The organism is Myxococcus sp. NMCA1 (genome assembly GCF_026810205.1).
Taxonomy (GTDB): Bacteria; Myxococcota; Myxococcia; order Myxococcales; family Myxococcaceae; genus Myxococcus; species Myxococcus xanthus_A.
Genome location: NZ_CP113950.1, coordinates 6,661,754 through 6,891,915 on the forward strand (window position 1 = coordinate 6,661,754; position 230,162 = coordinate 6,891,915).

General features: G+C 68.4%; 195 protein-coding genes, 2 tRNA genes and 4 pseudogenes (2 of these 201 running past the window's edge). 104 read left to right on the forward strand and 97 right to left on the reverse strand.

What is annotated here, in order from left to right; translation table 11 throughout:
• The 3 genes from OZ403_RS27330 to OZ403_RS27340 form a co-directional block, all read right to left on the reverse strand.
• Positions 1–343: the beginning of an aKG-HExxH-type peptide beta-hydroxylase gene (locus OZ403_RS27330; protein ID WP_140794298.1), read on the reverse strand. It extends 1,079 nt beyond the left edge of the window; only the first 343 of its 1,422 coding nucleotides appear in the window; it begins with the start codon at positions 341–343; its stop codon lies off the left edge, out of view.
• Positions 343–2,040: an MBL fold metallo-hydrolase gene (locus OZ403_RS27335; protein WP_268782152.1), complete on the reverse strand. Its 1,698-nt coding sequence runs from the start codon at positions 2,038–2,040 to the stop codon at positions 343–345. Before OZ403_RS27335 ends, OZ403_RS27330 begins: the two co-directional genes overlap by 1 nt.
• An 81-nt stretch (positions 2,041–2,121) precedes the next feature.
• Complete coding sequence (locus OZ403_RS27340; RefSeq protein ID WP_268782153.1) at positions 2,122–4,209, reverse strand: hypothetical protein; 2,088 nt, start codon at positions 4,207–4,209, stop codon at positions 2,122–2,124.
• 218 nt (positions 4,210–4,427) lie between these two features.
• On the opposite strand from OZ403_RS27340, the gene OZ403_RS27345 reads away from it, so the two are divergent.
• Entirely contained in the window at positions 4,428–4,613 is a 186-nt protein-coding gene (locus OZ403_RS27345; protein WP_140794301.1) for a hypothetical protein, read from the forward strand.
• Between the two features lie 18 nt (positions 4,614–4,631).
• Here the strand turns inward: OZ403_RS27345 and OZ403_RS27350 are convergent, their stop codons facing one another.
• The 3 genes from OZ403_RS27350 to OZ403_RS27360 all read right to left on the reverse strand — a co-directional run bounded on the left by OZ403_RS27350 (position 4,632) and on the right by OZ403_RS27360 (position 8,369).
• Positions 4,632–7,181 carry a serine/threonine-protein kinase gene (locus OZ403_RS27350; RefSeq protein WP_268782154.1) on the reverse strand — a complete coding sequence of 850 codons (2,550 nt, stop codon included), beginning with the start codon at positions 7,179–7,181 and terminating at the stop codon, positions 4,632–4,634.
• A gap of 81 nt (positions 7,182–7,262) precedes the next feature.
• Positions 7,263–7,463 carry a hypothetical protein gene (locus OZ403_RS27355; RefSeq protein ID WP_140794303.1) on the reverse strand — a complete coding sequence of 67 codons (201 nt, stop codon included), beginning with the start codon at positions 7,461–7,463 and terminating at the stop codon, positions 7,263–7,265.
• A 135-nt stretch (positions 7,464–7,598) separates the two neighbouring features.
• Complete coding sequence (locus OZ403_RS27360) at positions 7,599–8,369, reverse strand: exodeoxyribonuclease III (protein WP_140794304.1); 771 nt, start codon at positions 8,367–8,369, stop codon at positions 7,599–7,601.
• Positions 8,370–8,566: 197 nt separating this feature from the next.
• On the opposite strand from OZ403_RS27360, the gene OZ403_RS27365 reads away from it, so the two are divergent.
• From OZ403_RS27365 to OZ403_RS27385, 5 genes are all read left to right on the forward strand, one after another.
• Positions 8,567–9,667, forward strand: coding sequence for a tetratricopeptide repeat protein (locus OZ403_RS27365; RefSeq protein ID WP_268782156.1), 1,101 nt, complete (start codon positions 8,567–8,569; stop codon positions 9,665–9,667).
• Between the two features lie 95 nt (positions 9,668–9,762).
• Positions 9,763–12,390 (forward strand): penicillin-binding protein 1A, encoded by a 2,628-nt coding sequence (locus OZ403_RS27370; RefSeq protein WP_268782157.1) that lies wholly within the window; start codon positions 9,763–9,765, stop codon positions 12,388–12,390.
• A complete protein-coding gene (locus tag OZ403_RS27375; protein WP_140856225.1) occupies positions 12,387–13,745 on the forward strand; it encodes an FG-GAP repeat domain-containing protein in 1,359 nt (452 codons plus the stop codon). The genes OZ403_RS27370 and OZ403_RS27375 overlap by 4 nt, the downstream gene beginning before the upstream one ends.
• Entirely contained in the window at positions 13,742–15,112 is a 1,371-nt protein-coding gene (locus OZ403_RS27380) for a peptide ABC transporter substrate-binding protein (RefSeq protein WP_140876556.1), read from the forward strand. Before OZ403_RS27375 ends, OZ403_RS27380 begins: the two co-directional genes overlap by 4 nt.
• 10 nt (positions 15,113–15,122) lie before the next feature.
• Positions 15,123–16,772 carry an ATP-binding protein gene (locus tag OZ403_RS27385; RefSeq protein ID WP_140794310.1) on the forward strand — a complete coding sequence of 550 codons (1,650 nt, stop codon included), beginning with the start codon at positions 15,123–15,125 and terminating at the stop codon, positions 16,770–16,772.
• A 1-nt stretch (position 16,773) separates the two neighbouring features.
• Here the strand turns inward: OZ403_RS27385 and OZ403_RS27390 are convergent, their stop codons facing one another.
• The 4 genes from OZ403_RS27390 to hpf all read right to left on the reverse strand — a co-directional run bounded on the left by OZ403_RS27390 (position 16,774) and on the right by hpf (position 20,735).
• Entirely contained in the window at positions 16,774–17,598 is an 825-nt protein-coding gene (locus OZ403_RS27390) for a class I SAM-dependent methyltransferase (protein WP_140876558.1), read from the reverse strand.
• A gap of 66 nt (positions 17,599–17,664) precedes the next feature.
• Positions 17,665–17,997: an SMR family transporter gene (locus OZ403_RS27395; RefSeq protein WP_140794312.1), complete on the reverse strand. Its 333-nt coding sequence runs from the start codon at positions 17,995–17,997 to the stop codon at positions 17,665–17,667.
• A gap of 137 nt (positions 17,998–18,134) precedes the next feature.
• The gene (locus OZ403_RS27400; protein WP_268782158.1) at positions 18,135–20,231 is read right to left on the reverse strand and encodes an MXAN_5187 family protein; all 2,097 of its coding nucleotides are present in this window, start codon (positions 20,229–20,231) and stop codon (positions 18,135–18,137) included.
• A gap of 144 nt (positions 20,232–20,375) precedes the next feature.
• Positions 20,376–20,735, reverse strand: a complete 360-nt coding sequence (hpf, locus tag OZ403_RS27405; RefSeq protein ID WP_090491726.1) for a ribosome hibernation-promoting factor, HPF/YfiA family — start codon at positions 20,733–20,735, stop codon at positions 20,376–20,378.
• Between the two features lie 169 nt (positions 20,736–20,904).
• Here hpf and OZ403_RS27410 point away from each other — a divergent pair, with 169 nt between their 5' ends.
• A complete protein-coding gene (locus tag OZ403_RS27410) occupies positions 20,905–21,267 on the forward strand; it encodes a response regulator (protein WP_163884322.1) in 363 nt (120 codons plus the stop codon).
• Positions 21,268–21,350: 83 nt separating this feature from the next.
• On the forward strand, positions 21,351–21,833 hold the full coding sequence (locus OZ403_RS27415) for a hypothetical protein (protein WP_268782159.1): 483 nt from the start codon (positions 21,351–21,353) through the stop codon (positions 21,831–21,833).
• 6 nt (positions 21,834–21,839) lie between these two features.
• Here the strand turns inward: OZ403_RS27415 and OZ403_RS27420 are convergent, their stop codons facing one another.
• Together OZ403_RS27420 and OZ403_RS27425 are read right to left on the reverse strand one after the other, a co-directional pair.
• Complete coding sequence (locus OZ403_RS27420; RefSeq protein ID WP_140876562.1) at positions 21,840–22,805, reverse strand: N-acetylmuramoyl-L-alanine amidase-like domain-containing protein; 966 nt, start codon at positions 22,803–22,805, stop codon at positions 21,840–21,842.
• On the reverse strand, positions 22,802–23,857 hold the full coding sequence (locus tag OZ403_RS27425; RefSeq protein ID WP_140794316.1) for a HEAT repeat domain-containing protein: 1,056 nt from the start codon (positions 23,855–23,857) through the stop codon (positions 22,802–22,804). The genes OZ403_RS27420 and OZ403_RS27425 overlap by 4 nt, the downstream gene beginning before the upstream one ends.
• A gap of 77 nt (positions 23,858–23,934) precedes the next feature.
• Here OZ403_RS27425 and OZ403_RS27430 point away from each other — a divergent pair, with 77 nt between their 5' ends.
• Both OZ403_RS27430 and OZ403_RS27435 read left to right on the forward strand, forming a co-directional pair.
• Complete coding sequence (locus OZ403_RS27430) at positions 23,935–24,252, forward strand: DUF4398 domain-containing protein (protein ID WP_268782160.1); 318 nt, start codon at positions 23,935–23,937, stop codon at positions 24,250–24,252.
• Positions 24,253–24,269: 17 nt separating this feature from the next.
• Entirely contained in the window at positions 24,270–25,679 is a 1,410-nt protein-coding gene (locus tag OZ403_RS27435; RefSeq protein WP_174258902.1) for an OmpA family protein, read from the forward strand.
• A 92-nt stretch (positions 25,680–25,771) separates the two neighbouring features.
• Here OZ403_RS27435 and truD read toward each other — a convergent pair whose 3' ends face one another.
• From truD to OZ403_RS27450, 3 genes are read right to left on the reverse strand one after another with little or no spacing between them, the layout of a single operon-like run.
• On the reverse strand, positions 25,772–26,806 hold the full coding sequence (gene truD / locus OZ403_RS27440) for a tRNA pseudouridine(13) synthase TruD (protein ID WP_268782161.1): 1,035 nt from the start codon (positions 26,804–26,806) through the stop codon (positions 25,772–25,774).
• Positions 26,803–28,140: a DUF4388 domain-containing protein gene (locus OZ403_RS27445; RefSeq protein ID WP_140799469.1), complete on the reverse strand. Its 1,338-nt coding sequence runs from the start codon at positions 28,138–28,140 to the stop codon at positions 26,803–26,805. Before OZ403_RS27445 ends, truD begins: the two co-directional genes overlap by 4 nt.
• Positions 28,141–28,147: 7 nt before the next feature.
• On the reverse strand, positions 28,148–29,140 hold the full coding sequence (locus OZ403_RS27450) for a DsbA family protein (protein WP_268782162.1): 993 nt from the start codon (positions 29,138–29,140) through the stop codon (positions 28,148–28,150).
• Positions 29,141–29,212: 72 nt separating this feature from the next.
• Between OZ403_RS27450 and OZ403_RS27455 the strand changes: the two genes are divergently transcribed.
• Positions 29,213–30,274 carry an asparaginase gene (locus OZ403_RS27455; protein ID WP_140856236.1) on the forward strand — a complete coding sequence of 354 codons (1,062 nt, stop codon included), beginning with the start codon at positions 29,213–29,215 and terminating at the stop codon, positions 30,272–30,274.
• Between the two features lie 60 nt (positions 30,275–30,334).
• The gene (locus OZ403_RS27460) at positions 30,335–31,246 is read left to right on the forward strand and encodes a GGDEF domain-containing protein (RefSeq protein WP_026114337.1); all 912 of its coding nucleotides are present in this window, start codon (positions 30,335–30,337) and stop codon (positions 31,244–31,246) included.
• A 27-nt stretch (positions 31,247–31,273) separates the two neighbouring features.
• Here OZ403_RS27460 and OZ403_RS27465 read toward each other — a convergent pair whose 3' ends face one another.
• Positions 31,274–32,887 carry a HEAT repeat domain-containing protein gene (locus OZ403_RS27465; protein WP_140794322.1) on the reverse strand — a complete coding sequence of 538 codons (1,614 nt, stop codon included), beginning with the start codon at positions 32,885–32,887 and terminating at the stop codon, positions 31,274–31,276.
• Positions 32,888–32,998: 111 nt separating this feature from the next.
• Between OZ403_RS27465 and rpsU the strand changes: the two genes are divergently transcribed.
• From rpsU to OZ403_RS27495, 6 genes are all read left to right on the forward strand, one after another.
• Positions 32,999–33,193 (forward strand): 30S ribosomal protein S21, encoded by a 195-nt coding sequence (gene rpsU, locus OZ403_RS27470; protein ID WP_002614080.1) that lies wholly within the window; start codon positions 32,999–33,001, stop codon positions 33,191–33,193.
• A gap of 104 nt (positions 33,194–33,297) precedes the next feature.
• Positions 33,298–33,756: a GatB/YqeY domain-containing protein gene (locus OZ403_RS27475; RefSeq protein WP_140856240.1), complete on the forward strand. Its 459-nt coding sequence runs from the start codon at positions 33,298–33,300 to the stop codon at positions 33,754–33,756.
• 332 nt (positions 33,757–34,088) lie between these two features.
• Entirely contained in the window at positions 34,089–35,909 is a 1,821-nt protein-coding gene (gene dnaG, locus OZ403_RS27480; protein ID WP_268782163.1) for a DNA primase, read from the forward strand.
• Between the two features lie 92 nt (positions 35,910–36,001).
• Positions 36,002–38,128, forward strand: a complete 2,127-nt coding sequence (gene rpoD / locus OZ403_RS27485) for an RNA polymerase sigma factor RpoD (protein ID WP_140794325.1) — start codon at positions 36,002–36,004, stop codon at positions 38,126–38,128.
• A gap of 81 nt (positions 38,129–38,209) precedes the next feature.
• A complete protein-coding gene (locus OZ403_RS27490) occupies positions 38,210–38,596 on the forward strand; it encodes an MGMT family protein (protein WP_237080624.1) in 387 nt (128 codons plus the stop codon).
• A gap of 79 nt (positions 38,597–38,675) precedes the next feature.
• Positions 38,676–38,748, forward strand: a tRNA-Ile gene (locus OZ403_RS27495).
• A 1,305-nt stretch (positions 38,749–40,053) separates the two neighbouring features.
• Here the strand turns inward: OZ403_RS27495 and OZ403_RS27500 are convergent.
• Complete coding sequence (locus OZ403_RS27500; protein ID WP_268782164.1) at positions 40,054–40,179, reverse strand: hypothetical protein; 126 nt, start codon at positions 40,177–40,179, stop codon at positions 40,054–40,056.
• A 142-nt stretch (positions 40,180–40,321) separates the two neighbouring features.
• Positions 40,322–41,113 (reverse strand): hypothetical protein, encoded by a 792-nt coding sequence (locus tag OZ403_RS27505; protein WP_237077448.1) that lies wholly within the window; start codon positions 41,111–41,113, stop codon positions 40,322–40,324.
• 740 nt (positions 41,114–41,853) lie between these two features.
• Between OZ403_RS27505 and OZ403_RS27510 the strand changes: the two genes are divergently transcribed.
• From OZ403_RS27510 to OZ403_RS27520, 3 genes are read left to right on the forward strand one after another with little or no spacing between them, the layout of a single operon-like run.
• Positions 41,854–42,045 carry a hypothetical protein gene (locus OZ403_RS27510; RefSeq protein ID WP_268782165.1) on the forward strand — a complete coding sequence of 64 codons (192 nt, stop codon included), beginning with the start codon at positions 41,854–41,856 and terminating at the stop codon, positions 42,043–42,045.
• A gap of 9 nt (positions 42,046–42,054) precedes the next feature.
• Positions 42,055–42,624: an RNA polymerase sigma factor gene (locus tag OZ403_RS27515; RefSeq protein WP_140794333.1), complete on the forward strand. Its 570-nt coding sequence runs from the start codon at positions 42,055–42,057 to the stop codon at positions 42,622–42,624.
• 55 nt (positions 42,625–42,679) lie between these two features.
• Positions 42,680–43,609 carry a cation diffusion facilitator family transporter gene (locus tag OZ403_RS27520; RefSeq protein WP_268782166.1) on the forward strand — a complete coding sequence of 310 codons (930 nt, stop codon included), beginning with the start codon at positions 42,680–42,682 and terminating at the stop codon, positions 43,607–43,609.
• Between the two features lie 218 nt (positions 43,610–43,827).
• Here OZ403_RS27520 and OZ403_RS27525 read toward each other — a convergent pair whose 3' ends face one another.
• Positions 43,828–44,247, reverse strand: a complete 420-nt coding sequence (locus OZ403_RS27525) for an MAPEG family protein (protein ID WP_140794335.1) — start codon at positions 44,245–44,247, stop codon at positions 43,828–43,830.
• A 1,041-nt stretch (positions 44,248–45,288) separates the two neighbouring features.
• Positions 45,289–46,752, reverse strand: a complete 1,464-nt coding sequence (gene pdxR, locus OZ403_RS27530) for a MocR-like pyridoxine biosynthesis transcription factor PdxR (protein ID WP_140794337.1) — start codon at positions 46,750–46,752, stop codon at positions 45,289–45,291.
• A gap of 136 nt (positions 46,753–46,888) precedes the next feature.
• Here pdxR and OZ403_RS27535 point away from each other — a divergent pair, with 136 nt between their 5' ends.
• Positions 46,889–47,596 (forward strand): YggS family pyridoxal phosphate-dependent enzyme, encoded by a 708-nt coding sequence (locus OZ403_RS27535; RefSeq protein WP_328285553.1) that lies wholly within the window; start codon positions 46,889–46,891, stop codon positions 47,594–47,596.
• Between the two features lie 78 nt (positions 47,597–47,674).
• Here the strand turns inward: OZ403_RS27535 and OZ403_RS27540 are convergent, their stop codons facing one another.
• The gene (locus tag OZ403_RS27540; RefSeq protein ID WP_140794339.1) at positions 47,675–48,133 is read right to left on the reverse strand and encodes a GNAT family N-acetyltransferase; all 459 of its coding nucleotides are present in this window, start codon (positions 48,131–48,133) and stop codon (positions 47,675–47,677) included.
• A gap of 263 nt (positions 48,134–48,396) precedes the next feature.
• Between OZ403_RS27540 and OZ403_RS27545 the strand changes: the two genes are divergently transcribed.
• The gene (locus OZ403_RS27545) at positions 48,397–48,768 is read left to right on the forward strand and encodes an IS66 family transposase (protein ID WP_268782168.1); all 372 of its coding nucleotides are present in this window, start codon (positions 48,397–48,399) and stop codon (positions 48,766–48,768) included.
• Between the two features lie 402 nt (positions 48,769–49,170).
• Positions 49,171–51,798 (forward strand): galactose oxidase-like domain-containing protein, encoded by a 2,628-nt coding sequence (locus OZ403_RS27550; RefSeq protein ID WP_237081456.1) that lies wholly within the window; start codon positions 49,171–49,173, stop codon positions 51,796–51,798.
• Positions 51,799–51,833: 35 nt separating this feature from the next.
• Here OZ403_RS27550 and OZ403_RS27555 read toward each other — a convergent pair whose 3' ends face one another.
• A complete protein-coding gene (locus tag OZ403_RS27555; protein WP_140799477.1) occupies positions 51,834–52,106 on the reverse strand; it encodes a hypothetical protein in 273 nt (90 codons plus the stop codon).
• A gap of 174 nt (positions 52,107–52,280) precedes the next feature.
• On the opposite strand from OZ403_RS27555, the gene OZ403_RS27560 reads away from it, so the two are divergent.
• Positions 52,281–52,454 (forward strand): hypothetical protein, encoded by a 174-nt coding sequence (locus OZ403_RS27560; RefSeq protein ID WP_161605173.1) that lies wholly within the window; start codon positions 52,281–52,283, stop codon positions 52,452–52,454.
• A 30-nt stretch (positions 52,455–52,484) separates the two neighbouring features.
• Here the strand turns inward: OZ403_RS27560 and OZ403_RS27565 are convergent, their stop codons facing one another.
• The 4 genes from OZ403_RS27565 to OZ403_RS27580 form a co-directional block, all read right to left on the reverse strand.
• The gene (locus OZ403_RS27565) at positions 52,485–53,429 is read right to left on the reverse strand and encodes a class I SAM-dependent methyltransferase (RefSeq protein WP_268782169.1); all 945 of its coding nucleotides are present in this window, start codon (positions 53,427–53,429) and stop codon (positions 52,485–52,487) included.
• Between the two features lie 42 nt (positions 53,430–53,471).
• On the reverse strand, positions 53,472–55,355 hold the full coding sequence (locus OZ403_RS27570; RefSeq protein ID WP_268782170.1) for a WD40 repeat domain-containing protein: 1,884 nt from the start codon (positions 55,353–55,355) through the stop codon (positions 53,472–53,474).
• A gap of 103 nt (positions 55,356–55,458) precedes the next feature.
• Entirely contained in the window at positions 55,459–55,893 is a 435-nt protein-coding gene (locus OZ403_RS27575; RefSeq protein ID WP_268782171.1) for a RidA family protein, read from the reverse strand.
• On the reverse strand, positions 55,877–56,257 hold the full coding sequence (locus OZ403_RS27580; protein WP_140799481.1) for a winged helix-turn-helix transcriptional regulator: 381 nt from the start codon (positions 56,255–56,257) through the stop codon (positions 55,877–55,879). The genes OZ403_RS27575 and OZ403_RS27580 overlap by 17 nt, the downstream gene beginning before the upstream one ends.
• 160 nt (positions 56,258–56,417) lie before the next feature.
• Here OZ403_RS27580 and OZ403_RS27585 point away from each other — a divergent pair, with 160 nt between their 5' ends.
• The gene (locus tag OZ403_RS27585; protein WP_237080467.1) at positions 56,418–56,984 is read left to right on the forward strand and encodes an NAD(P)-binding domain-containing protein; all 567 of its coding nucleotides are present in this window, start codon (positions 56,418–56,420) and stop codon (positions 56,982–56,984) included.
• On the opposite strand, the gene OZ403_RS39505 is transcribed toward OZ403_RS27585, so the two are convergent.
• Positions 56,985–58,373 (reverse strand): M57 family metalloprotease, encoded by a 1,389-nt coding sequence (locus tag OZ403_RS39505; protein ID WP_328285468.1) that lies wholly within the window; start codon positions 58,371–58,373, stop codon positions 56,985–56,987.
• A gap of 632 nt (positions 58,374–59,005) precedes the next feature.
• On the opposite strand from OZ403_RS39505, the gene OZ403_RS27600 reads away from it, so the two are divergent.
• The gene (locus OZ403_RS27600; protein ID WP_268782172.1) at positions 59,006–59,986 is read left to right on the forward strand and encodes a hypothetical protein; all 981 of its coding nucleotides are present in this window, start codon (positions 59,006–59,008) and stop codon (positions 59,984–59,986) included.
• 903 nt (positions 59,987–60,889) lie between these two features.
• Here the strand turns inward: OZ403_RS27600 and OZ403_RS27605 are convergent.
• The 5 genes and pseudogenes from OZ403_RS27605 to OZ403_RS27620 form a co-directional block, all read right to left on the reverse strand.
• Entirely contained in the window at positions 60,890–61,630 is a 741-nt protein-coding gene (locus OZ403_RS27605) for a hypothetical protein (RefSeq protein ID WP_268782173.1), read from the reverse strand.
• A 1,109-nt stretch (positions 61,631–62,739) separates the two neighbouring features.
• Positions 62,740–63,225: pseudogene (locus OZ403_RS27610) on the reverse strand (IS3 family transposase); the annotation flags it as partial.
• Between the two features lie 85 nt (positions 63,226–63,310).
• A complete protein-coding gene (locus OZ403_RS27615; RefSeq protein ID WP_268782174.1) occupies positions 63,311–64,684 on the reverse strand; it encodes a glycosyltransferase family 39 protein in 1,374 nt (457 codons plus the stop codon).
• A 472-nt stretch (positions 64,685–65,156) separates the two neighbouring features.
• Entirely contained in the window at positions 65,157–65,642 is a 486-nt protein-coding gene (locus OZ403_RS39820; RefSeq protein ID WP_442929628.1) for a transposase, read from the reverse strand.
• A 234-nt stretch (positions 65,643–65,876) separates the two neighbouring features.
• Positions 65,877–67,298, reverse strand: a complete 1,422-nt coding sequence (locus tag OZ403_RS27620) for a hypothetical protein (protein WP_140856276.1) — start codon at positions 67,296–67,298, stop codon at positions 65,877–65,879.
• Positions 67,299–67,886: 588 nt separating this feature from the next.
• On the opposite strand from OZ403_RS27620, the gene OZ403_RS27625 reads away from it, so the two are divergent.
• From OZ403_RS27625 to OZ403_RS27635, 3 genes are all read left to right on the forward strand, one after another.
• The gene (locus tag OZ403_RS27625) at positions 67,887–68,630 is read left to right on the forward strand and encodes a hypothetical protein (protein ID WP_237077452.1); all 744 of its coding nucleotides are present in this window, start codon (positions 67,887–67,889) and stop codon (positions 68,628–68,630) included.
• Between the two features lie 132 nt (positions 68,631–68,762).
• Positions 68,763–68,897, forward strand: a complete 135-nt coding sequence (locus OZ403_RS27630) for a hypothetical protein (RefSeq protein WP_268782175.1) — start codon at positions 68,763–68,765, stop codon at positions 68,895–68,897.
• Positions 68,898–68,931: 34 nt separating this feature from the next.
• Complete coding sequence (locus tag OZ403_RS27635; RefSeq protein ID WP_268782176.1) at positions 68,932–69,207, forward strand: hypothetical protein; 276 nt, start codon at positions 68,932–68,934, stop codon at positions 69,205–69,207.
• A 50-nt stretch (positions 69,208–69,257) separates the two neighbouring features.
• Here OZ403_RS27635 and OZ403_RS27640 read toward each other — a convergent pair whose 3' ends face one another.
• On the reverse strand, positions 69,258–70,580 hold the full coding sequence (locus tag OZ403_RS27640) for a leucine-rich repeat domain-containing protein (RefSeq protein WP_268782177.1): 1,323 nt from the start codon (positions 70,578–70,580) through the stop codon (positions 69,258–69,260).
• 90 nt (positions 70,581–70,670) lie between these two features.
• Positions 70,671–72,101, reverse strand: a complete 1,431-nt coding sequence (hflX, locus tag OZ403_RS27645) for a GTPase HflX (protein WP_140794350.1) — start codon at positions 72,099–72,101, stop codon at positions 70,671–70,673.
• A gap of 170 nt (positions 72,102–72,271) precedes the next feature.
• On the opposite strand from hflX, the gene OZ403_RS27650 reads away from it, so the two are divergent.
• The 5 genes from OZ403_RS27650 to OZ403_RS27670 all read left to right on the forward strand — a co-directional run bounded on the left by OZ403_RS27650 (position 72,272) and on the right by OZ403_RS27670 (position 80,276).
• The gene (locus OZ403_RS27650) at positions 72,272–73,552 is read left to right on the forward strand and encodes a DEAD/DEAH box helicase (protein ID WP_268782178.1); all 1,281 of its coding nucleotides are present in this window, start codon (positions 72,272–72,274) and stop codon (positions 73,550–73,552) included.
• Positions 73,553–73,702: 150 nt separating this feature from the next.
• Entirely contained in the window at positions 73,703–74,608 is a 906-nt protein-coding gene (locus OZ403_RS27655; protein ID WP_268782179.1) for an RluA family pseudouridine synthase, read from the forward strand.
• A gap of 976 nt (positions 74,609–75,584) precedes the next feature.
• Positions 75,585–77,450 carry a hypothetical protein gene (locus OZ403_RS27660; RefSeq protein WP_268784907.1) on the forward strand — a complete coding sequence of 622 codons (1,866 nt, stop codon included), beginning with the start codon at positions 75,585–75,587 and terminating at the stop codon, positions 77,448–77,450.
• A 925-nt stretch (positions 77,451–78,375) separates the two neighbouring features.
• The gene (locus OZ403_RS27665) at positions 78,376–79,488 is read left to right on the forward strand and encodes an endonuclease NucS domain-containing protein (RefSeq protein ID WP_268782180.1); all 1,113 of its coding nucleotides are present in this window, start codon (positions 78,376–78,378) and stop codon (positions 79,486–79,488) included.
• A 197-nt stretch (positions 79,489–79,685) separates the two neighbouring features.
• Positions 79,686–80,276, forward strand: coding sequence for a GrpB family protein (locus tag OZ403_RS27670; RefSeq protein WP_268782181.1), 591 nt, complete (start codon positions 79,686–79,688; stop codon positions 80,274–80,276).
• A gap of 219 nt (positions 80,277–80,495) precedes the next feature.
• On the opposite strand, the gene OZ403_RS27675 is transcribed toward OZ403_RS27670, so the two are convergent.
• Positions 80,496–80,834 carry a hypothetical protein gene (locus OZ403_RS27675; RefSeq protein ID WP_237080629.1) on the reverse strand — a complete coding sequence of 113 codons (339 nt, stop codon included), beginning with the start codon at positions 80,832–80,834 and terminating at the stop codon, positions 80,496–80,498.
• Between the two features lie 144 nt (positions 80,835–80,978).
• On the opposite strand from OZ403_RS27675, the gene OZ403_RS27680 reads away from it, so the two are divergent.
• From OZ403_RS27680 to glsA, 6 genes are all read left to right on the forward strand, one after another.
• Positions 80,979–81,629, forward strand: a complete 651-nt coding sequence (locus OZ403_RS27680) for a LysM peptidoglycan-binding domain-containing protein (RefSeq protein ID WP_268782182.1) — start codon at positions 80,979–80,981, stop codon at positions 81,627–81,629.
• A 692-nt stretch (positions 81,630–82,321) separates the two neighbouring features.
• Positions 82,322–83,782 carry a glutamate decarboxylase gene (locus OZ403_RS27685; protein WP_268782183.1) on the forward strand — a complete coding sequence of 487 codons (1,461 nt, stop codon included), beginning with the start codon at positions 82,322–82,324 and terminating at the stop codon, positions 83,780–83,782.
• Positions 83,783–83,833: 51 nt separating this feature from the next.
• Positions 83,834–85,162, forward strand: a complete 1,329-nt coding sequence (locus OZ403_RS27690; RefSeq protein WP_268782184.1) for an APC family permease — start codon at positions 83,834–83,836, stop codon at positions 85,160–85,162.
• Positions 85,163–85,252: 90 nt separating this feature from the next.
• Complete coding sequence (locus tag OZ403_RS27695) at positions 85,253–86,689, forward strand: DcaP family trimeric outer membrane transporter (protein ID WP_268782185.1); 1,437 nt, start codon at positions 85,253–85,255, stop codon at positions 86,687–86,689.
• Positions 86,690–86,723: 34 nt separating this feature from the next.
• Positions 86,724–88,337 (forward strand): putative glutamine/gamma-aminobutyrate antiporter GadC, encoded by a 1,614-nt coding sequence (gadC, locus tag OZ403_RS27700; protein ID WP_140794360.1) that lies wholly within the window; start codon positions 86,724–86,726, stop codon positions 88,335–88,337.
• Positions 88,291–89,259 carry a glutaminase A gene (glsA, locus tag OZ403_RS27705; protein WP_268782187.1) on the forward strand — a complete coding sequence of 323 codons (969 nt, stop codon included), beginning with the start codon at positions 88,291–88,293 and terminating at the stop codon, positions 89,257–89,259. The genes gadC and glsA overlap by 47 nt, the downstream gene beginning before the upstream one ends.
• A 20-nt stretch (positions 89,260–89,279) precedes the next feature.
• On the opposite strand, the gene OZ403_RS27710 is transcribed toward glsA, so the two are convergent.
• Positions 89,280–89,462, reverse strand: a complete 183-nt coding sequence (locus tag OZ403_RS27710; RefSeq protein ID WP_140794362.1) for a hypothetical protein — start codon at positions 89,460–89,462, stop codon at positions 89,280–89,282.
• 105 nt (positions 89,463–89,567) lie between these two features.
• On the opposite strand from OZ403_RS27710, the gene OZ403_RS27715 reads away from it, so the two are divergent.
• The gene (locus OZ403_RS27715) at positions 89,568–90,290 is read left to right on the forward strand and encodes a trimeric intracellular cation channel family protein (RefSeq protein ID WP_268782188.1); all 723 of its coding nucleotides are present in this window, start codon (positions 89,568–89,570) and stop codon (positions 90,288–90,290) included.
• A 288-nt stretch (positions 90,291–90,578) separates the two neighbouring features.
• Here the strand turns inward: OZ403_RS27715 and OZ403_RS27720 are convergent, their stop codons facing one another.
• Positions 90,579–91,712 carry a ferritin-like domain-containing protein gene (locus tag OZ403_RS27720; protein WP_268782189.1) on the reverse strand — a complete coding sequence of 378 codons (1,134 nt, stop codon included), beginning with the start codon at positions 91,710–91,712 and terminating at the stop codon, positions 90,579–90,581.
• Positions 91,713–92,153: 441 nt separating this feature from the next.
• Here OZ403_RS27720 and OZ403_RS27725 point away from each other — a divergent pair, with 441 nt between their 5' ends.
• Both OZ403_RS27725 and OZ403_RS27730 read left to right on the forward strand, forming a co-directional pair.
• Complete coding sequence (locus OZ403_RS27725) at positions 92,154–92,333, forward strand: hypothetical protein (RefSeq protein WP_201799737.1); 180 nt, start codon at positions 92,154–92,156, stop codon at positions 92,331–92,333.
• 94 nt (positions 92,334–92,427) lie between these two features.
• The gene (locus OZ403_RS27730) at positions 92,428–93,036 is read left to right on the forward strand and encodes a DUF417 family protein (protein ID WP_140794365.1); all 609 of its coding nucleotides are present in this window, start codon (positions 92,428–92,430) and stop codon (positions 93,034–93,036) included.
• Between the two features lie 5 nt (positions 93,037–93,041).
• Here the strand turns inward: OZ403_RS27730 and OZ403_RS27735 are convergent, their stop codons facing one another.
• Positions 93,042–93,572 carry an RNA polymerase sigma factor gene (locus OZ403_RS27735; RefSeq protein WP_237077457.1) on the reverse strand — a complete coding sequence of 177 codons (531 nt, stop codon included), beginning with the start codon at positions 93,570–93,572 and terminating at the stop codon, positions 93,042–93,044.
• A 595-nt stretch (positions 93,573–94,167) separates the two neighbouring features.
• The gene (locus OZ403_RS27740) at positions 94,168–94,548 is read right to left on the reverse strand and encodes a RidA family protein (RefSeq protein WP_237077458.1); all 381 of its coding nucleotides are present in this window, start codon (positions 94,546–94,548) and stop codon (positions 94,168–94,170) included.
• A 325-nt stretch (positions 94,549–94,873) separates the two neighbouring features.
• On the opposite strand from OZ403_RS27740, the gene OZ403_RS27745 reads away from it, so the two are divergent.
• The gene (locus OZ403_RS27745) at positions 94,874–95,578 is read left to right on the forward strand and encodes a hypothetical protein (RefSeq protein ID WP_237077459.1); all 705 of its coding nucleotides are present in this window, start codon (positions 94,874–94,876) and stop codon (positions 95,576–95,578) included.
• 263 nt (positions 95,579–95,841) lie between these two features.
• Here OZ403_RS27745 and OZ403_RS27750 read toward each other — a convergent pair whose 3' ends face one another.
• The 3 genes from OZ403_RS27750 to OZ403_RS27755 are packed head-to-tail and all read right to left on the reverse strand — an operon-like array spanning position 95,842 to position 96,924.
• A complete protein-coding gene (locus tag OZ403_RS27750; RefSeq protein ID WP_268782191.1) occupies positions 95,842–96,417 on the reverse strand; it encodes a hypothetical protein in 576 nt (191 codons plus the stop codon).
• Positions 96,395–96,538 carry a DUF4215 domain-containing protein gene (locus OZ403_RS39510; protein WP_328285469.1) on the reverse strand — a complete coding sequence of 48 codons (144 nt, stop codon included), beginning with the start codon at positions 96,536–96,538 and terminating at the stop codon, positions 96,395–96,397. Before OZ403_RS39510 ends, OZ403_RS27750 begins: the two co-directional genes overlap by 23 nt.
• Before the next feature lie 14 nt (positions 96,539–96,552).
• Positions 96,553–96,924 (reverse strand): hypothetical protein, encoded by a 372-nt coding sequence (locus OZ403_RS27755; RefSeq protein WP_268782192.1) that lies wholly within the window; start codon positions 96,922–96,924, stop codon positions 96,553–96,555.
• A gap of 955 nt (positions 96,925–97,879) precedes the next feature.
• Between OZ403_RS27755 and OZ403_RS27760 the strand changes: the two genes are divergently transcribed.
• Positions 97,880–98,875 (forward strand): MYXO-CTERM-anchored inactivated metalloprotease, encoded by a 996-nt coding sequence (locus tag OZ403_RS27760; RefSeq protein ID WP_328285470.1) that lies wholly within the window; start codon positions 97,880–97,882, stop codon positions 98,873–98,875.
• 517 nt (positions 98,876–99,392) lie between these two features.
• Positions 99,393–99,968 carry a putative immunity protein gene (locus tag OZ403_RS27765; RefSeq protein WP_268782194.1) on the forward strand — a complete coding sequence of 192 codons (576 nt, stop codon included), beginning with the start codon at positions 99,393–99,395 and terminating at the stop codon, positions 99,966–99,968.
• Positions 99,969–100,172: 204 nt separating this feature from the next.
• Here the strand turns inward: OZ403_RS27765 and OZ403_RS27770 are convergent, their stop codons facing one another.
• Positions 100,173–100,400, reverse strand: coding sequence for a hypothetical protein (locus OZ403_RS27770; RefSeq protein ID WP_140856298.1), 228 nt, complete (start codon positions 100,398–100,400; stop codon positions 100,173–100,175).
• Positions 100,401–100,634: 234 nt separating this feature from the next.
• Here OZ403_RS27770 and OZ403_RS27775 point away from each other — a divergent pair, with 234 nt between their 5' ends.
• The 3 genes from OZ403_RS27775 (at position 100,635) to OZ403_RS27785 (ending at position 102,491) form a co-directional block, all read left to right on the forward strand.
• Positions 100,635–100,916, forward strand: a complete 282-nt coding sequence (locus OZ403_RS27775; RefSeq protein WP_268782195.1) for a DUF1684 domain-containing protein — start codon at positions 100,635–100,637, stop codon at positions 100,914–100,916.
• 70 nt (positions 100,917–100,986) lie between these two features.
• Positions 100,987–101,727: an alpha/beta hydrolase gene (locus tag OZ403_RS27780; protein ID WP_268782196.1), complete on the forward strand. Its 741-nt coding sequence runs from the start codon at positions 100,987–100,989 to the stop codon at positions 101,725–101,727.
• Positions 101,724–102,491 (forward strand): glutathione S-transferase N-terminal domain-containing protein, encoded by a 768-nt coding sequence (locus OZ403_RS27785; RefSeq protein WP_140794372.1) that lies wholly within the window; start codon positions 101,724–101,726, stop codon positions 102,489–102,491. The genes OZ403_RS27780 and OZ403_RS27785 overlap by 4 nt, the downstream gene beginning before the upstream one ends.
• Positions 102,492–102,508: 17 nt before the next feature.
• Here the strand turns inward: OZ403_RS27785 and OZ403_RS27790 are convergent, their stop codons facing one another.
• Entirely contained in the window at positions 102,509–103,540 is a 1,032-nt protein-coding gene (locus tag OZ403_RS27790) for a histone deacetylase family protein (protein ID WP_140876618.1), read from the reverse strand.
• A gap of 336 nt (positions 103,541–103,876) precedes the next feature.
• On the opposite strand from OZ403_RS27790, the gene OZ403_RS27795 reads away from it, so the two are divergent.
• On the forward strand, positions 103,877–104,314 hold the full coding sequence (locus tag OZ403_RS27795) for a YciI family protein (RefSeq protein WP_140856303.1): 438 nt from the start codon (positions 103,877–103,879) through the stop codon (positions 104,312–104,314).
• On the opposite strand, the gene OZ403_RS27800 is transcribed toward OZ403_RS27795, so the two are convergent.
• A complete protein-coding gene (locus OZ403_RS27800; RefSeq protein ID WP_268782197.1) occupies positions 104,245–105,177 on the reverse strand; it encodes a helix-turn-helix domain-containing protein in 933 nt (310 codons plus the stop codon). The genes OZ403_RS27795 and OZ403_RS27800 overlap by 70 nt on opposite strands.
• A 374-nt stretch (positions 105,178–105,551) precedes the next feature.
• On the opposite strand from OZ403_RS27800, the pseudogene OZ403_RS27805 reads away from it, so the two are divergent.
• The 3 genes and pseudogenes from OZ403_RS27805 to OZ403_RS27815 all read left to right on the forward strand — a co-directional run.
• Positions 105,552–105,821, forward strand: a pseudogene (locus OZ403_RS27805) (AMP-binding protein); the annotation flags it as partial.
• Positions 105,822–105,847: 26 nt separating this feature from the next.
• Positions 105,848–107,122, forward strand: a complete 1,275-nt coding sequence (locus tag OZ403_RS27810) for an AMP-binding protein (protein ID WP_268782198.1) — start codon at positions 105,848–105,850, stop codon at positions 107,120–107,122.
• A 29-nt stretch (positions 107,123–107,151) separates the two neighbouring features.
• Positions 107,152–107,931, forward strand: coding sequence for an enoyl-CoA hydratase/isomerase family protein (locus OZ403_RS27815; RefSeq protein WP_268782199.1), 780 nt, complete (start codon positions 107,152–107,154; stop codon positions 107,929–107,931).
• A gap of 166 nt (positions 107,932–108,097) precedes the next feature.
• Here the strand turns inward: OZ403_RS27815 and OZ403_RS27820 are convergent, their stop codons facing one another.
• On the reverse strand, positions 108,098–109,546 hold the full coding sequence (locus OZ403_RS27820; protein WP_140856307.1) for a glycoside hydrolase family 43 protein: 1,449 nt from the start codon (positions 109,544–109,546) through the stop codon (positions 108,098–108,100).
• Between the two features lie 127 nt (positions 109,547–109,673).
• Between OZ403_RS27820 and OZ403_RS27825 the strand changes: the two genes are divergently transcribed.
• A complete protein-coding gene (locus OZ403_RS27825; RefSeq protein ID WP_268782200.1) occupies positions 109,674–110,171 on the forward strand; it encodes a MarR family winged helix-turn-helix transcriptional regulator in 498 nt (165 codons plus the stop codon).
• A 32-nt stretch (positions 110,172–110,203) separates the two neighbouring features.
• Here OZ403_RS27825 and OZ403_RS39515 read toward each other — a convergent pair whose 3' ends face one another.
• A complete protein-coding gene (locus tag OZ403_RS39515) occupies positions 110,204–110,659 on the reverse strand; it encodes a helix-turn-helix domain-containing protein (protein ID WP_328285471.1) in 456 nt (151 codons plus the stop codon).
• Positions 110,660–110,814: 155 nt separating this feature from the next.
• Here OZ403_RS39515 and OZ403_RS27835 point away from each other — a divergent pair, with 155 nt between their 5' ends.
• Positions 110,815–112,059, forward strand: coding sequence for an MFS transporter (locus OZ403_RS27835; protein WP_140794383.1), 1,245 nt, complete (start codon positions 110,815–110,817; stop codon positions 112,057–112,059).
• Positions 112,060–112,528: 469 nt separating this feature from the next.
• Here the strand turns inward: OZ403_RS27835 and OZ403_RS27840 are convergent, their stop codons facing one another.
• Complete coding sequence (locus OZ403_RS27840) at positions 112,529–113,593, reverse strand: ferritin-like domain-containing protein (RefSeq protein ID WP_268782201.1); 1,065 nt, start codon at positions 113,591–113,593, stop codon at positions 112,529–112,531.
• Positions 113,594–113,880: 287 nt separating this feature from the next.
• Entirely contained in the window at positions 113,881–114,186 is a 306-nt protein-coding gene (locus tag OZ403_RS27845; protein WP_140876630.1) for a hypothetical protein, read from the reverse strand.
• Positions 114,187–114,582: 396 nt separating this feature from the next.
• Between OZ403_RS27845 and OZ403_RS27850 the strand changes: the two genes are divergently transcribed.
• The gene (locus tag OZ403_RS27850; protein WP_174258907.1) at positions 114,583–116,184 is read left to right on the forward strand and encodes a PKD domain-containing protein; all 1,602 of its coding nucleotides are present in this window, start codon (positions 114,583–114,585) and stop codon (positions 116,182–116,184) included.
• 128 nt (positions 116,185–116,312) lie between these two features.
• Here OZ403_RS27850 and OZ403_RS27855 read toward each other — a convergent pair whose 3' ends face one another.
• Positions 116,313–117,281 (reverse strand): hypothetical protein, encoded by a 969-nt coding sequence (locus OZ403_RS27855; RefSeq protein WP_140794385.1) that lies wholly within the window; start codon positions 117,279–117,281, stop codon positions 116,313–116,315.
• A 298-nt stretch (positions 117,282–117,579) separates the two neighbouring features.
• Between OZ403_RS27855 and OZ403_RS27860 the strand changes: the two genes are divergently transcribed.
• Entirely contained in the window at positions 117,580–118,287 is a 708-nt protein-coding gene (locus OZ403_RS27860; RefSeq protein WP_268782202.1) for a response regulator transcription factor, read from the forward strand.
• A gap of 198 nt (positions 118,288–118,485) precedes the next feature.
• Positions 118,486–121,806, forward strand: a complete 3,321-nt coding sequence (locus OZ403_RS27865) for a serine/threonine-protein kinase (protein ID WP_268782203.1) — start codon at positions 118,486–118,488, stop codon at positions 121,804–121,806.
• Here OZ403_RS27865 and OZ403_RS27870 read toward each other — a convergent pair.
• From OZ403_RS27870 to OZ403_RS27880, 3 genes are all read right to left on the reverse strand, one after another.
• Entirely contained in the window at positions 121,800–122,228 is a 429-nt protein-coding gene (locus tag OZ403_RS27870; RefSeq protein WP_140799493.1) for a hypothetical protein, read from the reverse strand. The two genes, OZ403_RS27865 and OZ403_RS27870, sit on opposite strands and share 7 nt — an antisense overlap.
• A gap of 126 nt (positions 122,229–122,354) precedes the next feature.
• Positions 122,355–123,956, reverse strand: a complete 1,602-nt coding sequence (locus OZ403_RS27875; protein ID WP_268782204.1) for a sigma 54-interacting transcriptional regulator — start codon at positions 123,954–123,956, stop codon at positions 122,355–122,357.
• Positions 123,957–124,050: 94 nt separating this feature from the next.
• The gene (locus OZ403_RS27880) at positions 124,051–125,286 is read right to left on the reverse strand and encodes a hypothetical protein (protein WP_268782205.1); all 1,236 of its coding nucleotides are present in this window, start codon (positions 125,284–125,286) and stop codon (positions 124,051–124,053) included.
• A 131-nt stretch (positions 125,287–125,417) separates the two neighbouring features.
• Here OZ403_RS27880 and OZ403_RS27885 point away from each other — a divergent pair, with 131 nt between their 5' ends.
• Positions 125,418–125,705 (forward strand): hypothetical protein, encoded by a 288-nt coding sequence (locus tag OZ403_RS27885; RefSeq protein WP_140794389.1) that lies wholly within the window; start codon positions 125,418–125,420, stop codon positions 125,703–125,705.
• Between the two features lie 350 nt (positions 125,706–126,055).
• Here OZ403_RS27885 and OZ403_RS27890 read toward each other — a convergent pair whose 3' ends face one another.
• Positions 126,056–126,196 (reverse strand): hypothetical protein, encoded by a 141-nt coding sequence (locus OZ403_RS27890; RefSeq protein ID WP_268782206.1) that lies wholly within the window; start codon positions 126,194–126,196, stop codon positions 126,056–126,058.
• A gap of 81 nt (positions 126,197–126,277) precedes the next feature.
• Here OZ403_RS27890 and OZ403_RS27895 point away from each other — a divergent pair, with 81 nt between their 5' ends.
• The 3 genes from OZ403_RS27895 (at position 126,278) to OZ403_RS27905 (ending at position 130,774) form a co-directional block, all read left to right on the forward strand.
• Positions 126,278–127,045: a helix-turn-helix domain-containing protein gene (locus tag OZ403_RS27895; RefSeq protein ID WP_268782207.1), complete on the forward strand. Its 768-nt coding sequence runs from the start codon at positions 126,278–126,280 to the stop codon at positions 127,043–127,045.
• Between the two features lie 145 nt (positions 127,046–127,190).
• Positions 127,191–128,996: an ABC transporter ATP-binding protein gene (locus OZ403_RS27900; protein ID WP_268782208.1), complete on the forward strand. Its 1,806-nt coding sequence runs from the start codon at positions 127,191–127,193 to the stop codon at positions 128,994–128,996.
• On the forward strand, positions 128,996–130,774 hold the full coding sequence (locus OZ403_RS27905; protein ID WP_268782209.1) for an ABC transporter ATP-binding protein: 1,779 nt from the start codon (positions 128,996–128,998) through the stop codon (positions 130,772–130,774). The genes OZ403_RS27900 and OZ403_RS27905 overlap by 1 nt, the downstream gene beginning before the upstream one ends.
• 98 nt (positions 130,775–130,872) lie before the next feature.
• On the opposite strand, the gene OZ403_RS27910 is transcribed toward OZ403_RS27905, so the two are convergent.
• Positions 130,873–132,354: a DUF3943 domain-containing protein gene (locus tag OZ403_RS27910; RefSeq protein WP_268782210.1), complete on the reverse strand. Its 1,482-nt coding sequence runs from the start codon at positions 132,352–132,354 to the stop codon at positions 130,873–130,875.
• A 1,112-nt stretch (positions 132,355–133,466) separates the two neighbouring features.
• On the opposite strand from OZ403_RS27910, the gene OZ403_RS27915 reads away from it, so the two are divergent.
• Positions 133,467–134,531 carry a hypothetical protein gene (locus OZ403_RS27915; RefSeq protein ID WP_268782211.1) on the forward strand — a complete coding sequence of 355 codons (1,065 nt, stop codon included), beginning with the start codon at positions 133,467–133,469 and terminating at the stop codon, positions 134,529–134,531.
• Positions 134,532–135,233: 702 nt separating this feature from the next.
• Here the strand turns inward: OZ403_RS27915 and OZ403_RS27920 are convergent.
• Positions 135,234–135,482: a hypothetical protein gene (locus tag OZ403_RS27920; protein ID WP_140876643.1), complete on the reverse strand. Its 249-nt coding sequence runs from the start codon at positions 135,480–135,482 to the stop codon at positions 135,234–135,236.
• On the opposite strand from OZ403_RS27920, the gene OZ403_RS27925 reads away from it, so the two are divergent.
• Both OZ403_RS27925 and OZ403_RS27930 read left to right on the forward strand, forming a co-directional pair.
• On the forward strand, positions 135,481–135,609 hold the full coding sequence (locus OZ403_RS27925) for a hypothetical protein (RefSeq protein ID WP_257792120.1): 129 nt from the start codon (positions 135,481–135,483) through the stop codon (positions 135,607–135,609). The two genes, OZ403_RS27920 and OZ403_RS27925, sit on opposite strands and share 2 nt — an antisense overlap.
• 517 nt (positions 135,610–136,126) lie before the next feature.
• Positions 136,127–136,810, forward strand: a complete 684-nt coding sequence (locus tag OZ403_RS27930; RefSeq protein ID WP_140799500.1) for a hypothetical protein — start codon at positions 136,127–136,129, stop codon at positions 136,808–136,810.
• A gap of 75 nt (positions 136,811–136,885) precedes the next feature.
• Here OZ403_RS27930 and OZ403_RS27935 read toward each other — a convergent pair whose 3' ends face one another.
• From OZ403_RS27935 to OZ403_RS27950, 4 genes are all read right to left on the reverse strand, one after another.
• Complete coding sequence (locus OZ403_RS27935) at positions 136,886–139,204, reverse strand: hypothetical protein (protein WP_268782212.1); 2,319 nt, start codon at positions 139,202–139,204, stop codon at positions 136,886–136,888.
• Positions 139,205–139,493: 289 nt separating this feature from the next.
• Positions 139,494–140,648: a hypothetical protein gene (locus tag OZ403_RS27940; protein ID WP_268782213.1), complete on the reverse strand. Its 1,155-nt coding sequence runs from the start codon at positions 140,646–140,648 to the stop codon at positions 139,494–139,496.
• A gap of 185 nt (positions 140,649–140,833) precedes the next feature.
• Positions 140,834–141,154: a hypothetical protein gene (locus tag OZ403_RS27945; protein WP_140794400.1), complete on the reverse strand. Its 321-nt coding sequence runs from the start codon at positions 141,152–141,154 to the stop codon at positions 140,834–140,836.
• Between the two features lie 179 nt (positions 141,155–141,333).
• Positions 141,334–142,005: a pentapeptide repeat-containing protein gene (locus OZ403_RS27950; protein ID WP_140794401.1), complete on the reverse strand. Its 672-nt coding sequence runs from the start codon at positions 142,003–142,005 to the stop codon at positions 141,334–141,336.
• 1,020 nt (positions 142,006–143,025) lie between these two features.
• Here OZ403_RS27950 and OZ403_RS27955 point away from each other — a divergent pair.
• Positions 143,026–143,226: pseudogene (locus tag OZ403_RS27955) on the forward strand (tyrosine-type recombinase/integrase); the annotation flags it as partial.
• A 57-nt stretch (positions 143,227–143,283) separates the two neighbouring features.
• On the opposite strand, the gene OZ403_RS27960 reads toward OZ403_RS27955, so the two are convergent.
• The 3 genes from OZ403_RS27960 to OZ403_RS27970 all read right to left on the reverse strand — a co-directional run bounded on the left by OZ403_RS27960 (position 143,284) and on the right by OZ403_RS27970 (position 146,161).
• A complete protein-coding gene (locus OZ403_RS27960; RefSeq protein ID WP_268782214.1) occupies positions 143,284–144,447 on the reverse strand; it encodes a hypothetical protein in 1,164 nt (387 codons plus the stop codon).
• A gap of 234 nt (positions 144,448–144,681) precedes the next feature.
• Positions 144,682–145,116 (reverse strand): hypothetical protein, encoded by a 435-nt coding sequence (locus OZ403_RS27965; protein ID WP_237079850.1) that lies wholly within the window; start codon positions 145,114–145,116, stop codon positions 144,682–144,684.
• A gap of 139 nt (positions 145,117–145,255) precedes the next feature.
• Positions 145,256–146,161: a WG repeat-containing protein gene (locus OZ403_RS27970; protein WP_268782215.1), complete on the reverse strand. Its 906-nt coding sequence runs from the start codon at positions 146,159–146,161 to the stop codon at positions 145,256–145,258.
• A gap of 127 nt (positions 146,162–146,288) precedes the next feature.
• Between OZ403_RS27970 and OZ403_RS27975 the strand changes: the two genes are divergently transcribed.
• Both OZ403_RS27975 and OZ403_RS27980 read left to right on the forward strand, forming a co-directional pair.
• A complete protein-coding gene (locus OZ403_RS27975) occupies positions 146,289–147,107 on the forward strand; it encodes a hypothetical protein (protein ID WP_140794404.1) in 819 nt (272 codons plus the stop codon).
• A gap of 301 nt (positions 147,108–147,408) precedes the next feature.
• Positions 147,409–148,491: a hypothetical protein gene (locus OZ403_RS27980; protein ID WP_268782216.1), complete on the forward strand. Its 1,083-nt coding sequence runs from the start codon at positions 147,409–147,411 to the stop codon at positions 148,489–148,491.
• Between the two features lie 59 nt (positions 148,492–148,550).
• On the opposite strand, the gene mtgA is transcribed toward OZ403_RS27980, so the two are convergent.
• Positions 148,551–149,450 carry a monofunctional biosynthetic peptidoglycan transglycosylase gene (gene mtgA, locus OZ403_RS27985; protein ID WP_140794406.1) on the reverse strand — a complete coding sequence of 300 codons (900 nt, stop codon included), beginning with the start codon at positions 149,448–149,450 and terminating at the stop codon, positions 148,551–148,553.
• Positions 149,451–149,544: 94 nt separating this feature from the next.
• On the opposite strand from mtgA, the gene OZ403_RS27990 reads away from it, so the two are divergent.
• A complete protein-coding gene (locus tag OZ403_RS27990; protein WP_268782217.1) occupies positions 149,545–151,140 on the forward strand; it encodes a DUF4034 domain-containing protein in 1,596 nt (531 codons plus the stop codon).
• Positions 151,141–151,184: 44 nt separating this feature from the next.
• Positions 151,185–151,604 (forward strand): hypothetical protein, encoded by a 420-nt coding sequence (locus tag OZ403_RS27995; protein ID WP_268782218.1) that lies wholly within the window; start codon positions 151,185–151,187, stop codon positions 151,602–151,604.
• 50 nt (positions 151,605–151,654) lie between these two features.
• On the opposite strand, the gene OZ403_RS28000 is transcribed toward OZ403_RS27995, so the two are convergent.
• The 4 genes from OZ403_RS28000 to OZ403_RS28015 form a co-directional block, all read right to left on the reverse strand.
• Positions 151,655–153,343: an LVIVD repeat-containing protein gene (locus OZ403_RS28000; RefSeq protein WP_140799508.1), complete on the reverse strand. Its 1,689-nt coding sequence runs from the start codon at positions 153,341–153,343 to the stop codon at positions 151,655–151,657.
• Between the two features lie 249 nt (positions 153,344–153,592).
• A complete protein-coding gene (locus tag OZ403_RS28005; protein ID WP_268782219.1) occupies positions 153,593–154,369 on the reverse strand; it encodes a collagen-like protein in 777 nt (258 codons plus the stop codon).
• A gap of 281 nt (positions 154,370–154,650) precedes the next feature.
• Positions 154,651–155,721, reverse strand: a complete 1,071-nt coding sequence (locus tag OZ403_RS28010; RefSeq protein ID WP_268782220.1) for a hypothetical protein — start codon at positions 155,719–155,721, stop codon at positions 154,651–154,653.
• Between the two features lie 109 nt (positions 155,722–155,830).
• Positions 155,831–156,901 (reverse strand): hypothetical protein, encoded by a 1,071-nt coding sequence (locus tag OZ403_RS28015; RefSeq protein WP_237077475.1) that lies wholly within the window; start codon positions 156,899–156,901, stop codon positions 155,831–155,833.
• A 127-nt stretch (positions 156,902–157,028) separates the two neighbouring features.
• Between OZ403_RS28015 and OZ403_RS28020 the strand changes: the two genes are divergently transcribed.
• The 5 genes from OZ403_RS28020 to OZ403_RS28040 all read left to right on the forward strand — a co-directional run bounded on the left by OZ403_RS28020 (position 157,029) and on the right by OZ403_RS28040 (position 161,044).
• Positions 157,029–159,170 (forward strand): S9 family peptidase, encoded by a 2,142-nt coding sequence (locus tag OZ403_RS28020; protein WP_268782221.1) that lies wholly within the window; start codon positions 157,029–157,031, stop codon positions 159,168–159,170.
• Positions 159,171–159,412: 242 nt separating this feature from the next.
• Complete coding sequence (locus OZ403_RS28025; RefSeq protein WP_268782222.1) at positions 159,413–159,910, forward strand: hypothetical protein; 498 nt, start codon at positions 159,413–159,415, stop codon at positions 159,908–159,910.
• Between the two features lie 24 nt (positions 159,911–159,934).
• Positions 159,935–160,345 carry an alpha/beta fold hydrolase gene (locus tag OZ403_RS28030; RefSeq protein ID WP_237077477.1) on the forward strand — a complete coding sequence of 137 codons (411 nt, stop codon included), beginning with the start codon at positions 159,935–159,937 and terminating at the stop codon, positions 160,343–160,345.
• Between the two features lie 104 nt (positions 160,346–160,449).
• Positions 160,450–160,593 (forward strand): hypothetical protein, encoded by a 144-nt coding sequence (locus OZ403_RS28035; RefSeq protein ID WP_237077478.1) that lies wholly within the window; start codon positions 160,450–160,452, stop codon positions 160,591–160,593.
• Between the two features lie 232 nt (positions 160,594–160,825).
• A complete protein-coding gene (locus OZ403_RS28040; RefSeq protein ID WP_268782223.1) occupies positions 160,826–161,044 on the forward strand; it encodes a hypothetical protein in 219 nt (72 codons plus the stop codon).
• A gap of 188 nt (positions 161,045–161,232) precedes the next feature.
• Here OZ403_RS28040 and OZ403_RS28045 read toward each other — a convergent pair whose 3' ends face one another.
• Complete coding sequence (locus OZ403_RS28045; protein WP_237079856.1) at positions 161,233–161,682, reverse strand: hypothetical protein; 450 nt, start codon at positions 161,680–161,682, stop codon at positions 161,233–161,235.
• A 339-nt stretch (positions 161,683–162,021) separates the two neighbouring features.
• Positions 162,022–164,906, reverse strand: a pseudogene (locus OZ403_RS28050) (YncE family protein).
• A gap of 304 nt (positions 164,907–165,210) precedes the next feature.
• On the opposite strand from OZ403_RS28050, the gene OZ403_RS28055 reads away from it, so the two are divergent.
• The 3 genes from OZ403_RS28055 to OZ403_RS28065 all read left to right on the forward strand — a co-directional run bounded on the left by OZ403_RS28055 (position 165,211) and on the right by OZ403_RS28065 (position 168,901).
• Positions 165,211–167,913, forward strand: a complete 2,703-nt coding sequence (locus OZ403_RS28055; protein WP_268782224.1) for a LuxR C-terminal-related transcriptional regulator — start codon at positions 165,211–165,213, stop codon at positions 167,911–167,913.
• 162 nt (positions 167,914–168,075) lie between these two features.
• Entirely contained in the window at positions 168,076–168,627 is a 552-nt protein-coding gene (locus OZ403_RS28060; protein ID WP_140794417.1) for a GNAT family N-acetyltransferase, read from the forward strand.
• 19 nt (positions 168,628–168,646) lie between these two features.
• Positions 168,647–168,901: a YdeI/OmpD-associated family protein gene (locus tag OZ403_RS28065; RefSeq protein ID WP_237077481.1), complete on the forward strand. Its 255-nt coding sequence runs from the start codon at positions 168,647–168,649 to the stop codon at positions 168,899–168,901.
• Between the two features lie 1,280 nt (positions 168,902–170,181).
• Here the strand turns inward: OZ403_RS28065 and OZ403_RS28070 are convergent.
• Both OZ403_RS28070 and OZ403_RS28075 read right to left on the reverse strand, forming a co-directional pair.
• Positions 170,182–170,556: a cupin domain-containing protein gene (locus tag OZ403_RS28070; protein ID WP_011555275.1), complete on the reverse strand. Its 375-nt coding sequence runs from the start codon at positions 170,554–170,556 to the stop codon at positions 170,182–170,184.
• 191 nt (positions 170,557–170,747) lie between these two features.
• The gene (locus tag OZ403_RS28075; RefSeq protein ID WP_011555276.1) at positions 170,748–170,948 is read right to left on the reverse strand and encodes a cold-shock protein; all 201 of its coding nucleotides are present in this window, start codon (positions 170,946–170,948) and stop codon (positions 170,748–170,750) included.
• Positions 170,949–171,297: 349 nt separating this feature from the next.
• Here OZ403_RS28075 and OZ403_RS28080 point away from each other — a divergent pair, with 349 nt between their 5' ends.
• The 3 genes from OZ403_RS28080 (at position 171,298) to OZ403_RS28090 (ending at position 174,225) form a co-directional block, all read left to right on the forward strand.
• Positions 171,298–171,864 (forward strand): periplasmic heavy metal sensor, encoded by a 567-nt coding sequence (locus OZ403_RS28080; RefSeq protein ID WP_140799518.1) that lies wholly within the window; start codon positions 171,298–171,300, stop codon positions 171,862–171,864.
• A gap of 283 nt (positions 171,865–172,147) precedes the next feature.
• Positions 172,148–172,828, forward strand: coding sequence for a response regulator transcription factor (locus OZ403_RS28085; protein ID WP_140794423.1), 681 nt, complete (start codon positions 172,148–172,150; stop codon positions 172,826–172,828).
• Positions 172,825–174,225 carry a HAMP domain-containing sensor histidine kinase gene (locus OZ403_RS28090; RefSeq protein WP_268782225.1) on the forward strand — a complete coding sequence of 467 codons (1,401 nt, stop codon included), beginning with the start codon at positions 172,825–172,827 and terminating at the stop codon, positions 174,223–174,225. Before OZ403_RS28085 ends, OZ403_RS28090 begins: the two co-directional genes overlap by 4 nt.
• Before the next feature lie 8 nt (positions 174,226–174,233).
• Here OZ403_RS28090 and OZ403_RS28095 read toward each other — a convergent pair whose 3' ends face one another.
• From OZ403_RS28095 to OZ403_RS28115, 5 genes are all read right to left on the reverse strand, one after another.
• Positions 174,234–175,061: a carboxypeptidase regulatory-like domain-containing protein gene (locus tag OZ403_RS28095; protein ID WP_268782226.1), complete on the reverse strand. Its 828-nt coding sequence runs from the start codon at positions 175,059–175,061 to the stop codon at positions 174,234–174,236.
• A gap of 100 nt (positions 175,062–175,161) precedes the next feature.
• Entirely contained in the window at positions 175,162–176,019 is an 858-nt protein-coding gene (locus tag OZ403_RS28100; protein ID WP_140794426.1) for an ABC transporter permease, read from the reverse strand.
• Positions 176,016–177,008, reverse strand: a complete 993-nt coding sequence (locus tag OZ403_RS28105) for an ABC transporter ATP-binding protein (protein WP_140856372.1) — start codon at positions 177,006–177,008, stop codon at positions 176,016–176,018. Before OZ403_RS28105 ends, OZ403_RS28100 begins: the two co-directional genes overlap by 4 nt.
• A gap of 29 nt (positions 177,009–177,037) precedes the next feature.
• Positions 177,038–177,922, reverse strand: a complete 885-nt coding sequence (gene cyoE, locus OZ403_RS28110; protein WP_140794428.1) for a heme o synthase — start codon at positions 177,920–177,922, stop codon at positions 177,038–177,040.
• Positions 177,923–178,238: 316 nt separating this feature from the next.
• Complete coding sequence (locus OZ403_RS28115; protein ID WP_174258909.1) at positions 178,239–180,602, reverse strand: tetratricopeptide repeat protein; 2,364 nt, start codon at positions 180,600–180,602, stop codon at positions 178,239–178,241.
• 193 nt (positions 180,603–180,795) lie between these two features.
• Here OZ403_RS28115 and OZ403_RS28120 point away from each other — a divergent pair.
• The 4 genes from OZ403_RS28120 to OZ403_RS28135 all read left to right on the forward strand — a co-directional run bounded on the left by OZ403_RS28120 (position 180,796) and on the right by OZ403_RS28135 (position 186,331).
• Positions 180,796–180,871: transfer RNA gene (locus OZ403_RS28120), tRNA-Ala, on the forward strand.
• Between the two features lie 106 nt (positions 180,872–180,977).
• Positions 180,978–181,604 (forward strand): DUF2760 domain-containing protein, encoded by a 627-nt coding sequence (locus OZ403_RS28125; protein ID WP_140799523.1) that lies wholly within the window; start codon positions 180,978–180,980, stop codon positions 181,602–181,604.
• A 61-nt stretch (positions 181,605–181,665) separates the two neighbouring features.
• Positions 181,666–183,528: an Hsp70 family protein gene (locus OZ403_RS28130; RefSeq protein ID WP_268782227.1), complete on the forward strand. Its 1,863-nt coding sequence runs from the start codon at positions 181,666–181,668 to the stop codon at positions 183,526–183,528.
• Between the two features lie 25 nt (positions 183,529–183,553).
• Positions 183,554–186,331, forward strand: coding sequence for an Hsp70 family protein (locus OZ403_RS28135; protein WP_268782228.1), 2,778 nt, complete (start codon positions 183,554–183,556; stop codon positions 186,329–186,331).
• Positions 186,332–186,405: 74 nt separating this feature from the next.
• Here OZ403_RS28135 and OZ403_RS28140 read toward each other — a convergent pair whose 3' ends face one another.
• The 3 genes from OZ403_RS28140 to OZ403_RS28150 form a co-directional block, all read right to left on the reverse strand.
• Entirely contained in the window at positions 186,406–186,801 is a 396-nt protein-coding gene (locus OZ403_RS28140) for a hypothetical protein (protein WP_140794432.1), read from the reverse strand.
• 221 nt (positions 186,802–187,022) lie between these two features.
• The gene (locus OZ403_RS28145; RefSeq protein WP_268782229.1) at positions 187,023–188,810 is read right to left on the reverse strand and encodes a bifunctional metallophosphatase/5'-nucleotidase; all 1,788 of its coding nucleotides are present in this window, start codon (positions 188,808–188,810) and stop codon (positions 187,023–187,025) included.
• 45 nt (positions 188,811–188,855) lie between these two features.
• Positions 188,856–190,103: a myxosortase-dependent phytase-like phosphatase gene (locus OZ403_RS28150; RefSeq protein WP_268782230.1), complete on the reverse strand. Its 1,248-nt coding sequence runs from the start codon at positions 190,101–190,103 to the stop codon at positions 188,856–188,858.
• A gap of 142 nt (positions 190,104–190,245) precedes the next feature.
• Here OZ403_RS28150 and gmd point away from each other — a divergent pair, with 142 nt between their 5' ends.
• Together gmd and OZ403_RS28160 are read left to right on the forward strand one after the other, a co-directional pair.
• Complete coding sequence (gmd, locus tag OZ403_RS28155; RefSeq protein WP_011555292.1) at positions 190,246–191,220, forward strand: GDP-mannose 4,6-dehydratase; 975 nt, start codon at positions 190,246–190,248, stop codon at positions 191,218–191,220.
• The gene (locus tag OZ403_RS28160) at positions 191,221–192,147 is read left to right on the forward strand and encodes a GDP-mannose 4,6-dehydratase (RefSeq protein WP_140794435.1); all 927 of its coding nucleotides are present in this window, start codon (positions 191,221–191,223) and stop codon (positions 192,145–192,147) included.
• Between the two features lie 158 nt (positions 192,148–192,305).
• Here the strand turns inward: OZ403_RS28160 and OZ403_RS28165 are convergent, their stop codons facing one another.
• Positions 192,306–193,031: a hypothetical protein gene (locus tag OZ403_RS28165; RefSeq protein WP_268782231.1), complete on the reverse strand. Its 726-nt coding sequence runs from the start codon at positions 193,029–193,031 to the stop codon at positions 192,306–192,308.
• 84 nt (positions 193,032–193,115) lie between these two features.
• Between OZ403_RS28165 and OZ403_RS28170 the strand changes: the two genes are divergently transcribed.
• The gene (locus tag OZ403_RS28170) at positions 193,116–193,637 is read left to right on the forward strand and encodes an NADAR family protein (RefSeq protein WP_140794437.1); all 522 of its coding nucleotides are present in this window, start codon (positions 193,116–193,118) and stop codon (positions 193,635–193,637) included.
• Positions 193,638–193,640: 3 nt separating this feature from the next.
• Here the strand turns inward: OZ403_RS28170 and OZ403_RS28175 are convergent, their stop codons facing one another.
• Both OZ403_RS28175 and OZ403_RS28180 read right to left on the reverse strand, forming a co-directional pair.
• Positions 193,641–194,195 carry a hypothetical protein gene (locus tag OZ403_RS28175; RefSeq protein WP_140794438.1) on the reverse strand — a complete coding sequence of 185 codons (555 nt, stop codon included), beginning with the start codon at positions 194,193–194,195 and terminating at the stop codon, positions 193,641–193,643.
• A gap of 8 nt (positions 194,196–194,203) precedes the next feature.
• Positions 194,204–195,289: a glycosyltransferase family 4 protein gene (locus OZ403_RS28180; protein ID WP_140858502.1), complete on the reverse strand. Its 1,086-nt coding sequence runs from the start codon at positions 195,287–195,289 to the stop codon at positions 194,204–194,206.
• Positions 195,290–195,336: 47 nt separating this feature from the next.
• Here OZ403_RS28180 and OZ403_RS28185 point away from each other — a divergent pair, with 47 nt between their 5' ends.
• The 4 genes from OZ403_RS28185 to OZ403_RS28200 all read left to right on the forward strand — a co-directional run bounded on the left by OZ403_RS28185 (position 195,337) and on the right by OZ403_RS28200 (position 203,209).
• On the forward strand, positions 195,337–197,577 hold the full coding sequence (locus OZ403_RS28185) for a glycosyltransferase family 4 protein (protein WP_140876681.1): 2,241 nt from the start codon (positions 195,337–195,339) through the stop codon (positions 197,575–197,577).
• Positions 197,574–198,296 (forward strand): hypothetical protein, encoded by a 723-nt coding sequence (locus OZ403_RS28190; protein ID WP_140856382.1) that lies wholly within the window; start codon positions 197,574–197,576, stop codon positions 198,294–198,296. The genes OZ403_RS28185 and OZ403_RS28190 overlap by 4 nt, the downstream gene beginning before the upstream one ends.
• Positions 198,297–198,448: 152 nt before the next feature.
• Positions 198,449–199,270 carry a dolichyl-phosphate beta-glucosyltransferase gene (locus OZ403_RS28195; RefSeq protein WP_140796619.1) on the forward strand — a complete coding sequence of 274 codons (822 nt, stop codon included), beginning with the start codon at positions 198,449–198,451 and terminating at the stop codon, positions 199,268–199,270.
• 159 nt (positions 199,271–199,429) lie between these two features.
• The gene (locus OZ403_RS28200) at positions 199,430–203,209 is read left to right on the forward strand and encodes an FAD-dependent oxidoreductase (protein WP_268782232.1); all 3,780 of its coding nucleotides are present in this window, start codon (positions 199,430–199,432) and stop codon (positions 203,207–203,209) included.
• A 22-nt stretch (positions 203,210–203,231) separates the two neighbouring features.
• Here the strand turns inward: OZ403_RS28200 and OZ403_RS28205 are convergent, their stop codons facing one another.
• Positions 203,232–203,897, reverse strand: a complete 666-nt coding sequence (locus OZ403_RS28205) for a hypothetical protein (protein ID WP_268782233.1) — start codon at positions 203,895–203,897, stop codon at positions 203,232–203,234.
• A gap of 189 nt (positions 203,898–204,086) precedes the next feature.
• Between OZ403_RS28205 and OZ403_RS28210 the strand changes: the two genes are divergently transcribed.
• Together OZ403_RS28210 and cyaY are read left to right on the forward strand one after the other, a co-directional pair.
• Complete coding sequence (locus tag OZ403_RS28210; RefSeq protein ID WP_140794443.1) at positions 204,087–204,584, forward strand: SixA phosphatase family protein; 498 nt, start codon at positions 204,087–204,089, stop codon at positions 204,582–204,584.
• Between the two features lie 13 nt (positions 204,585–204,597).
• Positions 204,598–204,930 (forward strand): iron donor protein CyaY, encoded by a 333-nt coding sequence (gene cyaY / locus OZ403_RS28215; protein ID WP_140794444.1) that lies wholly within the window; start codon positions 204,598–204,600, stop codon positions 204,928–204,930.
• On the opposite strand, the gene OZ403_RS28220 is transcribed toward cyaY, so the two are convergent.
• The 6 genes from OZ403_RS28220 to secA form a co-directional block, all read right to left on the reverse strand.
• A complete protein-coding gene (locus tag OZ403_RS28220) occupies positions 204,918–206,597 on the reverse strand; it encodes a diguanylate cyclase (RefSeq protein ID WP_268782234.1) in 1,680 nt (559 codons plus the stop codon). The two genes, cyaY and OZ403_RS28220, sit on opposite strands and share 13 nt — an antisense overlap.
• Positions 206,597–207,154 (reverse strand): ribosome recycling factor, encoded by a 558-nt coding sequence (gene frr, locus OZ403_RS28225; protein ID WP_140794446.1) that lies wholly within the window; start codon positions 207,152–207,154, stop codon positions 206,597–206,599. The genes OZ403_RS28220 and frr overlap by 1 nt, the downstream gene beginning before the upstream one ends.
• A 38-nt stretch (positions 207,155–207,192) precedes the next feature.
• Complete coding sequence (gene pyrH / locus OZ403_RS28230; RefSeq protein WP_140794447.1) at positions 207,193–207,945, reverse strand: UMP kinase; 753 nt, start codon at positions 207,943–207,945, stop codon at positions 207,193–207,195.
• Positions 207,946–208,161: 216 nt separating this feature from the next.
• The gene (gene tsf, locus OZ403_RS28235; RefSeq protein ID WP_140794448.1) at positions 208,162–208,815 is read right to left on the reverse strand and encodes a translation elongation factor Ts; all 654 of its coding nucleotides are present in this window, start codon (positions 208,813–208,815) and stop codon (positions 208,162–208,164) included.
• Between the two features lie 158 nt (positions 208,816–208,973).
• Positions 208,974–209,951: a 30S ribosomal protein S2 gene (rpsB, locus tag OZ403_RS28240; protein ID WP_140794449.1), complete on the reverse strand. Its 978-nt coding sequence runs from the start codon at positions 209,949–209,951 to the stop codon at positions 208,974–208,976.
• A 379-nt stretch (positions 209,952–210,330) separates the two neighbouring features.
• Positions 210,331–213,153, reverse strand: a complete 2,823-nt coding sequence (gene secA / locus OZ403_RS28245) for a preprotein translocase subunit SecA (protein WP_140794450.1) — start codon at positions 213,151–213,153, stop codon at positions 210,331–210,333.
• A gap of 350 nt (positions 213,154–213,503) precedes the next feature.
• On the opposite strand from secA, the gene rlmM reads away from it, so the two are divergent.
• Together rlmM and OZ403_RS28255 are read left to right on the forward strand one after the other, a co-directional pair.
• A complete protein-coding gene (gene rlmM / locus OZ403_RS28250) occupies positions 213,504–214,526 on the forward strand; it encodes a 23S rRNA (cytidine(2498)-2'-O)-methyltransferase RlmM (RefSeq protein WP_268782236.1) in 1,023 nt (340 codons plus the stop codon).
• A 42-nt stretch (positions 214,527–214,568) separates the two neighbouring features.
• Positions 214,569–215,273: a diguanylate cyclase gene (locus OZ403_RS28255; RefSeq protein ID WP_140856391.1), complete on the forward strand. Its 705-nt coding sequence runs from the start codon at positions 214,569–214,571 to the stop codon at positions 215,271–215,273.
• Between the two features lie 162 nt (positions 215,274–215,435).
• On the opposite strand, the gene OZ403_RS39520 is transcribed toward OZ403_RS28255, so the two are convergent.
• From OZ403_RS39520 to OZ403_RS28275, 4 genes are all read right to left on the reverse strand, one after another.
• Positions 215,436–216,353, reverse strand: a complete 918-nt coding sequence (locus tag OZ403_RS39520; protein ID WP_140794453.1) for a M23 family metallopeptidase — start codon at positions 216,351–216,353, stop codon at positions 215,436–215,438.
• A gap of 219 nt (positions 216,354–216,572) precedes the next feature.
• The gene (locus OZ403_RS28265) at positions 216,573–217,370 is read right to left on the reverse strand and encodes a Stp1/IreP family PP2C-type Ser/Thr phosphatase (protein WP_011555314.1); all 798 of its coding nucleotides are present in this window, start codon (positions 217,368–217,370) and stop codon (positions 216,573–216,575) included.
• Between the two features lie 60 nt (positions 217,371–217,430).
• Positions 217,431–219,167: a DNA repair protein RecN gene (recN, locus tag OZ403_RS28270; protein WP_140794454.1), complete on the reverse strand. Its 1,737-nt coding sequence runs from the start codon at positions 219,165–219,167 to the stop codon at positions 217,431–217,433.
• 145 nt (positions 219,168–219,312) lie between these two features.
• On the reverse strand, positions 219,313–222,573 hold the full coding sequence (locus OZ403_RS28275; RefSeq protein WP_418763967.1) for a DEAD/DEAH box helicase: 3,261 nt from the start codon (positions 222,571–222,573) through the stop codon (positions 219,313–219,315).
• A 392-nt stretch (positions 222,574–222,965) separates the two neighbouring features.
• Between OZ403_RS28275 and OZ403_RS28280 the strand changes: the two genes are divergently transcribed.
• The 3 genes from OZ403_RS28280 (at position 222,966) to OZ403_RS28290 (ending at position 224,756) form a co-directional block, all read left to right on the forward strand.
• Positions 222,966–223,520, forward strand: coding sequence for an adenine phosphoribosyltransferase (locus OZ403_RS28280; protein ID WP_140799532.1), 555 nt, complete (start codon positions 222,966–222,968; stop codon positions 223,518–223,520).
• A gap of 7 nt (positions 223,521–223,527) precedes the next feature.
• The gene (locus tag OZ403_RS28285) at positions 223,528–223,743 is read left to right on the forward strand and encodes a hypothetical protein (protein WP_268782237.1); all 216 of its coding nucleotides are present in this window, start codon (positions 223,528–223,530) and stop codon (positions 223,741–223,743) included.
• A 182-nt stretch (positions 223,744–223,925) separates the two neighbouring features.
• A complete protein-coding gene (locus OZ403_RS28290) occupies positions 223,926–224,756 on the forward strand; it encodes an alpha/beta fold hydrolase (protein WP_140799534.1) in 831 nt (276 codons plus the stop codon).
• 13 nt (positions 224,757–224,769) lie between these two features.
• Here OZ403_RS28290 and OZ403_RS28295 read toward each other — a convergent pair whose 3' ends face one another.
• A complete protein-coding gene (locus OZ403_RS28295) occupies positions 224,770–225,456 on the reverse strand; it encodes a hypothetical protein (protein WP_268782238.1) in 687 nt (228 codons plus the stop codon).
• Between the two features lie 9 nt (positions 225,457–225,465).
• On the reverse strand, positions 225,466–225,900 hold the full coding sequence (locus OZ403_RS28300) for a hypothetical protein (RefSeq protein WP_140856399.1): 435 nt from the start codon (positions 225,898–225,900) through the stop codon (positions 225,466–225,468).
• A 126-nt stretch (positions 225,901–226,026) separates the two neighbouring features.
• Here OZ403_RS28300 and OZ403_RS28305 point away from each other — a divergent pair, with 126 nt between their 5' ends.
• From OZ403_RS28305 to OZ403_RS28320, 4 genes are read left to right on the forward strand one after another with little or no spacing between them, the layout of a single operon-like run.
• Positions 226,027–226,635, forward strand: coding sequence for a TetR family transcriptional regulator (locus OZ403_RS28305; protein WP_140799536.1), 609 nt, complete (start codon positions 226,027–226,029; stop codon positions 226,633–226,635).
• Complete coding sequence (locus tag OZ403_RS28310; RefSeq protein ID WP_140794460.1) at positions 226,632–227,843, forward strand: MFS transporter; 1,212 nt, start codon at positions 226,632–226,634, stop codon at positions 227,841–227,843. The genes OZ403_RS28305 and OZ403_RS28310 overlap by 4 nt, the downstream gene beginning before the upstream one ends.
• Positions 227,843–228,340: a pantetheine-phosphate adenylyltransferase gene (gene coaD / locus OZ403_RS28315; protein ID WP_140794461.1), complete on the forward strand. Its 498-nt coding sequence runs from the start codon at positions 227,843–227,845 to the stop codon at positions 228,338–228,340. Before OZ403_RS28310 ends, coaD begins: the two co-directional genes overlap by 1 nt.
• Positions 228,337–229,083 carry an MBL fold metallo-hydrolase gene (locus OZ403_RS28320; RefSeq protein ID WP_140794462.1) on the forward strand — a complete coding sequence of 249 codons (747 nt, stop codon included), beginning with the start codon at positions 228,337–228,339 and terminating at the stop codon, positions 229,081–229,083. The genes coaD and OZ403_RS28320 overlap by 4 nt, the downstream gene beginning before the upstream one ends.
• Before the next feature lie 54 nt (positions 229,084–229,137).
• Here the strand turns inward: OZ403_RS28320 and OZ403_RS28325 are convergent, their stop codons facing one another.
• On the reverse strand, positions 229,138–230,162 hold the 3' portion of the coding sequence (locus OZ403_RS28325; RefSeq protein WP_140794463.1) for an alpha-amylase family glycosyl hydrolase. The gene runs 886 nt beyond the window's last position; the window shows 1,025 of its 1,911 coding nt (coding positions 887–1,911); its start codon lies off the right edge, out of view; its stop codon occupies positions 229,138–229,140.

Consider the following 230,162-nt stretch of genomic DNA (forward strand, 5'->3'; position numbering starts at 1 on the left):
GGACGATGAGCAGGGACGCGAGGTTGCCCATCAGGCACTGAATCAAGCCAGGCCCGACGACGGCGGGCCCCAGCAAGCGGCCGAGCAGCACCGTCGTGCTCCAGTGCTCCAGGAACTCGCGCGCCAGCGCCGGCGCGCGCTCGACGAGTTCGAACGCCTCGGAGAGGAGGGACTGGAGCTCCGTGGCACATCCCCCCAACTTCCCGAGCCGCTCTGGCTGCTGGACCCAGCCCATGAGCAAATCGAGCTGCCCCATCTGCTGCGCACGCAACAGCTCCCGCGCCGAGGCTTCCGTCTCGGGGGACAACGGCGTCGGGAACGTGAATGCATCTTGGAATTGCATCAGTGACTCCAGTCGAGCACCAACGGCGACTCGTGCGTCAGATGGGACAGGAACGTGAAGATGGCTGACCGGACGTCGTCGTGAGGCAGGGAGAGGGCCGCGCTCACGTCGCCGACCATCTCGGCGACCGTGCGTCCGTCACATTGGTCCAGCAGGAGCGCCTCGAGCGTCGACAGCGGCTGATAGCGGATGCCCGCCGGGCTCGCGTAACAGAGGACCTCGGACGTCTCCGGCGACAGCGGGCGCGCGTCCAGCAGCCGCGCCAGGTCTCGCGTGACTCGCAGGTGGTAGGGCCCCAACACCGGGCGGCGCTGATGGAGGCTGTCACGCAGGACCGACAGGTGGCTCGCGCGAAGCGCCTCGGTGCGCTCGTCACGGCGGGCCAGTTCCTTCATCCGGCGTGACATGCACTGAATGTGGAACAGGCCCCGGTCCATCCACAGGCAGGCCGCCAGGTCCTCCCGCAGCGGCTCCTCGAGCGCCGGCTCGCACTGGAGCGCGGCTTCGACAGCGGCGAAGTAGCCAGCATCCATGTCCGTGGGCTCCGAGACCTTCGACGGGAGGAGCGAGACCAGCCTCGCCGCGAGCTCGAAGGCCTTGCCCTCCACGAGGCAGCGGAGCGTCCGGGGCACCAGGACCGCCGCGGGGGTCTTGTTGACGGACACCTGGCACCGCTCCAGCAAGTAGCGCAGGTCGCGGGTGGATGCGCGAAGCACTTCCCGGATGGCCTCGAACGGCTCCAGCCAACGCACGAGGTCGTTGCTGTCTCCCCATCCCCAACGCTGAATGGGTTTGCCCGGGTGATATCCCGTGAAGAAGGTCGTCAACAGGGCCTGAGGGCGCCGCTGCCCCCGCGCCGGTTCGAAACGACGGCCGGGCTGCAGCAGCGCGCAGCGCTCCAGGACGTGCTCGCCATAGACGAGCCGATAAGGGGGCTTCCAGGGCAGGAGCGCCGAGTCATGAGCGCGAGTGACCGCGGCGGCCATCCAATGCGCCCGGTCGACCGGGTAGCGCTCCAGGCGGTCTTCCCGCGGCCGCCCCGCCATGGACAGCGTGCCCCCACAGGTCGCGATACGCGCTGGCTTCAACCAGTCGCAGAACGCGAGCGCTCCCACGGAGTCCATCTGATTCCAGAAGCCCTGCCACTGGACCGAGGCCCCCGTGGGAACGAAGGCGACATCAACCCGGCCCCGGAAGGCCTCCAGCGCTTCGCGCGTCCGGGGCGAATCCGTCACGTCCACCGCGTCCAGCGCCAGCACATCCGGCGTCTCCACCAGCAGGGCACATTGCTCCTCGCCCTCCCCGGAGCACTGCGCGGGAAGGATGTGGATGCGCAGGTCCTGGGCCAGTTCGACGACATCCCCCTCCAGGAAGGGATGGAGATTGCGAAAGCCCAGCGCCGTGAGAATCGCGCGAGCGCTCGACTCGGGTGCCGCGCCCGGCTTCGGCCTGTCGAGGAAGTAGAGGGCGACGTCTTCGCGCAGCCCCAACAGGCTGGGTGGATGGAGATGGTCGTCGTGCGCGTGGGAGAAGAAAACCGCGTCCACCGACGACAGGTCATCGAAGAACCACGCGGGACACGCAGGCTGCCGAAACTCCAGCTCCCGCAGCACCAGCACCGGGTCGATGAGAACCCTCAGAGGACCGCGCTGAATGACAAAAGAGGTGTGGCCCAGGTGCTCGATGAAAGTCTGCACAGCCTGCCCATTATGAATATTCAGAATTCAACGTATCAATTCGTATCCCCGAGCGTCAATCCAGGCCACGGGGATGGCGACTCAGCGCGGCCGGAGCAGCTCGGACGTGCGGTGTGTGGCCAGATAGGCCTTGGCCTCAATCACCGGGGCCCCCGTCAAGCCCAGCTTGACGTGCGCGAGCCGCTTATCGAAGACACTCTCTCGCGTGGCCGAGCCAGCGGGCAGGTTGACCTGCGTGCGCCCCGGCCACGCCAGCAGCGCGTCACGCCGTGAGGGTGCGCAGAGCCCCCGCGTCACCAGTTCGTCGAGCAGGCGTTGCCACCGGGGCTCCTCGGCGGGCTGCGCACGTCCCTGGAATGAGCATTCAAGCCCCAGCGTCGGCAACAGCTGCGGCGCCAGGTCCAGGTTGAGCATGAAGCGATTGACGCCGAGCGGGAGGACCCACGCGAGGGTGTCCCGCAGCTGCTGGAAATCTCCTGGCCACGCCACGGCTTCCAGGTACGCCACCACGCGCTCGGGAGGCACGTTCTTGAGCGTGAAGCGCAGGTTCTTGCTGCGCCGCGACATCATCACGCAGGCCGCATAGAGGTGTGCACCAGGAGGCAGCGCCTCGATGCAGACATCCATTCCCCGCTGAAGCTCTGGCGTGAGCGGCGCCTCATCCCCACGCAAGAGTGGAAGCCCCGCGTGGAGCGTCGCGCGGTAGGTATCCGACTTCTGCCGGTGGAGTTCTTCGTTGACGGCGACAGGCTGGTCCCGTGTGCAGAGGAACACGATGGGCAGCGGAGGCGAGGCGACTGGCGCATCCAGGTCGAACTCCAGCCAGAACGCGTCGACTTCCCGGTCGAGCAGCCCGCCCGGCTCAGCCCACGCTCGTGCGAAGTCGCGAATGCGCCGCCACTCGGGAGCGGCGAACAAGGGCGCTGGGAGTTCTGAGTGAGGATGCCTGCCAGCAAGCAGCGCCTGGCCGTCGTGTTTGATCCCCAGGATGAAGTCCACCCGAGGCGTCCCCTCCAGCAGCCGGACCTCGAAGCCCCCATCGCCCTCCAGCGCCGCGGGCAGCCATTCACCCAGCGCGAGCAGGCGGGCTCGCGACTCGGGAGAAAACAGCGCGGGCGGATAATCATTGTCGAAGGCCGCCAACGTCTCCTTCCAGGTGCCCGACCGAGGCGGGAGCGCCCCCGGGAGGAAGTTGTCGGTCCGGTCCGCCGCGATGCGCGCGATTCGGACGTACCGGACGAGCGCTTCGACACACAGCGCCGCCGATGCCTCGAGCGAGCCGTAGACGACGTCCCCGGCCTCGTACAGCGGCGCCACGGGCCAGAGCCCCTCCTCGCTCTGCTCGCTCAGCAGCAGGGACGCCATGGAATCCAACGTCCGCTCGAAGAGGTTGACGTCCGTGGGGCGCCCCAGGTTCATCAGGGCGCTCATCGCGAGGGCGACATTCACCGCGCCGCGAACCTCCCCCTTCTCCCAGAGCGAAATGAGTTCTGCCCGAAGGGGCACCGCGAGCTGCCAGTGGTCACCCACGTTTCGAACCCAGCGCGTCAGCAGGTAGCCCAGCAGGAAAGGCGAAACCGCGGGCTCTCCGCGTGCGCAGCCCAGAAGCCCCTGGGTTCGAACCTTCTCGGAAACAAGCGCGGCGCGGCCCGGTAGCGACCGCCCTTCGTGCGCCGACAGGAGCAGGAGGTCCGCGGTCGTGGCGACGTCCGCTTCAGGAGGAACGCCCTCGATGGCCGCCGCCCCTGACTCGGACGATGTCTGGCCAGGCTCCCGCGCTGCGTCGCGCGACAGGAGTTCAGCGAGCGCCGGGGGTGGGTCCAGCGGGATGTTCCATTGCCTCAACGCCACCAGCGCGCGAGCCGACTCCCCCGCTGCCGACCGTTCCGAATCAGGAGAGAAACGCCAGAAGCCTGTCGACGCGCGACTGGAGAGCAGCCGCCGCACGCAGGACGCCCCATGCGAATGCCCAGCCCCCTCGCTCTCGGCCAGCGCGAGGAGGACCAGCGTTGCCGCCGCCGGGGAGTCCACCTGATGAACGCCCGCTCCCGTGGAGGCCAGCATCTCCGCGACGGGAAGCTGCTCCAGTGCGGCAACCGCCGCGCCAATCGCGCCATCCAGCATCTCTGCCGTGGGCCGGATCGGCTCTCCTGGAATCTGAACAGACACGGCTTCCTCCGAGCGACGCTGGCGAATGGACGCAAAGCGTGCCCGAGCGCGAAGCCCAGGGTCAATCATCTCTCCATGTAAATTGATGAAATCACTTTAGACCCCCACTCCGTGTAAAATCGGCGAACTGATACTCTCGCGGCGCCACATCCTCCACCCGGCAGCGAAGGCCCGAAGCCCCGGCGCGAGACACGCACCGGTGCCCCCGGCGGGACTACGTGTCCGCCAGCGTGAAGCCGATGCGGGTGTTGCGCGCGGGCTTCCGACTGCTGCTGCACGGACTGTCCGCGGAGTCGCTCCACGGGTTCCTGGTGGAGTGCAAGCACGGCCGCATGCCGCGGCTGGCGAAGCGGGTGCCCCCCGCGCTCAACGTCCAGCGCCCCGCCATCACGGGGACGAACTGAGCGGCACCGTGTATTGCCTCACGCGGACCAGATGGCTTCCACGCGGGAGCGCACCCTGCGCCGCGCCTCCGCGAACCCGGGCTGCGCGCGCAGGGGCGTCAGCGCCGGGCAGCGGTCCATCCACTCCAGGTCGATGAGCGCCAGGTCCGCCGCCTGCTGGAGATAACGCAGCGCCTCGGCGGGCGCGCCCCGGATGCACATCAGCTCCGCAGCGAGCTGACACACCATCGACGCGAAGCGCGAGTTCACCTGCTGCCGGGTGAGCATTCCGTCCAGGGTGGCCATCGCGGCCTCCACCGACACCTCGCCCAGCGCCGCCGAGCAGTAGGTGGCCACGTAGGAGGCCATGTGACTCGGGTCTTCGTTCAACGCGTCCCTGCACTGGCGGACGTCGTCCATGTCGCCCTTCCAAGCCGCGACCCGCATGCGGAGGATGAGGACCGCCATGCCCAGCAGGGGCTGACTGTTCAGACGCCCCATGCACCACTGGTAGGTCGCATCGTCGCCACGCAGAGCACTGCAACGCGCCACCTCGACCAGGCAGATGGCCATGCCCGGCTCCAGTGCATAGGCCAGCTTCAAGCGCGGCAGGCCTTCGTCCGCGCGCCCCGCCTCACATTGGAGGTTGCCGAGGAGTTGGAGCGCGGGCGCGAACGTGGGGGCCGTGTCGAGCGCCATGCGCAAGGCCACCACCGCGTCCCGCCACCGGCCTTCGCGGGTGGCCAGGATGGCCTGGGCCAGCTTCGTCTCCACGAGCTCCGGCGCCACCTGCCGGGCCCGTTCCAGGCTCGTCCGCGCCAGGGCATCCCAGTCGACCTCGTCCGCCAGGGTGCGGATGAAGCCCGCCCGAAGCGTCGCCACCGCATGCTGCGCCGCCGCATGCGGGAAGCCAGGCGCCGAGTCGCGAAGTTGTTCGAGCGGCGTGATGACCTCGTCCTTCAACTCCCGCGTCATCGAGTGCGCGAGCATCCGGGAGAGCACCTGCCGGTAGAGGGCCAGCGCCTCCGCTGGCACCGTGGTGCGGTAGGCCAGGATGGTCAGCTCGCCGCGCAGGGCTTCCGCCAGCCGCTGTCCCAGCCGGTCCTGGAGCTGGAATGGGTCGTCATCCGCATCGTCGAAACGGCCGCTCCACAGCTGCGTGCCCGACGCGCCCTCCACCACCCGGAGCGTCACGCGCACCGTCTTGCCCGCGGCCTGGAGCGTCCCATCCACCAGCAACTCCACGCCCAACTCGCGCGCCGCGACGCGAGGGTCCCGCTCCTGCCGGAAACGCTCCGTGGCCCCGCTGCTCTGAACCCGGAGGCCCCGCGTCCTCGACAGCACGTCGATGAGCGCCTCCGTCACGCCGTCGCCCAGGAACGCCTGGTCCGAAGCACCCAGGAAGCGCAGCGGCAACACCGCCAGCGATTGCTCATCCGGACGCAACGGCGTCCGAGAGACCAGCGCGCCCGAGGACATCGAGTCATGGCCGAAGCCGCTGGGCTGCGGCGTGGACGCGCCATGGGTAGCAGCCGAGCGCACCGAAACCTGGGAAGCGCCGCTGGACCTCGGCGTGGACGTGCCGTGAGTTCCCACCACGGAGGCCACGCTGTCGCCGCCCGCTGCGTGCCCACTCTTTCCGAGGTGCACGCCATGCGCATGCTCGGGCTCGATGGACTCACCGACAGAACCAAGCCACTGACTCAGTGCATCCGCCACACAGGCCGCGTCCTGCGGCCGGCCGGAGGGCTCACGTGACAAGCACGCGAGCACCAACTCCGCCAGCGCATCCGGCACCGCCGCCAGCAGGCGCGGATCGGGCGGCGACTGCCTCAGACGGGCCACGGCCACGGCCATGGGCGAATCACCGGCGAACGGAGGCGCTCCGGTGAGCAACTGGTAGAGCACCAGGCCCGTGGCGTAGAGGTCGGCGCGGGCATCGACCTCGCCACTCTCCAGTTGCTCGGGCGCCATGTACATGGGCGTGCCCACCAGTCCCTGCGTGCGCGAAGCCCCCTCGCCCGCCAATGCCCGGGCAATGCCGAAGTCGGTGAGCACCACGCGGCCACGGGCCTCCACCAGCACGTTGGCCGGCTTCAAGTCCCGGTGCACGACGCCCGCGGCATGCGCCGCCGCCAGGCCTTCACAGAGCGCCAGGACCAGCCGCGCCGCCCGCGCGGGAGGCACCGTGTGCTCGCGCTCCATCAACATTTGAAGGCTCTCTCCCTCCACGTACTCCATGGTCAGGTAGAGGCGGCCCGAGTGCTCGCCCAGGTCGAAGGTCCGCGCCACGTGCCGGTGGGTGATGCGCCGGGCCAGACGGACCTCGCGGCGGAAGCGCTCCAGCCACTCCGGCGCGGGCGAAGCGCCCAACTCCAGCAACTTCAACGCCACCACGTCGCCCACCAGCGTGTCCCACGCCCGGTACACCGCGCCCATTCCACCGCGCCCGGCCAACTCCTCGAGGACATAGCGCCCGGCGAACAGCGCGCCCTCCGTCACGTCGGTGATGGCGGGACGCGGGTGGGGCGATAGCAACGTCGCATCGGTCCCCTCGGGTGGCGCACTCCGGTTTTTCTCCTCGGACACAGCGCGGAATCTACCTTGCCGGGAGTCGGAGCGCCCGGCATTCAGGCTCGGCCCAGGATTCCTGGAATATCGAGACCGACCTCAACGGGACACCGGGGGCGTCTCCGGCGGCTTCGGCTTGAAGAGCGCGCACGCACGGACCGGCTGCGGCGGGTACTTCTGCGGCAGCAGCGGGCAGAGGATGAAGGTCGTGGTCCTCGACTGGACGTAGCGAGGTGGCGCGGCGCAGCGGTGGCAAAGGCTGTCGGGAAACGGCGGCGATTCGGGCGGGGGCGTCGTCATGGCCTTCGACCCTGGAGCATCGCACGAATCCCAAGAGCCATGTCCGCCCGGCTGCGAGAAGGTGATGGTGTCTCCCTCCCGCGTCATCGGAGAGCGGCCATCCAAGCGATGACATGGCCGCTCGCGAATACCGCTTCAGTCGCGCAGCTCGAGCCACACGGGAGCGTGGTCCGAGGGCTGCTTGCCCTTGCGCTCCTCGCGGTCCACGTCCACGACTGTCAGCCGCTCGGCCACGGGCGCTGTCACGTAGAGGTGGTCGATGCGCAGGCCCAGGTTCTTCGGGAAGCCGAGCATGCGGTAGTCCCACCAGGTGAACTTCTGCACGCCGGGGTGCAGCCTGCGGAAGGCATCCGAGAGCCCGAAGGCGCCCAGGTGCTGCAGGGCGTCCCGCTCCTTCAGCGTGAAGAGCGTCTGGCCCTCCCACAGCTTCGGGTCGTAGGTGTCGATGTCCTCGGGCGCCACGTTCCAGTCCCCGCCCAGCACCAGGGGCTCGTCGGGCTTGTGCCGTGTGTCCAGGTAGCGCCGCAGCCGGCCGTACCACTCCAGCTTGTACTGGTACTGCGGCGAGTCCACCGACTGGCCATTGGGCGCGTACGCGCTCACCACGCGGATGCCGCCCACGGTCGCCGCGATGAGGCGCGCATGCGAGTCATCCACGCCGTCGGACAGACCCTTCACGACGTCCTTCGGCTCCTCCTTCGCGAGGATGGCGACGCCGTTGTACGTCTTCTGCCCGTGGACGGCGGCGTGGTAGCCCAACTCGCGCACGGCCTCCATGGGGAAGTCGTCGTCCACGCACTTGAGTTCCTGCAGGCAGAGGACATCCGGCTGGGCCTTCTTCAACCAGGCGAGCAGCCGTTCCTGACGGGCCCGCACCGAGTTCACGTTCCAGGTGGCGATCTTCATCGCGCGGACCGTCGCATGCCGCCCGCGCCCCCCGCCATGCTTTTCCCCGGCCCTGTGGCCACAGGGCCACACAGCCCCCTCCGTCCCTCTGGGAGCATGCGTGGCACGCCAGTCGCAATGACGCCGGGTGGGAGGCCGGCACACGGCGCCCCGGAGTCCCCGTCCCGGGAGCTCCGCCAGCAGTCGAGGTCGCCGCCATGCGCCGCAACCACACGAAGCCCACGTCCCACACCCGATTCCGCCTGCCGACCTCCGTGCGGCGCGCGCTGGTGCTGGCAAGCCTCGTGGTGCTCGGACTGACCCTGGCGTGGGCGGATGCGCCACTGCCCCGGGCGCTGCGCGCGTGGCTGGCCACGGAGAAGCAGTCCACGTCCAACGCGGACGCCGCGGCACCGGATGCAGCCAGCCCTCGGGGTGACGCCGCCGCGTTCCCGCCGCCTTTCGAGCAGCGCGCGACGCGTGGAGACATCGGCATCGCGCACGTCGGCGCCGCGTCCGGGGCCGCGTCGGAAGGTTCGAACATCGCTCCGGACGCCGAGCTCGCGTTGCCACACAGGCATGGTCGGCGCGTGGACCACCTGAGCCGAGCCCACCTGTTGCGCGACTGGGACGACCTCGCTGGCGCGCTCACCGAGTGCCGCCGTGCGATTCATGACGCCCCCGACGACGTGGCCGCCTTGGCGCTGGCGGCGGAGCTCGCCGGGCTCACGGGCCGGACGGACCTGGCCGTGCGTGCCCATGGCCAGCTCGGCCGCCTGCTTCCCCTGGATGCCCGCCCCTTGGTGCGTCAGGCGCGGCTGCTGGTGTCCCTGGGCCGCCACGCTGAAGCGGTGTCCGTGGGCGAAGAGGCCGTGCTGCGCAATCCCGAGTACGTGGAGGCCTATCAGGTGCTCGGGCGCGCGCACCTGGCGCAGGGTGAGCTGGCGAAAGCGATGCTGCGCTTCGAGCAGGCCGTCCACCTCCACCCCGAGCACGGCTACGCCCTCAACAACCTGGGCCTCACCTACCTGCGTGCCGGAGAGGCCCAGAAGGCCGCGGACGTGCTCGTCCGGGCGGCGGAGCTGCTCCCGCACGTGGCTTATGTGCACAACAACCTGGGCGTGGCCCACGAGCGGCTCGGACAGGTGGAGGAGGCCCGGGCGGCCTATGCCGCCGCCATGCACCTGTCACCGCGCTACGTCCAGGCCCGCGTCAACGCGGACCGGATGCGCCGCACGGCCCACGCCGAAATGGCCGGCGCCCGGACGGAGCGTGGGCAGCTGCGACCCACCCAGGGTGAGGCGCCTGCTTCCCGGTAGCGCCTTCCTGCCTGGAGGCCCTGCGCCGGGAGGGCCTCCAGAGCGGTTCCCGTTCGGTGTCCCCCGGTCTAACCTGCGGACTTTCTTCCAGCGCAATGACCACGGCTCCCCAGATGCCCTCTTCGCCCGATTCCTCCACACCCACTCCCCCCGCGCCGCCTTCGCGACCGGGGTTCGGTGCCCGGCTGTGGCGCTGGACGAAGCGGCTGCTCATCACCGGCCTCGTGTGCCTGGTGCTCGTCGCCATCACCGTGGCGGGCGGCTACGCGTACTACAGCCAGGACCTGCCCTCCGTGGACGCGCTGCGCAACTACCAGCCGCCGCAGGTGACGAAGGTGACGTGCGGTGACGGCACGCTCTGCGCCGAGTTCGCGCACGAGCGGCGCACATTGATTCGCGTGGAGGACCTGCCGCCCCACGTCCGCAACGCCTTCCTGGCCGCCGAGGACGCGGACTTCTACAAGCACGAGGGCCTGGACTTCTTCGGCATCACCCGCGCGGCCATCAAGAACCTCATCCCCAACAGCCGCAAGTCCGGCGCGTCCACCATCACCCAACAGGTGGTGAAGAACCTGCTGCTGTCCCCTGAGCGCAGCTTCTCCCGCAAGGCGCGCGAGTGGATTCTCACGCCACGCGTGGAGGAAGCGCTCACCAAGGACCAGATTCTCTCGCTCTACATCAACCAGTCCTATTACGGGCAGCGCCGCTACGGCATGGAGGAGGCGGCGCTCTTCTACTTCGGCAAGCACGCCAAGGACTTGAACGTGGGCGAGGCCGCCGTGCTCGCGGGCACGGTGCAGCTCCCGCACCGCATCAACCCGGTGACGAACATCACGCGGGCGAAGTCGCGTCAGCGCTACGTGCTGGGCCAGATGGCGCGCAACGGCTTCGTGTCCGCGGACGTGGCGGAGGCGGAGAAGGAGAAGCCCATCGTCCTGGCTCCCCGGCGGGGCAAGGTGGTGGGGCCGTATTACACGGAGGAGATTCGCCGCACGCTCATCGCGCGCTACGGCGAGCAGGCGGTGATGGAGGGCGGGCTGCGCGTGGACATCGCCATGGTGCCCAAGCTCCAGCTCGCGGCGGAGCAGTCGGTGCGCGACGGTCTGGAGGCGGTGGACCGGCGCCAGGGCTACCGCGGCCCCCGTGGCTCGCTGGAGAAGGGCCAGTGGGAGCGCTACCGGGCCCTCATCGTCACGCGCATCGAGGAGGCGGGCCGCCGGCAGAAGGACCAGGGCTACGTCGCGGACCTGTCCTCGCTGGCGAAGGTGGAGAAGGAAGAGCCGAAGACGCCCGAGACCGCGGGAGCGCCCCTGGACCCGCTGGAAGAGGAAGGCACCGAGGAGCAGCGGCCGGACCTGTCGCCCGAAGACGAGGCGCCCCTCTCCGCGGACCAACTCCTGGCGCAGTCGGTGCGCCTCAAGCCCATGGAGGAAGGCCTGCGCCTTACGGGCTACGTCATGCAGGTGGACGACAAGCGCAATGTGGCGCGCGTGGACCTGGTGGGCCGCACGGCCGAGGTGGCCTTCGCGGCCGTCTCCTGGGCCCGGCAGAAGGGCAAGAGCGCGCCGAAGAAGATTTCCGACGTCTTCACGGAGGGACAGCTCGTCTTCGTGCGCGTGCTCAAGGCACCACCCGCGCCAGCCTTCGTGGAAGCGACGCTGGACCAGGTTCCCGAGGTGCAGGGCGGGCTGGTGGTCATCCGTCCGGAGAACCGGCACGTGGTGGCCCTGGTGGGCGGCTACGACGCGGAGCGCTCGTCCTTCAACCGCGCCACGCAGGCGAAGCGGCAGCCTGGCTCGTCCTTCAAGCCGTTCCTCTACGCCGCCGCCATGGGCAGTGGCCGCTACACGCCGCTGTCCAAGGTCAATGACGCGCCCGAAGCCGTCCGCGACCCGTACACGGGCAAGACGTGGAAGCCGCAGAACTACGACCGCCAGTTCCATGGGCCGATGACGCTGCGCGAGGCGCTCACCAAGTCGAAGAACACGGTGTCCGTGCGCCTCATCGAGGCGCTCACCCCGGCCACCACCATCGACTTCGCGCGCCGGGCTGGCATCCACTCCCCGCTGCCGGAGAACCTCACGCTGGCGCTGGGCACCGGTGAAGTGACGATGCTGGAGGCCGCCAACGCCTACGCCACGCTCCAGGCCAGTGGCCGCTATGCGGAGCCCTTGATGCTGCTGCGCGTGCGCGACGCGCGCGGCAAGGTGCTGGAGGAGCATCAGCCGGCCTTCGAGGAGACGCTGCCGCCCGCGGTGGCCTACCTCACCACGTCGCTGATGCGCAGCGTGGTGGAGGACGGCTCGGGCCGGGCCGTGCTCGCGCTGGAGCGCCCCGCCGCTGGCAAGACGGGCACCACGCAGCAGTCCCGCGACACGTGGTTCTCCGGCTACACGGCGGACTGGGTGGCCAGCGCATGGGTGGGCTTCGACAACAACGCGCCGCTGGGCGGCAGTGAGACGGGTGGCCGCGCCGCGCTGCCCATCTGGCTCCAGTTCATGCGCGTGGCCCACGAAGGGCTGCCCACGCGGGAGTTCGAGGTGCCCCCCGGTGTCGTGCAAGTGCGCATCGACCCCATCAGCGGACTGCTGGCGGGCAACTCCGTCCCGGGCCGGCTGGAGCCCTTTCTCGAAGGCACGCAGCCCACCGCGGAGGCGCCGCCGCCGGGGCAGGTGACCACCGACCAGTTCTTCCTCGACGAAGGCAACAGGCGGGGATTGTGAGCCCTGCCCGAGCCCTGCTGCTCGCCCCCGTGCTGGCCACACTCGCGGCGCGGGCGGCGCCTGCGTCCGACACCACCGCCGCCATTCCCCGGCTCGCCCGGCAGGTGACGGGGGCCGTGCGCGCGCAGCGCGGTGTGGAGTCGCCGGTGGCGGTGAATGTCACGGGCGGCTCGGCCGAGCTCCGCCGCGCGGTGAGCACGATGCTCGCCTCGCAGCTCTCCTCCGCGGACCTGTCGCCCGTGGTGCTGGATGCTCCCACGGCCGATGCCGCCGAGACGCTGGCGCGCGCGCAAGGTGCACGGACGCTGGTGCGACTCTCGCTGAACGTCGAAGGCGGCGAACTGCGCGCCCGAGGTGATGTGATTGGCACCTGGGTGAACTTCTGGTCCGGCCGCACGCCCACGCGGCCGCCCAAGCCCGCCGCCACGCTGGTGGAGACGGTGCCCGCGGACCCGACCGTACTGGCGCTCGCGCTGGAGGGCGGAGGCACTTCGCCCACGTCGCCCCCGGAAACGGGCCCTCAAGGCATCCGGCTGCTGGGCGCGGCGCTGGCGCGACTGGAGCATCCCCTGGCGGCGCTCGCCGCCGGGGACCTGGACGGAGATGGCCGCGATGAAGTGGTGGCCCTGACGGAGCATGACGTCTCCGTCTTCGACGCGGAGGGGCGGCTCGTCGCGCGCAAGGAGCTGGACTCCCTGCCCGCAGGAAGCGCCACCACCCGGGAGCCCTTTGGCGCGTTGGCGTTCCTGCCAGGGCCACCCCGGCTGGCAGCGTGGAGCACCCGCCATGCGCACGGCGAGCTGCTGGCGCTGGACAAGGCCCGCGCCACCCTGCGCGCCGTGGGGACGCTGGACACGGCGCCGCTGGGTGCCACCGAGCGAGGCACTTTCGTTCCGGGACAGACAGCCTTCGCGCCCACCCTGAAGCTGGCGGAGGGCCGCGCGCTGACGGTCCCCGCGCCCTTCACCACCGCGAGCATGGATGCCCAGCGGATGCTGTTCGTCCACCCGGATGGCACCGCGGCCTTCTACGCGCACGCGGGCGCGGCACCGGCGCGCTGGACGAACCTGGGCGTCGGCAGCGCGCTGGGAGACCTGGATGGGGACGGCGTGCCGGAGCTCATTACCACCTCGACTCAGCTCACCCCCACCCCCGATGTGCTGCGCGTGCACGGCACCTCCGGGGACGACCCCGGCACGCACGAACCGCTGTGGCAGGGCGCCCTGCCCACGGGCCGCGCGCTGTACGTGGTGACGGCCCGCCTGGACGGCGACAAGCGCCGCGAGGTCATCGTGGGCCTCTGGAAGCCGGACGGCACCAGCGAGCTGTTCCTCCTGCGCCAGGGGGCGCCATGAGACTCCGCTCCACCCTTGCCTGCCTCGCGTTGCTCGCGTCCGCGTCCGCGCACGCGGCCGGCCGTCCTCGTTACGGGGGTGAGCTGCGCGTCGCCCATGGCGGCCCGCCGGAAGTGGCCGAGCCCGCGCTGGCCGACACGCCCCTGGAAGCCACGCTGCTGGGGCTGCTCTCCCCACCGGTGTGCCGTGCCACACGGGACGGCGGCTTCGAGCCCGCGCTCGCGCGGGAGCTGTCACGCCCCACGCCCCAGTCCCTGCGCATCACCCTGCCCGGCCCCGCGTCCGCCACCGCGCTCGCGCGTGCATGGATGCGGCTGGCGAGCAACGACGGCGCATCACCGTACCGGGCCCTCTTCCATCCGCTGCGCGGAGAGGCGCGGCAGGTGACGCCCCAGGGCGCTTCGCTGGAGCTGACGCTGGCCTACCCCTGGCCGGACCTCGAGCGCGCGTTGTGCCACCCGGCGCTGGCGCCGCCCGCCTCCGCCAACGCGCTTGGCCCCTTCACCGCAGCGGGACGCGGGGCCCTGGAAGCGCAGACGGCGTGGCCGCAGGGGCGCCCGTACCTGGACCGGCTGCTGCTCACCGCCACGGACCAGCGCGGCCTCTCTCGGCTGTGGTCGTCCCGGCAGGTCCAGGTGGAGCTGGGCGTCGCGTCGGAGACGGACACCACGGCCGGCGCGCCGCTCTACGCCACCTTCCTGGCGTTCTCCCCACGGCGGCTGCCCCCGGACTTCCGGCAGGCTGTGGAGAGCGCCATCGACCGCGAGGACCTGACCCGCCTCTTCGTCCAGGCGCCCGCGCAGCCCATGCCGCACCTGCTCCCGCCGGTGATGCTGGACGCGCCCGCGCGCCCCCGGCCGTCCGCGCCGTCGGCGAGCCCCGCGCGGACGGTGACGCTGCGCTACGACGCATCGGTGGAGGACCAGCGCGCGGTGGCGGAGCGCATCCAGGTGAAGCTGCATGAGCGCGGCTACACCGTGGCGTTGGAGGCGCTCCCACGCGCGGCCCTGCGCGCCCGCTGGGCCCAGGGTGACTTCGAGCTGATGCTGCACGCGCTGCTGCTGCCCCCCATCCCCGGTCCCGCGCTGGCGGTGGTGCTGGACGCGGGTGGGCGCAAGGACTTGCTGGGCGTGGAGTTGCCCGCCATCGGCGCGCTCCCGTCCTCCGCGGCGCGTGACGCGCGGGCGCGCGAGCGGGCCCTGGCCCTGGCCGCGTCCGTGCCCCTGGTGCCCCTGTACGCGCAGGGGCTGGGAATGCGCTTCGCTCCGGACGTGGGCGGGGTGATGATGGACGCACAAGGCCTGCCCTCGCTGGACGGACTGCACGTGCTTCCAGCGGAGGGGACGGCGATGGGAGGACGTCCTTGAGGAGAACGGCATGCGCTTGAGGACGCGGCTGGCGCTCGCCTTCGCCCTGCTGGCCCTGGTTCCGCTCGCGGTCGTCGTGCCCCCCACCCTCACCCGCTTGCGCGACACGTTGTCGCGCGAGTTGGACGCGCGCATGGAGGCCGCCACCGCCTCCGCGCAGGAGTCACTGGAACGCTCCGGCGCCACGGCCCGCCGCGCGGTGGAGGAGCTGGTGGACAGCACCAGCATGGAGGACCTGGCCCGCGAGGCCCGCGACCGCCCCACCCGCGCCATCCAGGCCGGCACCGCCGAGGCCCTGATGAAGAGCCGCGGACTGAGCGTGCTGGCCCTCTTCGACCGCGAAGGAAGAGTGCTCTCCTCCGGCCACCTGCCCGCGCGCCGGGGAGACCCGGACCCGGCCCTCTTCGCCGTCACCCGGCTGAAGTCACCCCGGCCCGTGCCAGTGCGCGTGGAGGTGCGCACGGCCTCCGGACTCCGTCAGCTTCCGGCGCTCGTCACCGCGCGCCCGGTGGACTTCGGGGACTTTCGGATGTGGGCCGTGGGCGGCGTGCTGCTCGATGAGAGCCTGGCGCAGCACCTGGCCCGCCTCACCCAGACGCAGGTGACACTGCTTGCGGGTGACACGCCCCTGGCCAGCGCGGGCACCGCCGAACCGCCGACGGTGACGAAGGCGCTGCCGCTGGGAGAAGCGGCCACGGTGCAGCTCGTCTTCAGCCGCGCGGCCGCGCGTGAAGCGGAACAGGGCGTCATGCGCGCCTTCCTCCTGCTGGCGGCGCTGGGCGGCACTTTCGCGGTGCTGCTGGGCCTGCTGGTGTCCCGGTGGATGACGCGGCCAGTGGAGGCCCTCACCGAGGGCGCCCGGCGCGTGGCCGAAGGCGCGCTGGAGTCCCAGGTGACGGTGGAGGCCAGCGGCGAGGTGGGCGAGCTCGTGCGGACGTTCAACCGCATGACATCCGAGCTGAAGGCCACCACCGAGCGGCTGATGGCCAGCGAGCGCATCGCCGCGTGGCAGGAAGTGGCGCGGCGACTGGCCCACGAAATCAAGAACCCGCTGACGCCCATCCGCATGTCGCTGGAGACGCTCCAGGCCGCGCAAGAAGCGAAGCACCCACGCTTCCCAGACATGTTCAAGGAGAGCGCGGGCGTGGTGCTGGAGGAAGTGGACCGGCTGCGCCGCATCGTCGACGAGTTCAGCCACTTCGCGCGGATGCCCAAGCCGCAGCTGGCGCCCGTGGACCTGGGCGAGCTGGCGCAGAGCGTGCTGGCGCTGTACGCCACGCCTCCGGCCGGCATCCAGATTCTGCCCACGCTCCAGACGGGTGTGGTGGCGCGGGCGGACCGCGACCAGCTCACCCAGGTGCTGGTGAACCTGGTGAAGAACGCCGAGGAGGCCATGGCGTCCACGGGCGGCACCCTGCGCGTGCGCGTACGCTCCACCGAAGCCGACGCCATCGTCGAGGTGGAGGACAGCGGCCCCGGCATTCCCCTGGAGCACCGCGCCCGGATCTTCGAGCCCTACTTCACCACCAAGGACGGCGGCACCGGCCTGGGGCTGGCCATCGCCTCGCGCATCCTCCAGGAGCACGGCGGCAAGCTGGAGCTTGGCGGAGAGCCCGGCCACGGCGCGCGCTTCAGCCTCGTGCTGCCGCGCGCGGCCTGACTCAGACGCCGCGCTCCGCGAAGCGGACGTGGACCAGCGCGGGCAACCGCTCCTTCACCCAGGGCAGCACGTTGAGACCGTTGTAACCGTACCGGAAGAAGCCCCGCGGGAAGGTGTAGGGCTTCAATTCCACCTGGCGGATTCGCGGCTCCCACCGCCGCAGCGTCGCCTCCAGCGCGTCGCGGTTGATGCCCCAGGGCATGGGTGGCACCTGGTACGCGCGGGTGCGGCGCAGCCCCTTGAGCGTGCGCCGCGAGAACCAGCGGGGAATCGAGTCGAAGAGGAGCTCGGCGCCCGGGAAGCGCTCGGCGATGTCCACGATGAGCCGACGGACATCGTCTTCCTCGAAGTACATGAAGAGGCCCTGGGCGACGATGAACACGCCCTTGCTGGCGTCCACGCGGTCCATCCATGCGCGGTCCAGGGCGCTCACCGGGAAGTGCATCAGCCGCTCGTTCGGCGTGAGGAAGCGCTCCCGGATGGCCACGGCTTCCGGAAGGTCCACGCTCAGCCAGCGCAGCTGCCCGTTGTCCAGCCGCTGCGCCTGCGTCTCCAGCCCTTCTCCCAGCGACACCACGAAGCCGTCAGGGTGCGTGGCCAGCCACGCGCGAATGCCCCGGTCCATCGCCACCGCGCGAATCGCGAGGGACGGCTCCGCGCGGCCAAACGACTTCTCGAAGTCGTAGTCGATGGCGCCATAGATGCGCAGCGCCTCCGAGTCCTTCAGGACGCCGTCCGGCCGCTTCGCCTCCCCTGCCCGGCAGTGCAGCGTCCAGAGCATCGTCTCCGGAATCCCCGTGAGGTTCGGCACGTACCGCGTCTGCATCGTCGTCCTCCTGGCAGGTTGCCCCGGATCAATAACGCCTCCCCAGAAGGAAACCCGCCAGGCGCCTCAGTGCGCCGCCGACTTGGAGAAGGTGTTGATGACGATGACGCCCGCCAGGATGAGCCCGATGCCTACGAGCGCGGGGACGTCCAACCGCTGGCCATGAAGGAGCCACGCCACGCCGGAGACGAGGACGATGCCCGCCCCGGACCAGATGGCGTAGGCGATGCCCGTGGGAATGGTCCGCAGCGCGAAGGACAGACAGAAGAAGGCCACGCCGTAGCCCAGCACCACGAGGATGGACGGCCCCAGCCGCGTGAAGCCGTTGGAGCTCTTGAGCGCCGAAGTCGCCACTACCTCGGCCACGATGGCAATCCCCAGATAGACCGCGTTGTGCATGAGCCGCCTCCGCGGGCCTCTATAACCACCGGCTCCGAAGGCGGCCCGCGCGAACGTCCGAAACGAGAAGGCCCGCGGCCTCTCGAGGAGACCACGGGCCTTCGGAACTTCAGCAGCGGCCATGGCCGCGCTCGGGCTCAGTCCTTGACGGGCGTGGCCTTGAGGGCCGCCTTGCCTTCCTTCACGTAGACCTGGAAGCGCACCGTCTTGCACGCGTACTTCTGGACGAGCTGCTCCTTGTTCTTGCGGAGCTTCTGCACGAACTTGTCGTACGTCAGGCCGTCCGCCGCCTCGCCACACCGTTCACGGGTGGTGAGGAACTCACGGAAGACCTCCTGGAAGTGCTGCTCGTCGGTGAGCGCCACCGCGGAGTTGCCCAGGCCCGGCAGCGGAATCGCGGCGGGCTGAGGGGCGGAGCGCGGCGGCGGCATGGGAATGGCGTCCGACGTCGGAGGACGCGCGCTGGCCTGGAGCAGTTCGCGCGGAATCGCCGCCACGCGCGTCGTCTCCGGGCTGTCCGGTGCGGCCTGGGAGGCCGCCAGGGCGAAGGGGTCCGCCGCCTGCTGCAGCGAGTACGCCGCCGTGGGCTGGTCCTCGAAGGCGAACGCACCCCGGCGAGGGGACGCGGGCGACAGCGGCTCGGGCCCACCGAAGGCCTCGGGCGAGGACTCGAACGGCATCGCCCCCGCGTGCGCGGGCGGATGCTGCGGCGGCGCGGGGAACGGGAACGCCTCGGCCGAGCCGAAGGGGTCCGCCGCGGGCGCGGGCGCCGGAGGGGCAAAGGCGAACGGGGCCGCCGCGGGGGCAGGAGGCGGCGGGGCGAACGCGAACGGATCGCCCAGGGGCGCCTGCGCCGGGGGCGACATCGCGAACGGGTCTCCCGACGGCGGCGGCGCCTGCAGCGCGAACGGGTCGGCGGCGGGCGCGGGGGCCGGAGCGGCCGGCGGCGGCGCGAAAGCGAACGGGTCGGCGGCGGGCGCGGGGGCCGGGGGGGCAAAGGCGAACGGGTCCGCGGCGGGCGCCGGAGCGGCCGGCGGCGGCGCGAAAGCGAACGGGTCCGCGGCAGGCGCCGGAGCCGCGGGCGGCGGGGCGAAGGCGAACGGGTCCGCGGCAGGCGCCGGAGCGGCCGGCGGCTGCGTGACAGCGGCCGGAGCAGGCACCGCGGCCATGGCGGCCGACAGGCTCAGCGTGTCCGAGCTGCCACTGGACGCCTCCGCGTCAGCCGCCTTGCGGCCGGAGCCCATCATCAGCGTCCAGAGGAGGCTCAGGCCCAGCAGGCCCGCCAGGGCGAACAGCGCGTTCTGCTGATACGCGGCCAGCGTGCCCAGCACCGGCTGCGTGCTGGCGATGGCGAGCACCTCCAGCGGCGTGCTGGCCAGCGCGCGGCGCGAGCCCACCATCAACGGCGCGTTCCCGCCCAGGGGATCATCCTGGGTGAAGACGGGCAGCGCCACTGGGCCCAGCTCCAGGAACTTGCCGGTGCTCAGCACCACACCCGATGCATCCGCGGCGACCTTCGTCAGCGAGCCTTCCGCCAGCAGCTTCTGCGGACCGGCGACGCCCGCCAGCGCGTCGCCCTTCACCAGCGCCAGCGCGGCCACGCCCGACGCCTGGACGGCGGCCTCCAGCCCGCCCTCGTCCAGCAGCGGCGCACCCAGCACCAGCGTCACCGCCGGCGACCCGGCGGTCCACGCCAGCGGCACCGCGGCGAACGCATGCGGCGCACCGAAGGCATCCACCACTCTGGCCCCGGACTTGACGAGGCTCACCACGTCCAGCTTCGCCGCGTCCGAGGACGGCTCGGCCCCGGCCACCGCGTGGAACTGCGTGTCCTGGGCGACCACGGCCACCACCGCGCCCTTGAGTTCCTGGGGAATCAAGGCTTCGACGGCGCTGCGCACCGCGGCGAAGCGCTCGGCGGTGAAGGCGCGGGCGGCGGCGGCATCCACCTCGACGCGCTCACGCTCGCGCTGGTTGCGCGGCGCGGGCTGCTCCGGAAGCGGCGGCGCGGCGGCGGACACCACTTCCGGCATGGCCGCGAGCTTCAGCGCCAGCGACTGCACTTCGGCACGACGAGAATCCACACGGCGCGCCACCTCGGCGGCGCCCGCGGAAGCCTGGGCCGATGCTCCGGCGACGGCGCGCTCGCGCAGCGGTCCCGACAGCATCGGCAGATGAGCAACGCCCAGTCCGATGACCAGGAATGCGAAGACGAGGAACTTGAGGCGGACCATCGCCGTCCTTTTAGCCCGAGGTTGAAGGGTTCCGCTTATAGCGTTCACCGTTCGGCCCCAGCAAGATTCGGGCACTGGACAAGACAAGCCCGGCCGCCAGGTGTACGACCTGGAAGGCCGGGCTCTTGCCGCCGCCAACCGCGATTAATAGGTGGGAACGTCGGCCGCCACGTCCTCGGGCAGGCCGTTGGTGTGGACATCGCGCCGCTTCCCCAGCATGCGCTTGAGGCTCGTCTCCAACCGGTCACGCGATGCGTCGATGGCGGGGAACAACGAGTCCGCCGTCTCCGTCACATGCACCGAGGAGAGCCCGGGCAGTCGCACCGTGACCCGGCATTCCTTGTCCATGCCGCCCTTGGGCCCGTTGGTGTCCACCAGCGAGATGTCGATTTCCGCTGCCTCGTCATCCGCGAACCGCTCGATATGGCGCACCAGGTGTTCGTCGACATACGACTTGAGAGCATCCGACAGGTTCAGGTGCACTCCACGCAGCAACACCTTCATGGCATTTCCTCCGAGCCCAAAGATGGGCAGCCTGACGCCCGGTGGTGAGCCACCCCCTCCCTATTCATGGAGCCCCCATGGCGCTCCCCTGCTCTCCGGCCGGCTGGGCAGCGAAGCGCTCGCATCCGGGAAGGACGAATCCCCACCGCCGCGCGGGTTTCTCAAGGGCATGGGCGCCGAACGAATCAAGGTCTTGCTGGTCGAGGACGACGGGGACAGCCGGGAGCTGCTGGCGGAGCTGCTGGAGTCGGAGTTCGACGTGAAGACGGCCACGGATGGCCTGGCCGGCCTCAAGATGTTCGAGGCCGAGCACCCGGACGTGGTGGTGACGGACGAATCCCTCCCAGGCATGTGCGGCACCGAGCTCGCGCAGAAGGTCAAGGAGCGCGAACCCCGGGCCCGCGTCATCCTCGTGTCCGGTTACACACAGGTGCAGGGCTCCGAACACTGTGACGTGGTGCTGCGCAAGCCCATCGACGTAGAGCGCCTCAGCGCCGCGGTGTGCAGGCTGGGCGACGAAGCGCGACACTGAACAAAGTGACGGGCCCTGGGTGCCGTCCACGGAACCCAGACCTACTATTTCCCTCCAGACACCCACGGGCAGGAGGGACGGCGATGAAATACTGTGCGAGGTGCGGCTCCGAGTATCAGGACGGCGTCAACGCGTGCGCTGACTGTCCAGGCAACCCGCTCCTCGTGAGCGCGGAGGAGATGCGCAGCAGGGGGCTGCCGCTCCCGCATGAGCTGGATACCCGCGTCTTCGTCCGGGCCGGCTCCGCGGAGGACCCCTTCACCGCCGAGGTCTACGCGCAGCTCCTCCAGGACGCGCACATCCCCGTCCTGGTGCGCGCTGGCCGCTCGGGCGTCGTGGACAAGCTGACCACCGGCAACGTGCTGCCCTGGTGGGAAATCCACGTCCCCGCCGACCAGCAGGTCCGGGCCACGACGCTGATTGAGCAGGAGCGCCTGCGGGAGCTGGCCACCAACGACGAGGCCGCGGCCGCCGCCGAGGCCGAGGAGCGGGAGACCGAATCCCCCGCCGCCGAGGCCGAGGAGCGGGAGACCGAATCCCCCGCCGCGCCGCCACCGGCCTACTGAACGCGCTCAGGGCACCGGGCGCGCCACCGAGCCGCCGCTCGCCATATCGGGGCGGCGCGGCTCGAAGAGGCTGACGCCCGTCACCTTCCACTTCGAGTAGCGGCCGTTGCGGGCCAGGAACGTCTCCAGGTCCTCGTCCACCACGCGGTTGTAGCCGCCGCGTGAGGCGTGGCGCAGGTACGTGCGCTTCTTGCGCTGCACCACGAAGCCCAGGTGGGTGATGCGGGTGGCCTTCAGCGGCAGGTCCTCGCGCATCACCACCAGGATGGTGCCCGAGGGGATGTCGCGCGCGTGCGCCATCACCCGCTCCAGGGGCAGCATGTTCAGCGGGTACGTGCCCACCACCTGCTGCGCCTTGGGCAGGCCCAGCGCCTGCGACGAGCGCGACTGCCAGGTGACCTTCGTCAGTGACTTCGTCACCGTGACGGCGTCATCCCCCGCGTAGCGCCGCGTCACGTCCGACAGGAAGCCCTTGCGGATGTTGTTGGGCAGCCACTGCGCCTCCATGAGGTGGTTGCGGTCTTCATAGGTGGGCGCGCTCGCGTAGCGGATGCGCTCGAGCAGCGGCGCCACCTCGTCCTCGCTGCCCGCGAGGCTCAGCGCCATCGACTGCTCCACGAAGGTGAGACAGTCCACCGCGTCCAGCCGGAAGGTGGGGTCGGGGTCCACGCCCTGGCCCTCGCCCAGCGGCGACAGGACATAGGGAGTGTTGATGAAGCGCTCGCTCATCCGCAGCAGCCGCCCCGCCAGCGGCGCGTCCGCGTCCTCCGACACGAGCGCGGCGCGCGCCTCCGCGCTGAGCCCCACCCAGCCATTGGGCTTCACCGGCCGGGCCGTGGCGAGCTGCTTGGACGCCGAGGGCGATTCCAGAAGCGCCTCGGCACCGGGCCGGGCGTCCACGTCCTCCGAGGGCGTGGGGGCCGCGGGCGCCTGCGACAGCAGGGCCGCGGCCAGGACCGCGACGACGTTCATTGCGCGACACCCGCCTTGCGGAGGATGGCCTTGCGCCGGTCGTCACGCAGTTGGAGCGTCTCCAGCTCCCGCTCGTACGCGAGCTTCTCGTCGGACTTCGCGTTCCACGACGCCAGCACCAGCCACTCCAGCATCGACGCGTCCCCGCCCTCGTGGAGGATGCGGGCGGCGCTGGCGGCCAGCGCGCGGTCCTTGTCCTCCAGCAGCGGCTTGAGCGCGGGCGAAGCCTTCTTCGCGCTGACGCCTTCGTAGAGCTCCAGGCCCTGCCGGCGCACGAAGCGGTCGTCCGAGCCGAGCAGCTTGCCCGCGAAGGCGAAGCCCTCCGGCGAGCCCAGCCGGCACAGGCCGCGCGCCGCCGCGAAGCGGGTGCTCTCCGAATCGCTGGCGAGGAACTCCTTGAGGGCCGGCGCCTGCTTGGCGTCCCCGGCCTCCCCCGCGGCGGCGAGCAGGGCCGCTCGCACCTCCAGCTCCGGCTCCTTCCGGGCGGTCTTCACCAGCAGGACGCCCATCTTCGGATTTCGCGAGGCGCCCAGGGCCCGCGCCGCCTCGCGGCGGACCCCGCTGCTCTTGTCCTCCAGCAGCGGCACCAGCACCTGGGTGAGCCGGCTGTTGAGCTTCGCCAGGCCCTGCGCGGCGTACATCCGCACCGCGCTGTCCTCGTCCGACGCCAGACCCGCGAGGGTGGGCTCGGCGGCGCGCGTTCCCAGCCCCGCCAGCACCGCGGTGAGGTTGCGGCGCAGCCGCTCCTCGTGGACGGTGCGCAGCGTGGTGGCGATTTCCCGGGCCGCGTAGGCCTCCTCGCGCAGGAAACGCAAGCGGGAGACGGCCGCGGGGACGGCGCCCCCCTGCACCACGGTCTGGATGACCGCGTCCGTGTCCGCGCGCCGGGAGTTCCGCTTGGCGGCGGACGCCGGTCCGGACAGGGCGGTCCAGGGGAGGAGCAGCGAGAGCAGGAGGACGAGGCGGACGGACGGAGGCACGGGCCCCCGACGATGGCAAGGGCGGCGCCGGCCGTCAAAGTCCCGCCACATGCCCGGTCCCCCGGCCGGCACGTCTGCCCGATTCTTGACCCTCCAGGGGGCGATTGATACGACCGCGAGGTTTCACCTCTCTCTCAAGGCGCCACCCTATGAAGAAGATGATGGCGTTGGTGGCGGTGTCGGGGACGCTCACCGCGTGCGGCCCCGTGAAGTCCACCGCGAATATCCTGGACGCTGAAGTGCAGATTCAGGCCGCGCGCACCGCCGGGGCGGAGAAGCTCGCGCCCTACGAGTGGACCGCCGCCAACCTGTACATCGGCAAGGCCCGCGAGGAGGTGGGGTACTCCGACTATCAAGCCGGCGTTGACTTCGCCGTGAAGGCCTCCCGCTACGCCAACGAGGCCCGCGAGAAGGCCATGGCTGTGGCCGGAAGCACCGAGCCCGGCGGCCGTACTCCGAACCCGTGATGACCGAGCGCTTCCCGATGACGCGTCCTTCCCTGGTCACGCTGCTTCCCCTCCTCTTCTCCCTCTCCTGTGTCAGCGGCAGCAAGATTCGCGCGGACACGGAGGTGCTCTCGGCCAACGTGGAGCGCGCCCGCCGTAGCGGCGCCCTGCGCTGCGCGCCCGTGGAGTTGGCCACCGCCGAGGCCCACCTCGACTTCGCCCGTGGCGAGCTGAGCCAGGGCAACAGCGGCCGCGCCGACACCCACGCGCGCACCGCCGACGCCGCGGTGAACCGCGCGCTGGAGCTCTCCAAGAACTGTGGCCCGCGCCAGGTGCTGGTCCGCGACCGGCCGGAGGCCTCGCAGCCGCAACAGCCCCAGCAGCCGCAACAGCCGCAGGTGGTGGTCCGTATCGAGGAGACGGACAGCGACGGCGACGGCATCCTGGACAAGGACGACCCCTGCCCCGACCAGGCCGAGGACATGGACGGGTTCCAGGACGAGGACGGCTGCCCCGACCCGGACAACGACAACGACGGCGTGCTGGACGGCAACGACAAGTGCCCGCTCACCCCTGGCGTGCCGGAGAATCAGGGCTGCCCGGCCGAGGCGCCCAAGGACCGCGACGGCGACGGCATCCCCGATAACGAGGACAAGTGCCCCGACCAGGCCGAGGACAAGGACGGCTTCCAGGACGAGGACGGCTGCCCCGACCTGGACAATGACGGCGACGGCATCGTCGACACGGCCGACAAGTGCCCCAACGAGGCCGGCCCCATGCAGAACCTGGGCTGCCCCATCGTCGACAAGGACGGTGACGGCATCCTCGACGTGGACGACAAGTGCCCGGACGAGCCCGAGGACAAGGACGGCTTCCAGGACGAGGACGGCTGCCCCGACCTGGACAATGACGGCGACGGTACGCCGGACGTCCAGGACAAGTGCCCGAACGACGCCGGCCCGGCGGAGAATGGCGGCTGCCCGGACAAGGACACCGACGGTGACGGCATCGTGGACCGGCTGGATGCGTGCCCCGAGGAGCCGGGCGTCCAGGAGGAGCGCGGCTGCGCCAAGCAGTACAAGATGGTCGTCATCAAGCGCGACCGGATTGAAATCAAGAAGCAGATCCTCTTCAGCTCCGGCTCGCACAAGATCTACGGCAAGCAGAGCACCGCGGTGCTCGACGACGTGGCGCAGGCCCTGCGCGACGCGCCGTGGATCAAGCGCATCCGCATCGAGGGCCACACCGACTCGATGGGCAATGACGCCTCCAACCTGCGGCTGTCCCAGCGCCGTGCGGACGCGGTCATGGCGCAGCTCATCCGCCGCGGCATCGACCCGGGCCGCGTCCAGGCCGTGGGCTTTGGCGAGACGCAGCCCATTGCCCCCAACAGCACCAAGACGGGCCGCGCGATGAACCGCCGGACCGAGTTCAAGGTGGCGGAGTAGCAGCCGCCCTGCCCCGGCCGCACCTGGCCGGGGCACGACGCACCAGACGCCTCCGGGGCCTCGCGCCCGCGGAGGCGTCGTCGTTTCGGGGCTCAGCCGTCCTTGAGCAGCTCGTGGAGGACCTCGGTGGCATACGCGCCCCGAGGCAGCTCGAAGGTGAGCCAGAGGTCCTCGCCGTCCGCCGTCTTCTCCACGGTCAGCTCGGGCGAGCCCAGGCGGACGCGGTAGGGGCGGCGGCTGCCTTCCGTCTCACCACCGCCGCGCTTGAAGTCCTCCGGCGTGACGCCCGCTTCCGTCAGCAGCCGCGCCTCGAGCTCGGCCACGGCTCCGGCGGAGGCCGTCATCTTCGGCCCGAAGAGCGGGCCTGCCGGGCTCACCTCGAAGGCGGCCACGCGGGGGCCGTCCACCTCGGGTGACTCGCACACGAAGAGGCCGCCCGTCTCCTCCTTGCGCAGCACGTCGCCGGCGAGCGCGGTGGCCAGCGTCCCCGCGTGCAGCCGCGCCGCCAGCGCCTGGTTGAAGAGGCGCGACTGGAAGGCGGACAGGTACAGCTTGCGCTGGAAACGGTCCGGCCGCTTCGGCAGCCGCTGGCCCAGCACCAGCAACCGGCCCAGGTCGGCGTTATCCCCTGCCCGGCCGAAGCGCTGCTCGCCGAAGTAGTTGGGCACGCCCTGCGCCACCAGCCGGGAGAACGTCTCCCGCGCCGCGCCGGAATCCTTCACGTCGCGCAGGCGCAGGCGGAAGCGGTTGCCCCGCAGGTGCCCGGTGCGGAGCTTGTTGCCGTGGCGCTTCGTCCACAGCACCTGGACGCCGTCCAGGGCGAACTCCGGCACCTTCGGCTCGGCGCGCGCGGGCACGGACACCAGCTGCCGGGTGATGGCGTGCCGGTCCTTCATCCCCGCCACGCCGATGTCGTCCTCGGACACGCCCAGCGACGCGGCCAGCGCGCGCACCAGCTCGCGCGTGTCACGGCCCCGCTTCTCCACCCAGAGGTAGAGGTGCTCGCCCTCGCCGGAAGGCAGGTAGGCGGGAACCTCCTCGACCTCGAAGTCCTCGGGAACCAGCTTGAAGGCGCCCCCACAGCCGGGCACCTCCGCCGTCAGGCGCGGCCAACCAGAATCCGTCACGATGCCTCGAGCGTGGACAACAGTTCCTTCACGCGGCGGGCCAGGTCCTCGTCCGCGCGAGACTCCAGCAACTCACCGGCCTGGAAGAGCAGGAAGAACATCATGTCGCTGAGCGCCTGCCTGAAGGTCGCCAGGGGCTCACTGCCCAGCTGCGCGCGGTGGCGCTCGAAGCTCTCGATGAGCTTGTTTTCCGGGAGGCTGCCGTCCGGAGCGAAGGCCAGCCCCTCCAGCACCGGCGACGACGACAGGCCCTGACCGGAGAGGGCCGCGTTGGCCGCGGCGATGAACTCGCGATCCATGCCCTGCTTGGCCACCTCGTCGCGAATCTCCCGGAAGATGAAGTTGAAGACGCGGGCCACCGGGCGCGGATCCACCGTCACCACCGGACGCGCGGGCGAGCGGGCCGGAGCCTGCGCCGTGCGCTCGGCCGGCTGGGGAATCGGCGTCGGGACGCCCGGGCCAGGAACCATCAGCGGCTTGTCCGTCACCGAGGCGAAGCCGCCCTCCAGCAGGCGGAAGACCACCTTGGTGATGTCGAACTCCGACAGGCGCGCTGCGTGCCCCAGCTCCAGAATCGTGCGCCGGCCGTCGAGCAGGCCCAGCACCCGGTCCTCGTCCTCCTCCAGCTTGCCGTCCGAGGCGCGCTTGCGCGTCACGTACAGCCGGCCGTGGGGGATGCGCTTCCGGAAGTGCGCCATCTCGTCAATCTTCCGGATGCTGTCCATCAGCAGGCTCTGCGTGGACAGCTGGATGATGTGACCGGACTTGTCCTCCACCGGCTGGTCGATGAGGAAGAAGTTCCCCTCCCGGCACAGGACGATGGCATGGAAGATTTCGCTCACCTGGTGGGTGACGCACTTGAAGAGGTCGTGCGACTTGAGCAGCCCCTTCTCCACCAGCGAGCGCCCCACCTTGGAGGGCGGTTGCTCGCGCAGCGCCGCCTCCACCTGGGCGCGCTCCACATAGCCCATCCGCACCAGCACCTCGCCCAGCCGGTCGGCCGGGTCGTCGGAGGAGGCGCCGCGCACCTCACCCTCGCGCAGGGTGACGGAGCGCTCTCCGCCCGGCGAGTGGACGCGCACCACGCCGCTCCAGCGCGACTGGCTGAGGAAGGCGATGAGGTCCGACAGCGGGAAGCCGCCCGCGTCCCCCGCCAGCACCACGCGCGGCGCCGGGATGGAGCCGCCCTCCGCGGGCGTGCGGGAGAACACCAGCAGGTCGGGCGCCGTCGCCATCAGCGCGTACGTCCCCGAGCGTCCCGCCAGCGGTGAGGGCACATGCCGGTCCTCGGGGACGAGCTGCGCCGACGCGTCGATGCGGAAGCGGGGTGTCATGGCGGCGTCAGTCAGCCGCCCAGGCGTTCTTGTTGGCGGACCACTCCAGCTCGTCTTCCAGGCTGTGCGACAGCATCTCCGCCTCCACGAAGGACAGGTCCAGCGCGCGTCCGTTGAAGTACACGGAGGGCGTGCCGCCGATGCCCGCCGCGCGGCCCTGGCCGCGGTAGCCGTCCAGCTCTTCCTTATACGCGTCCGTCTTCAGCAGCGCCGCCAGCTTCGCGCCATCCAGGCCCAGCGACGTCGCCAGGGCGGCAATCGCATCTGGCTTGAGGTTGGACTGGTGCTCGAAGAGCGCGTCGTGCATCTGCCAGAACTTGCCCTGGTCCCGCGCCCACAGCGCCGCCTGGGCGGCCGCCTTCGCGTTGGGGTGCATGGACAGGGGGAACGGCAGGTAGCAGAAGCGCACCTGCTGCGCGTGCTTCTTGGCGAAGGCCTCCAGCACCGGGCGGGCCTTGGCGCAATACGGGCACTCGAAGTCGGAGAACTCCACCACCGTCACCGGCGCGCCGGCCGGGCCCATGCACATCCGGTCATCCACCTTGAACTGCGCCCGCGGGTCGCGGAAGGCGGAGTAGTACGTCGACAGGGAGAGGATGACCTCGGTGGCCGGGCTTCCCTCCGACACCCTGCGCGCGGCCAGCTGCGCCATGCGCCGGGCGTGCTTGCAGGGAGTGTGCGACTTCAGACAGGCGCCCAGCGTGTGGGGGCAGCCGCAGTAGCAGAACTCGTCATTGAAGACCGTGCCCAACTCCCGCTTCGCCGTGGGCGACAGCGAGGAGAAGTCCATGCCCGGGATGCCCGACACGGCTGCGGCCGGGTCCATGGGCGCGGCGGCCGGCTCGGCCGGGGCCGGAGCGGCGGGAGCCTGCGGGGCCGGGGCGGGCGACGCCGACTGCCCCCCCGTCGGGGCCGCGCTCTCGGGATTCTTGCACCCCGAGGCCGTCAGGACCGCGGCGGCCAGCAGGGGAACGACACGCTTCCAGCAGGAAAGGAGCACGCGGCGGGTCTTAGCGATGCGCGCGGGGCTTGTAAAGCAACGCCAGCCTTGGCAGGGAAGCGCCTGTTCATCATGCCCAGAGTCCTGCTGTTGCATACCGGGGGTACGCTCGGAATGGCCGGGGGGCGCCCGTCCGCCCTGAAGCCCGCGGCCTTCTTCAAGACACTCAAGGCCCGCGTGCCGGAGCTGTTCGAGCTGGCTGACATCGAGCTGGAGCTGTTCAGCAACCTGGACAGCTCGGAGATGCAGCCGGAGCTCTGGAGCCGGATGGCCGCGCACCTCCATGCGCGCCTGCCCCACTTCGACGGGGCCGTGGTGACCCATGGCACGGACACGCTCGCATACACCGCGAGCGCCCTCTCCTTCATGTTGCGCAACCCGCCCTGCCCCGTGGTGTTGACGGGGTCGCAGCGGCCGCTGGGCAAGATTCGCTCGGACGCGCGGCTCAACCTCATCGACGCGGTGCTGTCGGCGCTGCAGGGCCCCCGCGAGGTCACCATCTGCTTCGACTCGCGCCTGTACCGGGGCAACCGGGCCCGCAAGGTGAAGGTGTCCGAGTACGACGCCTTCGACAGCCCCAACTTCCCCGTGCTGGGCACCCTGGGCGTGGACACCACCTTCGAGCCGGGCCTCAAGCCCCGCGGGGCCTTCCGCCTCTATGAGCGGTTGGACCCCAAGGTCTTCCTCCTCAAGGTATACCCGGGGCTGGACCCGGCGCTGCCTCTCCAGTTGCTACCGCACGTCCGGGGACTGGTGCTGGAGGCCTACGGGGCGGGCAACTTCCCAATCGCCCCGGAGCTGGGGCGCTCGCTGAAGCCCCTCTTCCTCCAGGCGCGCGAGCGGGGCGTCCCGGTAGTGGTGGTGAGCCAGGCGCACCGGAATGGCGTGGACCTCTCCCTGTATGAGTCCGGGGCGGCGGCATTGGAGGCCGGGGCGATGGGCGGCGCGGACATGACGCCGTCGGCGGCCCTGGTGAAGCTGATGCAGGGGCTGGCCTACCACTCCGGCGCGTCCGGGGCCCTGGCACGCTACATCCAGGGCCCGGTGGCCGGAGAATTGACCGTCGGAAGGCCGACAGTCGCCCCGGAGGCCCCCGCCAGCCCCCCCGCCACCCGGCGGTCCCGAGGAGAGTAGTGGAGAGTCGGGCAGTATGCTTGCCGCCGCGAAAAGGCGGCCCGTAAGATGGGTGCCGCGATGTCCGAGGAGAAAACTTCCGTCCATTCGATTTCGGACCTGCTGGGCAGTGCCCAGCAGCAGAGTGCCTATCTGATCGTCATCAGCGCCAAGTCCGCGGCGGGCATCGGGCGCATGTTCAAGCTGGACCGCTCCGAGGTCGTCCTGGGGCGCAGCTCCGAGGCGCAATTCCAGGTCGAGGATGACGGCATCTCCCGCAAGCACGCCAAGGTGGTGGCGCTGGGAGACGGCCGGTTCCAGCTGGTGGACCTGGCCAGCACCAACGGGACGTACCTCAACGGCCTGAAGGTCAACGCCGCCCCGCTCTACGACGGCGACAAGATCCAGATCGGCTCCAACACCGTCCTCAAGTTCTCCATCCAGGACGCGCTGGAGGAGCAGTACCAGCGCAGCATCTATGAGTCCGCCACGCGTGACGGCCTCACCCGCGTCTACAACAAGAAGTACTTCCTGGAGACGGTGCGCAAGGAGTTCAGCTACTGCCTGCGCCACCGGGTGCCGCTGTCGCTGGTCCTCTTCGACGTGGACCACTTCAAGAAGATCAACGACGCGTATGGCCACCCGGCCGGTGACTACGTGCTGACGCGCATCGCCCAGCGGGTGAGCGACACGGTGCGCACCGAGGACTTGCTCGCGCGCTACGGCGGCGAGGAGTTCGCGCTGATGCTGCGCGAGTCCGCCGAGGACCAGGCCCTGGCGTGCGCGGAGCGCTGCCGGTACGCCGTGGACAAGGCCGACTTCGTCTTCAGTGGCACGCCCATCAAGGTGACCATCAGCCTGGGCGTGGCCACGCTGCTGGACTCGGACTTCTCCCAGCCCGAGGACCTCATCGCCGCGGCGGACAAGTACCTGTACCGGGCCAAGCGCGCGGGCCGGAACCGCGTGGACGCGAAGGCCATCAGCGGGCTCTGAGTTTCGGGCGCGGGCCCTCCCCGCCCCCTACTGACCGAAGCCCAGCCTCCGCAGCGCCTCGCGCGACACGTGCTTCACATGGGAGTCCGGATCGCGCGCCGCTGCGTCCGACAGCGCGGCCGCGGCCTGCGCTCCACCAATCCGGCCCAGGGCCGTTGCCGCGGCCACCCGCACAGCGGCCTCCGCATCCGCCCGCAGGCACCCCGCCAGCGCCTTCACGTGCGAAGCGCGCCCAATCTGCTCCAGCGCCTCGGCGGCAGCGGCGCGCACCACCGCATGGTCCGACTCCAGCAGCATCGCGGCATCATCGCCCCGGGACGTCTGCCGCTGAAGCGTCAGCAACTCCAGTGCAGCGCTCACCACCTCGGGAGCCCCATCCCCCAGCGCACGCGAGGTGGCCTCTGACACGCCTGGGTGCCGCGTCGTCAAACCGCTCAAGGCCCGCACGGCCCCCGCGCGAAGCAGCGGCTGCTCATCTGCAAGGAACGGCTCCACCGAGGACACCCTATCCCGAGCCCCCTCGCTACAGTCCGCCAGCTGTGCCAACGCAGCGCCTCGGACGGACGCGGCCAGCGCCTGGTCCCGAGCCATCCCCAGGAAGAAGGCCGCACACCCCTTCTCCCTCGCCATGGCCTCCAGCCACGGCCGCGCCTGCATCGCGTCACTCGACTCGATGCGCCGCTCCGCCGCCGTGCGCAGCGGGACGCCTTCCGCATCGGCCAGCGCCCGCGCCGCATCCCGGCGCACCCACCGGTCGGAATCGCCGAGCGCCCGCTCCAGCTCCCGCATCGCCAGCGGCCCATACACCCGCAACGACTCCACCGCGCGTCGGCGCTGGAGTGGATCCGCCACGGTCAGCTCCGGCTGCATCCCCTCCAGCTCCTTCGAATACACAGCGAAGAGCCGGTTGATGCGCGCCTCCTCCGCGGGCTTCGCCTCGTCCAGCAGCATCCGCCCCACCGACGACCGGCTGCGCCCCGCCACCACCTTGAGCGCGCTGGCGCTGACCGCATCCACGCTCTCCGGCCGCGTGGCCATGGCGTCCAGCAGGACGCGTGCGGGCTTGCGGCCCAGGAACCCGGCCAGGTGGGCCAGCGCCGAGCTCCGAACCGCCAGGTCCTCCGCGTACAGCTCCAGCTCCAGCGCTTCGCGAATGGCCTCCCGCCGCCCCCACACGCGGGCCGCGGCATTGGCGCCGCGAGGTCCGGCATCTCGCAGGAACTTCGCGGAGGAAGCCCCGGCCTCCGCCGCGGCGCGAGCCGCCGTCAGACACGCAGTCAGGTTGGACGACACCGGCTCCGCCATGACCCAATCCGCCAGGGCCCGGCGATCCGTGACGCCCTGACGCCTGGCATCCGCGCGCACCGCCGCCCACCTCACCCGCCAGTCCGGATCCTTCATGGCGGAGACGAGCGGCGCACGAGGAATGGGCCGCTGCCCCGCCAGGCCCTGCACCCAGGAATCCACGCGGCCTCCCGGCAGGCAGCTGCCGCAGGTCCGAGCGCGCAAGGCCGCGTCCGTCACGTGCCGCTGGCAGGACATCCAGCATTCTCGGGTCGGGGTCCCACCTTGCTGCTGGCCGGTCGTCAGGAGTACCACCAGGAGGAGGGCTGGGCTCACGAGGCGGACAGTGTAGTTCATCCGACTTAGCGTTTTCGTCCAGCGTCCTTGCGTTTTCCCTCCCAGTGGGTCATACCCGCTGCCCCTTTTGATCTACACCCACATCTACGTACGGCGGAAGGAGGTGACTGCATGCCCGGTATCCGAGTGAAGGAAGGAGAGTCCATCGAGAGCGCCCTCAAGCGTTTCAAGAAGGCCACCGAGAAGGCTGGAATCCTTTCCGAGATCCGTAAGCGCGAGCACTACGAGAAGCCTTCCGTGAAGCGGAAGAAGAAGGCCCTCGCCGCCAAGAAGCGCGCTGTGAAGAAGGCCCGCAAGTCGTTCTAGGCGCGTGCCTCGCGCGTGGAGCCGGGGCGCCACCGATGTCAGGTGCCCTGGCTCCCGCCGTCGAAGTCCCCCTGAACAACGTCTTACCCTCCGGAGCTGCGACCATGGCCACCCTGAAGGAGCGGATCGACGCGGACCTGAAGGACGCGATGCGGTCCAAGAGCGAGCTGACGCTGAGCGTGCTGCGGATGCTCAAGAGCGCGGTGAAGTACAAGGAAGTGGAGCCCGGCGCCTCCGCCCTGGATGACGCGGGAGTCCTCACTGTCATCGCCGGCCTCATCAAGCAGCGCCGTGATTCCGTGGAGCAGTTCAAGACGGGTGGCCGCCCGGAGCTGGCGGAGAAGGAAGAGGCTGAAATCAGCATCCTCCAGAACTACCTGCCCAAGCAGCTGACCGCCGACGAGCTGGCCGCCGAGGTCCGCGCCGCCATCGCCGAGACTGGCGCCAAGGGTCCCAAGGACATGGGCGCGGTGATGAAGAACCTCAACGCCAAGATTCACGGCAAGGCGGAAGGCCGAGCCATCTCCGAGGCCGTGAAGTCGGAGCTCGCGAAGCTCTCCTGAGCCCTCCACCATTCTGAGGTCAGCGCTGGCGCTGTCGGGAAACCGGCGGCGCCTTTGCATTGAAGGGCTGGACAGGGATGCGGAAACTTGCTCCCTCGGCCCCCCGTCATTAAGTGCCTGGGTCAGTCCCGCCGCGCCACCCGCTCACCCCAGCGGAAGTCGCGTGCAGGGGCCTCAGGAGTCCACCCCATGCCGCAAACACCCCCTGCCTTCGCGAGCGCTCCGGCTTCCGCCCCCATGGGGATGATCCGCCAGGTCGGCGGGTGGGCAGGCGACGTCAGCCCTGTCAGACAGGATGCAGGCGCTGGGCCCGCCCAGGGGTGGGCCAGGGGGTGGGAGTCGTGATTCCTGAGCACAAGATCCAGGAGGTCCTCGAACGGGTGGACCTCGTCGGGCTCATCTCCCGGCATGTCGACCTGAAGAAGGCCGGGCGCGAATGGAAGGCCTGCTGTCCCTTCCATCAGGAGAAGACGCCCTCTTTCTACGTGGTGCCGGAGAAGCGCTTCTATTTCTGCCATGGCTGCCGCGCGAGCGGCGACGCGGTGTCATTCGTCCAGCGCTACCTGGGCAAGACGTTCCTGGACGCGGTGCGGGACCTGGCGCGCGACCTCGGCGTGGACCTGGAGGCCGAGCAGGACCCCAGCATGCGGGAGCGGCAGCAAATCAAGGAGGCCACGGACCAGGCCGCCGAGCACTTCCGCGCCATGCTGTGGCAGCATGACGAAGGCCGCTCCGCCCGCGCCTACATCGCCAGCCGCGGCGTCTCCGAAGAGACGGCCATGGCGTTCGGCCTGGGCTGGGCGCCCCTCGAATGGGCCTCACTGACGGAGCGCTTCCAGAAGCTGGGCATGCTGGAGTGGGCGGCGAAGGCCGGCCTGGTCCTCAAGCGCAACAGCGGCGACGGCTACTACGACTTCTTCCGCAGCCGAGTCATGGTGCCCATCCGCGCGCCGGAGGGCCGCCCCATCGCCTTCGGTGGCCGTCTGGTTGGCGCGGATGAAGGGCCCAAGTACCTCAACTCGCGCGAGTCCCGGCTCTACAACAAGAGCGAGACGCTCTTCGGCATGGACCAGTCCCGCGACGAGATTCGCAAGCGCAAGGCCGCCGTGCTGGTAGAGGGCTACTTCGACGCCATTGGCCTGCACCAGGTGGGCGTGCGGCACGCGGTGGCGCTGTGCTCCACCAACCTCACCGCCGGACACATGCAGGTGCTGAAGCGCGCCGAGGCCCGCGAGCTGATTCTGCTGTTGGACGGGGACTCGGCCGGCCTTGCCGCTGTCGAACGGCTTTCCGGTCCCCTGCTCGCCGCGGGGGCGACCGCGCGAGTTGCCCTGCTGCCGCAAGGGGATGATCCAGACACCTTCGCGCGTCGAGAGGGCCAGGAGGGCGTGGAACGGCTGCTGGAAGGCTCCCACCCGCTCACCGGCCACCTGTTCGCCTCGCTCCTCCCGGAGGGCAAGGCCGCGAGCTTCGAGGAGAAGATGGCAGCGCTCGAGCGGCTCAAGCCGGTGGTGGGACAGGTCCCCGTCGGCCTGGTGCGCGCCACCCTCTTCAGCGCGGTGGCCGAGCACTTCGGCTGGCGGCCTGCGGACGTGGAGGCGGCCCTGCGCAGCAAGGTGCCCCTGCCCAAGCCCGCCGGCGGGGACGCACCTCCTTCGAGCCCCAACCGTCCCGCCCCGCCCCTGGAGAAGCCTCCCCCCGCGCTGGAGTGCTTCTACGTGGGCGCGGTGTTGAAAGAGCCACGGTTGATGGCGCGGGACACCTTCCGCGTGTGTGACGAGCTGTCCCACATGGGCCTGCGCATGGCGCTGGCGCATGCGACGTCGGGGCACGGCGCAAACGATGCGCTCTTTGAATCCTCGGAAGCCGTGAAGCGCGGCATTGAAAGCGCGCTGCGGCAGCTCCCCTCGGAGCCTGTTCCCCTGGAGGCGGCGTTCCTCTCCATCTGCAGGGAAATCATGGTGCGGCGCATCGACGAGCGGCTCGTTTATATAAAGCGGGCGACAGAGCAGACCCCGGGGGCGTTCGACCTGACAGAGGAGACGCGCCAGCTCCTGGCGGAGCGCGTGGAACTGTTGGCGCTCAAGAAGCGTGTCCTGGAGGAGCTCAAGCCTGCCTCCTCGGGAACAAAGGCGCCCATGCAACCGGTTTGAGTTCGCGTTTGTAAGAAACCCTGACTTTGCGGTAGATCGGCCGGCTCGCCCAGGCCTCAAGCCCCTGAATTTGCTCAAGGAGAAGTACCCGAATGCCGACGCAGAAGCCCTCGAAGGCGTCCGTGAAGCCGACCAAGAAGAAGGTGGATCCGGTGATCCGCAAGAAGAAGGCTCCGGACGGTGCCGCGGCGAAGGGGGCCAAGACGGGCGCCGAGGAGAAGGAAGAACTCGTCGCGAGGGACGTCGTCGCCGAGGCGACGGAGAAGCTCAAGAAGAAGAAGAAGGGCGTGGCGCCGGCCATGGGCGATGACGTGGACCCGGAGGAGGCCGCGGAAGAGGCCGCCGCCGCCGTCCAGGTGGACCCCGACGCCGTCGAGGACGACATCGAGGAAGATCCGGTCGCCGAGCGCAAGGAGGTCAAGGACCTGCTCGCCGCTGGCCGTGAGAAGGGCTTCCTCACGTACGACGAGGTCAATGACGCGCTCCCCGCCGACATCGTGTCGTCCGATCAGATCGACGACGTGATGAGCATGTTCGGCGACAACGACATCGAGATTGTCGACGCGCAGAAGGCCGCTCAGAACAACGAAATCAAGCCCACCGTCACCGTCGAGGAAGAGAAGGAAGACGCCGACGAGGACGAGAAGGACGAGGACGACGAGCCGGGCGGCAAGTCGAACGACCCGGTGCGCCTGTACCTGCGCAAGATGGGCAGCGTCAGCCTGCTCACCCGCGAGGGCGAGGTCGAAATCGCCAAGCGCATCGAGGACGGCGAGAAGGAAGTCCTCCGCGCGCTGCTGGCGTGCAAGGTGGCCGTCGAGGAGATCCTCGACATCGGCAACAAGCTGAAGACGGCCAAGCTGCGCGTGCGCGACGTCATCAAGGACGCGCCGGAAGAGGCGCAGTCCGAAGGTGCCGAAGAGGCGCCCGAGGAAGTCGGCGAGGGCGACGCTCCGGCGCAACTGGCGCAGAGCGAGCTCAACAAGATCGAGCAGATCTGCAAGCAGATCGAGCGCTTCCGCAAGTTCGCCCAGGACTGCGACGTCCTGGAGGAGGAGCTGTCCTCCAAGAAGAAGCTGACCGAGGTCCGCAAGAAGGAAGTGAAGCAGGAGATCAAGGACCTCCGGACCAAGATGATGGAGGTCCTGGAGGAGATGCGGCTCAACAAGAAGCAGGTGGACCGCATCGTCATCAACCTCAAGGCCCTCATCGAGCGCGTCGACAAGGCCGAGGACGAGCTGCGGGATTTGGAGCGCCGCTACGACTGCTCCATGAAGGAGCTGCGCCCGCAGTTGAAGGAGTCGCGGGAGAACCCCAACATCGGCAAGAAGCTGCAGAAGCAGCTCAACCTCACGCCGGAGCAGTTGGAGGTCCTGGACCGCGACGTGCGCACGGCGGTGCGGAAGATCAAGAAGGTCGAGGAGGAGGCCAACCTCCCCGTCGAGTCGCTGCGCCGCAACTACGACGCCATCCGTCTGGGTGAGCGCCGCGCCGAGCGCGCCAAGAGCGAGCTGGTGGAGGCCAACCTGCGGCTCGTGGTGTCCATCGCGAAGAAGTACACGAACCGCGGCCTGCAGTTCCTGGACCTCATCCAGGAGGGCAACATCGGCCTGATGAAGGCCGTGGACAAGTTCGAGTACAAGCGCGGCTACAAGTTCTCGACCTACGCCACCTGGTGGATTCGTCAGGCCATCACCCGCGCCATCGCGGACCAGGCCCGCACCATCCGCATCCCGGTGCACATGATCGAGACCATCAACAAGCTCATCCGCACCAGCCGCTACCTGGTGCAGGAGATTGGCCGCGAGCCGACGCCGGAGGAGATCGCGGAGAAGATGGAGCTGCCGCTCGACAAGGTCCGCAAGGTCCTCAAGATTGCGAAGGAGCCCATCTCCCTCGAGACGCCGATTGGCGAGGAAGAGGACAGCCACCTGGGCGACTTCATCGAGGACAAGAGCCTCGTGTCGCCGGCCGACGCCGTCATCAACATGAACCTGGCGGAGCAGACCCGGAAGGTGCTCGCCACGCTGACGCCGCGCGAGGAGAAGGTGCTCCGCATGCGCTTCGGCATCGGCGAGAAGTCCGACCACACGCTGGAAGAGGTGGGCCAGGACTTCGAGGTGACGCGCGAGCGCATCCGTCAGATTGAGGCCAAGGCGCTGCGCAAGCTGCGCCACCCGAGCCGCTCCAAGCGCCTGCGATCCTTCGTGGAGAGCTGAGCCGCTTTTGAGCTGAGCTGAAACGTGGGCCCCCGCTCCATTCGTGGACCGGGGGCCTTCGTGTTTCTAGAGTCCGGGGCCGTGGCGCTCCGAGCGAAGACGAAGACAGCGAAGGCCGAAGCGAAGAAGGCTCCCCTCCCCTTCTCCAAGGCGGTGTGGCAGGCGGTCCGGGCCATTCCGCGCGGGCAGGTGCGCTCCTATGCCCAGGTGGCGCTCTACGCGGGCCGTCCTGGGGCGGCGAGGGGCGTGGGCCGGGAGATGGCCACCCTGCCCCAGAAGCCCGAGCTGCCGCTGCCCTGGTGGCGCGTCACGCGCTCGGACGGAACGCTGGCGCCCCAGGTGGCGCAGGAGCAGGCACGGCGCCTGAGGGCCGAGGGCATGGAAGTGGCACAGCGTGGGGACACCTTCCGCGTGAAGGTGCCCCGCGAGGCGCCGGCCCCTGGACTGGCAACGAAGCGGAAGCGCTGAGGGTGGGTGGAACGAGGCCCCTTGCCAGGACTGCGCGCCCGGCGATATGCAATCCGTCACGCGGTTGGTTGGCGCATGAGGGCCCTTAGCTCAGCGGTTAGAGCTGTCGGCTCATAACCGATTGGTCCCTGGTTCGAATCCAGGAGGGCCCACTCCCCTCAATGCCTCGCAATTTCTCGGGAATCTCTCTGGAGGTGTCTGTCCATTGCGCGGGACCCGCTGAGGTCCGCACCACCGGCGCACCATGCGAGACGCCCACGGCCAACGAGAGCATCGCTGCAAGGGGCTCCTCGGCGGGTCGAAAGCTGAGCTGCTCCAGGCCTGCGCGCATGTCCTCGACGTCAAGGTGGCCGTAGACGCCAGCCGCAACGGTGGGCGAGGCGTGCCCAAGGATGCGTCGCACCACTGCCAGCGGCACCTGCGCCTTGAGCAGCAGCGTTGCCGTGGCTCCCCCCTCGACAAGCTGGGCCCGGTTCATCGCGGACCGGAGCAGCGCGGCAAGGTCCACGTTCGGGGAGTGCATCGAGCCATCCGAGCGAGGGAATACCAATTCCGAGGGGCCCGCGCTGGATGGCCTTGGAGAAGAGGCCCTGTGCGAAGCCGCGCAGGTTGTTGACCGACTTGGGCGAGAGGTCGGCGGCTGCGGCGGAGAGCGCCTCATCAAGGCGGGATGCGGTCACCTCGGGGAGCGTCAACGCGCCCAGGCGGGGCCGAAGGTGCTTCTCTGCCGCGCGCCGGTCTCCCTGGGAGCGAAGCAGCCCGGCGAAGCTCTGCGCGTACCAGTCGAGCAACTCCCCGGCTGTCGGGCTCCACCTCCTGCAGACAGACGATGTCCGCGTCCAGCCCTGCGATCCGACGGGCCAGCGCATCCCGGCGCCACTGCAACCGCGCATAAGAGGAATAGGGACTCAGTTGAGGGTGGCGGGCAGGAGCAGAGCGGACGAGGACGGCAGCTGATGGGGGTCGACCGAGCTGTGTGCCAGGCCGGTGGAGCGGCCGCTTGAGCCCCCTTGGGGTACACGCCTCATCCCACGAGGGGCGCGGCTGGGGCCTGGGCCTGTTGGCGATGGATTGAGCCTCAACACCACGCGGCCTGGGGTGGCCCTCGCGCCGGGGCCAGCCTTGCACTCGCCGTGGGCAGTCCCAGGTGCTCCAGAATCGCTCGCCCCCCTCCCGCCTCCTCACGTACGCCAGCACCCGCCGCATGCCTCCCCACCTCACGCAGGCGCATACGTCGAAGTCCAAGGTCCTCCTCAGCAGTTCTGCCAATTCCATACGCGCCGTCCTCTCCCTCATCGGCTCCTTCCTGGCCGCTGCCTGAGGGGCCACCCTCCCCGCCTCCTCTCCTGCTTGGGGGACGCCGCCGCCCACGTAAGGCGAGGTGGAGCGACAAAACCCGGGGAGACTCAGGGGCACGTGTTCGTGTCGACCGACGTCCCGCGCTCCGCGCTGACGGTTCACTGCGCGGACAACGCGAGGTGGTTCCGGTCGTCGGAGAAGGCGCGGCGCGGCTTCTGCTCGACGTGCAGGGCCTCCCTCTTCTGGGACCCGCTCGACACGCGCATGCACGACTGGATCGGCATCGCGTTGGGCGCCTTCGAGGGCCCCACCTCTGCCGAGCACATATCGCGAATCGCTCGCTTCACCATCGGCCGGACGCGTCGCGCTCGCGATCGGCCGGGGCGAGCAGCCCCGCGACCGCGAGCGCGCGTAGCGCCAGGGCGCTTACGGGGTCGGCGGCACGATCTCGCGTGCCGAGGGGTAGGCGAAGTCGACCCGCCGCCAGCCGTCCACGCGGAACGTCGTCTCCCAGCCGGCCCACGTGGCCGCCCGATCGTAGTGACCGGTGCTCTCGCCGTCGCGGTCGTGCCATTCGGTGAAGAGGCGGAACTCGTTACGCGGCGTGCCGGAGGCATCGAAGGGATTGGTGTCGAGGAACAGCAGGTTCCGGGTGCCGCCCTCGACCAGATACGAGACCACCTTCACGCCGAGCCAGCGACCTTCCTGCAGCTGGTAGTCGAAGGAGGGCGTGAGCGAGAGGTGGTCGTAGGTCGGGTGGTCGAGCTCGCGGTAGGCCTGGGGCGAGGCGCCGCCGAACGGGACGTCCATGCCGACGCAGCTCGAGCGCGCCACCTCGGGCTTCGTGTGCTGGCCGCCGCGCATCTTCCAGGACATGGAGTGGTGCGTGCCGTTGTCCTCGTGGACGCGCACGTAGACGGTGGCCTCGAAGTTCAGGAGATCGTCGGGGCTGCCGATGAAGCCGTTCTCGAGGGCGCCGTCACGCCAGGTGAAGGACTGCTCGCCGCCGCCGGGACGGAGGTGGAGCCGCACTGTCTTTCCGGCGGGCTTGCCGCTCGCGTACGTGACGCGGTGGCCGGTGGTCGACCAGTAGGGGACGCCGGATTCGAGGCCGGGCGTGGCCTCGTCGCCTTCCATGTCGAAGAATGGCTCGGAGTCGGTGGGGTCGCCGTCGCCGAGGTGGAAGCTGCTGCCGGAGGGCTCGGAGGGGAACAGCATCCCCACTCCGTGCGGACCGACCTCCGCCACGGGAGCGGGAGGAGTGGCCGGGGCGGCGAGCGCAGGAGCGGCGGTGCCAATGACAAGCGCGGAGATGAACGAAGCTCTGAAGAAGTTTGGGATCGTCATGGACGGCGCGAACCGCGTGCGGTGACGAGATCATCCCGAACGGGGGGGCGGCGAAGCGTGCGGGTAGGCGAGCACGCGGCTCTATGCGCGGAGCCCGTTCGACTGCCTTCCCGGGTGCGTGCGTGCTCCGTACAGCCGACGAGCCGAGCTTCTCACTCGGGGAAGTCCTTCAGCCGCGGCGGCTCACCCAGAGGAACGCTGCTCCTGGACGAGAGGAGCACGGAGCTCTCGTGGTCGGCGCGCGCACCGCGCTCCGACCACGAAGGTAGCGGAAGCGCCGCCTGCGACGCTGCCGATGATGTCGATGGTGGGCACGAAGACGAGCGGACCGAGGGGAACGGGAACGAGGGAGATGGAGGCGACGTAGAAGTCCCGCTCGGAGTCGAGCGTGGCGGCGCCGCGGGCCTCGATGTCCGCCCAGAGCGATGGGCTGACAGCGAACTCCGCCCGCGCCTCGGGGAGCAGCGCCTGGATCGCGCAGTTGGGGGACTTCGCCGGAGCTCAGCCGGGGGCTCTCCACCGGCGACGAGAACGACTCGCCGCTCTTCGACACCGGCGTCGGGACGCTGCTCTTTAGCGCGGACGGCGGCGGGACGAGGTTGGAGCCCTGGGTGCCGGACGGCACGCCCGGACGGACGGGGCTGGTCGCGGACCTCTCTCCGTTGGGGGGCTCCAACCCACAGGCCTTCACCCGAGTGGGCAGCACCCTCTTCTTCCGGGCCCGCTCTGACACGCGAGGCGACGCGCTGTGGGCCATGCCCGTCACCGTGGCCTGCCCCACGCAGGAAGTCCACGCCCGCTGATGCACCGCGATGTGCGAGGCTGGGGCGATGTCCCCGGAGGTCCTCGCGCTCCTGCTCCAGAACCGCCAGCGCTTCCTCGCCTTCCTGACACCCCACGTCGGGAGCGTCGAGGCGGCGGAGGAGGTGCTCCAGGCCGCGCTGCTCAAGAGCGTGGAGCGCGGGAGCACCCTGCGTGAGGAGGAGCGGGCGGTGGCCTGGTTCTACCGCCTGCTTCGCAACGCGCTCATCGACCGCTACCGGCACGAGCAGCGCCAGGGGCGCGCCCTGCGGGCCTTCGCCGAGGAGAGCCCCCTGTCCACCGCAGACGCGGCGGAGCTGGAGCGGACCGTCTGCGCCTGTGTCTCCACGCTCACCACCACCCTGAAGCCGGAGTACTCCGACGCGCTCCAGCGGGTGGACCTGGACGGGCAGACCCTGGCGGAGTTCGCGGAGGCGGCCGGCATCACCCACACCAACGCGAAGGTGCGCCTCCACCGGGCCCGGCAGGCGCTGGGCCGGAGGCTGGAGCAGTCGTGCGGAACCACTTGCTGCCGCAAGGGCTGCGTGGACTGCCCCTGCGAGGAGGCGGGCGGACTGTAACCGGGGCCCAGGCGCGTCGTCAGGAGGGAGAACTGGAACGAAGGAGCCGTTCTCCATGGCGGGACACTCGCACTCCCACTCGCACTCTCACGGGCACGCGCACGCCGCGCCCGACTCGCACAGCCGTGCCTTCATGCTCGGCATCTGTCTCAACCTGGCCTTCGTCGGCGTCGAAGCCACGTATGGCATCCTGTCCGGCTCGCTCGCCCTGCTGGCGGATGCGGGGCACAACCTGAGTGACGTGCTGGGGCTCGTCCTCGCCTGGGGGGCGAGCGCCCTGGGCCGGCGCAAGGCGACGGAGCGCCATACCTACGGCTTCCGGAGCGCCACCATCCTGGCCGCGCTGCTCAACGCCTTGCTGCTGCTGGTCGCGGTGGGCGGCATGGGCTGGGAGGCGGTGCGGCGGCTGGGGCAGCCCGCCACCGTGTCCAGCTTCACCATCATGTCGGTGGCGGGCGTGGGCATCGTCGTCAACGCGGCCACGGCGCTGCTCTTCTGGAAGGGCCGCGAGCGCGACCTCAACATCCGAGGCGCCTTCCTCCACCTGGCAGCTGACGCGGCCGTGTCGCTGGGCGTCGTCCTGGCGGGTCTCCTCATCTACTACACGGGTTGGGCGTGGCTGGACCCGGTGGTGACACTGGTCATCGCGGGCCTCATCTTCGTGGGGACGTGGGGGCTGCTCAAGGACTCCGTCAACCTCGCGCTCCAGGCCGTGCCGGGACACATCGACGTGCGTCAGGTGCGCGAGCGGCTCATTCAGACTCCAGGGGTGTCCGAGGTCCATGACCTGCATGTCTGGGCCATGAGCACCACCGAGGCCGCGCTCACCGCGCACCTCGTCATGCGGGAGCCGCGGCTGGACGACGCCTTCCTCGACGACGTGAAGCGGCGGCTCCATGACGAGTTCGGCATCGAGCACATCACGCTCCAGGTGGAGGAGGGGGCGCTCACGGGTTGCTGCCAGCTCGCGTTCGAGCCTGCCTGACGCGGCGGCGCGGAGCCGGCCGTGGTGCGTGGCGAAGGCCTCGTAGGTCTCTGGGATGTCCCGGATGCACATGTGGCGGCCCATGGCTTGGAGATGTCGTAGGCGCATAGCGCATAAGACGAATAGGGACTCAGTTGAGGGTGGCGGGCAAGCTGACGGAGATCGCCACCGCGTATATACGCCTGCCCATGCCGCCTGCGCGGCGAGCCGTGACCTGGTCAGAGCACAGCCATGGCCGCCTTGAACGTCAGTCCGAACAGCACCAGTGACGACAGCACGAAGAGCGCGAAGCGCAGCTCGATCTTGTTGATGAGCGCCTGCACCAGGCTATGCACCACGCGCAGGCCCACATAGCTCCAGGCCAGTAGCAGGTTGAGGCCAGTTCCTTCGCCCAGCAGGGCCAGTGCCAGGGTGATGGCGTAGAAGATCGTCGGCTGCTCCATCAGGTGGTTGTAGTTGTCGGCCTTCCAGCGCACCTTGGCCGGCAGTTGGCTCATCTGCTCGCCGCGCGGTGCATACGGGTCGGGTTTCATGCTGACCTTGAACATGGCCGGCAAGCGAGTGGCATACATCCATGCCCACATGACCATGGACCAGGACACGAGCGCGACGATGGGAGCGAGAATGGGGCTGTGCATGGTTCCTTCCCTGCCCCATGCCGCGGCACGGCGCAACTCGTGGCTGGCCACCTGAATCCGGCACACTTGCCTCCGGGTACGCGGGGGGCCATTCGACAGAGGGTGGAACGCTGGCTGACGACCACGCTTCTCGCTCTCAGGGCTAGCTGACCCGCCTGCAGTGAGACACCTCGCCGAAGGTGCAGGTCGTCGAAGCAATCGAAGTGGCGAAGACATGGACCAGTCGACCCGTGGGCCATGTTCGAGGCTGAGCCTGGGCGCACCGGGAACGGAATAATCCCCGGAAATATCCGGCGCGGGCTCCGTTCCCATCGCTGACAGCCTTCACGACCCCGCCGAGGGCCCTCGCTCCTGCCAGAGCCTGGGCCCGCGCGGTGCACCTTCACGCTGACCCAGTGGCCCACGTACATCGCCAAGGCAGACGCGGCCTGTGGTGCGTCCACGGGCCCCCCGTGCCCCGACCCGTCCAAGCCCATCTCCACCACGAGCCGTCACAACAACTTCGGCAATGACGTGGCCACCGCCTGCAACGCGAACCCGCTGTTCCACCCCGCGGACACCTCACTGAACTCCGTGAAGCTGGCGGCAGCCGCGAAGTGGGCGACGATGACGCCGAAGAACTACGAGCCCTCGCCGCTCTATGTGCAGCAGCCGCTCTGCCGCGCGTGTGACGACCTGGCGCTCACTGCCGCATCTACCGCCGTGCAGGTCACCGCCAAGTACGACTGTCTGGTGAAGCAAGGGCTCGCCTCGGGTCTCCCTGCCGGAGCCGGTGGCGCGCAGCTTCGCACGGAGGTCGTCTCCCGGCTGAAGCTGCTCTTCGAGGCGCACGGGCACCAACTGACGCCCGCGCAGGTGCAGTTCATCCGTGGTCTGTACCTGTCCGACCCGTCCGCCAACACGAACTGCAGCGCGGGCTTCATCCCGCCGTCCACGCCCGGCTGCGGCACGAGCCTGACGGCGCTCACCGCCCCCCCCTTCACGTGCGCCAGCACCCGCCGCCAAAGCCGCCCGGGAGGCTGGAGGGGGACAGCGGGGCGGTCAGCTTGGAATGCAACGGGCGAGCGTGTCGCAGATTCGCGTAAGCTCGTCCGGCGTGTGCGCGGCGAACCCGAGCCGAACGGCGTCCAGGCGTCCCTTGGGAAGATAGGTGGAGCCTGGGGCCATCAGCAGGTGCTCCTCACGCGCCCTTGCCACCAACGAGTCGATGCTCCCCCTGCGCAGGGTCAGCCACAGCGCCAACCCACCCGCCGGCACGGAGTAGTCGAAGCACTCGTCGAGCGCAGGCGTCGCGCGGAGCCGCGAGAGGAGGTGATCTCGGCGTGCTTTGTATTCTCGACGGGCTCGCCTCGCGTGACGCTGGAGTGTCCCGTCTTCGAAGAGTTCCGCGATGGCGTGCTCGAGGACGACGTCACCTTGTCGTTCGAGCAGCTCACGCGTTTCCTTCAGCTTGCGAATGCACTCCTCCGACGCGACGAGGTAGCCGAGCCGCACGGTCGGCGCGAGCAGCTTGGACAGCGACGCGATGTAGACGACGCGCCGCGAGCCTCCGGTCGCGTGGAGCGGTAGCAGCGGCTCACCTTCGAAGTGGTACTCGTAGTCGTAGTCGTCCTCGACGATGGTGAAGTCGAAGTGCTCGGCAAGCTGCAGCAGCTTTATCCGTCGTTCCGGCGTCATGGAGACCGACGTCGGGTACTGATGATGCGGCGTCACGTAGACGGCCTTCAACTTGCCCGACAACCTCCGCGCCGTCTTCTCGAGGACGTCGGTCCTCAAGCCCTCGCCATCGATGGGGATGTACGAGACCTTAGCCCCCGCAAACTCGAACGCGCGCCACGCAGGTGCGTAACCTGGCACCTCCACAGCGACCACGTCGCCACGTTCGAGCATCGCCAGTGCGTAGAGACCGAGCGCGCCCTGCGCTCCACGAGCGAGGAAGATCTCATCGATGGTTGTGGAGAGCCCGCGAGCCTGATTGACGAAGCTCGAAATCACTTCGCGGAGGCTCGGATCTCCTGCTGCGTCGCCGTAGCCCGCCGCCGCTCGGCTGAGTGAGCGAAGCGCCCGCGCGTATGCGCGCGCCAACTCGGCCTGCGGCGCGAGCCGAGGGTCCGGCAACCCATCGGTTATCGACACGAGGGAGGTGTCCCGACGGGGCCAGGCCGTCTTGCGCTGCGTGGGCAACTCGACGTCAGCGATCGCCGAGCGCGGTAGGGAGGCCGCCACGCGCGTTCCAGAGGCGGGGCGCGTCTCGAGCCATCCCTGGGCGACGAGTTCGTCAACCGCCGCGACGACCACCTTCCGATTCACCCCGAGCTGGTCTGCGAGGGTTCGGCTTCCTGGTAGCATCGAGCCCGGAGGGAGCCTCCCGCGCTGGATCTCGTGGATGAGCGCTCGGGTGAGCTGCGTCTGCTGCGTTACGGACGTGTCCCGTTCGAGGGTGAAGTCGAAGCGCCACGGTCGCCTAACTGGACCCTCGTCATTATTGACTCTGGGGCTGTCCATGGGGCCAGTCTCCCGCTACTCACGAACTCGCGCAAGGACGTGCGCGCTCCAGGAGGTAGCCATCAGCACCCCGGCATATTCACCTGCGTACAGCGTCGAGGACTTTCGGCGCAACCTGGCGACTGTTCGCGGGAGCATCGCCGCTGCGTGCGCGCGCGTTGGTCGCGATCCGGTCGAGGTCCGTCTCCTGCCGGTCAGCAAGACCATGCCCAAGGCCCGCATCCGCATGGCCTACGCGGCTGGCTGCCGCGAATTCGGCGAGAACAAGGTCCAGGAGGCGTTGGGTAAGGCCGAGGCGATGGCAGATCTCACCGACCTGCGGTGGTCGGTGATCGGGCACCTCCAGACGAACAAAGCGAAGGTCGTCGCGCGCTTCGCCAGCGAGTTTCAGGCGCTGGACAGCCTTCGCGTCGCGGAGGCGCTCGATCGACGCTTGCAGGTGGAAGGGCGCGCGCTCGACGTGTTGGTGCAGGTCAACACGTCCGGTGAGGCCAGCAAGTTCGGCCTGCCGCCGGATGAGGTCGCCCGCTTCGTCCGCGAGTTGCCCGCCTTCTCCTCGCTGCGCGTCCGTGGGCTGATGACTCTCGCGCTGCTGTCGGCCGATCCGACGCGTGTGCGTCCGTGCTTCACGCTGCTTCGGGAGCTGCGCGCGCGGCTGCGTGAGGAGGCGCCGGCTGGCATCACGATGAACGAGCTCTCGATGGGGATGTCCGGCGACTTCGAGTTGGCTATCGAGGAGGGAGCTACCATCGTGCGCGTGGGGCAGGCGATCTTCGGCCCTCGCGAGCTGCCCGACAGCCACTATTGGCCTGAGCCGAACGCGACCTCAGACCACCCGTCGTAACGACCGCCGAAGCCCCCGCCTCATCCATGCCGAGAGCCTCAAGCACAGCCGAGACGCGCTTCGACGGTCATCTGTCGATCAAGCGAGCGACATCCGATATTCGATCACACCAGGCTTCTCTCCGATCCAATCGTAGAGTCGTTGCGCCGTGAGATTGGTTTCTTGAGTATGCCAGTAGAGACGCCCGCAGTCCTTTGCGCGGGCGCGCTGCTGTACGAACTCGATGAGCTTCTTGCCTACTTGGCGTCCCCGTGTCTCTGGAGCGACGAAGAGGTCTTCGAGGTAGCAGAAGTCATTCTGCGCCCACGTCGAACGGTGGAAGAGATAGTTGACAAACCCAACGATTCGTTCGCCGTCCACCGCGACGGCCGAGTGCATTGGCTCGCGGTCGTCGAAGAATCGCTCCCAGGTCGCCTGGGTCACTTCCTCCGGCAAAGTGATCTTGTAGAATTCCAGGTAGCTCTTCCAGTACGGCAGCCATTGTTCAAAGTCGCCCCTCTCAACGGGGCGAACGATCGTGTGATTCTTCTCGCTCATTCCAGCGCTCCTTGTCGTTGGTTCTTGTCAATTTCAAACGTGAAGGCGCGCGATGCTGGGCATTGCCCTCGTCGCTCGCCTGCGGGAATCGAACCTTCCACGGTCGGGGCTATTACCGTGTCGCAAGTCCCGTGACATGCTCCAGAATTGAGAACTGGACGGGTCCAGATGGACGGGCGCTCCAATGGCTCGCCGCCGGGGTGTTCTCATTCTGGAGTCTCCCTCGATCCGACACGTTCTCCACGCGCACGACAACGGCATACGTGCGGCAGCACGGCCTCACCCGCTTCCTCGAGGACGCGCGCATTCCGCTGGGCTCCAACCCTGTGGAGAGAGCGCTCCGCGGCGTTGTCCTCGGTCGCAAGAACCACTACGGGAGCCGCTCGCATCGGGGCACCGAGGTGACCGCCGTGTTCTACTCCCTGCTTGAGTTCGCGAAGCTGTGCGACATTGAGCCCAAGGACGACCTCCTGTCCCGTCTTCTTCTCGAAGGCGGCGCTCGCAACAGTCAGAAGTGTCTCGAACTCGATCCCCTTGGGGACTTCGCGCATGAGACGAATAGGGACTCAGTTGAGGGTGGCGGGCAGGAGCAGAGGGGACGAGGAGGGCAGCTGACGGGGGCGTCCGAGCTGTGAGCCAGGCCGGTGGAGAGGCCGCTTGAGCCCCCTTGGGGTACACGCCTGTCCAGGCCGCCCTCCCACGAGGGACGCGGCAGCGCGTCGCGGTTGATGCTCGCGTCGCCGGTGAGCATGCCCACGCTCTCCAGCGCCTTCTAGAGCAGCCACCGATTCGAGTCCGCTGGGAAATCCGACACTCGTACCTCACGGACGGTCCGGGCCCCGACGAAGGCGCTGGGGCTCGGTCCACCCCGCGTCATTGTCCACGCACGCCAGAACGATGTGGCTCGCAAGGGCCGTGTGCCTACCGTTGCGCGACCTTTCAACCAACAAAGGGGCAGCCTGATGTTCCATCCGTGGCGTCTTGCCTTTCTCGCTGCCTGGGCCTCGTTATCGGTCGCCCAGGCACAACCAGCCTCCGTGGGACAATGGACCCCCGTCCAGAAGTGGCCGTACTCCGCGGTCCACACCCACGTGCTCCCCACCGGGAAAGTGATGTTCTTCTCCGAGTTCGGGGACGGAGACACCCCCACGCTCTGGGACCCGCAGACCAACGTCCTCACCACGCTGCCCAAGGCGGGCTTCAACATCTTCTGCGCGGGCCATGCCTTCATGCCGGATGGCCGGCTGCTCGTGGCCGGTGGCCACATCACGGATGACTCCGGCCTGCCCTACGCCGCCATCTTCGACCCCTTCAAGCTCACCTGGACGCGGCTGCCGAACATGAACGCCGGCCGCTGGTACCCCACCGTCACCACGCTCCCCAATGGGGACATGCTGGTGATTGGCGGCGCCAAGGAAGACAGGACCAAGAACCTGATTCCCCAAGTCTGGCAGACGTCGAAGAACTCCTGGCGCAACCTGACGGGCGCGAGCTTGGAGCTCATGTACTACCCGTGGATGTTCGTGACGAGCACGGGAAAGACGCTCATGGCGGGGTACTGGAAGCCCGCGCGGTACCTCGACACGAATGGCACCGGCTCCTGGACCTCCGGGCCTCGCACCAACTACGCCCGCAGCCGCAACGCGGGCAGCGCGGTGATGTATGACGACGGCAAGGTACTGATCACCGGTGGCGACAATCCCCCCACCAACAACGTGGAGGTTCTCGACCTCAACGCCGCGAAGCCCGCTTGGCGCACCGTGCGGCCCATGCGCTACGTGCGCCGCCAGCACAACAGCACCGTGCTCCCGGACGGCACGGTGCTCGTCACCGGCGGCCACAGCGGCCCCGGCACCGACAACCCCAAGTTCCCCCGCCTGGAAACGGAGCTGTGGAACCCCGTCACCGAGCAGTGGTCGGTGCTGGCGCCCGCGTCGGCCTATCGCGGCTATCACTCCACCACGGTGCTGTTGCCGGACGGACGCGTGCTGTCCGCGGGCAGCCGCAACGTCAAGACGATGCAGGTCTTCTCCCCGCCGTATCTCTTCAATGGCCCGCGCCCCACCATCTCCTCCGCGCCCGCGTCCATCGCCTATGGAGAGACCTTCCGCGTCAACACCCCCGAGGCGGCCAGCATCACCATGGCGTCCTGGGTTCGCCTGGGCTCCGTCACCCACGCCTTCGACGAGAACCAGCGCTTCATGAAGCTGCGCTTCACCGCCAGCGGCGGGGGGCTCAACGTCGTCGCGCCGCCCAACCCGAACGTGGCGCCGCCCGGCCACTACATGCTGTTCCTGCTCAACTCGAAGAAGGTGCCGTCGGTCGCGAAGATCATCCGCATCGGCGGAGGAGGCACGACGCCGCTCCCGACCGAACCTCCTCCCAACACCGGCTTCACCGCGGTGGCCTTCGGCTCCGAGTGGAAGTACGACGACCGCAACGTCGACCCGGGCTCCGCCTGGACGTCTTCTGGCTTCAGCGACGCGTCCTGGAAGAAGGGCCCGGCCCAGCTCGGCTATGGCGAGACGGACGAGGAGACGGTGCTGACGAAGACGACGCCGGCGCAGCCCACCGTCTACTTCCGCCGCAAGTTCACCGTCCACGGCATGGTGGAGCAGGCCACGCTCCAGGTGATTCACGACGATGGCGTGGCGGTGTTCCTCAATGGCACCCAGGTGTTCTCCAAGTATGTCGGCTCAACCGCGCACTCGGCCTATGCCTCCGGCACAGCTTCCGACAACACCTTGAGCCAGACGCCCGTCTCCGGCGCCCGCTTCGTGATGGGTGAGAACACGCTGGCCGTCATGGTGAAGCAGGCGAACGCCACCTCCAGTGACCTGTCCTTCGACCTGGAGCTGAAGGTGACCACCGACGGCATGCAGCACGATGCCCTCTTCATGGAGAGCCCCAACGGCGGCGAGACGCTGCGCCCGGGCAACGTCCAGATGCTCCAGTGGATGACCCACGGCGCGGGCGTCGACAACGTGCGGGTGGAGTTCTCGCCCGACGACGGGGCCAACTGGACCCTGGTCGACCAGGGTGTCCCCAACATCGGCTTCTATGAGTGGACGGTGCCGAACACCGAGACGTCCAAGGGCGTGCTGCGAATCTCGGACGCCTCGCGTCCGGACATCAGCGACCGCACGGACCTGCCCTTCACCATCTCCCGGACGCCCCAGTTCCAGGCCATCGCCTTCGGCGAGTACTGGAAGTTCGATGACAGCAACGTGAACCCGGGCACGCAGTGGACGTCGGTCAACTTCGACGACGACGCATGGCGCTCGGGCCCCGCGAAGCTCGGCTATGGGGACGGGGACGAGCACACCGTGCTCAACAAGACGAAGCCCCTTCAGCCGAGCGTCTACTTCCGCAGGAAGCTCACGCTCGGCGAGGCCATCCGCACCGCCAACCTCCGCGTGCTGCATGACGACGGCGTGGCCATCTGGGTGAACGGGACGCTCGTCTACTCGCGGTACGCCGACGACGGCCTCGGCCATGGCACCTTCGCCAGCCGCGTGTTGAAGAACGCCGTCATCAGCACGGCCCGCTTCGACGGCTCTGCCTTCGTCGTGGGGGAGAACATCATCGCGGTGATGGTGAAGCAGGCCAACGCGGAGTCGAGCGACGTGGCGTTCGACCTCGAACTGAACCTCGAAGCGAAGTAGCCACCTCGCGGCCCCGGATGTGACTCAGAGCACCTTCACCGCTTTGACCATGTCCGGGGCCAGCTCCTCGTGGGGAGGATGGAGAACCCCAGCCGCTCGTGCGCCACGCGCGTGCTCAACTGCATCAGCCCCGCGTAGCGCAGGAACACCGTCTGCTCGGAGAGCGTCCGGAGGAAGCGCTCCATCTTCGGCTCGTCCTCCGGACGGATGGGCCGCAGCAGCTCCTCGCCACTCTTCATCTTGAACGGGGACACGTACTGCTGCGGATAGGGCTCGATGGCGAGCCTGGGCAACTCCGCTTCCGTCACGTCGGGCGCATCAGACGAATAGGGACTCTGTTGAAGGTGGCGGGCAGGAGCAGAGGGGACGAGGAGGGCAGCTGACGGGGGGCGTCCGAGCTGTGTGCCAGGCCGGTGGAGAGGCCGCTTGAGCCCCCTTGGGGTACACGCCTGTCCAGGCCGCCCTCCCAGCCTCGGGAGTCGATGTTGCTCGACGCGGCGGAGATGCTGATGGCGCGGCATGGGCTGTGGGGACATGACCCCGCGCGCAAGGAGGAGCAGCTGGCGCTGTTGCGAGCACTGATTGGAGAGGACGCCACCGCGCGGGATGCGGCGCTGCGGCGCGTCCTCGCCGAGCCCGTCAAGCCCTGGCCCTGAGCGGAGACGGCCGCTCTCGGATGTCTGCAATCACTCCGTCAGGACGAACTCGACGCGCTCCTGCTTCTCGGGGTTCTCCTTCAAGAAGTCTTCGAGGAATCCACGGACGACCGCGTCGTCCGCATGCCCGAGCCGAGCAACCCGGTACGCCCTCGTGAACTCATCCGAGCTGAAGATGCGCCAGTGGATGACCTCCAACCAATCCCGGGCCCGTCCCCGCAGGACGCCGAGCATCCCGATGACCGCTGAAACATAGTCATCGGCGCCGAACGACTCCGCCATGCCGATGATCACCTTCATCACGTCGCCCGCTTCCGCGTCATCATCGAGATACGACAGCATCACGGGCAGGTAGCGCCGGTCCTTGCTGCGCGCCATGTCTCCCAGGACGCGCGAGAAGGCATCGACCTCCGAAGGCGTACTCAACTTCGAACAGGACTCCAGCTCCTTGATCCACTCCACCGTGCCTCCATCCCACCGCGTGGCGCGTCCCGCTCGCAGGGTCAGCGCGCCCGCTTCACCGCGACGAGTCAGCCCGGGCTCGAAGGTCTCTCGCGTGTCATCCGGCGCCACCAACGCCACGCCGCCAGGCGCCACGTGCTCGGCCGCCGTCGCCAGCGCGGCGCGCAGGTCCTCTTCCGACGCCATGTACTCGATGGCGTCGTGGATGAAGACGGCGTCGAAGGTCCGCCCCAGCCGCACGGTGCGCATGTCTCCCGGCAGATGCTCGCACTCGGGGTTGAGCGCGATGCTGTGCGCGCGCATCCCCTCCGAGGGCTCCACCAGGGTCATCCTGAAGTCCCGTTTGAGGTGGCTCGCGTTGTTGCCACCACCACTGCCCAGCTCGAGCACCGTCTCCAAGGGCTTCGTCGCCGCGGCGCGCAGCAGCCGCAGATACTCGGCGGCCTCCTCGGCGTAGTCCGAGGGGGGCGACACCAGGGGCCACCAGTCGGCCAGCTCGTCATAGAGATTCATTCAGCCTCCCAGGAATGGCGGTGCCATCTCGTTTCGAGAGCGCTACGGCGAACACCAGAGCCGGACCGTCCGGTCCGCCCCCAGCGTGGCGAGCTGCCCGGTTCGAGCAAAAACGACTCCGATGATGGATTGAGGCCACTGCTCTTGCGCGATGGAGGTCCCATGCCCCGACAACCGCTCGCGAACCGTGAAGTCGGAGGTCTTCCACAACAGCACCTCGGACTCGACATTCCCCAGGGCCAGCACGGAGCTGTCGGGCGAAAACGCCGAGGCGAAGCCGCGCGGGAGCGACGCGCTCACCCAGCCCTGGAGCCCGAGGACTTCGACCGACGAGAAGCCAGTTCCATCCGCGCTGCCAAGCCACCGCCCATTGGGCGAGAACGAGGGGTCAGGCCCCCCCGCATTGAACCCCTGGTCGAACGTTTCGCTCACCGTGCCCGTTGCTACGTCCCGGAGCCAGATTCGGTTACGCCCGGAGAATTGGTTGGTGGCGATGAAGCGCCCATCCGGAGAGAACCCGATCACCTGATCCTCCTCCACGTCGACGTCCCGCAGGAACCTGCCTGTGGCGACATCGTTCAGGAAGAGCTTGCGCCCCTCGATTCTCGCCGACACCGAGAAGTCCGCGGAGAGCGCCTGGTCCAGGAACGGCTGGAGCCGCTGGCCGGTGACACTGTCGTAGATCGCCGCGTCCACGCGGACCTTTCTGAGGTCCGGACTGAACTGGATGCGCCAGGGGTTCGCGACAGCAGGCGCCTCGACGGCGCTCAGGTCCGCCGTCCTCCACACCCCCAGGACTCCATCCGCGTTGCCCGCGAGGAGTGAGCCATCTGGGGAGAACGCCACTCGCCCTCGCATCTGCGGGCCCAGGGAGAGGGTCCGTACGAGCCCCAGGTCCTGAAGCGACTGGATGACGACCTCGTTGCCCCAGGGACCACAGCTCTGCCCAGAGCCATTGCACCAGAAGGAATCGACCCCCAGGTCCAGGATGAGCTCCGTGCCGTCGCGGCTGAACCCGAGACGACTCACGCGGGACGCGCCCTGTCTGGGAAAGACGTGCAGCTTCGTCCAGTCCTCCACGCGGTAGACCGTCACACCAGCCTCGGCCGCCTCCGCATAGAACCGACCGTCTGGGGAGAAGGCGCTCGCGTCGAGGAGCAGCGAGTTCTCCGAGGGCTTGACCACCACGCCGGTGTCAGCGCGAACCACCCTGCCCCCCGACGCCAGGAGCGCGCCATCCGCGGACCAGGAGACCTGCCCTCCCGACAGATTGGGCAGGCTCCTCGGCTCGCCCGCGGCCGGAACACCGACGACCCACACGGAGTGGCGCAGGGCGATGGCCAGCCCTGCTCCATCCGGAGAGAAGCTCAGGGATTGGACGACCTGCTCGTACTGTCGCTGCCAGGAGCCCAGCATGCCGCCATCCGCCACGCTCCATATCTTCACGATGGCGGTCTCGCTCGTCGGGCTGTCGAACCCACCCGTCGCGATGAACGCGCCGTCCGCGGAGAGCGCCACGCTCGTCGTCCGCCCCGCGTGCGGGTGCGCGAAGGTCCGGACAGGAGCCAGGTCCGGAAAGCTCCAGACCCGAGTCTGCGTGCGGCTCGCCGCCGCGAGGATGCGCCCGTCCTTGGAGAACGCCACCCCCACCTGTTGCCCCGGGAGGTCCCAGAGCGTGCTCAGCCGGCTTCCATCCCGCCGGTAGAGGACCAGTTGACCCGACAAGGTGGCCGCGGCCAGCACCGTGCCGTCAGGCGACATCGCGGACGCGACCAGCGCGCCGGCCCCGATGGCTCCACAGGGCCGGAAGGGCGCGGCGCTCGACACCGGGGGAACCGGGATGGGGTCGGGCGTCGAGGGCGGACTCCCTTCCGAGCAGGCGCCAAGAACCACCAGGGCCAGGACAGCGGAATGGCCGATGCGCATCACCGTGAGACTCCTGTGCGAAAGACGGGCGCGGGAGGCTCTTCGGTTCATTCCAGGAAGGCAAGCGACAGTCAGTCGGCGCGCGTCCGTCCCGGAGCGCGTCTCAGGTCCGCAGGACGGCGACCGCTTCCACCTCGAAGAGCATCCCGTCCAGCGCCAGCCGGGGGACGGGAATCAGTGTGCAGGTCGGCTTCATGCCGCCACCCCAGGCCGCGTCCAGTTCGGGGCCGATGATGCGGAGCTTCTCCTCCGTGTGGTCCACTACGAGCATCGTGAGCTTGGCGACGTCGCCGACGCCCGCGCCCACGGACTCCAGGGCCGTGCGGACGTTCTGGAACGCTTGTCGCACCTGGAGGCGGAAGTCGGGCTCGAGCACCCCGTTCTCACGCTCCCCTCCCTGCCCCGCCAGGTAGACGAGCCGGGTGCCGGGCGCCACCTGCGCCACGTGTGAGAAGCCATAGGGCGCTGGGTCGAACAGGCCCTTGGGGTTCGTCAGGAGCAGCGGCGACGTCTTCGAGGGTTCAGCGGTCTGTCCCATGATTCACCTGGATAGCGGAGGGAGGCCGCGACGGCGCTCCACCATCACGTGGCGCGTGATTCCGTCCCCACTCCGACAACGTGTGCACGGCATTGCTGAGCTCCGCGCCTGTTTGAGTGAGCGAGTATTCCACCTTGGGTGGCACCGAATCGAACACCGCGCGACCGACCACGCCGGCGGCCTCCAGCTCCCGCAGCTGCTCGAACAGAACCTTCTCGCTGATGCCGAGAACCTGGCGATTCAGCTCTCCGAAGCGCGTGGGCCCCAGATGCAGCGCCCATTCAAGGGTCGGCTTCCACTTGCCACCGATGACCGTCAGCGCCGTGCCGAGCCCGCAATCCGCAGCGCGCTGCTTTTTCGCCATGCTCCCACCTCCTCCTCATCCGGCACTTACAATCTTGTAAATACTTATCCTGAAACGCAATTCATCCGAATGACAGACGCACGCATCCAGCGCAGCGCACCAAGGGGCAGCGAACATGAGCAATCCACAGAGCGACGTGACGGTCATCGGTTTGGGCAAGATGGGCTCGGCTCTCGCGGGAGCCTTTCTGCGAGCCGGGCATCGGGTGACGGTCTGGAACCGCACCGCGAGTCGCGCCGGGGCCAGCCTTGCACTCGCCGTGGGCAGTCCCAGCTGCTCCAGTATCGCTCGCACCCCTCCCGCCTCCTTCTCGTACGCCAGCACCCGCCGCATGCCTCCACACCTCACGCAGGCGCATACGTCGAAGTCGAACGTCCTCCTCAGCAGTTCTGCCCTGTCCACACGCGCCGTCCTCTCCTTCATCGGCTCCTTCCTGCCCGCTGCCTGGGGTGCCACCCTCCCCTCCTCACCTCCTGCTTGGGGGAACGGGGCCTCCGCACCTGGGCGAGGTGCTGTCCCAGCGGCCCCGGGCCGCGCGCCTTCGCGGCGCTCGGCAAGACGCGCCATCCTGGAGGTCGTGTCGACGCGCACGCGGATGGACCACCCGAACGGGGTCTCGCCTGCTCCGCATGGCCCCCCGGGAGCTGCCACCCCCGGAGGGTCATGTCCGCGACCAGGACCCGATAGCGTCCGCTACCGACCCGGTCGCCAGACGCCGACGGGCTGATTATGGGCTGAGGGAGATGCTCCCCGACCAGTAGCCGTAGGAGTACGTGGTGACGCCATTGCGGGTGGTGCTCGCGTAGCTGCCCTGGGCCGGCTGGATGGTGACGGAGACCTGTCCACCGGTGGAGGGAATCGCGCCCGCGTGCACGGCCGCCGCGCAGACATCCGAGTCATCGGTGTAGAGGTCCGTGCCCCATACCGACGCCCCGAGGCTCACCGTCGGGCAGTTGCACCGGATGCTCGATCCGTTCTGCCCGCGGTAGGACATGATGTTGAAGCTCGAGCAGAGCGGCGGCGGCTGCGGCACCTGCGCCCCGATGAAGCGGAAGCTCCCCCCCCAGGCGCCGTAGGAGCTCGTGGTGACGCCGTTGCGGTTGGTTCCGATGAAGGTGCTCTGGGCCGGCTGGACCTCGAGGACCACCGCCCCGCCGCTGGTGGTCATCACCCCCGCGTGCACCGCGGCGGTGCAGATGTTCGAGTCATCGGTGTAGAGGTTCGTCCCCCAGACCGAGCCCCCGCCCCCCGAGGAGCAGGTGCAGCGAATCTGCGCCCCCGTCTGCCCGCGGTAGGCCGCGACGTTGACGTTCGAGCAGCTCTGGGTGGCGCTCTGGCCATAGAGGATGTTCAGCGCGGTGATGTCCGCGCTGGTGAACTCGCCGGTACTGCCGATGTGGGGGCAGGCGTTCATGACGGACCCGTCCCAGACGGCGGTGGTCGGCGTTCCCGGGATGTGGATGATGCCCACGTCCTCGTCCCCTTCGACGCCGGTGTAAGGTGGCACGCAGCTGATGCTGCGATCATAGTAGTCCGTGTGGCGCAGGCCGAGGGTGTGGCCGAGCTCGTGAGTGATGATGTGCTCGTTGATGTCGAGGGGTTGGTCGTTCATCGCGGGGATCATGTTGATGGACCCGTAGGGCAGGCCGTCCGAAGGGAATCCCGCCCAGTTTTCTGGTCGGATGGTGGAGATCTCCGCGGCGATGGTCGCGGAGCAGCCGGTCGTCGGACCGCGCGCGAAGGTGAATCGCAGACCGAGCGCATTGTAGTTGCCGATGGCCAGGTCGAGTCCCTGGCTCAAGTTGGGGGAGCTGCTGAACGCGGCCGAGGGGTTGATGCAGATCTTCGTCACCTGGGCGCCGACGAGGTTGGTTGAGCGGTAGTGCTCGGCGCTCCCCGGGGGAGTCTGAATCATCTCGCGGGACGCCTGGAGCGTCACATGCGCGTCGCCGCTCACGAACACGGCCTCGTCGATGACGCGGATGTCATTGGCCGGATAGCCGGCCTCGATGAGGTTGGAGATGATCTCCTCGTTCTCCATCCGCGGGTCCATACCGCCGCAGCCGACCAGCAATGCGACACCGGTCACCGCGAGGACTGCTGTCTGCTTGAACATGGATGCTCGTCTATCTGACTGCGGGGAATGCGCGCCGTCCGGCGTGGGCTTCACGCCGTGGCCGCGCGACGCCTCATAGCGCGCATTCGCCGGGTCGACAGCTCAAAGACTCGCGACACAGCGTTCCTCGGCATGTGACACCCCCGGGTATTTCAACGGCGTTCTTGTTCTCCCTCGCGTTGAGACTCCGCGGGTTCGGCCCCCTGGGGTGGACCTGTCCGCTTCTTCCTTCGTGCCGGGCGGCGCTTCACAATTAATTGCATGGGCACTGACACCGCTCGGATTCCAAGGGACCAGGAGAAGACTCACGGCTCCAGGCCGGGACCGGAGCGGGAAGGGGGCCCGGCTCGCGTGGCGGCGGGCGCCTCGCGTCAGGTGCGTCAGCTGCGCGCCCTCCAGGACACCGTCACCCGAAGCCCTCTCTGACGCGTCAACCCCCGTGTCAGCCCATGCCTCCTGACGTGTCAGGCCTGCGCTGGCGACAGCGCCTCGAGCCCCATTGCATCCGATGGCAGAGCAGACGCGCTGAGCAGTGAAGACTCTCTCCTCCTGGTCCCTCGCTTGCATTCCCACGACTCGCGGAGAAGCTCCCGAGCATCCGCAGTCCCCGTTCGAGACAATGGAGAGAGAGCATGAGAGGTTTTTCGCAACTGACCGCGCGTTGTGCTGGGTTGTGGGTGTTGGCCGCCGCCCCCGCGTGGGCGCAGCAGCAGGAAGAGGTCTGGCTCGACACCCGGAGCGCCGCTCCCGTGATGAGCCAGACGGTGCTGAAGCAGGGATGGCCGCATCTCGTCACCCTGCAGGGCACCTTCAACGTGTGGGGGAACAACATCGCCCCGGGCCCGCAGTCAGGCCAGCCCGAGCCCGCGCCGATGTTCCCAAGCCCGGGCGTCACCAACCGCAACGTCGGCCTCGACCCTGAGTTCGTCTTCGCGGGCGTGAAGCCCCCGGCGGCCGCTCCGCTCAGGACGAGCGCCATCCAGCTCAGCCTCGACGGAGGAAAGACCTGGGCGCATCCGGCCTCCACGGCGGCCTTCAACGCGGCCGAGCACAAGTATGGCTATGAGGTGACGGGCGGGGAGTCCGCGCTGCAGGTGCGCATCGCCGACAAGCCCGTCACCGACAACTCCGGGCGCTTGAAGATTGTCGTGGTGCCCGCCGAGGAACTGTGGCTGAACACCCGGAGCGCCGCCCCCGTTCCCAGCAAGCAGGTGCTCCAGAAGGGCAAGCCCTACCGTGTCACGATGCAGGGCACCTTCAACGTGTGGGGGAACAACATCGTCCCAGGCCCACAGTCCGGTCAACCCGAGCCCGCGCCGATGTTCCCGAGCCCGGGCGTCACCAATCGCAACGTCGGCTTCGACCCTGAGTTCGCCTTCGCGGGCGTGAAGCCCCCGGCGGCCGCTCCGCTCAGGATGAGCCTCGTCCAGGTCAGCGTCGACGGAGGAAAGACCTGGAAGCACCCGGCATCCACGGCGGACTTCAACGCGGCCGAGCACAAGTACACCTACGACCTGACGGGAGAGGACGCGCCCCTGCAGGTGCGCTTCGCGGACGCGCCTGTCAACGACAACTCCGGGCTCGTGCGAATTCTCGTGCTGCCCGGAGCCTGATGCGCCCGCTCTAGGAATGACGCGAAGCCGCCCGGACAACCCAAGGGCGGCTTCGCGGCGAATCAGGCGAGCGCCCTACGGAACCCGGGCCCAGGTCGAAGTCGAGCCCTGGCAATACTGCGTCAGCCAATTCCCATCCCCGCTGACCGTGATGGAAACAGGCCCCCATACCACGCTGGAGCCAGAGCAAACTCCACACTCACCTGAATAGGTGTTGGTCCCGGTCTTCACCAGGTTGCGGAAGCACTTCATACCCACCGACCAACAGTCAAAACCAGACCCCCTCTGGGCAATAAAGCCATCCCCCATCGAGTTGATGCTCTCCTTCCACCCCCCAAGCTCCCACGTCGCGACAACAGGCTCACCGACCAGCGACTTCTGCTCGACAGTGGAGAGGTCCTGTCCCTCCCCCCCACCCTCGGGCCCTGCGCAAGCGACGAACAGAAGCGAGGCAAAGGCCACAACAACAGACTGTGACTTCATTCTTGAACTCCTCAACTTAGGGGTGACGAGGTCCCAGACCTCAAGAACAAGCTACACTTTCAAACCAAAACAGCGAAATCCACTTCCAGACCCCAGACATCAATACAACGACGCTGAAGACATCCATCCCACGGGGCGGCGGGAGACCGCCCATGAGACGAACGCTCGGGCAGCCTCGTCTGGTTTGTAGATGCGAGACGGCTGCCGCATCGGGCTTGCGCGTGCGCGCCGCTCCCCTCTTCGAGCCCATCTTGCTCAACGACTGCACAGCGACCGCCGTCCCCTCAGCGGATGGCTGACCTGGCAAGCCCGGCCCTGACACCGGGGCCCGTCGAAAAGCGGAGCGAGGGGCGAGCCGCATGGCCCCCCCCTCCACGTCATACCTGTCTCAGCCTCGATGAAGAGAGCTTCAGCGCGGCATCACGAGATGCAGGTGAACCACACATACAGGACCCACGCCGCTCCCGAGGTCGCAGCTCCGCGCGCGAAGCCCGTCTCGAACCCATGATGCTGACACACCTGGTTCGCGACACTGCGCACAGCCGGCCATGGCGAAGTCAAGCTGAAGCCAGTGGACATGGCGGGGAAGGTCGTGTCGTTCGTGTAGGCACCCTTCTGCTGCGAGTTGGAGGCATTGATGCAAACCAGCCCCATGTTGTCCGTCACACTGTTGTGGTGTCCGGTAAGGAACCCCGTGTCATAGGGCATGCCCGACGTGCCGGTGCCGCATTCCTCGTGCGCGGCAGCCTCGGCCCGGAAGGACTTCTGCGCACCAATCGGCGTGACGGTGCTTTCCCACCATGCCGACAGACCCACGTCGTAGGGGATGTCCTGCCATCCCACCACATCCTCGGTGAAGCAATGAATCCCCATCAACTCACCCAACTGCGCCCCCGTGTAGACACCTCGCGCATACCCGGCCCAGGCACACACCGCTTCCGCGCTTCGGTTCGCGTACGCCCAGTCCACGTCCATGGTGTTCGTAATGGGGTACCCCGCCGCGCTGCGCATCGACGCCGTCGTATCGAAGAAGACGATTCCCGCGAAGGCCGGAGCCGCGGTCAGTGTGACGATGGCGGTCGCGAGGGCTGAAACGAGCTGGGAAATTCGTACGGCTCCGAACATTCTCTCTCCTGATGGACAATCGGCCAGAATAGCCAAACGCAATACGATCCCCAGTGTGATTCCTGGTCGTCACCAATCGCAATCCAGACATGCTGCAAGATTCGCCCGTCACTTCATCCCTTTCCAGGTGCAGCAAGGCGCATCCCCGCCTCGCCTCGGCCTGAGTTCCTTGATGCGCTCGAGCGGTTCGAGGCGGCGCAAGGGGCTGCGCGGACTGTCCACCGGACGGGAGCTTCGCTCGGGCGACCCCGCCGCGGCCCTCCGACGTCACGATTCTTCATGTCGGCGTCGAAGCGTTCGCGCTCCATCCCGCCCAGGTCGACCCGCGAATCTCACGGGAGATTTAGGCGGCTCTGAAGTCGCTGCACTCCACCCGTGGACAACGCCGGATGGGGGACGGGACACGGCCGCTCGTCTACATCAGATTGCCATTACCGCTCACCACAGGAGAGCCTCATGTCCGTTCGGAGAATAGTGAAGCACCTTCCATTCGCCGCAGTGGTTGCTTCGACCGTGGCATTGCTTGGAGCCTGCGGGGAGCCACTTGCCGCCGACGAAGATGGAGTCGACTCGGGAGACACCATTACCGCTCTCGAAACACCACCTCCAGCAGCGACTATGAGCTGCACACACAATCGCGACACAACCGTCATTACATGCACCGGAGGTGCAAGCAATAGCGTGTCACCGCATACCTATCAGTGGCAAATGGCGTACGACCTAGATGCCGATCCTTCTCCAGAAAACTGGCCCTGGGATAACGGCACCACCACCTACACCGAGTGGTGCACAACGGGCTTACAGCAAGGCGGAAGGTTCTTCTATCTCTACATCCGCTTCCGGGTCCTCGACGCCAACAACTACGTATCAAACTACGTAGAGAAGAAATATCGGTGTTGGACTCCGAATCCGTAGGCCGTCAGGCTCAATTGGGCATGTAGAGCGCATTTCAGATGCGCACCCAGTCCCAGAATCTGTATGGGCCTGATTGAGCCACTCCCGAAAGACGCTCTCATTTAGGGAAGGTGACGCCTCCCGTCGACTTCCCAAAGCACGGCCCCTCGGTGATTGCCGGGGCCATCCAGCGACTGAGCGTCTCTCAGCTCAAGCGCCACAAGCTGTGCCCGCGCGCATGGTTCTTTCAAAATGTCCCAGCTCCAGAGCTCATTGGGCTTCGTCGCGTGCAATTGGGGCACCGGGTGGTTCGGGTGGCGCAGCTGGTTGCGGCGCTCACGCACCTCGTGACTCTCAGCCAGCACCCGGTACATGGTGCGCTCGGAGTACAGGTAGCGCCCCTCATCGAGCAACTGCGCGTAGACTTCCGCTGGCGCCACATCCTGGAATCTCGGCTCATGCAGCGTCGCGAGCACCTCGGCCCGCTGCTCAGGGGCCAGCGCCCGAGGCGAGCGGCTTCTGCGCACCGGCCCGTGCTTGGGCCGTGCTCGTCGGTAGTAGGTGGCACGCGGCAGTCCCAGTGCCTGGCACACCGGCGCCCCAACCTCACCGGGCTGCGTGCAGCGGTCTGCCTCCGCCAGCACCCGCAACTTGTCCTCCGCCGTGAAGCCTCGCCGCCTGGCCTTCTCCTCCACCTCGGTCTCCCTGACCCGGGCCGCGTCCACCACTGCGCTCATCGTTCCTGCCTGGGTCGCCCTGCACACTGAACTGCTGGGTACGAACTGTCTCACTCACGTTGGCAGAGAGGGGCTGCGCGAGGCTTCATTCAGAAGCACGCCGCCAGAAGAGCCCTTCTCGCACGAAGTGCTCATGAACCCAGCGCTCGCTGGCGGAGGACAGCTGCCATTCGCCACGTCCCTCAAGGACCAGGATGTCACAGCGCGCAAGCATGGGGAGCATGGTCCGCTGCGAGCGCTCATCCTCGAAAGCAGCGCCTGCGTGAGCGAAGCGCCCGGGTGTGCCCAGTGCATCGTTCAGCATGAGGCCGTAGGGGTCGACGAGGACGGGCGCCCCCTCTGGGATTCCGGGAAGCCGCCCGGCGGCGATTGCCCAAGCCGGTTCGAAGGTGCAAAGGGCTGAATCCGGGGGGACGGAGGCCCGGAGTGAGCTCCCGAGCGTGAGCAGGAAACGGTCTCGCTGATTCGCAGAGCGGATGGCCGCCGGCAGCGGTGAGAGTGCGATGAGCATCACCGTGGCGGCGACGAGCGCGGCTTGCGTGCGCGAGCGTGTGTCCGCCCAACGTAACACCACGGAGCCCCCCAACCCCGCGAGGACCGCCATGGTAGGCGCCAAGTGAGCGTTGTACTGGGCCCAATAGCTCTTCGATGACAAGAAAGTCACGAGCGTCAGAACCCAGGCGGCCGCGAAGAGTCGCTCGGCGACGGCCTCCCTTCGACGAGTTCGGGCCAGGGCCACGACCAAGGCCCATGCACAGAGGACGGAGAAGCCCATGCGCCCGTCGCCCAGAATCATGAGAAGCCGGTGCCAGACATCCGGCTCGCCATCGGGAGGGCGGAGCAACTGGAACCGAAGAAGGCCATCGAGCATCGCGGCGGGGGCGAGGGCGAAGAAGGGGCCCAGCCAGACCAGTCCCACGGCTGCCGCGACAAGCACGACCCGTAGGGCACGCCGTCCCTGGCCCTCCATGCCGCGAGCCCACACCGCGGCGATGACCCAGGCGCCGGCTGTCAGTTTGATGGCGCACGCGGTGGCAAGCAGGGCTCCGGCCAGGAGGTCCCTCTTCCACCGTGAGTCATCAGCCCCATGCCGCAGCCAGACCCATGCCATGCCAAGACAGGTGAGGTTGAGCAGTGGCTCCAGGAAGGGCCCGCGCTCGGTTGCGGCCGCTTCTGGAAAGACGGCATAGGCGAGCGCGGCCACGACGCCTGCCCTGACTCCCCATTGCTCCTGAGCAATGCGTCCGCACAGGAGCGTGCTCAGTGCCCCGATCCCAGGGGCGAGCCAACGGACCACCGTGAATGCCAGCGCTGCGTCGAAGCCACGTGCGAGCGCGGCCACCGGCGCCAGCAACATGGCAATCCCAGGAGGGTGGACGAAGAAGTAGTCACGATAGGGCAATACACCATGGGAGAGAAGTGCGGCGGCACTGAAATAGACGCCCTCGTCGTAGTCCACGGGATGCCCGAAAGCGCCTCCCCGGTGGAAGAAGCCCGCGATGCGCAGCAGCCATGCACCTGAAGCGATGAGCACCAGGGGCCACCAGGGCAGGTGGGGACGGGGGGTAGAGAGATTCGAAGAACGCACCCGGACACGCGTACTAAAGGCGTCCCGGTGTGTCGAGAAGGCGCAAGTCAGTTCACGCGGCGTGGAGTTGCCCCCGTCAAACCGGACAGCTCAGGCTTTGGAATTAGCAATACGGAATTCGCAGGATGACATCATGCTCACCCCCCTTTGGTCGAGGTGTCGTCAGCGCAACCCATGCCGCTCCAGATTGAAACCACAAGGAAGTTCCTCGAATCGCAGGATGCGGCTCCTGGCGAGTCCATCGTGGTCCTCGCTGACGCGCCCTCCCGCAGCCACTTCCCATCACCCAGCCGGTCCGAAACGAGCCCTGGCTCCGTCAACCACCGTGCTCAGCAACAAGGAGTCAGCGGATTCGCAGCCGCTGGTGGCTGGCCCACCGCTCCCAGGCGTCTGTTTCCTGAGCGAGTTTGTCGAGGGTTGGGATGCGCCGACTGCCCAGGCACTGACGTGAGAGCAGCGTAATCTCTACCTCCGCATGATTGAGCCAACTGCCATGCACGGGCGTGAAATGCACGGTGAAGCAACGCCAGAGCCGACGTCCTGCTCGCACCCCGTATCGGATCTCCAAGGCGCGGCAGGAGTGGGTGCTGAGGTTGTCGAGCACCATGTGAATGGTTTCTACGTCCGGGTAGTGATTGGCGATGTCCTGAGGTGCTCCAGAATCGCGCGTCCCCCTCCCCTCCTTCGCGTACGCCAGCCCCCACCTCCTGCATCCACACCTCACGCAGCCCGGAGGATGACACAGCGAGTCCCCGTGCTGCGGACCCTCCCGTGCCTGGCGCTGCCGGCGCCCGAGCCGGGGCTGCTCCGCCTTCGCGAGCACTCGCATCCCTCCGGAACGTCCCCGCCCTGGACGCTGTCGCTCCCGCCGTGGCCGCGCGCGAAGGGGCCGCAGTGGCGGAGCCGCAGGAGCGGCTGGCCGCGCTTCAGGTTCAGCGGATCGCCGCCTGCGGAACGTTGTACTGAGCCCCAAGCGGACGTCCCCCGGAGCTTGCCCATCTGAAGGGAGCTCCGAGGGACGTCTTCAAACCGGGGGATGATGGCGCAGGGCCGCACCACGGGCTCAGAGCATGTTGGCGATGTCCTTCACCGGCTGCGGCGCGGCCTCGGTGCTCCCCAGCGCGCCCATGGCGCCTCCGAAGATCATGGACGCCGGGTTGACGCGGCCCTTGCCAATAGCCCCAATGACCCCCTCCGCGGCGCCCTTCAAGGTGTTGAAGTAGCCCTTCGCGGCGCCCTCGAAGACGCCCTTGACGCCGCCCTCCGAGTTGCCGATTCCCGTCAGGACGTTGCTGACTCCCGGCAGGAACCACAGGTGCTTGCCCGCCTCACCCGCGAACCACTGGAAGTTGTCCTTGTTGCTTCCGTCCGCCTTGACGTGGGTGTCCTTCGTGGTTGGCAGTTGGTGCTCACCCAGGAAGGAGTACCCCTTCTCTGCGAAGTCCTTCACCATGCCGGCCTCGGTGCCGTGCCGCGCATCGCCACTCTTGGTGATGCCCTCGATGTTGCCGTCGCCCTGGCCATTCTGGACCTTCTTCGACCGGTCCTCGCCATTGGAGGCCTTCGCGCTGTCGATGAATTCCAGCACCTTGGCCAGGCGGTAGACGGCGTCGGGGTTCTGCTTCGCGTCCTTCAGGTCGAGCTTGGGGTCGATGCCCGTCTGCTTGCAGAGCTGGTCGAACTTGATGTCCTTCTGGCGGCCCAGGTTCTTCAGCGCTGGAGTGTCATCGACGATCTGCGCCGCCGTCCGCTTGTCTCCAGCCGGGCGCTTGTCCTTGGCGCTCGGGACGCCGGAACCGGAGGCCTCGGGAGCCGGCTTGAGGTGCTGCAGGTTCTCGAGGTTCTTGGGAAGCCCGCGGGGCGCGAAGGTGGCGGGTTCGTTGACCGGCCCCTGCGCCCCCTGCAGCATCGGTGCGTTGAAGGACCGCGGGTGGGTGATGGCGCCCGTCTCGAACCCATCCATCGGGTTGACGTGGCCCACGGGCACGCCACCGGCCTGGAGCGGCGACACAGGACCGAAGCCGCCCATGGGTGGAAGCGCGGACACCGGACCGAAGCTGTCCATCGGCGGGAGCGCGGACACCGGGCCAAAGCCACCCATGGGAGGGAGCGCGGCCGCCGGACCGAAGCCGCCCACGGCTTGGAGCGCCGCGGGACCGAAGTCGGCCACGGTCTGGAGCGCCGCGGGACCGAAGTCGGCCATGGCCTGGAGCGCCGCCTCACGGCCGGAGGTCCGTCCGGGCGCGCCCGCGGGCTGGGGCGTCGCCGCCGGGCTGGAGGGCCGTGCGGGCGCACCCGCGGACTGGAAGGAATCCACCGGGCCGGAGGGCCGCGCGGGGAGGTTCGCGGGGTTCTGGGGGACGCGCCCGCCCATGTTCGGAACGGGCCCCGCCGACGGCGACGGCTTCGGGGCCGTGGGAGAGGACTGCGCAGCACCCGTACGCTTGGAGGAGAAGGAGGGGGCCTTGGCCTTGACGCCGATCATGGGGATCACCTGGTTTCTGACAGCGAAGGAGGTTTGCTGCGGCGAGTCTGTCCCGCCCATGCGCTGTCTCACTGCAGCGCCCATGCCATCTTGGGCATTCAACGTAACGTGCTGATTTCACATGGCTGTGATGGCTTTGGGGCTCCCGTGTGAGGCGTTGGGCCGGTGACCGCAGTCACCAGGCGGATGGCGCCAGTCACCACCGAGGGGCCGTCACCCCAAGCGCCTCCACATCAGCGTCATCCACCGAGGTGTCGCGAGCTCCAGGGATGCCCTGGCTGCAGCCCATGGACCTCTACTGGAGCGTATCGGCGGCATGGAAGCCATGTCGTGGGCAGGCCCAGGTGCTTCAGCATCGCGCGCCCCCCTCCCGCGTCCATCGACATCACCTCCAAGCTGACGACCTGCGCCGCCGACGCCGCATCAGTCCCAGGCTTCGAGAAACGCCCGCGACAGGCCCGTCCCCGAGACTTCCGGGGGCGGGCCTTTTCGTGTCAGGATTGAATGAGCAACCGGTGCACGCGTCGATGCGCCACTCCGCCGGGATTCACCAGCGCGGACCCATTCCCCTCCTATGGAGCAAACCTCATGAAGCGGCTCATCCAGGGACTGTCCCTGACGTCTCTGTGTCTCTCGCTGGCGGCTTGTGGTGCCAACAAGTTCTACACGCTGCCCGTCGACTCGAATGACGCCTCGACGACCAAGACGTCCATCGGCGTCTGCGCCCTGGAGAGCGGTCTCGAGTCGCAGTCCATGGACAACACGGCCATCGCCGTCACCTACGATGCGACCTCCACGATGTATTACCGTTACAATGGGAAGGACGCGTACACCTTCCAGGTCTCCGTGGACGACAAGCAGGTTCCTCCGGCGGAGCTGGAGGCGAAGCTCGCCACGGTGCGCAAGAAGGGCGAGGAGCTGTACCTCTGCGCCCAGGACCGCATCAACCCGCGCTACGTCGCCGCCCCTACCCACGCGCCCGCGCAGACGAACGTCACCATCAACTTGAACGCCCCGGGCGCGAACTCGCGGGACTCCCTGTCCGCTGGCGCGTCGGTGTCGACGAACACGAACACGGCCTCTGCCTCGACAACGTCCTCCTCCGCGTCGGTGGACCTGGGCGAGGGCACCTGCGCCCGCGCCGTGGACTGCTATGCGCGGCTGGCCAAGACGGTCTGCGAGGGCGCGCAGGACTGCAGCTTCAAGGTGGAGATGTCCGGCAACGACGAGGCGGGCTGCCGTGACGCGCTGCTCCGCGTCCCGGACCTGATTCAGCCGTTCAAGATGATTCGCCCCAACCTCTCCGCGCCGGCCGTCTGCCGCGCCGAGTAGTCCGCTGGAACAGCCCGCCTCCGGTGCCGTGCCGGAGCGCGGGGGTCAGCGACCTCCCGTTTCCCGGCCCGTGAGGCAGGCGAAGTGGACTGGGCCCTCTCGCCGTGAGCCAGGGCGGGACGGGGTGGAGCCATGAGAGCGACACGCGGACATGTGCTGCTGGGACTTCTGGTGTTGGTGGGGCTGACGCCCGCGGTCGTGCTGGGCATCTGGATGGTGGCCTCCTCCGATTTCAGCGGGCTTCCACCGTGGCTCGCGCTGGGCTGAGAGAGAGACGACGGTTCACCTGGAGGCTGGAGAAGTGGGCCTGCTCATCGTGCCGCTCTTCCCGGTGCCTGGGGCGCAGGCACCCGGCATGCGCTCCCTGCGGCCCAGCGCCAGGGGGCCCGCGGCGCCACGCCTGCGTCACTGGCGCGCGCGGCGCTACGAGGGCCCCATCCATCCCGCGATGCGCGTCCTGGGACTGTTCGCGGGCATCCTCGCCTGGGGTGGCGGGGTGCACGTCGAGGTGGAGGGGGTGTCGGAGGTGAAGCCTCCTCCACCCCAGCTCCCCGAGGCGCGCTGCGCCGCGGCCTGAGCGCCAGGCGCAGTGGATGCGCAGGGCCAGGAGGAGCCGAGAAGGGCCGCTCAGTACCCCACATGCAGGCGGCCGGGGGGCAGCGCCGCCTCGAGCCGCTTCACCTCCGCCTCGGGGACGCGGTCCAGCCCCAGCTTGAACTGCTTGAGCCGGGCGAGTGGAGCGAGGCCCCCGGGCAGCGCGGACAGCTCCCCCTGAAAGAACCCGGCATGCGTCAGCTTCGGCATCCGGCCCAGGCCGTCCACCAGAAGTTGGACCTGGCCCGGCGTCGTCTTGAAGAAGCGCCACCACCAGAGCTTCTTGAGTCGCGGCAGCCGGGTCAGCACCTCGGGAAAGCCCTCCAGGGCCATGGCGTCGAGATACAGCTCCTCCAGCGACTCCAGCTCACCGAACGCGTCCGGGAGTCGGGTGAGGTTGTTGCAGTACCGCAGGCTCAGCTTCTTGAGCGCAGGGAGCCCGCACAGCTCCACGGGCAGGGTCTTCAGCGGGAGGGACTCCAGACTGAGGCTCTTCAGCGCCCGCAGCTCGCCAATCCGGGGGGAGAGCTCCGCGACGTCATTCGAGTCCAGCGTGAGGCTCTCCAGCCAGGTGAGGGAGAAGACCTCCTCGGGAATGGCCTTCAGCTTCTTCTGCGTGAGCCCGAGCCGCGTGGCCTTCTCGCCTCGCGCCGCCCTCTCCTTCACGGCGGCAATCGCCTTCTCGACGGGGCCGAGCCGGGTGTCTCCCAGCACGGGCTTCCCCGCGCGCAGCTTCGCGAGGAGTCCCTTCCGGTCGAGCGTCGAATCGCTGACGCCGTCCTCGTCTTCGTCCTCCGCGCTCCAGGCTCCCGGAAGGAGCGCCTCGTGCGACTGGAGCGTCTGGCGAGGGCGGCCCGCCGGGGCGGTGAGCTTGCTGCCCACGAGCACCTCCACGTCGAGCGCGCCGTGGACCTCGATGTGGTGGTGCTCCTCGACGAGGGTGCGCGCCGTCAGCGCCCCACCGACCCAGAAGATGTCATCACCGAGCGAGTCGCCAAAGAGGAGGCCTCGAATCCGGACGTTGCCCGCGACGAACATGGCCGAGAAGGTCGCGACGTTCTCCACCTCCAGGTCTCCCAGCACCACCAGGAGCGTGTGGTCCGCCGCGTGTCCGTCCTCAAGCAGGCCCTTCAGCCGGACGCTCCCAGTGACGACGAGCGGCCTCGGCCCGACGACGAGCGAGTCCGCCTCCAGGTCTCCCTCGTGGAAGAGGACACCTTCCCCGGTGACGCCCTGCCACCACGAGGCCAGATTCTCCCGCCACCCGGGCGTCGCCACCGCCTCCAGGCGGGGCCACAGTTCCTGCGCGGAAACCTCATGCCCCCAGACCTTCACCCCGTCCTGTTTCACAGCCATGTCCCTGAGGCTCCCGTCGACTTCACCCGCCTTCTACCTGGAGCAGCGCCGCGAGGAACAGCGAGCAGGTCAGCTCGGCGTATAGGGGGCCTACTCCTGGAACGCCTGGGTGAGCTTCGCGATGGCCCCTGGAAGGCCCCGCACGCGCAGCCGGCTGCCGCTCTCGTCGTAGGCCTGGGACACCACCGTGGTGTGCTCGTACACCTCGCTGATGCGCCCCTGCCGGGAGTAGGGAATCACCAGGTCCGCCTCCACCATCGAGGACTCGAAGAAGGCGATGATGTTCTTGCGCAGCATCGCCACGTCGTCCGGCAGGTGCGCGGAAAGCATCAGGGCGTCCGGGTGCTTCGCGAGCAGCGCTTCCTTCGCCGCCGCGTCCAGCCGGTCCACCTTGTTGAAGAGCAGCTTGCTCGGTACGGCGTCCGCGCCGATATCCCGGAGCACCGTGCGGGTGACCTCCAGCTGCGCGGCCCACGTGGGGTCCGACGCATCCACCACGTAGAGCAGCAGTGACGCTTCCAGGGCCTCGTCCAGCGTGGAGCGGAAGGACGCGACCAGGTCGTGCGGCAGCTTCTGGATGAAGCCCACCGTGTCGGAGACCAGGATGCGCGGACGGGTCTCCGGCTGCATCGCGCGCACCGTGGTGTCGAGCGTGGCGAAGAGCTGGTCCGCGACCAGCACCGTGCTGCCCGTCAACGCACGCATCAGCGAGGACTTGCCCGCGTTCGTGTAGCCCACCAGCGCCACCCGCAGCAGGTCCCTTCGCGCGTAGCGGCGGTGGTCCTGGTCCTTCTGGATGGCCGCCAGTCCCTCGCGCAGCTCCGCCAGCCGGTCGCGAATCTTGCGGCGGTCCAGCTCCAGCGCCGAGTCACCCGAGCCACGCCCCTGCTGCCGCTCGCGGCCTCCGGTGGATTCGCGCAGCCGGGGAGCCAGGTAGTTGAGCCGGGCGATCTCCACCTGCATCCGCGCTTCGTGGCTCTTCGCGTGCCGGTGGAAGATGTCGACAATCACGCCCGCGCGGTCCAGCACCATCGCGCCGGTGGCCTTCTCCAGGTTGCGCAGCTGGCCGGGCGACAGCTCGTGGTCCACGACCACCACGGTGGGCCGGGGCTCCGCCTTGTCGTCTTCTTCCGAAGGCGGAGGCAGCAGCGCGTCCTCCGGCTCCCCGTCGTCGGCCTCCTCTTCGACGGCCTCGTCCTCGGGGCCAGGCTCCGTGTTGGCGGCGGCCTCCCACTTCTCGCGAGCCTTCGACGTCCGGTCGCTCGCCCCGGACGCAATCACGCCCTTGCCTCCGGTGAGGGCCGCCAGCTCCTTGAGCTTGCCCGTCCCGAGCACCGTGCCCGTGGCCAGCCGCGTCCGCTTCTGGGACACGGTCGCCACCGTGTCATACCCCAGCGTGTGCACCAGCCGGCGCAGCTCCGCGAAGTCCGCGGCGTGCTCTTCGTCGGAGACGCCCGGAAGCTGGACACCGACGAGGACGGCACGCGGACGTTCAGGGAGGGTGGATATCGTCATGCGCATGCTCGTAGCACGTCGCGCCTTCCCGTGACGGGGCGAGTCCACGCCCCCCGCCCCCCCCACCGGGTCCGGGCGACACCTTGCCTGGATGGGGAGGGGGCAGGAATACCGGGAGCGGACCTCCCGGGCAGGGTAGGCTTCCGCCTCCTCGCGCCACCCAAGGCTTCCTTCCCATGACATTCGCTTCGCTCGGCCTGTCGGACGCGCTCACCCGCGCCGTGGTCGGACTCGGATACGACGAACCCACGCCGGTGCAGCGCGCGACCATCCCCGTGGTCCTGCGAGGTGGCGACGTCTGGGCTTCGGCGAAGACGGGCTCGGGGAAGACCGCCGCGTTCCTGCTGCCCATCCTGGAAGCCCTGCGGGCGCGTCCCGGTGGGTCGGTCCGACCGGTGCGGGCCTTCATCCTGGTGCCCACGCGGGAGCTCGCCGCGCAGATCGTCGATTCCATCCAGCGGTACGGCCAACACCTGAAGAAGCCGCTGAAGACCTGCCTCGCGGTCGGTGGCGTCTCCGCCAACCCGCAGATGCTGGCGCTGCGGGGCGGCGCGGACATCGTCGTGGCCACGCCCGGCCGCGCGCTGGACCTGGTGCATCAGAACGCGCTCCGGCTGGACGAGGTGGAGACGCTGGTGCTCGACGAGGCCGACCGGCTGTTCTCGTTGGGCTTCGCCGATGAGCTCAACAGCCTGCTGGCGCTGCTGCCCGCGCGCCGCCAGAACCTGTTGTTCTCCGCCACCTTCCCGCCCGCGGTGCGGAAGTTCGCGGAGCAACTGCTGCACGAGCCCACGCGCATCGACGTCGATGACGGGGAGCTGCCCTCGACGGAGTTCATCCTCCAGCGGGCCCTCCAGGTGGATGTGCCCCGGCGCACGATGCTGCTGCGGCACCTGTTGGAAACACATGCGTGGAGCCACGTGCTCACGTTCGTGGCCAGTCGCTACACGGCGGACCATGTCGCGCTGAAGCTGAACCGCGCCGGCATCGTCGCGACGTCATTGCATGGGGAACTCAGCCAGGGCGCGCGCACGAAGGCGCTCGCGGACTTCAAGGCGAAGCGCGTGCGCGTACTCGTGGCCACGGACGTCGCCGCTCGCGGCCTGGACATCGCGCAGCTGCCGGCGGTCGTGAACTACGACCTGCCCCGCTCGACCGCGGACTACGTGCATCGCATCGGCCGCACGGGGCGCGCGGGCGACAAGGGCGTGGCGATCAGCTTCGTCAGCGCGAACACCGAAGCCCACTTCCGACTCATTGAGAAACGCCACCAACTCGACCTCCCGCGCGAGCAGGTGCCGGGCTTCGAGCCGACGGAAGAGGTCTCGACGACCACGCCGCCCCTGGATCCGAACGGCGGCGTGAAGGGCCGGCGCAAGAGCAAGAAGGACAAGCTGCGCGAAGCCGCCGCTGCCGCCGCTGCCGCCGCCACTCGCCCTCCGAAGCGCGGGCCGTAGCGGCTCCTGCTCCCGCGTGACCAGCAGGGCCACGTGCGGGTGAGTCCCCCGGGGTGCCACCCCCTTCGTAGGCGGAGAGCCAGACGCGGAGTACGGCGACGGGAGGCGGAGTGCCTCCCACCGCGAGCCCACGCGGTGTAGGGTGCGCGAGTGCTGCTCAACGACGGCTATGTGTATCGCGAGAAGCTCGGGAGCCGACCGGGCAGCAGCGCGCTCGCCCATCTGACGGACAAGTATCGTCACTCCTCGGAGGAGGAATGGCGGGCACGCTTCGCTCGGGGCGAGGTGCGACTCGACGACGTCATCGCCGACGGCTCGGAGCCGCTGAGACCGGGGCAGTGGCTGTGCTGGCACCGCCCGCCATGGGAAGAGGCGGACACTCCGCAGTCCTTCGAGCTCCTGTACGAGGACGCGGAGTTGGTCGTCGTGGTGAAGCCGAGCGGACTGCCGACCCTGCCCTCGGGAGGCTTCCTGAAGAACACCCTGCTCTCCTTCGTCCAGGCACGATGGCCCGAAGCGGTTCCCATGCACCGCCTGGGACGCGCGACGTCGGGCCTCGTGCTCTTCACCCGCACCCGCGACGCAGCCGCGCGCCTGGCGAGCGATTGGCGCGAGGGCCGCGTGCACAAGCGCTACCGCGCACTCTCCCAGGGACTCGCCGCCCAGGAGTCCTACGATATCCGCGCGCCCATCGGGTTGGTGCCCCATCCGCGGCTGGGCGAAGTCCATGGTGCCAGTGCGCGGGGAAAGCCCTCACACAGCACGGCCCGGGTGCTGGAGCGGCGCACCGAGCACACCCTCTTCGAGGTAGACATCCACACGGGGCGCTCCGAGCAGATCCGCATCCACCTCGCCTTCATCGGCCACCCGCTCGTGGGGGACCCGCTCTTCGCCGTGGGCGGCCTGCCGCTGGCGGAGCACCCCGGCCTGCCCGGAGACGGCGGCTACCTGCTGCACGCGGAGTCGCTCACCTTCCTGCATCCGCGCTCGGGCGAGCACGTTCAGCTTCAGGCACCACCCCCGCTCAAGCTCCGCGTCCAGGACTCCTGGCGGTAGCGCCCGGGCTCATCCCTCGAGCCACGCGTGCGCGCCGGCCACCGGGTGCCGCGCGATGATCTGTTCGGCAGTGGGGACTCGGACCGCCCGAAGGTGAGGTACGGCCAGGAGGTCGTCGGTCGGGATGGAGCGGGCGGCCCGCCTGCGTCAGGTGCTGGTCTTCTGGGTCTGGCGGTGGTGCGCGACTGCTTCTCCGGCGAGGTGCTGGCGGCCCGTAGTCTACTGGGCAGTGGTGAGGAGGAGTTGGCCCCGCTGCTCCAGGAGGTGAAAGCGGGGCTGGCGGTGCCCATTGCCGGAGTCGTCTCCGATGGCCAGCGCTCCATCCGCAACGCGGTGGCCTCGGCGCTGCCTGGGGTGCCTCACCAACTCGCCACATCAACTACCTGCGTGAAACGCCCCCCTCTACGAAGCAGACCAGCACGCCAAGAAGCCGCTGAAGAGTCATGTGCGAGGAGTCCGCGTCATTGAGCGAGCCGTCGAGGGGCGCCAGAACGCCCACGCACAAGCTGTCCGCGGCTACTGCGCTGCGGTGCGCAGTGCCTTGACAGATGACAGGCGCCCGCCCCTGAATCCTTCCGGCCAGGAGTTGCACTGGCGGCTGAAAGCGATTGAAGCGAGTTCCGCCGGGTAGAAAAAGGGGGCGCGCACCAGAGAACTGAAGCGGCTGCGCCTGCAACTGCAACGCGGACTGAAGCAGACGGCGCGAATGTGGCCACCGCTGAGGGCGGCCTACCGGTGGGCGAGCAACCCCGCGTCGTAGCGCCCTGGATGGACGATGACAGTTGCCATCGGGTAGACGCTGGCGCCGGAGTTCACATCAGGAGCGTGTGTGCGAATCCAGGGGTTGCGGGGGCTGGCGGCTCGAATCGATGCCGATGGGTCCTCTCGGAAGAAGTGGTCCGCCGGTCGATTGGAAGGGCAGTCCCTCCCGGTAGGAGAGCTCCTCCAGGAGCTGCAGCGGCGGCCCTTGTTCGACGTGTCGACCCTCATCTGCCCTATCGAGCTGAGCTGTGCCGTACCGGAGGCGGACGCTCCAGCGCAGCGCGCGATGCTCGAGGCGCTGCTCGATTGGACCCTGCGGCTCGGGGGGCGTGGAGAGCTGGCGGAGTTCACCCTCGACGGCGAGGTGCGGTGCTTCCTCTGGGAGGGAAAGAAGCGCGCGCTCCCGGTGGCTCACTCCGACCGCCGCGTGAAGACCGACTTCGTCATGCTGCAGAAGCACCGCCGGGAAGCGGCGCTGAAGTACGTGCCACGCAAGGCCACCGTGTTGCGCTGCTCGTGTGGCACGGCCACCGCTCCGACCGCCGTGGCCTGCTCGAGCTGCGAGCGGGACTTCACCGCGCCGATTGGCATCGAGTCACGTCCCGAGGACGATGAGTCCCTGCGGCAACTGCGCACCCAGTTGGTGAAGCTGAACATTCCGCTTCCCAAGAACGACGTCTTCCTCGCCAACGTGTTCCGGCCGCGCAACGCGTTCGAGGCGCTGACGTACGAGGAGCTGCTGCCCAGGTTCGAGCTTGAGACGACGGACCCTCGCGAGCTGCGCCGTCGCATCGAGCTGCTCACGGAGTTGGAGACCTGGCCGAAGCGCTATTCGCCGCAGGGGCTGCTGGATGAGTCGAGCTTTGCCTCGTGGTGCGCGTCCCTGCGGACGCTGACGAAACCCTCGGCGCGCAAGCCCCTGGAGCGGCTGGCTCGGGAGCAAGGGCATCGGTTCAAGGAGATAGCGGCCGTGGCGCCCTGGGCTCCCGGGTGGCTCGCGGCGAGGGATGTCAGCGGGAGCTCGGTTCCAGGTTCGTACAGGTTCGAGCAGGTCAAGCAGGCCCTGGATTTCCTCCGGCGCCTCGCGGGGGCGAAGGTGGCGCTGTCCTCCGAGCTCCTGGGAGTGCTCCAGCACGTCGCGCCTGACCTGGTCACCGCGAAGGAGCAGAAGCTGCACGAGAAGGAGTTGGACCGCCGTGCCCTGAGTGACGGCACGGGCTTCGGGGACTACCTGAAGCGGCGGAGCGCGAAGGCGAAGTCGCAAGCCCATGCGCTCGCGGCGGTGCTCGCGGAGGCGGGGAGTCCGGACGCGAAGGGCTCCGCGCCGAGCGCACTCCTGAGTCTGGCGCGCGCCGTCGTCGAATGGCTGGTGGAGGGGCGCCGGCCCGAGCTGAAAGGCGTCGAGGGCGACTGGCTGGTGGAGCAGCTCGAGGCGCTGAAGCGCGCGAAGCGCTTGCCGAAGGCCATCCTCGAGAGCGCGGAGCGAGCCCGCCTCCACCCCGCGCCCTTCGGGCTCACGGGCGCGCGCTGCTGGGACGTCCAGCCGGGTCGACTCTCCGCCGGGGACCTGCAGGCCCGGGCCGCCTGCCCCGAGTGCAACCGGCGGGTGAAGCCGAGCCGCGTACTGCACATCCCCTCGCTCGACGCTGGCATGGAGGCGCGCACCGTGCGCCTCTACGAGTGCGAGCCCTGTGACAGGTCCCTGCTGTTCGCCCGCGCGGTGAAGCCAGCCCGCGCCCCGAAGACGCCCGCGCGAGTCTTCGTCGAGTACCGGGACGCCGCCGCGCTGAAGAAGCCGTTTCCCAAGGGCTTCGTGCCGTGGCGGTACGAGCGCTTCCTCACGCGTCAACACGAGGGACATCCACTCGCGCTTCAAATCGGCGGGCTGCCGCTGCTCCCGGAGGAGCATGCCCCTGCCCTGGACATGGACCTGCGCTGTGGTCATCCCTTCGTCCGCGTGCGCATCCACACACGTGCGTTGGACCTTCAGCCGGGGTTCGGGGGCGGTGCCGTCGTGGGCGGGGTGTGCCTGACGCCCGGATGCAAGAAGCCGGATGTCCGGAACGTGCGCGACGACTGAACTCCCGCAGGAAGATGGGACGAAATCCGGCCCGGACGCCCTGGATGGCCATGAAGACCTCAAGGAAGTCGGGTGTCGCGTCCACGCGCTCCAACTCGTGGAGGCGGCGCTGGAGGAGGGCCGGGACCCTCTCGCCGGGCCCGCATCGCACCTGCCGTGGGCAGGCCCAGGTGCTTCAGAGTCGCTCGCCCCCTCCCGCCTCCTTCACGTACGCCAGCACCCGCCTCCTGCCTCCACACCTCACGCAGGCCCGGCCAGTTCCTGGAAGGCCTTCGTTGGGGCGCCCGCCATCGCCAGCCGCGAGCATGAGTTGTGGCGGAGGAGCTGCGTGCCCCCATCACCTTCAGCCCGGCAAGTCGCTGGCTGCGGCCCACCAACGTGTTCTGCAGTCTCTGGGGTACCTTCGGGTGGCCATCGGCCCGACAGAGGATGCGCTCGCCCCGGAGGTGCCGCTGCATGCGGAGGGCCTCGGCCAGTTGGGCGATCATGTTCGCCTACCGGGCACGGCCCTCTGGGCCAGGGCCCATTGGCGGGTGCGCCCCACCACGGGAGCGGAGTGCTGCTGGCCCACGGCGAGCCAGTGCGCGAGCGCGGTTGGCGCGCCTGTCCTGTCAGCACGTACCACTCTGCACCTGCTCGGCGTAGCGCGCCGCGCAGAGCCTCGGGGAGCGGCAAGAAGCCGCTCTTGCGCGCAGCCTTCAGTCGCTGCGCTCCCTGACGGGATGTCTCCAGCTCCATGGACGCCTCCCATTGCACCAAGCATGGAGGTTTCACGAAGACCGGAGGCCCATCACTGCGGGGCACTGCGAACGCTCACCAACTCTTTTCCCATGAAGATCGATAGGCTCGGCGGACGGACATACCATGCCGTCGAGCCGCTTCCTCTCATTGCGTAAGGAACACAGTCTAGCGCGAGGTGCCGAACATGCCGATTCAACACGCCATCTGGAAAGTAGGAGTGCCCCCGACCCCCTTGCTGCCAACTCGCCTCGACACAGAGCAGCAACTCGAAGAAATGATCGTGAAGGATCCCCGCATCCTCTCGGACGAGTGGATGCTCATCGGACGACAGGAGGCCTCGATGCACGGAGGGCGAACTGACTTGCTGGCCATCGCGCCGGATGCATCCCTCGTGCTGATCGAGTTGAAGCGGGACCGGACGCCGCGCGAGGTCGTAGCACAGGCGATCGATTACGCATCATGGTTGGCAGACCTCGGCGCCGACAAGATCGCCCAAATGTATGAGCGGTTGTCTGGAGGCGGCAACCTGGGTGAAGCGTTCAAACAGCGATTTGGCAATGAACTGGACGAGGACTCGCTGAATCAGTCCCACCAGATTGTGATTGTCGCCGCCGAGCTGGATTCCTCCACCGAACGGATCATCGGCTACCTCAACGCCCGCGACATCGCGATCAACGCGGTGTTCTTCCAAGTGTTCAAGCATGGGAGCGAACGCTTTCTCAGTCGAGCGTGGCTCATCGACCCGCGTGAAACACAAGCGAACGTTGCTGCTTCCACTGGAAGTAGGGGCGAGAGGGAGCCGTGGAACGGGGAGTTCTACGTCTCTTTCGGCGATGCGACTTCGCGGAGTTGGGACGATGCACGGCAGTATGGCTACGTGAGCGGCGGCGGTGGAAGCTGGTATAGCCAGACACTCAAGTTGCTGTCCCCTGGGGACCGCGTCTGGGTCAAGGTTCCCAAGAAGGGTTATGTCGGCGTCGGTCGGGTGGTGGAGCCTGCCCGACCCGCCAGTGAGTTCAACGTCCCCACAGCGCAAGGGCTACAGCCCGCACTCGAGGTGCTAAGGCACGGCGAGAAGTACAGGGCGACAGCCAACGACCCTGAGAAGGCGGAGTATTTCGTCCGAGTGAAGTGGCTGGACACCGTTTCGGAGGCGCACGCGGTCAACGAGGTCGGGCTGTTCGGAAACCAGAACACGGTTTGTCAGCCGACCACGCCGAAGTGGCGCTTTACCGTCGAGAAGCTAAAGACCCACTTCCTTCATTGGAATGCCCCGGCCGATACCGTTGGCCCGTGATCGCCGGAAGAGGTCATGCGCCTCAGCGATACCGCGCGACCACTGATTCAACTCATGGAGCTGACGACATACGTCGGAGCCTCGGCCGCCAGTGGCGCGCTTGCCCGAGAGGTGCCGGTGCTTGCGGAGGGGCTCCGCGTCAGCGCATGGCGAGATTCGCATGGGCCACAACGCGACGCTGAACGAGAATGCCCAACATGCCACGCCCCGAAGACATCATGCGTCATCACGATGCCGACCCAGACGAGGACCCCTGGGTAAAAGGAAAACCCGCTCCTGAGAACGTTGCAGTCGTTCCCTATGATGCCGGATGGCCGACGTGCTACGCGGAGCTCGCCGTGGCCATCCAGGGTGTGATGGGCGCATCGGCCATGCAGGTCGAGCACGTCGGCTCGACCGCCGTGCCGGGCCTTCCCGCCAAGCCCATCATCGACATCGACCTCATCGTCGCCGACCCCACGCGCGAGGACGACTATGTGCCTGCCCTCGAGAGCCTGGGCTACGACCTCATCATCCGCGAGCCGTCCTGGCATCAGCACCGCTGCCTGCGGCTCGCCGCGCCACGCGTGAATCTGCATGTGTTCGGCCCGGACTGCCCCGAGGTGATTCGCCACGTCATGTTCCGCGACTGGCTGCGCGAGCACGACGACGACCGGCAGCGCTACGCGGCGGTCAAGTACGCATCCGCCGAAGGCATGGACGATGTGATGGAATACAACCGCCGAAAGGAGCCGGTGATCCGCGACCTCTACGCGCGGGTCTTTCGCGCGGCGGGCTGGATTCGCTGAGGTGCGGTGCGTGCCGGTCGTCGTCGTGCCAGCGCCAGAGGTGCCCGGCGCTCCTTCCGGGAGCTCATGGGTTCATGGTCGCTGGGCGTCATCCTCGCCAGGAGCGGCTGGCGCTTCACCGCGAAGACGTAGCCCGTCCCGCCGGCCTCGTAGCGTTCGTGCGCATACGCGGCGCTCCCGCTCCCGAGAGGAACTGCGTCTCATCCGCATCGCGGAGGCTCAGAAGTGTCCCGTCACCCCGACGAGCCCACCCCCTTGAGTCAGGCCCAGCACCGGAGCAGCCTGGACTTCCGGCAGCTCAGCGCGCGCTGTCCCATGCGAAGGGCTGGGCGAACGCGAAAGCCAGTAGCCCGTGAACGAACCGATGAGAGGAGTGACCAGCATCCCGACGGTGCCAATCCTCGCCACGCGCTCGTGGCGGCTGGTCGTGAGCAAGGCGAATGGAACCGCTCCCAGCGCGGCGCCCAGGAAGGTGGGGCCGAAGTTGCCCCTCCCGTTGAACTTGTCCCCCGTGAGGTAGATGGCGAGCGACGTTCCGAGCGCGGTCCCCAGGCTCATTGGAACGGCGAACGCGAATCATCAGGCGCAGAGGGGGCAGTCGTAGACGTGCGGCGCGATGACCGCTCCCCAAACAATCCAAGAATCTTGGAAGGGTGAAGCAACTCCGCCGGGGAAATCGCGAGAATGAGGGCAGGAGCTTCCATGTCCAACTACCGCATCCGTCCCAACGATACCCTCTCCGGCCTGGCGGCCCGTTTCGGCACCACGGTGGAGAAGCTGGCCCGTGACAACAACATCACGAACCCCGACCTCATCTACGCGGGGAACACGCTGCGCATCGGGCACTCCGGTCGCGACAGCTTCGACGCCGGTGGCGGCCGCCAGGGCGTTCGCGGTGGAGGCCCCTCGGGTGACGTGAGCGGTGGAGCGGACGTGGGCGGCCCGACGGGCGCGGGGCCCAGCAACGCGTCTGCCGCGATGCGTCGACTGGCGGATGCGGCCCGCTCGGCGGCCATGGGCATGGGCGGCTACAACAGCCAGGGCCTGTGCGCCACGGGCGTCAGCCGGGCCATCCGCAACGCCCTGGGCATTGGCGTGTCGGGCAACGGCAACCAGATTGACAACAACCTGCCGCGCGACAAGTTCAAGCAGGTCAACATGTCGCTGGAGGAGGCGCTGAAGATTCCGGGCCTCGTCCTCACCTGGGAGAGTACCTCCACGCGCCTGGGCAGTATCTACGGCCACACGGCCGTCACCCTGGGTGATGGTCACTCGTCCGCGAGCGACTTCATCGAGCGCAACACGACCAACAGCGGGCGCACGGGCTTCAAGGTCTTCATGCCCATCGCATAGTGCCTGCTGCGCAGATGGCATCCCTGGAAGCCCCTGGCCCTGTAGAGGGTCGGGGGCTTCGTCGTTTCCAGCGGAGGGAAAACGCGGGAGCGAGCACGTCCGGAAGGGCCGCCCCCTTCGCCTCCGCCCACAGGGACTCAAGAGGGAGCAGTGTTGGCGGACAGAGCGCCCTCTTGCCAGGCAACGGCCGATGAAGGGCGGCGGGAGAGCGGTGCGCGGCGCAGGACTTGAGCAGCCAGGAAATTGGCGCGGTTGCGCGTGTTGGTGCTGGACTCAGAACGGTAGACGTCCTCGTTGACAGACAACGGCCGCCTAGCGAAGTCAGCGGTGGTTCGCATGCTTCGCTGGAACCCTGCTCACCAGCAGATTGCCCGCGGGCGGCTTGTAGCGAACGTAGGCGCGCTGGAGTGCCGCCCTCGCCTCTGTCGCTGAGACCTCGTCACTCTGTCGGGACGCCTGTCGATTTGAGACCTCAGGTGGCTCAGAACGGGCGGCGCCTGGCCCCAAAAAATAGACATATCACACAGGCGAGCGCCTCTGCGCCCCTTCCCATCTTCGTCCCCGGATGCTTCGACATGGAATGCCCTCCATTGCGTGCAGGTCCACCCTGGGGATGCGGGGTGACGTCCGGCAACGAGTGCCGCCGAGCCGAGTGAGCGCAAGCTCCGCTTCCCGCCCGTCCCGGGAGACCGATGGCGACACCATCCACGAGCACCATCTCAATCCATGAACAAAGGCCACCTGCTTATCAAGGAACATTTATGACAATTCGAGGGAGAGAAGAAATCCGCGCCCGCATCAATGACGACGTGTACGCGTCGCCTGACCTCTCCATCGCGATGCCCAAGTTCCGCATCCCGGACGAGGAGCACAGCGCAGACCACGCCTACGCAGTGGTGCACGACGAGTTGCTGCTCGATGGCAACGCGCGGCAGAACCTGGCGACCTTCTGTCAGACGTGGTCCGAGCCTCAAGTGCACCGCCTGATGGATGAGTGCCTTGTCAAGAACATGATTGACAAGGATGAGTATCCGCAGATAGCGGAAATTGAAACGCGCTGCGTGAACATGCTCGCCGACCTCTGGCGATCTCCTGTCGCGCACGACACAATCGGCACCTCCACCACGGGCTCCAGCGAGGCCGCCATGTTGGGAGGCCTTGCGCTGAAGTGGCGCTGGCGCAAGCAGCGCGCTGCCGAAGGGAAGCCCACGGACAGGCCCAACCTCGTCTGCGGTCCAGTGCAAATCTGCTGGCACAAATTCGCGCGCTATTTCGACGTGGAACTAAGGCAGGTTCCGCTTGCTCCCGGGCGGATGACAATGACGCCGCAGGAGGTGCTCAAGCACTGCGACGAAAACACCATTGGCGTGGTTCCCACCCTGGGCATCACCTACAACCTGCTCTACGAACCGGTAAAGGAAATTGCCGACGCCTTGGATGACCTCCAGCGCCGAACGGGCCTGGACATCCCCATCCATGTAGACGCGGCGAGCGGAGGCTTCATCGCTCCGTTCATCCACCCAGACGTGGTGTGGGACTTCCGCCTGGATCGAGTAAAGTCCATCAACGCTTCCGGTCACAAGTTCGGGCTGACGCCCCTGGGCTGCGGCTGGGTCGTTTGGCGTGACAAGAGTGACCTGCCGGAAGAGCTGATATTCCGCGTGGACTACCTGGGCGGGAACATGCCGACGTTCGCATTGAACTTCTCACGGCCAGGCGGGCAGATTGCCATTCAGTATTACAACTTCCTGCGGCTGGGGAAAACAGGCTACCAGCGCGTCCAGCAGGCATGCTCGGACACCGCGAACTTCATTGCGAAGGCGGTCGAACAGCTGGGTATCTTCGAGATCATCTACGACGGCCGGGGGGGAGTACCGGGAGTGTGCTGGAGGATGAAAGACGGCGTGAGCCCACGCTTCACGCTCTACGACCTCGCAGACCGGATGCGTGAGCGCGGCTGGCTGGTACCCGCCTATCCCATGCCCGCGGATTTGGAAGACATGGTGGTGCAGCGGGTATTGGTCCGTCATGGCGTGAGCCGGGACCTGGCCACGCTGCTGGTACACGACCTTCACGCCAGCATCGATCATTTCCACCGCCACCCAGTGAGTACGCCAATGTCGAGGGAGGAAGCCTCCGGTTACCACCACTGAGTCGGGTGAACGGGGCGGAGCCAGGTGGAACGCCAACAGCGAGGGCACCTCATGGCGGAACAACCAACGAAGGGCCCGCCCGCGCGGCGGGCGACGATGAGCATCTGGGCGGTCAGCGCGCTCGGCATCGGCTCCATGGTGGGAGCCGGCATCTTCGCGCTGCTGGGACAGGCCGCGCTGCTCGTCGGCCCAAAGACCTGGCTCTCGTTCGCGCTCGCGGGAGTCGTCACCCTCTTGTCTGGCTACTCCTACGCCAAGCTCGGCTCGCGCTACCCCAGCTCCGGCGGCATCACCCTCTTCTTCGAGGAAGGCTTCGGGCGAGGGCTCGTCTCAGGGACCCTCTCGCTCATCTACCTCATCACCCTGGCCATCAGCATCGCCATGGTGGCCAAGACGTTCGGAGCCTACGCCACCCGACTCTTCCTCCCGAGCGGAGGACACCTCTGGTTCAGCATCTTCGGCTCGGTCATCGTCATCCTGCTCTCGGTCCTGAATGCCGTCGGCTCTGGCGCGGTGGGCAAGGCGGAGGTCGCCCTCGTGTCCATCAAGCTCATCATCCTGTGCGGCCTGCTCGCCGTAGGCATCTACTCCATGGCCCAGAGCGGAACGCAGCACCTGAACACGCACCACAACCTGGGGCTCACCGGCCTCATCTCGAGCGTGGGGCTGTGCTTCTTCGCCTACTCGGGCTTCGGCATGATGGCCAACGCCGCGTCGGATGTAGCCAATCCCAAGAAGACCATTCCCCAGGCCATCTTCCTGGCCATCGGCGTGGTGACGGTGCTGTACGTGGGGCTCTCCGTGACAGTCCTGTCCCTGGTATCACCCGCGGAGCTCGCCCGTAACGCGGACACCGCCGTGGCCCAGGCGGCCCGGCCCGTGCTCGGCTCCGCGGGGTTCACCATCGTCGCGCTCGGGGCCTTGCTCGCCACCGCGTCGGCCATCAACGCCACGCTCTTCGCCGCCCTCAACGTGTCGACCGCACAGGCTCGCGCCGGCCAACTCCCCCAAGCCTTCAGCACGCCCCTCAAGGGCAAAAGCACGAAGGGTTTCATGTGGGGCGTGGTCGCCATCCTGGTGATGGTCAACACCATGAGCCTGGGCGCCATCGCCAATGTCGCCAGCGCGACCTTCCTCATCAGCTACATGGCGGTCCACGTCGCGTGCTGGAAGCTCGCGCGCCAGACGGGAGCCTCGCGCGCCGTCATTGGCGTGGGCGCGGCACTGATGGGTGTCGTCCTCATCACCTTCCTCGCCAGCTCCGCGAAAACCCAGCCGCTCTCGCTCGTCCTCACCGTGGTCGCCGTCGCGGGCAGCGCGCTCGTCCAGTGGCTCATCCAATCGCATCACCACGGCCTGCCGCACTCCCGCGCGCGCTGACAGTCCCGCACGCGCGACTTCCGTACGGGCAGGAGGGAAGCCCGCTTTCCAACGTCGGGCAAGACTCCCTGGCTGGGATGACTGGCACCAATGGGTCCCTACGCTTTCAGCCACTTCGCCGTGGTGGCAACGGACCCGATGACTTCTTCAGCCCCTTCTCAGCAGCTCCCTGTTCGCGGCGTCGCCATCGCGCTGATGGCTGCGCTGAGCACCCCCGCCTGGGACGCCCAGGCCCAGGAGCCCTCCACGGAAGGCTCCTCTCGACCCGAGTCCTCCACGAGCCAGGACGCGAAGACAGACACGTCCCCCGCGCCCCTGTCGCCCGCTGAGGAGCTGGCACTCCTGGAGCTGCCCTTCCTCGACCTGATGCTCCCCTCCAACACCCAGGCCTTCGCTCCACGGCCCGACCACGGGGTGTTCGACACCAGGCTGCCCGGTTACTTCCGGATTCCGGCCACGAAGGTCTTCCTGAAAATCGGCATCGGCGCCACCACCGCGTTCACGGTCAGCTCCAAGCGTCTGGGCACGCCCACCTGGTTCACCACGTCCGCCATCCCCGTGCGCGGCCAACCCTTCTTCCACTCACCGGGCACCCATTCGACGGCCACCGCCAACCCGTCCGACATCTCCTTGGAGATGCGCAGCAAGACTGAGCTGGGCCCGATGAAGCTGCTCTTCAACACGAGCTTCGCCCAGAGCAAACCCACCTTCGGCTTCCATCCGAACTACGCCTACGCGCAGTTGGGCGGCGTGCTGGCGGGCTTCACCGATTCGACCTTCGCGGACGTCGATGCCTACCCGAGCACCCTCGACTTCGAGGGCCCCAACGCGCTCGTCTTCACCAAGCGCGCCGTGGCGCGCTACAGCCACTTGCTGTCTCACGACAAGCACCGACGGATGTTCCTCCACGTCGCCATGGAACAGCCTGGCTCCAACGTGCCCACGTCCGCGGGAGAGCCGCGCGACATGCTCCCCGACGGCGTCGTCGCCTGGCGCAGCGAGGGAGGCTGGGGCCACCTGCAGCTCGCCGGCCTGGTGCGCGCGGTGGGCATCCAGTCCAAGGACAGCAAGGACAGCAAGACGGTGCTGGGCATCGGCGGCAACCTGACCGGCGCCTACCACTTCGCCCACAAGCACACGCTGCTCGCCGGCATCTCCGGCGGACAGGGCCTGGGCGCGTACCTCAACGACACGGGCGGCGCGCAGTACGACGCCGCGCTGAATACAGCGGGCTCGCTCAAGGCCATCCCCCTGCTCGGGGCCTACGCGGGCTTCACCTACGCGTGGACCCACATGCTCAGCTCCACGGCGACCTATGGGTGGCTCAAGCTCTGGGACCGGGACCTCGAAGCCTCGCTCGATGCGAAGAGCTTCCGGCGGTCGCAATACGCGTCCCTGAACCTGGTGGCCAAACCCATGAAGGGCGTCCTGGCCGGCGTCGAGGGGCTGTGGGGCTACAACCGCGCCATCGACAGCCAGTCCGGACAGGCCGTCCGCGGACAGCTCACCCTCCAGTACCGCTACTGAAACACCACACGAACCAGGACGGAGGGAAGACTCCATGGAGTCGGGGACGACCAGAAAACCCATTGCCGCCAGTGCGGCGCCCAAGCTGGGCGTGCTCACGCTGGCCATCATGAACGTCACGGCCGTCGTCAGCCTTCGCGGCATGCCCGCGGAAGCCGAATACGGACTGACCTCCATCTTCTATTACACCTTCGCCGCGGTGTTCTTCCTCATCCCGGTGTCGCTGGTTGCGGCGGAGCTGGCCACGGGCTGGCCCGAGAAGGGCGGTGTGTTTCGCTGGGTCGGCGAGGCCTTCGGTCCCCGCTGGGGCTTCCTCGCCATCTTCCTGGTCTGGATTGAGTCGACCATCTGGTTCCCGACGGTGCTCACCTTCGGCGCGGTGGCGCTGGCGTTCGTCGGCCCCAACCAGACGTGGGACAAGGCACTCTCCAGCAACAAGTTCTACACGATTCTCATCGTGCTGGGCCTGTACTGGGCGGCGACCTTCGTCTCGCTGCGCGGGCTCAAGACGTCCTCGAAGATATCCAAGTGGGCGGGCCTCATCGGCACCATCATCCCCGCCGCGCTGCTCATCGTGTTCGGCCTCACGTACCTGGCCTCGGGACGACCGATCCAGATTCAGCTCGGCTGGGACAAGGTGATTCCCGACTTCAGCCAGTTCGGAAACCTGGTGCTCGCCGCGTCCATCTTCCTGTTCTACGCGGGCATGGAGATGAACGCCATCCACGTCGTGGATGCCAAGAACCCCTCGCGCACCTATCCGCTCGCCATCCTCATCGCGTCGGTGACGACGGTGGTGATCTTCGTGCTCGGCACGCTGGCCATCAGCGTCATCATCCCCAAGACGCAGATCAACCTGACGCAGAGCCTGCTCGTCTCGTACCGCGACTTCTTCAATGCATTTGGGATGGCCTGGTTGTCACCGGCGATAGCAGTGGCCCTCTTCTTGGGCGTGCTGGGCAGTGTCACGGTGTGGGTCTCCGGCCCCTCGGCGGCGCTGGGAGTCGTGGGCCGGGCGGGCTATCTGCCGCCGTTCCTCCAGCGACGGAACAGACACGGCGCGCCCAGCCACATCCTCATCGTGCAGGGGATGGTGGTCACCTTCCTGGCGTTGATGTTCGTCATCCTGCCGTCGGTGCAGGCCGCGTATCAAATCCTCAGCCAGCTCACGTCGACGCTCTACCTCCTCATGTACATGCTGATGTTCTCGGCCGCCATCTACCTGCGCTACAGCGAGCCGCACACTCAGCGCGCCTACCGGGTCCCAGGTGGAGAAGTGGGCATGTGGGTCATCGGCGGAGCGGGCCTCATCGGAGCGCTCGTCGCGTTCGTGCTCAGCTTCATCCCGCCGTCGCAAATCAAGGTCGGCAGCCCGATGACGTACGTGCTCATCCTCATCGCCGGCAACATCCTCTTCGTGGCCATCCCCCTCATCCTCTATGCGCGGCGCAAGGCCAGCTGGCGCACGGCGGCGGGAGCGCGCGACATGGCCCCCTTCAACTGGGAGAAGCCCGGCGCCTCGGGCCACCCCGGCGCGGCTCCGACGCAAGGCGACGAGGAGGCCTGGCCTCCCATGACTCCACACGACAGGAGGCAACCCGATGGGCGCACCGACGACACCCGCCACCATCCGCGCGGCGACCACTGAAGCGCATCAGCGATTCCTGGACCTGAAGGAAGGACAGAACGCCAGCTACATCCCGGTGCTCGCGCGCGTCCAACCCGACCGCTTCGGGCTGGTCGTCATCACCGCGGACGGACAGGCGACGGAGGCCGGGGACACCCGCTCTGAGTTCGCCATCGAGTCCATCTCCAAGGTGTTCACCCTCGCGCGGGTGCTCGACGAGGTGGGCGCCGAAGTCCTCCGGAAGAAGGTGGGCGACAACCCCACCGGCGAGTCCTTCGCCTCCGTCCACGCGCTCGTGGTGCATGACGGCAAGCCGCTCAACCCCTTCGTCAACGCAGGGGCCATCGCCACCGTCAGCCTGATTCCCGCGGACTCGGCGGCGCGCCGCTGGGAGAAGATTCACGAGACCGTGTGTGCCTTCGCGGGCCGCAAGCTCGAGGTCATGGATGAGGTCTACCGCTCGGAGAGCGCGACCAATCAGCACAACCGCGCCCTCGCGTGGCTGCTCGACAGCAGCCACACCCTCTACAGCGACCCCATGGAGGCGACGGACGTCTACACGCGCCAGTGCTCGGTCGGCTTGACGACCTATGACCTGGCGGTGATGGGGGCCACCCTCGCCGCGGGGGGCATCAACCCCCTCACCCGGCAACGCGCCGTCAAAGCGGAGCACGTGCCTCGGATTCTCGCCGAGATGACCATGAGTGGCCTCTACGACAACACGGGCACGTGGCAATACGAGGTCGGGTTGCCCGCCAAGAGCGGCGTGGGCGGCGGAATCCTCGCCGTCGTTCCGGGCAGGCTCGCCATCGCCGCGTTCAGCCCTCCACTGGACCGTTTCGGCAACAGCGTGAGGAGCCAGCGGGCCATCCGGCACCTCTCGGAGGTGCTCGACCTCAACCTCTTCGCGACCACCACCGGGTCCTCGCCACCGGCAAGGTGAAGCACGACGCGACGCGTCTTTCAGCGGGCCACGGGGACCTGGGCGATGAGGATGCGGTCCCTTCCGTCGTTGCGCACCGCGTCCCTGTGGGTCAGCGGCAGGCGGGCGTCCGTCTTCGGGTCCCACAGGCCCAGCCAAGGACGATGCCGTGCGTGGTGGAGACGGTTGCCTGTGTCCTCCTTCCCAGGCGAGGGGCCGTGCATCCCGCCACCCGGCGCGTCGTCCCGCGATTGCCCACGCGCGCGCGCGTCCCCAGCGTGCGGTGAAGGAGGCGTGGAGCGGATGCCGCCGCACGCGCGCGCACGTCCATGGACATCGACCTGTCGGACCTGTCGAGACCGGAGGTCCAGGAGCATGTCCTCTCACTGGGGACCCTCGTCGTGGACCTGCTGGGCGTGTTCGCGGGTTCGGTGCTCGGCGCATTGCTGGCCGAGCGTCGGAAGCTGGACCTCATGGGCTTCCTGGTGCTCGGGCTGGTGTCCGGTATCGGCGGAGGCATCCTCCGGGACACGCTCCTCCAGGCGGGGCCGCCGCTGGTCCTGGTGCGGCCGTCCTATCTGGTGGCGGCGTTCGGCGGCGCCTTCACGGCGTTCATCTTCGAGCTGCGGCACGGGCCAACGGTGAAGCTGCTCATGTCACTGGACGCGCTGACGCTGGGTTCGTTCGCGGTGGCGGGGACGCAGCGGACACTGGAGGTGGGGCTGTCGCCCGGGACGGCCCTCCTCATGGGCATCATCACCTCCGTGGGCGGCGGGATGATTCGCGACGTGCTCATCCAGCGCACGCCCACCCTGATGCGACCGGAGCCCGGCTACTACGCGCTGGCGGCGCTCGCGGCGAGCGCGGTGTGCCTCGCGCTCTCCTTGTCGGGACACAAGCGCATCGCCTTGCTCGCCGGCATCGTCGTAGGGGCGCTCGTCCGCCTGTTCTCCGTGCGCCACGGCTGGCGGTTGCCCGTGAAGAAGGCGCGGCGGCCCCAACCTCCGATGGAGGGCGACGGCTTCGACGGGATGGAGGAGGAGCCGAGGTGATGCGCGAGCTCTCCGCCAGCGCAGTCCTCGTTGCGCGGGCCCGGCTCCTGCCATGGAGTCTCTTCGGCATCACCACACGCGGCGAGGCTACCCAGGCATACGAGCACCAACACCCTTGCCATCCACATCCGTAGGTCCCCTCCCGTACAGCCACCTCACACACCCGGTATCTGCCGCGAACCGCCGGGTCCACCCACTCTTGCCGAAACCGTGGATGGACCGGACGCGCGCTCGACTCAGTTCCCAGGCCCACGGAGGGCTCGCGCGCCGAGCATCCGCCGAGGACCCTCAATTCCAAAGTTCCCGCGAGAGCAGGTCCACCATCGCAACGGCGACCTCCGGTTCGGGCAGCCCCAGCGCCCGCAGGAGCGCCGCATCGGTCGGCGCGGAAACCTCGGCACGCAGCGCCTCCACCGCCCGCTGACGTGCCGCGCGCACCGCCTCTTGCTCGGCGGACGGCAGTCGCTCTACCGCCCAACGGTCGATGGCCCAGGACAGGTCCGCGTGCCGGGTCTCGTCCTCGGCGATACGGACCATCGCCTCGCGCACCTCGTCGTCCTCCGCGTGCAGGGCCTGATGGTGAGCCAGCAGCGCGCCGTACGTCTCGCGCACGCAGCCCTCCACCGCGTTGTCCAGCGCCACCTCGAGCAGCGGCCTGGGCGGGAGCGGCGCCACCACCGCGCGCTCAGGCGTCGCGCCATGACGACGCGCCAGTCGTCCACACACCTCCGTATGAGCCACCTCATCGAGTGCGCTGCGCAGCGCCGCCTGCTGAAGCTCGACCGCCGCGCCATGAAGTGCCAGTTCGTCCCGCAGCCTCAAGAAGGCCGTGATGGAGGCCTCCTCCAGGTGGGCGATGAGCGCGAAGTGCTGACCCAGCTCATCCGCGCATGCAACCGAGCCATCCGAGCGGAGTCCCGCGGGCCTGCGCCCCACGGTGCACCCCTTCGTGCCCCGCTCCAGGATGCGGGTCTGCTTCACCTGCACCTCGCCCGAGGGTGTCACCTCCAGCAGATACTGCGTCAGGTTGGAGCCCTCTCCACACGCGAACCCCTTCGTGGCGACGACGCTGAAGGTCCCGTCCGCGTTGGCCTTCACCGCGCCTTTCTCCAACTCGGTGCAGTTCAGGTCGTAGCCCCCCGCGAAGACCTGGAGCAGCGCCTCCTGAGAGGTGTCGATGTCGCCCAGGAAGGCCTGGAGCGCCTCTTGAGAGGTGTGTGCCTCCACCGCATCACCTCGCGTCGTCACGAGGTAGTACGCGTAGCAGTCCGGCTCGCAGCGGGAGCGAAACCCCTCCTCGGAGGAGAGGGCCTCGAGGTCCGCGTTACACGCCACCGGCTGCGTGGCGGTCTCGCACGGCGTCCCCGAGGACACGAGGGTCTGCTGCCGGGGCGTGGTGTACAGGTCGGCGAGGAGCCTCATCTCGACGAAGTCCGTCTGTGTCGCGGGAGACAGCCCTCGGACCGACAGTCTTCCATCATCGCAGATGGGGGGGTGAGTAGCCTTCCAGGGAAATACCCCCACTGCAACAACCGGTGAGCAGCAGCGGGGACGCCAGTGATGCACTCAGCGCTCGAGCGAAGAGCCGACGCAGTTGATCCGAGTTCAAGTAGCACTCCTCTCCAGGAACGACCTCGCCCTCGAAAGCAATGACGATGCCAGGAACGCTTCATTCGAGGAACTCGGGGTCACCGGCTGAAACATGTCGGTGTTTTCCACGAGCGTACTCAGAAACCTGAGGCACTCGGTGTCCCGGATTGCGGAAGTCGCGCGGCAGCGGCGTCCAAGCGGGCTCAACATGACGCCGCCCTCGCGCTGGCATGGCGCATCCGCGGCAGGCGGCCCACCTCAGGCCCACAGGCCGTGACGCTGCACCCTGTCCGCATCCTGAACTGTGATGGCGAGGGCTCCCTGTCGAGCATCATCGCCGGCATCAACGGGGTCGCCGCCCATCACCGGTCCCCCGCTGTCGCCAACCTGTGCGCCGGGCTGGAGGTCTCGGAGGCCGTGGACCAGGCGGTCCGCAACGCATGCTCCGTGTAATGCCCGGGCGGGACGAAACCTGACTACTGCATAGCGCGAGCGTTCGAGTCCGAAACCGTGGGCTCGAGCGCATCCCACAACAGGAGATCCATCTTTGTCCCGTATCGAGTCGCTCCTCCGCCTCGCCGCCCGTGCCGACCGCATCGGAATGAACGTCCTTCGCGCCGGCCTGATCGTCGTCCTCGTCTGGATTGGCGCGCTCAAGGTAGCCGAATACGAAGCGGACGGCATCGTCCCCTTCGTGGCCAACAGCCCGGTCATGAGCTTCGTCTATACGTACGACGCCCCCGAATACCGGCAGCACATGAATGCCGAAGGCGCGCTCGTTCCCGCCAACCGCGCGTGGCACGAGGCGAACGGGACCTATGGGTTCTCCTACCTGCTCGGCGGCGTGATCGTGCTCTTCGGCCTGCTCATCGCCGCCCATTGGTGGCGCCCCGAGCTCGGCGCGATCGGCAGCGCCCTCGTGATCGGCATGTCGGTAGTGACGCTCTCTTTTCTCGTCACCACACCTGAGAGCTGGGTGCCGGCGCTCGGCGACGCCCACCACGGCTTTCCGTGGCTGAGCGGCCGCGGGCGGCTGGTGGTCAAGGATGCAATCATGATCGGCGCCGCCATCGTCACCATGGCCGATTCCGCGCGGGTCTGGCTGGCGCAGCGCAAGCCGCAGCCGGCCGAGCAGCTCCACCGCGCCGCCGCCTGAGCGCGCTACCCCTCCATGCACTCGCGGAGTTCACGCTTCGCGCGGTGCAGGAGCACGGCGACGTTGCCAGTTGTGGTGCCAAGGAGATTCGCCACGCGGACGCCCGGTTGATCCTCGAGCAGGCGCAGCGTCACCACCTGGCGCTGCACCGCGGCGAGCTTCTCCACGCATTGGAAGGCGAGCACATGCGCCTCGGCATGCTCGATGAGCGAATCGACGCTCTCCCGATCGTCGGCCAGGCTCTCGACCACTTCGCTGTCGCGGAGATGCGGCCGCGCGAGTTCGTGGCGCCGCCTCCTGTTCCGCGAGTGGTTGCGCACGAGGATCGCGAGGAGGTTGCGGCTGTCGTCCTCCTCGTACGCGAGCTTCCGCGCATGGGGCAGGCCGAGGAAGGTCGCGAAGGCGTCCTGGACGGCGTCGAGCGCGTCGTCGGCGAGCAGGCCCTCGTTTCGAGCCACCGCCGCGAGCGCGCCACGATGGTCGCGCACCAGGCTGGTGACCCAGGAAAAGAACCCCTTCTCGTCGTTGCGCTCCATCTCCAGCTCCTTCCAGCGGCAGAACCGGCGAGCAACCGTCGACCCCGCGCGAAGCTTCCTGCACGCCTTTCGTTGCGCCGAAAGGGCGCAACGTAGCCGATGCGCCGATGCGCATTCCACCCAACTTGCTGACGGCGATTGCTTCCGCGACTGCGCCGACAAGGCCGCGTGCAACCGCAACCGCTCCGAGGCGAACGTGGCCAATACTCGGCCAACGTGACCTTCGTCGAGAGCATGAGACGGAGAGGGAGTCTGTTGAGGGTGGCCGGCTGGAGCAGCAGGGACGAGGAGGGCCGAGCGCCAACTGGGCGGGGCGACCGCCCATCATCCGGGCGATGGAGCGCGCCCGCGCAGGGACTCGTGCTCGCCAAGGAGGCCCTTTCCATGATCGACTTGCCCAGGCCGGTCGTGGGTTCGAGCCGGGTCGCGCCTATTTCGAGGTGGCCGTGAGCACGGGAGAGGTGCCACCGGAACGGCCACCCCGGCCTCGATCCAGGGCAGGGGCCCCACACAACTGCGTGAGGCGCCCCATGAAACACGTCTGTCACGCGCGACGCAAAGCGCCGACCTCTCATTCCGACGTCGGCGCCGCGCTTCACCCTACCGCGATGGCTTCGATTTCGATCAGCAGCGCCGGGTCTGACAGCGACTTCACGATGAGCAGCGTGGTCGCAGGCGGCGGCGACGCGAGCGCACCTGCGCCGGCGGCCATGAAGCCCGGCAAATGCGCAGCGTCCGTCAGATAGATCGTAGACTTGACGATGTTTCGGTTGGTCATGCCGGCTTGCTGCAGCAGGGTGTTGAGGTTCGCGAGCGCTTGACGCGCTTGCGCCTCGACACCTTGAGGAACACTTCCGTCCGGAGCGACGCCGACCTGGCCTGAAATGTACAGCGTGCGCTTCGCGTCGGTGACCTCGATGGCCTGGCTATAGAATTGGGGTGCGGGTCTATCCGGCAGATTGATGGCCTTCATCATGTGGGCTCTCCCGATACGCGATGTGAACGTCTTTGGGACAAAGGAGCATGAGGTGTAGTCCCGCATGTGCTTCCAATCAATCGCGAGCTGCGAGCAGCGGACCTCCAAATTCTCTGGCGGCCCTCTATCGTCGACATACTCCGACCCGAGTTCCCGAACTCCACCTGAGCCCTCCCCTCCCTGAGTCGCCCTGCACACTCAACTGCTGGGTACGAACTGTCTCACCTAGGTTGGCACAGAGGGGCGTCGCGCCAAGCTGGTACGCGAGCCGCCGCACGCACACCGCGCTGGGAACCATCGCGCGTGTCCAGGCGTCCAGCGTTGCATGGTTCCCATTCTGCTGCTCCTCGCCCTTGCACCTGTCGACGCGGAGCGAGAGCCCCCACTTCCAGAGCGGCCCTATGCCGAGATGGTCTCCGAGTTGGAGACCCGACGACACGCCTTCGGCACGCGGTGGCACCAGCCCGGCGCCGGGCGCATGGCCTTGCGCGACGAGGCCCGCGCAACCGTGCTCGATGCCATCACCCGACAGCTGATGCCCGCCTGGTACGGCACGCCGTGGGAATTCTACGGCGACAGCCAGACACCGCGCACAGGAAGCATCGCTTGTGGCTACTTCGTCTCCACGGTGCTGCGGGACGCCGGCTTCCGCATCGAGCGCATGCGGATGGCCCAGCAGCCCGCCGAGTACATCGTGAAGACGCTGGCACCCCCGACGAAAACCTGGCGGTTTCGCGGCCGTCCCGTGTCCGGGGTCATCGACCGCGTAAGGCGCGCCGGCGCGGGGCTCTACGTCGTCGGGCTCGACTACCACGTCGGGTTCCTCTGGAATGACAGCGCGCGGGTGTGGATGTGTCACTCGTCCTATCTGGGCGAAGCCAATGTCGTCTGCGAGGACGCTCTCACCTCCCCCGCGATGGTGTCGCGCTACCACGTCGTCGGGAAGTTGCTCGAGGACGGGATGATGGACGCGTGGCTGGAGGAGCGAGTGCTCCCCGTCTTCATCCCGGGGAAGAAGCCGACCGACTGAGGTTCGGGGGGCAAGGCTTTGCCTCTCACGGAGGCGAACCCCCTTGCAGGCAACCTCGACGTCCACCCCACCCCACCGATGCCCACCCAGGACGAGGCAACGTCCAGCGCCCTCGCCCCGGCTCGGTGACAGGCACGAGAGGGGCACCGCACTCGTGACACCTGGCCCCCGAGGTCACGTCACGGAGCTGGCTCCATCACCGGGTTCCTCGCGACGACAGGCAGTGCCGCGAGGAACCAGGTCCTCTCAGCTCATGACGTCATCTACGGGCCACTGGGGTACGAGAACGACATGACGTACGACGGGTGGTCCGGGGAGCAATCGGCCCCCGTGCCCGCGCTGAAGGCGAAGCGCCAGACGACCAGGTCTGGCTGGCCGATTCGTTTCACCGTGACGGTGTATGAGACGGGATCCTGCGAGGAGGGCGGCGGAAGGTAGGCCGCGGCCTTGAAGCAGACGTCGTACTGGCCCGCCGGCGGAGGCGCACCGGCGTACCAGATGACCCGCTCGGGCCCCCACCCGGATGACGCAATCCGGTCCAGCGCTCCGTAGTCCGTCTCAACGCCGGGCCCCCGGTTGCCACCGTGGATGAACTTCCCCGTGGGCGTCCGGACGACGAGGTCCCCATCGCCCGCGCGCGCCCACGACGTGGCGATCTGCAGCTTGATTTCATCCGCCACACAAGCACTCTCCGAGCAGGCCTGCCCCACGTCACAGACGTTGCCGCAGGCGCCACAGTTGGATGCATCCGACGACACATCCACGCACTGGGAGCCACACTGCACTGTGGGAGGCTGGCAGGCGCCGGCAACGCAGTCATAGCCACCGGGCGTGTTCACGCACAGCCTCCACCTGGCAACTCACGCCGCAGCCATCCCCTGACACCAGATTGCCATCGTCACACTGTTCCTCGGCCTCCACCTGACCATTGCCACAGAAGACACCGCCGCCAAAGCCCATGTCCTCCACGGCGTCTACGCTGTACAGCGCGGCCAGTCCCCCCGCAGCCGCACGTACCGGTAGGGCGTCGCACTGCTGAAGGGCACCAGCGCGGAGTGCGTACCGATCCCCAGGTCCAGGAGGGTCGCCTGCCCCGTGCTGATGAGACTCAGGTCCTCACGAAGGAAATCCACCTGGGCAATCACCGACAACGACAGCCCCCGGAAATAGATGCGCAGAGGGCCCGTGCCCTCTTCTCCCGCGCCCATGTCCAGCAGCAGCGAGCCCCCCAGGAGGCTCAGGATGCTGGCGACATTCCCATCCGGCGCGCCCACCGCGTTGCCAGGGCTGATGACGGCGATGACACCGCTCTGGACGACCGCATCGGCGTACGGGTCAAGTGGCAACGCCCGCACCTTGTTTGAGGACGACTCAACTTCCGTCCAACCCTCCTCGGCCACGAGGGATTCCTCCTCCACTTGCGGCCCACACGCTCCCAAAACTCCAAACGCAAAGGCCACACACATCCATCGGCACATGGGGGCCACTCGACTGCCATTCATCGTCTTGCTCCATTTCACTTGGATATGGGGATGGCGGCGCGGCTTGAAGACAATCACCGCGAAGCGCCGCCAATTCCAGGTTAGGCACGAGGTTCCGGCTGGGCCGCAAACGCACGCGCGCCGATTTCGAAACACGCATGCCATTGGACAGCCGTCTCGCCAGACGACGCCGCGACGAACGCCATGAGACATCCTCCCTGGACACGAAGGCATGGACCATCGTGCCCAACCGAGGGGAGCCTCTCCATTCTCGGGAGAGAAGAAACCGAAATGTATTCCAATGCGTGGCCGACACGAGCGGCTTCGTCCGTCGAGCCGGTCCACGCATTCCTCGCGAACCTCCCACCGTCCTGCCGGTCTCCCTGTCGCTGCTCCGGCATGCGGCCCCGTGGGCACTGCTCCTCGCGAAGGAGGAGGGCTATCCGGCCGCTACCGCCCCCCTCCTCTCCGAGCGCTATGCTTTGAAGAGCGATGAAAAGCCCTTCGTGCGCGAGTTGCCCGGCGGCCCGGGCGGCGACACGCGCCCCCGCGTCGTCCAGCGGGCTCCCCCTCCCGCCGCGACAGCATCTCCACCACCCGCACCGCGACCTGCTGGTCCATGAGCGGACGCAGCCGGACTGGCAGGTCCTTCGCATCGAGCGTCACCCGTCCGCATGGCGCAGGCGCGCGTGAGTGCGCGCCCTGGGTGCCTGGGACACTCGGCGTACCTGGAAGCCGCATTCGACATCAACCGGAACATCTGTTCGACCTGCGCCGGAACTCGCGGCGTGTCACCCGCACCGTCTATGATTATCCGGACATGCCCCCTTCCAGAGTCTTTCTTCTCATTCCTCTCGTCATCCTCTTTGGTGTGCCCAGCGCGCAGGCACAGCCATACGAACGCACACGATACGGAGGGCTGGAGTTGTGCCGCGGTAACAGGACCGTGACCTATGCGATGACCACCTCGGGTGGCCACCCGACCGCTGAAGAGAGGGCCGCGGTCACCGCCGCGTTCAACACCTGGAACCAGACCGTGGCCAGCTGCTCGGACCTGGTGTTCACGCCCGGCGAGGATGTGCCCCATCCCGCACCGCAACCTCTCGACGGGAAGATGCTGGTGACCTTCCGCCAGGTGAACTGCCCGGACATCGTCCCTGATGACGATGCCTGCTGGCAGAATGAATCCTGTGCCGACAAGTATGACTGTTGGCCCTTCGCGCCGGAGGATGTCGTCGATGAGACGAGCTATTTCCGGCTGTCCACCGGTGAGATTCTCGGCACCGCCATCAGCCTCAACAATAGCAATGGCATGCTCACCACGCTGGACGGTCCCCCCTGCGACGAGGGAGTCATCGAGCCCGGCTGCGTCATCGGAGACGTCCAGAGCCTGGTGACGCGCTCCATCGGCGAGGGGCTGGGGTTCGCCCTGCTGACACGCACCGATTCCACGATGTCTCGCTTCCTGCCATGGGGCGATACGCAGAAGCGCATCATCGACCCTGGCACGCTCCAGGGCATCTGCGAGACCTACCCTCGCGGGCTGCCAACACCCGGGTGCATCATCTCAACGGATGGCGGCGTCCCGGACGCTGGTGACGGCGTCCCGGACGCTGGTGACGGCATCCCTGATGGTGGTGACGGCGTCCCTGACGGCGATGGCGGCGCTCCGTCAAAGTCTGGCTGCACCACCACCTCCTCGGTGCCACTCCTCGGAGCGCTCATGCTCCTGCTGGGGGCTGGACGCACTCGCCAGCTCTCACGGGGCAGAACTCGCGGATGGCATGACCTGCCTCGAACACACATCCGCAGGTAACAAGAAAAACGAGGTGACCACTGGAACATCGGCTGGGGCGCGGCCCCGACTCAGCCGGAGGCCACCAACGTTTATCGCTGGCTGCTCTCGCACCGGCGCACCAGCACGTCGCCCACCACGCCCCGCACGCTCACGCCAAGGATGACCACCGTCACCAAGCGCTGGGAGGTCAGGCCGCACTGCGCTCCGCCTGGGTCGACTGCTCGAAACAGGCCCGCCGTCCCCTGCGCCAGATCGGCTCGTCGAATCGTAACACGTCCTCCTGTCCCCTGCGGCTGCGAGTGCGCAAGGGGTTAGGGGAGCTGATTTCAGACATCGACACGCCGGCGGGCTTGGGGCCCCTACCATACCTGACGCAGGCGAACACGTTCACCGCGAGTGTCCTGATTGAGCAGCCCGCCCAGTCCACTCATGGCCCCTCGCATTCCTCGGCTCCTGCCTCGCCGCGCCCTGCGGCGCCGTGCTCGCCTCCGGCGCTCCGGCCTGGGGGAGCACAGCGCGTCACGAGGTCCCCGTCGTGCCGCCCATCGCCGATCCCATCGCGCGGCTGAGGAGGCTGGGCGAGAATCTGTCCATGCCGATCCTGCCGAAAGAGCGAGACCCCAGGTTGATCACGATTCGTCGTGGCGGGAGATTGACCGACGAGGACCACCACCTGCTCGCGGAGTGGGCCGCCCTCTGCGCGGACCACGTCCTGCCCTTCTTCGAGAGCACGTGCCCCGAGGACGCGCGCCCCCGTGACGCCATCGCCGTGGGACGGGCGTGGATCAGGGGCGAGGTGCGGATGCGTGACGCCCACCAAACCGCGTTCGTGGCCAACGCCGCGGCTCGTGGGTTGCCTGACCCAGCCAGGTTCGCTGCGCTCGCGGCAGGCCAGGCGGTGGCCGTCGCCCACGTCGCTGCGCACTACTTGGGCGCGGCGGCGTACGCCATCCGGGCCGCCGCCGCGGCGGCATCCGAGGGTGACGCGGAAGGGGCCCGGATGCAGGAGCTCGGATGGCAGCGGAAACGAATCCCCGCTCCCCTCCGTGAGCTGGTCCTCGAAGACCAGCGGGCGCGGAACGACATCTGCTGGGGCGTCTTCACCGGGTGACGTTGGAGGACGAGGGGCCCGGCCCGGCGGCGGCACCCGCTTCGACGCGCGCCTCCGCCGACTGACGCCGCCGCGCGGCGCAAAGTATTGCATGCCTTCGTGCCCATGCCTGACGCAGGCGCGGATGTCTGGGATTGAAATGGACCTGCCCCGCCCTGGACGTATGCCTTTCCTGGCATCCAGGTTCGCCCGCCCCGCCCCGCGCTAGGAAGGATTCGGATCGCTGCTCCCGGCGGGCCGGGCCGGGCGTCGCGACGCGCGCGCCTTGTCCAGCGCCCGTTTCGCCAGCATCAGGAGACCGAGCCCCATGCCGGCCTGCACCAAGAGGGGGCCGCTGCCGCCGCCGAACACGAGCCGCTCAAGCACGCGCAGCACAGAGAGGGTTCCCAGCGCGCCGAGCAGAGTGACCAGCAGGTACCAGAAGATCGCCATTCGCCAACGATAGTGCGGCGAACGGAGGCAGCGCCAGAAGGAGTCCACGAGGAGCATAAGGAAGAAGGCCGCTGACGGGGCCTCCGAGCTGAGTGCCAGGCCCGTTGGCGATGGCTTGCGCCTCAAACACCACCCGTCCTGCGGTGGCCCTCGCGCCGGGGCCAGCCTTGCACTCGCAGTGGGCAGTCCCAAGCCCCCCTGGGGCAGCTTCCGCGGCGTGGGCGCCGAGGCACGGTGCAGCAGTTGCCCTCGCCGGGCGTGGCCGTCTTCCGCCTGGGCGGGCGCGAGCACCGGCTCGCGGCGATGCAGGAGGCGGGCACGGACGCGCTCTTCTTCCTATTCACCGACGAGACCAACCGCGACGAGACCTACGGCGCGGGGCGCGAGCTCGAAGCCGAGGCGCCCGTGGGGGACAAGGTGGTGCGGGACTTCAACCGGGCCGACAGCCCCACTTGTGCCATCTCCGCCTACAGTCTGTACTTGCTGCTACCGCGCCAGAACCGACTTCCCTTGTGAGTGCAGGCGGGCGAGAAATGCCCGCAAAGTCATTGAGCGCTGCGTCTCCCCTTCCGCTGTCGGAGGTCTGATGATGAAGCCCCTGTACCTCGCCGTGCTCCGGATGCTGCCTGCGCTCTGTCTCGCGTGTGCCCACCCGCCCCAGGCGCCCCGCGAGGCGCCGGTTGCCGCGCCCTCGCTCACCTACGAGACGTACACTGTCGGAGCAGGCGAGCCCGAGGCGATGCTCGTCGCGCTGCACTACTCCGGGTCCACGCCCGGGTTCTGGAGGCCGCTGCTCGAGGACTGGCACACCCCCACCCGCGTCGTGCTGCCACGCGGCCCGCACCCGCGCAGGGAGGGCTTCACCTGGTTCGCCGCCGGCCACGAGCAGAAGGTGACCGCGGAGAAGACCGCCGACGTGGAGCAGATGGCCGCGCGGCTCGCAGAGCTCATCCGCGAGCTGCGCGCCACACACCCCCACATCCGCCGCGTCGCCGTGACGGGCTTCTCCTACGGCGGAGACCTCGCATGGGTGCTCGCGCTGCGCCACCCGGAGCAGGTGGATGTCACGGTACCCATGGGCTCGCGCCTGCTCGGAGACCCCACGCCCGGTACACCGGCCGCGCGGCGCGTATGGGTGCTGCAGGGCGAAGTCGACCCCATCATCACTGCCCCTCAGACCGCGGCGCGCGTGGATGTCCTGAGGGCAGCCGGTGTCCCCATCGACGTGAAGGTCTACCCCGGCCTCGGCCACGACTTCTCACCGCAGCTCATCGAAGACTGGCGCACCTTCCTGCAGCAGCAGCTGCGCACGGAGGCGTCGCGATGACGTGGACCCTGATTGGCGAGGCCTTCTCTCCCTGGTCCGAGAAGGCCCGCTGGGCGCTGGACCACCACCGCCTCGCGTATGCGTACCGCGAGCACTACCCGCTCATCGGCGAGCTCTCGCTGCGGCTGCGGGCGCGGCGGCTGAAGGGCCGCGTGAGCACGCCCATGCTGCTCACCCCCGAGGGGCCGCTCATCGACTCCTTCCGCATCGCCCGCTACGCGGACGCGCACGGCAGCGCGCCCACGCTCTTTCCGGCCGAGCATGCCGAGGAGATCGCCGCCTGGAACGCCCGCAGCGAGGCCGCGCTCGGCGCGGCGCGGGTGCGCTACCTCGACCGGCTCGCGAACGACCGCGCCGCGAAGCTGGAGCAGCAGCCGCCCGCCTTCCCTGGTTTCGTGCGCCAACTCTCGGTGCCCGCGGTGGACCTCGCCATGGCCTTCCTGCGCAGGAAGTACGGGATGCCGGACAGCACGGCGGCGGAGGCCACGCTGGTGCTCGAGTTGGAGGCGCTGCAGCGTGCGCTCGCGGGCGGCAAGCGCCACCTCGTCGCGGACCGCCTCACCTACGCGGACCTCGCGATGGCGGTGACGCTGCAGTTCGTGTCACCCGTGGACGGCGGGCACATCGCGCTAGGCCCCGCCACTCGCGCGGCGGGCGTCCACCCGCAGCTGTGCGCGCGATATCCGGACGTCGTCGCCTGGCGCGACGCGCTCTACGCGCGACACCGGCGCAGCGAGCAGCCCGCCGAGCCCGTCCGGGCGTAGCGCGCCTGCGCCCACCTTCAGCGTCCGGCGTCGAAGCCCTCGAGCACACCGGCCACGTTGAGGCCGAGGTCCTCCACGGCGTAGCCGCCCTCCTGCACGAACACCGTGGGCAGTCGCAGCTGCGCGAGGCGCCGGCCCATGAGGGGGAAGTGCTCGCGCTCGAGCGCGAAGGCGCTGATGGGGTCTCCCACGTAGGTGTCCACGCCCAGCGACACCACCAGCGCATCCGGGCCGAAGCGGGCCACGGCGTCCAGCGCGGAGTCGAGCGCGGTGCTGTACTGCGCCCAGGTGGTGCCGCGCGGCAGCGGGAAGTTGCGGGTGAAGCCCTCGCCGGCGCCGGCCCCGCGCTCGTCGGCATAGCCGAGGAAGTAGGGGTACTCCGTCTCTGGCGTGCCGTGCAGTGAGACGAAGAGCACGTCGGCGCGCTCCCAGAAGATGTCCTGGGTGCCGTTGCCGTGGTGGTAGTCCACGTCCAGCACCGCCACGCGCGCGCAGCCGCGCTCGCGCAGGTGCTGCGCCGCCAGCGCCGCGTTGTTGAGAAAGCAGTAGCCGCCGTAGGTGGAGTGGCCCGCGTGGTGCCCCGGAGGTCGGCACAGCGCGTAGGCGCTGCGCTCACCCTCCGCCACCCAGGCCGCAGCCGTCAGCGCGCACTGCGCGGCGGCGAAGGCGGCGTCCCAGGTGCCCTGGACGATGGGCGTTCCGGCGTCGAAGGCGTAGTAGCCCATCTGTCCGTTGATGCCGGAGGGGAGGTGGTCGCGGCGCATGCCCCGCGCCGGAAAGCCGCTCGGCAGCATGAAGCCCTGCTTGCCGATGGCCCGCCACTGCGCGTGCGCGGTGCGCAGGAACTCCACGAAGCCGGCGTCGTGCACGCCCCGCAGCGACTCCAGTCCGAAGGCCCGTGGCTCGCTCACCTCCAGGCCGGCCTGCCTCACCGCTTGCAGGATGAAGTCCGCGCGCGCGGGCATCTCGAAGCAGGGCACCAGCTCACCGCGGTGCAGCTCCATGCCGCCGTCGTGGAGGGCGTGCTGCGGGGAATGAACGACTCGCATCGGGAGGGCTCCAGGTTGCACGTGTGCCGTGCCGGCACACGACGTTACAAGACCATCGTCACGATCGTGTGACGCACTCATCCACCGTGGGTGTGGAAGCTGGCCCAGAAGAAGGCGACGACGTGTAGCAGCAGCGAGTTCCTGGGTTTCATTGGCCTGCACCGCCGCGCATGCCCCATCGCCTACTGCGTCGCGTACCTCGGCTGCGAGCGCGTGCAGTGCGGCGTCAACGAGGCCAACGCGCGCAACCGGCGCATGTTCGAGAAGCCGGAAAGTGGCGCCGCGTCAGCCGCTGCCTCTAGGGTTCCGCGCACCTGCTTCCCGAGGACCTCCGCCATGACGATCACGACCGCCCTGCTCCTGCTCACCCTCGGCGCCGCGCCGGCCCAGCCCGCCGCGAAGAAGTTCGAGTTCGACAAGCACTACCTCGTCCTACTCGAGCGCGTGCCTGGCGCCAAGAAGCTGCCGGAGGCCGCGCTGGCGCAGCTGCAGAAGGAGCACCTCGCGCACCTCACTCGCATGGGGGAGAGCGGCAAGATGGTGCTCGCGGGCCCCTTCGACGAGCAGGACGACGTGGGCATGCGCGGCGCGTGCATCTACCGCACCGCCACCAAGGCGGAGGCGAAGCAGCTCGCCGAGCAGGACCCGATGGTGAAGGCGGGCCGGCTGCAGGTGCGGGTCATGGCCTGGTACACGGAGAAGGGCTACCTGGCGTTCCCCCTGGCCCCGCCCGTCGAGGATGCCAAGGACGCGGCGAAGGACGCGGGCAAGTAGCCCCCAGGCAGGCGGGCCACCGCAGCCCCGCCGCTCCGAATGCTCGAGATCGACCCGTCGGTGGTGACAAGGAGCTCGCGGGCGCGCTCCAGGCGACGATCCCGCAGCCAAGCGTGGGGAGCGAGGCCGAAGGTCGCCCGGAAAGTGCGTGAGAAATGATGCTCGCCCAGGCGAACCAGCGCCGCGAGGTGCTCGACGCGCACCGGCTGGTCGAGCCGCGTCTCGACGTAGTCCAGCAGCGCCCGCCGCTCCTCGGGGCTGAAGGTGCGATCGTGGCCGGTGCGCTCGACGTCGACGTAGTTGCGCAACAGGTGAAGCGCGATGCGCTCGCCGACCGCCCGGGCACCCCGCTGCGCCCCGAGCAGATCTGGCGTGGCGACCTCGCGGTGTAGATCGCACCCCAGCTGGACGAGCGACGGATCGGGCGCATACGGGGTGGCCCGCGGGCGCAGACGCACCAGGCCCCCCATCGACTCACGGACCGCCTCGTCGAGGTAGGCGGGATGCACCGCGATGTTGAGCACCTCGACCGCCCCCGACCAGCTCCAGCGCAGCGAGATTGCCATCGGATTGACCAGCACGTCGCCGGGGCCGAGGTCCATCACCTCAACCGAGCCGTTCATGCTCCGGCGGATCGACGCGCGCCCGCCCAGGCAGAGGAGGACGTGGAAGGTGTCGAGGGTCACCCCGGTCAGCTGGTGGTGGGCGTCGAACCGAAAGCCGTGCACGCCGATCTGCTTCGCGGTCGCGGAGGTGCCCTCGAGCCACGCCGAGTAGTTGGCCGTGGTCCGCACCAGGTCGTCGAGGCGGACCCTCGTGTGTGCTGCGGGGGCCATGACACCAAGGCTGGCGTCGAATCTCACCTCTGGAAACCGCAACCGTTCACCGGTTGGTGCCTGCTTGGAGGGACTGCCGGGCAGCGGACGATGGGCGTGACGGTGGTGGCTGTGGCGTGACCGCGAGTAGCGAAGTTGGAGGCGCGCCTGAACGGTGACCAGGGACCTTCGCGCCGACGACGGCCGATCCGCACACACCTCCGCGAGCGCGTAGCGCTGCCGCGGCGCGTCGTCCGAATCGTTCCATCGGCACCTCCGAGGCATTCAAGACCACCTCAAGGTGCACCAGTACGGTGCTGAGTCGATTGGCAGCTGCCCCCGCTCCCCACCGCAAGCACATGGCATCCATCTACGACCTCGGCCTCGATAAGAACGACGCGAACTTCGTCCAGCTGACGCCGATGACGTTTCTGGCGCGCGCGGCAGCGGTGCACCCCGAGCGAGTCGCGATCGTTCACGGCGCGTTGCGGCAGACCTGGCGCGAGACGGACGCGCGCTGTCGGCGGCTGGCGAGCGCGCTGCAGAAGCGGGGCATCGGCCGGGGCGACACCGTGGCGGTGCTCATGCCCAACGTGCCGGCGCTCATCGAGGCGCACTTCGGGGTGCCGATGAGCGGCGCGGTGCTGAACGCCCTCAACACCCGGTTCGACGCCCAGAGCATTGCCTTCATGCTGGCGCACGGCGAGGCCAAGGCGCTGTGCTCGTCGACCGCGAGCTTGCCGCAGTGGCGAGCGCGGCCGTCGACCGCCTCGGACGCGACATCCTCGTCGTCGACGTCGACGCCCCCGAGCTCGACCTGCCGCCTGCGCCGGGGGTCGGATACGAGGCCTTGCTCGCCGAGGGCGATTCTTCGTTCGTCTATGCCGGCCCCGACGACGAGTGGGACGCCATCTGCCTCAACTACACCTCGGGCACGACCGGCGATCCGAAGGGCGTCGTCTACCACCACCGGGGCGCGTTCCTGAACGCCACCTCCAACATCCTCGAGTGGGACCTGCCCAAGCACCCGGTCTACTTGTGGACGCTGCCACTCTTCCACTGCAACGGGTGGTGCTTCGCGTGGACCATCGCCGCCCGCGCAGGGACGAACGTGTGTCTGCGCAAGGTCGATGCGACGACGTGTTTCGACCTCATCCGTGAGCACCGCGTCACCCACTACTGCGGCGCGCCCATTGTGCACTCCATGCTCATCGCCGCCGCCGCCCACGGACAGGGCATCGCCCACCGGGTGTCGGCCATGGTCGCCGGCGCCGCGCCGCCGGCCGCGATGATCGAGGCAATGGAGCACCTCGGCATCGACCTCACCCACGTCTACGGACTCACCGAGGTCTACGGTCCGGCGGCGGTCTGCGAGAAGCCCGAGAGCTGGAGCGCCCTGCCAATCTCCGAGCGGGCGCACCTCAATGCCCGGCAGGGCGCGCGTTACCACCTCCAGGAGGCCATCACCGTGCTCGACCCAGCCACGATGCAGCCGGTGCCCGCTGACGGCGAGACCATGGGCGAGGTGATGTTCCGCGGAAACATCACCATGAAAGGCTACCTCAAGAACCCCACGGCCACCGGCGCGGCGTTCGCCGGCGGCTGGTTCCACACCGGCGACCTCGGCGTGCTGTCGCCAGATGGGTATGTGAAGCTCAAGGACCGGAGCAAGGACATCATCATCTCCGGCGGCGAGAACATCTCGAGCCTCGAGGTCGAGGACGTTCTCTACCGGCACCCCGCGGTCGTGGGAGCCGCGGTCGTCGCGCAGCCCGACCCGAGGTGGGGCGAGACGCCGTGCGCGTTCATCGAGCTCCACCCCGGGGCCCAAGCCACCGCCGAGGACATCATCGCCTTCTGCAAGGAACGGCTCTCCGGCTTCAAGGTGCCGCGCGCGGTCGTCTTCGGCCCGCTGCCCCGGACCTCGACCGGGAAGATCCAGAAGTTCGAGCTGCGCGCCCGCGCCGGTTCGTCACGCGCCATCGACGGCTGAAGCCAGCACACCCCAAGGAGGAGCACCGCATGTCGGAATTTGGCCTTATCGAAATCACCGAGAAGGACGATGTCTTCACCATTGAGATCGGGGGCCTCAACGGAGAGACCCACGCCGGCCTCGCCCGCGTCTTCCGCCGGGCGCACGAGTCTGACGCCCGGGTCGTGGTCGTGACCGGCAAGAACAAGTCCTTCCTCGCGCCCGAGAAGTACGAGTTCGAGTGGGTGAAGAAGCTCGGCATCTACAATGACATGCTGAAAATCTTCAAGGAGGCCGAGGACATCATCCGCGACCAGATCAGCTGCGAGAAGGTGACCATCGCCAAGGTGTACGCGCCGGGTGCGCACAGCATGGGCGCGTCCATCGCGCTGGCCTGTGACTTCGTCTACGCGAGCGAGGACTCCACCTTCAGCGACCCGCACCTCTCCGGCTTCGGCGTGCCTCCGGGCGACGGCGGCGCGCTGCTGTGGCCGACCCGGATTGGCCTGAGCCGGGCGCGCGAGTTCCTGATGACCGACCGTGCCTGTACGGCGAAGGAGGCCTACGAGATTGGCCTCATCAACAAGGTCGCCCCCGCGGACCAGCTCGACGCCGAGGTCGACGCGCTGATCAAGAAGCTCCTCTCGTACGATCCGATCGGCCTGAAGATGACGAAGAAGTGGCTCAACCAGTACCTGCAGCAGAACATGAACATCGTGGGCATGGGCTCGCTCTTCGCCGAGGGCATGGTGCTCGCGAGCGGCAACTTCGCGCAGAAGACCGAGGCCTACGGCAAGCAGCTCGAGTCCGAGGGCAAGCGCAAGGGCTGAGCGCCCACTGTGCCTACCCCGACTTCGGTCGCTGCGTCATATGTGATTCAAGGCGAGTGAGCGAAGCGCGCACGAGGGCATCCAAACAGCCATCCCCCGCCGCCGCGTACCTCCGCGCCGTGGCACATGAGGCCGCGGCGCGGAGGCAGTCGTCACAGCGAAACCGCTACGGCATGGGCCGCGAGCCCGCGGACGGCGCGGACGGAACCGCGGGCCAGCCATTGAGCCACGTGATTGCATCCACGAGCATCACCCGCGCTGTGTGGGCGCTGTTCCACGCGTGGTAGACCATGTACATGTCTCCGTCCGGCCCGGTGACGACGGAGTTGTGTCCCGGCCCCGTCCAGCCGCCACCCGTCTTGAGAATCGGCGAGCCCAGCTTGGTGTACGGGCCCAGCGGACTCGTCGCCCGCGCGACGCCCACGGCGTAGGTGCTGTTGTAGTACGCATTGCCACTGTAGAAGAGGTAGTAGTAGCCGCCCCGAGCGACGACCCACGGCGCCTCGACGACGCCGCCCTCCCACGAGAGGTTGTTGCGGATGAGCGTCTGGCGCGTGCCCACCAGCGACAGTCCATCTGCCGACAGCGCCTGCCCGTAGATGGGCGTCGGCTGCCCCACCGCGTTGCCGTCCGCCTTCCACACCAGGTATGGCGCCCCGGTGGTGCTCGTGAAGAAGGTGGCGTCAATCATCCCCATCGCCGTGTCATGCACGAGCGGCCGGCCAATGTCCGTGAAGGGCCCGAGCGCGCTCGCCGACGTCGCCGCGCCGATGGACAGCTTCCCGTTCGAGTGCCGCGCGGTGAAGTAAGCGATGTAGCGCGTCCCCAGCTTGTGGATTTCCGGCGCCCAGAAGTCTCCCGTTGCCCAAGTGGGCTTCGACGCCGACGGGAAGATGGAGCCCGCGCTCGTCCACGTCACCAGGTCCGTCGACGTGCGCAGGGCGAACGCATTCGCCGCGCCGCCGGACGTACACGCGGCGACGTACCGCGTCCCATCATGGATGACGCCCGGGTCCGCGCAGTCCACGGGGACCACCGGGTTCCGGTACAGCCCACCGCACCCCGTGTAGCGGAAGGACATGCCGCACGCGCCCGTGCCGTTGAAGTACGGCCTCCACCCGTTGGAGAGCGCAGCGTACGAGTTGCTGCCCTCGTTCGTGCAGGTCCGGTCCCAGAACACACGCCCACTCACGTCGTCGTACTGCGCGGGGTGTCCCGACGGGTGCAGCCACGACGCGGCATAGGTGACGCGCGTCGAGCACGCGGCGGCCCCAGCACAGTCCGTGTCGAGCGCCATGACACACGCGTTGTTGCCGGTGAAGTACGGCCGCCAGCCGTTCGAGAGCACCGCATACGAGTTGCTGCCCTCGTTGATGCAGGTGCCATCCCACGTCACCAAATCACTCGCGATGTCGTACTGCGCGGTATGCCCCGAGGGGCGAATCCACCTCTCGCCGTAGGTGATGCGCGTGCTGCACGCGAGCGGTGCGCCGGCGGTGCCGACCGGAGCCTCCTCCGCGAGCGAGGCGTCGATGCGCTCGTCGCCACAACCGGATGCGAAGGCAGGGACGGCGCACACCACCGTGAGCGCCAGGATGCGAGGGAACTTCCTCATGGAACCACCTCCAGATGGAGGGGGCGAGCTAGCACGAAATTCAAGAAATATCAGCTATTCGTGCTTTAGCGGCCAAGCCAATGGCCTCCAGCTGACGAAATACAACAGCACTTATACATCCGCTCGTATGGGCATCGGAACACCCACGCTTGGCCCCCTGCTGCGCAACCTCATCGAGCAGCTCGACGGCGCCGTCGAGCAGGCCTACCAGCGCTCGGGCGTGGACTGCCGCCCGCGCTACACGCCCATCGTCCGGACGATGATGGCGCAGGGCCCGGTCTCCATCCGCGCCATTGCCCAGCAGGCGGATGTCAGCCACTCCGCTGTCAGTCAGACGGTGTCGCAGATGGTCAACGCGGGACTGGTGGAGCTCCAGCCCGGCGCCGACGCTCGCGAGCGCATCGTCGCGCTGACACCTCGAGCCCGGACCATGCGCCCCGCCCTGGAGCGCCAGTGGGCGGCGACCAACGCGGCGGCGGACCAGCTCGACAAGGAGCTCTCCGCGCCGCTGTCCCGCATCCTCGTCGAGGCGCTGCAAGCGCTGGAGCGCGAGTCCTTCGACGCGCGGCTGGAGAAGGCCGCCGCGAAGCTGAAGCCGCCACGCAAGGGCAAGGCCCGCGAGTAGGCGCGGCACCTCTACGCCCATCTGCACCGCCGTCACATGCGCACGCTTCGCATGACAGGAGGGGAACCCCCTCGCCCCTTGCACGAGAAGGCGACGAGAACCGGACCCTCCGCCGGTACGCCCACCCGCGCTCCTCCACCTGCCCCTCCCCAGCCACACCTCGCCTCCAGCGACGCGATTAGGATCCGACTGGGCCGCCCGACGCACACCCGCTCCAATTCCCCACGTTCCAGGAGCGCGTAGAGGGTGGCCCGGCAGACGGCCAGTTCCTCCGCCACCTCGTGCACCGTGAGCGTCCGCGACACCACCGGCGCACCACGCCCAATCGAAGCCGTGGAAACGGTGCCAACCTGCAAAGCCCCTGCGCACTGGGAACCCCAATCCTTTCCGAGGGTTGCGAGCCGCTGACAGGTGCTGCGAGCCCCTGCCAACCAGCCCCACACTGGCTCATGACCGCTCGGTCCCTGGTTCGCCCCAGGAAGGCCCACTTCCCACAATGCCTTGCAATGCCTCGGGAATCTTTCCGGGGGTGTCTACCCATTGAGCGGACTTCACTCGGCGTTGAAGCGAAGGCCACGACCGGCATAGGGCCGTCCAAACCTGTGCGGTTGTTGATACCCGGCCAGCGGTTACAGTGCGCGCCATGCAAGCCTCCTGGAAGCGCAACACGGCCCTCTTTCTGGGCAGCCAGGCCCTCTCACTGCTCGGCTCCTCCCTGGTGCAGTACGCGCTCCTGTGGCAGGTCACTTTGCAGACGCGCTCGAGCGTCATGATGACGCTCTACATCGTGGCCGGATTCCTGCCCACGTTCCTCCTCTCGCCTTTCGCGGGCGTCTGGGCGGACCGGTACGACCGCCGCAAGCTCATCGTCCTCGCCGATGCAATGATTGCGCTGGTGACCCTGGCGCTGGCCGTGGTGTTCACGTTGCGCGGCACGGAGCTGTGGCTCTTCTTCCTGGCCGCGGCGATCCGCTCCGTGGGTACGGCCGTTCAACAGCCGGCGGTGGGCGCGCTGCTGCCGCAGTTGGTGCCCGAGGACCAGCTGATGCGGGTCAACAGCATCCAGGGCACCCTCCACTCGGTCAACATGTTGGGGGCGCCCGCGCTCGCCGGCTTCCTCATGTCCGTGGCCCCCCTGCAGGTGCTCTTCTACATCGACGTGGTGACAGCGGCCCTGGCCATCACCCTGGTGACGCTCTTCGTTCGGGTAGAGCCGCGTCCCCGCGCGCCAGAGCAGGAGGGGGCCTCGCAGCTGACGGAGATCCGCGACGGATTCCGCTACATCCGCGGCCACGCGCACCTGGTGCCGTTCTTCGGCTACCTGGGATTCATCATGGTCCTCATCACTCCGGCCGCATTCCTCACGCCGCTGCAGACGGCGCGAAGCTTCGGGGACGAGGTGTGGAGGCTGACCGCCATCGAAATGGTCTTCTCGGTGGGCATGATGATGGGGGGCGCAGCGCTCGCGGCGTGGGGCGGCTTCAGCAGCCGCATGCGGACGATGGTCGCATCCAACGTCATCATGGGCGCGTGCACCGTGGCCCTCGGCGTGGTGCCTCACTTCGGGGTGTACCTGGCGGCCATGGGGATCTTCGGCGTGGCGCTGCCGCTCTACAACACGCCCGCCACGGTAATGCTCCAGGAGCGCGTGGAGCCAACCTACCTGGGCCGCGTCTTCAGCGTGATGACCATGCTCTCCACCGCGCTGATGCCGATGTCCATGCTGCTCTTCGGGCCCCTGGCAGAAGTAGTCTCCATCGAGCGGCTCCTGCAGGTCACCGGCGTGCTGGTGATCCTCCTCGGACTGCTCACGCCGCTACACCGCCGGCTGATGTCCTTCGGCGAGCCCAAGTCTCCCCCAGTTGAGTCCCAGGAGCTGGCCAGCTGAGGGCGTGAGGGGCACCACATGGGGGCGGCCGCCGCACGGGCCTGCCCCGAAGAACTTCTGAATGCGCCCTACGGGGAGCGTGAGCAGCGCATCAACCGCAAGCCACGGCCAGCCAAGGCAACCCGTGCGATGCGCCGCGGCCCGCGGGTATCCGACCTGTCGTGCGGAACCATGTTTCCGTCGAAGCACAGAGTCGTGATGCCCGCTCCTGGGAGTCAGACACTGTGCTCAAGCGATTCTGCCATGGGCTGTCAGACCAGCGCCGCCATCAGACCACCCCATCATCAGGCGCGGCCTCGGCGCTTCCTTTTCGTTCTCCTGGACCAGAAAGGACTTCCATCAAGTGATGGCCAGTCCAATGGGTGACGTGCCTGGCCGATGGCCCATGCGGCGGCTTCCGCTCCAGTCTCGCCGCTGACCGCGGCGCCTTTCGCAGCCAGACGGTGCCAACTCCCACGCCGCACACCGGTCAGCAGCGCGGCGCGGCCTCCACGGGTACCGCGTCGCGCGAAGACGCAGCGGGCACCCCCTGGAAGTCACTGGGGCCGCTCCGCATCGAGAGGTTCGACGGCGCCAGCAGTGCCTCCGCCCGGGCGCGCGTCCGCTCGATGCACACCGCCATCAGTCGCCCCAGCTCCACCTGGGGCAGCACGCCGTTTCGCGCGAGGAAGTCCTCGTCGACCCCTGGGATACGAGGGAGCGCAGGCGTCTGCTGCGACTCCAGCGCCAAGAGGGCCTGGCGCAACGCGTCCTTCGCCCTCCGGCCGCCCCGCTGCAGGGCGAAAGCGATGACGTCCCAGGCCAGCTCCGCGTGCCGCCCCTCGTCCTCGGAGATGACCGACAGGGTCTCCCGCACGACAGGGTCTGAGGCCCGGCTCGCGCCTTCGCCCGCGACCAGGGAGGCCATCCCCTCGGCCAGACATCCATCCAGCAGCGAACCGCGCACCAGCCGGGCCCAGGTGTCTCCTGAATACATCGGGGAAGGCGGCGTACTTCCCTGTCCAAGCTCCGGAATCGTTCCGGCCGTCCAGCCCACCCCCGAGTAGGCGCTGGCGAGCGCGAAGCACCGCCTGGCGTGACGAATCTCATCCAGCGCCGCCAGGTGACAGTCCTCCAGGAGCTCCGAGGGCGCCCCCAACGCGGAGAGCTTGAGCGACAACTTCGAGAAGGCGGGAACGGACGCGTGCTCCAGGCCCGCTGAGTACATCCATACCTCCCCGAGCACCGTTCGCTGCCAGGGTGTGAGTCCCGAAACATCCGGAACGGCGTCATCCGCCCAGCCCGCCCCCAGTGCCCGGCGAGCCACGCGCGTTCGACCACGCAGGCGAAGGACCCTCCCCTTCGTAAAGTTGGTGGTGCAGAGCAGGTGGACCAGAAAAACCAGGCCCCCCACCGGCACAGCGGAGACGAGTGCCATGACGCCCCCGAGGACCCTCAGGCCCCAGGGCTGGCGCTTCTGAAGCATGAGGATGAGTCCCCAGACGAAAGCCACCACGAACAGGAGGACAACGAGAATCACAGCCGCGGCATCCATGGCCAACCCTTTCGAGAGTCCGCGGCGACGCGCCCCCGGTCTCACGAGTGTCGTCGGCAATGCACCGAGAATGCCAGCGCCGTTGGCCCTTCCGAGAAGGCCCGGGCGTGCACGGGGTGGCGCGGTCGCAGCACACCTGTGCACGCCGCTACACGGTGGACAAGGGCCGGTCGGGCGCATGCGGGGAGGTCGCCGTCGACCATCCCTCGCATGAGCCCTCCTGCGGCGCGCTGGGGTGAGTCCCCACGAGTGACTGCTCGACTCACGTCCAACGCACACACACGCCATCACTCAACCGTCGGCGCACAGTTCTGAGCCTCGCCCAAACAAGGCTCGGCATACACCACATCGACAATTTGGGTGCGCGTCCCGGTATGCGCCGCCAGACGGCGACACTCACAATAGGTTTCCCCAACCCATGTCGTGAAGGTCGCCTCGCTGCAGTAATTATACTGAGCGTTCTCCAGGCAGAGAAAATCACTATCCACACCCTCGACCTGGGGTGCAGCTGACTTCTCTGCCTCAGAAACGCGCTCACCAGCCCCCAACAGCAGTCCCATCGACGTCAAGAGCACCGCGGACAGTCCAGCCATGACCCCGCCCAAGAGAGTTGGATGGAACCGTACGCAGTTCAAGACCACACAGCAAAGCCAGCAAATCAAAACCAACACTACTCAACACTCACATCTTGAGCCACTCCCCCATCACGCCTTGCGATAGCGGCCGCCCCATTCGGAAGGACTGCGGCGGAATCAACCCGTCCACCAAAGGGGTTCACGCCCCATGCAGACACCCGCGCTTGAACGTTCTTGCCTGACTTGAATCAACCCAAAGATTGACACGCTGGAGTCGCCACTCGCAATGTCGGCCCGTCGCTGCCATTGGCGACCCGGAGAGCGTCTGGGCATGAACGAGCGCAATGGCTCACACACAGACGCGGATCGCCGGCCATCGCACCGTCCACGACGCACAATGCAAAGGAGCGTTCCATGTCGAAATCGAATCAGTCCGCGCCAACCATTTCTCGCCGCAGCCTGTTGCCAACACTCGCCGCGCTCGCCCTGGCTGTCGCCGCGCCGGACGCCAGCGCGTACTCGGCGATCTACGGCGGCGGCCCGTTCTATTCCGGCGGGACCCCGGTGATGAACGACCTGCGCAGCTCGGGTTTCACCACGGTCATCCTGTGGAGCTTCCACATCGAGGAGAACGGTGACCTGATCTACAACGACATTCCGGTGGTCAAGAACGGCGCCTACATGGGCGACCCTGGCTGGCCGGCCCGGCTGGCCACGCTGAAGACCGCGCCGACCTCGGTCAATCGCATTGAAGTGTCGATCGGCGCCTGGGGTGTTCCGGACTTCGAACGCATGATTCGACTGGTCAACGGCACCGCGCCCGGCTGCGGAACCACCGTCGTCTGCGGAACCGGAAGCAACGGCATCCTGTACAGAAACTTCCAGGCGCTGAAGGCCGCCACCGGCGCCGACGCGGTGAACTTCGACGACGAAAGCGCCTACGACCTGGCCCCGACCACGACCTTCAGCCAGATGCTCATCGGGATGGGCTACAAGATTACCTTCGCGCCGTACACGCAGCAGACGTTCTGGCGGAACCTCAGGAACAACCTCGGCAGCGCCGTCGATAGAATCTACCTGCAGGTGTACGCCGGCGGCGCCGGCAACAACCCGGCGAGTTGGAACACCGCCATGGGCATGACTGTCGCACCGGGCTTGTGGTCCAGGCATGGCAGCGGCTGCGCGTCGGGCGACAGCCCGTCCACGGTGCAGACCCGGATGAGCAACTGGAAGACCAGCGCCGGCATCAGCGGCGGCTTCATGTGGTTGTACGACGACATCCAGCAGTGCAGCGCGCAGGGGACGAGCGCGCAGTATGCGGCGGCCATCAACACCGCCGTCAGCGGCAACACCCCACCGGTGGCGAACTTCGGCGTCACCGTCAGCGGCCTCACCGCGACCTTCAGCGATGCGTCCACCGACGCGGACGGAACCATCGCCTCGCGCAGCTGGAATTTCGGCGACGGCAGCACCTCCACCGCGACCAACCCCTCGCGCACCTATGCAAGCGCCGGCAACTACAACATCACCTTGACGGTCACCGACAACGGCGGCGCCAGCCATACGAAGTCCCAGGCGGTGTCCGTCGGTTCGGGCTACGCCAATCTGGCGTTGAACAGGCCCACCACCAGTTCGGCCCCCTGCAACAGCACCGAATCGGCCGCCAAGGCGGTCAACGGCAGCGTCTCGGGCGGCACCACCGACAAGTTCTGCTCACTGACCTCGCCGGCGTGGATGCAGGTCGATCTCGGTACGGCGCAGACGGTCAGCAGCTTCACGATCCAACACGCGGGTGCGGGCGGTGAATCGACGGCTTGGAACAGCAGGGCGTTCACCATCCAGACGTCGAGCAACGGGTCCACTTGGAGTACGCCCGTCACGGTGAGCAACAACACTGGCAGCACTTCGACCCATGCAATCACGGCGACATCGGCGCGTTACATCCGGCTCAACGTGACGACGCCGGCTCAGAATAGCGACCCAGCGACGCGAATCTACGAGTTCGAAGTTCGCTGAACTGTCGGCAATGAAGCCGGCCCTCGGCACCACGAGGGTCGGCTTCGTGCCTGTGCCTACTCCAAGCAGGCATCGGCGAAGACGGAGCGAATCACACCGGGCATCGACGGGTCCGACCTGCGCGGACATCAGGGGCTGAACGTACACAATCCGCCGCTGCAGTTCCACCTGAACGCATAAGTGAAGTGATATCCGTCGCCGACCGCGTCCGTGACGTCCCATCGATGATTGCGGATGTAGTAATCGGTGCTGCCGCAGGCAACGAGTGGAGGACACGTCCAGTAGGTGCCGCTGTATTGGTGGAACGAAAACCATTCTCCGGCAGCAACGTTCCAGGCAGCTTTCACAGAAGACTCGTACGACACCCAAAGCCCGACAGTCCCCCGATAGGGCGCGAGTTGGGTGAAGGACGTCTTGGCATTCGCGGCCGCCCAACCGTTACCCGTCACATTGGACCAGCAGTCGACGAAGTCCCCACCCTTGTAACAGACGCTGTCTCTCCAGAAGGGGCCGTCCGCGCTCGTCAGGGGTTGAGTCACGGACGAGAAGCCGTCTCTCCCCTGCTCCCCAAGGTCCGGTGCGAATCCCCCTGATGATTCCAGATGGGGAGCCGCTTCATCCCGCACGATGACATGGGCATCATCAGGGACAGCACGGCGCGATTCGGCGCTGACCAACGCCGTGGGCGGCGTGGCGCCTCGCGTCAACTGGCGATAGAGTTCGACGGCGGAGTGCCTGGCAACATCACCGTCACGTAAGACACGTCCATCCGCTACGGGGCCCCGCTCCACGACGAGGATGCCGCCGGGCTGCAAATCGTAGAATTCGATGAAGTGCTCCCGTGACACCTCGACACGAGCAAGCAGCTGATTGAGCTCATCGAGCTTCGGCCGCAGTCGCCGCGAGGCCTCCACCGCGGCCGCCGGATCGGACTCATAGAGTCGGTCGATGCGCTGGAACGACAGTCGCGCTGCACTCAGCGAGGACGGGCTGAGATCGATTGGCGCTTGGGTCTCTTCGAGTCCGTCACCGCACCCTGCTGACACCAGACTGGTCATCAGCAGAATCCCCAGCCGAAACGCGCACTTGCTCTTCATGATGTATCCTCCTTGGCTCCGGCTCCCAAACGATGCGCCGCCACCGTGCCTGTGAAATGCCGCGCAAATCCTGGCTTGAACATGGAGTACTTGGAATTCACTAAAATTAGGGAGATGCTCGGTCCTGCGCGAACCGGGAGATCCCATGAGCGGTGGCACCCTTCGAAGCCCGCAGGTTCATGCGCTCGTGCGGCTCATCAACGAGGCACATGAGTTGCCAGCGAGAGTGGCGACACGGTCCCGGCATCTCCTCGTCGGGCTGTGTCGCATTCTGGGCGCAGAGGCCGGAGCGTGCGTCTTGGAGCGCGACTTCAGACCGGGAGGACATGTCGGCTTCACGGAAATCGTCCTGGAAGGGTGGAGCGGGAGCGCGGTGTCCGCGCTCGAGGCGCTCCGGAGGATGGGAAGTGCCTGCAACCCCGCCATTCGCTCATTGATGGAGCGCGGCTCGGAGCCCGGCACCCTCGTCACCGCGATGCGCCGGGAACTGGTGGAGGACTGGAGTTGGTATGGCGCCCCCTATGTCGAGCATTATCTGCGCCCCACGGGGCTCGATGACTCTGTGTATTCAAGCCAGTGGTCCGGGCTCCCGGGGGTGGTGCGGGGTATCGGAATCTACCGTGAGCGGGGCGGCCGCCCCTTCGATGCCGCGGACCGAGAGCTGCTGCATCTGTTCCACGCCGAGTGCGGAGCCATGTTCGACCCGCCAGGGTCCTCGACGTTAGAAACGCCGGCAGGCTGGCTGGCGCCTCGCGAACGTCAAACGTTGGAGTTGCTGCTTCAGGGACTCGGAGACAAGCAGATCGCGGCTCGGCTCGGCATCAGTCGCTTCACCGTGAATCAGTACACGAAAACCCTCTACCGCCGCTTCGGAGTCCAGTCGCGGGCGGCGCTCATCGCACAGGTGCTCGCACGCGATGAACCGGAGACCACGACTGCGCTCCCCTCACGACAAGTCCCGCCAGATGGACAACCGAAGCTCGCACGCGCATCCGACGGTCAGTAGCCGTGTTGAGAGCGGCCGTCTTGAATGAACCAGGGCAGCAGGCCTCTCCCCGGCGGCGGAGGCGCGCTCCGCGCAAGAACGGAGCGCTGTCACACGGTGACGGTGCGCACGTTCACCTGTTTGCTTCACCCGGAGCGAAGGCGGGTAGATATGGGCACAGGAGCGAGAGCCACCAGCGAAGCCGCGAGCACAGGAACCGTGGGCGCGTCCACCCTGGACGGGCCTCCCGCACCACGCCCCGCCGCCCAGGAGACGCCTGTCTTCCCCGTGCCCGGATGGGAGCGCTACCAGGGGATGCGTTTCCTCGGTCAGGGCGGCATGGGGCAGGTCTTCCTCGCGTATGACCCACGGCTGCGCCGCCATGCCGCGCTCAAGCTCGTCCGGGGCCAAGACTCCGGGCTCACCCGGCGCATCCTGTCCGAGGCCCGTGCCCAGGCCCGCGTCGAACATGAGCGCGTCTGCCAAGTGTACGAGGTGGGAGAGGTCCAGGGACACGCCTTCATCGCCATGCAGTACGTGGACGGCCTGCCGCTGAATCAGCTCGCGGACACGCTCACCGTGGAGCAGGTGGCCCTGCTGCTGCGGGATGCCGCCGAGGGCGTCCACGCCGCGCATCGGGCCGGCCTCATCCACCGCGACATCAAGCCCGGCAACATCCTCGTCGAGCGCACCGAGGACGGCCGCCTCAAGCCCTACGTCATGGACTTCGGGCTGGCGCGCGACTGGAAGGAGCAGGGCCTCACGGCCACCGGCGCGGTGCTCGGCACGCCGCACTACATGGCCCCGGAGCAGGCCCGCGGCGAGGTGTCCCGGCTGGACCGGCGCGCGGATGTCTACAGCCTGGGCGCCACGCTCTACACGCTGCTCACGGGGCAACCGCCCATTCCGGGCGACAACGGACTGGAGGTGCTCAGCAACATCGCCACCGTCGAGCCCCGCCCGCCGCGCGCGCTCAACCCGGCCCTGCCCGTGGACCTGGAGGCCATCGTCCTCAAGTGCCTGGAGAAGGACCGCGCCTCCCGCTACGACTCCGCGCGAGCCCTGGTCGAGGACCTGGACCGGTTCCTCGCGGGCGAATCCGTGCGCGCACGCCCCACCGGCCCGGGCTACCGGCTGCGCAAGACGCTGCGTAAGCACCGCATCGTGGTGGGCGTGGCCTCGGCGGCGCTGCTCACCGTGGCGCTCGCCGCCGTCCAGGTCGCCCTCACCCGCCAGGAGGCCCTCCAGCGCGAGCACCTCTCGCGCCGGTTCACCGAGCGCGTCGAGCGCATCGAGGCCCTGGCCCGCTACTCCGGGCTCTCGCAGCTCCACGACATCCGCGCCGACCGCGAGGCCCTCCGCGGCCACATGCGCGCGCTGGAGGCCGAGATTCACGAGGCCGGCGCGCTGGCCGTGGGTCCCGGCCACTACGCCCTGGGGCGCGGCGCACTGGCGCTCGGCGACGTGGCCCAGGCCCGCGAGCACCTGGAGGCCGCCTGGAACCAGGGGGTCCGCGAGCCCCGCGTCGCCTGGGCCCTGGCCCTCGTGATGGGGCACCTGTACCAGGAACAGCTCCTGGAGGCGGAGCGCTTGCGCGTCCCGGAGCAACGCGAGTCGCGCAAGCAGGACATCCAGCGGCAATACCGCGCGCCCGCGCTGGAGTGGCTGCGCCAGAGTCACGGCGCCGACGTGCCCTCCCCCGAGTATGTCGCCGCGCTGCTGGCCTTCTACGAGGACCGGCTGGACGAGTCCCTCACCCAGCTCGACGCGATGAAGGACCGCCTCCCCTGGTTCCACGAGGCCCCGCTGCTCCGGGGCGACATCCTCCAGGCCCGCGCCACCCGGCGATGGAACCAGGGTGACCGGGAGGGCGCACTGGCCGACTTCGAGGCCGGCCGCCGCGCCTACGCCGCAGCCGCCGCCACCGGCGAGAGCGTGCCCGAGGTCCACCGCTCGCTGGCGAGGCTCGAGTACACCGCGATGGTGATGGAGCTCTACAGCCAGGGGGAAGTCCTCCCACCCTTCACCCGCGGGCTGGAGGCTGTCTCCCGCGCGCTCCAGGCGGACCCGGACTTCGGGCTGGCGCGCGTCCTGGAGGCGCGCTTCCACAACCGGCTGGCGGAGTTCCGCATGAGCCGGGGCGGTGACGTGGAGGAGCCGCTCGACAAGGCCCTCACGGCCGCGCGCGCCGCGATGCAACAGGTGCCCGAGCCTCCCCGCGCGCGCATGGAGCAGGTCCAGAGTCTCTGGCGCCGCGCCCGCTCCCTCCAGGCCCGGAGCCTGGACCCCAGCACCCCACTCCGCCAGGCCGTGGAGTTGCTGGAGCGCATTCCCGAGAAGGACCGGGACTACGAGTTCCACGCCACCCGAGGCCTCGTCTTCAAGATCCAGGCGGACTACGACGACGAGAAGGGCGAGGACTCGCGCGCCCACCGCGCGGAGGCCATCGCGTCCTATCGTGAGGCCATCCGGCTCGACGAGCGGATTCCCGACGCGTGGATCAACCTGGGCATCGCCTACCTCACGCGTGCCACGCTGCCGCGCGCCGAAGCGCCCCTGGCGGACCTGGAGCAGGCCCGCGCCGCGCTGGATACCTCGCGCAAGCTCAACCCGCGCAACTACGTGCCCTACTTCCTGGGCGGCACGCTGAACCTGCAGCTCGCCCAGCGGCGCCGGAATCAAGGAGGAGACGAAGGGCCGGACCTCGCCACCGCGCTGGAGTTCTTCGACGGCGGCCTGCGCATCAACGCCCGCATCGCCCAGCTCCACAACGGCCGCAGCGCGGTCCTCCTGGAGCAGGCGCGAGCGGCGTGGGACTCCGGCGGCGCGCCCCTGCCCCTCCTGGAGCAGGCCGTACGGGCCGCGCGTCAGGCCATCGAAGTAGCGCCCCAGCAGGGCTTCGGCCACCACAACGTCGGTGAGGCGCACGCCGAGCGCGCCACGTACCTCGCGCGCTCCGGCAAGGACCCACGCCCCGACCTCCAGGCGGCCGAGGCGGCCTACCAGCAGGCCAGCGCGCTGATTCCAGGCGGCGCGCACTACCCGGCCAGCCTGGCCCGTGTCCATGTCCGGAGAGCCGCCTATGCGCTGGAGAACGCGGGCGACCCACGCGCGAGCCTCGACAAGGCCGAAGCGGCCCTACGCCAGGCCTTCGAGCGCGGCCCCCGGGAGCCCCTGGCGTGGCTCGTCCAGGGCGAAGCGCGTGGGCTGCGGGCCCGCTGGCTCGCGCGCCAACAGCGCGCCCGCGCCGAGGACTTCGGGGAGGCCGCACACTCCTTCGAGAAGGCGCTCGAATCGGAGCCCCAGCGCCTGGACTATCGCGTCGCCTTCGGCCACTTCTGCCGCGAATGGGCCGCGTGGCGGAGGTCGGCGGGACTGGAGCCCCGCCCCGCCCTGGAGCGGGGCCTCGCGCTGGCGGACGAGGCACTGGCCGCGCGCCCTCGTTGGGAGGACGCGCTGCGCCTGCGCGCCAGCCTGCGTGACGCGAGCGGGACGGCGAATGGGGCCGTCGAAACCTCGAGCGGCCCCTCAGCTCACTGACATGCCTTGCCGCCCGGGCCAGGGTCTGTTCCCACCTCCAGCGTCCCGGTCCGCGAGTCATCCGGCAGTTCGGGGCACCCATTTACGGCGGTCACGGTGTACCTGCCCACGACCAGGAGGGGCATATCCCCCTCCTTCTCGGGAAGCAGCGACATGGGAGGTTCCAGCTCGGGTCCATCCACCTTGATGACCACCTCCGTCTGGCAGGCATTGATGAACCGGACAGTGCCTCCCTTTGAAAGGCAGTGGTCCGGAGCGAAGTGGAGTCCGTTTGCATCGAATTGGACCTTCACTTCGCGATGAAAACACTTGCATGAATAGGACTCTGGCAGCGCCTCCTGCGCGGCCACGGAGGTGTCGCCGACCATGACCCCGACGAACGGAAGCCCGAGCATCAGGCCCGGCACCAGGACGTGCCTCATTCGACTGCGCACCATCTCTCTTGGATTCATCACAGGGCTCCCAGGTCGGACTCAGGCACGAATGCCGGATTTACCTGAAACTCAGCACCCCGCGCTGTCAACAGCATTCCAGCCCGAGGAGACTCCCTAGGCGAGCCCAAGCTCCTTCACGCGACGCCCCAACGCCCGCTTCGACACCTGGAGGCGCCGGGTCATCGCATCGAGGTCCCCCTCGCAGTCATGGAAGCAGCGAGCGATTTCCTCGGCACTCAACGCGCCAGCGGTTCGCAGGGTCGGGCTTTTCTCTATCAAGTCGTAGATGGAGGACCGGTGGATGCGGAGCTGGTCGGCCGCGGCCTGGAAGTCCCAATCCTTGTCGCGGAGGGCGGCCAGCAGCTCCTCCTCGGGAATCTCGGAAGGCTTGCGACGGGAAGCGGCCCGGGCATCCACGGGAGCCGAAGCGCTGGCGGGCCGTCCCGGAGGCGCCACCTTCGCCAGGGCCAGCTCCTGTTCGAGCTCTGCGTCGAGCCTCAGGCACGGCTGGCCACGGTTGCCGATAACAAGCTGCCGCACCACGTTGCGCAGCTCTCGGATGTTCCCTGGCCACGGGTGGCCCATCAGTCGCGCGGCCAGCGCCGGCGGAAGCCAGGGCTCCACGTGAGGCTCCGGGGGCTCCAAGCGCCACGCCTCCCCTAGCGCCTCCAATTCCGCGCGAGCGAAGTGGCGGAACAGCAACCCGATGTCCTCGCGCCGCTCCCGCAGCGGCGGCACGCGGATGGAGTAGCCCGCCAGCCGGTGCAGCAGCGGCGCCTTGAAGCGCCCCACCTGAATCTGTTCCTCCAAGTGCGCATCCGTCGCGGCGACCAGCCGCACGTCCACGGTGATGGGCGTGCGGTCGCCCACCGCGTAGAGCTGCCCCGTCTCCAGCACGCGAAGCAGCATCACCTGGACCTCGGGAGGCGCCTCGCCCATCTCATCCAGGAACAGCGTCCCCTCATGGGCGGCCTGGAAGAAGCCGGGCTGGTCTCTCACCGCGCCGGTGAAAGCCCCCTTGCGTGTGCCAAACAGCTCCGCGGCCGCCAGCTCGCGAGGGATGGCGCCCAGATTCACACTGACGAAAGGCTTGTCCCTGCGCGTACCGTGCTGATGGATGGCCCGGGCAATCAGCTCCTTGCCAGAGCCCGTCTCGCCGCGAACGAGCACCGGCACGCCAAGGTCCGCCACCTGGGTGATGTGCTGGCGCACGCGCTGGAGCCCCATGCTGCTGCCCACCATGCCTAGCGCGTCCGCGTCCTCCCGCGCCGTGGGGTCCGTCAGGTGCAGCACCAGCAGCACGCGCCCGGCCAGTTCCAGCGGCACCCCCGCGGCCACCTCCGCCGCCGGCAACTCCCACGGCTCGCGCAGCACCTCGCCGCCAATGACCACGCGAATTCCATCGCTCGGCTCCAGGCGGATGCCACCATCCGCGCCCGGAGCAAAGGTGAGCGGCTTGCGGCTCAGGTAGGGGTCGGCCAGGTGCAGGCCAAGCGCGCTCCCGGGCCGAATGAACTCCGGCTCGTTGCGGGACAGGCGCACCGGGCGGCCCGCCAGCAGCGCCTCCAGGAACAGCCGCTCACCGACACGGCGCATCTGCGGGTGAGAGACGACGGTCAGCGTGGGGACGAGCCGGGAGCCCTCCGTGGTGAGCGGGCGTCGGGAGGCATCGGCCGTGGAGTGGTCCCACGTCGGGGGACGGGGCTGGGAAGGCACGCTCCAAAGCAAAGCAGACTTCCGGCGACGCTTCCACGCGTCGACTGCCGGGCTCCACGCGTGGAACCCGCCCTCTGCGCCTGGAAGCCCATGACTACGGAGGAGGCAGCGGCTGCCAGTTCGGGTCGGGCCAGACGAAGGGGTTTCCACCTGATCCCGGGGCCGCGTTACCGAAGTAACGCTGGCAACCCGCGACGTTCTCCGAGCGCCCCAACAGCTCCCAGAAGCCAGGACAGACGTCCCGAGGAATTCGCGTGCGGCAGTCCGCCATCGTCCGCTCACCCGCGTCAGGCTGCGCGTAATAGGCGCTCACGAAGTTCCAAGCGATGCGCTGGAGGGTCTGGACGGTCACCGCGTTCGCGCCAGCAGGCCCCGTGGCGCCCTCGGGCGACTCCCGGAACACGGACGCATGGTGGACCGCGGCCATGTAGTACGCCCCCAGGCTCGTCAAGTGGACGTTGTCGCTGAAGAGCACGTTGAGCTTCTGCGACGTCGTACCGGTGATGCCCGGCACCTCGTTCGCGATGACGCGCTCCACCAGGTCGACCAGCGCCGCGCTCCCCGGGAGCGCCACCACGCGGTCCGCACGCCCATCCGACTGCAACGTGAGGTTGACCTTGGAGGACACACACTCCCAGGCAACCCGAGCGTTCTTCTCGTAGGCAATCCACCGGGCCGGGTTGGCTTTATCGATATCCAACCACGTGTGATAGAAATACGTCACGGCTTGCGGATTCCCGGCAATCAACCGGTCATGGAAGTGCCGCAAGTAACCGACGGTGTTCTCCCACTCGATGGTGCCCAGGAGGTCATGCCGCTCGGTGATGAGGAGGGTGTCGTATCGCTCCCCTGGGCCCAGCGTCTGGGGAGACAACAGCTCCTGGACCACGTTCATGTTGGAGCCCACGCGATTCTTGCCCTGGCGGTACCCTGCCCATCCGCCATTGCCCCAGGTCCGCACCCGGAGGGGTGAGCCAATCACGTTCTGCTGGTTCCAGTTGAAGTCCTTGCCCAGGCTCGTGGCGATGCCATCGAAGTGGTCGGGCATGGGGTTGTCGAGCAGGCTATGTCCGGAGAAGAAGACCCGGGCGCTCGTGACGGGGGGCACCGTGCCGGGCTCCCCCGCGTCCGAGCTGCCGGCATCCGGGACTCCCGCGTCCTCCGCCCCCGCATCTGGCTCCGTGTCGCCGCCGTCCGGGGACCGTACGCCCGAATCAGCGGTGCCAGGAAGCGCGTCGTCGGGAACGTCCTGACTGGACTGCCCAGCACACGCCAGCCCGAGGGAGACAACCAGAAGGGTGCATGGCCTCAGCCGGAATGCATACATCATTCAAGTCCTCATCGCTGAAACGACGGTTCCATCCCACCGCTCCACCCTACTGGAGCGGCCACCTGCGCTACTCCAGAATAGACTGGAAGCCACCGATTCAGTCATTCTGTCCCTTCTCCAAGGAGGCACAAATGAAGATGGGACGCATCGCAGTGGGCTTCGTGGTCGGTCTCGTGTCGATGGTGGGCTGTGGTGGCCAGACGCAGGACGCACCGGGCACGGACGTGGCAGCCGAAGGCCTCGATCAATCCTGTGTGTATGCTTATTTCGAGTGTGGCTATCGCGGCCACCAGTATCCCTACGCCTGGCCTGCGACCTGCGCCGTCGGAATCCATACGCACCAGCAGGCCTTCGCGGCCTGTCTCGCGGAATGCCCCTGGATGTGCGTCGACACGGGGGACACCGGCACGGAACCGTAGGCGGAAATCCCTGTCACGGAAATCCGCTACAGCAGAGAGCACGGTACAAATGAAGCACGGCGGGCACTCGGAATCGCCATGACACCCTGTCCAGACATGAACGGCGCAGGCATGCCATGTCACTGGATTGACGGAAACGCAAACCAAAACACCGCCTGAAATCCAAGCCCCCCTCAAACGGAAGGGCATCCACTTCCTGGAGCGAATTCTGACAGCAATGGCGGCGCCAATTCAGGCGTGACCGGCGTACCGGGAGGTTGCACATGGAGCATTGCTGGACTCCTACAACCCAAGCGACTCCAGCGTCGGTCACACCATCGACATGTGGGTGATTCGGACCACGACCCTGGCTACTTCGCCGTCTCCATGGGGACGAGCACGTACGCGACGTGGCCCGGCGAGTCATCGACTTCGACCGCAGCACCCTGGCGATCGTCGGTCCCTGACGAGCGCTGCCCGCACCGGGCGCGGCGGTGGGCCTTGAGAATCATGCGAACAACTCGCATGATTCGCGCACAGCACGCGCCATGATGCACACGCTCTATCGGCCCCACGCGCCTCTCGACAAGTTCGTGGACTTCTTCTGGGTGTCCGCCGGCTACGTCGCACAGGCGCCACGAGAACGTGTGCTGCCGTCGGGCTCGCAGTCCCTTATCGTCCCTCTCGGCGCCCTCCCACTGCGCGTCTACTCCAGCGACCAGACGGACGAGGCCGCTGAAATCCGGGGCGCGGTCGTGAGCGGCGCGAGAGGCAGCCCACTGACCATCGCGGCCGTGGCTGGCCCGACCGCCGGTATCCACTTCAAGCCCGGCGGCGCGCGCGTCTTCTTCGACGTGCCCTGCAACGAATTCGCGGAACAAGTCGTTTCGCTGGATACGATATGGGGCGCGTCGGCGCACTCACTGCGCGAACGGCTGATGGAGACATCCTCGCCGCGCGAGCGCATGCGATTGCTGGAAGAACACCTCCTGCACCGACTGCGCCGGCCCGTCGAACCAGGGCCCGCGCTTCGTGCGGCGCTGGCCGCGTTCGAGGAACCCGACCTCACGTCGGTCGCTGAAGTCAATCGCCGCACGGGGCTCTCCCCCAAGCGCCTGTTGGCCCTGTTCCGCGAGGAAGTCGGCTTGAGTCCGAAGACGTACTGGCGCGTTCGACGGTTTCGAGCGGCGCTCCTCGACGTCGAACAGGGCGCCTTGCGTGGTGCCGCGTTGGCCGCCGAGCACGGCTACTTCGACCAGGCCCACTTCCTTCGCGAGTTCCGGTCGCTCGCCGGCGCAAGCCCCCGCGAGTACCTGGCAACGCGCGTCGAGGGCACCGACCACGTGGCGGTCTCCGGGTAAAAAGATCCAATCCACGGCGGCTGTCCCTGCGTTTACTTGGCGCCATGGAACCGAGTGAACGCCTCCCACAGCGCGTGCCGGCAGGCCCGGCATGGACGGAACGGTCGCACCCCAGCCGCAGGGGCCCCCACAGAGGGAGGCGAGCATGAGCGCCGACTCCCCCACCACGCGGGCCGAGGAACGTCCTCTCAGGGGCCTTGGGGCGCTTCTCGGACCACAGGGGCCGCTCGTCGCCGGGGCCGCGCTCTCGTCGACGTTCGCGGCGGCCCTCGCATTGGTGCCGTTCTTCGTCGTCGCACGCATGGCGACCTCCATCTACGCGACCCCGCCGGACCTCGACGCGGTTCGCGCGCTCGCCCTCCTCGCCGCGGGTGCGCTCGCGTTGCGTTACATCCTCGTCGCCGCCGCGAACATGCTGGCGCACATCGCCGCGTTCCGCATCCTCCATGACCTGCGCGTGCGGCTCGCGAAGAAGCTCGGCGCCGTTCCGCTTTCGTTCTTCAGCCATCGTGGCGCGGGAGAGCTGAAGAAGACGCTGATGGACGACGTGAACCAGATCGAGGCGTTCGTCGCCCATCACTTCCCGGATGCGGTCACCGCGCTCGTCGTCCCACTCGCGACAGCCGTCGCCCTCCTGTGGATTGACTGGCGCATGGCCCTCGCCAGCCTCGTGATGGCGCCACTCGCCGTCGTGGCGATGGCGGTTGCCATGCGCGAGGTCGGCAAGGCCCATCAACAGTGGAACGAGCTCCAGAGCCGGATGAACCGCTCGCTGCTCGAATACCTGCGGGGTATCCACGTCATCAAGACCTTCGGCCTGTCCGCGCGGCGCTTCAGCGACCTCTCGCGCTCCATCGAGGAAGGGCTCGCGTGGATGGAGGGGTTCATGCGCACCAACGGCCGCGGCTACGGCGCGTTCGGCGCGCTCATCGGCTCGAGCCTCGTCGTCCTCGTCCCCATGGGCGGTTGGCTCTACACGCGCGGCACGCTTTCGCTCGAGTCGCTCGTGCTCTTCCTCGTCCTCGGGCCACAGCTCCTCATGTCGATGATGCGACTGATGTTCGCGTGGGGCAACGTTGACCGCATCCAGGCGGGCAACGCGCGCATCCAGGCCATCCTCGCGGCACCCGACCTCGAGACTCCCACGAGCGCCGCGCGCCCCACGCACGATGGCGTCGCGTTCCGTGGCATCAGCTTCCGCTACGAGGACGGCGGTTCGGAGGTCCTCCGCGACGTCTCCTTCGAAGCGCCCGCGGGCAAGGTCACGGCACTGGTCGGACCTTCGGGCGCTGGCAAGACGACGCTCGTGAGGCTCGTGCCTCGGCTCTGGGAGGCGACGAACGGCGCGGTTGAACTCGGCGGCGTCGACGTGCGCGCGCTCCCGCTCGACCAACTGATCTCCCACCTCTCGATGGTGTTCCAGGACGTCTTCCTCTTCCATGGCACTGTTCGCGAGAACCTGCGTCTCGCTCGGCCAGATGCCACCGATGCGCAAGTCGATGCCGCATGTCGCGCCGCGCGTGCGTACGACTTCATCCAGGCGCTTCCCAGGAAGTACGACACGCTGCTCGGCGAGCGCGGCGCCCGCCTCTCCGGGGGTGAGAAGCAACGCCTGTCCATCGCGCGGGCGCTCCTCAAGGACGCCCCGGTGCTGCTGCTCGACGAGGCGACGGCTTTCGCCGACCCCGAGAATGAGGCGCGCACCCAAGAAGCGCTGTCCGAGCTGTGCGCGGGGCGGACGGTGCTCGTCGTCGCGCACCGGCTTTCGACCATCGCCACCGCGGACCACATCGTCGTCCTCGACGGCGGGCGCGTGAATGACCAGGGGACACACGACGAATTGCTCGCGCGCTGCGCCTTGTACCAGCAACTCTGGCGCAGTCACACCGAAGCGCTCGACTGGTCACTGGGCGAGCCGGGCACTCCTGACATTCAGACGGAGGTGGTGTGATGCTCAGGGAACTCTTCATGCTCGGCGAGCGGCTCGCGGGCCGAAAGGACGCACGTCTCCGGCGCGGCCTTCTCTTCGCCCTTGCCGAGGCACTCGCGGTCGCCGCGCCCTACGCACTGGTCCTCTTCTTCGTTCGCGAAGCGCTCGAGCACCGGCTATCGATGCACCTGACGTGGTGGCTCACCGGCGGCATCGCGCTCTCAGTGTTGCTGCGCCTGGCGTTCTCGATCGGAGCGATGTCCAACATCTTCGTCGCCGCGCATGCGCTCATGGGGCAAGCGCGCATCCGCACCGCCGACCACCTGCGACGCCTGCCCATGGGGTTCTTCACGCAGCGAAGGAGCGGTGAACTGGCAGGCGTGCTCACCACCGATGTCGCGCTTGTCGAAGACGTGTGGTCGCACACCATCGGCATCTTCACGGCGAGCTTCGCACTGCCGATGCTCGTTGGTCTCGGCCTCTGTTTCCTCGATTGGCGCCTGGGGCTCGTCATCCTCGCCGCCCTACCGGTGGCGCTCCTCGTGCTGGCCGCGACCACGCCCCTCTTCGTGCGTGAGTTCGAAGCCGTGCTCGAGGCATCGGCGGATGTAAACGCCCGCGTCGTCGAATACGTGCAGGGCATCGCCGTGCTTCGGGCGTTCGGCCGGCACGGCGAGGTCTACCAGCGCTTCGTGAAGGCAATGGAGCGCCTGCGCGACGCCCTCATTCGCGCCGATGTCTTGCCCTCCCCGCTGCTCGCCGTGTTCGGCTTCGTCGTCGAGATGAGCTTCGTCGCGGTGGCGTATGCAGGAAGCACTCTGGCGTTGCGCGGCTCGATTCAGCCCGGGGTGCTGCTCGTCTTCCTCGTCGTGACGGTAGGGGTCGTGCGTCAGGTCGCGGATCTCGGAGTGGCACTGCTCATGCTTCGAGCGTCTCAGCGCGCGCTCGGTCGCGTTGATGGGCTGCTCGCGGAGAAGCCGCTCGCGGAACCGTCCGCGAGAGCGGCGTCGATCCAGAAGTTCGACGTGGAGGTCGACGCCGTGTCCTTCGCGTACGAAGACGAGACCGTGCTCGACGGTGTCTCGGTGACGTTCCCCGAGCGCTCGCTGACCGCGCTCGTCGGTGCCTCGGGCTCAGGCAAGTCGACGCTGGTCCACCTCGTGGCGCGGCTGTGGGACATCCCACGCCAGGGTGCCATCCGCATCGGGGGCGTCGACATCCGGGACATTCCGTTCGAGGAACTGCACCAGCACATCGCGATGGTGTTCCAGGACGTCGTCCTCTTCTCCGGCACCATCCTCGAAAACCTGCGCGTTGGACGGCCCGACGCCTCGCTCGAGGAAGTCCAGCGTGCAGCGCGGGCAGCGCGCGCCCACGACTTCATCACCGCCTTGCCGAACGGCTACGACACCCTGCTCGGGGAAGGAGGAGGAACCCTCTCGGGGGGTGAGCGCCAGCGCTTGTCCATCGCACGCGCCATCCTCAAGGACGCCCCCATCGTGCTTCTCGACGAGGCCACTGCCTCCGTCGACGCGTCGGCGGAGGCTGAAATCCAGCGCGCCATCGACGAACTGGTCAGGAAGAAGACCGTCGTCGTGATCGCACATCGGCTGCGCACCGTGCGGCGGGCGCACCGCATCATCGTGCTCGACAAGGGGCGCGTCGCGGAGTCAGGCACGCACGACGAATTGCTCGCGAAGCGCGGCGTCTACGCTGCGCTCTGGCTGGAACAGGAGCGGGCCAAGGGCTGGCGGCTCGTGGCGAGCACGCCCTCCCGAGCCACCGCGGAGCAGACCTGACGTGAGCCTCACCTTCACGCCAGGTTCAGAGCCGTTCCGGGCGGACAGCGCGAAGCAGTGGGAGTCGCGCTCGGGCTGGAATTCGCTCCCGCGGGTCCTCAGCGCGTCCCGAAGCCCGAGCCCTTCGAGACCGTCCAAAGCAGTCGGATTTGCGTCGCACGTTGGCGGATGGCGTCGGAAACGCTGCCGAACTCGCCCTCGCGATTGGCAACGAAGGCTTCGAGCGCCACGCCGTGTTGCCCGGCGAGCAGGAGCTCGGCACGCGCGGTGGCATAGGTGATGAGCTCCACGCCCTCTCCGAGGAAGGCGCCTGAGATGAGATAGTTGCGCACGGACACGCCGACGCGCCCGACACCCCGCCGCACCAGGCCCAGCTCGAAGGCCGACTGCGCCCCGGGCCCGAAGTGGTAGTCACGGGCGGACTCCGGCGAGGTGAGACCGCCGCCATGGCCAAACGGCACCCCGGCCATGTTCGCGGTGACGTCCAGGGTGAGCTGAGGCGTGAGCGGAACCTGCGCCACGCCGCCGATGCCGAGGCTGACCGTGGAAACGCGCAGCGTGTTCGGATTGGCGAAGTCGTAGCCCGCCATCAGGCCCCAGAGTCCCGAAATCGAGCGGAGCTTGAAGCGGTCGCCGTAGAGAAGCCCCCGGCTGAAGAAGCCCACCGTCAGCGTGTCGCGCGAGAAGCCCATGCGCGCGGTGAGGGTGAAATAGTCGAAGGGCTGGTCATAGTCGCCCGCGGTGAGCTGCGGAGGGCCGTAGACCATTTCGACGCCGAGGTGCCCCTCCAGCTTGTTGGGAACATCGAAGCGCGTTCCGTCGATGTCGTTGTAGTTGTCGACGTTGCTCGTGAAGCCAGCCATCAACTGGAGGAAGTTCCCCTGCACCGGGAGGAAGTCGTTCTTGCGGCGGCCGAAGAGGTATCGGTTGATGCCGCCCACGGGTTCGACGAGCAGTGAGAGCACCGAGCGCGCCACCGTGGGTTCGCCTTCGTCGAGAATCGCGAGCGCGGTGCGATGCAGGACCTCGCCCAGCACGACGCCCCCGATGGACGTTGTAATGAGGTCGTTCGTGGATGGAGTCTCGGACTCCATGAACAGCTCCCACAACACGCTTGACGCGACCGTGAACGGGACCGAGCCCCAGAAACCGAAGCCGCTCGAGCGCGCCGCGGTGTAGGCCAGCGAGCCCTGGTAGGGGTGCCCGAGCGCATTGGTCGCGAACGCATCCTCGTCCCACACCCAGCCATCGGTGACGTTGCGACGCATGGTCTCCAACGAGATGTCCGCGTAGGGCTTGCCGAGGAGCTTCGCCGTCCCCCAGAAGATGGCGTGGAAGGCGCCCATCTCCACGATGGGCACAACGAAATTGCGCCCTCCTCCGTCCGGCGCGTTCCAGATGGCGCGGCGAGGCGGATGCACGAGCTCCGGCACGAGGAGCCGGGGCTCCGCGGGAACGGCCTCGACGCACTCCTCCGACGCCAGGGGGGCATCCGCGGGCGCCGCGCCTGCCTCGCCTCCTGAGACGAGCGCGAATACAAGGAGCAGACCTGAGACGCGATGCACGAGGAACTGGTTCATGGCGTGCATCGGGCTCTAATTGCTCCCGGGAGCGAGTGCACGCACCAACCGCTGCAGGTGCGAAGCGAGCCACGAATCCAGCGCAAGTGAAGAACTGTTTCCGATGGCACCGAACACTCGTGATGAACCGAAGTCGAGCCAGGCAGGCGGTGCCGGACTCGAGGGAAGCAGGCGAGCAGGTTCGCCCGTCAGCGACCTTCCCTGGAGGCCGTGGTGCATCGCGCCGCCGCGTCAACGCTCCTGTGACATGCGGTGAACTCCAGCTGACGCGTGGCTCCATCAGGCCATGCGAGGAGGTTCCATGGAGCGTCGCTCCCTGGGACGGACGGCACCTGCAGGGGCTCCGCTCCGAGTTCGTCCTCTCCACCAAGTGCGGCTACGGCGTGCCAGGTATGGAGGACTGGATGCCCGAGTGCATCACCCGTGGCGTGGACCAGGCCCTCATGCGCTTACGCACCGACGTGCTCGACGTGGTGCATTTCCAAGGGAAAGGTCCGCGCGGCCGCCTACTCCGGTGACAACGCCGCCATGGAGTACGCGGTCGAGACCGGTGCCTTCTCCGTGGTTGGGGAATGCGCCCTGGCGTTTCGCGGAGCGTCCCAGCGCGCATGACCTCGGCGAGTACAGGCACCGGATGCGGCCCCTGGCGCTCGACTCGCGGGGCCTGGACTGGAGCGATGTGGCCCTGCGCTTCGCCGCACCCGTCCCTGGCGTGTCCACCTGCATCGTGGGCACCGGGAGGCTGGAGCACCTGCGGCGAAACATCCGGACGCTGGAGAAGGACCTCTGCCCTCGGACTTCGTGGAGGCCATCCGCGACGCGTTCCGCCGGTGTGGTGCGGGTTGGGATGGGATGATTTGAGTCTGCACGTCAGTGGCGCTTCCGCTGAGGGACTGCTCGGTGCGGCCTTTCATGTGTTCCGGTGTGCTCGTCCGTCCAGACGCCTGGATGCCGCTGGGCATCCGGGCCAGTCCCGGAAACATCGTGAAAGCGCGGCGTGAAGCGCTGGAGACGGCCTGGAACAGTGTTCGCGGCATATGGACACGTCCGCCTCGATGCAACGAAGCTGTGACGCAGAAGGCCGGGCCCCCTCGCATCTCCGCGAGGAACCCGTGAAAATCAACGAAATGAACCTGCGACTCTCGATACGCTCCCTGTTGATACTTTCCCTCGCGGTCGCTCCCGCACTTTCTGGCTGTGGTTCCGATGACGTCGCTCCGACGCCGGACGCGGGTGTTCAGCCCGACGCGGGCATTGAGCCGGACGCGGGTACCGAGCCCGAGCCAGATGCAGGCACGGAGCCGGACGCGGGTACCGAGCCGGACGCGGGCACGGAGCCCGACGCGGGTACCGAGCCGGACGCAGGCACGGAGCCCGACGCAGGCACGGAGCCCGACGCAGGCACGGAGCCGGACGCGGGCACTGAGCCCGACGCAGGCACGGAGCCGGACGCGGGCACTGAGCCGGACGCGGGCACTGAGCCGGACGCGGGCACTGAGCCCGACGCAGGCACCGACCCCGACGCAGGCACGGAGCCCGACGCGGGCACCGACCCAGACGCGGGCACCGACCCAGACGCGGGCACCGACCCCGACGCAGGCACCGACCCCGACGCGGGCACCGACCCCGACGCAGGCACCGACCCCGACGGAGGCACCGAGCCGGATCCGTTCACCGTCTGCGAGGGCGAGTGCAAGGAGACCGCAATCACGATTCAGCTGGGTGGGAACCAGCGCCTCTTGACGAGCGCCTACTTCGGCTACGAAGAGCCGGAGAACCCGGAGGATCCGTGGGAGCTGTGGATCGAACTCAACAACGGCGCGCCGGGTGAGTGCCCCACCGCGGAATCGGAGCTCCCACCGCAGCTTGTCAATGTCCACGCGGTGAGGGTGCCGGTGGACGCGACGCCGCAGGTAGGCTCCGCGCCAGGCGAGCCGACAGCGACTCTCGTCGACTTTGAGGGAGTGCTCACGACGGCGTTCTTCCTGCACAGCACGAGCCTCACCTTCACGCCCGTGGCGGCCTCGCTCTGCCCCACCTGCGTCCTGGGCGGCACCCCTCCCGAGTCGCACTTCGTGGCCTTCGACGTGAACGGCCTCTACGGGAATGGCGCCCTCACCGGTCACGGATACGCCACCTACTGCCCCACGCTCGACTCCTTCAAGGGCAAGAAGTAACCGCGGTCCGGCTCGCCTGACGGTGAGTCGGAGCTGCCCAGGCCCCTGACACAGGGGCCTGGGCCCACCGAAGCGTTGCGCTGCCAGACGACGGCGAGAGCACCGGCCCCCCCCACGCATGGAGGGAAGCCGGCACGTCGGCATTGCGCCGCATCAGGCCGAGTTGGAGCCTGCCCTTCGCGCAAGGCTCGCTGGCCAACCGCCATTTCCGCACGGCACACGAACCCGCGCCGGTATTCTCCCGTCTATTTATTCAATACACGGGCAGATATCAGATTTGGCGATATTCACAGGGAAGCGCTACTCAGCGGCATGCTCAAAGCGCGTCACGGAGTCCCTCTCCCAATGAGTCTGAGGAAGGTACGCCGGGTGTCATTGACCGCGGTCTTCCCGTAGCGCGCCATCTGATTCTGCTCGGAGGTCCTTTCACCCTTGAGCTGGAGGCTCCTTCCGAGCTGCCCATCGAGCCACTGTACTTCGTCCTGCACATGGCCTCGGTGCTGGGGCTCTTTTGGGGCACGGTCTGCCTGACCCGAGCCCTCTACCCGGGGTGGCTGGGACGGTGGGCGGCAGTGCCGCTCCGGCGGTCATGGTGGTGCCGAAGCTAACGCTCACGTGGATTCCCACCTTCGACAACCACCTGCTCAACCGAACCCTCGCGCTCGACCCGGAACTTCTGGCCCAGAACCCCCGCTGCTGTATTCAGCCCCAGCGGTCTTGCTGGAGCTCCTGAAGGCGCGACTTGATCTTCGCCTCCCGTTGACCATCCGTCCTCGCCATGGACAGATGACGCATCGTGACCTGCTTCGCCGCCTTGACGAGCTCGTCCGCCGACAGCTTCGGGTTGTCGCGAACGAACGCCTCCATCTCGCTCATGATCTTCTTTTCGAGATTCGCGATGCCGGGTTTGGTGACTCCAATCACGTATCCGGACTGGATGAAGGACTCCATGAGGTTCGCCGACGTCGCCCTCCAATCCGGGGCCACGGCAGACGCCTTCGTCGCCGTCGTCGAGTTCGGCGCGGCACTCTTCGCAGTGGAGGATGAGCCCATGCCCAGCAGACTTCGCATTGCATGAAAGACAGGCTGTCGGGTCGTGATTGCCACGGCACACCCCCAATGCATACGAGTTGGTAGCATTCTAGGGCAGACATTCGGTGGGTGGACTCGTGGGAACCCCCTACACCGCCTGACATTGTGGAATCCCAAACGCTGTCAGGCCCAGCCTGCTGGGGCCGCCATCTGCAAGAACTCGCTGGTGACGCGCTTCGTGCGGGGTAACTCGGACCACGCCAGCGCGCGGAGGGCCGACGCGGGCGGGCTTTCCAGCGACGCCTCGTCCCTGAGCGACGTCAAATCTACTTCGAGCGAGGCCGGAACCGCGTCGCTCGGCAGCGCTTCCCACGTCACACGGGAGAAGCGTTGACAGGCGCATGCGGAAGCAGAGGCAACGAAAAAGCTTAACACCCTGTCGAAAGTGCTGGGCTCCTGTCTGTGGACGCCTCGTAAAACGATGGAACTCCCGGTGCGGGGTGGAACGTCCAAGTGGCTCACGAATTTCCCGTGAGCCACATCCACCTGCTCGAGGAGTTTCCATGACCGCTCGCCGTGCATCCTTCTTCCACATCTCATTGAGCGCCGCTGTCGCGATGGCCTTGCTGTCTGGCTGCGGTGGCCTCGCGACGTCCAACCCGCGCTACTTCACCGGCGGGAAATGGAACCAGTTGGACAGCCCCTACGCGCTCACCCCCATGCTCGCCTGCGCCTATCCGGCGGAGGGCAACGACAAGGTGTACCGCAACATCGAGGACTACCTCGCGCCGGCGCTCTGGAGCGCGTATGGCAAGGACGTCTCCGAGGTGAAGGTGAAGAAGTTGAAGGGGGACAGCGAGTGGTGCGACGCGTTCCCGAACATCGCCACCGACCAGTTCATCGTCCCTCCGCGAATGAAGAAGGAGCTGGCCGAGTACGTGAAACAGTCCGGCGCCAAGGGCGTCATCATCCCGGTCGCGCACATGTACCGTTCCCCCATCATGCAGGAGGTCCTGGCCCCCGATGGGACACAGGTCGGGAGCGTGGAGACCGAGCGCTTCGGCGCTGACGGCACGGCCGGCCTCTACGTCCACTACATCAACGAGAGCGGAGAACTCATCTACACCGGGCGTTCGCGGACCAATGGCCTGGGCGTGCTCCCGGATCCAATTGGGTACATGCGCGACCACGCGTCGGACTACGCACAGCAGATGACGCAGAAGGCGCCTCCGGTCGACCTCCAGTAGTACCCGACGGGGTGCGCACGCGCGCAGTCGCGCGGGTGCGTGCCCCCTCCATCCCAGGCACCGCGGCGCCGCGGCCTATACCGAGCCGCGCTCAGGTCGTGGGGCTCCCAGGAGCCAGTGTGAGCCAACGGCCCAGCCAAAGAACACCCTGCCAGGCAGGGGCCAAGCTTGCTCCTCGATCACCGCGAGAAGCCGCGTGAGCACGGGTGCGAACGGTTCCGCGATTCGGCGCGGTTGCGCGGCCAGGCGCTGCTGAGCCCAATGTCCGAAGTCCTCCTGCTCCGATGGGGAGAGGAGCGAAAGGAAGAACACCATCTGCCGCCATGCGTAGGCGGCGTTCTTCACGTTGCGGAGCCGATGCTGGTAGTGCGGTGCCTTGCGCAGGAGCAACTGGCACACGCTTTCGAAGCACCGGCGGGCCAGTTCGGGCAACTGCGGGCGCAGCGTTCGCGTGAGGCCCAGCGCGTCGAACAGGACGGCGAGGTTGTGCGTGGTCAGGATTTGCGCCTGCTCGATAACCATCCCGTTGCCACTGACCCCGCGGGGCTGATGCCCCTCGGCCTGGGCACGGGCCAGGCAGCGTTGAGCGAAATCCGAGACGCGCTGTCGGCGGGACGGCTCCTGATGCGCGGCGTCGGGCCCGAGCGATGGCTCCATTGGGATGTCGTAATAACGCGCGTAGAGGCTGCCTTGAACGAAGGCCGCGGCCCGTCGTGCCGCCTCGTCGAACTTCGGCGAGAACGCGTTCATGAAGATGTCCGCCGCCAGTTCCTCCACCAGTGGGATTTTCAGTCCCGCCGCTTGCGCCAGCGCTCTCAACTCTTGCAGCAGCTTGTTGGGAATGAGCACGGCGGGGAACGCCGAGATGGCCAGCGAGGAGATGCGCTCGAGCGTCTGGGCCGCCACCTCCTGCTGGCCCAGGTCCGGCGTGCGGTGGGCGTCGATGGCGCGGACCCAGGGCAGCTCCTGGAGCTTCACTTGCGATTGAAGGTCGAGCAGCAGCAGGGACCGCCGCCGGCGGAATGCCGCGTAGATGTGCCCGTACAGCCGCCGGAGCTCGGGGTCATTCACCCCCTGTGCCGCTACGTGCGCGGAGACCTGGGGGAGCACCCTGGCAAGCACCTCACTGGAGGTAACGACCTTTCGTGCAATCAGGTCCTCGATCGAGGCGTTCGCGCAGCGCACCAGTTTTCGTATCAGGGATGGAGGGAACTCCGCGCCCGCGGCCACACCCTGTCGAGCTGCCTCCACCGCGGTGACCGGGGCCGTCACCTGCTCCAGGTCGTCGAGTCCCTCGCCGCTGGAGTAAGCGCCAAGTCGCGCCACGAGGACCCTCGCGAGGTCCGGGTGTGTCGGCCGCGCCGCGGCGCGTTGCTGCTCCGTGCGAAGTGCCTGCAACCGGTCGCTGCCGGGCAGCCCGCGCGCTCGGGCGATGTCGTCGAGGACATGCTGAACGCGTCGCTGTTGCCCCGGTGTCAACGCGGCCGGCTCCGTCACCGACTGGGCGAGCACGTCGCACAGCTTCGAGAAGTGGCTCTTCGAGTGGTGGGGCCACTTGCAAAGAAGGTGTTTTGTCCGGGCCCGCGCCACCGTGTCGAGCAGCTTCGAGCCGCGTTCACTCCACGTGGCAGGAAAGTGCCGACAGACCCCTTCGGAGGTTCGCGTTTCGAGGAACAACTTGACGAGCTCGTCGTACAGCGGGGTCCAGACCTCGGCGGACTCGCGTTCCCGCTCGATGTCCAGGGGCAGGCGGACTCGCTGGAGTTGCTTCGTGGTTTCCGCCACGGACTGGAGATGGACGTGGAGCCCGTCCTCGGTGGAGGGCGTGTGGGGGACCGGGTAGAACCGCAGCCGGGAGAAGAAGGGCGCCAGCTCCTCGATCATCGTGCGTGCCTGCTCGGCGGCGCCGTGGCGCAGCAGCCATGCGGCGACCAGGAGGGCACCTTCCTCGGGGACGTCGACGCGGTAGGCCCCGGTGGCCAGCAACTCCCCGAGTAACGTCAGCCCCTCGTCACTGAGGAAGTACGCGTTGAGTGCCGCTCGCGGGCTGTGGCTGGCGCTGGGCCCAAGCTCCTTCAACCACGCCTGCTCATGCGGTGAGAGGGGGCCCTCAGCGAGGAGTTCTCCGGTGGCAAAGCCCCCCGTCACCACCTTCAGGGTGGCCCACGCGGGCGCGTCCGCGACGGGCGTGCGAGAGCCGACGTCGAGCGCGCCAGTCAAGATGCCCTCGAGCACCTTCCGCCAATGCGCCACCTTCGCGGTGCTGCGTGCGCGGATTTCGAGGTCGGGACTCTCCGCGGACAATGTCAGCGCGCGAGCGAGTTGGCCGAGCACGAAGCCCGGGTTGATACGGAGGGCAGGCGTGGGATTGGAGGCGTCCGAAGAATGGCTCAATGGGAAGTCTCACGACAGCGAGGCGCGCTTGACAGCGCTACTGGCGACATGGCGCGCCATGACGGCTGCCCGGCCATGCCCTGACATCGTAACCACTCCTGCTCCTCCTCCATGGATTCACTTTTGGTCATCCGCTGGATGGCGTTCATCCCGCGAGGTTAATGCCTGCTCTGGGCGAAGTCTGCCCGGCAGGGGCGTGCTCACGCCGCGAGCGTGAACCTCGTGTTCCGTTCGGGCGGGTGAGCAAACCGCGTCCTCCGAGCCGAGGGGCGCGTGGCAGCCCGCCCCTTCACGCCGTGCTCACGAGCCTCGCGCACGCGTCGCGCTCATAGGGGAGCCCCGCCTTCCGGAAGTGCCCCCCTGCGTTGCCGAAGCGCGGGTCCCAGAGGTGCGCGGTGTCCACGAGCGCGGCGAGGAAGCGCCGCTGTGCTTCTGTCCTCACCACCCCATCTCCACTCGGAAAGGCGTGGACGAGGAGGGGGCCCCACTCGAAATCCACCCAGGACTTCTTGGTGGTCCGCGCGACCGCTACGGCCGCGTCCACCACGAGGTCGAAGTCAGGGACGCGCTCCAGGAGCCGCTGGACGACCGTGAAGCGCGGCTGCATCGGAAGCTGCGGCGGCTTCACCGGGAACCAGTCGTTGATGTGCGCGGCATGCTGCTCCAGCGCGGTGCGCAGCTCCCGTGTCGCGACCTCGCTCCGTGCCAGGGACGGAGCCATCGCCGCGCAGAGGCGCACCGAGGGTTCCGCATCCGACAGAAAGTCATCAACGGGCACGTTGAGCTCTCCCAGCGCCAGGAGCAAGGAGCATCGCTCCGCCACATCCACCGTCCGCTTCACCATCTCCATCAGCCGCTCCACCAGCTCGTCCCGCCGCACGTCCGACGCCGGCGACGCGGCGAGCGCGGTGGCGGCCAGCGCCGCATGCATGCGCACCCGGGCATCCGCATGGTCCAGGTTGGCCAGCAGCGAGCGGGTCAGGAACGGCGCCACCCGCGCACACGCCAGCACGGACTGCGCATGGAGCGCGTTCGCGGCGTCCTCGTCCTCGTAGATGGCATCATCGTCGTCCGCGTCCAGTAGCGGCCCCAGGTCGAACCGGGCCATCGACTCCAGGTCCTCCATCGTCGCGCCGCTCCGCTCGAAGGCGTCCACCACACGCGTCAGGAACGAGAGCAACTCCGCGCGAACGGGCGCCTCGCCCGCATCCAGCCTCGCGTCGTCGAGCAACCCGAGAATCACGAGTGCCACAGGAGCCGTCGCGGGGAAGACGGTGCCCTGATGGATGATGGCCGACCACAGGTGCTGCATGGCCGAGTTGCGGGCCCGCGCGTCCTCGGTGAGCAGGGCACGAAGGTGTTCAGGCGTGTCAGTGGCGCGGCCATAGGCGTGTACCAGCCGTGACCAGTCCGTCGCGTCGAGTGCAGGAATCCCGATGAGCATCGGCGCGACTATCCCCCACGAATGACATCGCCTCAATGCATGCGCCCAGCGACTTCGCGCGCCACGCCGGGTCCGCGAACTGTGCGGCCAGCCCAACCGGCGCCTGAACTCCAGGCCGAACCGGCCAGAGACGCCGCAGGGGCACATGAGCGGTGAGCGTCAAGGTTGTTGTCGCGTGAGAGGGTTCAGCCGATGCGCTTCATCGCCTGCACTGCCGGGGTGAGGTTCGGAGAGTGGCCGAGACAAACCGGCCCCATCGGTGTCCAGTTGCGCGTGTTGCGGCTCCAGCGCTCGGGATGGCGCGTACGTGCGCATTGGTACACCTCGCGGCGTCGGACAAGCAGTGCGTGCTCGCGCTCGAAGCGCCTGTCCTCGGGCGTGACGAAGCGGATAGCGAAGTGGCGATGCTCGCGCAGGAAGACAAAGAGCCTCCTGCTCTTCCCCGCGAGCTTCAGCAGGCGCTGCTCCCGTGCGCTCTGCTCCACAGCCGGCTCCCAGCGTTCCACGAGCCACCTCCGCGAGGGGGTGACCTATGCGCGCAGCGCCAGCCCGCGTCGATCCTCTGCCGCTTGCCTGCTCCCTCGACGTAACCTGATCGGCGCTCTAGCGAACGCCAGACTTGATAGCCGAGCGACGGTGGGCGCCAATAACTGCCAAATGCTGCCCCACTGTATTTCCAAGGCAACTATTGGCGTGCACCGCGGTCCTTCCGCCCCACTCGCTTTTTTACGTCGTCGTGATAGCCGACTACAAGCATACCAAGCGTCCGTGCAAGGTCGATAGCCGACTCCAGGGGAACACGTGTGTCCTTCAGCGTGTTTCGCGCGGGATCGAGAAACACCCCACTTGCCCCTGAGAAATCCGCCCGGTTGAGATTGCAGCCGTGGAAGTTGCTACCACCGAAATCCGACCCGTCGAACTCCGAATCCGTCAGGTCCGAATCAAAGAAGTTCGCTTCCCGGACGACGCAGCGCAGGAATTTCAACTTCCTCAGATTGAGCCCGACGAAGGAACAATAAGACAAGCCACAATCCTCGAAGTGAAGATCGGGATTCGAAGAAACGTCGCTCCAGTCAATCCCCATCAGCTTTGAATTCTCGAAGCGAACATCCCGAAACTTCGCGTTAGCAACCTGCGCGCGCGTCACGTTACATCCACGAAAAGCGCACGCCTCCATTGTCACCCCCTTCCAGAGACTCTCGTGAAACTGACAGTTCTCAAAGACGCAACGATAGAACTCCTTATCGCCTAGATTCGCCCCTTGAAGGTCTTCACCCGAGAAGGTCTCACTCTCAAAGTACTCTTCGCGAGAGAGGCGCTCTGCCAAACGGATATCTTCTTTGGCTTTATCGGCCATCGACTGGCTTTCTCCCTGAGAAATGAGGCATGCCGGACGCACGCGACAATCGCGAACGCGATCGACACAAGCCCATGCTGCCGAATCAGAGTACAGACACATCAAGGGAGAAGCAATGGTGTTTCCGCCGCTTCAAACAACAATCGTACGGCGAGCCTTAAGCATGCCGCGCAATGCCTCGCTTTAATCCATCAGGGGTGACTACCCACCTAAAAACAGGCTCAATAACCGCCCTGGAGGGCACTGTAGGGCGCGTTACGCCCCTCTAACGTCCGGGCCATGCGGTACGACAAGGAGAGTCGCACTATTCGCCGCTGGAGGCTCTTAAAGGGGCTGAATTCCTAGCCACCCGCAGTGAATAATTCATCTCCCACGGTGAACCTCGGCAACCTACACCAGGGCTGTTCGTCGTGACTCCCTACACAGTCCGAGATAGCCGACTTCTCTTTGAACGGTAATTAACTAGATGAATTAGGGGGCCTGTATCCCCGAACCATGCCGGAGGTCAGGCCAGAAGCGGCCTGCCAAGCCCAAAGCCAAAGCGTGCATAGGCTGCGCTCACGAGCGGAGCTATTGAGTTCCCGATGGTCGCGAGGGCCTTGTGCAGGACGGCCAATCTCTCTGGCTTTCCCAGTCAGCACGACAGTCCTCGCACTTCCCGTTCCAGGCGATGCCATCCGACGGCACTCGACGTGGTGTGGGGCCTAGCCCAAACGTTGAACCACTCCCGGAAGTCGCACGCACCTACGTGGGGTCGGCGCACTTCGCCGCTGACGTAACCCAAGTCGAAGGACCCACGTAACGTGAACAACGCACTGACGAAGATTGCCACCGCGAAGGCTGCGGCGAGCGCTATCCGCGCTTCAGTCGCAACCTGCTCGAAGTCGAAGTCATCCGCACGAAGGAGGGCTTCAAGGGCGACTCTGCCATCGCCGAGCTGACGGTTCGCGAGTCCGAGCCCTCGCGGGTGGCGAGACTCCGAGCCGACCGGGCGAGACGTTCGACTACATCGAGAACCTGAGCAGCCACCTCGCCATGAGAGGTGTCCCGCTGAAGGTGATTCAGGAGCTGATGGGGCACGCGACCATCGAGATGACGAATCGCTACGCCCACCTGAGCCCCGACACGCGGAGAGAGGCGGTCGGCGTTCTCGACCGGCCCTCTGCTCCGACGTGCGACATACGTGCAACACAGGTGGCCGACACCGCTAACCACTTGTAGCTACTAAGTAAAACAGTGGAGGCGGCGAAAATCGAAGCCGCCGCTCGGCGGGGAATGTCAGGCCCTGTGGAAGGCCTTGGCGAAGAAGTTCTCGATGCGGGACTTCTCCGGCTCGATGGTGCTCGCGGGCGAGGCCACGCTCGTGGCGCCAGCGAGCGCGGGGCGCAGGCCCGCCGCGATGCCCGGCTCCAGGTGGTGACGCAAGTCGACCGCCACGTCGGTCTTCACGTGGGTGCCCACGCCCGCGGCGGCGTTGACGTCCGCGGAGTGCTTGAGGAAGCCATTCTCCAGGCCGAGCTTGCCGCCCGCCTGGGCCGCCGCGCCCGCCACCACACCCCCGGTGACCGAGCCGTGCAGCCGGCCCACGTGGCCACCCGCCGTGGCATACGCGCCCGCCGTGGCGGCCGCGCCCACCTGCCCCGAGAGCATCGCCGTGGCCGTCTTCGGGTCCAGGCTCGCCACGCCCTCGGCGTAGGCAGAGGCGGAGGCCTTGGCCTCACCCTTGACGTACCCGCCGACGTGCCGGTTGAAGTCGTGGCCCGCGCTCGCCGTGACGCCCACGCCCGTCTCCGCCTTGGCCGTCAACGCGGCCGTGTAGGCGTGCTCGTTCCTGTCGAGCGACACACCGGCCTGGGCCTGCGCCTTGAACGTGTTGGCCTCGGCGGTGACCTGGCCACTGGTCACACCCAGCCGGCCCGCGTGCGTCTTCTGCAACTCGTAGCCGACGTGAGGCCCACGTAGCTCGGCCTGGGCCGAGTAGTGGTGCACGCCACTGCCGCTGTAGCTGGAGGTGGAGGCCTGCATCGAACCCACGTTGCCGCTCACCGTTCCGCCGAAGGTGTCCTTCTGGAAGGGGCTGCCCGGCTTGTCGACGAACAGCTTCTGCTTCGCGGCCAGAGGCGCCGTGAGCTTGTTGTCACCACCGCTCACCATCACGTCCGACGCCTGGCCCGTGCTCAGCTCCCAGGGGCTGTAGGAGGGCGCCCCCTCGGGCATGCCCGGGTGCTTCAGGGGCTTGGAGTCCGTGGCCGCCGGCGCAGTCGCGCCAGGAGGGGTCGCCGTGGGCTTGGTGGCCGTCACCGCGGGCGCGGTCGCCACAGGCTTCGTGGGCGTCGAGGCGGGGAGCGTGGACGCGCGCGCCGGAAGCTTGGACTGAGCCAGCTTGGAGGAAGGGAGCGTCGCGGAACGGGGCGGGGTCGAACCGATACGGCGGGGGGACATGGGAGGCTCCTCGGAAGGTCGGTGGAAGGCTCGGTACAGCGATGGCCTGTCCCACTGCAGCCGACATGCCATGCCTATGTCGAACGGTGTGGCCACTGCACTCCTGTGGTTTCAAGGAGTTGGAGGGAGGCACCTCGCGAGCGATACGCGGGCCCTGGTGACGGCAGACACCGGGGCCCGGACAACTGTCATCAGGACATCGAGGACGACGCGCATGCGCCCACCATGTCCCCTTCAGCGGCGGGGAGTGGGCGACTTCTCGCTGCTCGCGCGGCGCGCCCGGACAGGCGGCGCGGGCGCTTCTGGCTCGCTGTCGGGCAGCGCGGTGAGCTCTACGTGGTACGACTCCCGGTAGTCCGCCGCCCAGAACAGGGTGGCGAAGACGGGGAAGACGAACAGTCCTCCGACGATGCCGCCCGCGGTGCGCGCCCCGCTCCACTGATCGCGCCGAATGGTGACGTACTCGGGAGCGTGGCCATCCAACTCCAAGGTGAAGCTCTCCGTGTTGTTGACGGTGGCCGAGTCGCTGTACTCGTACGGCGTCCGGCCGAGCACTTCGCCCGAGCGCGAACGGACCTTGGCGCCGCTGGGACTGGAGCGAATCACCGTCGAGCTGGCGCAGCCGGTGGACAGGAGGACGACAAGAGCGGAGGAGACAAAGCGCTGCATGGGATGGACCTTCAGGTGAAAGGGTCCCGCTCCCGGTGCAGCCGTTGGACCAGCCCTTCCCGCCCGTGTTCTGGCCTACTTGCGCGGGCCTGGGCGTCCACGGGCGGAGCGCCAGTCCCGGCGCCTGGATACCGCGCCGTCAGCCGCTGAGCACCACGGCCAGCCCGTGGGAGAAGGGCTGAGCGGAGACGAAGCGAGGAGGAATCGCCCAGCTTCCGTCCGGGCGCACGTAGCCGAACAAGCCATCCTGCTTCACGACCGCCAGCCCTTCCGAAAACGTACCGTGGACCGCTTGGAAGCGGGGCTCGATGACCAGGGCCCCCGTCCGGTCGATGAAGGCATAGCGGCCCTCCACCTTCACGGGAGCCAATCCCCCGCGAAACGCGCACTCCGTCAGATACGTGTCGCCCCAAGGCGAGAACGTGGGCTCCAGCACCCATGCGCCGGACTCGTCCACGAAGCCGAACTTCCCACGCTCCACGACCAGCGCCAGCCCATCCGAAAACCGGCCCATCGTCATGAAGCCGAAGCTGGCGAGGCACTCCCCCTTGGGGTCGATGAGCCGGCTTTGCTCCGTCTTGGGACGCGCCTTCAAGACAACGTGCGCCTTGCCCTCGAAAAAGGGCCTGGCCAGCCCGCCGGCGAATCCATCCAGCACCACCTCGCCCTTCCGGTTGATGTACGCATCGGAGGACTTCGCCCCCGCGCGCATCACCGGCGCGAGCCCCGAGCCGAAGCGCCCCACATTCTCATACGTCGCCCCGGCCACGACGTACTTCGTGAAGTTCGCCTTGAAGGCCACGGGCAACACGAGCTCGCCCTTTTCGTCGATGAAGCCCTCGTCCGTCAGGGCCAGACCATCACTGAAGCCAGTGAAGGCACGCTTCACCTGGAGCTTGGGCTGCCCCTTCGCGTTGATGAAGACCCAGCCCTTCTCGGCGGGCATCCGGGCCCAGCCCTCGTTGAAGCTGAAGGGCGTGCCATGGGGGCTGGGGATGACCAACTCCCCCTTCGTATCGATGAAGCCGTAGCGCGTGGCGGGCATGGCGCGGACCCTAACGACGGCGTCCGCGACCGTCCACCCACATGGCCGCATGCACGAGTGGCGGCAGCGAGTGAGGCCGGACACTCCCGTTTGTCTGTACACCACTGGCTCGGCGAGGATGCGCGGCATGGATGACTTCTACGCGGACGTCCTCGACCACGTCGGACGCCCACCCCGAGAGTTCGGCTCCGTCCACCTGCACGTGGAGCCCGTGATTCGACATCCACTCGGGCAGGCCACCGCCGTCGTGTGGCTCCAGGCCGCCTTCGAGCCCCTCGCCGCGACCCCGTCGTCCGTGCTGGTGATGGGCAGGCAGAAGCAGGGCTCCGCGCACCGGATGCTGGGCCAGTTCCCGCTGCCACCTCTTGAGGGAGGCCGCGTCGTGCGGTGGCGGCTTCCGCTCGAGCTGCCCCCGGAGTTCGATGAAGTCCACTTCCAGGTGGAGTCGAGTCTTCACCCCAACGCCGGGCGCGTGCGGCCCGCGTGGAAGCTCTTCGACACCCTGGAGATTCCCAAGGAGAGTGACATGAAGGCGGTGTCGAGCGAGGTCTCCATGGGAATCGACCTCGGTGAATCGCTGCTCAACACCGTGCTGTCTGGGGGCCTGAGTGTCACCGCTTACATGAAGATTGGACCCCAGGTTTCACCGGGCAACCTGGCCGTGAAGCGCCACGCGGCGGCCACGCTTCCGACAGCCTTCATCGCAGCCGTGGTCGACGGTCCCTTGGAGCCACTGTCCGACCTGCAATGCGAGCTCGTCTGGGAGCCGGGGATGGCCCTCCCCGCCGCCAGCGCCGCGCCCAGTTGGAGCACGGAGGCCACACCTCCCATGGCAGCTCATGTCTTGAAGACACTGCGGACATGCTACGCCTGCGGCTTCGAGGGCCCACGAGAGGAGTATGAGCGCGCCACGATGTGTCCCCGGTGTGACGCGACGTGGATGTAGGCACGCCAGGAGAAGCCGCTGGCTCTTGGATGTTGATTTATATATCAAAACTGTAAATCAGAAAGTTCGCCAAGAGCCGCATCTATCTGTCGGGGCTCTCGGCGGGGGCCATTGTCACCTGAACGTACGCGGTGAACCATCCGCACAAGCTCGCGGCCATTGTTCCCATCACGGGGAATGGCAACGGGCTTCCCATCTGCAACATGTGGAACGTCCCGGTGTGGGCGTTCCATGGCACGGCACGTGGGGCCCATTTCCCATCCCGGTTATCGGGCCTCCCCTGTTGAGATAGAACGGGGGCATGCTCCACTCGCGTCGTTTCGTCCTGGCCCTCTCGTCCGTTGTCGCGGTCGCCACCGCTTGCAGTTCGCCGGATCCAGTCCCGGACCGCCCCAACATCCTGCGCTTCGAAGCAGCCCCCGCGACCATCGCTCCGGGCGTGTCCGCCGAGCTGTCCTGGGAAGTCACCGGCGCGCAGGACCTCTCCATCGATTACGGCGTGGGTGCGGTGAGCGGAAGCTCGGTGCAGGTCCGCCCGACAGCCACGACGACGTACACACTCACGGCGACCAACGAGAGCGGCAGCACCACCGCGAGCACCACTGTCGCCGTGAGCACGTCCGATGGGACGAATCTCTCCGGAAGCCTCACGACGCGCACACTGACGCGAGCGGGCTCGCCGTATCAGGTCACCGGCGACTTGACGGTGCCCGCGGGGAGCCGGCTCACCATCGAGCCCGGCGTCCACCTCGTTTTCATGGGACACCACAAGCTCGCCGTGTATGGGCGAATCACCGCGCAGGGCACCGCGGCCAGCCCCATTGTCTTCACCGCCAACAATCCCACCCGAGGCTGGGCTGGACTGCGCCTGGCGGCGACGTCGGACGCCGGGTCGGACTTCCTGGAACACTGCATCTTGGAGTACGGCAACAAGGTCGACGGCGAGAACGGCGCGGGCGCGGAGGGCTCCTATTCCGAGAACGCCGGTGGCGCGCTTTGGATTGGCTCACGCGCGAACGTGAACCTGAATCACAACGAGTTCCGCTTCAACAAGGCGCCCGCGTTCGGCGGCGCGCTGATGCTGATTGCGCCGACCAGCTCGGGTGTCGCCACCGGAAACATCTTCCACGGAAACGAATGCACCGGTCCGCGAACCCAGTTCGGAGGCGTGGGCGGAGCGGTCAACACCGCGCACCTCCCGGCCAGCAACCAATGGACGTTTCGCGGCGGCGAGTTCCGTAACAACAGGGCACCGGAGGGCGGGGCACTCTACTTCTTCGACAGCAACGTGATCCTCGACGGGATTTCGCTGTCTGGAAACAGCCCCCAGAACTGGGCGACGCCGGAGCCACACCGGCTGACGCTCATCAACACGCCGAGGTAGCGAGAGGCCCCCGCAGCACGGTCCCCATCGTTCGACACAAACCTGGCCGGGCCCGCGGCTCAGCTCTCCGAGGACAGTCGGGAGATGGCCTCCACCACGGAGCCGGGCACGGAGGTTTCGCCGAAGAAGCGCGAGAGTTCTGCCTGGGCCTCGCGGGCTTGCGTCGCGGTGATGCGGCCCTCGCGCTCCAGCCGCCCGATGATGGCGCCAGCCCGGATACGCAGCGTCTCGGGCTTCTGGGCGGGCAGCCAGCGGCGTGGGGCGGGAAGCATGCCCGCGAGCATCGCCCCCTGTGCCACGGAGAGCGCCCGCGCCGAGGTACCGAAGTGCTCACGCGCCGCGGCCTCGATGCCATACACGCCCTCTCCCCACTCCACCACATTCACATACAACGTGAGGATGTGCTGCTTGGACAGATGGGTCTCCAGCTGGCGGGCGAGCAGCAACTCCTTGCCCTTGCGCAGGAGGCTGCGGTCCGTGGAGAGGTAGAGGTTCTTGGCCAGCTGCTGGGTGAGCGTGGACGCGCCGCGGCCCAGGCGCGCCTTCCGCACGGACTGCTCGAGGGCGTTCTCCACCTCGATCCAATCCACGCCCTCGTGCTTGTAGAAGCGCGCGTCCTCGGAGCTCAGCACGGCGTCCACCGCGTGCGGCGCCACCGCCTCCAGAGACACCCAGGCCTGGCGCACTCGGGGCTTCTTCCCCTCCGCCAGCGCCTCCTCGGCCCGCTGCGTGATGAGCGCGGTGGTGCGCGGGTTCTGCGTCTGAAGCGCGCGGACGTCGGGCAGCCGCACGTACTCCACGCTGAGCCAGACGACGAACAGCAGCCACCCGCCAAACATCCAGCGGCCCCAGCCCGGACTGGAATCCTTCCCCACGGCGCGCCGGGCGCCGGAAGGGAGCTGCTTCGTCTTCTGCGTCCGGGGGGAAGAGGCACGGACGGAGGGCGGACGGGAGGCCATCGGTATGCACACATCTGCCCCGGTCCACGGTCCCTGTCCAGAAGACGGCCGGGAAGGCACGCAGCGGCCTGTCTTGAGTAGGATGCCAGGCGCAATGCCATCTCTTCGTACCGCGCTCGGCGCGGGAGTCCTCGTAATGGGCCTGGGCGCCGGGCTTGCCGTGACCGCTTCACGGGCAAAGCGGAGCGCCGACGTCGAAGCGCGCATCGCGGCGCGCCAGGAGCCCGTCCTGACACCTGCCCCCGGCCCCGCGCCGCGAGGGCTTCCCATCGTGACGCCTGCCGGGCGCGAGGAGGGCAAAGTCCCCCAAGGGCATGTGGACGGGGTGGCACTGCGCTCGCTCCTGCTCCGACGCCAGTTCGAGGAGCTGACGCTGGCGGTCGAGCAGCTCCAGTGGGGCATGGAGTCGAACCCCCAGGACGAGCACTGGATGACGGACGGCATCCTGGCGCTCGGCAACGGCTCCTCCGAGTCGACGGAACTCCTCGACGCCTGGGTGGAAGCGTCACCACGCTCCTTCGCGCCCTACCTCGCGAGGGGGACGCACTGGGTGTCGGTGGGATACCTGCGCCGCGGGGGGAAGACCGTGGCGGCGACGGCGAAGGAGGAATTCGCCGGGATGCATGGGGCCTTTGAACGCGCGGTGCCCGACCTCGTCCGAGCATGGTCGCTCCAGCCGAAGGCGGTCGCGGCGGCGCGGCCGCTCATCTATGTGGCGAACGCGCTGGGGGACGACGAGGCTCGCGAGCGCGCCTTCACCCGCGCCATGGAGCAGTGCCCCACGTGTACGGACGTCCGGGCCGTCTATCTCCACGGACTCGCCCCCCGCTGGGGCGGCACCTACGAGAAGATGGACGCCTTCGCCGAGGCGCAGAGCCTCGCTCGCCCCAAGGTGGGCTTCCTGCGCGGCTTTGCCGATTTTGACCGCGCACACGACCTGGCGCTCCAGGGCAAGAACGATCAGGGACTGGTCCTGCTCGCCCAGGCGCTGTCAGCCGGCGACTACTGGGAGTTCAGGCTGGCTCGGGCGAAGCAACTGCGCCGCACCAAGGCCCTGGACGCCGCGCTGGAGGAGGCGAACCGGGCCGTGGCCCTTCGGCCCGCTCGTGCGTCCGTCTATTTCGAACGTGCTCGGATTCTCTCCAACAGCCGGAAGTGGGAACCCGCGGGCAAGGACCTCCTGCACGCCTTGCGGTTGGACGCGACGGACTCGGACGGACGGGCCCTGCGGGACCACGTGGTGAAGGGCGTCATCTACGACGCCTGGGAGGCGCACAAGGCCGGACGCCGCGAGGAAGCGTTGGGCCTGCTGGAACTGGCTGGGGAGCTCGCTCCGGGCAACCCCGAGGTCGCGCGGCGGCGCGCCTGGGTCGTCAAATCTCCACAGCAGGCAGAGGCACGGGCCGAGGAGGCGCAAGGCGAGGGGGCGGAGGACTTCCGCACCGTGCAGCAACGGGACTACGCCCTGGCGCGCGAGCGGCGCTTCAAGGAAATCCTCCCGCTCTGGGATGCCTTCATCGAACGCAATCCCGACCACGAGCTGGCCTACATGGAGCGCAGCGGGACGCACTACCACCTGCGGGACCTCAAGTCCGCGCTGTCAGACCTGAAGAAGGCGTGTGACCTGGGCGTCAACGAAGGCTGTGCCCGGGCGCGCCAGGTCGAGCGCGCCAAGCCCGCGGCCCGCTGAGGCGCGACCGCACAGACCCGCTGCTCCAGCGACAGGGAAACAGCATGAGACGCCTCGCCCTCCCCCTCCTGCTGTTCACCACCCTCCCTGCCTGCGGCACCGTCGCTCGCGAACGACCTGCACAGGAGCCTCCCGCCCTGGCTCCGGCATGCCCGGCCCACAAGTTCGCCTTCACCCAGAAAACAGGATGCCGGAACGATGGCTCGGTGGAGTTCTGCCTCCCCACCGGGGATGACGCGTTGCTCGCCCGCGTGCGGGAGCTTGCGCCGACGCTCCAGGTAGGAGGCGCCTCGCGAGGCCGCGCCGGCTGCGACGTCCCCCACGAGACGCTCTACCTCTTCCCCACCGGCGATACGGAATGTGACTCGCGCCACGGCGCCATCACTCCCAGCGCGTGGGGCACACTCTGCCGCGTCGCTGAGATTCCGGAGGTACGCAAAATCGTTCCCACGTGGTTCGAATAACCCGTCGTGCCGCGGGGTGCCCACCGCCATTCGCGATTGCCGTTGGACGCTCAGAGTTCGTTGAGGATGAGCAGGCCGCGCACGGAGTCGGCGGCGTATACGTACCCGTCGCCGGGCACTCGGATGCCGAAGGTGCCCTCGAAAAGGTGGTCCGTGCGGCCGGGGTCGCTCTCACGGAAGGTGCTGTAGTGCGCCACCTGGCGCGGCTTCGTGGGGTTGGACACATCCAGCACGCGCACGCCCTCGTGGTACCAGGCGATGTAGAGCAGGTGGCCCTTCAGAATCAGGTTGTGGATGGACGTGACGGGGCTGAGGCGGAACTCGCCAATCTTGACGATGTTCGCCGGGTCGGTGACGTCCAACACGCGCAGATGGGCGCCGTTGAATTCAGTGCCCTCGAAGGCGATGGTGCGCCCGGCGAAGGTGCCCACGGCGCTGTGGTGCGCGTAGGCGTCGAAGCCGTGCACGTACTGGCCCAGGTGCCGCACGTTGTCGAGGTCGGTGACGTCCACGATGGAGTAACCACCGAAGCCATTGCTGATGTAGAGCCGGCCCTCGTACGCGAAGGCGTCGTGCACGCCCCCCGCGGAGAACTCGGACGGCACGGTGATGAGCTGGAGCAGCACGGGCTCCAGCGGCGAGGTGACGTCGTGCACGAAGGTCACCTCGCCGGGCGACATGGCATAAAGCCGGTTTCCATCCACCAGCACAGTGTGCGCCCCGTACGACCCCGCAGGCAGGTGGCGCACGTACTCCGGCTGCGCGGGGTTGGAGATGTCATAGACGACGACGCCCGCGCGGTTGCCGGCGATGTAAAGGGCATCCCCCTTGGCCCACACGCCATTCCAGCTCGAGTCCCCTGGCAGACTGATGGAGGCCTTGAAGATGGGGTGCGCCCTGTCACTCACATCGAAGACAGTGAGCCCGCCGATATTGGTGCCAACGAGGTCGTCGATGGAGACGACGTAGGCGTGGTTCTTCGTGACGTAGACGTCCACGGCATCCCCCAGTGCGACGGGGGACTCGGAGATGAGGCGCAGCCCGCCCGAGGACTCGCCCTCCCCTCGCTGTGAGGGCATGCGATGCGCTTCGAAGGTGCCGGCCCGGCTGAACCTTCCGTTGGTGCAACGGGCATAGCAGCCCGTGATGATGCCGGGTGAGGGCACCTGACAGCCGGCGAGCGCGGTGACAGTGACGGCCCCGTTGAAGGGATTGGCGCGGCTGCCAACGACGAAGAAGCTCCCGCCGTCCGTGTTCCGCGTCAGCAGCGGCTGGCCGTTGAGCGTGTCCGTCCCTCCGTCGGAGAAGAGCTGGTAGCTGGCGAAGTCGGGGGCAATCTGGGTCCCTCCGTCAGACAGCAGGCGCTCACCTCGCATGTCGACCTGGTAGATGCCGTGCTGCACCACCTGGGAGAGCGCCTCCGGTGAACACTGCGAAACGTCGTAGCGCGACAGGTCATCACACCGGATGGTGGTGGGGTCTCCCTGCTGATTGAAGTCGCATGGCGCGAAACGGCCCCGGTCAATCCAGTCACCGCGCTCCTCCAGCACGGTGTAACCGCCATCCCACGGCGCCTCCGTGCCCGCATCGGGAGTGCCGGAGTCCAGCGTCCCCGAGTCCTCCGGAAGCCAGGTGCCTGCATCACGAGTGGGGGCGGATTCGTCACAGGCGGAGAGCGTGGACAGCAACAGGACGCAGGAGGAAAGCAGCACCAGAGACGGACTCAACACGGACGGCATCGTGGACCTCGCGAGCAAAGGCTTCCCACAAGCGTGGGGCCATGACTCAAGCAGCCTGACGCCCTGATTCCCTCATTGAGGCGAGAGATGGTTGTGGGGTGGAGGCAAGGTCCGCCCGCGAGCTCGGAATCCCGGGGAAAGCGCCCCGTGCGGTCCTGGCCTTGCATGACGTCCGGACCGGCGCGGCTCCAGCGTCCAGCAGCCACGCCCAGTCGGGTGAGGACAGGGCGTGGGCGGGCCGTGGGAGGCTCAGGTGTCGCCGCTGTAGGAGCCCACAAGCTGGATGTGGCTCTTGCCTGTCTCCGAGCAGGTCGCGTTGACGCTGACGCTCCAGGCCGGAACCTCGGAATGCCAGGTAACGGTGCCCGTCCAGTTCGAGCAGTCCCGGGCGTTTTCATCCGCGAACAGGGAGAGCGACACCCTGGAGTTCGGCAGGGTGAAGACCTGCCCCGGCGCCGTCATGGGCCGGGTCAACCGGATGATCAGCGTCGAGAAACCCGCGCCACAGGTGACGCTCTCATTGCCCGTGATTCCCATCTGCACGGTGAAGGAATTCGTCGAGAGGCAGCTCGAGGGCGCGTAGCAGTAGAAGCGATCAGGCGTAACGACGCCGCCATATGTGTTCTCGTAGACCGCGCCCGTGCTGCTGATGGGGCGACTCATGGTCCACTGACACGTGGGCCTCTCGGTGCGGCAGCACGCGGCGTCGCCGGGGGCGCAGGCGGTCGTGAAGCACCCCGTGGGATTCGTCGTCGTGCCACCCGCACACTTCGTGTTCAGCACGGCGTCGGTGCCCGAGCGCGTGCAGGCCCACAGCCTCGTTCCCTCGCAGAAGAACTCTCCCGGCGTGCAGATCTCCGGCGACTCCCCCACAGGGCCCATGGGGCCCGCCGGCCCGGTGTCGCCCCGGGGCCCCTGGGGGCCCTGCGCGCCCGTCGCGCCAGGCGGGCCCTGCTCGCCCGTGTCGCCCTTGGGCCCCTGCGAACCCTGGGGGCCCATGACGCCGCGCGGGCCTTCAACGCCCATCGGGCCTTGTGGGCCCGTCAGGCCCTGCTCTCCGCGCGGCCCCACGGCCCCCCGCGGCCCCGGAGGTCCGCCTTCGGGGCCCTGGGGGCCCTGCGGTCCCGCCGGCCCCTGGGGGCCCACGGGCCCCTCAGAGGAACAAGCGGTGGTGAACAAACAGCACAGCAACAGCGGGAGGAGTGCTCGCCCGAAGGAGGTCTTGATCATTGACGGGCGCGTGCCCTAGCAGCTTGCCAGCGCGCGGAGCAAGGCCGTCCGGAAGCGGGGGCGCAGCAGCCCTCCCTTTACCAAGTGTAATAGCAGGCGTTGCTGCAGTTCGTGCCGTTGCAGAGCGCGAGGTCAGCGTAGTTGTGGCAGGCGGGGACGGTCAGGTCCGACATGGTGTAGCGGGTGATGATGTCTCCGCAGGCAATCACGTCGTCCGTCGTGCCCGAATTGTCGGCCACCGACATGGCGTTGGAGACGTACGAGTCGCCGCTCGCGGGCAGGCCCTCGGTCCACCGGCCCATGGTGACGCGCTTTGCGGCGAGGGCCGGAGCGACCGTCGCTCCGAGCTTGACGTTCCACATCTGTCCAGGCGTGAGCTGCACGCTGTCGGCTCCTGCGCCTCGGCTGAAGTTGAAGGTCACCGGCCCATTACCCGCGCAGTTCAGCACGGCGAAGTGCATGGAGTGCCCTGAATGACTGAACGACAGGGGGCCGTTCCAGTTGGTGGCGCGCAGACGGACTCGCGTCGCGGTGCCCCGAACCTTGTCGCATGCGAGCAACTGAGGGGAGCAGTCGCCGCCGTCCTCACTTCCGAGTGGGAAGTCACAGTCCGGGGAATTGCAGTAGTAGTCGCTCGTGAAGGCCGTGTGGATGACCTCCTGGCTGGGGTCCCCGCAGGTGGGGTCTCCATAGACGGAGGCAGCCCAGGCGCGGTTCGAGGCCGAGCAGCCCCCGGTAAGCGAGCGGGGCTCATCGGGGAAGGTGGTCGGCAAGGCGGAGAGCTCTGCCTCGTTCTGCCGCCGGAGCTGCGCTCTTTCGCCCTCATCCATCGCAACGAGCGCGTGGCCCGCCAGGACCGGGGGCAGCGCGTGCCCCTCGGGTGCCACTGCCAGGAACACCTCCGCCGCCGAGTGTGTCTGGAAGAAACGAGGGGCCACGAGTGGACGCTGCGGATACTGTGCGACGACGGCCACGTTGACCGCGCCCCCGTCTCCCTCGAGCCAGAGCACATGGCTGTCAGACGTCCCGATACGGGCAATCTCGCGCGGTCCGGACGACTCGGTGGGCGCCGCCCATACGGGGAATGCCCCCAGGAGGCTGAGGGCACCAGTGCAGGCCAGCGCTCGGAATGAACGGGGCGACGTCATAGCGGGAACTCCGTGAGGAAGGACGGCGCTCATTCGCCGTCACTCCCCTGAACGGAGCCGAGCCCCGATTTCCCTCACCGAGAAACGAAAAACCCTGACCGCGGTCCTGTCACTCCTCGAAGAGTGAGAGCTGCCCCAGCGAGCGCAACGCTCCCACCGCCTCTTGCGGAGTTGCCCGAACACGGACCTGCGACACCGGTGTCGTGCCCGTGAGGTCCACTTCCATGAAGGACTGCACACCGGCGCCATCGAGCAAGTTGGCCAGAGGCATCCACTGGGCGCCGTCGGCGCTTCCCTCCAGCACCAGCTCGCTCATGGTGCCCGACACCCCGAAGTTGCGCAGCACGGCCTTGCGAGGCACCACGGACCGCGAGAGCTGCACGGCGACTTCACGGACTCCCTCTTGGAAGAGCACAATCCCTCCGAGGTCGCCGTTGGTGACGCGGCAGGGCGTCTCGGCGTTCAGGTAGGTGCACGCCGCACCACGGCTTGCCGGGACGAGGGCACGGCGAGGCAGGACAACGTCATCACTGGAATAGGTGAGGCCGACCGTCACGCCCCCCGCATTCACATCGCGCTCGGTGATGATGGAGGCCTTGAGCCCCTCCGCGTCCTCGAGGACGTAGTCGCTCAGGAGGACCGGCGAGGTGGCCTTGAGCACCTGCCAGGCCTCCCTGCCGCTCGACGGGTGGAGGTACAGCACGTGCTCATCGTTCCCGGCACCGTGGGTGGCGGACAGCGGCCGGAAGCCCACGCTCACTCCCTGCGCCTCCGCGGTGGCCGTCAGCGTGCCGGTCCACTCCTGGAAGACGGGCAGCGCCACCTCCGACTGCTGGATGAGGAAGAAGGCCGAAACGCTCCTTCCCTGGGACTGCTCGGGCGAGCGGGCCACGAAGCAACGCGCGATGCTCCCGTTGCGGGTGTCCGCCCCCAGCAGGTCGACCTCGAAGGTGCCATCGGCGCGGGTCTTCACCGACCTCCAGCTCGCCGAGAAGGCAGCGAACGCGCACGAGGAGTTCTCACTGCGGTAGAGCTTCAGCAGCGTGTCCGAGAGCGGAGCGCCCGCCTCGTCAATGAGTCGTCCACTCAGGACGATGTCCTGGTCCTCCGCCACCTTGCTCTCGGTACAGCCGCCCGACATCGCCAGCACACCCAACGTCAACGTGCGCATCCATCGCATGGGAACCTCCTCCACCGGTGAGCCTGGATGTCAGTGCAAGACCGGTGCAGAGGCCCGCTTCCTCTGAGGACGAGAGCCCGGGCCGGTCCGTTCCTGACAGCGGCGTCCTGGCGCGGCCCCTACGCGGGTGCCACCGCCGCTTCGCAGCGCCTTCCAGCACCGGAGCAGTGGGGACTGGCGGCTGTGCGCCGGAGCCAACCTCGCACCCGACGCAGGCAATGGCCAGGGGTGTGCCCTGAGCCCTCCTCCTGGCGCGGTGCAACGCCTTCCATCTGGAAACTCGTCTCCCGCCCCCAATCACGCCACAGTCTCTTGCACTCCCCTGCTCCACCACCCGACTTGTGGAACCCCCATGACCTCCTGGTCCACCCTCACGCGAGCCCTTGTCGCCATCGTGGTCCTTCCCTCACTGGCACTATCCGCTCCCCGCGCCGGGACGACCAGGCCCACAGGCCCGGCAAAGCGTTACACCGTCGAGCAGTTCATGGAGACGACCTCCGTGCTCGGTGCGTCCTTCTCCTCGGATGAGCAGCGGGTGCTGTACTCGTCGACCGAGACCGGCGTCTTCAATGTCTTCTCCGTCCCGGTGACGGGCGGAAAGCCCACGCAGTTGACCCGCTCCACCCAGGACGCCTCCATCGCCGTCGCCTACTTCCCCACCGATGACCGCGTCCTCTTCACGCGAGACTCGGGAGGCAACGAACTCGCCCACCTCTACGTGCGCACGCTGGACGGCCAGGAGAAGGACCTCACTCCGGGCGACGAGCACCGCGCATCCTTCTTCGGCTGGAGCCAGGATGGCGCCGCCTTCTACGTCCTCACCAACGAGCGCGACACACGCTTCCAGGACCTCTACCGCTACGACGCCAAGACGTATGCCCGCACCCTGCTCTACGCGGGCGATGGCGAGCATGTGCCCGGCGCCCTCTCCCCGGACGAGAAGTGGCTGGCGCTGGAGAAGTCACGGACGCTGTCCGACAGCGACGTCTACCTCTACGAGTTCGCCACCCAGCAGCGCCGGCACGTCACCGCGCACGAGGGCTCGGCCAGTTGGAAGGCGGCGACCTTCGACCCGGCGTCCTCCGCGCTGTACCTGCTCACCAACGAGGGCTCCGAGTTCATTCGCGTGGAGCGCCACGTGCTCGCCACCGGGAAGCGCGAGTTGGTGGAGCAGCTGAATTGGGACGTGCTCTCCACGGTGTTCTCGCGACGTGGCACGTGGCGCATCACCCGCGTCAACGAGGACGGCCGCACCACGCTTCGAGTCCACGACGTGAAGGCCGGCAGGCGCGTGCCCCTGCCAGGGATTCCAGAGGGGGCGCTCTCCGGTGTGAGCCTGTCCCGCGGTGAGAAGCGAATGGCCTTCCACGTCGACGGAGACCGCTCGCCCGGCAACCTGTACGTCTACGACTTCGAGACGAAGAAGCTCACCCGGCTGACGGACACGCTGGGCCGGACTCTGGACACCCAGCACCTGGTGGAGTCGGAGCGGGTGCGCTTCAAGTCCTTCGACGGGCTGGAGATTCCGGCGCTGCTCTACAAGCCCCATCAGGCCACCGCGAAGCGGCGCGCCCCCGCCATCGTCTTCGTCCATGGGGGACCGGGAGGACAGTCTTCCAAGGGCTACAGCAGCTTCTTCCAGTTCCTCGTCCACCACGGCTACGTGGTGCTCGCCGTCAACAACCGGGGCAGCGAGGGCTACGGCAAGTCGTTCTTCGCGGCGGATGACCAGCAGCACGGCAAGGCGCCGCTCCAGGACTGCGTCGAAGCGAAGAAGTACCTGTCCGCCCTCCCCTACGTGGATGGCGCGCGCGTGGGCATCCTGGGCCCCAGCTACGGCGGATACATGGTGCTCGCGGCGCTGGCGTTCCATCCCGACGTCTTCGCCGTGGGCGTGGATGCGTTCGGCATCTCAGACTGGTTGAGCGCTCTGAGAGAGCTGCCGCCCCACAAGGAGGCCCTGCGCGAGGCGCTCTACCAGGAACTGGGCAACCCCCAGACGCAGGAGGCGATGCTTCGAGAAATCTCCCCGCTGTTCCACGCGGAGAAGATTCGCAGGCCCCTGCTCGTCATCCAGGGCGCCAACGACCCGCGCGTGCCCAAGGCCAAGACGGACGCGCTCGTCGAGGCCGTCCGGAAGAACGGCGTGCCCGTCGACTACTTCGTCCTCCCCAACGACGGCCATGGCTTCAGCAGCGCGAAGAGCGAAGCGGAGACCTCCGTCAGGATCCTCTCCTTCCTGGACCAGTACCTCCGACGGAGCCCCTGAAGCCGTGAGCACGGCTTCGCACGTGTGCAACTGCATGCACAGTGGCTGACGCGGCCTTCTGTTATTTCGTGGGGTTTCGCGTTGGCATGCCCCTTGATGGGTAGGGGCACATGAATCTCAGCTCCCTTCGCGTCCGTGCTCTTGCTGGCCTCGTGTCCGCGCCGATGCTCGCGCACGCCCAGGAAGAACCGCCTGTCGCACCCCATTCCGCGCCTTCCGCTGTCCATGGGGGAACCCAGAGGTTGAGCAGCGCGGCGGCCCTGGGCGTGCACTCGCTCTCGGTGGACTCCGTCTCCCCTGCGTCGATGGCCTTCATCGTGGACATCGAGCAGCCCCTGTCACCGTTCATCTCGGTGTTCGCAGGCGGGCACGTGGGCGTGAACCTGAAGGCGACGGGCCTCCAGGCTGGCGGCCGCGTCTATCTGACCGGGAGGCCCTTCCAGGGCCCCTTCCTGTCCGTCCAGGGCGATGGCACCTTCTTCGACGCGGATGAGGATGTATCGAAGCTCCGCGCCTCCGTCAGCGGACTGGTCGGGTATTCGCAGCAGCTGGGCAACCAGTGGCATATCGCCCTGGCGGGCGGCGCTGGGTTCAGCCACCTCCGGCAGGAGACCGAGCTGCCGCGCTCCGCGACCTGCACGCTGTTCTCCTGGTGTCTGCTTTCGCAGCCCGAGCGCACCGTCGAGACAACGCAGACGCTGCATCCCGTCGTGAGGCTCACGGCGGTACACCGGTTCTAGGGCAGGACATGCGATGATGGCCCGATGAAATCGGCATTCAAGGGTGAGCAGGCGAAGGCCGTGCTCTCCCGGTGGCACGACCATTTCCGCGGCCGCCTGCGGGTGCCCACGGAGAGCCGGACGGTGCAGACCCGTGTCGGTGACACGCATGTGCTGGTGGGCGGTCCAGAAGCCGCGCCCAACGTGGTCGTCCTCCACGGGGCGCTCGCGAGCTCCGCGCATGTGCTCCACGAGCTGGCCCCCCTGCTGGAGCAGTTCCGTCTTCACGCGGTGGACGTCGTCGGCCAGTCGGTGAAGAGCGCGGATGTGCGGCCTTCGGTGGCGAACAACGCGTATGGCGAGTGGCTCCGAGACGTCCTGGATGGGCTGGCGCTCCAGCGCCCCCATGTGGTGCCGGCTCGCTGCTCGCAACTCCATCGCCATCTCCTGGCGTAAGAACAAGTTCGAGAAAACGGGTGACGGGTCCCGGCTCACGCACGGTGGCACGGCAGGCTAGACGCCGTCACGCTTCGTGAACTGGGTCGTCCTACATCCCCGGGATGAATCACCTGCGCACGGCGGGCGTCGCAGCCGTGCCCATTGACCAGCGCTACGTCAGCCAGGGCATTGGCACCGGCCCCGCCGAGCGACTGGAGAAGTACGGCTCCGACCACTTCGCCTACACCGCTACGGTCCGGTACTGAGCCTCGTTCACCGCCGCATCGTATTTGGCTCCGTCCTCTGCTCGGACAACAGGGGGCGCACCACGGCATGTCACAGCACGCTATCGAGGACCCCGTCGAGGACAGTGTCCAAGAGGTGCTGCGCTTGGCCTGGGATGACCAGACCAAGCGGCAGCGCTTCGGCGCGCTGTACGCGTGACAGGGGCAGTACGACTGCCTGCCCGATGCTTCGATTCCGAGGTAGGCTGACACCATGGTGCATCTGACCGACCGGGCTGCGCTGCCTCAGGAAGCGCGCTCCGCCCTGGAAAAGGAGCTGGCGTCCCTCACGCTGCTCCAGGACGTCGTGCGCTGGGGCTTCGCGAGCTCGCCGCCGCGCGATGTCACGGAGGTCATCGCCCAGGACGAGTTCACCCACGACGTGGTGATGCCGTGGATGGAAGGCAGCTATCTCGTCTTTGACACGACCTGACTGGGCGGAGTCACTGCGGTCTCCGTGTGGGACCACCGACCCAGCGCAGATGAACTCCTCGATGCCCGGCTTGCATCCGGATGGACGCCGACGCCCACGAGCACCGTCGACGGCGACATCATCATGGGACATGCCGCGTGCAGAGTGCCGCCTCAACGGCCCTGACAGCCGGCCGCCTCGGCTGCTCGCTAGTCATGGAGCCCTGTGCCCCCCAGCACGGGGGAAGGCGCGCTCACGGCGGGCGGCGACGTGGCCGGCAAGGCTCCCGCGGTGGCACTGCCGAACATGCGCCGGATGTGGTCGCCGTAGAGGGTGATCGTCAGCAAGCCAATCAAGACGAGGAATGAAAGCGCGGCCACCACGGTCGCCGCCGTGCCCAAGAGTGTGACCGCCTCCTCTCGCTGCTGGCTCCAGATGCGACGGCAATCCCCCGTGACGACGGTCCCATCCGGTCGGCGGTAGAGCCGGACACAGACACTTCCACCGGGCTGGAGCAGCGCCTCCACCTCGAGCGTGGTCATCTCGCTCAGGTTGTGGACGGAGAGCCTGCAGGCACCACAGTGCCGGACACGTGCATCCCCTTTCATGTCCTCCCAGCGCATCTCGCAGGGCGTCGCGATGGTGAGGCGTTCCGTCATGGCGCGTGTGTCCATGACGGAGGACATTATGGGACACGCCCTTCTACAGACATCGGCCTTCCGTCCGTAGGATGAATGACCGATGCCTGGGGCGACACGGAACCGGGGACGGCGGGTGCCCCCCAGGCGCGGCGCGTCCCCTCCAGCGGCCCGCCAGAAGGACCCAGCACGCCGTCTCGCCCGTACGCGCCACAAGACTCACATTCCTCCGAGCCTCGGGCCCGGTGCTGGCTCAGTGCAAAGGGAGGCAACAGCTGGCAAGCCCACCGGCGTATTGAGACACCGGTGGGTTGCGACTGCACCCATCTCAGCTCCCGCCGAGGTCAACACGTTCGCCGGCTACTGGCCGTCGAGCCTGCCGTCCAGGTTCCGGTCGAGCGCGATGCGCCTGCCGGAGCCCGGAGGAACCGCGGTGAAGGTCACCTCCTGCCCCGCGGTGTTCGCCAGCGCCCGGAGCGCCGCGGTGGAGATGTTCGCGCCGCCGTCATCGGGCTTCCAGGTCCCGGGACCCCGTTCGTACAGGAAACCCTTCACCCGGCTGCCGACGGCTACCTTCGCCACCACGTCAGCCTCGTAGGTCGCGCCACCGAGAACCTTGGACGCGAACTGCGCTCGGGACCGCGCAATCAGCAGGTCGATGCGCGCCCCCACGTTGGCGGCATTCGATGCCGTGAGCGTCACTTGCTGGCCGACAATCGGCGCCAGGTCGGTGTCCGCCGCCAGCATGAAGTCCTCCATCTGGCGACGCTCGGTGTCGTTCCGGAAGCCCACGAGGGGCCCACCAATGCTGGTGTTGGAGAACACGATGGCGCTGAAGAAGCGGAACAGGGTGTCCACCGCGCCGTCATGCGTGAAGCCGAAGCCGCGAACCTGGTCACCCACCTGCCCCGTCTCCGGATGCAGGAAGAAGCTGCTGTCCGGGAAGCCGAACATGCCAACCTTCGTGTACATGTTCCGCACGTGGGGAATCTTCATGATCTGGCTGATGCCCTCGAAGCTGGAACGGGTATCCGTGCCGAAGAAGCCCTGCGCACCGTCAATCGTGTGGCAGCCATTGCAGTTGAACCCGTTGTCATCGCCAATCGCGATGCCGTCCACCCGGCGGCTGCCGAAGTAGAAGTCGCTCGCCGCCTTCTGCGAAGCCGTGAGCGCGTTGTCCAGCCTGCGAATGGGGTTGGGCGGCAGCTGCACCTGGAGTTGGAAGGCCGTGAACTTGTCCATCTCCGCCTCGGTGGGCATGGACGCGCGGCCCAGCAGCTCCGGGAAGGCGACGATGAAGTTCTTGAAGGACATCTCCTCCCCGCCGGCATCGACACCGAAGAAGCCATTTGAACGGTCACCCCGCCAGTGCATGGCGCCCTGATTCGTCATGCCGCGCAGGGTCTGCGTCGTCTGGGCCCCTTCATCGGGTGGAACTCGTTCTGCTTCCCCGTTCCGTTGAGGGGCGAGCTCGGGTGGCCGGTGAAAGCACGGAAGATGCCAATCTCCAGGTCGCTCGCGAGGCGCATGTTGATGGGATTGGCCGTCACCGTCGCATCCGGGTTGCCCAGGTCCCAGGCGAGTTCGTCCTTGTCACCGAAGATGTGGCAACTGGCGCACGACGACTCACCGTTGGCCGATGAGAAGTTGGCGTCATAGAGGAACGGGCGGCCCTGGACGACGGAGGCGGGCTCCGGATTGTAGAGCGACACCGAGGACAGCTGCGCCTTGGTGGCCAGGTCGATGACCTTCACCGCGTTGTCGAAGCGGGTCATCACGTAGAGGCGATTGCGAGCCTCGTCCAGGACCAGACCGCTGGGCCCGCCGCCACTCACCGGGATGTGGTTGGCGCTCGCGGTGCGAGGGTCGAACGCATTGCTCTCCAGCGACGCCGTGTCGTAGACGCCAATCTTGCTGGAGCTGAACGCGGCCACGTACAGCTTCGTGCCATCCCGGGAGACGACCATCTCCGTCGGCGTGGAGAGGCTGTGGTTCTTCACCGAGGGGTCGAAGCCGGGCTTCCCCGCCAGCTTCGAGTAGTCGATGTGCTTGTTGAGATGCCGAGGGTAGGCCGTGCCCCCGGAGATGACGGTGATGCGCATCTGCGCGAGGTTGCCCTGCACCGTGCTGCCGCCGTATTCACCGGCGCCCTCGAAGCGGGTCAGGTTGTTGGCCTCGCTGTTGGACGCATACACCACGCCCGACTTCGGATTGGTGGCCAGGTTGAAGAGGGTGGTGCCCACACCCGAGAAGGAAGCCGTCTCTTGAAGGGTGTCCGCGTCGATGGCGAAGACATCCTTGTCCGGCAGACGCAGGCGCACGCCGTTGTTGAAGTTGCGGCCCAGTGTGTCCTGCCACTGCCCGGCGGCGCTGTTCCACTTCACGATGAGGGCGGTCTCCGGCGCCTTCGCGCCCTCGAAGTTCGTCGCGGGCCCAGGCAATCCGCCCGGCATCAGGTTGTTGCCGAATGGCGGGGTGTCGGGGAAGACGAGGCACATGTCCCGTTCCTTGAACCCGTCGCAGACGCTCCCCAGGCTGACGGACGTCGTCTGATTGCCGGACTGGGCAATGGCCGCATAGACAGTCTTCTTGTCCGGGCTGGTGGCGAGCCCGCGCGGCGTGTCGCCGAAGAGCGTCACGATGCGCAGGGGCGTACCGCCCAGCGTCGCCCCGAGCGAAGCCGGGTTGAAGACCCAGACGTCCGCGCGCCCCACGCCAGGCGTGGTCAGCTTCGGGTCTCCCGACCCGGGAACCGCGGCGATGGACGGGTCGGTGCGGTGCTGCCCCCGGTGCGCGGTGGTGATGAAGGCATGACCGTTGGTGCCGGCGAAGACGATGTCGCGCGGCTCATCGCCCACGAGCAGCGTGCGCACCACCCGCGGCGTGCCCACCAGGCTCACCACGCTGATGCTGTCCGACAGGTGGTTGACCACCCAGACTTCCGTGTCGCTGCGCGCGGCGACAGCGACGGGCTCCAGGCCCACCGGCACCGCCGCGATGAGCGAGAGCCCCGCACTGCTGATGGAAAAGACCTCCAAGCGGTTGTCCGGCGTGTTGACGGCGAACAACCGCGTCCCGTCCGGGGAGAGCGCCAGGGGACGCACGTGCGCGCTGTCGAACGTGATGAACGAGGGCACCTGGGCCGTGGCGGTGAATGCAGCCAACAAAGACGCCACGGCGCACAACGAGACGGCGCGAGCGCGCCAACAACTCCTGCGCACGCCCACTTGCTGAGTACCCACCATAGGGACCTCCTCACGAGACGGGGAAACGTTGCCGTCCAGGGATTAGCAGTGGACTTCGCGACAACGCCCCCACCGAAGGGAGGGGGAACGGCCCCTCCCCACGCCCAAAGGCAGTCACCGGCACGGCGCGTCAGGCCTTGCTCGCGAGCGCCCGGCGCAGCAAAGCCGCGAAACCGCGTGTGTAACGCATTGCGGTGTCCATTTCGTGACACTCATTGCGGGGTTGCCTTCGCGTACCTCAACCCGGTTCACCCGTTTTCCGTGGTCTAGTGACTGACGCACCCGGCCAAAGAGGGACGTGCTCATGCCGAGCCTTCGAAACGCTCCGGATCTGCTCCCCACGAAGCTCTCCCCTCCCCGGGCGGCATCCGTGCTGGTGCCGTGTGGCGCCGCCCTGCGGAGGATCGACCATGGGGTGAGCGGGAAGCTGGTGCTGGTGACGGCCCCGCTCGGCTCCGGCAAGACGGCGCTGCTGACGCAGTGGTACCGCGAAGCACGCGTGCCGCACCTGCTTGCCTGGCTGTCGCTGGACGAGCAGGACAACGCCCCCGAGCGGTTCTTCGCATACCTGGTCGGGGCGATTCGCCGGGCCGCTCCAGACTTCGACGCGTACAGCACGAGCCAGCCCGAGCACGCGACGGCCGTCATCCTGCAAAGCCTGTGGAGCCTGGGCCGCGAGCTCGTCGTGGTGCTGGACGACTTCCATGTCCTGCGCGAGCGCCCACTGGTGCGGGCCTTCTCGTACCTGATGGACCACTCACCGCCGCACGTGCACTGGGTCGTCTCGTCGCGCAACATCCCCGAGCTGGACCTGGCCAAGCTGAAGCTCACCGAGCAACTGGTGACGCTCGACGGCCGGGACTTGAACCTGGATGGCGAGGCCATCCGCGAGCTGGGCCTGCGCCTGTGCGGCGCGGTGCTCACACCGGAGGACATCGACTCCCTCCGCACGCGGACGGAAGGCTGGGTCGCTGGCGTCAAGCTGGCGCTGCTGTCCGCGGGTGAGCACGCGAGCGTGAGCGATGCGCTGAAGAAGGCCATGGGCTCCAATCACGACGTTGCCCGCTATCTGGCGGACGCGGTGCTGCGCGAGCAGTCCGAGGAGGTGCGCGAGTTCCTGGTGCTGAGCTCCGTGGTGGAGCAACTCCATGGCGCGCTGTGCAACGCGCTGCTTGGCATCACCCGAGGACACGCACTGCTGGGGCAGCTCGAGCGCTCACAGTTGTTCATCCAGGCACTCGACGCCGAGCGGCAGTGGTACCGGTACCATCCACTGTTCCTCGAGGTGCTGCGCGCCCAGCTCGCCTGTGACTACGCCGACCGCGTCCCTCGGCTGCACCGTGCGGCGAGCGCTTGGTTCGCGGAGAACCAGATGCCGGACGAGGCGCTGACGCACGCCTTCGCCTCGGGAGACAGGGGCTGGTGTCTCGCGCTCACCGCGCGCTGCATGGAGGCGTGGATGCGCGAGGGCGAGCTTGCCTCCGTCCTCCACTGGACCGCGAAGCTGACGGCTCAGGAGGTCATCCGGTCGCCAGCCATCTGCGTGGGCCACATCGCCTGCCTCATCCTGTCCCGCCGCTTCGCGCATGCGACCGCGGCGCTGCGGGATGCCCAGCACCACCTCGACACAGTCTATGAGGTGGCTGCCCCCGAACGCGAGCGGCTGACGAAGCGGCTCGCACACCTCACGCTGCTTCATGCCGTGCTGTCCGACTCGGCTCCGGACTCTGGCATGGACCTGGACGCGTCACCGGGCTCCGAGGAGTCGGACGTCTTCATGGCGGGCGCCGTGCTGGCGGCGAAGGCCTACCAGGCGCTCCGGATGAACCGCTTCGATGCGATGCGCCGGCTCGCGCTGAGCGCTCGGGAGACGTTGCAGGGGCACAACAATCCGTTCCTGGTCGGGTACACGGATGTCCTTGTCGCACTGGCGGACCGGGCGCAGGGGAACATGAAGGACGCCGCGGCGCGGTGCGAGGATGCCTTCGAGCGTGCGAGTCGAGGACGGCGCAATCCCGTCTGGGTGAATGCGGCCACGGCGCTGGCCAACGCTCGCTACGAGCAGAACCGGCTCGACGAAGCCGAGGCGCTCTGTGTCGAGGTGCTTCCGCTGCTACCGCAGGCCTCCGTGTTCGAGACGTTCGCGCTCGCCTACCTCATGCTGGCCCGCATCAAGACGGTTCGCGGGAAGTACGCGGAGGCGTACCGGCTCCTGGACTACCTCCACGGCGTGCTCGAGTGCGGTCACCAGACGCGATTCCTGGCCCATGTATGTGGGGAGAAGATTCGCCTCTACCTGGTGGAGCAGGCTCCCGCGCGAATGCGGGTGGTGGCCCAGGAGTTCGGCCTGGGCGAGCGCATGCGCCGGGGCGAGTGGAGCGAGAAGCGCTTCTACGACGAGACGTGGGAGCGGCTCGGGCTCGCGCAGGCGTGGGTGATGATGGTGCGCGGCCGCCACGACAAGGCGCACGCGATTCTGGAGGTGCTGCGAGCCAGCGCGCACGAGGTGGGCTACGTGTCACGCGAGACGGCGCTGCTGGCCACCATCGCGGTGTGCCACTGGCGCGCGGGTGACGCGATGGCCGCATTCGCCGCGTTGAACCGGGGCTTCGCGCTGGCGCAGCGCTTCGGCTTCGGGCGCAGCGTGTTCGACGAGACGCCGGGCCTGCAGGAGGTCGTCATCGCGGCCGCCCGGCAGCGGAAGCTGAGCTACGCGTTTCCGGACCGGTACACGACGCGGTACCAGGACCTGCTGTCCGCGGGAGCCCGCGTGCCTCGCGAGTTCGCGGCTCCACCTTCCGCGCCCCTGGAGCCACTCACCGAGCGCGAGCTCCAGATGCTCAAGCTGCTCGCACAGGGGCTGAGCAATCAGGAAATCAGCGAGCGTTCCAACGTCGCGCTCTCCACGACCAAGTGGCACCTGCGGAACGTGTTCGCCAAGCTGGACGTCACCACGCGCACCGCCGCCATCGTCAAGGCCCAGGAGCGGTTGCAGCGGAATCTGTGAAGGCCCGGCCCGTCCGTGGAATGAACGTTCCTTCCACGCCGCGCCCGGACATGGACAGTTGTCCTCTGGCATGAGAGGCCTGGGAGCGGTTGAATGGGAGCATCCGCGCCACCTCATCGTGTGGCAGGCGCAGCGGGGCTCCAGGCCCCAGGAGGAGCGTCCGTGCCCGCAGCGACCATCCCCACCGTCGAGACCGAGCGCCTCGTCATGAAGGGTCACAGCCTCGAGGACTACGAGGAGTGCCTCGCGCTGTGGAGTGACCCCACGGTGGTCCGCTACATCAGCGGCAAGCCGTCCACACGCGAAGAGATGTGGTCCCGGCTCCTGCGTTACGTGGGCCATTGGGACCTGCTGGGCTACGGCTTCTGGGTGGTGCGTGAAAAGGCGACGGGCCGCCTCGTGGGCGAGGTGGGACTGGGCGACTTCCACCGCGACATGCAGCCGTCCCAGGGCGCCGGGCCCGAGGCAGGCTGGGTGCTCGCCCCCGGGTTCCACGGCAAGGGCTACGCCACCGAGGCGGTACGCGCGGCCCTCACCTGGGCGGATGCCCAGCTCAGCCCTGAGCGCGTGGTGTGCATCATCGCGCCCGAGAATGCGGCGTCCATCCGCGTCGCCGACAAGTGCGGCTTCCGGCAGACCGGACAGGGAAGCTACAAGGGAGAGCCCTCGCTCATGTTCGAGCGCCTGGCACCGGTGAAGATGGGCGCTCGGTGATTCACGCGGAGGCATGACCATGGCCACCACGAAGCACCCGACGCTCAAGCGCGACATTCAGCCGATGCCCGCGAATGTCCGGGCAGCGCTGGTGAAGCGCGGGCTCATGGAGGCCTACAAAGCGCGGCCTCCGTACCAGCAGAACGACTATCTCGGGTGGATTGCCCGGGCCAAGCTCGAGGCGACGCGGCAGAAGCGGCTCGACCAGATGCTGGACGAACTGGCTGGCGGAACGAAGTACATGAACATGGCGTGGTCTGGCGGGCGGAAGTAGCGCTGAGCAGCACGGCGAGAGTACGCGTGAGGCGTGAATGGCAGGTCGACCCGTGTTCTTGGACCTGGTTGAAGCTGGGCTCAGGGACAACCCCGAATCCTGCATCCAGTGGCTTGACCAGACTGACCTGAACATGGCGCAGCGCATCCAAGACCTGCGCTGAGAGCAGCGCCAACCCGGCCCCCACCTCAACACGCCGCACATTCCCGGTAGACTGCCGGGAATGAGGAACCTCTTCACCCTCCTCACTGCGGCATTCGCGCTCTGCATGTGGCCGACACCGGCGCAGGCGTGCGTTTGCATCGCGGGCGGGGGTAACCTTCACAACGACCTCAAGGTGGCGCGTGAGCGTGCGAGCGCCATCTACCGAGCTCGCGTCATCCCGGTCCCCAGCGGTCCCTACTTAGGAACCGTGGACGTCGAAGTCCTGGAGGTCATCAAGGGCCCTGTCGTCACGGGCGAGAAGTTCAATCTTCCCCAGGGTGGCGGAGGCGACTGCCGAATCCGGTTCCGGGACGAAGCGGTGTATCTCATCTACGCCGAGCCAGAGTATCCCAGGTTGATCTGGCACTGCTCCCGCAGCCGGCCCATGGCCTCTCTGGATGATGCGGAGTGGGTCTGGCTCACAACGGGGAAACTCCCTTCCATTCCGGCCGTGGTCCAGCGCGAATCCGTGTCCTGCGACCCCTGCGACGTGGAACGCATTGGAAGCAGCTTGATTTCCCCTCCTGGGAAGGCCCCCGTCCTTCCGCATGAGGAGCGCAAGGCGCTCGCCTTGATGAAGGCCCGTCGACCGTTTCTCACCCACTCCAACGCCGCCTCGAATGGGCAACGACTGGTCATGGTGGGAAGGTCATGGGCAGGCAAGCCGTTCGAGCTGATTCAGACGCCCGCCTATTCGGTCGACGCGCGTTGCAAACAGCAAGTCCAACTCCACTGGTGCAAGCGTCTCGAGGTATCGAGGCCATACCCCGACGACGGCCCGCGATTCCGATGCGTCGAGCCAGAGCGCGCTGAAGTGGCGTGCGACGAAAACAAGAGCCGCACGTCAAAGTGGGAGCCTCCGGAAGCACTCTCCGCAGACCAGTGCCACTGGCGGACCCACAGCAGTGCCAGTTGCACATTCAGCGGCCCCCCTGCTCCGCTCGACGAGGGAGCCCCTACGTCTCCGCTGCTGGTCTGCCAACCCAAAGCAGGGCTCCAGCCCAGGTATTCGTGCAGCGTCCAGGCCGCTCCGGCCCCGTTTCAACCCAAGTAGGCAGCGCGGACCCTCTCGGGTCTCACGCCTTCGCGGGCGGTTTCGTCCCCGCGTCCTTGCCCTCATCCCGGCCGTGCACCGCCGCGGGCGGACTGGTGGCTTCCACGGCTGAGAAGGTCTCCAGCACCTTGTACGTGTGACTGGAGCCACGAGGCACCAGCCAGGAGTCACCAGGGTTGAGCAGGATGACCTGTCCCTCGAGGTGCAGCTCCGCGCGGCCTTTGAGGACGAAGCCCACTGTTTCGTAGTCCCTCGCGGTGGCGGGCGCCGGCTCTCCGGGCGGTTCGTCCTCCCACAGCCGCATCGACAGGCGGACGCCAGACGCCAGATACTTCTGCCCCATCTCGCCCTTGGGAGAGTGCCGACTCTCCACCTTCTTCACGCTGGTGTCGCCCATGCCTTCGTCTCCGTTGGATGGCGGCGGATGTGCCGCGCGTCTGCCGAAAAAGGTAAGGAAGGCATCCAGGAGCCGACGGGCACCCAGCACGGGCCGCCAGCACGGCGCGTCAGGGGCCAGACATGCGAAGGCCCCGCCTCCCTGCTGGGAGACCGGGCCTCGGGCACACTCAAGGGTGGCCTGCGGGTGCTTCAGACGGCGCGGACGTTCTGCGCCTGCAGGCCCTTGGGGCCACGCGTGACCTCGAACTCCACCTGCTGCCCCTCCTGGAGGGTGCGGAAGCCATCCATGTTGATGGCAGTGTGGTGGCAGAACACGTCCTCACCGTTGTCCTGCGCGATGAAGCCGAACCCCTTGGCGTCGTTGAACCACTTCACGGTACCGATTGCCATGTGACCTTCTTCCTTCTGCTTTGAGGCCGCCGCCAAGGGCTGCCCGATCGACGTGTGCGGAGCGGACACCGCCCCGGCCCCCCAACGACAAACTTCCTGGCGCCTCCTGTCCACCGGGCAACCGCCTTCCGGGCAAGCAGCCGTCCGCCACCGGACACTCCATTTCCCCCGTCCCTCCCACCAGGGCCGCAAGGCGTCTTCTTCCCCTCACTCCCCCCACCCCTCCCCCGGGGCCGTCTTCACACTTCTTCACCGCGCGCGGGCGTGGCCTTCATACCCGCCCTCTACCTTCCCGCTCGTCACCACCAGCGCCGCCCCCAGGGGACGGCCTCATTGGGAGCGTGGAGCCATGTTCGGGTTTCTCTTCGGAACCGCCTGCCTCGCCGGCCTCATCTACACGGTCCGTGGCGGGCGCCACGGGTATCACCGCAGGGGCCGCTGGAGTTCGCGTGGACGCCTGCGCTGGCTCTTCGAGCGGCTGGATACATCACCTGGCCAGGAGAAGGTCCTCCTCAAGGCCGCCGACGATGTCATGGAGGCCTTCGCCAAGGCCCGTGACGAGACAGGCCCCAGCCGCACCGCCCTGGGCACCGCGCTGCGCGGTGAGCACTTCGACGGCGCCGCGCTGCGCGAGCTCTTCACTCGCCACGATGTCGCCATCGACAACGTGCGCCGCACGGTGCAGGGCTCGCTCGCCCAGGTCCATGAGGCGCTGGACCCGCGGCAGCGCCGTGAGCTCGCGGACCTCCTCGAGCACGGCTTCGGCTCCGCCTACGGCTGGCGCGGAGGCCATGGCGGCTGGCACCACCGCTGTGGCGGCCCCGGCGGCTGGCGAGGCGGAGCATTCGGCCGCGGCGGCCATCGCCACGGGGACGGCCACGGCCCTTGGGGACGCGATGACGCGCGTGGGGTGTGAGCCCCGAACCAACGCCCCCTTTCGTCGTCCTTGAAGGAGAGATTCCATGCGCCGCCGTCTGCTCATCGTCCTGCTCGCCCTGGGCACCGTTGGAGGCTATGCCTCCGGTTTCGCCAGCGTGGCCCGTCACCGCCATCACCTCCGCCACTGTCACCACGGCGCCTGGGAACACGGATGGAGCCCCCACGGCAGGTGGGAGCCCTCCGGCCAGCGAGGGGTGACTCCCCCGCCGGCAACCCGCGTGTCCATCCACACGGCCTCCCCCTGAAGTAGAAGGCGGTTCATGTCCACGCGCGTCCTGCTCATCGACGACGACACCCGGATGTACGAGCTGCTCGAGCAGTACCTCGGGCAGAACGGCCTCAGCGTCACCCACGCGGCGGATGGCGGACGGGGGCTGGCGGCGCTGGAGGCCAGTGCCTTCGACGCGGTGCTGCTCGACGTGATGATGCCCGGCATGGACGGCCTGGAGGTCTGCAAGCGCATCCGCGCCAAGAGCCGCATCCCCGTCATCATGCTCACCGCGAAGGGCGACGAGACGGACCGCGTGGTGGGCCTGGAGCTGGGCGCGGACGACTACCTCCCCAAGCCCTTCAGTCCCCGCGAGCTGCTGGCGCGGCTGAGGGCCGTGCTGCGTCGCTCACAGCCCTCGGCGGTGGCGGACCGGTTGGAGTCGGGCGGCGTGTCCATCGACGTGGCCGGGCGCGAGGTGCGCGTGGAGGAGCGCGCCGTGGAGTTGACGGGCCTGGAGTTCGATTTGCTCGTCGCGCTGGTACGCAGGGCCGGACGCGTCATTCCGCGCGACGCCCTGCTGGGCGAAGCGGGCCGCAGCGACACGGTGGTGGGCGAGCGCACCGTGGACGTGCACATCTCCCACCTGAGGCAGAAGCTCGGTGACGTGGGCACCCGCCTCATCAAGACAGTGCGCGGCGTGGGCTACGTATTCGCCAAGGAGGGCCCGTGAAACGCAGCAGGCCCCGGGGCCACAAGCGCGGCTGGGGCGCGTGGGGCGACCCGCATGATTGCGGCCCATGGGGACACCGGCATCCGCCGCACGGCTACTGGCACATGGGCCGCCTGGGGGGCTTCGTGCGCGCCCGGCTGCACCGGCGCCTGTTCATGTGGTTCGGCCTGTCCATCCTCGCCACCGGCGCCGTGGTGGCCACGGTGATGAGCCTGGTGGGTGGAGGCACCTGGAAACAGGAAGGCGACCGCGTGCGCACCTTCGTGGGCCACCGCTTCGAGGAGGTCTGGGACGAACCCACCCGGCGGGACGCGCTGGTGGCGTCCATCGAGAAGGACTTGCAGGTGGGCGTGGAGCTGCGGGACGCGTCCGGCGCGATGCTGGCGCAGACCCAGGTGCCGTGCCGGCGGCCCGAGTTCAACCTGCCCGTGATTCGCGATGGCATCACCCTGGGCTCGGTGCGCGCCTGCTACGCCAGCTTCCGTCCGAAGAGCCCGCTGCGGATGGTGCTGCCATTGGCGCTGTCGTGCATGGTGCTGTGGATGGCCGCGGGGAAGCTCGCGCGGCGGCTCGCACGTCCCATGGATGAGCTGGTGCGGGCCACGCGAGCGCTGGGCTCGGGCCGGCTGGACTCGCGCGCGGACATCGCGCCGCAGGTCACAGGGGAGTTCGCCGTGCTGGCGGATGCCTTCAACGACATGGCGGGGCGCATTGAGAAGCAGGTGGCGGACCAGCGCGAGCTGCTCGCCGCCGTGTCCCACGAGCTGCGCACCCCGCTGGCCCGGCTGCGCGTGCTGACGGAGCTGCTCCGCGACGGAGGCGGCAACCCGAAGACACTGGACCAGGTGGACCGTGAGGTGGTGGAGCTGGATGCCCTGGTGGGTGAGCTGCTGGCCAGCTCCCGGCTGGACTTCGGCCAGCTCACCCCGCGTGTCCTCGATGGCCAGACGCTGGCCACGCAGGCCCTGGAGCGCGCGGGGCTGGCGAGTTCCCTGCTGGCCGTGGAGGTGGAGCACGCGGGGCTCGTGGGAGACGCGACGCTAATGGGGCGCGCCCTGGCCAACCTCCTGGAGAACGCGCGCAAGCACGGCACCGGCGCCGAGGCACTGCGCATCCAGGAGCGAGGCGAACACCTGGCCTTCTGCGTGGAAGACCGGGGCCCCGGGCTGCAGCCCGGCGAGGACGAGCGCATCTTCCGGCCCTTCTATCGGAAGGACCACGGCACCGAGGCGCGCGAGGCGGGCTCCCTGGGCCTGGGCCTGGCGCTGGTCCAGCGCATCGCGCACGCCCACGGCGGAGAAGTCTTCGCGGAGAACCGCCCCGGCGGCGGCGCACGGGTGGGCTTCACCGTGCGGAAGAACGGCCCTCCGGATTCAGAGAGCCGCCCCGCCGCGTAGCGCGTTCATCACTTCTGCGCGGACGCGTCCTCCGCGGAGAAGGAGAACGCGGCCTCGGCCGGCGCGTCGTCCTTCACCGTGACTTCGGCCGTCTTCGTGCCGAGCGTCTCGTGCCAGGCCTCCACCGTGTACGTGCCCGCGGGCAGGCCTTCGAGTGCAAATGCACCGTCCGCGCCCGTCGTCGCGAAGTACGGGTTCTCGTTGCTGACGACGAAGGCGGACATCCACGGGTGCACGTCACACTTGAGCTTCAGCACGTCCGCGTCCGCGGGCAGCGGCCGCTCCACCGGGGCGCCGGACGGCGGCTGCGCGACGTTGAACGCGGGCTTGGTGCCCACGATGCCGCGCACGTTGTGCAGCGTGCCGTCGCTGTTCTTGAACGCCACCTGCTGCCCCGCCATCGCGCCCTGCACGCGCGGGACGTAAGTGCACTTCGTCTGGTCCAGCACCACCGGCGCGGCAGGCGCGGGAGGCGCTCCGGGCACCTTGCCCTTCACGCGCACCAGCACGTTTTGGAGGTTGCCGTCATTCACCAGGACCGACGCATCCTTCGTCGCCATGCCTTCGCACGCCGGGTCATTGCTCGCGGGGATGTCCGCGGCCTCGGGCGGCGTGCCGGTGAACTTCACCGTGCCCTTCACCACGCCCTTGCCCGCTGGAGCCACGGGCGCGGCGGCGGCACCTTCCGGCGCCTGGATGGGCGAGGCCGCGTGGGGCTCCTTCTTCGCGGCGGGCGCGGCGGGCGGCGCGGAGGCCGGCTCCTCCTTCTTGCAGGCAGAAAGGGTCAGCAGCCCCGCGGTCCCCAACAACGTCAGGCCGAGCGTGCGCAGCGTCATCGTGCAATCTCCTCGGGAAGTCAGGTGATGCGTCTGCCCACCTCGTAGCGAAAGGGGCAGCGCATGTCCAACCCACCGGGACGCCGCGAACGGCCGCTGTCTACTCCCGGCGGCTGACGCTGAAGGCCGCCAGCCCGACGAACACCGCGGCGAACGCCACCAGCACCGGCACTTCCAACCCCGCCGAGGACGACGACGCGCCCAGCGACACGGAGGCCTCCGCGCCGTACAGCGCCCGCCGCACGCCCTCCACGGAGTAGCGCATCGGGTTGAGCCGCATCACCCAGGCCAGCCAGGTGTCCGCGCCCTTGAGCGGAAACACGGCGCCAGACAGCACCCACATGGGCAACAGGACGATGCTCATCACCGCGTGGTAGCCCGCACTGGAGCGCACCCACCACGCCAGCGACATGCCCATGCCCGTCAGCGCCAGCGCCGACAGCACCATGACGGACAGCAGCAACGGCACGTTCAGCGTGGCCGCGCTCACACCCGCCAGCGGCGCCAGCAACAGGAACAGCGACGCCTGCAGCAGCGCGATGGCGGACGAGCCCAGCGCCTTGCCCAGCACCACCGCCAGCCGCGAGCCCGGCCCGGCGAGCACCGCCTGGAGGAAGCCCTCCTTGCGGTCCTCGATGACGGTAATCGTCGCGAAGATGGCGCTGAACAGCAGCACCATGGTGACGACGCCCGGGAAGAAGAACTGCTGGTAGCCCAGGCCCTGCGCGCCCTCCACTCGGAAGGAGCCCGCGAAGCCGGAGCCGATGACGAACCAGAAGAGGACGGGCTGCGCGAGCGCCCCCACCACCCGGGAGGGCTGGCGGAAGAAGCGGACGATGTCCCGCATCATCAGGACCCGCACCGTCGCCCACTGAAGCGCGAGCGTTCCAGGCGGAGACGACACGGCCGGAGCCCCGGCGTTCATCGGTTCGGGGGCGGCGGACAGCTCGGCGCTCATCGACGTCTCCTCGGCGCGGGGTCTGCGGTGGGCACGTCCGCGCCCAGCGCGCGCCCCGTCAATTGGAGGAACACGTCCGCCAGCGTGGGCCGGCGCAGCGCCACGGAGGTCAACCGCCCGGCGGGGAAGGCCTCCACCAACCGGGGCACCAGCGCGTGGCCCTGCGGGGCCTCCACCTGCACCCGCCCCTCCACCACCTTCGCGTCCAGCTTCAGCCGCTCGCGCAGTTCGGCCGCCAGCGCCTCCGGCTCAAGCGCCTCCACGGAGAGGATGTCCCCGCCCATGCGCGAGGCCAGCGCCTGCGGCGTGTCACACGCCACCAGCTTGCCCGCGTCCAACACCGCCAGCCGGTCGCACACGTCGGCCTCGTCCGCGCGGTGCGTGGTGAGCAGCACCGTAAGGCCCTCGCTGTCGCGCAGGCGCTTCAGGTGCGCCCAGAAGGTACGGAAGGCCGCCTCGTCCAGGCCCTGTGTGGGCTCGTCCATGAGCAGGACGCGCGGCTGGTGCACCAGGGCCCGCGCCAGTTCCAGGCGCCGGCGCATGCCACCGGACCACGTGGACACCCGTTCGGCGCCACGGTCGGCCAGGCCGATGAGCGACAGCATCGCCTCCACCCGCTCGCGGGCCCGCTCTCCGCCCAGGCCATACAGCCGGGCGCCGAGCATCAGGTTCTCCCGCGCGGTCAGCAGGTCATCCAGGCTGCTGCGCTGGAAGATGATGCCCATCTGCCGGCGCAGCGACGGGTCGCTCAGCGACAGCTCCCGGCCCTCGAAGCGAACGAGGCCCGCGTCGGGGGACAGCAGCCCGGCCAGCACCTGGAACGTGGTGGACTTGCCCGCGCCGTTGGGGCCCAGCAGGCCCAGAATCTCCCCCGGCCGCACCGACAGGGACAGGCCGTCCACGGCCGTGCGCCCCTTGAAGCGACGCGTGAGCCCCTCCAACTGGAGCAGCGGTTGAGAGGTGGCAGTGGAAAGCAGGACTTCGGGCATGAGCGGGCGTCCCCCGTTCGCCCCGGACGCTATTCGCGAGGAACTCGGTCCAGCGCCAGCGCGGCGAACAGGCCGGTGAGGTAGATGAGTGAGAAGAAGAACGTCTGGCGGGCCCAGGTGTTTCCCAGCCGCCGGAAGAAGCCCCACGCCCCCAGCCCGAGGAAGCTCAGGCCCAGGAGCACCGCCGCGGCCAGGTACCACGCGCCGGCGATGTGGAGCTGGAAGGGCAGGAGCGTCATCGGAATCAGCGCCACCAGGTAGAGCACCACCTGCGCGCGGCTGGACTCGTCACCCCGCTCCAGCGGCACCGACTTGAGGCCCGCCGCCCGGTACTCCTCCTTGCGGAAGAGCGCGATGGCGATGAAGTGCGGCATCTGCCAGAGGAACATGATGGCGAAGAGCGAGAAGCCCCCCGCGTCCATCTGGTTGGTCACCGCCGTCCAGCCCATGAGTGGAGGCAGCGCGCCGGGCACCGCGCCCACCAGCATGGCCGCGGACGTGCGCGCCTTCAGCGGCGTGTAGGCCAGCACGTAGCTCAGCAGCGCCACCAGGCCCAGCGCGGCGGTGAGCACGTTGGCGCCCAGGGCCAGCGCCGGAATCGACACGGCCGCCAGGGAGATGCCGAACCACAGCGCCACCGCCGGCTCCATGCGCCCGGAGGGCAGCGGCCGGTTGCGGGTGCGGTCCATGAACTGGTCGCTGTGCCGCTCCCAGTAGCAGTTGAGGGCATTGGCCGCGCCCACGGTTCCCGCCGTGGCCAGCAGCGTCACCAGCGCGTTGACGGCGCCCAGGTGGCCGGGCGCCAGCCACATGCCACCCGCCGCGGTGACGAGCACCAGGGTGGAGAGGCGCGGCTTGGTGAGGGAGATCAGGTCGGACGCGACTGTCGGCAAGGACTCGGCACGCGCGTTCACACAGACTCCAGAGGTAGGCACGACAGACACGCTGCCGGCGCGGTAACGGCCTTCCCCATACAGGCACCACCCGGGGGTGGGCAAGGACACGGCGCCCCTGGGAGACTCCGGCGGACGGACGCCCGGCTGGCCCCCGTGAGTCACCAGGGCGACACCGGACTCCCGTCCCACCCAGGTGCGTCGGGGGAGACAAACGCCTCGGGCATAGCGTCAGGGTGGTGGGGGCGGCAACCACGACAACGGGGCTGACCGCGCGTTCAACTGCCCGCGCGCATCAGCCCCGCTTGTCCGGCGCCTGGAAGGCAACCGTGGTGTTTCAGCCGCCCGCCAGCGAACGGGCCGCGGACGCGTGCTCGCCGCTCGGCTCGCGCTTCAGGTACTCCTGGGCCAGCATCTTCGCCTTGGCGCCCTGCTTCGAGTCCTTCGCCAGCAGCGTGGCGTAGAAGTAGTAGGCCGGCGAGTACGCCTCGTCCGCATTGAGGGCGCGCTGGTACGTCTCATCCGCCTTCGCCGCGTCGCCCTTGCCCTGGAACACGCGCCCCAGCTCGGTGAGCGCCATGGCCGCGCGGTCCGACTGCCCCAGGAACTCCTGGCTCGCCTTCTCCAGCTGCTCCTGCGCCAGGTCCCACTTGGACCGCTCGCGGTAGATGGCGCCCATGGCCAGCCGGGCCTCAGGGTTCTTGGCCTTCGGGTCCTTCACCGCGCGCTGGTACTGGGCCAGGGCCTCATCCAGCTTGCCCTGACGGCGGTACGCGTTGCCCAGCATCACCACCAGCTTCGGACTGTCGCCCATCGTCTTCAGGGCCGTCTGGAGCGCCTCGGCGGCTTCCTTCTCGCCGCCCTGCTTGCCCATGAGCGACTTGGCCAGCTCGACGTAGAACTGGGCGCGCGAGGCGTCCATGCGGATGGCCTTGCGAATCTCCTCGGCCGCCGCGTCGTAGTTGCCCTCCGCCAGCAGGCGGCGGCCCTTGATGAGGTGCAGCTCCGGGTTCTGCTTGTCGAGCGAGAAGCCGGTCTCCTCGCTCTTGAGCATCTCCGAGCGGGCCTTGTCCTTGTCCTGCGGCACCGCGGTGGCCTCGACCAGCTTCTGCTGCATGTCCGGCTTCAGGTCCACCATGGCCGCCGACACGCGGCTGACGAGCAGCGAGCGCGCCAGGTGCGCCGCGGCCAGCTGCCGCGGAGACGGCGGCGGGTCGGACTCCAGCAGCTTCTTGAGCATGGTGTGGGCCAGCCCGAAGTTGGGCGAGTCCTGCTCCAGCATCAGCAGGGAGCGACCCAGCAGCGACTCCGGGTGGTCCTTCTCATACCGGAGGGCGGAGTCGTAGTTCCGCCAGGCGGCGGCGTCCTGTCCCAGGCGGCGGTACACCGCGCCCAGGCTCGCGTAGGTGCGCGGGTCATCCGGAGACAGCCCCTGCGCGCGGTCCAGGCTGTCGCGGCCGCGATCCAGGTCGCCCGCGTTCATCTGGATGAGGCCCAGCGTGAGGTACAGCAGCGAGCTGGAGCGGCCCTGCGCGTCCAGGCCCTTCACCTTCTCCTCCAGCTGCCCCAGCGCGTCCTTGCCCTTGCCGCTGTAGGTCTGGATGAGCGCCTCGGACGCGATGAGGTGCGAGCTGAGCTCGCCGCTCTTCTTGCCCGCGGCCAGGTGCTCCTCGGCCTGGCGGCGCGCATCGTCACCACCGCCGTGCTCACCCCAGCGAATGGCCCAGGCGTAGGCGAGGTAGCCGTGCGCCACGGCGGAATCGGAGTCCACCTCCAGCGCCTGGTCCGCCGCCTCAACGGCCTTCTTGTAGCTGTCGAAGGAGTCGTGCTTGAGCAGCTCGCTGGCCGCATCCAGGCTCTTCTTCAGCTCGCGCGACTTCGTGCGGGCGTTGGCCGAGTACCAGCCATAGCCGATGGCGAACAGCGGGATGGCCACCAGCAGGCCCAGCGTCACCATCTTGCTGCCCTTGCCGCCCGAGGAGCCGCCGCGGCGGGGCACTGGCTCGTGGTCCTCGTCCTCATCCACCTCTTCCACGACGACCTGGGGCCGGCGCGGCTGAGGAGCGGGACGCGGCGCGGGAGCCTCCGCGCGCGCGGTGGACGCGGGCTTCGCGGCCTGGGTGGCGGCGGGCTTCCCCGCGGGCGATTCCGTCCCCGCCGTGGCCGCGACGCTGGAGAGCGCGGCGGCGGACTGCTGGGTGGCGGACGGGCCCGGCGTCGCGGGCGCAGCAGGAGCAGCTGGCGCGGAGACCGGAGCCGGCGCGGCGGGCCGCGGCGGCTCAATCTTGTGCTGCTGGAGCAGCGTGACGGTGTCCGGGTCGCCCGGGTCCGCGGTGTAGGCCTTGAGAAGGTTCGCCTTGCCGGGCTCCGCTTCGCCGGTCTTCAGCTGAAGCGCGCCGGCCATGCGCAGCGCGACCTTGTCGTCGGGCTGCACCTGAAGGGCGCCGAGCGCCTCTTCCAGCGCCTTCTTGTCCTTGCCCTGCTCCGCATAGACGCGGGCGAGCAGGAGGCGGGGGTCCGCAGCATTCGGGTGGGCCTTCACCCCTTTCTTGCAGACGACCATCGCCTCCATGAAGCGGCCCATGCTCAGGTACGCTTCAGCGAGAGGCTTGTAGGCCGCCGACGAAGGGTCGGAGGCAAAGGCATGTTCAAGCTTCGCGAGCTCGGCCGGGCTCAACGTCTTCGAAGGGGAGATAGACATTAACGGGGGGCAGCTAAACGGGCGGGAAGGATACGCCTGACAAGAAGGGTTTTTATGGCACCCGGTACGCAGCACGTCAATCGCCGGAATCCATGTTGGCAGCTTGCGCTTGACACGGTGAAGGGCCTCCGGTACTAGCCCATCCCACTTCGGCGGCCCCAAACCGCGAAGGCGCAGCAAGCAGTCCAGTTGTGGGGGTGTAGCTCAGTTGGGAGAGCGTCGCGTTCGCAATGCGAAGGTCGTCGGTTCGATCCCGTCCACCTCCACCATGCAACAAACGAAGGGCCTCACGGGAAACCGTGAGGCCCTTTGCATTTGGGGCATCCCGGCGAACTGCCGAATTGCAAAGCATCCGGGCTTTGTTATCCGGTGCCGATGACCGACCAGCCCGCCTCTCTGTCGTTCTTCGCCCGCTTCTGGCTCGCCTGGCTGTGCTTCTGGCGCTGCCTCGTGTCCCGCGAGTTCGCGCAGGCCGTGCTGCCCACGAGCAAGGCCTATGACGCTGGCCAGCTCGCCCAGCTCCCTTCGGGCGGCCCCGCCCCCACCCCGCTTCCCAAGCCGGAAGAGGTCCGGCCCACGCCCCGAGCGCCCGAGCCGCCCCCTGCCCTGCCCCCCGAGCGCGAGCACGCCAGCGCCCTGTCCCTGCTGGGCATGCTCCAGCGAGAGGGCCGCTTCGTGGACTTCCTCCAGGAGAACGTCTCCGCCTTCTCCGACGCGGAAGTGGGCGCGGCGGCGCGCATCGTCCATGAAGGCTGCCGCAAGGTGGCCCAGACGTACCTGACGCTGGAGCGGGTGCTGCCCCAGTCGGAAGGGGACTCGGTGGCGGTGCCCGTCGGGTTCGACGCCCAGCGCATCCGCCTCACCGGCAACGTGGCGGGCCAGCCGCCCTACAACGGAATCCTGCGTCACCACGGCTGGATGACGACGGCGGTGAAGCTGCCCACCGTCAGCCCGGCCATCGACCCGCGCGTGCTTGCTCCCGCGGAGGTCGAGCTTTCCTGAGCCGGCCACCACGGCCTCACAGCGCGAACAAACCCGCGTCTTCCAGGAGTTCTCGTCCGATATGGCCCGCTATTCCATTGGCATCGACCTGGGTACCACGCACTCCGCGGTGTCCTACTTCAATCTGGAGGAGGGCAAGGCTCGCGGCGGCGCGCAGTCCATGCTGCCCGTCCCCCAGTTGACCGCGCCCGGCACCATCGAGGCCCGCCCGCTGCTCCCCTCCTTCCTCTATCTGCCCTCCGCGCAGGAGTTCCCCGCCGGTAGCCTGGCGCTGCCGTGGAAGCCGGAGGCCAGCACCCTGCTGGGTGAGTTCGCCCGCACGCACGGCGCCAAGGTACCCACCCGGCTGGTGTCCTCCGCCAAGAGCTGGCTGTCCAACCCCGGCGTGGACCGGCGCGCGGCGCTGCTGCCGTGGCAGGCCCCCGAGGAGGTGCAGCGGGTGTCGCCGCTGGACGCCTCCGCGCGCTACCTCCGCCACCTCAAGGAGGCGTGGGACAATACCTTCGCCCGCGAGCGCGAGGAGTCCGGCAACGTCCTGTCCGAGCAGGACGTCATCGTCACCGTCCCCGCCTCCTTCGATGCGGCGGCGCGCGACTTGACGCTGGAGGCCGCCAAGGCCGCGGGCATCGCCAACATCACCCTCCTGGAGGAGCCCCAGGCCGCGCTCTACGCGTGGCTGGAGGCCATGGGGGAGAACTTCCGCAGGCAGGTGCAACCCGGCGAGGTCATCCTCGTGGTGGACGTGGGCGGCGGCACCTCCGACTTCTCCGTCATCACCGTGCGCGACAACGCGGGTGATTTGGAGCTGCTGCGCGTGGCCGTGGGCGACCACATCCTGCTGGGCGGCGACAACATGGACCTGGCGCTGGCGCACACGCTGAACCAGCGGATGACGGCCGAGGGAAAGAAGCTGGACGCCTGGCAGTTCAACGCCCTCACCCATGGCTGCCGCCAGGCGAAGGAGGCGCTCTACGCCGACCCGTCCATGGAGCGCGCGCCCATCTCCATCCCCGGCCGGGGCTCGTCGCTCATCGGCGGCACGCTGCGCACGGAACTGACGCGCGAGGAGTTGGACCGCGTCCTCACCAACGGCTTCTTCCCCGTGACGCCCGTCACCGAGCTGCCGCGCACCGCGCGCCGCACCGGCCTGGCGCAGATGGCGCTGCCCTACGCCCAGGACGCCGGGGTGTCCCGGCACCTGGCCGCCTTCCTCACCCGGCAGGCGCAGGCGCTCGCGGCCAGCCCGGACGCGCCGGTGGACGTCAGCGGCAAGGCCTTCCTCCACCCCACGGCAGTGCTCTTCAACGGCGGCGTCTTCAAGGCGGGCCCGCTGAAGGCGCGCGTCATGGAGGTGCTCAACGGCTGGCTCACGGCGGATGGCGGCGAGCCCGCCAAGGAGCTGGAGGGCGCGGACCTGGACCTCGCGGTGGCGCGAGGCGCCGCCTATTACGGTTGGGTGCGCCAGGGCCACGGCCTGCGCATCCGCGGCGGCACGGCCCGCGCCTACTACGTGGGCGTGGAGACGGCGATGCCCGCGGTGCCCGGCATGGAGCCACCCGTGAAGGCGCTCTGCGTGGCCCCCTTCGGCATGGAGGAAGGCACGCAGGCGGACGTTCCGCCCCTGGAGTTCGGGCTCGTCACCGGTGAGCCCACCAGCTTCCGCTTCTTCTCCTCGTCCCTGCGGCGCGACGACAAGGTGGGCGTCATGCTGGAGGACGTCGACACCGAGCTGGCCAGCGGCGGGCTGGAGGAGCTGGCCCCCATCGAGACGACCATGCCCGGCCAGCCCTCCGTCTTCAGCGACCTGACGCCCGTCAACCTCCAGGCGGCGGTGACGGAGGTGGGGACGCTGGAGCTCCGGTGCCTGGAGAAGGATGGCCCCGGGCGCTGGAAGCTGGAGCTCAACGTCCGCATGAAGGAGTAGAAAGCCATCCGTCAATCGGAGGCGTATGCGAATCGTTGGCATCGACCTGGGCACCACCCATTGCGCCGTGGCATCCGTGGACCCCTCGCGGGGCGCGGGTGCCCCCGTGGAGGACTTCGCCCTTCCGCAGCTCGTCCGCCAGGGCGAGGTGGCCCCGCGGGCCCTGTTGCCCTCCACCGTGTACGTGCCCGCCGGCCACGAGCTGGCGGAGGGTTCGCTCACGCTGCCCTGGGGGGATGACGGCGGTCCGTGGGTGGTGGGGGAGCTGGCGCGCTGGCAGGGCGCGCGCGTGCCGGGGCGGCTGGTGGCCAGCGCCAAGAGCTGGTTGTGCCACCCGGGCGTGGACCGCTCCGCGCCCATCCTTCCCTGGGGCGCGCCCGCGGACGTCCAGAAGCTGTCCCCGGTGGACGCCAGCGCCCTGCTGCTGACGCACATGGCCCGCGCGTGGGATTACGCGCACCCGGACGCGCCCCTGTCGAAGCAGGAGGTGGTGATTACCGTCCCCGCCTCCTTCGACGAAGCGGCCCGCGCCCTCACGGTGAGCGCGGCGCGCAAGGCGGGGCTGGAGAAGTTCACCCTGCTGGAGGAGCCGCAGGCGGCCTTCTACGACTACACCGCGCGCCACCGGGCGGACCTGGAGCAGACGCTCTCCAACGTCCGGCTGGTGCTGGTGGTGGACGTGGGCGGAGGCACCACGGACTTCACGCTGGTGCACGCGGGCGTGTCGCCCGAAGGCCCCATGCTGCGGCGACTGGCCGTGGGCGACCACCTGATGCTGGGCGGCGACAACATGGACGCCGCGCTGGCGCGCCGGATGGAGGAGAAGCTCTTCACGGACGGCCGCCGCCTGTCCGCCACGCAGTGGACGCAGGCCATCCAGGCCGCGCGCACCGCGAAGGAGGCGCTGCTCGGCCTCGCTCCGCCGGAGAAGCACGGCGTGTCGCTGGTGAGTGGCGGCAGCAAGCTGCTGGGCGGCACGTTGTCCACGGAGCTGACGCGCGACGAGGCGCAGGCGCTGGTGCTGGACGGCTTCTTCCCACTCACCACACCCGCTGACAGGCCACGCCGCGCCGCGCGCATGGCGCTCCAGGAGCTGGGCCTGCCCTACGTGCAGGACGCGGCGGTGACGCGGCACCTGGCGGCCTTCCTCGCGCAGCACGCGGCGGCGGGCTTCGCGGCGCTGGGCGAAACGGCGCCGGCGGAGGGCGCCCTGCCCCGGCCGGACGCCATCCTGCTCAACGGCGGCGTGTTCAACTCACCCCAGATTTCCGAGCGGCTGGTGGAGGCCCTCTCCGCGTGGTGGCCGAACGCGCCGCGCATTCCCCTGCTGCGGCACGAGTCCCTGGAGCTCGCGGTGGCCCGGGGCGCCGCGTACTACGGCCTGGTGCGGCGCGGCCACGGCCTGCGCATTGGCGGCGGCGCGGCGCGTGCCTACTACGTGGGCCTGCAGCGCGCGGCGGACAGCGCCGAGCAGCCCGCGCTGTGCCTCATCCCCCGCGGCTTCGAGGAAGGCCAGAAGGTGGACCTGGGCGAGCGCCCCTTCTCGCTCACCCTGGGCCGGCCGGTGCAGTTCCAGCTCTACTCCACCACCAGCGACCGCATCGACAAGCCCGGCGATTTGGTGCCGCTGGTGGAGGACCTCAAGCCGCTGCCGCCCATCCACACGCTGCTCAAGGGCGCCTCCAACAAGGTGGCCGAAGTGCCCGTGCACCTCCAGGCGGCGCTGACGGAGATTGGCACGCTGGAGCTGTACTGCGTGTCCAACGTCGCGGACGAGCGGTGGCGCCTGGAGTTCGAGCTGCGGGGCACTGGCGGCTCGCACGAGCTGACCGTCACCGAGTCGATGCCCGCGCGCTTCGTCGAAGCAAAGGACAACATCGAGCGCGTCTACGGCAACAAGCCGCTGCCCATCGGCCCCAAGGACGTGAAGCAGCTCGGGCGCACGCTGGAGAAGGCCCTGGGCTCGCGTGAGACGTGGCGCGTGCCGGTGCTGCGGGAGATGTGGAGTACCCTCTTCGCGGGCGCGAGCAAGCGCCGGCGCTCGGAGGACCACGAGCGCGTCTTCTACAGCCTCACCGGCTTCAGCCTGAGGCCGGGCTTCGGGTACCCGCTGGACGGCTGGCGCGCGGAGCAGACCTTCGGCCTGTTCGACGCGATGGTGCAGCATCACACGGACAAGGCGGTGTGGACGGAGTTCTGGGTGATGTGGCGCCGCATCGCGGGAGGACTGGACGAGGCGCGGCAGCAGAAGCTGTACGCGTACCTCCAGCCCCATCTGGCGCGGAAGGTGCCACCGGATGCGCCGCCGCCGGGGAAGCTCAAGGGCATCCAGCCCGAGGGCCTGGAGGAGATGGTCCGCACCGCGGCCTCGCTGGAGCACCTGCAACCGGGTGACAAGGCGGAGCTGGGCCGGTGGATTGCCGCGCGGCTGAGGGCCGAGGCGAAGTCCGGCGGTCCGTGGGCCTGGTCCCTGGGACGGCTGGGCGCGCGCGTGCCCCTGTACGGGAGCAGCCACAAGGTGGTGGACGTGGACACGGCCGAGGCCTGGCTCATGCTGCTGCTGGAGTTGGACCTGCGGAAGATTGACGGCGCGTCCTTCGCGGCGGCGCAGCTCGCGCGGCTCACGGGTGATCGCACGCGCGATCTGGACCCGGACCTGCGCGAGCGCACGGCCCAGGCCCTGCTGGCGGCGAAGGCCTCCGAGACGTGGGTGCGAATGGTGCGCGAAGTCGTGGCGCTGGAAGCCGCGGACGAGGCTCGCGCGCTCGGGGATACGCTCCCCGCCGGTCTGCGGCTGTCGTAGGACTGGAAGGAATGCTCCCGCGGGAGTTGGACCTGGAAGGTCCAGCCCCCGGGAGCTGGGACAGCGACGGTGGATCAGCCCTGCGCGGCGGTGACAGGCACGGCGGGGGCTTCACCCGCTTCGGGGCTCGCGGCGGCCGGCACGACCTGGAGCACCGGGGCCGCCTCTTCCACCGGCGCGGCGGCGGCGTCCTTGCCCGCCTTGGGCTTCTTGCTGCCCGCGCCCGAGCGGCACGTGCGGCACCAAGGCTGATTCCGGATGGCGCCATCCGCCATCTTCCGCAGGCCGAACTGCGCCAGCGGCTTCAGCGTCTTGCACTTGATGCACATCAGCGAGATGAGCACCTCTTGACCATCCGCGTCGTAGACGGCGGACTTGCGACGCTTGCGCGGCTGGCCCTGCCCCGGTTCACGCTGCTTCGCCTTCTCAGGCGCAGGCGGCGCCATCATCGGGGTCACTTTGTAGAGCATGTCGGTTCCTCCAGCTCACGGGAGTCCACCCACGCAGGCCCAGGGCCACCTCGGAGTGGACACTCGCAGGGACTAGAGTAGGACCTCCGCTTCCCGTTGGAAACTGATCCCAGGCCGAAAAATCGGCCCCCGGCGCGATTTCAGTGTCCTTCCGCTGGGTTGAGTCCTTACGTTCACCCCCAGCGGATCAGCCGTCGTCCGAATTTTCAGCCGGGACGCGCTCAGCGCGCCTCTTGCTGACACTCTGCTACACCCGTGTAGCGGACACGTCCCAAGTCGGGGGCCTCCAGCGTGCCGCCCCGGGCATTCCCGTAGGCGACGAGCGCTTCCCGCAAATCGAGCCCGTCGACGGGGGTCATCTCGATGCGCTCCGGTGGCACGGTGCTCAAGAGGGGCTCCAGCCCGTCACCGCCTCGCGCCAGAAAGTCCGGGAGGGCCACCCGATACATCTTGCGGGGGTCGACCACGAGCGGCTGACCGCCGGAGAGGGCCACTCCCGAGAACCGCCCAGGCCCCGGACAGCGCTCCAGCGTCACCTCGAGGCCGGAGACGGCGAAGACGGAGCCCATGTCGTTGCCATAGGCCAGGTGCAGCAACCGCGACAGCTCGGGGCCCGTCAAGGTGACGACGGCCACCGTGTTGTCGAAGGGCAGCACTTCGAACACCTGACCGAAAGTGAGCGGCCCCGCGGGCAGGTCCGCGCGGACGCCGCCCGGGTTCATCAGCCCCACGTCCGCGTTGGCCGACGCACGCAGCACGTCCGCCACCAGATTGCCCAGCGCGCCCTCCTCCGTGTAGCCGCGGGCCAGGGGCGTGGCCGCCACGAGCCCCAACTGGCGATTCTGCGCCTCCCGTGCCAGCTCCAGCGCAGGCGCCAGCAGCGGCGCCACCTGCGCGTCGGGCACCACCGGCTCCGCCATGAACGACGCGGGCTCCAGGCGAACCTGGGACTCGTTCCTCAGGCGGCGGCCGTCACACGTTCCCTGGGTGGCGTCCACCTTCGCACAGAGGGGAATGGCGGCCTGGATGCGGGTGCGCTCGGGCAGGATGCGGCGACTGTCCGGGTCCACGAACAGCTCCACCACGCCCAGGGAACGCGCCAGCCCCGTCGTCTCGATGATGGGCACCTGGGCGAAGAAGTGGCCCATCGTCTGGTGGGTGTGTCCCGCCACGATGGCGTCGACCGTGCCTGGCGGCAGGCGCTTCAGCATCGACAGAATCTCCGCGTCGCCCTCGTCGCAGCTCGACGTGTCGCGGGGGTTGCTCAAGTCCGCACACTTGCCTCCCGCATGCGCCACCACCACCACCACCTCCGCGCCGCGCGCGCGCAGGGAACGGGACGCTTCCAGCGCGGCGGGCGCCAGGGGCAGGAAGCGCAGGGACGACACGTTGGCGGGATTGGTGACCTTGGGGGTGTCCTCCGTGGAGAGCCCGATGATGCCCACCTTCACGCCCTTGACCTTCATCAGGTACGTGCCGTCATTGCCCGTCCAGGCGGGGCGCGCGCCAGTGGAGGCGTCGCGGAGGTTCGCCGACAACATGGGGAATCGCGCCTGGCCGATGCGCGCCTTGAGCGCACCCAGCGCATCATCCCCGGGCCGCTGCGCCATGGAACCCGGCCCCACGGGGCCATAGTCGAACTCGTGGTTGCCAATAGCGGCCGCGTCCACCCCCAAGTGGTTGTACACGTCGACGACGACGGCCCCTTCCGTGAGGTTGGAAGGCAACGTGCCCTGGAACATGTCGCCCGCGTCCAGTAGCACCACGCCGCCCGGGTTAGCCGCGCGCAGCCGCGCCACGTAGGCCGCGAGCGTGGCGGCGCCGCCCTCCTCCACCACCTGGCCGTCCTTCAGTGGCGTGCGATGGGGCTCCACCTGTCCGTGGAAGTCGTTGATGCCCACCAGGGTGATGCGGATGGGCTCCGGCGGAGCGCCGCGGATCCAGAAGCCGGAGCACGCGGTGGTGGCCCCGCACGCCAACGCGAGGGCGATGAGTCGGAAGAAACGCATGAGGGCGCGCACTTCAGCGCGGCGCGCGCCCGCTGGCAACGCGCTTCAGTCGCGACGCCGGCGCCCCACCCGCACCAGGGCGAGCAACGCGAACGCAGCGGTGGCCGGCACGGAGGCCGAAGCACACGAGCAGCCCGACTCCTCGGGACGATTGCCCGGGCCTGGCCTCGGCCCCGGACCACCGGAGCCACCTCCGTCCCCCGGGCCACCGTCCGTGCCCCCGTCCGTCCCCCCGTCCGAATCGAACCGCGTGTCGATTCGAAGCGCGGGGTCGAAGACCTCGGCGACCGCCGGCCAGCGTGCGTACAGGAAGCGCTGCGGGTTGGAGAACGCATAACTGCCCACGAAGAGCCCGTCGGGATAGGTCGTGCCCAGCGACGACGCGGAGACGGCGAGGGCCACTGGGTCATTCGCCCGGATGACGCCCCCATCCTCGTCAGCCAGCCGGAACGAGCCCACGAAGGTCCTCGCGCGCCGCTCGTAGATGGCGAACGCATCCGCGCCCGTGTCCGCGACCAGGATGTACCCTTCGCCATTGCGCGCGCGGTACAGCGCGACCCGGCCCACATTGGCGGAGAGCCCACCCGAGCCCTGGATGGAGAGCTGCTGTCCGGTGACGTCCGCGTCCGCGGCCGCCGCATAGCGCCACAGGCCCTGCCCCTGCTGGGTGACGAACAGGGAGTCCGACGCCTCGTCCACGGCCAGACCCGCGATGGGCCCCGTCGTGGTGAGCGTGCGGACCAGGGTGGCCGTCACGCGCCCCGTGTCCCCGGCCAGTTCGTACTGCTGGAGCACGCCCGTGGACTTGCCCGCGAACACATAGAACCGGCCCGAGTCCTGGTTTTGATAGAGCGCCACGGCGGAGAACTGCGTCCCTGTCACAAATCCCCCAGCGCCTAGGCTGACCACCCGGTCCGCGCGGTCGGGGTCCACCGTGTAGGCCACCAGCCCGTTGAAGTTGCTGGCCGCCACCACCAGGGTCTGCTGCACCCCGGACAGCGGGAACTCGTCCCGCACGGCCACGGCCGACATCGGGCCATCCGCGAGCTCCGCATCCAGCTGCTCGCCCCCCACGCCGAAGGTGACGAGACCCGAGTTGGGGCTGTTGTAGGCGGTGAGGAACAGGCTGCTGCCGGGGGCGCCGGGACTCACCCAGAGGGCCACGTCCTGAAGCACCCCGCCGGTGATGGACGGGTCGGGCTCGGACTGCGACGTCGGCGACACGGCGACCTGCGCGGACACCGGAGTGCCCAGGAGCAGCGCCGCCAGGGCCAGGGGGGTTGGGTTGCGCATGACCGCCTCCAGGTAGAGCGATTGGAGCTCCCTAACTTGGCACGAGGCGTCGGGCTTTCAAGTAGGAAGCGGCCGGGAACGGTTGGCGATGGGTGACAGCGTCGGCTAGAAAGTGCGTCTTCCAGCCAACACAGAAAAGACCATGGCGACCAAGCGCGCACTCATCACGGGCATCACGGGGCAGGACGGCAGCTATCTCGCGGAGCTGCTCCTTTCGAAGGGCTACGAGGTGCACGGCATGGTGCGCCGCTCGTCGGAGGAGAAGTTCGAGCGCATCCAGCACCTGCACGGGAAGATTCAGCTCCACCAGGGCGACTTGCTGGACCAGTTCTCGCTCGCGGCGCTGCTGAACCTGACGAAGCCCGACGAGGTCTACAACCTGGCGGCGCAGTCCTTCGTCCCCACCAGCTGGAACCAGCCGGTGCTCACCGGTGAGTTCACCGCGCTGGGCGTGACGAAGATGCTGGAGGCCATCCGCCACACCCGCCCGGAGGCGCGCTTCTACCAGGCGTCGTCCAGCGAGATGTTCGGCAAGGTGCTGGAGGTTCCGCAGACGGAGGACACGCCCTTCTATCCGCGCAGCCCGTACGGTGTGGCCAAGGCCTACGGCCACCACATCACGGTGAACTACCGCGAGTCCTTCAACCTGTTCGCGGTGAGCGGCATCCTCTTTAACCACGAGTCGCCGCGCCGGGGCCTGGAGTTCGTCACGCGCAAGGTCACCTACAACGTGGCGCGCATCAAGCTGGGCCTCCAGGAGAAGCTGCCCATGGGCAACCTGGACGCCAAGCGCGACTGGGGCTTCGCGGGCGACTACGTGGACGCCATGTGGCGGATGCTCCAGCAGCCGCAGGCCGAGGACTATGTGGTGGCCACCAACGAGACGCACACCGTGCGCGAGCTGGTGGAGATTGCCTTCGCGCGCGTGGGCCTGGACTGGGAGAAGCACGTCTTCATCGACCCGGCCTTCGTGCGCCCCGCCGAGGTGGACCTGCTCATCGGCGACCCGGCCAAGGCGAAGACGAAGCTGGGCTGGGAGCCCAAGGTCCGCTTCAAGGAACTGGTGGAGATGATGGTGGACGCGGACCTGGAGCGCGTGAAGGCGGGGCAGCGGTAGATGCGGATTCTGGTAACAGGCGCGGATGGCTTTGTCGGTCGGCACTTGTGCGCCCTGCTGCGCGCCGCTGGCGACGAGGTCGTGGAGGCCCACGGGCCGCGCGGTGAGGGCATCAACAGCAACGCCCTGCACTTCGACGTGGCCAACGAAGCCTCGGTGAAGGCGGCGGTGGCCGAGGCGAAACCCGAGGGCGTCATCCACCTGGCGGGCTTCAGCTCGGTCGCGAAGAGCCACCACAACCCGTCCCGGGTGTTCGCGGTGAACACCATGGGCGTGGTGCACCTGCTCACCGCGGTGCGCGAGAGCGTCCCGAAGGCGCGCGTGGTGCTGGTGGGCTCCGGCGAGGTGTACGGCCCGGTGCCCGAAGGCACGCGCGCCACCGAGGACACTCCGGCGGTGCCGCTGAGCCCCTACGCGGCCTCCAAGTCCGCAGCGGAGCTGGCCGCGGTGCAATTCCACCGCAGCTACGGGCTGGAGGTCGTCATGGCGCGGCCCTTCAACCACCTGGGCGCGGGGCAGGACCCCACCTTCGTGGTGCCCTCGTTCGCGGCGCAGATTCGCGCCATCGGACTGGGCACGGTGGACCCGGTGCTGCGCACGGGCAACCTGGATGCGGTGCGCGACTTCTCGCACGTGCGCGACGTGGTGGAGGCCTACCGGCTGCTGCTCGACAAGGGGGAGCCGGGGCAGGCGTACAACATCGGCAGCGGTGAGGGACGCACCATCCGCAGCCTGCTGGAGGAGATGTTGTCGCTCGCGGGCGTCAACGCGCGCATCGAGCTGGACCCCGCGCGCCTGCGGCCCTCCGACATCCCCAGCCTCGTCGGCGCTCCCGACAAGCTGAAGGCGCTGGGCTGGGCCCCGAAGCTGACCGTGACGGACGCGCTGCGCGACGTGCTCGGCCCCCGCGTGCCCGGCGCGGCGTGAGCAGGCGAAGGCGCGCGCGTATCCCCTGGGTGCGCGCGCGTCGGCGGCTCGGCTGGGGCGACCGGATGCCGCGCCAGCTTTGATGGGACTGGCGTCGCGGAACCCGCGATTCCGAAGTGGACGGCCCCATGACGAGGTGACGCGTCAGGTGTCCCTGTTCACTGAAGCGCCGCCCAGGCCTGAAGCCGCCGCTCCAACGCCGTGAGGGTCCACAGGTCCGCCGGATTGTCTGGCCGCACCTGGACCAGGTCCCGCTGAAGCGCCTCGCGCGCCTCCACGACGCCCCACTCCGACAACACCCGCAGCGCCATCAGCGAGGGCCTGCGCGTCACCAGCGCGAGCAGCACCGCCACGACGCGAGGGCTTCGCTCGTCAGCCAGCCGCTGCACCGCCTCGTGACGCGCCTCGGGCGTGGAGTCCGGCGCCTCCAGCACCTCGGCCAGCGAGGTGAAGCGCGCATCGTCCAGCAGCGGGCGCGGACCGGGCTGCGGCTCCCAGTGCTCCACGGTGACGTTCGTCCGGCCCATGGAGACGCACTCCCGGCGCACGCCGTCATCGCCGAAGAGGTCCATGATGCGATCCCTCGACGGCGTGCCGCCCACGAGCAGTTGCCCCGCACGCTGGGAAAGCGTGGGTGACACGCCGAGCAGATGGACGCGCAGCACCGTGGCCTCGGCCGCGGCGCCCTGCTCGGTGGAAGCACGGGGCCACTTGAGGAAGACCTCCGCAATCCCCCGTTCATGGACGTGCCAGCGGTACTCCAGCCACACGGCGCTGGGGCGGAGGGCGAAGCGGGCGTCTTCCTGCTCGCGGAGCCGGGGGGCACCTTCCGCAAGCCCGGTGAAGCAGCGTTCCAGCAGGGCCAGGGCGTCGGAGAGCGTCATGAAGGTGGGGCAGTGTAGCGACGTTTGTCAGGTCGCCGGGCCACCATCGTTAGTGTACAATCCACACCATTCCCGAGGTCGCCCATGAGCGAAGCAGGACAGCAGCGGTTCACCTTCTTCTGGCAGGCGCACTCCCCCTTCTCCCAGTGGCACCGTTCCGACTTTGTCGTGGACGGCGTGCACTACGTGTGCGCGGAGCAGTACATGATGGCAGGCAAGGCGCGGCTCTTCGGCGACACCGAAGCGCTGGCGAGCATCCTGTCATCGAAGTCGCCCAAGACGCACAAGGCCCTGGGCCGCAAGGTCCGCGATTTCGACAACGCGCGCTGGGAGAAGGCGCGTGAGCGCATCGTCTACGAGGGCAACCGCGCGAAGTTCACCCAGAGCGAGGAGCTGCTGAATGCACTCCTGGCCACCGCGGGCACGGAGTTGGTGGAAGCCAGTCCCGTGGATCGCATCTGGGGTGTGGGGTTGGATGAGGAGGACCCGCGCATCCAACACCCCGCGAAGTGGCGCGGACTGAACCTGCTGGGCAAGGTCCTCACGAAGCTGCGCGAGGACCTGATGGCGGAGGGCGTCACCAAGGCGTCCCCCGCCAAACCGTAGGGCTCAGAAGTCGTAGCGCACTTGAGCCTGGTCCGACAGGACCAGGTTCACCGTGCCCGAGGTCTTCCCGAACTGCGCCCCGAAGCGCTGCGAAACCGAGGACACGTCGAAGCGAGGACTGGCCCGCAGGAGCGCCTTGCACCGGTCGTTGTTCCCATCGTGCACCAGCACCAGGTTCGCCACGGGCGTGCCATCCACGCCCTGCTGGAGGTTCCCATCCCAGGCCAGCGAGTACGTGTGCTCGGCGCAACCTCCGCCATGCATCACGGCCACCGTCAGGATGCCACCGTCCACCTTGGCGCTTCGGATGTTGATGGGGTCCTTCGGCTCGGGATTGGGCGTCACCACCAGGGGCTGGACGGCCGCCTTCGCCTCACCTTCCTCGGCGGGCGGAATCTCGGTGGCCTGCGTGTCTTCAGGGGCCGGCGCCGACACTTCCGCGCTGGCTTCGGCCTCGGCGGGTGGCGGTTCCACCGGAGCAGTGCCTGTATCCTGCCGACCCGCACAGCCCGCGAGCAGTCCACACAGCATCACCCCACTCCAGACGAGCTTTCGCATACGTCTCCTTATCGCCGCAGCGCGGCCTCGTACGCCGCCAAGGTACCCTCGGCGGTCCGCTTCCAGGTGAACTTCGCGGCCTGCGCCTTTCCACGCTCCGCGAGCGCCCGTCGTTCCTCCGGCGAGTGGAGCAGCCGGTCCAACGCCCTCGCGAGCCCGTTCGCATCGTCGGGCCCCACACTCAGCGCGGCGTCGCCACAGACCTCCGGCAGCGAGCCCGCGGTGGACACGATGGTGGGCGTCCCCAGCCGCATCGCCTCCAGCGGTGGCAGCCCGAACCCCTCATAGCGCGAGGGGAACACGAACACGGCCGCGCGGCGCATCAGCTCGTAGAACACGGCGTCGGACTGATAGCCGAGCGAGCGCACCTCGAACCCCTCCGAGCGCAGCCGGGAGATGCGCGCCTCCACGCGACCCGCGCCGAACCAGCTCTGCCCCGCAAGCACCAGCGAGACGGGCCGCCCCCGCAGCCGCAGCCGCTCCAGGGCGTCCAGCACCAGGTCCACGTTCTTCCGCACGTCGAGCGAGCCCGCGTAGAGCACGTATTCCTTCGGCAGCGAGAGCGCGCGCAGGAAGTCCTTGCTGGTGTCATCCAGGGCTGGCGCATGGACGTGGTCCACGCCATTGGGCACCACCACCGTGCGCGACTCCGCTTCCGGGTAGCGGGCCAGCAGGTCCTGCCGCGTGCGCTCGCTCACGCACACCACCTGGTCCGCCACCATCAGGCTGCGCGACAGCCACAGACGGAACTGCCAGCGGAACGCGGACGACACCGTCTCCGGCATCAGCAGTGGAATCAAATCGTGCACCGTCAGCACGTACTTCATGCCGGGCACGCGGATGAGGGGCAGGTTGAAGTTGCCGTGTGCGTGGTACAGCGGCGCGTCCGAGCCCTGGAGCACGCGCGGCAAGCCTCCCAGCGTCCAGGCAGTGCGCCCGGCTTTCGCTCGAGGAGCCTCGCCAGATGACCGAGCCCCTACGCGGGTGAGCTGGACGCCGAGCGCCTCCAGGGCGGAGGCCAGGCAACGGGTGTACAGGCCGATGCCGGTGGTCGGCTCGTCCCAGAGTGTCGCGTCGAAGGCGATAGGTCCCATGGACACGGTGCGCCTCATACCACGAGCGTGTGATAGGCAGGGTCCGCATGGCGATCCACCAGTTGATACCGAGCTTTGTCCCCGGCGACGCCACCGGGCAGGCCGCGTTGCACCTGCAGCTCCTGCTGCGCCGCATGGGGCACGCGGGCGCGCTGTACGCGGACGAGGTGGGCCCGGGGCTCGAAGGGCTGGCCAGCCCCGCGTCCGCGCTGCGTCCCGCGCCCGGTGACCTGGTCCTCTACCACCATGGCATCGCCTCCCCGCTCAGCAGCCGGCTGATGCACCTGCCCTGCCGTCGCGGCATCGTCTTCCACAACATCAGCCCCGCACGTTTCTACGAGGGGCTGCCGCTGGCGGACGCGCTGGTGGCGGGACGGGCCCAGCTCGCCGCGATGGCCCCCTTCGCGGATGTGGCCATCGGCGTGTCGGACTTCAACGCCGCCGAGCTGCGCGTCGCGGGTTACCGCAACGTCCACACGGTGCCCCTCTTCATTGAACCGGAGCGATTCTCCCGCGCCAGCGCGGACGCGAAGATGCTCCAGCGGCTCGAAGGTCCAGGCCCCGTGCTGCTCGGCGTGAGCCGGGTGATGCCGCACAAGCGCTTCGAGGACCTGCTCGCGCTCCATCGCGAAGTCCTGCGGCTGCGCCCCCAGGCCCGCCTGTTGATGGTGGGCGGCTACGAGCCCGGCAGCCGGTACTTCCGCATGCTCCAGCGCGAGGCGCGCGGCCTGCGCGGCGTGAGCTTCCTGGGACGTCTGAACCACGCGCAGCTCGTGGCCGCGTACAGGTCCGCCTCCGTCTTCGTCTCCATGAGCGAGCATGAGGGCTTCGGCGTCCCTCTCATCGAGGCCATGGCCGCCGAGGTGCCCGTGCTGGCCTACGCGGCCGCGGCGGTGCCGGAGACGTTGGGCGGCGCGGGCGTGGCCTTCGACCAGAAGCGCTTCGCCTTCCTCGCGGAGCTGGCGGTGGACCTGAGCGAGGACGTGTCCCTGCGCAAGCCCGTCATCGCAGGTCAGACGCGGCGGCTGGAGCACTTCTCCGCGCATTCCGTGCAGACCGGCTTCACGAAGGCACTGGAGACGGTGCTCCCCCGCCCCGCGCCCACAAAGCCCCGGAAGGCTCCCGAGCGTCCCCGGGTGGCGTTGGTGGTGCAGCGCTACGGCGAGGTGACGGGCGGCGCGGAGAAGCTCGCCGCGCAGATGGCCGAGCACCTGGCTCCACACTGGGACCTCACCGTGCTGACGACCTGCGCGAAGAATCACCTCGTGTGGGACAACGCGTTTCCGCCCGGCCCCGACGTCGTGGACGGCATCAAGGTGTTGCGCTTCCCGTCCACGCGGGTGCGCAACATCCGGGGCTTCAACGGCCTGTCGCGGCAGGTGTTCGACAAGAGCAACGAGCGGCTGCGCGAAGAGCAGTGGGTGGCCGAGCAGGGCCCCATGTGCCCCGGCCTGCTGCACCACCTGGCCACCGAGCGCGACGCCTACGACGGCTATCTCTTCTTCACCTATCTCTACGCGCCCACGGTGTGGGGACTGCCGCTGGTGGCGGACCGGGCCCTGCTGGTGCCCACCACACATGATGAGGCCCCAGTCCGCTTCGGTGTGTATCGGGACGTCTTCGAACGCCCGCGCGCCCTGCTCTGCCTCACGCCGGAGGAGCACACGCTCATCGAGAAGTACTTCCCGAATCACGCACCCACGCGGGTGGTGGGCGTGGGCGTGGACCGGCCTCGGGCGGATGGCGCGCGCTTCAAGGAGAAGCACGGCATCCACCGGCACTACCTGCTCTACATCGGGCGTCAGGAGCCGGGCAAAGGCGTGCCCGAGCTGCTCCAGCACCACCAGGCCTTGAAGGAGCGGTTCGAGGACGCGCCGGACCTGGTGCTCGCGGGCGACACCAACATGGAACTGTCCGGCGAGGGCGTGCGCTATCTGGGCCGCATCGACGAGCAGGACAAACACGACGCGCTGGCGGGGGCATTGGCGGTGGTGGTGCCGTCCCGCTACGAGAGCCTGTCGCTGCTGACGCTGGAGTCCTTCGCCCAGGGCACGCCCGTGCTCGTGAACGGGCGCTCGGACGTGCTGGTGGGACAGGTGGAGCGCAGCGGCGCGGGCCGCGCGTACACGGACCTGGAGTCGTTCATCCAGGGCCTGCGCGAGGTGGGCGCGGAGCGTGGGCCCATGGGCAAGCGGGGCCTGGCGTACGTGAAGAAGCAGGGCTGGCCACAGGTGGTGGCGGCCTACCGGGAAGAAATGCAACGCATCCTCGAGGAGAAGCGCCAATGAAGTTACTGGGACGGGACATCCCCGCGCGGGAGCTGATTGCCCGCATCGAGGAGCGCCTGCGCACGCGCGGCCTCCCCACCTCCGAGGAAGTGGAGCTGCCGCCCGAAGGCGTGGAGCCCCGGGTGGAGCCGCTGACCTTCAACCTGCATGCGTTGGAGGAGTACGCGGACGCCACGCGCGCCCTCCCCCTGCACACCCACCGGGGTGGCGTGGGACAAGTCGTCCTGCTGGCCAAGTGGGCCTTCCGCAAGTCGTGCCAGGTGTTCATCAACGAGGCGCTCGGCAGGCAGCGCGTGTTCAACGGACACGTGCGCGACTCCTACGCGCAGCTGTCCGCCGAGGTGCTCCGTCTGCGTCGCGAGGTGGAGGCACTCCGGTCGAGGCCAGTCCCCGCGGTTGCCGATGCAGCGGTGCCACAGCCGTCCACCGCGTCGACCACCACGACGGCGCCGGCGATTGACGCCGTGCTGCCCAAGCCGCGTGACACCAAGGCCCAGTCACGGCAGCCGGTGAGCGCGGCTTCTACGGGCAAGTCGGCCGTCCCGCCACCTGCCGCACACGCGCAGGCACCGGTGCCCGCCGCGGGCGAGCCGGTCACGAGCAAGACCGCCCGTGCGAAGAAGGCCGCGCCTTCTGCGCCTGCACAGCCCTCAGCGGAGGCTTCGCCGCGCCGGAACGCCTCCGGACAGAAGAAGCGCCGCAACAAGAAGTCCCGTTGAAGACCACCCGACACGAAGCGCGGCGCCTGCCCCGGACCTCCTGAACAGGCCGCGCTCCTGGACTTCGAGCCGTGCGATTTGGTGAGTGCGAGGCGGGAACTAGCCGACACCTTGCATTGACGGCCCATCAGCACCTGTGCTCAATCGACCACGTGCATGCGCCCTTCGTCAGCGTCGTCATCCCCGCCTACAACGAGGGCCAGCGGCTGCCTCGCTTCGTCGCGGAGCTCACGCGCGTGTTCCTCGAGCGGAGCGCCCCGCCGGTGGAGTTCGTCGTCGTCGACGATGGCAGCGCGCCCGAGCAGGCCGAACTCCAGCGCGCGAGCGTAGAGGCGGCCCAGGCTCGCCTCGCCACCGCGGGGGCGCGGCACCAGTTCACCTACGTAGCGGCGCCTCGCAACCAGGGAAAGGGCTTGGCCATCCGGCTCGGCTGGCGTCACGCGTCAGCGGGCGTCACGTGGCTGGCCTTCCTGGACGCGGATGGCGCCATCAATGCCGAGGAGTTCCACCGGCTGGTGGCGATGAGCGCATCAGAGATGGCGCAGAACGTGGACGTCCTGGCCGGCTCGCGCATCCTCATGGCCGGACGCCGCGTCGTGCGCAGCCTCCACCGCCACCTGCAGGGCCGCATCTTCGCCACGCTCACGGATGCGAACTTCAAACTCCACTTCTACGACACGCAGTGCGGGGTGAAGTTCGTCCGCGCGGACATCCTCCGGCCGCTCCTGGACGTGCTCCAGGAGCAGCGCTGGCTGCTGGACGTGGAGTTGCTGGTGCTGCTGAAGCGCCAGGGCGCGCGCTTCCTGGAGGTCCCCATCGACTGGGAGGACTTCGGAGGTTCCAAGGTCATCCCGGGGCTCGACGCGGCGCGCATGTTCTGGGGACTGCTGCAGCTGCGTCGGCGGCTGGAGCATGTGTCCCTGCCTACCCACCGTGACGCGTTGCCCGAAGGCGAGCCACACGCCCAGCGGTAGGCAGGAGCGTCACTGTGTAGGCGTGCAGCCCCTTCATGCCTGCACGCGATACAGACCCTCACCTCCAGTGACAAGCCCGCTTGATTTCCGGACGGCACACCGCGAAATAGGTGCCGCTTGGAAGCCGTTTCTCCAGGTTCCTCCCACACTGTTCGTGACATGCGCGCCTTGACTGACCTGCCCTCCGACCCCACCCCTCCTCTGACCCTGGGCCTGCCGGGCTTTGTCTTCGAGGACCTGTATCGTCCCGCCGGTCTTCGCCGGCTGGCGGAGCGCTTCGACGCACAGCTCGCCGAGGATGAGCCCGAGCTCTTCCAGGCCTTCGACGCGTACCGCAAGTCTGGCGGCAAGAGCGTCAGCGGCGCCGCGGAGTCGGACCTGCTCATCCGCGTGTCGCGCCACGTGTCGCGCTTCGTCACGCGCCTCTTCCGCGTGGAGCAGGAGCTGGAGCGCATGGCCGGCCGCCTCAAGGGCGAGCTGCCGCTCTTCGACTTCAAGCGCGAGTTCATCACCCGCCGCGTTTTCAAGAAGGGCGCCGCGGACCGCCCGGCGCTGGCGGAGTTCCCCTCGCTGGACGCGCGCATGCGGCTGATGCTCCAGCTGGGCTTCCCGGAGGCACTGGCCACCGGGGACCTGGAGCGGGGTCTGGCGGAGTCGGTCCTCGCTCTGATGGACCTGGAGCGCCTGTTCTCCAACGCGCTGCCCGCCGAGCGTCAAGGTGAGGCGGAGGCCCTGCGCGCCCGCTGGTCCGCGCTGCGCGAGGTGCTGCTGTCCACGCCCGAGGGCAAGGACGCCTTCGGCTCCAGCCTCGTCACGCAGGGCGATGACGCCGCGGAGCTCCAGTCCGTGCGCGCGCTGCTGTCGCTGGCGGACCGCTGGACGTACGCGCGGGCGCTGCATCCGGAGACGAAGGACATCTTCCACGCCTGGCCCACCCACCGGATTCCCAAGCCGCTGGTGTTCGACCAGCTCGTCCACCTCCAGCGTCCGGACAACGAGCTGCCCGAGGCCACCGAGGGCCTGGAGCACCACCTCCGCCACCGCGACGGTTTCAAGCTCACCGACCGCCGGGGCACCTCGCGCGACGTGATGAACGAGGTGGACTACTGCGTGCTCTGCCACGAGCGGCAGAAGGACTCATGCACCAAGGGCTTCCCCGCCAAGGACCCGGTGGCCGAGGGGCACCACTACAAGAAGAACCCGCTGGGCATCCCCCTCAACGGGTGCCCGCTCGACGAGCGCATCTCCGAGGCACACCTGCTCAAGCGTGAGGGCAACTCCGTGGCGGCGCTGGCCATGGTGACGCTCGACAATCCGATGTGCCCCGGCACCGGTCACCGCATCTGCAATGACTGCATGAAGGCCTGCATCTTCCAGAAGCAGGAGCCGGTGAACATCCCGCTGGCGGAGACGGCCACGCTCACGGACGTGCTGAACCTGCCGTGGGGCTTCGAAATCTACGGCCTGCTCACGCGGTGGAACCCGCTCAACGTCCGCCGCCCGTACGCGCTGCCCTACGTGGGCCGCAACGTGCTGGTGGTGGGCCTGGGCCCCGCCGGCTACACGCTGTCGCACTACCTGCTCAACGAGGGCTTCGGCGTCACGGGGATAGACGGCCTCAAGATTGAGCCCTTCCCCGACGCGCTCGTGGGCCGCAACGGCCACGCGCTCCAGCCCATCCGCGACTGGTCCGCGCTTACCAGCGAGCTGGACGAGCGCATCCTGGAAGGCTTCGGCGGCGTGTCCGAGTACGGAATCACCGTGCGCTGGGACAAGAACTTCCTCACGCTCATCCACCTCACGCTGGCGCGGCGGGAGAGCTTCCGCATCCACGGCGGCGTGCGCTTCGGTGGCACCCTCACGGTGGAGGACGCGTGGGCGCTGGGCTTCGACCACATCGCCATCGCCGCTGGCGCGGGCCGCCCGACCATCATCGGGATGAAGAACAACCTCATCCGGGGCATCCGCAAGGCCAGTGACTTCCTGATGTCGCTCCAGCTCACCGGCGCGTTCAAGAAGGACTCGCTGGCGAACCTCCAGGTGCAGCTGCCCGCCATCGTCATCGGCGGTGGCCTCACCGGCATCGACACCGCCACGGAGCTGATGGCGTACTACCCGGTGCAGGTGGAGAAGGCGCTCGCCCGCCACGAGAAGCTGGTGTCCCAGGTGGGCGAGGAGGCCGTGCTGGCCCGCCTCGACGCGGAGGAGCGAGCCACCTACCAGACGTTCCTGGAGCACGGCCGCGCCGTGCGCGAGGAGCGCCAGAAGGCGAAGGCCCTGGGCAGAGACCCGGACTTCATCAAGCTGGTGCGCGCGTGGGGCGGCGTCAGCCTCGTCTACCGCCGCAGCCTCACCGAGTCCCCCGCCTACCGCCTCAACCACGAGGAAGTGACGAAGGCGTTGGAGGAAGGCATCCGCTTCATCGAGCGCATGAGCCCGGTGGAGGCCCTGCCGGACGCCTCCGGCGCGGTGCGCGCGCTGCGCTTCGAGCGCATGGTGACGGTGGACGGCAAGCTCAAGGGCAGCGGCCAGTTCTTCGAGCTGCCCGCGCGCACGGTGTGCGTCGCGGCCGGCACGTCCCCCAACGTCACGTACGAGAAGGAATACCCGGGCACCTTCCAGCTCGACGCGCGCGGCGAGTACTTCCAGAGCCACGAACTGGTGGATGCGGAAGACGGCTTCTCGCTGGTGCCCGTGAAGGCGAAGGAGGACCCGGCGGCGAAGACGGGCTTCTTCACGTCGTACCAGCAGGACGGCCGCTTCATCTCCTTCTACGGCGACAACCACCCGACCTACGCGGGCAACGTGGTGAAGGCCATGTCCAGCGCGAAGGACGGTCACCCGCAGGTGGCGCGGCTGTACGCGAAGGAAGTGGCCGCGCTCGACTTCACCGACGAGGTGGCCCAGGCCGCGCGTGACGCGCGGCGCGCCGCGCACTTCGCCAAGCTGGACGAGGCGTTCACCGCCACCGTGGTGGCCGTCAACCGGCTGACGCCGACCATCGTCGAGGTGGTGGTGCGCGCGCCCTTCGCGGCCAGCCACTTCTCTCCCGGCCAGTTCTACCGGCTGCAGAACTTCGAGCGGAACGCGCCCGTGGTGGACGGCGTGCGCCTCACCATGGAGGGCCTGGCCCTCACCGGTGCCTGGGTGGACAAGGAGAAGGGGCTGATGGGCACCATCGTGCTGGAGATGGGCTCGTCCTCGCGCCTGTGCGCCGCGCTCAAGCCCGGTGAGCCCGTGGTGCTCATGGGCCCTACCGGCGCGCCCACGGAGATTGGCCACAACGAGACGGTGGTGCTCGTGGGCGGCGGTCTGGGCAACGCGGTGCTGTTCTCCATCGCCCGCTCGCTCAAGGCGGCCGGCTGCCGCGTCGTGTACTTCGCCGGCTATCGGCAGAAGTCGGACTCCTTCAAGCACGACGAAATCGAGGCCGGCACGGACCAGATTGTGTGGTCCGTGGACACCGGAGACACGATTGAGCCGCGCCGGCCGCAGGACTCGGCGTTCCGGGGCAACGTGGTGCAGGCGATGGTGGCCTACGCGGAAGGCAAGCTGGGCCCCGCGCCCGTCGTCGCCCTGGCGGACGTGGACCGCATCATCGCCATCGGCTCGGATGGAATGATGCGCGCGGTGGCCGAAGCGCGGCACGGCGTCCTCCAGCCGCACCTCAAGCCGGGACACGAGGCCATCGGCTCCATCAACTCGCCGATGCAGTGCATGATGAAGGAGATCTGCGCCCAGTGCCTCCAGCGGCACGTGGACCCGGTGACGGGCAAGGAGACGTGGGTGTTCTCCTGCTACAACCAGGACCAGCGGCTGGACCAGGTGGACTTCGTCAACCTCCGGCAGCGCCTGCGCGGCAACACCGTCATGGAGAAGGTCGCCGACGTCTACCTGGCGCAGCTCTTCAAGCAGGCCCCGCACCTCAAGCGCGTCTGAGGCGAGGGGGCAGTGCCCGTCTTCACCGGCGCGTGCCGGTGAAGACGCGAATCATCTCCTGGTAGTTCTGGATGAGGTCTTCCTCGCGCGTCAGGACGACGTCGACGTTCGCATCGCCGTAGTCGCGGCGGGCGTCAGCCAGCGTCTGGAAGGCCTCCACCTGGGCGCGCATCGACGCCACCTGGGGCGCCATGCCCTGTTGCTGCTCGGGCGGCAGCTTCGCCTGGAGCGACTCCAGCTTCTTCAGCTCCTCATCGTACTGGAGCGTGCGCCCCAGCTGCCGCTGGCTGATGACGGCGGTGACGACCTCGGCGATGCCGTTGACGTCCACCTCGGAGAGCTGTGCCTCGCGGCGCGCCTCGGCCTCCGCCTTGGCCTTGGCTTCCACCACCTTCAAGCCCTCGCGCGCGGCGGCCATGGCCTCCGGGGTGCCGGCGTCCACCAGCGCCCCCAGGTTCTGCAGGCCCTTCATGAGCGAGCCGTACACATCCAGCATCCGCCGCTGGTAGCCCACGTACGCGTCCAGCTTCTCCTTCGTCACCGTGTAGGGGCCAGCCTCCACCACACCGGCGGGAGCGCCGGGGGCCTGCTCGCCCACCGCCCCGGCGGGCGGCGCGGAAGCGTCCTCGGGTTTCTTGCAGGCCGAGAAGGCCACGAGCACCCACAGTCCCCACAGCACCTTGCGCACGCGCTTTCCTCCAGACGGGACATGTCAGCCCCTCATGTATGCTCCGGCAACCTGGGCGGTGAGAGGCGTCCCGCCTCTGTCTGTCATGGTGGGGTTGTTCCGGCCACTGAACAATCGCCGCATTACCTTTGACCAACCCTGCCGCGCTCGTGTACGAACCGCGGTTCTGTCGAAAGCGGTGGAGGGAATTTGAGGCTTTTCCTGGTTAGGCACGCGGATGCGGACGCGGAGATCCCCGAGGGTCTCGGTGACGAGGCACGCGCCCTCACCGCGAAGTCCCGCACCAGCACCGCCCACCACTTCGCTTCGCTGACCGAGCGCATTGGTCCCGTGGGGCGCATCCTGACCAGCCCGCTGGTTCGCACGGTGCAGACGGCGCAGATCCTCTCCATCTCCGCCAAGTTCGAGGGCCCGCTGAAGGTGCATCGCTGCTTGCTGCCCGACATGCCCGTGGGCGCGGTGGAGCCGGTGCTCAACGAATACGCGGACGAGAACCTCGTCCTCGTGGGTCACCAGCCGTCCATGGGCGCCCTGGCGGCCCATCTGCTCGGCATGCAGTCCTTCCCCAAGCCCGTCAACCCGGGCACCGTCATCGGCCTGGAGCGCGCGGAGGGGGAGTCTTCACCGCCGTTCAAGTTCCTGTTCTACGCCGCCCCTGGTCAGCAGGTGCTCGACATCATCCAGTGAGGCCATTGCGGCCATGATGGACGAAGCTCGCTACAACCAGCTGGTCTCCGCCGCGTTCAAGCGCATCCTCGCCGCGGCGGATGCCATCGACCCCGACATCCTGGAAGCCGACAGCACCGGCGACATGGTGACGCTCACCGCGGCCTCGCGGGAGAAGTGCATCGTCAACACCCAGCGCGCCGTGCGGCAGATCTGGGTGGCGGGCCGGGGTCAGGGCATCCACTTCGACTACGACGCGGCCACCGGCACCTGGAAGGACGACAAGGGCCGGGGCCTGGAGTTGATGTCCTTCGTCGCGGACGTCGTCCGCGGCATCACCGGGGCGGACTTCGCCTATCCCGGCTGAGTCCTGCCGCTCGCGGCCTCCACCCAGTCACCACCCGCGGCCTGAGCGCGGCGCAGGGCCTCTCCGGCCTCTTTGAGGAGGCTGCCGAAGCTGACCTGGGCCAGGGCGCCCGCCACGGGTCCACGGCCCGGCGGGGGCTCGGAGACGGCGACGCCCACCGAGGCGCTGGCGCCCTCGAAGGCCGTCAGGGACTTGATGAGCTCGCGCAAGCGCTGCCCCACCACCAGCGCGCCGGAGCGCGGCGTGTGCGGGAGGAAGACGACGAAGCGGCTGTCCGCGAAGGGCACGGCGACGTCGATGTCGCGCACGCCGGACACGAGCAGTCCCAGGGCCTCGGCGAGCGCGAGCTTCCGCGCGGCGGGGGCCAGGGGCGCGGCTTTCTCCGCGAACCTGTCGATGTCCACCAGCAGCACGGCGATGGGGTAGCGGTAGCGCCGGCTGCGCTTCACTTCCATCAACATCAGCCGTTTGAGGAACTCGAAGTCCGGAGAGGAGCCGACCGCCGCCAGGTCGGACCGGCTGATGCGGCTGCCGCCCGGAACAGGCGTGGGGGCGAGCGCGGGGAAGGAGCCGGAGTGCCGGGCCCCCACCGAGGGAGGCGGAGCGCTGGCGGACGGTGTCGCGGGGGTGGCGTCAGACGCGCTCGTGGATACAGCACCCGAGTCCGAAGGTTTCGCCGCCGAGGTAGCCGTGGCCTCGGGCGGAGACCTCTGCGCGTCCGCGGGCTGCGTCGCTGCCTCGGGCCGGGTCGTCGGCTCGGGCGACGCCTCGAGACCGGCTCCTGACGCAGCGACAGCCTCCGTGGCCTCGGGTCCGTCCTCGGACGCTTGCCCGGCGGCATCCGACTCGTCGGCCTCTGGCTCCGCGTGGAGCAGTGGAAGGTCGTCTTCCTCGGAAGCCTGCGTCTCCGCTGTGGCCGAAGCAGGCGCCGCGCCCACATCCGGGGCCGTGCTGCCCGCTTCGGAGGACGGCGACGTGATGGGCTCTTCGTCCAGCTCAGGTGGCAGTGACGCGGACTCCGCGCCGCGGCCCTCGGACAACGGCGCATCCGCCTCGCGCGACGGTGGCACCACCAGCGCCTGTGCGGTCTCCGCTTCCGGTGCCTCTTCGTCGAGCGGCGGTGGAGGGGGCATGCCCCGCGCATCCGCGCTCTCGACAGGTGCATCCACGTCGTCGAGCGGCGGCGGAGGCGGAACCATCCGCCCGCCCATCGCGCCCGGCAGCGGCGGCGGCCCGCCCGAGTGAGACGCTCCATCAAACGAGGGGAATGGCGGCCGCGCGCCCACGGAACCCACCCGCCGCAGCGCCTCCTCGCGCTGGACGAGCAGGGACACGCACGTCAGCACCGTGGGGCGCTTCAGCGGCCCCACCAGGCACCCGTCCGCGCCCGCCTGGGCGGCCCGCGTGTCCGCCTGCTCCTCGTCCGGCGAGTACAACAGCAACACCGGCGTGGCGAGGCCTTCGGCCCGCACACTCCGGCACAACGCCTCACCGTCCAGGGCGCCCGTTCCGGACGCCAGCAGGACGGTGGGCGTGCGTTCCCGCACCGTGCGCAGCGCCTCGTCGACGCTGCTCACCCAGGACACTTCATGACCGGCGGACTCGAGATAGCGGCGCAGAACGCCCGCCACCGGTGCGGAGGGCTCGGCGAGGACGATGGAGGGCATCAGACCTCCATGACCTCCTTCTCCTTCTTCTTCACGATTTCATCCACCTGCGTGATGCCCGCGTCGGTCTGCTTCTGCACGACCTCGGTGATGCGCTTGTGGTCGTCCTCGGTGATCTTCTTGTCCTTCAGCTGCGTCTTCAGCGCCTCGTTCGCGTCGCGGCGGAGGTTGCGGATGGTGACCTTGAACTCCTCGCCCTTGTTCTTCACCTGCTTGGCGATGTCCTTGCGGCGCTCTTCGGTGAGCGGCGGGAAGGGCAGGCGAATCATCTCGCCGTCGTTCATCGGGTTGATGCCCAGGTTCGCCTCGCGCAGCGCCTTCTCGATGTCCTTGAGGACGCTCTTCTCCCACGGCTTGATGGTGATGAGCCGGGGCTCGGGCGCGTTGACGCTGGCCACGCCCGACAGCGGCGTCGGCGTGCCGTAGTAGTCCACCCGGACGCCATCCAGGATGGCGATGCTGGCGCGGCCCGTGCGGACCTTCGTCAGGTCCGTGCGCAGGCCCTCGATCGACTTGTCGATACGGCCCTTCAGTTCGGCGACGACGTCTCCACTCATTGCGTTCTCTCCTTGAGTGCTTGCCGGTGGGTCGGGGCTCAGGCCCAGACGGTCTCGCTGCCACCCACCAACGTACCAATGTCCCCATCACCCAGCACCGCGCGGCGGATGTTGCCCCGCTGCGTCAGGTCGAACACGATGATGGGCAGCTTGTTGTCCATGCACAGCGAGATGGCCGTGGAGTCCATGACGTTGAGATTCTGCTTCAACACGTCCATGTAAGTCAGCGACCGATAGCGCCGCGCGGTGGGGTCCTTCTTCGGGTCCGCGCTGTACACCCCGTCCACCTTGGTCGCCTTCAGGATGACCTGCGCGTTGATTTCCATGGCGCGCAGAGAGGCGGCGGTGTCGGTGGTGAAGTACGGGTTGCCGGTGCCCGCCGCGAAAATCACCACGCGGCCCTTCTCCAGGTGGCGCACGGCGCGCCGGCGGATGTACGGCTCGGCAATCTGCTCCATCTTGATGGCGGACAGCACGCGCGTGTGCAGACCCTTCTTCTCCAGCGCGTCCTGCATGGCCATGGAGTTGATGCAGGTGGCCAGCATGCCCATGTAGTCGGCGCTGGCGCGGTCCATGCCCTCCGTGGCGCCAGCGACGCCCCGGAAGATGTTGCCGCCACCAATCACCAGGGCGACCTCCACGCCAGCCTGCGCCACCTCGATGACTTCCTCGGCGATGCCCATCAGCGTGGGCGGATGGATTCCGTACTTCCCCTCCCCCATCAGGGCCTCGCCCGAGAGCTTGAGGAGAATGCGCTTATACGGGAGCGGCTTCTTCGTGTCGGAGGACATGCGCCACCGCTTCTATCCCCCGCTCAGCGAGGGATCAACGCTGGAGTCGGTGGGCCGGCCCCACATCGTCCGCTGGCGGTCGCACGGGGAGGGGCCAAACAGACCCGCAAAAGCGAGGGCCGCGTCGCCCGGACGCCCCGTGTGGGGCATTTCCGGTGCGCGCGGCCCTTGTCTGCCCTGCGTCCAGGCTCGCGGCCCGTGAGGACCGCGGAGGCCTTACGCTTGGCCCAGCGTCTTGGCGACTTCGGCGGCGAGGTCGTCCTTCTTCTTCTCGATGCCCTCACCCACCTCGTAGCGGACGAAGCGGCGCACGGAGACCTTCTCGCCAATCTTCGCGGCGCGCTCGGAGATCATCTCGCCGACCTTCTTCTTGTCGTCCTTCACCCAGAGCTGGTCCACGAGGCACACGCCCTCGTAGTACTTCTCCATCTTCCCGACGAGGATCTTCTCCAGCATCGCCTCAGGCTTGCCCTGCTGCTTGAGGAGCTCGCGCTGGATGTCCTTCTCCTTGTCCAGGTTGTCCGTGGGGACCTCCTCACGACGGACGAACTTGGGGCCGGCCGCGGCAATCTGCATGGCCACGTCCTTCACCAGCTCCTGGAAGTCGGGGTTGCGGGCGACGAAGTCCGTCTCGCAGTTCACCTCGACGATGACGCCGATGCGGCCACTGTGAACGTAGGTGCCGATGACACCTTCGGAGGCAACGCGGCCTTCCTTGCCAGCGGCCTTGGCGATGCCCTTCTTGCGCAGCCACTCCTCGGCCTTGGCGAAGTCGCCACCCGACTCGGAGAGCGCCTTCTTGCAATCCATCATTCCCGCGTTGGTCCGCTCGCGGAGCTCCTTCACCATCTGGGCGCTAACTTCGGCCATCGTCGTCTCCTGCCTCCGCCACTCCAGGGCGCACTGCGCCGGGCGGAGCATTGCAAGTTCAAGGGGATACTGCGGCACCAGGGAAACAGAGGCGGCCGGGGAGCTGGCCCGAACAGGCGCCACCCGGCCGCTTCGGCACTGACGTGAGGAAGGGACGGCTACTCGGCCGCCGCCTCACCCTCGGGAGCAGCGGCCTCGGCGGCCGGCTCGGTGGACGCGACAGGGGCCGCGGCCTTCATCTCAACGAGGGGGCCACGGCGGTCGCCGCCACGGTCACCACCCCGGTCGCGACGGTCGTCGCGGCGGTCACCGCGGCGCGGGCCACGGCGGTCATCGCGGCGGTCGCCACGGTCGTCACGGCCCTCACGCTCCTCCTGCTCGTCGCGCTCGGCGGCGCCCGAGGCGCGGTAACGCGCGGCGCCCTCGAGGCAGGACTCGGCAATCTTGGAGGTGAACAGCTTGATGGAGCGGATGGCGTCGTCGTTGCCGGGGATGACGAAGTCGATGCCGTCCGGATCGCAGTTGGTGTCCACCAGGCCGATGACCGGGATGCCCAGGCGGCCCGCCTCGTGGATGGCGATGTGCTCCTTCTTCGGGTCGATGACGAAGACGCAGCGGGGCAGCTTCGACATCTCCTTCACGCCGCCCAGGTTCTTCTCCAGCTTCTCGCGCTCACGCTCGAGCTGGGCGACTTCCTTCTTGGGCAGGCGCTCGAAGGTGCCGTCCTCGGCCATCTTCTCCAGCGTCTTCAGGCGGTCGATGCCCTGCTTGATGGTCTTGAAGTTGGTCAGCGTGCCACCCAGCCAGCGGCTGGTGACGAAGAACTGACCGGCGCGCGCGGCCTCCTCGCGGACCACGTCCTGCGCCTGCTTCTTGGTGCCGACGAAGAGCACCGAGCCACCGCGCGCGGTGATGTCCGCCACGAAGCGGAACGCCGAACGGGCCATCACGACCGTCTTCTGCAGGTCGATGATGTAGATGCCGTTGCGGGCGCCGAAGATGAACGGCTTCATCTTCGGGTTCCAGCGCTTCGTCTGGTGGCCGAAGTGAACACCGGCCTCCAGGAGCTGCCTCATCGTGATGCCACCGGCGGCGGCCATCGCCTGCTGCTGCGTCTGCGTGTCCTGCGTTTCCATGTCGTCTCTCCGGTTGTTCCGCCACGTTCGAGAAACCTTCCGGCCGAAACGACCACGGGGGAGTCCCTCTCCGAGGAGAGGCCCTCACCCACGGAAGCACCGGCGACCGGCACGAACGTGTGAGTAGTGGGTACTGCCTGGGGTGGACTTCCCCCCGACCCCATACCTTGGGGCGGGGGGTCCTTAACAGAACCCCTCCGGGCCGCGCAAGCTTCACCGCACCGCCCGTCCGGGCAGGGACGGCACATGCCGCTCCCCCGCCCTCCAGCCGTCCCAGCGGGCGCTTTCGCCCGGCTGAAATGGCACCGGCGCGGTGCCTCCCCAAGGGGTGGCGCCGCGCCGGCGTCCTACACGGTGAGCCTGTCAGACAACCCGCGTCCTAGACGCTGGCCTCCGAGGCGCCGTGGCACTTCTTGTACTTCCGGCCGCTGCCGCAGGGGCAGGGGTCGTTGCGGCCCACCGCCGGCTTGCTGGCTGCCGCCGGACGCGCCGCCGCGGCCACCGAGCCCTCATCCAGCTTGCCGTCCGCCGTGGCGCGTCCCTCCACCGCCTTCTTCTGCTGCTGGGCGAGCTGGCGCTGGATGCGGGCGGCCTCTTCCGCCGCGCTGGAGGCGGAGCGGGGCTGCACGTGCATGAGCTGGGTGACGAACTGCGCCTTGATGGCGGAGAGCATCTGGATGAAGCCCTGGTAGCCCTCCTTCTTGTACTCCTGCTTCGGGTCCTTCTGGCCGTAGCCGCGCAGGCCGATGCCCTGGCGCAGGTGGTCCATGGCCAGCAGGTGGTCCTTCCAGAGCCGGTCGATGGTGGCCAGGTAGTTGTACTGGAGGAAGCGCATGAAGTTCTCGCCGAACTCCTCCTCGCGCGCCTGGAAGACCTTCTCCGCCGCCTTGTAGATGTGCTCCTGGAGCTCCTCGCGGTTGCCCACGCCCTCGAAGTTCATCTCGAGGTTGAAGGTCTCCTTCACGCCCTGCTGGAGCGCGGCGATGTCCCAACCCTCCACGCCGCGGGTGGGCGCGTAGGTGTCGGTGAGGGACACGATGACGTCCTCCATCGAGTCCAGAATCAGCTCGCGGAAGTCCGCCCAGCTGACGGTCCGCTCGGAGCGCGTCTTGATGCGCGTCTTCGGATCCTCGTCGTACTCGACCAGCGGCACGCCCGCGCCCGCGGCCAGCACCTGGCGCCGCAGCTTGTAGATGGTGCGGCGCTGCTGGTTCATCACGTCGTCGTACTCGAGGAGGTTCTTGCGGATGTCGAAGTTGTGGCCTTCGACCCGCTTCTGGGCGCCCTCGATGGCACGTGACAGCCACACGTGCTCGATGACCTCGCCCTCCTCCATGCCCAGCCGCTCCATCAGGCCCTGGATGCGCTCGGACCCGAAGATGCGCATCAGGTCGTCCTCGAGCGACAGGAAGAAGCGGCTGCCACCCGGGTCACCCTGGCGGCCGGCGCGGCCACGCAGCTGGTTGTCCACGCGGCGCGACTCGTGGCGCTCGGTGCCGATGATGAAGAGGCCGCCGGCGTTGTGGACCTCCTCGCGCTCCTTCTTCGTCTGCTCCTCGAGCTTCGTCTTGGTGTCGGCGAGCTTCTGCTCCCACGCCGCGAGCTCCGCTTCGTAGGCCGTCAGGTCCAGCGGCTGCCCTTCCGGGGCCGACGTGGGCGGCTCGGGCGGCGGGCCCATGGACGCCTTGGCCAGGACCTCCGCGTTACCACCCAGGAGGATGTCCGTTCCGCGGCCGGCCATGTTGGTGGAGATGGTGACGGCGCCCTTGCGGCCGGCCTGCGCGACGATGTCCGCCTCGCGCTGGTGCTGCTTGGCGTTGAGGACGTTGTGCGGGATGCCGCGCTTCTTGAGGAAGCTGGCCACCACCTCGCTCTTGGCGATGGACACCGTGCCCACGAGCACCGGCTGCCCCGCCTTGTGCAGCTCCTCGATTTCCGCCGCCACCGCCTCGAACTTCTCGCGCTCCGTCTTGTACACCACGTCCTGCAGGTCCTTGCGGATGGGCGGACGGTTGGTGGGGATGACGCGCACGTCGAGGTTGTAGATTTTCGCGAACTCCTCCGCCTCCGTGTCCGCCGTGCCCGTCATGCCGGCCAGCTTGGAGTACATGCGGAAGTAGTTCTGGAACGAGACGGTCGCGAGCGTCTGGTTCTCGTTCTCGATCTTCACGCCTTCCTTGGCCTCGATGGCCTGATGAAGGCCGTCCGACCAGCGGCGTCCCGGCATCTGGCGGCCGGTGAACTCGTCGACGATGACGACCTCGCCGTCCTTCACCACGTAGTCCTTGTCGCGCTTGTAGAGCGTGTGCGCGCGCAGGGCCTGGTCCACGTGGTGCAGCATCTCGATTTCGCCCGGGTCGTACAGGTTGCCCACGCCCAGCCGCTTCTGGAGCTTCTCGATGCCGTCATCCGTGAGCGACACGGAGCGGTGCTTCTCGTCCAGGGTGTAGTCCTGGTCCGGCACCAGCCCGGGGATGACCTGGTCCACCCGGTAGTACTTGTCGGTGCTGTCCTCGGTGGGGCCGGAGATGATGAGCGGGGTGCGGGCCTCGTCGATGAGGATGGAGTCCACCTCGTCGACGATGGCGAAGTTCAGCTCGCGCTGGACGTAGTCCTGCAGGCGGAACTTCATGTTGTCGCGCAGGTAGTCGAAGCCGAACTCGTTGTTCTGCCCGTAGGTGATGTCCGAGCGGTACGCCTCCTGCCGCTGCTTGTCGTTCAGCTCGTGCAGCACGCAGCCCGTCGTCATGCCCAGGAAGCGGTAGACGCGCCCCATCCACTCCGCGTCGCGGCGGGCCAGGTAGTCGTTCACCGTGACGACGTGTACGCCCCGGCCGGACAGAGCGTTGAGGTAGGTGGGCAGCGTCGCCGTCAGCGTCTTGCCTTCACCGGTGCGCATCTCCGCGATGCAGCCCTCGTGGAGGAACATGCCGCCAATGAGCTGCACGTCGTAGTGACGCTGGCCGATGACGCGGCGCGCCGCCTCGCGGGTGATGGCAAAGGCCTCGAAGAGCAGGTCGTCCAGCGAACGGCCGTTCTGGATCTCCTGCCGCATGCGGTTCGTCTCGGAGACGAAGTCCTCGTCCTTGAGGGCCCGCATACGGGTTTCCAGCTCATTGACCCGGGCGACCTTCGCGTGGGCCTTCTTGAGCTCACGCTCGTTCTTGGTCCCAATCAGTTTCTTCAGCGTCCATTCGATCATTCGGTCGGCTCTCTCGCCGGAGAATCCTCGAAGGACGGCGGCGAGTGAAGGGAAATCCCTGGAGGTGTAAGGGAGAAACGTATGGAAACCACGTGCGTCCGCCGAAACTTCCACTCGGCAGGCCGCCCACCACGCAGCGGCTCAGAGTAAAGCGGAACCCGGCCCACGCAATGTCCCCCACACGAAATCAACGCCGAGGCCCCTCCCGGCCTTCACGACGACCTCCCTCCCGCCATCCGGGCCGCCCCGGAGCGCCGCCTAACCGCCAGGGCCCTGCCCCCGGGGGCAAGCCCCCTGCACACACCGCGCCGCCCGCCCCCAAAGTCCCTCCCCGGGCAAAGGTCCCCGCCATGCCCGCCCGGACGCTGGCAGCCCGGCCCGGGCGCTGGCTGTGGACCTGTCGCGCGGGTTTCGAGGCCCACCTCTTCGAGGAGCTGGAGTGGGCCGGCGCCGAGCCCCGCCTGCTGGGCGAAGCCCTGGTGGAGAGTGACGCCATCTCCGGCCCTCCGCCCGCCTTCGCCCGCGCGGGCTATCAGGTGGCCGCCACCCTGACGGCCACCAGCCCCGAAGCCATCGCTGACGCCGCGACTCGGACCGTGCTGGCGCTTCCCGGGCGGGCGCCCTGGGCGGTGCAGGCCTTCACGCCCGACACTCCGCGTGGCAATGCCCTGGCACCCGTGGCGGAAGCGCTGGAATCCGCCGTGTCCGCCAGGCTGCCGCCAGGGCGGCGCGTCGAGGACGCCCAGCGGGCGCGCGAGGCGGGGGCGCTGCTGGTGTCCCTGTGCGTGGCGCCGGACGACGTGACGGTGGTGGGCACCGTGCACGCGCGCGAGGCAGTGTCCCTGGCGGCGGGCGGACGCAGGCGCATGCGGCGGGCTGGAGACGCGCCGTCACGCGCGGCCATGAAGCTGGAGGAGGCCCTGGACGGACTGGCCTTCGAGCCTGAGCGTGGCGACGTGTGCGTGGACCTGGGCGCGGCGCCGGGCGGCTGGACGCAGCGACTGGTGAGCCGTGGCGCGAAGGTGGTGGCGGTGGACCCCGCCCGGCTGATGCCGGAGCTGACGGGGAACCCGCGCGTGAAGCACGTCCAGGAGAGCGCCTTCGCCTATGCGCCCGACGAGCCGGCGGACTGGCTCTTCTGCGACATGGCGTGGCGGCCCCTGGAAGTGGCGCAGCTGCTGGCCAAGTGGGGCCGCCGCGGCTGGGCGCAGCACCTGGTGGCCAACATCAAGCTGCCCATGAAGGACAAGAACCCCATCCTGCTGCGGGTGCGCCACACGCTCGTCCAGGAGGGCGGCTGGGAGGGGCTCACCGTCCGCCAGCTCTACCATGACCGGGATGAGGTCACCGTCACCGCGCACAAGATGAAGTGAGGCCCTGCGTCCCGGCGGTGGACGCGCTACACAAGGAGCGCAATGCCCTACCCGCTCGACGACGCCACGGCCACCGCCCTCATCGCCCTCCATCCCTGGGTGCTCACCCGCAGCCCCCAGGCCCCGGTGCAGGCCGCCGTGGAGGTGCTCGTCCAGGCGGAGCAGGCCCGGCGCGGCCAGCCGGACGCGAAGACGGGCGCGCTCCAGGTGCCAGCGCTCACCCAGGGCAACCTCCTCAAGGAGGAGTACGACTTGTCCACCCACGGCCATCATGATGGGTGGCGCGTGGGCGCCGTCATCGCGGACGTGCAGGGGATGATCAACGTCAACGCCCGCTTCGGCTTTCCCACCGGGGACGCGGTGCTGCGCGCAACCGTGGAGTCCCTCTCCGCGCAGTACCCCGGCGCGAAGGTCGTGCGCATCCACGCGGACGCCTTCGCCGCCCTGCTCGTGCCGACGTCGCAGCTCACGGTGGAGGAGCACCTCGCCGTCCCCACGCGTGAACGGCTGACGCAGGACGTGCGCCGCGTGCTGCCCCAGGGAACGCCCGACGCGGACGTGCCCTCATGGACGGTGAGCCTGCTGGAACTGACAGTGGACGCACCTTCGCACTGGCAGGTGCTGGGACCGCTGCTGTGGGCGGAGCTGGAGCGAACCCACGTCATGGAGCGCACCGGCCGCGCGCAGGGACTTCAGCGCAGGCGCATCCGGCTGGATGGCTCCATCCCAGGCCCCGCGACGCTCTGAATCTGCGCGGGAGCGCCTGAGCGCCGGGCCCTTCTGGCCGTCCCCGCTGGGGCGGCAACTGCGCGCGCTCCCGGAGCCCTTCGGGCTTCCACGGGAGAGCGTCTCTTCCGTCCGGAGCGAGGCGCCTCGATGAACCACCGAGGCGTCATCCACCCGCGCCGACTACTCCTCGAGGATGAACTTGCGCGGGTTCTGCCCGATGCCGTTGACGCGGACCTCGTAGTGGAGGTGCGGGCCCGTGGAGCGGCCGGTGTTGCCGACGGCGGCGATGTGCATGCCGCGCTTCACCCTGTCGCCGGCCTTCACCAGCATCTTCGACAGGTGGCCGTAGCGCGTCTTGATGCCGTAGCCATGGTCGATGACGAGCACGTTGCCGTAGCCGCCCTCCAGGCCCGCGAACACCACCGTGCCGTCCGACGGCGCGAAGACTTCCTTGCCGTGCGGCGCCGCGATGTCCATGCCGCCGTGCATGACGCGGTCCGCGGTGTACGGGTCCAGGCGCGAGCCGAAATCGCTCGTCACCCAGCCGCGCGCGGGCCAGATGGACGGCGTGGAGGCCAGCAGCGACTTCTGGTCCTGGAAGTAGGCCTGCAACTCCTGGAGGCTCTGCTCCTGGCGGGTGGCCTCCGCGCTCAGCCGGTCCAACCGGCCCATCAGCGCCTTGGGCGTCTCCGTGGACGTCAGCTGCGTGAATTGCGTGTCGGTGGCCGGCGCGGACGTGCCCGCCTCGGGCTCCGTCGGGCCCATGGCCAGGTTGCGCTGAGGATCGGACAGCAGCGTCACCGCGCGCAGCTTCTGGTCGAAGCGCTCCACCCGGTCCAACGTGGAACCAATGTGCTCGATGCGCTCACGCACCGACTTGAGCTGCGAGCGCAGCGTCAGGTTCTCTTCGCGAAGGATGCGGTTCTCGGAGGCGTCCGCGGCCACCTGGAAGTAGTGCACGCTCGCACCCACGCCCAGTCCCACCACGAGCATCAGTCCCATCCCCACCTGGGTGAGAAAGGACCGCTGGATGGTGTACCGCTTGACCGGAGCGTCATGGTCCGGAATCACCATCAGTGTGAAGGACTTTTTCGCCACGGGACAGCTCCCCTGCTTGCGTGGGACTACTGGCGAAGCAAGCTAAGTCGCTTGCTCTCGCGCAACACCTCCCCCCGCCGCCTACCCCTCCCGCTTCGTCGCCCACCGGCATTTCGACTCGGCTGGAAACGTTGGGGCAGCTACCACTCACATTCCAAGAGTGTCAAGGTCAACAGACCCGCAGGGAGGTCTGCCGGCCACGTCCAGACTCTGGGTGTGTCAGGCCTCCACTCGCACGACGATGACGGTGATGTTGTCGTCGCCGCCACGCTCGTTGGCGAAGTCGATGAGACGCTTGGGGACCTCTTCGAAGGTCCGCGCCTTCACCACGGTTTCGTGGATCTCCCGGTCCTCCATCATGTTCGCGAGGCCGTCCGAACAGAGGAGGAAGACGTCGCCGGGCTCTGACACCAGCCCCATGACGTCCACCTGCACCTCCTCCTCGAAGCCGACGGAGCGGGTGATGATGTTCTTGTAGCGGGAGTGCTTCGCCTCTTCCGGGGTAATCATCCCCGCCTTGATCTGCTCGTTGACCAGCGAGTGGTCCTCGGAGATCTGCTGGATGAGGTCGCCGCGGATGAGGTACGCGCGGCTGTCACCCACGTGGGCGAAGAAGGCGTGCTCGTCGCGCACCACCAGGGAGATGACGGTGGTGCCCATGCCGGACAGCCGCGCATCTTCCTGCGCGGCCGTGAAGATGGCCAGGCAGGCCCGCTCCACGGCGGTGCGCAGCGCCTCCGGAATCGGAGAGTCCTGGAGGTTCGGGACGGAAAGGAAGGGGTTGTCCTTGCCTTCCCGCGCCCGGCGCATCTCTTTGTCGATGGTCTCCACCGCGATGCGGGACGCAGTGCCGCCGCCCGCATGGCCGCCCATTCCGTCGGCCACGACGTAGAGCTGGAGCTCATCATCAATGAGGAAGCTGTCCTCGTTGTGATTACGTTTGCGCCCGACATCCGTCAGGCCGGCGGAAATTATCTTCAAGCGGGAGGCCGCGGTCTGCCCTGCGGTGCTGGACACACCCGGGATGCTATGTGAGGCCCAAGGATGGGGCAAGGACACGGATGCACCTAGCGTACTTCACGCGGTGCGTCGGAGCCGCCCCCGGGGGCTCCCCTCCGGTCCAGACTCCCTGCGGGCCCGGGTCCCCAGCGCCCTGTTGGCAGAACGCACCAGGGCCTCCGCCGCTCCCAGGGCCTCACGCGTCACCTCGACACCCGACATCATCCGTGCCAGCTCCCGGGTCCGTTCCGCCCCTGCCTCCAGCACCACCACCTCCGAGACAGTGCGCTCGCCCTTGAGGCCCTTGCGGATGAGCAGGTGTGCATCCGCATAGGCGGCCACCTGCGGCAGGTGGGTGATGCAGAGCACCTGACGGTGACTGCTCACGTCCTTGATCATCCGCCCCACCACGTCCGCGATGGCGCCGCTGACGCCCGCGTCCGCTTCGTCCAGGATGTAGCACCCACCCCCGTCGCTGTCGGCCAGGGCCTTCTTGAGTGCCAGCAGCAGCCGGCTCGCCTCACCGCCAGAGGCCACCTTCGCCAGCGCTCGCGGCGGCTCGCCGGGGTTCGCGCTAAAGAAGAACTCCACGTCGTCCGCGCCGTCCGGGCGCAGCGACTCCGATGGCGTCACCCGCACCTCGAAGGCCGCCTTGCCCATGGCCAGTTGCCCCAGGCCCTCGCGCACCTGCGCGGCGAACGTCACCGCACTGGCCGTACGCGCCCGCGTCAGCGCCGTGGCGGCCTTCCGGGCCCGCTCCTCCACCTTGCGGCGGTCGGCGGCCAGCTCTTCCAGGATTTCCTTCCGGTTCTCCAGCGTGCCCAGCTCCACCTCGATTTCGCCCTGCTTCTTCAGCAGGCCATCCAGGTGCGTGCCGTGCTTGCGGCACAGACGCTTGAGCGCGTCCAGCCGCTCCTCCACGTCCGCCAGCCGCGAAGGGTCCGACTCCAGCCCCTCCACATACCGGTTGAGCCGCCGCTGCGCCTCCTCCAGCTCCGACAGCGCGGTGCTCAGCGCCTGCGCCACCGGCGCCAGCGTGGCGTCACACTTCACCGATTCGTGCACCAGCCCCAGCGCGCGGCCCACCGTCTCCACGGCGGACTGCTCCTCGCCGGACACCAGCAACTCCGCTTCCGAGGCGTGGCGCTTGAGCTTCTCCGCGCCGCCCAGCCGCTTGCGCTCCGCGTCCAGCCGCGCGTCCTCGCCGGCCTCCGGGTCCAGGCGCGTGATTTCATCGAGTTGGAAGCGCAGGAACTCGGCGCGCTCGCGCACCTTCGCCTCGTCTCCGCCCAGCGCCTCCATGCGCGCGTCCACCTCGCGCAGGCCGGTGTACTCCCGGAAGAAGGCCGCCAACACCTCCTCCAGGTTGCCGTACCGGTCGAGCAGCACCCGGTGCAGGCCCGAATCAAAGAGGCTGACGTGCTCGTGCTGACCGGCGATGTCCACCGCCCCGCGCGTGAGCCTGCCCAGCACGCCCACTGTCACCAGTGAGCCGTTGACGTAGGCCTTGCCGCGCCCGGTGCGTCCCAGCACCCGGCGCACCAGCACCTCTTCCCCCAGGTCCGGCAAGCCCAGCTCCTCCAGCCGGCTCTCCAACGCGGGAGTCCGCGCGAAGACGCCCTCCACGGACGCCTCCTCACAACCGGCGCGAATGACATCCGCGTCGGCGCGCCCCCCGAGCAAAAGGCCCAGTGCATCCACGAGGATGGACTTGCCCGCACCTGTCTCACCCGTGAGGACGGTGAGGCCGGCTCCGAACGCCACCTCCACCTCCTCGATCACCGCCACGTTCGAAATCCGCAGACCCAGCAGCACGCGCGCCCTCCAATGTCCGTACGACGGCCCTGGTACCTGAACACCCTAGCAGGTCCGACTGACACTGCACAGGCGTTCGGGTTGAGCGCACGGATGGCGGGCGGGAGGGGAAGGGGCCTCGTTGGGGCCCCAACCTCGCAAGTCCTCAGATTTCCGTGAAGAGCTCCTGGATGTCCTGCTCCGTGAGGGTGCGGCCCAGCTCGTCACCTTCCCCGCCGAGCACGCCAGCGGCCAGCTCCCGCTTGCGGCGCTGGAGGGCGAGGATCTTCTCCTCCACGGTCCCGCGGGTGATCAGCTTGTAGCTGATGACGGCGCGCGTCTGCCCGATGCGGTGCGTACGGTCCGTGGCCTGGTCCTCCACGGCGGGGTTCCACCACGGGTCGAAGTGGATGACGTAGTCGGCCGCGGTGAGGTTCAAGCCGGTGCCGCCCGCCTTGAGGGAGATGAAGAAGAGCGGCGGACCGTCCGGGTTGTTGTACTCGTCCACCTTGCCCATGCGGTCCTTGGTGCGACCGTCCAGGTAGAGGTAGCGCAGGCCCTTCTTGTCCGCCTCCTGCTTCAGCAGCTCCAGCATCTCCGTGAACTGGCTGAAGACGAGCGCGCGGTGGCCTTCCGCCACCAGGTCCTCCACCAGTTGGAGGAAGCGCTCCACCTTCGCGCTGGGCGGCATCAGGGTGCCGGGCGGCATCTTGAGCAGGCGCGGATCGCAGCACACCTGACGCAGGCGCATCAGCGCGGCCAGAATCGACACGCGGCTGCGCTTGAAGCCCACCTTCTCGATGCTCTCGTGCACCTTGCGGCGGCTCTCATCCAGCACCTCGCGGTAGAGCGCGGCCTGACCGGGCTCCATCTCGCACCAGGCGACGCTCTCCGTCTTCGGCGGCAGGTCCTTGGCCACCTCCGTCTTCAGGCGACGCAGGATGAAGGGCTGGATGCGGCGGCGCAGCCGGTCCTTCGCGGTGCTGTCGTTGGCCACCTGGATGGGCTGCTCGTAGCGGTCCCCGAAGCCATCCGAGCTGCCGAGGAAGCCCGGCATCAGGAAGTCGAAGATGCTCCAGAGCTCCGACAGGCGGTTCTCCAGCGGCGTACCGGTGAGCGCCAGACGCGTCTCGCTGGGGAGCGCCTTGCACGCCTGCGCGGTGGCGCTGCCCGCGTTCTTGATGTTCTGCGCCTCGTCCAAAATGATGTAGCGGAAGCCCACCTGGGACAGCTGGTCCAAATCACGGCGGACCAGCGCGTAGGACGTGAGGACCAGGTCCATGCCCTTCAGGTCCTCTGCCCGCTCCTTGCGGTCCTGACCGTGCCACACCATCGTCTTGAGGCCCGGCGTGAAGCGCTCGGCCTCGCGCTCCCAGTTGGCCAGCACGCTGGTGGGCGCCACCACGAGCGACGGCTTACGCCCCTCGTCGTTGGCCACCTTCTGCATCAGGCTGAGCGACTGGATGGTCTTACCCAGACCCATGTCGTCCGCGAGGATGCCGGACAGGCCGTGGCGGCGCAGGAACCAGAGCCAGGACAGGCCCGCCTCCTGGTAGTGGCGCAGCGTGGCTTGGAGCCCATCGGGCACGCCCACCTTCGGCACGCCCGCCGTCTCGCGCAGCTCCAGCATCGCCTGGCGCGCCTTGGCCTCCACCTCGGTGAACTCCCCCAGGTCCGCCAGCAGGTCCAACGCGACGGCCTGGTGCAGCGGCAGCCGCGTGCGCGAGCGGCCCGGCAGCGCGCCGGCTTCCTCGAGCAGGTCCGCCACGCGCTTGATTTCGACGGGGTCCGCCTCCGCGAAGGTACCGTCCTTCAGGGGGACGAAGCGGCGGCCGGAGTCCAGCCACATTCGCACCGCGCCCAGGTCCACGGCCTGGTCGTCGGTGACGAACTCCGCATCCAGGTCGAACCACTGCACGCCGCTCATGCCCACGCGGATGCGCGGCTTGAGCTTGGGACGCAGGCGCACCTTGGGGGCCTGCACGCCAAAGCGCTCCCAGTCCTCGGGGAGCGAGGCCAGGCCCCGGGCCCAGAACTCCAGCGCGGTGTCGGCCGTGGCGTCGAAGACCTGCGCCTGCGGCTCGAAGCGCAGGCCCAAGTCCAGCAGCAGCTTCCCCGCGCCGCGCTCCAGCTCCTCGCGACGCCGGTACAGCTTGCGGCTGTCCCCGCCCACGCCGCTGGCATAGCCCAGGTGCGTGGCAGTGGGGGACACCGGCACCGTCGTCTGGCCGTACTTGGCGGCCAGTTGCACCTTCACGCGCTCGGGGTTGCCTTCCAGCATGAGCATGAAGCGAGGCTCCACGGCCTCGTCCACGTCGATGTCGTCCGCCTTCAGCGCCATGCGGAAGCGCGGCAGGTGCGCGGCAAAAAAGGTCAGCACCCGGTCCAGCTGCCCCGTGGGGAAGGACATGCTGGGCTCGAGCAGCCACTTGCGCAGCAGCCGCGGCGGGAAGTCCGGCTCCACCGGGTGCAGGTTCTGGCCCTGGATGACCCAGGTGCGCCGGCCCGACAGGAGGATGACGTCCTTGAGCGCGTAGCTCGCGTTGTCCGGGAAGAGCAGTTCGATGCGCGCGGTGGCGCCGTCCGGGCGGGACTCCAGATGAATCTGGGGCCGCACCGGCACCTCGGTGTCGATGAGCGCCGTGCCACGGTAGATGACGCGGCGGTGGCGCAAGAGCTCCAGCGCCTCGCTCAGCTCCTCGTCGGACAGGACCAGGCGCGAGTCATAGCGGTGCTCGTGGCGCGACAGCAGCATGAAGACGCGCTCGTCCGCGGGGGAGATGCGGCCCCCCGTCTGCAGCAGCCGCTTGACGTGGATGGGCCCCTTCGTCTGCGCGTCCTGCCGGCGAACGTCGATGATCCACTGCCGGATGCTGCCGTTCCCCGTGCTGGCGGCCGTGAGGCGGTAGAAGAATTCGTAGTCGGGCTGAGAAGACAGACCGAGCCAGCTCTCCACCTTGGCCAGGGCCGGGAGGCTGACCGGGTCGCCGCTCGACGGCACCGGCTCCACATGAGGCTCGTCATCGACGACGACGTCCTTCGGCTCGGGAGCGGCGGCGACGGGCTCGGCCGGGCGAGGCGCGGGCGGACCGGGCGGACGGAAGCGCGCGGCGTAGATGAGCGCCGCGGCCACCACGTGTTTGCAGTGGGGGCCTTCGACATTCCACGACGGGCAGGTACAGGTCGACGTGGCTCGGCCGTTTCCCAGATGCAGGGCCGTCTGATACCGCTCGCCGGACGAACCGGCGACCTGGGCGCTGATGCGGTCCCCTTCACGATTGAGGCCGAAAACGCGGCGCGACTCCGCCACCTCTCGCCCCTGCTTGAAGGTCGTGGGTTGAACTTCGGCCTTCAGGGCACGGAGCCACTGGGTGTCCTGAGGCGGGAGGATCTCTCGGATATCGGCGGTGGATTGCACGGCTGGCACAGGCCCCAGGCTCCAAATCGCCAGGGAACCCGTTGAACTACCACAGCAACGAGGCTCCCGGTCGCGGGAAAAATCAATGCGTCCGCCAGCAGAATCCGCCGCTGGCATCAAGCTGTGAGAGCATCAACCCCCGCCATGGCCCGGACCGTCCGCTTTCGCGCCTCCGATACCCGCCTGCTCTTCTGGAAGGCGTCCGGCGCGCCGAGCCGACGCGCCGCCCCTCCCCCCAGAGGCGGGACGCCCCCCGTGAGGCCATTCCGCTGGGCGAATGCCCCCTGCGGGCAGGGGTCCGTCGCCATGGCGACAGGGCAGGCTGCCGTCCGAGCCCCCCGTCCCCCGGTCCTCCCCTTCCCCGCCCCACCGTTTCTCATCCCCCCGCTGGAGCGCACGCCATGACCCCGCCCGTCCCGAGCCTGACCGACACCACCCTCGTCGCCGACCTGAACGCCCGGCTCCGGGACGTGCCGGACTTCCCCAAGCCCGGCATCGTCTTCAAGGACATCACCCCCGTGCTGGCGGACCCGCGCCTGTTCGGCCGCGTCGTCAACGCCATGTCGGCGCCCTTCCGGGGACAGCACGTCACGAAGGTGGTGGGCGTGGAGGCACGAGGCTTCCTGCTGGGCGCGCCCATCGCGCTCGCCCTCAACGCGGGCTTCGTACCCGCGCGCAAGCCAGGGAAGCTGCCGCACCGCTCGGTGGTGGAGCGCTACTCCCTGGAGTACGGCTCCGACGGCGTGGAGATGCACGAGGACGCCATCCTCCAGGGGGAGCGGGTGCTCGTCGTGGATGACGTGCTGGCCACGGGAGGCACGGCAGAGGCCACCGCGAAGCTGGTGTCCCGGCTCGGCGGCGAGCTGGTGGGCTTCAGCTTCCTCCTCAGCCTGGACTTCCTCGAAGGCCCCAACCGCCTCGGGCGCGAGCGCGTGACGACGCTGCTGTCTTTCTGATTGGCGCGTGCCGACCGCGAAGCGCTCCGGCATCTCCCACCGGAGCGCGACGCCGCGCTCGGACTACGGCACGCCCACGGGGATGAGCGGCGAGCAACCGAGGTGCGCCGGCATGCAGTACGAGCGGCTCGGGCCCGGGCAGCACACCTGCGAGCCCGCACATGTCAGGCTCGCCGAGCACTTCGGACGGCAGGGAGGCACGTACGACTTCAGTTGCATGTGAACGTCTCCTGCCGGGGTCATCCCGGGAAAGCAGGAACAGGATACTGCGCGAAACATGAATTGATTGAGCCAGCGGCCCTCCGTCCGGCCGGAACGGCCCCTGCCGTGTTGCCTGCTGACATGCGGGCCGGGCCTGCGCACCCTCCGACGAGAACCAACCAATGCTTCCACGGAGGGGACGACATGCCGGAAGTACACACCCGCGGCGGCGCCCGCATCCGCTACGACGACGTGGGCCAGGGCGAGCCCGCGCTTCTCTTCATCCCAGGGTGGTGCACCACCCGAGCGAGCTTCCAGAAGCTGCTTCCCCGCTGCTCCGCCTTCCGCCGTGTCCTGTCCGTGGACATCCGGGGGCACGGCGAGTCCGAAGGTGGCGGCACCGACTTCGACAGCACCACGGTGCTGGAGGACCTGCTCGCGGTCGTGGAGACCAGCGGCGCGCGGCACATCGTCCCCGTGGCAATGTCCCACGCGGGCTGGTGGGGGCTCGACCTGCGACGGGCGTTGGGCCCCGCGCGTGTGCCGCGGATGGTGCTGCTGGACTGGATTGCCACCGAGCCCACCCCGGCCTTCCTCCGCGCCGTGCGCGGGCTCCAGACGGAGCGCTGGAGCGAGGTGCGAGACGGCTTGCTCCAGGGCTGGCTGGAGGGGCTCGACGACGACGCCATCCGCCGCTTCGTGCGCGACGACATGGGCGCGTTCGACGAAGCCATGTGGGCCCGGGCCGGGCGGGAGATTGAAGCGGCCTACGCCCGCGAGGGCTCTCCGCTGCGAGCGCTCGCGGCGCTGGAGCCGATGCCGCTCACGATGCACCTGTACGCGCGGCCAGAGTCACACGACTACCTGGCGGCGCAGGTGGACTTCGGCGCGGAGCATCCGGGCTTTCACGTGCTGAAGCTCCCCGCCACCAGCCACTTCCCGGTGCTGGAGGTGCCAGCGATGGTGGCCGCGGGCATCGAGGCGCTCGTCTCCGCGCGAGAGGTCCCCATCCACGCCAGCGCCGTTCCAGCCTGAGGCGGCGCGGGGACTACCGCAGCCCCAGGGCCTCCTTCATGCCATCGGTGCGCTCCCGGGCGCGCCGCATGGCGATGCGGTTGAGCTCGGGGTCCACGGGCAACGGCATCCACGCCAGGTACCGGGCACCGGAGCCGCCTTCTTCGGCCTGCGCGCTCGCGACGACCATCGTCCGGTGCTGGAAGGCCTCTTCCCAGGGGCCGCACCCCAACATGGAGAACTTCTTCACGGTGTCGTCCTTCGCCTGCGTCCAAGCGATGCAGGGGAATTCGGAGCAGTCCACCGCCACCACGTCGAGCCCCATGCCGCACTCGTTGGCGGCACGGAAGGCCACACGCTCGAAGCCCTTCGGCGTGAAGGGCTCCGGCAACTCGGGCGCGAAGGCGAGGGGCCGGTCTTCGGGCGCCGTGTCCTGCGCGGGCGCAGCCGGGACAGCCGCAGCGGGTTCCGGGAGCCTGCGAAGCACGGTGGCTTCACGTGCCGCCGAGGGCGTTGTCACGGCAGCCTCCCGCCTCGGAGCCTCCGACGACCGCGGTGCGGCGCGCGCATCGGACGGAGTGGGTGCGACGACGGTGGGCGCCTGGACGGCGGCACCCCCTGCCGGCACCTGCGAAGTGACGGAGTCCCTGCTGAACCAGACCCCGGCGGAGAATGCCAGGGCCACGACGAGCCCCCACAGCGCGAAGCGAAGCAGTTTCATGGCCACACCTCATTCATCGAGGATGAACTTCACGGGGTGCCCCGCCGCGCCGAAATAGCCCGCGGGCACGTCCTTGCCGGGGACGAGCGTGAGCGCCGCTCCCTTCTTCTTGAGGACCCCTCGCTTCAGGGGCTTGCTCTTTCCCGGCAGCCCCACGGAGACCTCATAGGTTCCGGAGTCACTGCGAGTCGCCTGCAGGCGCAATGCGCCCCTCCAGTCGGGCCAGCGCACCTGGACCTCGCTTCCGGACTCGACGCGGAGGGCGTTTGTCCCCCGGCCATCTTGCACCTGCAGGGCGACCATCTTCGCGTCGCAGAAAGCGGGCGGGTCATTGGGGCCGCACGGCGGCGGAAGGGCCCAGGTGACGCCCGGCACGCCCAGGCAGAGTCCCACCAGGAATCCAGACAGCACCACGGCGCGACAGCGACGGGCGGTTCGTGTCATGCGCTCCACGCTAGCAGCGCCTTGGGGCCCTTCCACATTCGGGCCCTCGCCCCCAGGGGCAGGTGGGATTGACGCCCTTGCCCGCCCTGTTTATAAGTTGGTCAAACAACTAATAAACATCCCACCATGCCCCGTCCATCCAACACCGAGGAGCGCCGTCAGCAGATTGTCGCGGGCCTGCTGAAGGTCATGTCGGAGCGCGGTTACGAGCGCGCCTCCGTGGGCGAAATCGCGAAGGCGGCGGGGTTGAGCCCGGGGCTGGTGCACTACCACTTCAGCGGCAAGCAGGAGATTCTCCTCTCGCTGGTGGAGCAGTTGGCGGCGCAGGCGCGGCAGCGGGTGGCGACGCGGCTGGAACGGGTGAAGGGCCCGGACGCCCGAGCCCGCGTCGATGCCTTCGTTGAGGCCTTCCTCGCCACGGGCGACGACGCGGCCCCGGCGGCCGTCGCGAGCTGGGTCACCATCAGCGCGGAGGCCATCCGGCAGCCCGAGGTTCGGGCCATCTACGAGCAGGTGGTGCGCGCCGACCTGGAGCACCTGACGTCACTCGTCGCCGCCGTGGTGGGACGGCGCAAGGCGCCCGCGCTGGCAGCCGGGCTGTTCGCCGCCGTGCAGGGCTACTTCGTGCTCGCCGCCAGCGTCCCGGGCCTGGTCCCCGCGGGCTCCGCCGCCAGCACGGTGAAGCGCATGGCCGCGGGGCTGATGGACTCGGCCGGCGCGAAGGAGGACGCATGAAGACGGCCACGAAGCTGGGGCTGCTCTCCAGCCTCTACCTGTCGCAGGGGCTGCCCTTCGGTTTCTTCACCCAGGCCCTGCCCGTGCTGCTGCGCCACCAGGGCCTGTCGTTGCCCTCCATCGGCCTGGCGCACCTGCTGGCGCTGCCCTGGGCGCTCAAGTTCCTCTGGGCCCCGACCATGGACCGGCACGGTTCGGCGAGGTGGGGCCGGCGGCGTGGCTACATCCTGCCGCTGCAGTTCCTGTCGTCGGGGATCCTGCTCGCGCTCGCGCTCCCCGAGGGAGGCCTGGACATGCGGCTGCTGATGGCCGCGGTGCTGGGCATCAACCTCCTGGCAGCCACGCAGGACGTGGCCACCGACGGGTTGGCGGTGGAGCTGCTCGCGCCAGCCGAGCGCGGCTGGGGCAACGGCGTCCAGGTGGCGGCCTACCGCGTCGGGATGATTCTGGGCGGCGGCGTGATGCTCGCCGTCTTCGACGCGGTGGGCTGGCGCCCCACGTTCCTCGCGCTGGGCGCACTGCTGCTCCTGGCCACCGTGCCCATTGCCCTCTTCCGCGAGCCCCCCACCGAGCCGCCGCCCGCGCAGAGCCTGGGCCTGCGGTGGTGGCTGAAGCGGCCGGGGGCCGGCGCGTGGCTCACGCTGCTCGTCGTCTACAAGGCGGGTGAAGCCCTGGCCACCGGGATGCTGCGCACCTTCCTGGTCGACGCAGGCCTGTCGCTGACAGCCATCGGCTGGATGTTGGGCGGCGTGGGCTTCACCGCGGGACTCGTGGGCGCGCTGCTGGGCGGCGGCCTGGTGGTGCGGCTCGGACGACGACGTGCGCTGCTCGTCTTTGGAGGCATCCAGGCCGGAGCGGTGCTGCTCTACGCCCTGGCGGCCCAAGGCCCTACGTCCCTGCCCCTGCTCACCCTCGTCTGCGGCGTCGAGCACGTCGCCAGCGGCATGGCCACCGCGGCCGTCTTCACCGCGATGATGGACGCATGCCGGCCGGACCACGCCGCCACGGACTACACCGTGCAGGCATCCCTGGTGGTGCTGGCCACGGGCGTCGCCGCCGCGCTGAGTGGTTTCAGCGCCCAGGCCCTTGGCTACGCCGGCCACTTCATACTGGCCGCGTTCCTGTGCGCGGCGGGCACGCTGTACGCCGCCCTCACCTTCCACCCGCCCCGGAGCCTGGCCTCCGCGGCCGCTCCCGAGGTGTCGTAATGACCATCGCCGTCTACGCCGGCAGCTTCGACCCCGTTACCGCCGGCCACATGTCCGTCGTCCGGCAGGCGGCGCGCCTCTTCGGCCACGTCGTCGTGGTGGTGGCCGTCAACCCGGACAAGGAGAGCCTGCTGTCCGCCGATGAACGCGTGGCCCTCCTCCGTGAAGCCGTGGCGCACCACCCCAACGTCACCGTGGCCCGAACGCAGGGGCTCATCGTCGACTTCGCGCGGGACATTGGCGCCAGCGTCCTGCTGCGCGGCGTGCGTGGTGCCACGGATGCCCAGTTCGAGACGACGCTGGCGCAGAACAACCGCGCGCTGGCGCCCGAGCTGTCCACCCTCTTCCTTCCAGCCGAAGCCCACCTGGCCGAGGTGAGCAGCAGCGGACTCAAGGCGCGCGTGGCGCGCGGCGAGGACGTTTCCGCCTTCTGTCCACCGGCCGTCGCGGCGAAGCTTCGGGAGCGACTCGACCCTTCCCTCCGGAGCCTGCCTTGAGCCTGTCCTTCATCACCCTTGGCATCGGCGACGCCTTCTCCGCCCTGCGCTATTCGTCCTGCTTCGCCGTGGAGGCGGAGGACCAGGTCCTGCTGGTGGACTGCCCGCACCCCATCCGGAAGATGATGCGCGAGGCGTCCGAGTCCTCCGGCGTGCCCCTGGACGCGGACCGCGTCAGCGCCGTGGCCCTCACCCACCTGCACGCGGACCACGCGTCGGGCCTGGAGAGCCTGGGCTACTTCTCCTTCTTCGTGCTGCAGCGGAAGCTGGAGGTGCTGGCCCACCCCGCTGTCGCGGACCGGCTGTGGGAAGGCAACCTGGCCGCGGGCATGGAGTGCCTCATCGAGCGGCGCGGGGAGCCCCCCAACGACAAGCACTTCGAGGACTACTTCGACCACACGCCGCTCTCCACGGAGACCGCCGTGCGGCATGGGCCCTTCCTCATCGAGAGCCGGATGACGTACCACCACGTGCCCACCACCGCGCTGCGCATCCACGCGGGGGGCCGCTGCCTGGGGTACAGCGCGGACACCGCCTTCGACGAGGGCCTCATCGACTGGCTCTCCACGGCGGACCTCATCATCCACGAGACGAACTACGGCGTGCACACGCCCTACGAGAAGCTGGCGGCGCTGCCCGCCGAGCTGCGCGCCCGGATGCGGCTCATCCACTACCCGGATGACTTCGACACCAGCGCGAGCGTCATTGAGCCGCTCGCGCAGGGCCGGCGCTACAACGTCTGAGGCGCGAGCGAGCGCCCGGGAGATTCCACCCCGGGCGCCCGGTGCCGTCAGGCGCTACTGCGAGAAGATGACCAGCGAGTAGGGACCGATGGCGAACGACGCGTTGTGCGACAGGCCGTCCTTCGCGCCACTGTAGGCCACGGTGTCAATCGACGCCGTGTTGCCGAAGTCGCCCGAGTACCCGTTCCAGTCGCTGTTGAAGCGCGAGTACCACATGCCCCCGCGCGGGAAGCCGATGTTGTAGCTGGGGAAGTACGTGCCGCTGAAGTTGGCGACGATGACGACGTCATCCCCGGGCCCGCCGCTCTCCCAGCGGTGGTACGCAATCACCTTGCCGCTGTTGTTGACGTGGTGGACGTTGACGTTGCCGCCGCGCAGGCCGCGCGTGTTGTTGAACCAGTTTCGGCGCAGGCGGATGAGGTCGCGGTACAGCGTCCGGATGCCGCCGTAGGTGCTGTTCTTGCCCCAGTCCACCGGGTCCGTGTCCTGGAAGTAGCCGTCCTCGAGGAACTCCTGGCCCTGGAAGATCATCGGGATGCCGGGCGAGGTGAAGACGACGCCCGCCGCCAGCGTGGAGCGCTTCTTGGCGGCCCAGCTGCCCGCGTTGCCCGGCCAGATCTCCTCCGGGACGCGCGCCTTGCCGTTGGCCACTTCATCGTGGCTCTCCGAGTAGATGACGCGCGCGGTGTGCCGCCCGCTGTAGCGCTGGGTGATGGCGTTCTTCACCGAGTTCATGTCACGGCCGCTGTCGTTCGACGCGATGACCGCCGCGCGGATGGCGTGCACGAAGTCGCCGCCCCACTGCGAGTCGAAGTCCGCGCCGCCCGCGGTGTCGGACGAGGAGGCGTTGGTGATGGAGTCACCGCCGCCGAAGTCCTCGGCGATGCTGATCTTCCAGGGCTGCGTGGAGTTGATTTCCCGGTTGATGGAGCGGAACACGCGCCACGCGTCGGGGATGGCGGTGGCGTCGCTGCCATTCTGCGTGCGCATGTACTTGGTGGCGTCCCAGCGCAGGCCGTCGCCACGGAAGTTGTGAAGCAGGTTCATCATCGAGTCGCGGATGTACGCGCGAACCTCGG

Bases quoted from the DNA above. Each gene is read 5' to 3' on its own strand.
- OZ403_RS27600 (WP_268782172.1), top strand. From the start codon at position 59,006: ATGAGAGGTTTTTCGCAACTGACCGCGCGTTGTGCTGGGTTGTGGGTG.
- OZ403_RS28045 (WP_237079856.1), bottom strand. From the start codon at position 161,682: ATGACGGAACGCCTCACCATCGCGACGCCCTGCGAGATGCGCTGGGAG.
- OZ403_RS27575 (WP_268782171.1), bottom strand. From the start codon at position 55,893: ATGGGACAGACCGCTGAACCCTCGAAGACGTCGCCGCTGCTCCTGACG.
- OZ403_RS39820 (WP_442929628.1), bottom strand. From the start codon at position 65,642: ATGCGAGTGCTCGCGAAGGCGGAGCAGCCCCGGCTCGGGCGCCGGCAG.
- tsf (WP_140794448.1), bottom strand. From the start codon at position 208,815: ATGGCCGAAGTTAGCGCCCAGATGGTGAAGGAGCTCCGCGAGCGGACC.
- OZ403_RS27975 (WP_140794404.1), top strand. From the start codon at position 146,289: ATGGATGACTTCTACGCGGACGTCCTCGACCACGTCGGACGCCCACCC.
- OZ403_RS27435 (WP_174258902.1), top strand. From the start codon at position 24,270: ATGACGCGTCCTTCCCTGGTCACGCTGCTTCCCCTCCTCTTCTCCCTC.
- OZ403_RS28000 (WP_140799508.1), bottom strand. From the start codon at position 153,343: ATGCCGTCCGTGTTGAGTCCGTCTCTGGTGCTGCTTTCCTCCTGCGTC.
- OZ403_RS27400 (WP_268782158.1), bottom strand. From the start codon at position 20,231: ATGGTCCGCCTCAAGTTCCTCGTCTTCGCATTCCTGGTCATCGGACTG.
- OZ403_RS28185 (WP_140876681.1), top strand. From the start codon at position 195,337: ATGGCGATCCACCAGTTGATACCGAGCTTTGTCCCCGGCGACGCCACC.
- OZ403_RS27715 (WP_268782188.1), top strand. From the start codon at position 89,568: ATGGACATCGACCTGTCGGACCTGTCGAGACCGGAGGTCCAGGAGCAT.
- OZ403_RS27455 (WP_140856236.1), top strand. From the start codon at position 29,213: ATGCCCAGAGTCCTGCTGTTGCATACCGGGGGTACGCTCGGAATGGCC.
- OZ403_RS28115 (WP_174258909.1), bottom strand. From the start codon at position 180,602: ATGTCTATCTCCCCTTCGAAGACGTTGAGCCCGGCCGAGCTCGCGAAG.
- OZ403_RS27825 (WP_268782200.1), top strand. From the start codon at position 109,674: ATGGGCATCGGAACACCCACGCTTGGCCCCCTGCTGCGCAACCTCATC.
- OZ403_RS27560 (WP_161605173.1), top strand. From the start codon at position 52,281: ATGTTGCTCGACGCGGCGGAGATGCTGATGGCGCGGCATGGGCTGTGG.
- OZ403_RS27410 (WP_163884322.1), top strand. From the start codon at position 20,905: ATGGGCGCCGAACGAATCAAGGTCTTGCTGGTCGAGGACGACGGGGAC.
- OZ403_RS28280 (WP_140799532.1), top strand. From the start codon at position 222,966: ATGACCCCGCCCGTCCCGAGCCTGACCGACACCACCCTCGTCGCCGAC.
- OZ403_RS27505 (WP_237077448.1), bottom strand. From the start codon at position 41,113: ATGCTGTTCCCCTCCGAGCCCTCCGGCAGCAGCTTCCACCTCGGCGAC.
- OZ403_RS28220 (WP_268782234.1), bottom strand. From the start codon at position 206,597: ATGCCCTCCATCGTCCTCGCCGAGCCCTCCGCACCGGTGGCGGGCGTT.
- OZ403_RS28300 (WP_140856399.1), bottom strand. From the start codon at position 225,900: ATGACACGAACCGCCCGTCGCTGTCGCGCCGTGGTGCTGTCTGGATTC.
- OZ403_RS28005 (WP_268782219.1), bottom strand. From the start codon at position 154,369: ATGGGCGTTGAAGGCCCGCGCGGCGTCATGGGCCCCCAGGGTTCGCAG.
- OZ403_RS27390 (WP_140876558.1), bottom strand. From the start codon at position 17,598: ATGCAGACGCGGTACGTGCCGAACCTCACGGGGATTCCGGAGACGATG.
- OZ403_RS28130 (WP_268782227.1), top strand. From the start codon at position 181,666: ATGGCCCGCTATTCCATTGGCATCGACCTGGGTACCACGCACTCCGCG.
- OZ403_RS27980 (WP_268782216.1), top strand. From the start codon at position 147,409: ATGCTCCACTCGCGTCGTTTCGTCCTGGCCCTCTCGTCCGTTGTCGCG.
- OZ403_RS28095 (WP_268782226.1), bottom strand. From the start codon at position 175,061: ATGACGCTGCGCACGCTCGGCCTGACGTTGTTGGGGACCGCGGGGCTG.
- OZ403_RS27900 (WP_268782208.1), top strand. From the start codon at position 127,191: ATGAGCGCCGACTCCCCCACCACGCGGGCCGAGGAACGTCCTCTCAGG.
- OZ403_RS27930 (WP_140799500.1), top strand. From the start codon at position 136,127: ATGACCGCTCGCCGTGCATCCTTCTTCCACATCTCATTGAGCGCCGCT.
- OZ403_RS27995 (WP_268782218.1), top strand. From the start codon at position 151,185: ATGAGACGCCTCGCCCTCCCCCTCCTGCTGTTCACCACCCTCCCTGCC.
- OZ403_RS27890 (WP_268782206.1), bottom strand. From the start codon at position 126,196: ATGATTCTCAAGGCCCACCGCCGCGCCCGGTGCGGGCAGCGCTCGTCA.
- OZ403_RS27670 (WP_268782181.1), top strand. From the start codon at position 79,686: ATGCCACGCCCCGAAGACATCATGCGTCATCACGATGCCGACCCAGAC.
- OZ403_RS27395 (WP_140794312.1), bottom strand. From the start codon at position 17,997: ATGCACAACGCGGTCTATCTGGGGATTGCCATCGTGGCCGAGGTAGTG.
- OZ403_RS28170 (WP_140794437.1), top strand. From the start codon at position 193,116: ATGAGCGAAGCAGGACAGCAGCGGTTCACCTTCTTCTGGCAGGCGCAC.
- OZ403_RS27515 (WP_140794333.1), top strand. From the start codon at position 42,055: ATGTGCGAGGCTGGGGCGATGTCCCCGGAGGTCCTCGCGCTCCTGCTC.
- OZ403_RS27925 (WP_257792120.1), top strand. From the start codon at position 135,481: ATGAGGTTCGCCGACGTCGCCCTCCAATCCGGGGCCACGGCAGACGCC.
- OZ403_RS27680 (WP_268782182.1), top strand. From the start codon at position 80,979: ATGTCCAACTACCGCATCCGTCCCAACGATACCCTCTCCGGCCTGGCG.
- coaD (WP_140794461.1), top strand. From the start codon at position 227,843: ATGACCATCGCCGTCTACGCCGGCAGCTTCGACCCCGTTACCGCCGGC.
- OZ403_RS28035 (WP_237077478.1), top strand. From the start codon at position 160,450: ATGAATCACCTGCGCACGGCGGGCGTCGCAGCCGTGCCCATTGACCAG.
- OZ403_RS27870 (WP_140799493.1), bottom strand. From the start codon at position 122,228: ATGAGGCACGTCCTGGTGCCGGGCCTGATGCTCGGGCTTCCGTTCGTC.
- OZ403_RS27990 (WP_268782217.1), top strand. From the start codon at position 149,545: ATGCCATCTCTTCGTACCGCGCTCGGCGCGGGAGTCCTCGTAATGGGC.
- OZ403_RS28255 (WP_140856391.1), top strand. From the start codon at position 214,569: ATGCCCTACCCGCTCGACGACGCCACGGCCACCGCCCTCATCGCCCTC.
- OZ403_RS28125 (WP_140799523.1), top strand. From the start codon at position 180,978: ATGACCGACCAGCCCGCCTCTCTGTCGTTCTTCGCCCGCTTCTGGCTC.
- OZ403_RS27735 (WP_237077457.1), bottom strand. From the start codon at position 93,572: ATGGAGCGCAACGACGAGAAGGGGTTCTTTTCCTGGGTCACCAGCCTG.
- OZ403_RS27815 (WP_268782199.1), top strand. From the start codon at position 107,152: ATGTCGGAATTTGGCCTTATCGAAATCACCGAGAAGGACGATGTCTTC.
- OZ403_RS27445 (WP_140799469.1), bottom strand. From the start codon at position 28,140: ATGACACCCCGCTTCCGCATCGACGCGTCGGCGCAGCTCGTCCCCGAG.
- glsA (WP_268782187.1), top strand. From the start codon at position 88,291: ATGGGCGCACCGACGACACCCGCCACCATCCGCGCGGCGACCACTGAA.
- OZ403_RS27960 (WP_268782214.1), bottom strand. From the start codon at position 144,447: ATGTCCCCCCGCCGTATCGGTTCGACCCCGCCCCGTTCCGCGACGCTC.
- OZ403_RS28070 (WP_011555275.1), bottom strand. From the start codon at position 170,556: ATGGGCGACACCAGCGTGAAGAAGGTGGAGAGTCGGCACTCTCCCAAG.
- rpoD (WP_140794325.1), top strand. From the start codon at position 36,002: ATGCCGACGCAGAAGCCCTCGAAGGCGTCCGTGAAGCCGACCAAGAAG.
- OZ403_RS27385 (WP_140794310.1), top strand. From the start codon at position 15,123: ATGCGCTTGAGGACGCGGCTGGCGCTCGCCTTCGCCCTGCTGGCCCTG.
- gmd (WP_011555292.1), top strand. From the start codon at position 190,246: ATGGCGACCAAGCGCGCACTCATCACGGGCATCACGGGGCAGGACGGC.
- OZ403_RS27650 (WP_268782178.1), top strand. From the start codon at position 72,272: ATGACATTCGCTTCGCTCGGCCTGTCGGACGCGCTCACCCGCGCCGTG.
- OZ403_RS27685 (WP_268782183.1), top strand. From the start codon at position 82,322: ATGGCGACACCATCCACGAGCACCATCTCAATCCATGAACAAAGGCCA.
- OZ403_RS28310 (WP_140794460.1), top strand. From the start codon at position 226,632: ATGAAGACGGCCACGAAGCTGGGGCTGCTCTCCAGCCTCTACCTGTCG.
- OZ403_RS27565 (WP_268782169.1), bottom strand. From the start codon at position 53,429: ATGAATCTCTATGACGAGCTGGCCGACTGGTGGCCCCTGGTGTCGCCC.
- OZ403_RS28305 (WP_140799536.1), top strand. From the start codon at position 226,027: ATGCCCCGTCCATCCAACACCGAGGAGCGCCGTCAGCAGATTGTCGCG.
- OZ403_RS27675 (WP_237080629.1), bottom strand. From the start codon at position 80,834: ATGAGCCTGGGGACCGCGCTCGGAACGTCGCTCGCCATCTACCTCACG.
- OZ403_RS27760 (WP_328285470.1), top strand. From the start codon at position 97,880: ATGCCCCCTTCCAGAGTCTTTCTTCTCATTCCTCTCGTCATCCTCTTT.
- OZ403_RS27785 (WP_140794372.1), top strand. From the start codon at position 101,724: ATGACGTGGACCCTGATTGGCGAGGCCTTCTCTCCCTGGTCCGAGAAG.
- OZ403_RS28085 (WP_140794423.1), top strand. From the start codon at position 172,148: ATGTCCACGCGCGTCCTGCTCATCGACGACGACACCCGGATGTACGAG.
- OZ403_RS27950 (WP_140794401.1), bottom strand. From the start codon at position 142,005: ATGGCCGATAAAGCCAAAGAAGATATCCGTTTGGCAGAGCGCCTCTCT.
- OZ403_RS28075 (WP_011555276.1), bottom strand. From the start codon at position 170,948: ATGGCAATCGGTACCGTGAAGTGGTTCAACGACGCCAAGGGGTTCGGC.
- OZ403_RS27885 (WP_140794389.1), top strand. From the start codon at position 125,418: ATGAAGATGGGACGCATCGCAGTGGGCTTCGTGGTCGGTCTCGTGTCG.
- mtgA (WP_140794406.1), bottom strand. From the start codon at position 149,450: ATGGCCTCCCGTCCGCCCTCCGTCCGTGCCTCTTCCCCCCGGACGCAG.
- OZ403_RS27770 (WP_140856298.1), bottom strand. From the start codon at position 100,400: ATGGCGATCTTCTGGTACCTGCTGGTCACTCTGCTCGGCGCGCTGGGA.
- OZ403_RS27965 (WP_237079850.1), bottom strand. From the start codon at position 145,116: ATGCAGCGCTTTGTCTCCTCCGCTCTTGTCGTCCTCCTGTCCACCGGC.
- rlmM (WP_268782236.1), top strand. From the start codon at position 213,504: ATGCCCGCCCGGACGCTGGCAGCCCGGCCCGGGCGCTGGCTGTGGACC.
- OZ403_RS27910 (WP_268782210.1), bottom strand. From the start codon at position 132,354: ATGAACCAGTTCCTCGTGCATCGCGTCTCAGGTCTGCTCCTTGTATTC.
- OZ403_RS28080 (WP_140799518.1), top strand. From the start codon at position 171,298: ATGTTCGGGTTTCTCTTCGGAACCGCCTGCCTCGCCGGCCTCATCTAC.
- OZ403_RS28040 (WP_268782223.1), top strand. From the start codon at position 160,826: ATGGTGCATCTGACCGACCGGGCTGCGCTGCCTCAGGAAGCGCGCTCC.
- pyrH (WP_140794447.1), bottom strand. From the start codon at position 207,945: ATGTCCTCCGACACGAAGAAGCCGCTCCCGTATAAGCGCATTCTCCTC.
- OZ403_RS27835 (WP_140794383.1), top strand. From the start codon at position 110,815: ATGCAAGCCTCCTGGAAGCGCAACACGGCCCTCTTTCTGGGCAGCCAG.
- OZ403_RS28105 (WP_140856372.1), bottom strand. From the start codon at position 177,008: ATGCCCGAAGTCCTGCTTTCCACTGCCACCTCTCAACCGCTGCTCCAG.
- rpsB (WP_140794449.1), bottom strand. From the start codon at position 209,951: ATGGAAACGCAGGACACGCAGACGCAGCAGCAGGCGATGGCCGCCGCC.
- OZ403_RS27780 (WP_268782196.1), top strand. From the start codon at position 100,987: ATGATGAAGCCCCTGTACCTCGCCGTGCTCCGGATGCTGCCTGCGCTC.
- OZ403_RS27625 (WP_237077452.1), top strand. From the start codon at position 67,887: ATGAAGCGGCTCATCCAGGGACTGTCCCTGACGTCTCTGTGTCTCTCG.
- OZ403_RS27465 (WP_140794322.1), bottom strand. From the start codon at position 32,887: ATGAACTACACTGTCCGCCTCGTGAGCCCAGCCCTCCTCCTGGTGGTA.
- OZ403_RS28140 (WP_140794432.1), bottom strand. From the start codon at position 186,801: ATGCTCTACAAAGTGACCCCGATGATGGCGCCGCCTGCGCCTGAGAAG.
- rpsU (WP_002614080.1), top strand. From the start codon at position 32,999: ATGCCCGGTATCCGAGTGAAGGAAGGAGAGTCCATCGAGAGCGCCCTC.
- OZ403_RS27360 (WP_140794304.1), bottom strand. From the start codon at position 8,369: ATGAAGATCGCCACCTGGAACGTGAACTCGGTGCGGGCCCGTCAGGAA.
- pdxR (WP_140794337.1), bottom strand. From the start codon at position 46,752: ATGGACAGCCCCAGAGTCAATAATGACGAGGGTCCAGTTAGGCGACCG.
- OZ403_RS28145 (WP_268782229.1), bottom strand. From the start codon at position 188,810: ATGCGTTTCTTCCGACTCATCGCCCTCGCGTTGGCGTGCGGGGCCACC.
- OZ403_RS27920 (WP_140876643.1), bottom strand. From the start codon at position 135,482: ATGGAGTCCTTCATCCAGTCCGGATACGTGATTGGAGTCACCAAACCC.
- OZ403_RS27520 (WP_268782166.1), top strand. From the start codon at position 42,680: ATGGCGGGACACTCGCACTCCCACTCGCACTCTCACGGGCACGCGCAC.
- OZ403_RS27380 (WP_140876556.1), top strand. From the start codon at position 13,742: ATGAGACTCCGCTCCACCCTTGCCTGCCTCGCGTTGCTCGCGTCCGCG.
- OZ403_RS27745 (WP_237077459.1), top strand. From the start codon at position 94,874: ATGGTTCCCATTCTGCTGCTCCTCGCCCTTGCACCTGTCGACGCGGAG.
- OZ403_RS27525 (WP_140794335.1), bottom strand. From the start codon at position 44,247: ATGCACAGCCCCATTCTCGCTCCCATCGTCGCGCTCGTGTCCTGGTCC.
- OZ403_RS27695 (WP_268782185.1), top strand. From the start codon at position 85,253: ATGGGTCCCTACGCTTTCAGCCACTTCGCCGTGGTGGCAACGGACCCG.
- OZ403_RS27585 (WP_237080467.1), top strand. From the start codon at position 56,418: ATGGGCTCGGCTCTCGCGGGAGCCTTTCTGCGAGCCGGGCATCGGGTG.
- OZ403_RS28295 (WP_268782238.1), bottom strand. From the start codon at position 225,456: ATGAAACTGCTTCGCTTCGCGCTGTGGGGGCTCGTCGTGGCCCTGGCA.
- OZ403_RS27905 (WP_268782209.1), top strand. From the start codon at position 128,996: ATGCTCAGGGAACTCTTCATGCTCGGCGAGCGGCTCGCGGGCCGAAAG.
- OZ403_RS27580 (WP_140799481.1), bottom strand. From the start codon at position 56,257: ATGGCGAAAAAGCAGCGCGCTGCGGATTGCGGGCTCGGCACGGCGCTG.
- OZ403_RS27665 (WP_268782180.1), top strand. From the start codon at position 78,376: ATGCCGATTCAACACGCCATCTGGAAAGTAGGAGTGCCCCCGACCCCC.
- OZ403_RS27720 (WP_268782189.1), bottom strand. From the start codon at position 91,712: ATGAGGCTCCTCGCCGACCTGTACACCACGCCCCGGCAGCAGACCCTC.
- OZ403_RS28160 (WP_140794435.1), top strand. From the start codon at position 191,221: ATGCGGATTCTGGTAACAGGCGCGGATGGCTTTGTCGGTCGGCACTTG.
- OZ403_RS27855 (WP_140794385.1), bottom strand. From the start codon at position 117,281: ATGAAGAGCAAGTGCGCGTTTCGGCTGGGGATTCTGCTGATGACCAGT.
- OZ403_RS27640 (WP_268782177.1), bottom strand. From the start codon at position 70,580: ATGGCTGTGAAACAGGACGGGGTGAAGGTCTGGGGGCATGAGGTTTCC.
- OZ403_RS27500 (WP_268782164.1), bottom strand. From the start codon at position 40,179: ATGCCGATCCAGTCGTGCATGCGCGTGTCGAGCGGGTCCCAGAAGAGG.
- OZ403_RS27740 (WP_237077458.1), bottom strand. From the start codon at position 94,548: ATGATGAAGGCCATCAATCTGCCGGATAGACCCGCACCCCAATTCTAT.
- OZ403_RS39505 (WP_328285468.1), bottom strand. From the start codon at position 58,373: ATGTTCAAGCAGACAGCAGTCCTCGCGGTGACCGGTGTCGCATTGCTG.
- OZ403_RS27970 (WP_268782215.1), bottom strand. From the start codon at position 146,161: ATGCCCGCCACGCGCTACGGCTTCATCGATACGAAGGGGGAGTTGGTC.
- OZ403_RS27355 (WP_140794303.1), bottom strand. From the start codon at position 7,463: ATGACGACGCCCCCGCCCGAATCGCCGCCGTTTCCCGACAGCCTTTGC.
- OZ403_RS28065 (WP_237077481.1), top strand. From the start codon at position 168,647: ATGGCCACCACGAAGCACCCGACGCTCAAGCGCGACATTCAGCCGATG.
- OZ403_RS27795 (WP_140856303.1), top strand. From the start codon at position 103,877: ATGACGATCACGACCGCCCTGCTCCTGCTCACCCTCGGCGCCGCGCCG.
- OZ403_RS28175 (WP_140794438.1), bottom strand. From the start codon at position 194,195: ATGCGAAAGCTCGTCTGGAGTGGGGTGATGCTGTGTGGACTGCTCGCG.
- OZ403_RS28055 (WP_268782224.1), top strand. From the start codon at position 165,211: ATGCCGAGCCTTCGAAACGCTCCGGATCTGCTCCCCACGAAGCTCTCC.
- OZ403_RS28200 (WP_268782232.1), top strand. From the start codon at position 199,430: ATGCGCGCCTTGACTGACCTGCCCTCCGACCCCACCCCTCCTCTGACC.
- OZ403_RS27420 (WP_140876562.1), bottom strand. From the start codon at position 22,805: ATGAACGTCGTCGCGGTCCTGGCCGCGGCCCTGCTGTCGCAGGCGCCC.
- OZ403_RS28030 (WP_237077477.1), top strand. From the start codon at position 159,935: ATGAAATCGGCATTCAAGGGTGAGCAGGCGAAGGCCGTGCTCTCCCGG.
- OZ403_RS28015 (WP_237077475.1), bottom strand. From the start codon at position 156,901: ATGCGATGGATGCGCACGTTGACGTTGGGTGTGCTGGCGATGTCGGGC.
- OZ403_RS27840 (WP_268782201.1), bottom strand. From the start codon at position 113,593: ATGGATGCCGCGGCTGTGATTCTCGTTGTCCTCCTGTTCGTGGTGGCT.
- OZ403_RS27690 (WP_268782184.1), top strand. From the start codon at position 83,834: ATGGCGGAACAACCAACGAAGGGCCCGCCCGCGCGGCGGGCGACGATG.
- OZ403_RS39510 (WP_328285469.1), bottom strand. From the start codon at position 96,538: ATGGGCTTTGGCGGCGGTGTCTTCTGTGGCAATGGTCAGGTGGAGGCC.
- OZ403_RS27540 (WP_140794339.1), bottom strand. From the start codon at position 48,133: ATGAGCGAGAAGAATCACACGATCGTTCGCCCCGTTGAGAGGGGCGAC.
- OZ403_RS27790 (WP_140876618.1), bottom strand. From the start codon at position 103,540: ATGCGAGTCGTTCATTCCCCGCAGCACGCCCTCCACGACGGCGGCATG.
- gadC (WP_140794360.1), top strand. From the start codon at position 86,724: ATGGAGTCGGGGACGACCAGAAAACCCATTGCCGCCAGTGCGGCGCCC.
- OZ403_RS27475 (WP_140856240.1), top strand. From the start codon at position 33,298: ATGGCCACCCTGAAGGAGCGGATCGACGCGGACCTGAAGGACGCGATG.
- OZ403_RS27460 (WP_026114337.1), top strand. From the start codon at position 30,335: ATGTCCGAGGAGAAAACTTCCGTCCATTCGATTTCGGACCTGCTGGGC.
- OZ403_RS28135 (WP_268782228.1), top strand. From the start codon at position 183,554: ATGCGAATCGTTGGCATCGACCTGGGCACCACCCATTGCGCCGTGGCA.
- OZ403_RS27415 (WP_268782159.1), top strand. From the start codon at position 21,351: ATGAAATACTGTGCGAGGTGCGGCTCCGAGTATCAGGACGGCGTCAAC.
- OZ403_RS28010 (WP_268782220.1), bottom strand. From the start codon at position 155,721: ATGACGTCGCCCCGTTCATTCCGAGCGCTGGCCTGCACTGGTGCCCTC.
- hpf (WP_090491726.1), bottom strand. From the start codon at position 20,735: ATGAAGGTGTTGCTGCGTGGAGTGCACCTGAACCTGTCGGATGCTCTC.
- hflX (WP_140794350.1), bottom strand. From the start codon at position 72,101: ATGCGCATGACGATATCCACCCTCCCTGAACGTCCGCGTGCCGTCCTC.
- OZ403_RS27430 (WP_268782160.1), top strand. From the start codon at position 23,935: ATGAAGAAGATGATGGCGTTGGTGGCGGTGTCGGGGACGCTCACCGCG.
- OZ403_RS27370 (WP_268782157.1), top strand. From the start codon at position 9,763: ATGACCACGGCTCCCCAGATGCCCTCTTCGCCCGATTCCTCCACACCC.
- OZ403_RS27365 (WP_268782156.1), top strand. From the start codon at position 8,567: ATGCGCCGCAACCACACGAAGCCCACGTCCCACACCCGATTCCGCCTG.
- OZ403_RS28180 (WP_140858502.1), bottom strand. From the start codon at position 195,289: ATGGGACCTATCGCCTTCGACGCGACACTCTGGGACGAGCCGACCACC.
- OZ403_RS27850 (WP_174258907.1), top strand. From the start codon at position 114,583: ATGTCGAAATCGAATCAGTCCGCGCCAACCATTTCTCGCCGCAGCCTG.
- OZ403_RS28190 (WP_140856382.1), top strand. From the start codon at position 197,574: ATGAAGTTACTGGGACGGGACATCCCCGCGCGGGAGCTGATTGCCCGC.
- OZ403_RS27940 (WP_268782213.1), bottom strand. From the start codon at position 140,648: ATGCTCATCGGGATTCCTGCACTCGACGCGACGGACTGGTCACGGCTG.
- OZ403_RS28165 (WP_268782231.1), bottom strand. From the start codon at position 193,031: ATGACGCTCTCCGACGCCCTGGCCCTGCTGGAACGCTGCTTCACCGGG.
- OZ403_RS28100 (WP_140794426.1), bottom strand. From the start codon at position 176,019: ATGAGCGCCGAGCTGTCCGCCGCCCCCGAACCGATGAACGCCGGGGCT.
- OZ403_RS28290 (WP_140799534.1), top strand. From the start codon at position 223,926: ATGCCGGAAGTACACACCCGCGGCGGCGCCCGCATCCGCTACGACGAC.
- OZ403_RS27845 (WP_140876630.1), bottom strand. From the start codon at position 114,186: ATGGCTGGACTGTCCGCGGTGCTCTTGACGTCGATGGGACTGCTGTTG.
- OZ403_RS27710 (WP_140794362.1), bottom strand. From the start codon at position 89,462: ATGCACGGCCCCTCGCCTGGGAAGGAGGACACAGGCAACCGTCTCCAC.
- OZ403_RS28150 (WP_268782230.1), bottom strand. From the start codon at position 190,103: ATGCGCAACCCAACCCCCCTGGCCCTGGCGGCGCTGCTCCTGGGCACT.
- OZ403_RS27570 (WP_268782170.1), bottom strand. From the start codon at position 55,355: ATGCGCATCGGCCATTCCGCTGTCCTGGCCCTGGTGGTTCTTGGCGCC.
- OZ403_RS27880 (WP_268782205.1), bottom strand. From the start codon at position 125,286: ATGATGTATGCATTCCGGCTGAGGCCATGCACCCTTCTGGTTGTCTCC.
- frr (WP_140794446.1), bottom strand. From the start codon at position 207,154: ATGAGTGGAGACGTCGTCGCCGAACTGAAGGGCCGTATCGACAAGTCG.
- OZ403_RS27630 (WP_268782175.1), top strand. From the start codon at position 68,763: ATGAGAGCGACACGCGGACATGTGCTGCTGGGACTTCTGGTGTTGGTG.
- cyaY (WP_140794444.1), top strand. From the start codon at position 204,598: ATGATGGACGAAGCTCGCTACAACCAGCTGGTCTCCGCCGCGTTCAAG.
- secA (WP_140794450.1), bottom strand. From the start codon at position 213,153: ATGATCGAATGGACGCTGAAGAAACTGATTGGGACCAAGAACGAGCGT.
- OZ403_RS27620 (WP_140856276.1), bottom strand. From the start codon at position 67,298: ATGATCGGCGTCAAGGCCAAGGCCCCCTCCTTCTCCTCCAAGCGTACG.
- OZ403_RS27820 (WP_140856307.1), bottom strand. From the start codon at position 109,546: ATGAGGAAGTTCCCTCGCATCCTGGCGCTCACGGTGGTGTGCGCCGTC.